This window comes from Vibrio sp. RE88, assembly GCF_013113835.1.
In the GTDB taxonomy this organism is placed as follows: domain Bacteria; phylum Pseudomonadota; class Gammaproteobacteria; order Enterobacterales; family Vibrionaceae; genus Vibrio.
Map to the genome: position 1 here is coordinate 461,372 of NZ_VTYQ01000001.1, position 230,686 is coordinate 692,057.

A 230,686-nucleotide genomic window follows, 5' to 3' on the forward strand; every position below is an offset into this window, starting at 1 on the left:
CTTCCCCTTAGCGGATTTTTTTCAACTAAATTGTATGTATGTGAAATTTTCTTATTGATTTCCCTATCTTGTTAACCATGGCGTAGCAATAAACGCCATGGATAGTTAGCCGGCCTATGCGAGTAGCGCTGAACATTTGAAGAAGTATTGCTGAGGTTAGAGATGGAGTTAGCAAATCAGATACAGGCATGGTTGTACGCTGGGCATACATCAGTCGCAATGCTGTTTGTTGGCATCATCCTGCTTTCTTATTTACTGGAAGACTTAGCCATCGTGACCGCGGCAACGCTCGCAGTACAAGAGCTAATGCCAATGAGTATGGCGCTAGCGGCTATCTTTGTTGGGATTGCCACAGGAGATCTTGGTCTCTATCTGATGGGTAAAAGTGCGCAACGTGTGCGCTTCTTACGATATCGAATTTTCCAATATCAACGTGTTCGTCAAGTGAAGAAGAAACTTCATCAGAGCGCGTTTATTACCCTGTTTATTGTTCGTTTCATTCCGGGTCTGCGCACCGTGGGCTTCACACTAAGCGGTTTTCTTGATGTGCCTATAATGCGCTTTTTTGTCGCGGTGATTGGTGCAACAGGGCTTTGGACTGCTTTGATTTTTGGTTCCTTCTACCAGTTAGGCAGTGTGGCCTGGCTGAAAGAGAGTCACGTTAGCTGGGTGCTGATTCCAGCAGGTCTATGCTTAATGTGGATGCTCAATAAAATTATTACAAAAACATTCTTAAGAGGCTCTTATGACACAGTTCGCTAATGTCGAAATGATTCCACAAGGGAAAGTCAATGCGGGAATGCCAGTTCTCCATGAACCGAAAAGAGTCATCTCGCCATTTGAATTTTTACCAGCTTGGTTTGTTTATGCCCCTGTGGTTGTCCAAAGTGCAGCATTAAGCCTGTATCACAGAGATTGGGCGCTACCGCTGATTGCTAACCCTGCGATCAAACTTAGCGGTATGGTTGGAGAATCCAAACACGACATTTTCAGCGCGGCTGGAGATATTACTCGCCAGTGGATTTTGCCTTTCATTACGTTGGAGAAATCTGACACCAATGAAGAGCAATTGTTTACGCAAGCAAAAGAACAACTTAAACAGCAAGGAATTACTTACCCTCTTGTGGCAAAACCTGATTTGGGTTGCCGAGGAGTTGGGGTCAAGTTGGTAAATGGCGACCAACAACTCAAAGACTATATCGCTCAGTTCCCTTCTCAAGGACGCTTTCTGTTGCAAGTTCGCTCAGACTACAGTGCTGAAGCGGGAATATTCTATGTCAGACAACCGGGAGAGGAGCGAGGCAAGGTTATTTCCATCACTCTTAAATACTCCCCACGTGTGACGGGTGATGGACGCTCTTCACTCAAGCAACTGATTGAGCACTGTCCACGCGCAGGCAAACTCCAGCATTTGTATTTGCCTCGTCATAGTGAACATCTCGATGTGGTTATTCCAGAGGGGGACGAGTTTCAGTTGGCATTTGCGGGCAGCCATTCGCGTGGTTGTATCTTCCGCGATGGCAATCAATTCATCACGGAGGCTCTCGAACAAAAGCTGGACGAAGTTCTCGGTGATTTTGAAGGCTTTAACTACGGTCGTCTGGATGTGAAATTTAAAGATATCAACGCATTAATGCGTGGTGAAGCGTTCGACATTCTCGAAATCAATGGCGCGAGTAGTGAAGCCGCGCATATCTGGGACAGCGACACATCACTGTCGCATATCTTCAGTACGCTGCTTAAGCAGTACCGTTTGCTTTATCAAATTGGCTCTAAACACAAACAGCAAGGCCATCAAACGCCTTCTCTGGGTGCGCTATTACGGGCGTGGCGAGAAGAAAAATTGCTGACTCAGCTTTATCCCATGACCGATTAATAGCTCTGCGCAGGAAAAATGTTTATGAAGAATACTTCGACGCTTTCAGCCATGCTTGCTAAATCTCAGCCTTCTCAGGCCGTTGTCGGCTGTATTGAGACGCTCAATCAGGGTTACGAGTTTTTAGAAACGCTACAACCGGAAGATTATACCTATATCGCCCAACCTCATGTGAGCAGCTCGATTGGAGAGCATTACCGTCACTGGCTCGACCTGTTTCATGCAATTCGTTTGGACCGTGACAAGATTGATTACAACGTTCGTCGCCGTGGTCACAACGTCGAACGAGATATTAATGTCGCTAAGCAGGAGATCGCTGAGCTGATTGAGTGGCTGTTTGGTTTACCAGCCAATGAATTACACCAGCCAGTACAAGTCGAAACAGAAGTGATGCTCTCTCAAACGCACGTTGAAGAAGTGACGTCGACCTTTGTCCGCGAAATTACTTTCGCCGCGTTGCACGCTACTCATCACTTTGCGATGGCGAAAGTCGTGGCATCGTTAAGAGGCGTGGCATCAGACAGCCATTTTGGCGTCGCACCAACGACGGCAACTTACCAAAGGGCGCAGTAATCTATGTGTACATTATCTTGGGTTTACCATGGCAATAACCACTACGAAGTCTATTTCAATCGCGACGAGCAGCGTTCTCGCCTACCAGCGCTTGAACCACAAAGTCTGGTCATTGATGGTGTGCACTGTGTGATGCCGATTGATCCTGTGGGTGGAGGCAGTTGGATATCCGCCAATGAACACGGTGTTACTGTCTGTCTACTTAACTTCTACCAAGGGAAAACACCGAAAGGTCCGCTGACCAGCCGGGGCATGATCATTAAGCGTCTCGCCAGCAGTTGTTCCAGTCAGACTGTCGACGCTCGCTTGTTGGAAATGGAACTCACACATTTTGCACCTTTTACTGTGGTTTCTTTCGATACGCGCAGAACGGCGAATGAAACCGTGCTGTGGACATGGGATGGAGAGCAGCTTACGCGTTCACACGCGTTTGCTCCAATAGTCTCTGCGGCTTTGCACTACGAAGAAGCGAGACAATATCGCCTAAGCCTGTTTAACGAATTGGTGTTGACGACGCCAGATGATGAGATAGGTCAACGTTTTCATCAGACGTTTGATGGCAGCTATCCGCACCTTTCTCCTCTTATGGAAAGAAATGACGCCCGCACTGTAAGTTTTACCTCAGTTGTCGTGTCTTCTACTAAACAAGAGATGAATTACCAATCAATCGACAACCACCGCAATGTTGATTTTCGAACGGCACAAAGTTGTTTGAAGGCTGACGTTGTAGAACAAGGAGTCTTCAAATGAAGAAGTTATTTGCCCTTTTAATCATGTTAGTCAGTTTCCCATCTTGGTCAGCAGATAAAATTTACACCGGAATATTCAGCAGTAAAGCTGTGAGTGGTTATGACACAGTGGCCTATTTTACCGAAGGTAAACCCGTCAAAGGCAATAGCAAGTGGCAGACCGAGTATGAGGGCGCCGACTGGTATTTCTCTTCTCAAGAGAACTTAGACAAATTCAAAGCTGACCCTGAAGCTTACGCTCCTCAATATGGTGGTTACTGCGCGTGGGCGATTTCAGCTAAAAACGATTTTGCGTCAGCGGATCCAAAACAATGGGCGATTGTCGACGGTAAGCTTTACCTGAACTACGACGCAGAAGTGAAAGGCTGGTGGGATGACGACCGCGCAGGTCACATCAAACAAGCCGACATCAATTGGCCAACTTTAGTTAACTAACAAGGACTTCCCTCTATGAAATTTTCTCCGATTAAGCATATTCCTTCAGCGTTTATTGCCTTTGTCTTTATTCAATCGTTGTTCTTTAAGTTCTCTGGCTCTTATGAGACGGACCATATCTTTGGCACGCTAGGGGAATGGTCAGGGATTGAATGGTTTGGTGTTTACGGTGGTTACTTAATTGGTTTTTCCGAGCTGATTGCCTCAATCCTGCTGTTTACTCGCTTACACGGTGTTGGTGCGGCAATGAGTGCAGGCATCATGACAGGTGCGATTTTCTTCCACCTGTTCACCCCTCTAGGCATTGTAATGCCTGAGTTCAACGCTATGGGTGAGATTGTTGGTGACGACGGTGGTCTGCTATTTGGTATGGCATGTATTGTTTGGTCGTGCGGTGTATTCCTCTTCATCCGTGATGTGAAAACGGAAGGAACGTTTACCAACAACCTGCTAGCAAAAGGAGCTTAATATGTTGGATAGTCCTTTCAGATTGCCGCGAAAAACGCCGTTTGGTATTGGTGAGTCAATGGTGGAGTGGGCAACGGGTTTATCAACGCTCGACGCACTCTACAAGCAAGATATCTTGCCGGAAGACAGCTTTGAGTTTATGCAAGAAGCACTCAACCGAATTGGCACTCAGTATGAAGTCGATCATGGCAGTCTGGAAAATATCCCCGCCGAAGGCTCGGTGCTGATTGTTGCTAACCATCCGTTTGGTGGTATCGAAGGGATAATTCTCGCGTCTCTGATTTCTAAGGCGCGAAAGGACGTAAAAGTGCTGGCGAATGAACTGCTAAAACGTATTCCTGAACTGGACGATCTGTTCATTGGAGTGAACGTATTTGGTGGAGAACAAGCCAGACAGACCAACAGAAAAGCGATCAAAGAAGCCAATCAACACCTCAAAGAGGGTGGGGTGTTGATTATCTTCCCTGCGGGCGAAGTCTCTGCTTGGCAGGCGAATGAAAATAAAATCACCGATAAAGCATGGAGTAAGTCCGTCGCCAAGTTTGTGAAGCATGCTGAAGCGACAACGGTGCCAGTTTTTATCAATGGCATGAACAGCAAGCTGTTCTATCAAGCGGGACGAATCCACCCTTTGCTGAGAACGGCGCTTCTTGGACGTGAACTGCTGAACAAATCAGGGCAGACGATATCCGTCTCCATCGGTAATGCCATCCCATTCTCAGAAATCAAAGGTTTTGAGGATGAAGAAGACATTATCCAGTACTTCCGCCTTAACACGTATTTAATGGGCAGCATGGGAAAGCCACAGACGTCTGCACTGCAGGCGGATGATGCCGAGCCCATTATTGCTCCTGTTGGTGTTGCCACATTGGAGAATGAGTTGTCGCAGATTGGACAATACAAGCTCCTCGAACAAGGTGACTTTGATGTTTACTGCGCTCCAACGGATGTGATTCCGCATATGATGGAGGAGATTGGCCGTGTGCGTGAAGAGAGCTTCCGTGAAGTCGGTGAAGGCAGCGGTTTATCGTGCGATATCGACAGATTCGACCCACACTACCATCAGTTGTTTGTCTGGAACCGAGCGAACCAAGACTTAGTGGGTGCTTACCGCTTAGGTCTTGTGGATGAACTGATCGCTAAAGGCGGAATAGAGCAGCTATATTCCACCAGCCTGTTCAACTATGACGAAGCGTTTGTTGATACCTTGGGCCAGTCGATTGAGCTTGGCCGCTCCGTGGTGTCGAAACAATACCAACGTAACATGCATTCCTTACTCCTGTTATGGAAAGGCATCGCCAAGTTTGTTGAACGCCATCCGAAATACACGCACTTATTTGGCCCGGTCAGTATCAGCAATGATTACAGCCCAGTTGCGAGACAGCTGATAGCATCGGTAATGTCTGTCCATTATTACGATGAAGAGAAGGCAAAGCTCGTGTCGCCAACCACACCATTGGAGAAGAGTGGTCAGGAATTCTGGCGTCCGGACATGCTGAGTTCGTTGGCTGATTTACCGCTGCTCTCCAAAGTGTTGAGTCGCCTTGAGCAAGGTATGGGGTTACCGGTTCTGTTGAGACAATACCTAGGAATGAACGGTAAGCTGGTTTGCTTTAATGTCGACCCTGCCTTTAACTTTGCACTGGACGGCTTGATTGTTGTCGACCTGACGTCGGTACCAGTCAGAACGCTAGGCAAATACATGGGGCGGGAAGAAGCGAAAGCGTATCAAGAAATTCATTCTGCACAGGTAAGCAGAGAACAGTCCCATTAAACTCATCCATAGATTCTAAGCCGCGATAATCATCGCGGCTTTTTTGTATTTGCCACCCTTAAGTGTTCTATAAAGGGAGTTATCAGAAAGTTACAACTGCTATATGCCAGACATAACGCGTTAACAATTGATGTGACCGACCAATCAGATGAACCTTGATACAGCGAATGTATCACCATACCTTTTACCTGTTTCATTCGAATTTCTATATTTGGCTGCGCTGACAGCACATTTTATTTATTACTTTTATAGGTCTAAGTATGAAAACCCAAACTTTACTTTGCGCGGCGTTGATAACTACTGCCTCCGTACCTGCTATGGCTGGTGACACCAAACTGGACGTTCGTTTTGGCTACAATACAACTTCTGAAAATCGAGACAGCCGCGTTAAGTTTATGCACACTTTCGACAATGGCTTCTACTTCAGTGCAGAAGCCGCTCAACTGCATAACGATAGCTATTTTGGTGGTAATGACTCCAACGATGATGGCAAAAATGGACTGCAGGCGGCTGCTCAGGAGTTTGAAGCCACATACAAGTTCAACATCAATGAAGATTGGTACTGGTCTCCAGGCTTAGTGATGGTCACGGCGCCAGACTGGACAGAATACCGACCGTATTTAAAGCTAGGCACAACGTTTGATAACGGTATTTCAATGACAGGTCGCTACCGCTACAACTGGTCAAATGATGAAAACGGTAAGCAATACTTAGATGGAAGCGGCACCACCCGAGGTGCGTCTAACCAGTTTGACTTGTGGGTATCAAAGAGCTTTGGTGATTGGGGGCTGATGTATAACCCACGCTACCGTTTCCAAGATGGTGTGGATCAAGGGACAGGACGAGACGATTACTGGGAACACACCGTGATGGTCAATTACAAGGTAGATGAGACTTGGACACCATATATGGAGCTGGTCTCGGTGGATGAAACCTATGTAGATAGCAACGGTAATCGAGAACAGGATTACGCAGTACGCTTCGGTGTTGTCATGAATCTCTAATGACCGATTCTGTCTTGCGCATTTGGTAAATACGTGTCCATGGCCAGTCAGAGTTCTGACTGGCTTTTTATGTTCTGCTGACTCCTGATATAGCCTTTTCACATTAACCAGAAGCAACCGAGCTATCCCGTTGGTGAGTTTTCGCCATACAATCTTATGGTTGAAAGGGAAAATCATGCATAAATCTATTCTTCTTGTCGCGGCGCTTACTGCATTTGCGGCTAACTCATTTTTCTGTCGATTCGCTCTCGCAAATCACGCCATTGATCCAGGCTCATTTACTTGGCTTCGTTTGGTGTCTGGGGCGGTGACGTTATGGCTTATCTTAGCGTTCAGAGGGCAGATGAATTACCACTTTGTCAGAGACAAAGCCAGTTGGTGGGCTGGGGGAGCGCTGCTTGGTTATGCCGTAAGCTTTTCATTCGCCTACACCCAGCTCACTACAGGGACAGGCGCGTTAATTCTATTTGGAATGGTTCAGATGGCTTTGATTGCTTTCCATTTAATGACAGGTAATCGCCTTAAAATCGGTGAAAGTATTGGTATTGTTATCTCTCTGACAGGGTTTATTGTGCTTATGTTGCCGTCTGCCGAGACGCCCGATTTGGGTTCCGCTACTTTAATGTTGGTCTCAGGCGTCTGCTGGGCGGGGTTCACCTTGCTAGGTCGCAATACTGCCAATGCTGCTCAGTCGATAACCAATGGTTTTTTAGTGGCGAGTCTGATGGCGTTAGTGCTCAGCCCTGTTCTATTCTCACTGGAGTCGGTCACTGCGCAGGGAGCCATGTGGGCGCTGTTGTCCGGGGTGTTCGCATCAGGATTCGGTTACATTCTTTGGTATCAGGTTTTAAAGCACCTTTCTGTTTTTCAAGCTTCCGTTTCTCAGTTGGCAGTACCTGTGATTGCATTTATTGCGGGTAGTTTACTACTTGGGGAAGCGCTTACTCTAAATGCAGTCATGTCGTCATTGCTGATTTTGGGAGGCATCGCGCTGATTTTTGCCGTTCGTTTCAGGGGCTAACTCTCGTTTTTATCATCTGTCTCAGTAACGCGCTGAAATCACAGCTAAATTATGGGGAAGAGATATGAACATAATGAGAAATAATCGATGAAAATCTGGATGACGCTGGGGCTTGCATTAATCTCGCTGAATGCTTTTGGACAGCAACAATCTGAAAGTGACAGTGCATTTATTGATGTCAACGTGACACTGGAGCTGGAAGGGATAGAGAAGTCCATCGATCAAACTCGTGTTTCGTTGGATAACATTGCTGGTGCTCTCGATGGTATTGCGCACAGTGATAACCTGACCGAACAACAAAAGCAGACACTGAGTGAGACGATTTCTAACCTCAACCAACTGGTCTCTATCTCTAGAGAATCAGTTGCTAGTTTCCCTGCTGCTATTCAGCACTCTCAACAAGTTGTCAGTGAAAAAAGTCAGCGATTTTTCGATGATTTGCAGTTTAAGATTGTGCTGATTGTCGCTTTGGTTGGTGTCATTTTGATCGCTGTTATCGGCGCCGTGTACTGGCTATTGCTAAGACCACTTCAAAGTACGGTATTCAGTGCAACAACTAATGTGTCTCAGATGGCTAAAGCCCTTAAGGTCACCGCAGAGGCAGTAGAACGCTGTTCTAAGAGGCAAGAAGAAATCACACAGCAACTCGCAGACCTGTCGGAAAAAGATAAAACCTGAAATGAGACAGTGTAAACAAGACCCGGCAACGCCGGGTTTTTTGATTGCGTATTGGGGCTTACACAGCTCTATTTTCTTGTAAATCAGCTGTTTGTTTCGTTGGCATGGTTGCGCCCAAGCAAGCAATGCTGATCGCCACAATGCCCAGCCATTGTTTTGAACTGAGCTTTTCTCCGAGTATTATCCAGCCAGCAATCGCACTTACGGCCGGAGATGCGCTCATTAGTAAGCCAAATATGCTTTTTGGGAGTCGTTTGAGAGCGTATATGTCGAGCAAGAAAGGTAAGGTACTAGACAATATGGCAACGATCAGTCCAAAAGCTAAAACTTCAGGCTTCAAAAGCGCAGCTCCAGCACTGACGGTGCCAATAGGGACAACCAGCATGGCTGCGAGGCACATACCGACGGTGACTGCGCCTGAGCCTAAATTTGATACTTTGCTTGCGGAGTTGATATACAAACCCCAACAAACGGCGGCCAAAATGGCGTAGATCACCCCTGTGGTATTAAGCGATGCGCTTGACTCGCCATAAGGCAAAAGCATGACTCCAATCAGAGCAAATAATATCCATAGGAAATCAATTTTACGTTTAGTGGCAAGCAGTGAAGCTCCGAGAGGCCCAAGCACTTCAATGGAAATAGCAATACCAACGGGAATATGAAGGAAGGCTCGATAAATTAAAATATTCATTAATCCAATCATCGCACCGTAAACAAATACACTGGACCAGTTAGAGCGATTGAAATTTAGTTTCCATGGTCGAAAAACAACTAATAAAATTAAAGCGGTGATGCCGATACGTAATGTCGCCACTCCTTCGGGCCCGACTAAAGGAAATATAGTTTTGGCAAAAGCGGCTCCAATTTGGAGTGAAATCAGAGACGCTAATGCGGCGGCCATGGAAAGGCGAGGTACTGGTGCCATAAGGTTCAATCCTAGTCAGTGTTGTAGCCCAACGTTATCAACTACACGGTAAAAGTAACGGGAACGGCGGGGGCTTTATCGCTTCAATCCCGCAATTACTATTTTTTAAACAGCGATATCGACAGTGCTTTGGAATTATGTATTAAATCCGATTTTATTAATTATCAATATTTTTATTTGATAACATAGTTACTGCGCGTATTTGAATTTTAAAATATAGAAAGGTACAACCAGTTTAAAGTACCCATTTTGTGTATATTTTTCTTAATGTGATTTTATGCGCATTAATAGCTGTGAAATAAATAGTCTGGTTATATTAATAATTATATGGCTCATTGAGGGTGGGAATAAAATAGTAGAGACAAATCAATGGCTATGAGTTTGAGGGCATAATTTGTCTGTGTTTTGTAGGATGACACGCTAGGTAACAGGATGGGGAAAAGCCCAGCAACTAAGTTACCGGGCTTTCGAGAGGGTTATGGGAACTAAAGCAGCTTTTCTTTGATGACCTGAAGGACGCCATTCTCTCGATTACTTGGTGCGCGGAATCGAGCGGTCTGCTTGATGGTGTCGTGAGCATTCTCCATCGCGTAGGAGTGGTAGCTCTCTTTGAGCATTTCTAAGTCATTTAGGTAGTCGCCAAAGCTCATGGTTTGTTCATGACTAAAGCCAAGCGTCTGTTGGAGATGTTTAATGGCTGCGCCTTTGGAAGCCTCTGCATTCATCACATCCAGCCAGATCTTAGCGCTCACCACCACTTGATGACTGTCGCCAAAGTGTTCGTTCATGGTCGGGAACACGAGCTGTTCTGTACCATCGAAGTGGCAAATTGCGATTTTAATGAACTCTTCTTCAACGCTGAGTAGATCTTCAACGTACTCGCAGCGGTGGTAATACTTGGCAAATTCTTCCAACGCGCGAGGATCTTGCGTTTCGATGTAAGCTGAGTTTTTACCGCAAAGTACAATGTGTGTTTCACTAATCGCACGTGCTTGCTGAATGATGGCTTCAATGGCGCTGCCATCAATCGTGCAGCTGTAAAGCTCTTTGCCTTGATGCATGACCAGCGTGCCGTTTTCAGCGACAAACATCATACGATCTTTAATTGGAGAGAAAGTCTCCATCAGGCTGTAATACTGACGCCCCGATGCCGCTGCAAAAATGATCTGTTTCTGTTCAAGCTGCTCGTACAGTTCGAAGAATTCAGGGTTTAGCTGGCTGTTTTCATCCAGCAGAGTGCCGTCCATATCGGCAGCGACGAATTTGATATCTGAAAGCGACATGTTGTGTTTACCTAAAAATGCAGAAAGCGAAGGGCTCGAAAAATGCTCAAGCGAATATCAGGTAAAGTACAGGAAAACGCAGCGATCTCAAGCAGAATTGCTAAGAGTAGGGGAAACCAATCAGGGCCTGAGAACGTCAGGCCCGCTATTAGGAATAGGTTGCTTAATAGTCTTGATAAGCCCCGCTTTCTACCATCGCGGTCTGGAGCATTTTGTGCAAACGCGAGCCTGGTTTGAGTGGGTTGCCATACTGACTGGCTAAGACGCTATTTTTGGTCGACACCGACATATAATAATTTACCGCAGTCACCAGTTTGTCGGATTCTTTGCGCGTTACTAAGCTCTTCAGTGTTCTGACAGCGTGCTTGGATTGGCTGCTTTGTCGAAACTTGGTCGCGCCATCGTATTTGGCTAATGCGCCTGAAATGAGATTGATAAAGTAATTGTTGTCCGAAACGTTATCTTCACCAATTACATAATCAAAGATAATCTCAGGATAAGCTTGGCTGGCACCTGTGATCATAAACTCATTATTGCCACTGGAAATATTCCAGAAGTTGTTGTTGGTACCTCTGGAAATGACCGAATCATAACCCAGATCTTTGGCGTGATCTGAGCTTACTTTTCTAAAGTCGTTCCTTGCTGACGTGAAGGGAATTGCTTTATGGATAAGATGAGGAAACAGCTTAGAGTGCCCAAGGCAGACTCTGGAGATTAATGCGGTTTTACTGAATTTTCGGCCTGTATTATCTCGGCAAAAACAGCGATAGTCACCGCACTGTGGACAGGTCGAGTAGGTCATGATCTTCGAAAAGTTGTCTGAGAAATACGCACCCTGACCAAGCATCCCATAGCAACCTGTTTTCGCATTTTTCTTGCCTAGATCGGGCCTGAACCCTCCGCCTGCAATCAAATCACCGATATAAGGAGAGGTGCCGTGGAAGAGCATCAATTCCCCATTTCTTCGGTTAAGCACCGGGGCACAGAAGTCTGTATATTCTGTGTCATTTTGAAATTTAGACTGGAACTTAGTCGCCCCAATTTTGTTAGCTGAGTTTTCGCCGAGAGAGTAGTTGTTATTGAGAAACAATTTATACGTCGCTAACAACTCTTTGTTATAGATGATTTTCAAAGAACGAATCGAGATATTTGCCGACTCTGGTGGCTTAACATCGCCTTTGCCTTCCTTCATTCTCCGCGTCATCCTCGCAACGATCATTTCGCTGTTTTGAGGGTTATTTTTCATCTCATAGGCATAATGCATGCGGGCGTTTTCAGCCGTGGGTGAAACCACCTTTCTGGCGGAGATGTTTTCGTTAACAAAGTCTTCAACGTGTTTAAGAAAAGGGTGACCACTTGTCAGTTCTAGATAGATATATTTGCCACTTTCTGGTGATTTCCACGAAGTCTTAATCTCGCCCCAGTAATTTGGAAGCTCAGAGCTTAGATATTTTGCGTAATCGGTAATCATATTCTTCAATACCCCGTCTAGAACTTTACATTAATCGGTATCTTTCAGATGCGTCTGCTCGCCTAGAGCACCACAGCTGTTGCTCATCTGTCAATCAGTCATTATGTGTGAATACTCCTACACAATATGAACAATAGCGCATTACCAAACCCAGTAAGGAGTGAGTGATTCGCTATCAAGATCTGGTTAGACCATTAATCCCAAGTAGGAGTGTTTTGGTTTGCTATTCAAGGCTCCAAATCCTCTGCTCACCTGATCAGAAATTGGCTTGACGGATTAAACGCGATATATACAATAAATATACACTTCGTATATAGGTCGTATAATCTTGGGTATTGTCAAAATTTCAGATGAGCTGCATGAAGAGATCAGAAAAGCCAGCTCCGTGATGTCTCGTTCGATTAACTCTCAGGCAGAGTTTTGGATCAAAATGGGTATGTTGGCAGAGCTACATCCTCAGCTGTCGTTTAATCAAATTATTTCTGACCTGATGAAGTCGGCAGAAGTCTCAGCAACCAATGTAGCATCAGCGGAAGGGGAAACGGTTGAGTAACAGCGTCATCATCAAAACTGCGGCGGAAGCGGAGTTAATGCGTGAATCTGGTCGTCTGCTTGCTGAGGTGTTCCATATGCTGGATAGCTACGTACAACCCGGCGTATCGACAATGGACATTAACAATAAGGTGGAAGACTTTATTGTTAATGAGTTGAAAGCCCGCCCTGCCAGTAAGGGGCAGTATGATTATCAATACGTGTTGAACTCTTCGATCAATGAAGTGGTTTGTCATGGAGTCCCGAAAGCTTCCCAGTTTTTGAAACCTAAAGACATTATCAATCTGGATATCACTTTGGAGAAGAATGGCTTCATAGCGGATTCAAGCAAGATGTATGTGATGCCTGAGGCTACTCCGTTAGCAAGAAAGCTTGTTGAAGTGACGTATACGGCCATGTGGCAGGGAATCAAACAAGTGAAGCCCGGTGCCACACTAGGGGATATCGGTCATGCGATTCAAAGTTATGCTGAATCTCATGGCTATAGCATTGTTAGGGAATATTGTGGGCATGGCATTGGTCGTGAAATGCATGAAGAGCCCCAAGTGCTTCACTACGGAGTGCCCAATCACGGGCTGACTTTAAAAGAAGGTATGGTGTTCACCATTGAACCTATGATCAATCAGGGAACAGCGAGAGTAAAAACAAAGAAAGATGGCTGGACTGTGGTGACCCGTGATAAAAAGTTGTCCGCCCAATCTGAACACACAATTCTGGTAACCAGTACGGGTTATGAAGTGCTGACGCTGCGAAATGAAGAGAAGTCCTGCGCTTAGCATTGTGATAGAGTTGACTCGAGTGGGGTTACGTATCATTTTAGTCAATGTATTGGTTGCTTATGTATTTAATAAGTCGTTACACAACTCGACGTTTTAGCGCTTTACATCTTGCGCTAAGCAATGAACACTTCCCCCAAAGTAAATAGCAGCCGACATAATAGAGTTAGTAGGAAATTATGAGCAACACGACGGCGAAAAAGTCGAATCCATTATTTGAGATCCTTTTTAACGTATTCATCCCTTCATTCATATTGATGAAGTTTAGTGGTGAAGAGCACCTAGGCACGGCAATGGCTCTTGTGGTCGCTTTGCTTTTCCCTATTGGTTACGGCGGTATGGATCTTATCCGTAATAAGAAGTTCAACTTCATTTCCGCGCTTGGTTTTGTCAGTGTGTTACTGACTGGCGGTATCGGTCTGTTGGAGCTTGATACGCGTTGGTTGGCTCTAAAAGAAGCACTGATCCCTGGTCTTATCGGCTTAGCGGTGTTGGGCTCTACTTTCACTCGCTACCCACTAATGCAGAAGATGCTCTTGAACGACACGGTTTTAAACCTTTCTTTGATCACCAAACGCCTTGAAGAGAACGGTAAATCTCAAGAATTTGAGCGATGCCTGATGTCATCAAACTATCTATTCGCCAGTACCTTTGCGTTTTCTTCTGCGATGAACTATTTCCTCGCGACTTGGATTGTTACTAGCCCTGCTGGCACACCTGAGTTTAACGAAGAGCTGGGCAAGCTCACTTTGTACAGCTACCCAGCCATTGCGATTCCAAGCATGTTGATGATGTTCGGTATTTTCTATTACCTATGGCGTCAAATCCGAGCAATGACTTCTCTTGAAACCGAGCAGATATTCCATACCAACAAGTAGATATCGCATCGGTAGATTCAAGCCGAAGAACATAGATACACCAAACAAGCCTGAGCGGACAAGCGTTCAGGCTTGTTTGTTATTGGCTGGCATGAACAGCATTAGAGGCTGAAATAGGTGCAGAGAAGGAATAAAGCGGGTTTTCCTCTGATAGCCTAAAATGTAGAGTCTAACCCCGCTTAAGGTGTGGCTGCTTAGAGAATTACATGACTTTTAGCGAGTATTGCATAGATATTGCACTTTTCTTGTGAAAGAGATTCAAAAAAGGTGGACTTCGCAAAGCCGTTGTAACATCCTGCCACTCCAATTCATTCAACCACAAATAATGAGACGAAGTGCCTGCTGAAATGTTAATCAGCCTCCCGTATCTCATTAAAGTAGTAAGGAGTTCAACTTGAACCTATTTGTAAGAGATCTTACCGTTATCGATTCTTCATTCATTTGTGAACACAGAGGCATCGTGGGAGATAGTTGGATTTTAGATGCGACCTTGTCGGGTGAGCTCAATGAAATGAGCATGGTGTTAGACTTTGGCAAGGTAAAGAAACAGATTAAACACCTAGTCGATCTGCACGTCGATCACCGCCTACTGGTTCCGATGAAAAGCGCTGCTGTCGTTCACAACACAAGCAAGCCCGGTTATGCCACACTGGATGTTATGCGTGACAACAAAAGCATCCACCTTCAATGCCCAGACGAAGCGTACTGCTTGATTGATGCAGAAGCGATCACTATCGAAAGTCTGACTGAGCACGTTTATCACATCCTCCGTGATAACCTACCAAGCAACGTGACGGGACTAGAAATCACACTTCGCCACGAAAATATTACTGGCGCGTTTTATCACTACACTCATGGCCTTAAAAAGCACGATGGTAACTGCCAGCGCATTGCGCATGGTCACCGCTCTCCGGTTGAAATATTGGTGGATGGACAACGTGATAATGAGAAAGAAGCGGCGTTCGCAAAACGTTGGGAAGATATTTATTTAGGTTCTGTCGAAGATCAGGTATCTGTAACGAAGCTGAATTTGAGCCCACGCGCTCAAATTATCTCAGACGAGAGCCATTATGGTTTCCGCTATACTGCGCCACAGGGCGAATTTGAGTTGGCTATCACGAAGAGTGAAACCGAAATTCTGCCAACCGACACTACAGTCGAGTTGTTAGCTGGCTACATCGCTGATCAAGTAAAGCCAAGCCTAGAGTCCAATCAATCCTTGCAGATCATCGCGTATGAAGGTGTGGGCAAGGGTGCCATGGCGTTCCGCTAATCGAACTAAGTCGCTTATAGCCCGCGGCGCGTTTCATTTATTACAGCGCTTACTCGCTCAACGTTCTCTGGAGAGAAGGTTGAGCATCTCATCTGGCGGGCTTACCTATCTCTCTTTTTGACGGCGAGTGATTGGCTTTCACGCTAATGCCTTTCAAACTCAATGAGTTGTACTCGGCGCCTGCCACCTTAATTTAAATGTTTATTAAGCTTATACATTCATCTCGGTACATCTTGGGCCGCAAGCTGTTTTTGTTTTTCTATTTGTTATGTTATAACGTTTCGATAATTGACCTTGCTGCTATCAATCGATAACAGGCAAGGTTGTAAAAGGAATACGATACGTTTGCCGCATAGGAGGTCATGCAATGAATGCAGTTGTCGCTGAACCGATGGTCATCAGTACCCAAGATACGTCAATTGAGGTGCCCAGTTTCAGTTTAGGGGAGCAACCGACTGTGTTGGGGGACATCTATCAGGACGAGGTCAACATTGCGATTTGGCGACGTCACTTTGACCCGGCATTTGTTGATGATGTAAGCCAATTTGTTGCTGCAAATCCGAATCTCAGCAAATCTCTGACTCTATCGCCAGAATCAGCTTATGAAGCGCTAGATTACGCGACAGATGGCACCGCGCCTAAAAAGCTGTTAGAGAACATGGCAGAGTTGGTTGATATGTTTTGTTATCTGTTCGACATAGAGCAGGCAGGCTTGCGTTTAGCGACACTGAGTGGCGCAATGTGCCCACGTTTTCATGTTGACCAAGTGCCTTGTCGCTTAGTGAGCACATACCATGGTGTTGCGACTCAATGGTTACCCAACCACGTACTCGATCGCACAAAATTAGGACGTGGCGCCAACGGGCAGCCGGATTCAGTGTCTGGCTTATATCGTCAGGAGTCGGACATTCAGCAGCTTGTTTGCGGCGATGTTGCATTGCTCAAGGGTGGACGATGGGAAGGCAATGAAGCAACAGGCCTAGTACACCGCTCGCCTTCGAATGTGTCTGAACAGCCAAGATTACTGATGACGTTGGACTTCGGTTAAGCCGCTTTACGGCAAGCAAATAAAGAAGCCAGTAACTGTGGTTACTGGCTTCTTTGATCGTATCTAGTCGACGGTATAAGGCCGATTAGATTTTGAATGAACCCACATGGCTGTCGAGCACCTGTGACAGCTCTGCCAGTTGCTGACTGGATTGCTCCAACTGCTCGCTGGCACTGAGGCCATGCTTCACTGAGTTGCTCACTGTGTCCATGTTCATGTTGATCTCATTGGCCACGGTAGATTGTTGCTCTGTAGCGGTTGCCACTTGCGTATTGATATCCAAAATGGTCATGACTTGGGTGGTAATTTCTTCCAGTGATTGTCGTGCCAATTGAGTCTGTGACGTGCCCTGATCAATCAAGGTTTTGCTGTTGTTCATTGAGCTCACTGCACTTTGAGCTTCGGTTTGCAGTCGATTAATCATCGCATCAATTTCATCGGTCGACTGAGCGGTTTTGGTTGCCAGGTTACGTACTTCATCAGCAACAACAGCAAACCCTCGACCAGCTTCACCGGCGCGAGCAGCTTCGATAGCAGCGTTCAAAGCCAATAAGTTGGTTTGCTCAGAAATCCCTCTAATCACATCGAGAATAGAACCAATCGACTGAGTATTATCGGCCAAGCTGACGATGATATTCGACGTGCTGTTCATCTCGGTTTCTAAGTTAGTAATCGCTGTGGTCGTGCTCTCGATGGTTTTGTGGCCCTCTTGGGCCTCATTTGTTGCTGTGCTTGCGGCATTTGCGGCGCCAGCGGCATTGGATGCGATTTCATTGACCGTCGCGATCATCTCGTTCATTGATGTCACAACCAGCATGGTTTGTTCGTTTTGCTCTTGTCCTCTGGCAAGTGCTTGTTGAGATTGTTGCCGAAGAGCGGTCGCTGAGTTGTTAAGTTCTGCACCAGTACTGACCACTTGAGAAATGATCTCATGGACTTTGCTGACAAAGACGTTGAATGCAGAAGAAATCTGAGCGACTTCGTCATTCCCTTTAATAGGTAGGCGAACCGTCAAGTCACCGTTCCCTTGAGAGATATCATGCAGAGCATTTTTCAGTACCGAAAGAGGTTGCATCAACTTGCCCAGCAGAAGGAAGAGCAGCGCCACACAAATCACAAAGATCACCACCATAGATGTCAACTGATACGCCACAATACCATTTGTCGCCTGACTGACTTCGGTAATAGGAATACCGATGTCAAAGGTGCCGTATAGCTTACCGTCGACATAGATTGGCGCCATAATGTCGTACACCCAGACTTGCTGTACATCCGCATACCATTTTGAGTATTGCTGCACGCCTCTCGTTGCTCCATCTACGGTATAGCTGTCTTCATAAGTTTTATTGAGCTTCTGTTTGTCACTGTGAGCAATAGCGGTGACATTGCTGTCGATCACAATCGCATAGCTAACATCAGAGCGTTGTTTCAGTTTGCCGACTAAAGCTTGCAGGTCTTTAAGGGGTTGTTGTGAATTTTCAAGAATGTAGCCTGCATTGCCCGCCAGGAATTCGGCTTGGACTTGTGATTTATGGAGTATGATCTCATCGATTTTTTGGCTCGATATGAGGTAGGTTGAGATCATGCTGGCGGCCACCGCAATGCCAAACATGATACAAACCGCGATTAGGATTATTTTCTTCATTCTGAACGTCTCTATGCAAATCTGCTTAATAATGCTTGTTGATGCCCTGCAACAAGTAAGCAACAACATTAATATCTAGTAGTTTGTCTGCACAATTTTCAATAACTTTAGTAAGTAGAGTTAAAACTCAAGCTAGTCGTCACATTTTTATTACTTTGAAGGCCGTGCAGCCTAATAGCTGAGCGAAGCAACGAATTGGATAGGCATCTTTGGGCGGGTGATAGACGTAGATGAAAGCGTATCTTCAGCAGGTGGGGGACATCTCAGAAATGGCAAAGGGCGATGATCGCCCTTTGTATATGCTCAGGTGTGCTGGGGGATTTAGAACACGCCATTAGCGTTTTCGATATCACCGCCACTTAGCAGAGAATAAAGTCTCATCGAAAAGTCTAGCGCTTGAATTGAATCCCAGTGCTCAACGATTCTGCCGTCTTCGATTCGCCACGTATCGATGATATTCATGCCTTTCTCATCGTTCCCTCGGTCTTCTTTGGCCAACGTGGCATGTGAATGGAAAATCACGTAGTCACCATCCACATAGATGTGTTTTACGTCGTAGGTGTAATCAGGGTAATCCTCTACGAACTCTTTCAGGAAGCCAACCAAGCCCGTCACCTTGTCAGGCAAGTTACGGTTGTGTTGTGTATAGGCGCTGTCGTTGTAGTGTTCCAGAACATAATCAAAGTTATGGTCATTCATTAAGTTTTGCACAAAATCGGTAATTAATTCGGCGTTGGCCAGTTCTTGTTCAGTCCAGTTTGGTTTCTGCAATTCTTGTAGGTTAATCGTTATGTTGTCTGATGATTGTGCATAACTCGTTGTACTTATTAGCAAAAGTATGGCGGATGTGATTAGTTTTAGCATGGCTCTCTCCGAGGTACTCATTGTCGTTTAGGTATACATTGATCATAATAGTAATTATTAGTAACCTACATAACAAGAAGGCACTTACACGTTCGCTAGGCACATTTTGGTAACCTACGCGGCGCTTAGAGTTTTGATAGGGGGCAAAAAATGGCTCAACAAGCTAAGGCTGAAAGACGAGTTTTTCATAACAATGAAGATTGCGCGGTGCGCAATGTGGTTTCGCAAATCGGTGACAAGTGGTCGCTCTTGATTCTGTTTGCATTGGTGGATGGGGAAGATAGGTTCAACTCGTTAAAATCAAGGATTGAAGGTATATCTCAACGGATGCTGACCCAAACATTGAGAGATTTAGAGCGAGAAGGCTATGTAAATAGAACGGTCTACCCTGAAGTGCCGGTAAAAGTCGAATACTGCTTAACAGAGATGGGGCGAGAGCTAGTTAAGCCTCTTTATCAACTGGTCTCTTGGGCTGATGACCATAGGCAGGATATTGAACGTGCACGCAAAGCTTACGACGAGAGAAACGCATAGAAGAGCTGGCACCAAGGCAGGCTGTGGAATTTATGCCTTGATGCCAAATCTATTAAGCTAAAATTTCCACCAGCTTTTGGCCTACGCCATGTGCACTGGTTGGGTTTTGGCCCGTAATGACACGTTCGTCGACAATAACAAACTCTTGCCAAGGTTGAACCTTGCTAAAGCGTGCTGCACTTCGTGCCAGTGACTACTTCCAGTAGGAATGGAATATCGTTAATGGTGCCGAAGTCGATTTCTTCTTCTCGGGTGAAGCCAGTGACTGATTTAGAAGCTAATAGCTTTTCGCCATTGCTTAGTGTAATTGGCAGCAGTACGATCTCTTTTATAATCGATGGCGATTGTCTACTATGTCCCCTACATGAGCTAGCTAGTACTGTGTAAGTTAAACGATGGAGTAGGTTTGAAAGATGATTTCCGTTGAGAATAAGTCAGAGGTTATTGAGCACTATAGAGAGCAACACGAATTTCTGAACTTATGTTTGAAACAGTGTGAGTTTGTAGCGCTTAGAGAAGCTCTTATTCGTATCTTGCCAGATTATTATGTAGATCCTCAATCTATTGCTGGAACCTTAGCTCGTTTAGGCAAAGTCGCAGCGGCTCAAAAGCTGCTGACTAAGATTCCTCAAGTAAAAAAAATCCGCTCTGGCGACTTGGGTGAGGTGCTAGCTACCGATTATATTGAAGAGTCGACAAATTATACCGTTCCGATTCGGAAGCTACGTTGGCGTGACCATAGAAACATGGCTATGCGTGGTGACGATGTAATAGGCATAATTGTTGACCAACAAGCCCAGACTATAAGGTTTCTCAAGGCAGAGGCTAAAGCAAATAAAGCTTTGAGTAGAAAAGTATTACATGAAGCCCGTGCTGAATTAGATCTAGATGAGGGGCTACCTGCCCCTCATGCTTTGGAGTTTGTAGCAGAACGTTTAAGAGAAACTGGCAACCAACCTCTTGCAGATTTAATAGAAAAAGTACAGCTGGTAGATGGTATTAGAACAAATCAAGTCTCACACCTCCTGTTTACTTTTACTGCATCTAACCCAGGAACTTTACAAAGAGAAGCGTTTGCTAACTATAACGGTGACATTCAACAAACTTCAGTTGGTTTTAGAGTTGCTAATCATCAGGAGTTAATTGAAGGTGTATATCAAGGAGTGATCGGTGGCCTCGACAATTGAAGAAGTAGAACGTCTCATTAGTGAAGCGGTGAGCCCGGGCTTCAGAGGCCGACTTCTAGAGCGTGGTTTAGCGCGCTCAATGATATGGAAAGATGGTGAGTTGTCAGATGGATCTCCAAGCTTTTCCGAAAAATTGTCTCATGATCTTTTATCTTATGGTTATTCTTTGCTTTCACTTGCAATTCGTTTAAGAGAGCTAGGTGGAGATGAGCTTCTGTGCCGCATGGCTTTTGAAAAGTCAGGAACAGCTATTAGTGATGTAATTCATAACGGAACACCTAATGATCCTGAAAAAGGTTTTCATCGGGTATTGGCCTCATCTGCTTTTCACTTAGGCAGATATTCGGCAAAAGCATTCTCATTAGTAAATTGTAATTTAGAACAACAGAATCTTAGTAGTATCGAGACGTTGCTCTCTTTGCTTATGTTAAGGCAGTTTGATCAAATTGAAACCATGATACTGCAATGGAAAGCTTCTAGCGAAGGTTCAGATGAGACGCTTGCGGAGCGTTTAGATGTAGAAGTTGATAGATTAAGCCAACTAGTAAATACGGATGATGAACTAGAGGAATATGGTATTTCTTCTATTGAGTTACCTATCATTCAGGCAGCAATTGAAGATAATTATTTCTCGTCCATATTTGAATTTTTATTTGCATTAGAAACGGGGAATCAAGGCTTCGTTGATAGTGCAATTAATCGAATCGACACAAACTTAACTGTGTGTGGAGAGTTAAACTTGTTACCACAGTGGTGGGTGTTAAGACTAACAAAGCACCTCTTAAGAGATCTTTGGGAATCAAGTTTTCATGAAATAATTCCAGGAGCGCAAGATGATGGGCATGATACTGATTGGAATCTATTACGCTGGCTATTTATTGCATCGCTCTATAAACGTAATAAAGCAGAAGTTGATTTATGGCCTTCGCAGGTTGAAGGTGCAAAGCGTGCTGTAAATCATAGCGATGATCTGGTTGTTTCTTTACCAACCAGTTCAGGAAAGACAAGGGTTGCAGAGCTTTCCATTCTGAGATGTTTAGCAATTGGTAAAAGGGTTTTATTTATAACGCCTCTTAGAGCGCTCTCCGCGCAAACTGAATCATCTCTCAGAAAGACATTTTCACCTTTAGGAAAAAAAGTTTCATCATTATATGGAAGTATTGGTACTAGTGATTTCGAACAAGATGTCATGAGAACACAAGACATTATCGTTGGTACTCCTGAAAAATTGGACTTTGCATTAAGGAATGATCCTACTCTTATTGATGATGTTGGCCTTGTTATACTGGATGAAGGGCACATGATTGGTTTAAATGAACGTGAAATCAATTATGAAGTTCAAATACAGCGGTTACTTAAGCGCCAAGATGCTGACGAGCGAAGAATTGTTTGTCTATCTGCGATTTTACCTAGCGGTGATCAATTTGAAGATTTTGTTGGTTGGCTTCGACAAGATAAAGGTGGTGACGCGATACAGTCTAACTGGCGGCCTACAGATTTACGCTTCGGTGAAATAGTATGGGGAGGTGCTTCGGCTCGTATTAACTTTTCAATTGGAGATGAGCAGCCCTTTATTCCAAACTTTATAATGCCTATTGTCCCACCATACCCAAATCCAGGTTATCGTAAAATTAGCTTTCCAAAGAACGCACAAGAGTTAACTTTGGCTTCAGCTTGGAAGTTAACTGAAGATAACCATACAGTATTAATCTATTGTCCTCAAAGGTCATCTGTGGATGCATTTGCAGCAGCTATTGTTGATTTAAATCGGCGAGGAGCCTTACGCTCAGTATTGGACGTACCATATTCGAAAATAGAGCTCGCCCTCATTTTAGGTGGAGAATGGTTAGGTGATAACCATGCGATATTGGAGTGCCTGAAAATTGGTGTTGCTGTACATCATGGAGCGCTCCCTACTCCTTTCAGAAAAGAAATGGAAAAACTTCTTCGCGAAGGTGTTCTCAAGATCACGGTATCCTCTCCAACTCTTGCGCAAGGATTAAACTTAGCTGCAACAGCGGTAATCGTACATTCACTGTATAGAAATGGAAAACTAATTGATGCTTCGGAGTTTAAAAATGTTGTTGGGAGAGCTGGCCGAGCATTTGTTGATACGCATGGACTAGTACTGCATCCCATTTTTGAGCGACATGATTGGCGAAAACGAGAGTGGAGAAATCTAGCAAATGATACTACTGCCCGTAATATGGAAAGTGGATTATTTAGACTTATTGCCTCTTTCATATCAAGAATTGCTAGTAGTTTGCAAACTCAGTCTGTTGCACAAGTGAGTGAGTATATATTGAACAATAGTAATGTTTGGAGTTTTCCTGTTTTAGCAAGTGAATCAGAACAACAACGTGATGAGAGTAATGAGGCTTGGAGTAAACACTTAGTCTTTTTAGATACTGCTCTTTTGAGCATGTTGGGAGAAGAAGAAATACCAACTGAGGAAGTGCCGAACGCTCTCGATGATTTACTTAACTCTTCGTTACTACAAAGACGACTTGAGAGACAACATGATGAGATACAGAGATTATTCAAAGACTTCTTGGCTCAAAGAGGTAAGCATATTTGGGCTGTATCCTCTGCTGAGCAGAGAAAAGGGTACTTTCTTGCTGGGGTAGGATTAACCACGGGACAAAAGCTTGATGAAATTGCCCCTGAGGCAAATAGCTTGCTAATAAATGCAAATACTCAAATACTCTCTGAGGAAGTTGAGGAAGCTATTGAGTCAATAATTTCATTGTGTGAGCTATTGTTTGAAATAGATCCTTTTATTCCTAGTATATTACCAGAAGATTGGCGTCAAATAGTTAATGCATGGTTAAAGGGGGAGTCGTTAAGGGAACAGAATTTTAGTTCCTTGGATGATACGCTTAAGTTTGTAGAAGATGGATTAGTTTATCGCCTACCTTGGGGGCTTGAAGCTATTAGGGTTCGTGCAGAAGCTAATAACGATGTAATTTCAGATGGATTGACTATCGATAGTTTTGAAATCGGGCTTTTAGTGCCCTCTGTGGAAAATGGCAGTTTGAATCGAAGTGCTGCGATGTTGATGCAAGCTGGATTTAGCTCTCGATTAGAGGCAATTAGGGCGGTTAGTGATACTGGAGCGTCCTTTTCAAGTAGTCAAGAGTTTAAAGCGTGGCTGTCCTCAGATGTTCTTAATCAGTATATATCAACGATTGCATTACTAAATGAAAACACAGCTAATCTATGGAAGTCATTTATAGGGGAATTCAAACCAGACGATGATACAGTTTGGCAAGGAACTACCGCTAACCTCCCAGTAAATTGGGTGTCAGATGCCACTGTCTCTATAGGGGAGCTTGTCAGGTTGTACAACGAAGATGATGGTGTAACAAAAATCCTAAGTAGTGAAGCTGATATCATAGGTTCTCTTAGAGAACGCTATGCATTATCAAAGAGTGGCGTCTACCGAGTAAAAGTGGAAGCTAATAACCTCGTATCAGTCGATTATTGGGGGACTGGAACTATGTTCCAAATTTAAGACCACTACCTGATTACTACAGTGTCTTTGGAAGTCGTGATTATCCATGTCGGCACCATTGCTGAGTTGTGGTTGGGTGAATTTGATCACTAGGTTGTAGGTATTTGTAATACATTAGATAATCAGTTAATTGCTAAATTAGCAGATCTTCTAACTAACTTTTTCCAAAAGTGCGTCAGAACGATTAGTACATCTTTATGAACTTAACTTTCTCGCATTTCAACCAAAAGCCGCTTAATGCGGCTTTTTTGTATCCCGATAACTACGTGCTTAGGCAATATGCGTCATGCGGTTGATCGTGAATGTCTCTACCGCGCCGTCAACAGCTGCGACGTAGTCAGCGATATGCGTGCTGGCGAGATGCTTATCCAGCGCGGCTTCTGAAGCCCAGTTTTCATGGAAAACGAAATGCGCTGGGTTGTCGTTGTCTTGATGCAGATCGTAGTTGATGCAGCCATCTTCAGCGCGTGTTTTGTCGATCAACTTGATCAGTTCAGCTTTAACCAACTCAACCTGGCCTTCTTTGGCAATGATATTCGCGATAATCGTTAACTTGTTCATGTGCTTACCTTTTCGTCAATTTCTGATGCTTTACAGTGTCGTGATGACATCTTCTAGAGGCAGACGCGCTTTTGGTAGGCCGTGGTTATAATCCTCACCGTCTTTGTGATAACCCAGTGCTAGCGCAAAGTCACACACAAAGCCTTCCAGTTCTTCTTGGAATTCTTCACCGATCAGCTCTGGGTCTACCCCTTCCATTGGAGTTGAAGCGATGCCCATGCGCGCCAACGTGTGTAGCGTGTTACCTAGTGCGATGTAAGTCTGGGCTTTTGTCCAGTTACCGTTGAAACCTGTCTCATCTGTGTTGAGTTCCGCAAAGCCGAACGCACCATTTAGCATGTCGTTGTATCGCTCTGCTGGCAGGTGGCCTGAGGTCACTTCTGCATCGACCACTTTTTTGTAGTTGTCTTTGGTAAAGCGAGGGTTGTGAGCAAACAAAATCGTATGAGACGCTTCTTTGGCATGCGGCTGGTTGAACTGGTGCATGTTGGCAAACGTGTTGTGGAAACGTTGTTTTGCTTCGTCACTTTCAAGAACGATGAACTTCCAAGGTTGTGAGTTGATAGAAGAAGCAGATAAACGAATCGCTTCTTTGATGACTTCCATATCTTCAGCAGAGATGCGCTTACTTGCGTCGTATTTTTTTGCTGTGTAACGAGTGTTTAGATCTTTGATGATTGGGTGAGTCATGTTGGCTCCTAGTTGAATTTAAATAATTGCATTAGGTCTCACGAACCGCTCGGACGATGTTGAACCCTTATTTCAAGTAAACGAACAAGCTCAAAAACTCGAAGACTTCGATATGAACAATGTCGATGGGCGTAGATTAACGACATTAAAGAAGGGGAAAAATAGCGAAAACTTCCAATCATTATGGAAATAATTGTCCATAATTAAACAGAGTGCTCGACAAGAGGTGGAGCAAGATGTGCGGACGCTTTAATGTAACGGATGATCCACTGGCTAGAGTGGTTTCCCAACTGGTGGGGATCGACTTCTTTCCTCAGATGAACCTTGACTTGAAACCGACTGAAAATGTCTCTGTGGTGGCGTTTGAAGCACAGGCGTATTGTCAGAAAGATATCAAGTGGGGAACTCGGCCTGAATGGGCTAAGCGACTGATTATTAACGCTCAGTCAGAAACGGTGGTCAATAAGCCCGCATTTCGTAACGGATTTATCCGCAGGCGTGTCATTGTGCCTTGTAACGGTTGGTATGAGTGGCGTGAGAATGGAGGAAAAAAGAACAAGTTCTTGTTTACCAATCCAGATGGCATGCCTCTGTATATGGCCGGAATTCTGGCGGATGATGGCAATTTGGTCATCCTGACTACAAGTCCGAACACACAATGCTTACCATACCATCATCGTATGCCATTTCTTGTCCCTGATATTGGTGTTGAGCAGTGGATAACGGCAACGCCGCAACAGGCACACAGTTACCTTGAGTTAGGTTGGAGCGATGAACTTTTAATTACTGCGGCTTAGTGCGTCAATAGCTCGCGGCCAATGGCATCGACCAATTCTAGGATGTGGATTTGCGATTCGCGGCTGTATGGCGAGATACCATCGACTTGCTCAGCAAGATCTAAGTTGGTGCTGGCAATCCCCGCGAGCGTTGACCCTGTATGGCTGATCGCGAATACCTTCAAGCCTTTGCGTTTCGCATTGTGGGCCATATCCACCACAGACTGCGTTTCTCCCGATTTACTGATCAGCATAACCGTACCACTTTCGGCGCGGGCCAGTTGGTGGATATCTGTGATCACTAAGTGAGGAACATTCGCCAAAGAGAGAAATCGTGAAAGGTAAGAGACGCTGACAATCGAGGCACCACGGGAATAGAGGTACACCACAGGTGACTGATTTAATGAGTGAGCGATTTTTTCGATGCGTTGAATCTGGTCATCTTCTTCAATCACAGACTGCGTCTGCTTTTTCAGATCAGCGGCGAGCTTGTACCTGAGCTCAGTGTAACTGGCGTAGCCCATCTTTTTACACACACGATTGACTGAGGTCGTCGTCGTGAGTGCTTTGTTCGCAATGGTTTTCGCAGAGATCTCGGCCAGCTCACTCGCGTGGCTGATCAAGTACTCATAGATGACACGCTCAATGCCCTTAAATGTATTCATCGCATACAATTTTAGTAATGAAATTGTCATTATTAGGCGCTAACTGGCAAATATTTTCCTTGATTGCTATCACAAAAGTATCGTCATACGTGGGTTGTATCAGGAAACTGTACCTTGGTACGTGGACGCTAAATATACTTGGCGGAGTTGATAAGAATACGGTGAACAACCATGAGTAAGAAAAAACTCGTTGCAGTGACCGCTTGCCCTACCGGCATTGCACACACATTTATGGCAGCGAAAAAAATTCAGGCATGGGCTGAGAAGCAGGGCTACGAAGTCAAAGTGGAAACCCAGGGCAGTGATGGTGTTAAGAACAAGCTGACAGCGCATGATATTGCGACAGCAGACGGCGTTGTTCTGGCTGTCGATGTACCTATCATGGACATGGAACGTTTTGACAATGCCAACCCGCTGAAAGTTCGCACTCAGGAATTGATTAAACGCGTAGACGAACTTCTGCCAACCGTCTTCCTGCGCGGCAAAGAAAAATCTGATGCCGATATTGAAGTATCAGAAGAAAAACGCTCCGTGTATCAGGTGGCGATCGGCCACATCATGACGGGCATCAGCTACATGTTGCCCGTGGTGGTACTTGGCGGCCTGTTAATGGCGGTGGCGAAGATAACGGGTGAATTTGTCGATATCTCCGGCACGCCAATCGAAACGCTCGATAAGCTTGGTTTTATGACCATCAAGTTTATGTACCCAATCTTTGCTGCGTATCTGGCGTATTCGATTGCGGGTAAACCGGCTCTGATTCCAGCCTTTATTGGCGGCATCATGAGTGATGAGGTCTACAAGCGCTTCTTTGACCTTGAAGGCTGGGCGCCATCGGGCTTCTTTGGCGCGATTGCGATTGGTTTCCTTGTCGGTTATCTGGTTCGTTATCTGAATGATGTGATCAAGGTGAAGTCAGAGCTGACCACGCTCAAGACTATGCTGTTGGTTCCAGCCGTCACGGGTGTGGTGATGGTGCTGACCATGGAATACGTCATCAACCCATTCTTTGGCGCCTTGAACATCGCGATGATTGAACTGTTCACTCAGGCAGGTGATGCAGGTCGTGGTATCTATTCAATGGTGATTGCTGCGGGTACCGCGTTTGACCTTGGCGGTCCGATTAACAAAGCTGCTGGCTCGGTTGCACTTGGCCTGAACGGCATGGGCGAAGGTTTTGACTTGATTGCTCGCGAACTGGGTATCGTTATTCCGCCGATTGGTGTTGGTCTGGCAGCGATTCTGGATGGCAAGTTCCGCAAGCGTGTCTTTACTCCGGAAGAGCAGACGGTGGGTAAAACCTCACTGATGCTAGGTATGATCGGTATTTCAGAAGGGGCAATCCCATTCATTCTGAAGAATCCAAAGATGATTCCAATCATGATTCTGGGTTCTATCATCGGTACACAGCTCGCGGTTGTACTGGATGTATGGCAAAGCCTGCCACTACCGGCTGTATGGGGTTGGTTCCTATCTTCAGACCCAATCAGCTACACCATTTCCGTCTTCGCTGGCTCTATGTTTATCGCACTTGCACTACTACTGTGTACCAAGCCGCAAAGCGCTAACGCCTAACACGTCACTTGCCAGAGGCTCTGCTCTCCAAAATTGAGCCTCTGGTAACAAGAATCAGAATTTAGATTAGAGAAACTCCCATGACTAAAGTACATGTCATTCCACATACTCACTGGGATCGTGAGTGGTATTTTACTCAGCAAGACAGTGACGTTTTAGCGACTTACAACTTCACCAAAGTGATTGAAACTTTGGAAAGTCAGGCGGATTACAGCTGCTATCACCTGGATGGTCAGTCTGCGATTGTTGAAGATTACCTGAAGGTTCTGCCGCATATGCGTGAGCGTATGGCACAGCTGGTGGCAGACAAAAAGCTATTTATTGGCCCTTGGTACACTCAGACCGATACTTACAACGTCGCGGGTGAGTCCATCATCCGTAACCTGAAATACGGTATGCACATCGCAGAAGAGTTGGGCCACAGCATGAAAGTCGGCTACCTGCCTGACACATTTGGCCATAACGCGCAAATGCCAACGCTATTCCGCGGTATGGGTATCGACAACATCGTCTTCTGGCGCGGGATTGATTACGACCAACATGTCAGCAAATCCCACTTCATGTGGCAATCTCACGGTGGCGATGAGATATACGCTTACAACTTAGTTCATGGTTATGGTGCAGCGAAGAACATCGTGCCGGATGCAGAGCATCTGGATAAGAAAATCTTCCCAATGATTGAGAAGATCAAGTCGTTGTCAGGCCTTGATGAAGTATTGATTCCATCGGGTGGTGACCAAGTCAATATCGACCCGAATTTGCCAGCCACGTTAGCGGCTGCGTCTGAGCGTTCTCCATCTGGCGATGTGTATTCTATCTCTTCGATGGAAAACTTCGTCGATTTCCTACGCCGCAATAGTGAAGGGTTTGAGACTTACTATGGTGAGTTCAAAACACCTCGCTACACACGTATTCACAAGACCATTGGTTCTGTGCGCTACGACATCAAAAAGCTTAACTTTGAGATCGAGCAGTTCCTGCTCAAGAAGCTGGAAGTGGTGATTGCGATTGCCAAAGCACAGGGCATGACGGTGCACACTGAGCTGGTGGACTTGGCATGGAAGAAGATCCTTGAGTGCCATGCGCACGACAGCATGGGTGGTTGTAATAGCGACGCGACCAACGCAGATATCATGCATCGTCTTAAGCAGGCGGAAGAAATCTGTCATGGTTTGTACAACTTGGTGGTCAAAGAAATTGCCACCAATGCCTGTGATGATTCGGAAGTGATGATCTTCAACGGTCAGACGACGCCATTTAGCGGCATTACCCGTATTGTTGCGTTTTCCAAGCATGAATCCATCGCGCTAAGTGACGGCGAGAAAATCCTTCGTAGTGAAGTAGTCACTCGTGAAACACTGGATGGCGGTAAGGTCATCGAAGTGACTAAGGATGGCGAAAAAGAAGTGCCTGTTCCTCCTTACTACCGATTTGAGCTCAATGTTGATGTGGCAGATCTGCCAGCAATGGGTTATCAGGTATTTCAGGTAGTGGAAGCAGATTGCGTTACTCAAGTACAGGCTTCTTCTGTAACTCAGATTGAAAACAGCCAACTGGCGCTTTGGCTGGAAGATGGTCAGCTTAAGCTTAAAGATAAACGTTCAGAGCGCATTATTGAGCAGCTTATCCGCTTTGAAGAGCAGGCCGACGACGGCGATTCTTATGACTTTTCACCGCTGGAAGGCGATACGCCACTGTACACTAGCGAACTAAGCTGGGTTGAATCTCATGTAGGTGAAAGCCAGCAGTCGATGATATTGAGAGCAAGTCTAGAGCTTCCGGAGAATCTAGAAGCGCGCCAGAACGGTGAAAAATCTGTTCAAGCGGAATTTATCGTTCGCCTGACGCTTACTGAAGGCAAGCAATCGCTGGAAGTAGAGATCGATACGCTTAATCAGGTTGATGATCACCGCGTACGTGTCTTGATCAATTCAGATGTTCAGACTGATACGTCCATCAGCACTCAGCCGTTTGCGTTGATGACTCGCCCGGTGGCTCCAAATTTTGATGGTTGGCGTGACAGCTTCCGCGAATGTCCGGTAGACATTGAAACCACCGATGGCACGGTTGCGGTAGCGGCAGAGAATCGAGCCCTGATTGTTAATGGTCGTGGTTTGAAAGAGTTCCAGATCCTGAAAGGTGACACCAGTGACTTGATTGCTCTGACTTTGTTCAAGGCAACGGGCAAGCTTGGTAAAGATGACCTGTTATGGCGACCTGGCCGCGCCTCTGGCATCAACAACACCGTGGTGTACACGCCGGATGCTCAGTTACAGAAATCCATGCAGTTCAGCTTTGCTATTGCTTTGGCCGATAATGCGGATCATCAGACAATCCGAGAGCTGGAAAGTGAATATCTTGATAGTCCATTCAGCTACCAGAAACAGTCGCTCAACAGCTTTGAGAATCGTCTCGAACGTTTTCAGGTTCGATTCGATAGCCGTGAAGCCGAGAAAAAATTCAGCCTGTTTGAACTGAATCAGCCGCTGGTTCTCTCCAGTGTGGGTCACTCGTTCTATCAAGATAATGCGGTCATTGTGCGCCTGTTTAATGCGACGGACAGTGAGCAGCAACTCGATGTCACCGCGTTTGCTCACTTCGCTGATGTTGAGCGTGTCAATCACCGAGAGCAGAGTGTCGAGCAGAATTGGACAGTCAAACCAAACAATGCCATTGACCTGCGCGTTAGTTTCAAGATTTAACAGGTTGGAATCACAATGAAAGACAAGATCTATAACAAAGTTGCCAAGCTGTACGGGGAAGAGTTAGCCCCATCGCTGACACAGGACATTTTGGCATTGGTTGATAAATGGCGTGGTCACGCGCCGTCTTATCAGGACTGGGTCGACGAGTCGACGGCGTACCTGATCACTTACGGTGACAGTATTCGCCGTGAGGGAGAGCCGACGCTCAATACCATGAAGTACTTTGCTGATAAGTATCTGCGTGGCGCGATCAGCAATATTCATATTCTACCTATGTTCCCATACACCTCGGATGATGGCTTCAGCGTGGTGGATTACCGCAAGGTTGACCCGAACTTGGGGGACTGGAAAGAGCTGAACGAACTGGCGGAACATTTTGACCTGATGTACGACTGCGTGATTAACCACATTTCCAAGAGCAGTGACTGGTTCCAGCGCTATCTCGCAGGCGATGAGGCTTATCAGGATTATTTTGTAGAGTCTGACCCGAGCCTTGATTATTCGAGCGTTACGCGCCCCCGCGCACTACCGCTCCTGACGCCGTTTACCAAGGCTTCGGGTGAGACGACACATGTCTGGACAACCTTCTCAGACGACCAGATCGACATTAACTTTAGAAGCCCGAAAGTGCTGCTGGAAAGCATCGACATTTTGCTGATGTACGCAGCGAACGGTGGTCGTTCTATTCGTCTTGATGCCATCGGCTTTATCTGGAAAGTGCTCAACACAACCTGTATTCACCTTGAGGAAGCTCATGAAATCATCAAACTATGGCGTATTGTTCTCGATGATGTCATACCGGGCTCTTTGTTGATTACAGAAACCAATGTGCCGCATAAAGAGAATATCTCTTACTTTGGTCAGGGCGATGAAGCTCATATGGTGTACCAATTCCCATTGCCGCCATTAACGTTGCATGCTTTCCTAAGCCAAGACAGCAGTGTGTTGACCAAATGGGCAAAAGGACTGACGGATGAAGCCATGGCGTCGTTGCAAGCGGGGAGTAAAATGACTTACTTTAACTTCCTTGCCAGCCATGATGGCATTGGTGTACGCCCGACGGAAGGCATTCTTAGCGACGACGATCGCCGCATGATGTGTCAGCAGACAGAGCGCAAGGGCGGCCGAGTTAACTACAAGAACAATGGGGATGGTACTCAGTCTCCGTACGAGCTCAACATTAACTATTTGAGCGCGATTACTGAACCTGAAGATGACACACAGACGAAAGCGGCGAAGTTTTTGGCAGCGCAGTCGATTCTGCTCTCTTTCATCGGTGTGCCTGCGGTCTACTACCACAGCTTCCTTGGCAGTGAGAACGATGTGGCCGGAATGGAAGAGTCTGGCATCAATCGCCGTATCAACCGCAAAAAGTTCTCGGTCGAATCGCTTGAAGCCGAGCTGGCTGAGCAGGGTTCACTGCGCAATAGCGTCTACAGTGAAATGGTGCGCTTACTGAATGTACGCCAGCAGCAATCGGCTTTCTCTCCAAGTTCGCCTCAGCAGGTATTAGAACTGGGTGACGGCCTATTTGGCTTACAGCGTGGCGAAGGTGACAAGGCGATTCGTTTCGTCGTCAACTTGTCTCAGCAGACGCAATCCGTCACGTTGGATGCTGGTGGTAAGGATCTGGTCAGCGATCAGAGCTTTGATAACCAATTTACTCTTAATCCGTATCAATTTGTCTGGCTGACAGAGCAATAGGAGCCACACTATGAAACTTGCTAATCTCACCTCTGAAAATCTGATCATGCTTGATGCGGCGTTTGAAGACCGAATTGCTGCTATCCATGCCCTGACAGACAAAATCGAGCAAGCTGGAAAACTGACGGATAAGCGTCAGTTTCTAGAAGCGGTATTGAAGCGTGAAGACGAAGGGCCGACGGCACTGGGTGAATACCTCGCCGTGCCGCATGGTAAATCTGCTGCGGTCACAGAGCCCGTGTTTGCCTGCGCGTTTGTTAAAGATGAAATGATGTGGAAAGGTCTGGATGGTGATGAGCCTGTCACCATGATCTTTTTGCTCGCCATTCCGCCAGCAGAAGCTGGTTCAACACATATGGAAGTGCTGACTACGCTCACTTCCTCTTTGGTGGATGATGATTTCCGTGACCAGTTGGTGGCAGCGAAATCGAGTAAAGAAGTCATGCAGCTGTTTGGCGCTGAGGAAGAAGCGTCAACAGAAGCAGCCCCTGAACCGGAAGTAGAAGAGCAACCCGAAATGGCAAGGGATATCAGTCGTCATGCGTATCCACTTGTCTTGGGGGCGGGTGTTCTGATCTCTGCTTTCCTGTTCTTATTGCTTTAAGACGATAAGTCTTAGGGATTTTTCTCTCTGTTTTGCCCGGCATGACCGGGCTTTTTTGTGCGTAAAGTAAGCAGAACAGACTTTATAGACAGGGAGGGTAGACTTTGATTTAGCAGTTGGTATTTTCAATTCGAACGGTACAGACACAGCCTTCTGCAGGGCAGGTGCCTGATGACCTTCCACCGAAGGAGTCATAGATTACATAGCATCCCTGCGGCAGAGTGGTTATGTTGGTACTGTTAAGTTCAGTGTCAGAAAAAGAGTGTTCAAAGCCAATTACTGTATGGCGATTGCCGATGGCTGTTGTGAGATCATCAGTTGTACCTAGCGTCATAAAATCGAGCATGGTCAATGCATCTCCCGATTCGCCCTCACTTTCTGGGCATAGAGCTCCCCAGTCGACCTCTACAGTGCCGATACCGAAATCCAAGATATAATCCTGCTGATTCCCCGGGTTCGAGGTACTTGGCGTTAATCCGTTAACATAGGCTTTAGCGCTGACTTGACTTATCACGCCTTCCATTGCGTTTGCAATGCCTTCCAGCGTTGCTTCACGAGCAGATTTTTGAAGGTTGAGAAATTGAGGCGCAGCCACGACGGCCAGAACACCTAGAATCACCACGACGGTAACCAACTCGATTAATGTAAAACCTGATTTTTTCATCAAACTTCAATACGCCTATCATCGATGCACGTGTTGACTTTAATCGCGCGCCAGAACTATCCAACAGGGGTAATTACGGAGACAAAACAAATAACTACAACTACGGATAAATTGCCATTTATATAACTAAGGTTAATAAATGAAGGCAGGAAAAGCTACTCGAACCTTGTCATTTGGTACTTTAGTTAATAATAATCAATTGCATTAACCTCATGTTATCACTATCCTAACAAGCTGATTTTGATTCTATAAATATCACCGCTATGAGCTCAGACGCTTTCTTCGACCACCTCTTCGAGTACGCGCAACAGGTAACGCCTTATCTGGCTGGTGCGATTTCACCGATCCCCGAAGATGCGCCTCAGCAAGACATTATCCATGTCGATCATCCGTGCAGTGAAAATATCCAAGACCTGTATGAGCGCCTTAAGGCGGCTCATCCGGAAGCCGGTTCTGCCTATTGGTTAACCCGAACGTGGGATCTGATTTGTTGGCAACCCGTCTACCTTTCATTCATCTCCATTTATGCGTTGCACGGTTTACCCGATCTCACTCGCATTGGACAAAAAGTGCAGCCGGAGTTTGTCGCGGGCTTTCAATTCGAGTCGACAGAGCATGTTCATGGCACAGAAGCGGAGTTGGTGGCAAAAGCAGGCGTTCAACTGCAGGCGTTGTTTGCTTTTTTCCGTGAGGAGATGAGCCAGTGGACACGGATTCGTCCGGGCTTTACCAACCACTTGTTCGCTGATGGCGTGCTGGGTTGTCTGGTCAAGCTGAGCAAGTTTGCCCCTCATATTCCCAATGACTATCTGCTTAAGCAGGCTTCACTTTGGTTGGATGCGTGTGGGCTGCCCGCTAAATTGGCCAAAACACTGACCGTGGATGAACAAAGTGGAGAGCTGAAACTGGTGCGCACCAGCTGCTGTCTGGTGTACAAATGCCACGGACGTAAACTCTGCGAGGATTGTCCGCGACATCCGGATAATAAAGCCTAGCTCTGTGTTTCTAACGCTCCGGCGCTACGTTGTTTAAGCGCGATGGTGAGAATGATCGCGGAAAAGCCGATACAAATGTAGATCGGGTAAATCGGATTAATGGTCGCACTAACAGCCAGTAGTGAAGCAAGTCCATATCCGAGCGTGTGCGACATTGAAATATACCCCGAAATCGCACCGGGTGAGCTTTTGTCTGTCTCTGTGGCTTTTGCCGTATAAGCAGGGACCAAGAGTGCAGCGCCGCTGGCCGCAATTGCCATTGCAACGCCAAATAGCCAGATGTTGGGTATAAGAAACAAAACAAACCCAGTCAGCATTACCAAGCCGCCTAACTGATACATTGCCGTCGGCGTCAGCTTTTTTTTCTTGATCACCAGTACCTGAGTACTCAGAGTCATGGCAGCACTGATCGTGAGAAGAATGCCGATAGCATTACTGATCTGGTCAGTCGACCATTCTGTGACGCTGAAAATCAGTGGAGAGAAACTGTATTGCAGCAAAGCGATGACCGCACACAGTAGTAAACCGGACAACAGAAATGGCATCAGTGGAGCATTAGGTATCCAGGAAGGACGAGGTTTTTCTTTACCTGCACATGGTTTGTCCAATGGCGGGGAAGGGAGCCAGTAGGCACCCATTAACGCTAAGGCAGGGAACAGCACCATCACCATTAATGGGGCGAAAGGTGAGAACTTCAGTAGCACAATAGAAAGCAAAGGCCCAAGTAGACGCCCCGTGCTGAGACCAATACTCACGGAAGTAATGGCCTGAATCCGGTTTTGCTCACCACAAAGGAGAATCGCCCAATGTTGGCTAGCGGGAACCATGCCGGCAACGGTGCAGCCGTAGATGATTCGCGCAAACACGAGCCCCGCTAGACACCACCCAATCCATTGTTCTCCTTGATCACTGAGTACCGCAAACACCAGCAATAGCAAAAAGCTGACTGCCATTCCCAGCAGTGCTTGGATGACGACTCGTTTCGGACCAAATTGATCGCTGTGGCGTCCCCAGTAAGGGGCGGCGGGGAGAAACAGAAAACTCCCAACGGCAATTAAGATTGACCACGTCGGCAAGGCAAAAGCGGAGTGCTCAACCAGAAAGGGCAATGATACCAAAAGCCCATTTTGACCAATGCCCATCAAGGCGGCGATTAAACCAATCACACTGAGTTGGATACGTGTATTTTTTACAACTGACATGAGAAAGCACCGTTTGTCGGTTTCTTATTGATCTTGGTGATGAAAATGCATCGAAATAACGTGATATTTAATGATTATGAAAATAATTATCATTAACCTTGCGGTGTGATAAAGTTAACCGCTGGTGCCAAATAAAACAACTCTTCATTTTCATGTTTCAATTACTGGATGCTTCGTTTGCAATCGAAGATAAAACCATCTTACATCCGACAAATCTGACCTTTAAAAAAGGCGCGGTGACGACCTTGCTTGGTCACAATGGTTGCGGCAAATCGACGCTAATTAAATTACTCAGCCGACAGAATCAACCCGCCAGTGGTCAAGTCCTTTTCAGTGACAAGGCGGTGTCTTCCTACACCAGCCAAGATTTTGCGCTGAACGTTGCTTATTTGCCTCAGCACCCTCCAATGACGGATGGCGTAACGGTGCGTGAATTGGTGTGCTTCGGACGTTATCCGTGGAAAGGTGCTTTTGGTCGCTACAGTAAAGAAGATTACGCGTTAGTGGACGAAGCGATTGAAAAGGTCGGGTTAACCCAGTTTAGCGATCGTTTTGTTGCCACCTTGTCCGGCGGTGAAAGGCAGCGTGCGTGGGTGGCAATGTTACTTGCCCAGCAAAGTCAGTGCATCTTGCTGGATGAACCGACCTCAGCGTTGGATGTGGCGCATCAATATGAGTTATTGGCGCTGATTCGAGAGCTGAATCAAAGCTTGGGACTGACGGTTATCATGGTGCTGCATGACGTGAACATGGCGGCCAAGTTCAGTGATGAGCTGGTGGCTTTGCACTCGGGTCAAGTTATCGCCAAGGGCACGCCACAAGAGTTGATGACACCTGACACTCTCATGAAGATCTACGGTATGGAGCTGGCTTTGTTCCCGCATCCGGATACCGGCCATCCTATCAGCTACATCCCATAATTTTTGATCGTTGAGGAATCCGTTTGTGAAACGAATCATCATACTTTTGACCTCTTTTCTAGCTTTTGCCGCGAATGCATTTGAAATCAAACACGAGCTCGGGGTTGCCTCTTTTGAACAGGCACCAAAGAAGGTTGTCGCGCTCGACTGGGCATTAACTGAAACCATATTAAGCCTTGGTGTTATGCCGCAAGGCATTGCCGATGTGGCAGGGTACAACACATGGGTAGCACAGCCTGAGTTGGATAAAAATGTCATTGATGTTGGCTCTCGTCGCGAGCCAAATCTTGAACTGATCGCCGACCTTAAGCCTGATGTGATCCTGATTAGTGAACACATTGCCCCTGCCTACAAGCAGCTAGAGCAGATCGCGCCAGTTCTGGTTTATACCGTCTACAGCGATGCAAAAACACCGCTTGCATCGGCGGAGAACATTACACGTTCTCTTGGTAAGCTTTTCAACAAAGAGCAGCAAGCACAAACGGTGATTGAGCAAACCACGGCTCGTCTTAAAACCAATGGTGACAAGATAAAAGCGGCAAATGCGGATCTGAAACCTTTAATGTTCATTCGCTTTATTAACGATAAAACGCTACGAATTCATAGTGATGGCTCGCTTGCACAGTCGACGATTACAAAGATGGGCCTGAAGAACGACTGGCACGAAACAACCAATATGTGGGGCTTCACCACAGCAGGGACTGAAAAGTTAGCTGAGCATCAGAAAACCAACCTAATGATCTTTGGCCCTTTAAAAGACAAAGAGCGCAAGCAACTGACTCAATCACCACTTTGGCAAGCGATGGAATTCACTCGTACCGATTCTGTGTATGAGCTACCGGCTATCTGGACTTTCGGCGGCCTGATTGCTGCACAAAGGTTTAGTGACCACATCACAGAACAACTGACCAGCGATAAATAATGAACGTGACACAAACGCAGACTGAACGTCGTACTGCGGTGAATCTAAAAACGCCTTTAGTGGCGTTTTTGTTATTGGCGGCCCTTGTTTGGTTAGTACAGATCACCGCCCCTTACTCCCAAGGCTGGCCTCTGTTGTGGGATACGGTGTTTCATTATGACGCCGCAAACTATCAACACCTGATAACTCATCTGACTTACCTGCCGCGTTTGGCGATTGCCGTCATTTGCGGTTTTGCGCTGGCAATTGCAGGTTGTGTGATGCAGTTTGTGTTGCGTAACCCGATTGCTTCACCCACTACGTTAGGGGTTGCGGCAGGTGCAGAACTGGGCATGGTGCTGGGAATACTCCTTTTACCTGCGAGTATGAGTGTCGCTGGTTTTATTCCTGCATTTCTTGGTGGCTGTCTGGCGACGTTTCTGGTGTTTGCTCTGAGTGCGAAACGAGGCTTTTCTCCGGTTCATATGGTGTTGGCCGGTATGGTCGTCAGCCTGTTCTTTGGAGCACTCAACACCATGCTATTGCTGTTACACGAGCAGCAGCTAACCAGTGTATTTGTCTGGGGCGCAGGGACCTTGAATCAGAATGATTGGTCGAGTGTTACGACTTTACTGCCTTTGGTAGTGATTCCAACCCTGTTGCTGTTTGTCTTGCAACGACCGTTATCAGCGTTACAGTTCGGCGATGGCGTTGCTTCGTCACTGGGTGTGAAAGTCAAACAAATCAAAGTAGCGTGCCTGACTCTGGCTATCTTTGTGACCGCGGCGGTTGTCAGTGAAGTCGGTTTGATTGGTTTTGTCGGTATCGTTGCTCCAGCACTGGCAAGAATGTTAGGCGCGAGAGCGCTGCACTGGCAGATTCTTATCAGTGGTTTAGTCGGAGCAACCATGTTGCTACTCGCCGACCTGAGTATTCAGCCTTTCTCTGGAGTGGGTGGCGAGCTACTGCCAACCGGGGCTATGACCGCGTTACTGGGGGCGCCTTTCCTGCTTTGGTTACTGCAACGTAAATCCTTGCAATCGGACCTTAAGGCTCGCGATGAGGTGGTTGAGCAGTATCGCCATCGCAGCTTACTCAAAGTGGTCTCAGGTTTGGTGGTTACGCTTGTTATCGCGGTTGTGGTAGGGATATTTGTCGGTAAGAATCAGACGGGTTGGTCGATTGCCGATTCGATGGCGGTGCTTGAGCTCCGTCTGCCGCGCGTATTTGTTGCCTTGCTTGCAGGTATTGGTTTGGCGTTTGCGGGAACCATCATTCAGCGCGTATCAAACAACCCAATGGCGAGCCCTGAGATTCTCGGTATCAGCTCGGGCGCAGCCTTAGCACTCGTTCTCGGAGCAATGCTGGGTTTTGCGGTTGAGCGCCATGAGCAAATGCTGCTTGGTACAAGTGGTGCACTGCTGGTGACTTGGCTGGTGTGGCTGTTTGGTCGCAAACACAATTTTGCGCCTACTCAGACCTTGCTGACCGGGATTGCCCTCAGTGCGGGTCTGGATGCCTTTTTGCGCATCGCAATGACTTCAGGGCAGGACAATGTCCGCGCGCTACTTACCTGGTTGTCCGGTTCTACTTATTTGGTTTCAAGTTACGATATTGGCCTGTTGCTCGTGGGTGTGACTGTACTTGGCGGAGCGGCATTACTGGCTCAGCGCTGGGTTGAGTTGATTGGGCTCGGAGAAACCACCGCCAGCAGCATTGGTATTGATTGCCGCAAAGTCCGTTTACTGCTGCTGATCTTAGTCGCCGCTATTACTACGCTATGTACGATTGTGATTGGTCCATTAAGCTTTATCGGCTTGTTGGCACCGCATATGGCGAGGTCACTCAACCAGTATCAAGCTAAGAATCAACTGATTACCGCTGCGCTTATTGGTGCAGTGGTGATGGTGATGGCGGACTGGATTGGTCGAACGCTGTGGTTCCCATGGCAATTCCCTGCAGGCTTGCTGGCCTCGATTTTAGGCGGTGCCTACTTCCTGTATTTGATGAGAAAGTAATACTTTCATAGATTGACCTAAGAACTGATTTTTAGGTCAATTTAGTTTTAAGGAAATTTTCTGGATGCTAACTATTTGATTTTAAATGACCGATAGTCATTCAACCTGTCTATGTGCGTCTTTTTTGATGTTTTTATATCCCCCAGATGTGATCGTTTTAATTTTATTTAGTTAATATTATTTGTTAACACAAATAAGAATTCTTATCGTTCTCGATGTCAGTTATATGGAAATCGAGAAGTCTAATGAATCGTTTAAACGATCAGAATCCCCCTTTCGAAGCGGTTAATGATGTTCCCGCTGCGTGCTTTCTTAATGCCCTTGCGCGCGAAAGTCATCTTATTCAGTTTGAACACAATCCCTCTGTTAGCTTGTATGAAATTCCCTTGTCCGGTGAGCGAAGTATTTCGATAAAACTCAGTCATTTTTCTTCGCTTGGAGGCCATGAATACCTCTTCCCAGCCATGTTGAATGACCAAACAGCCGATGTGTCTCAACCAATTAGGTTTTCTCAGTTGCTCGCGTTAGTGCTTGATGAACCAGCCTTGGTAGGGTTTATCAGCCAAGAGCAAAAAGCGATGTTCACTCAGCGTGTGACTGAAAGCTACCACAATACCTATCTGGCTGCGCAGCATCATCCGCATGGGGCGAAATTGTTTGAGCAGCGGCTGGACTTTACTCAAGCAGAGCAGAGTCTTTTGGTTGGACACTCATTCCACCCTGCACCAAAGAGTCGTGAACAGTTTAGCTTTGAAGACGCGAAGCAATTCTCTCCTGAGTTTGGTGGTCATTTTGCTTTGGTTTGGTTGGCGGTTAGCGAAGATGTGTTGATTGGCGATAGCTCTGCTGATTTGACATTGTCGCAGCGAATGCAAGCGTTAGCCTCGCAAGATGACGATTTGTACCGCGAGCTTGAAGGTCGATTGAACGATAGTGAGAAACTGCTGCCTGCTCACCCTTGGCAGTGGCAGGTGATGCAAGAGCTACCAAGCATTCAGAATTATTTGCAGCAGGGTAAAATTCGGTCACTAGGTCAGTTGGGTGCACAGTGGTATCCAACATCTTCGACACGCTCACTGTATTCCCCGTCGTTGCCATACATGCTGAAGTTTTCTCTCAGCGTGAAGCTGACTAACTCCATTCGCAATCTATCACTCAAAGAAGTCGTGCGAGGTACGCGATTGAATGATCTGTTCCAGCGCTTATCGCTACAGGAAACACTCGGCGATGGGGCGGGCTTCCAACTGATGCAGGAGCCTGCATTCCTTGGCTTAGTGGACCAAAACGGCGAAGTAATTGATGAAAGCCTTGTTGCATTGCGGGATAACCCATTAGCCACCCAGCCCGATCAAGAAGCCGTTGTACTGGCTACCTTGACCCAACAAAACCCGTATGGTGGTTTAAGTCTTTTGGCGAACCGCGTTAGCGAATATGCCCGCACACAAAACGTTGACCTGAAACATGCGGCAACGGATTGGTTTGACGCTTACTGCCGACACACGGTGGTGCCCCTATTTAACCTGCAAGCTAACTTTGGTGTCGTGTTTCTCGCCCATCAGCAGAACATTGTCATGCAGTTGGAGAATGGCTTTCCAATCGGAATGTACTACCGAGACTGTCAAGGTACAGGCTATACCGATCTTGCTTTTGAACAGTTTGGTGAGCAGCTAAAAGAAGCCAAGCGAGATGTTGAGAATTACTGGGATCAGGACAAGGTAAGGCGCTATTTCGCCTACTATCTGATCATTAATTCCTCGTACAACGTCATCAGCAATTTGGCCGCCCAATGTGGGGTTGAGGAGATGGAACTCGTGGCTATCTTGCATCAACACCTCTGTCGTTTATTAGACGCAGGGGTTCGAGATGATCAGTGTTTGCGCTATGTACTGGAAAGCCCGTCTTTATGTTGTAAGGGCAACTTCTTCTGCTACCTGCAGAACTTCAATGAAAACTCTATTCCCGATCCTGCGGTGATCTATTTCGATTTACCTAACCCGTTAGTTCGCGTTAAGGAGACCAGCCATGCATGAGTTTCGCACCATAGCTTATCAGCCAGATAGGCTGCCTAAAGTCTCTATCGCTATACAAAGTAGTGATCTAAGCCAAGCTGACTTATTGCCTTTGATGGTGGATGAACTGGATGCTTTGTTTGGCCAGCACGCGAAACTTTTGGCGGTTGAGATCGAATGTCAGGACATCAATGTTTGGCACAAGGTTAAGCAGAAGCTGCCTATCTTTACTGGCCGCACGTTAAAGCGCGCTGCATTCTATCAGAGCCAATTTAACTGGCTAAAGCACAAGCCTTCCGATCGCTATCCATTGCTTCAGGTCCAGACGGATAGCCGATATCGCCATCACCCCCAAAGACCACCTATGCCGGAAGGCTTGGTCTACCAGCGTTATGACGCTAAGTCTGAGTTAACAGTGAGTTTTCGGGTTTTTGCCCTGGAGAAAGACCTCGATAACTTTACGATTTGGATGAACGATCCGCGTGTGGCCGAATTTTGGGAACAAGCATGGAGCCGAGAGAAACTGGCGGAGTTTGCTCAGCAGCGCCTCGCTGATCCGCATATTGTGCCCTTGATAGGAGAGTTTAACGGTCAACCTTTTGGTTACATTGAAGCTTACTGGGTCGCTGAAGACCGACTGAGCCCGTATTATCCGGTCGAAAACTTTGACCGCGGTATTCACCTCTTGGTTGGCGAAGAAAGTTTTCGTGGGCCTAAGTATTTCGATTGCTGGATGAAGGCGATCAGCCACTATCTCTTTATTGATGACGCCAGAACTCAGCGTATTGTTCTTGAACCTCGCCACGATAACCAGAGGTTATTCAAACGCATTTTGCCGCTTGGCTATGACAAATGTATGGAGTTCAATTTTCCTCACAAACGCTCCGCGCTGTTAATGCTCAATCGTGATCGATTCTTTGAGGAGCAATGGTGATGACTCAATCCGCACTTCACAAGTATTGGCACATTACGAACCTCAAAATGGTCGCCAAGCTCATCAGTGAATTTGGTTACGAGCAGGCGTTTTCGATCCACCGTGTGGAGCAAGGTTTCGTGCTTGAGCTTGATAACGGCACCACCTATCAATTTGACGGAAAGGAAAACATCTGGGGCCAAATCGTGATTGAGCCGCAATCACTAGTTCGCGCGTCACTCAATGATGAACAAGAACCGCTCAGTGCAGCACTGTTTATGCGCGATATTCAGGTTTTGCTTGAGATGCCAGATGAAGCCATGGCTGAGCACCTTGAAGATCTCAATGCAACCTTGTGGAGTGATTGTCAGGTAATGGCGCGCAAGGCATCGGTAACGGCTAAAGATTTGAGTCTAATGTCGTGTGAAGAGCAGCAAACTTATTTCGATGGTCACCCAAAATTTGCTTTTAACAAAGGTAGAAGAGGCTGGGGGAGTGAGGACTTGCTACGCTATGCACCTGAATCTCAGCAAACCTTTCAGTTAGGCTGGGTCGCTGTACACAACGGTATTCTTCAAGTGGCGACCAATCAAGAAGTCAATTGGAGCCAACTGGTGGAAAGCGCAGTCAACAAGGCTGACATTGACCAAATGCGCACTGCGGTTGCTGGGTTGGAGAGGGATGCTGATGATTACCACTTTGTGCCTGTTCATCCGTGGCAATGGCGCAACAAACTTGCTTTGCTATTTACTCGTGAACAGGCCTGCAAGCAGTTGATTTATTTGGGTGAGTTTGGTGATCAGTTTCTGCCTCAGCTGTCCTTACGTACGTTGAGTAATGTCACCCGTCCGCAGAATTTTGATATTAAATTGCCGCTGACGGTGATGAATACGTCCTGCTATCGCGGCATTCCGGGGCGTTATATTCTTGCTGGCCCTACCGCTTCTGATTGGATCCATTCTGTTTTCCAAAGCGACCCAATACTGCTGGAAAAGCAAGCCGAAGTATTGCAAGAGCCCGCAGCGGCATTTGCCGCTCAACATGATTATGCGCAGTTGCAACAAGCGCCTTATCGCTATCATGAACTGCTTGGTGTGATCTGGCGAGAGTCGGCAATCTCTAAGCTCAAACAAGGCGAAAGCGCGATACTGATGGCAGCCTTGATGGAGACGGACTGCCATAGTGCGTCATTGATTAGCGAGTACATTCACGCATCGGGTGTGTCTATCGAGTCATGGCTCAGCCAGCTGTTCGATGCCGTCGTGATCCCCTATTACCATCTGCTGTGCAAATATGGCGTCTCTCTGATTGCACATGGCCAGAACGTCACCTTGGTAATGGAGGACTCCCTACCCAAGCGAATCCTCCTTAAAGACTTCCAAGGCGATATGCGTTTGGTCGACAAGCATTACCCCGAACAGGATTCATTGTCTGACTCAGTAAAAGAAGTCACGGTGCGATTACCCGAAGAGCTGATCATTCATGATCTTCAAACCGGACATTTCGTGACTGTCTTGCGCTTTATCTCTCCGCTGATCGAGCAAATCGGTGTCAGCGAGAAAACCTTCTACCAGATACTTGGAAACCGCATTCGTAGTTATTCAGAAGCGCTTCCTGAGCTGGAAGAGCGTTTCCGATCCTTTGATCTATTTAAGCCCAGAATACTTCGAATTGGCCTTAACCTCGCCAAGTTCAGGCACAACACGGATTCGAGCTCATCAAGAATGCTGCCGGATATGGACGACCAGCTCGATAACCCGCTTTATTTATCAGCAAATAAAGAAGCAGCCATAGAGCTGCAATAAGGCTTAACGCTTGATTAAGCCTTGATTTAATAACAACTAAGGAACGTTCATTATGGAACGCACTAACGACACAATACTTGATTTGGCTGGCATTGGAGCTGGTCCATTTAATCTCAGTGTTGCAGCACTACTGGTTCAGAAAAACCATATCAACGCCCGATTCTTTGAAAGTCGGGAGCACTTTTCGTGGCACCCAGGGTTATTGCTTGATAACACCAATATGCAGACCATGTTTCTCAAGGATCTGGTCAGCGCGGTATGCCCAGAGAACCCTTACTCGTTTCTGTCCTATTTAGTCAAAAACAAGAAGTTCTACCGTTTTCTATCTGCGGAGTTGAGCTGCATTAGTCGTCACGAATTTTCTGATTATCTCGCATGGGTGGCCCATCAGTTAGATAACGTGCAGTTCTCTTCGCGTATCGAACATGTTGAGTTCACGGGTGACCATTTTGAACTGCACACCAGTCAGGGCAAAGTGGCGGCGAAGAACCTATGCATTGGGACTGGCAAGGTGCCGTTTATTCCAGATTGCGCGACAGCCTATATTGGTGAGCGCGTGTTCCATGCGGCTGAAATTGGCCTGCGCCAACGTGACTTTAACGGTAAGCGCGTTGCGATTGTTGGAGGTGGTCAGAGTGGGGCAGACATTTTCCTTAATGTACTAAGAGGTAAGTGGGGTAAGGTCGCCTCGCTTGACTGGATCTCACGACGATCAAATTTCCAACCTCTGGATGAAGCGGCGTTTACCAATGAGTTTTTTACCCCAGATTACGTTGATGCTTTTGTCGGTTTAGCACCGGAAGTGAAGCAAGCAGAAGTACAGGCGCAAAAGCTTACGTCTGACGGCGTGACACAAAAAGCCTTGTTGGAGATTTATCAGGAGCTCTACCACAGGTTTGATGTTCTGAAAGAAGACAAATGGGTGCGCCTATTACCTCACCGTACGCTTAACAAAATGTCCGAACTGCAAGCGGGTTTTGAACTCGAGACAGCCAACGCGCTCAGCTCGCAATCCGAAGTACACGATGCTGATATTGTGATTCTGGCGACTGGCTTCCAGTCACCTTATCCTGCCTGTCTCGATGCCATTCTGCCATTGTTGGAACTCGACGAGCAGCAGCGCTACAAGATGAGTCCTGACTTTGAACTCAAGTGGAGCGGTTCTGCAAACAACAAGATTTTCGCCGTCAATGCAGGCATGCACACTCACGGCATTGCGGAGCCTCAGCTGAGCCTGATGGCGTGGCGAAGCGCAAGAATCATCAACTGCTTAGCGCAAGAACCCCTCTACGACCTTGATGCCGGAAAGGGCATGATTGAATGGACGACACCTTCAAAAGTTCATCAACTACTCTCGGCTTGAGAGGAGAGGACAACAACGTGAGCAAATTATATATGACTGATTTATATAAATAATTATACCGATAAGAGTTTTATATAAAGATGGAAATGGAAGTGTTAGTGAGTACTATTCTCGTTCTTATAACGCTTTTGATTTAATTATAAACAGAGTGATAAACATGAAACTCAATAAAGGGGCATTCCCGTTTAGCCTAGTTGCAATTGCAGTGGCAGCAGCAACATCAACCGTTACTTCAGTAGCAAATGCTGAAGAATACACCACGACCCAAGAAAAAATGGTAGTGGTATCCAGCCGAACACCAAAAGCGATCAGTGAGATCCCGGGTACTGTCTGGTACATCGATGCCGAGCAAATCGAGCAAGAGTATCGCGGTGGTAAAAGCTTGGATGAAATCCTTGCGGCGACGATTCCTTCGCTTGATGTCAGCAGCGGCGGTCGTACTCACTCAGGCCAAAACTTGCGTGGTCGCAGTATCATGGTGATGATTGATGGCGTGTCTCTACAGTCTGTTCGTTCGATAAGCCGTCAGTTGGATTCAATTGACCCGTTTAATATTGAACGAATCGAAGTGTTATCAGGTGCAAGTTCGATTTACGGTGCTGGCGCTAGCGGTGGCGTAATCAACATCATCACCAAGAAAGCGCAGGGCGAAGAGCCGGAGTTTGAGACTTTTGTTGGTGGCACGTCTGGTCTGAATTCAAGTGAAGATTTCGACTACAAACTAGCGCAATCCGTCGCAGGCGGGAACGAGAAAGTGCAAGGCCGAGCATCGGTTGCCTACACCAAAACTCAAGGCTACTTTGACGCTGATGGCACAATTGTGACGCCAGACATTTCCCAAGGCTCAACTCAGTTCAATGAAACGATTGACCTACTGGGTACTTTGCAGATCAATCTTGCAGAAGACCAAAACCTAAACTTGCTAGCACAGTACTACGATAGTCAGCAAGATTCGCCATACGGCCTGTACTTCGAAAAAGACGGCAACGGAAAATACCAGTTTGTTGAAGTCCGTGATGGTTACTCGGCTGATCGTCAGCAAGGCACAGAGCGTATTATGCTGAGTGCTCAATACAGCCATGCTAACTTCCTTAACCATCAGTTGATTGCAGAAGTTTCTTACCGTAAAGAAGACCACACTTTTACGCCATACACAGCGGGTGGCGGCACTGAACTGGTGTTGAGTTCATCGACCCAAAACACCGATATCCTGTCTATCAAAACCGCACTGAATAAGTCTTTCGGTGAGCTCAATCTGACTTACGGGGTTGATGGATTTATTGATCGTTTTGACAGTGATAATGCAATCTACGATCAAACCACGACTGAAAACAGCGGCGGTATGATTAACGTGATCGATACCATTGAAGGCCGTTATCCGGGTGTAGATACCGATGCGCTTGCGGGCTTTATTCAAGCAGAATACGCATTAACTCCGGATTGGGTGCTTCAAGGTGGTTATCGCTATCAATATCTAAACACTAAGATCTCTGATTTCCAGAAGAATGCTAGCTCTGACTTCGTTCCTGGCGGTGAGACGGACTATGCAGAAAGCTTGTTCAACATCGGTACCATCTATCACCTAACACCGTCTTCTCAAGTATGGGCTAACTTCTCTCAAGGCTTTGATCTGGCAAACCCAGCCAAGTACTACGGTAAAGATGCTTCGGTAAACGTTAATGATACTAAACTGGAAGGCATTAAGACCGACAGTTACGAGGTAGGTTATCGCAGCGATTGGGATAATGTTTCTCTGCAAACAGCAGCGTACTACTCATACTCAGACGGCTCAATTGAATACGCTGACGACCAGAGTATCAGTGGCGTTTCTGATCCAAAGCGTGTTTATGGTCTTGAAGCACAAGTTAGCTACTGGGCGATGGATAACCTTCAGCTAGGTACCTCTGGGCACTATGTTGTTTCGGAAATCAAAGCGGATTCAGGCTGGGAAGATTACGAAGCCATGGAAGCCAGCACGTCAAAAGCAAGCGCATGGGTTGGCTGGTATGAATACGACTACAACGTGAAGCTGCAAAGCTTGACCACGTTTGATTACACCGATGCTGACAATCGCAAACTTGACGGTTACACCGTGGTTGACCTCGTGGGTAATTATCAGCTTCCTGTCGGTAGCCTTGGTTTCGGTATTAAAAACCTATTGAACGAAGATTACCTAACCACTTGGAGCCAGCGTGCTATCCATTGGTACGGCAATTCTCCAATGTACGAATACAAGGGCCGCGGCCGTACGTACACATTGAACTATCAAGTTAAGTTCTAAGTGTTGCATTAAGTAAAAAGGCCGCTCATTGAGCGGCCTTTTCCATTGGTATCACTTACGCGTAACTGAGCTTGTGATGCTGTAGCTCGGTACGCATACCCATCAATAGGCTGACACACATGGTCAGGAGAATCACAGTAAATGGTAAGCCAGTTGAGATGGTTCCAGCTTGCAGTGCTTGAATGGCTTCTGTACCACCAATCCAAAGCAACATTGCCGCGATAGCGCCTTCTACCGATGCCCAGAAAATACGTTGTGGAATCGGTGCATCCACTTTACCGCCTGACGTAATACTATCGACAACAAGTGACGCCGAGTCAGATGAGGTAATAAAGAACACCATGATCAACACAATAGAGATTATAGAAAGCAGTGTCCCCATTGGCATGGCATCAAAGGCGTAGAACAGTGACAGAGTAATGTCAGTCAGGCCGTTCTGGCCCAGTTCACCGACTTGATTGACGACTTGTTCAATCGCGATACCACCGAATGCTGACATCCAAACTAGGGTGATGGCAGTTGGAATCAGGATAACCGCAGAAAGGAATTCGCGTACGGTACGGCCTTTTGAAATACGGGCGATGAACATACCGACACATGGTGACCAAGATACCCACCAAGCCCAGTAGAATACCGTCCAACCTTGCATCCAAGCTTCGTCTTCACGGCCATATGGGCTACTCAGTGGAAGCATGTTTTCCACATAGCCAGTCAGTGTGGTTGGAATGGTACCCAGCGCTGTCGCCAGACCTGCAATAATCACAAACATCAATAGGGCGAAGGCTACGATCAGGTTGGTGTTACTCAACACTTTTACGCCGCCATCAATACCACGGACAACAGACACAACAGCAAGGCAGGTGACAAATGCAATCACACCCAGCTGCAACCCAAGACCACCATCAATACCAAACACATGGCTGATACCGCTCGCGGCTTGCTGAGCGCCCAAGCCCAATGAGGTTGCAAGACCAAATAGCGTCGCGAGCACTGCAAGGATATCGATGATATGACCAAACCAACCCCAAGTGCGATCACCCAGAATCGGATAAAACACAGAACGAATAGACAGTGGCAGACCTTTATTGAAGGCAAAGAAGGCCATCGCTAACGCGACTACGGCGTAAATTGCCCATGGGTGCAGGCCCCAGTGGAACATGGTTGCACCTAGGGCTACTTTTGCTGCTTCTTCAGTGTATGGCTCGACACCCAGTGGTGTTTCAAACCAACCAGTGAAGTAAGCAACAGGCTCTGCAACGCCCCAGAACATCAGGCCGATACCCATGCCAGCGGCAAAGAGCATAGCAATCCATGAAATATTGGAGTGTTCAGGTTTGGCATCGACGCCACCGATACGAATTTTGCCAAACGGCGATAAAACCAGACCAATACAGAAAATCAGGAACACGTTTCCTGACCACATAAACAGCGTGTCAAATGACTCGATGATTTGCAGCTTCACGCCATCAATAGTGGATTTTGCAACGGTAGGATCGGCGATAAGAAGGGCGACAAGAAAGACAATGATCAGGCCTGCGCTGGCACCAAAAACTGGGTTGTGAACGTCAAAACCCCACTTCTGAACGTTGTCCTGACCGACGGTATAATCGGTATTTTCAATACTATACCTATCCTTAGTACTACTCATTAATCCTCGCTAATTATTTAGAGTTCGAAATAAATTTTCCGGTGCAGGGTAACAGAATGCCAGTTCAAACGAAAGTTAGTCAGGTTTATTAACAATAATTGAGTAAATAATGGAAGGGAGATTGAGTAGAGGTCTAATGAAATGTGTAAGGTCAGTAATCCATCGTAACCATTGGCTCACAACCTTTAGGAGAGTGTTTGGCAACCACTCTCCTAACTTCAAACATTCGGATTGACTGACGAATTATACGAATACATCCTGATGTTATCTCTGGGGAACCAGCCCAGTTTCTCATAGAATTTTTGTGCATTGAGGTTGTCGTCGTAGACAAACAGGTGAGTTTTAGGAATACCAATATTGGCTAGTGCGCTAATGGATTGGCTTATCAACTGATAGCCAATTCTCTGACCGCGAAACTGGGGTAAGACCGCTAGGTGTTGCAGATAGCCCCTCCTACCATCGGTTCCAACCAAAACAGTGCCGATAATGTGACCTTCACTGATCGCTACGAAGCTTAAATCGGGGTTTCTGTCGAGGTAGAGCGCAATGTTCTCACGGGAGTCGGCATCCCTAACGGACATACCTTCAGTCTGATGCCATAACTGAATTACGGTCTCGTAATCTTCGATTGTCATTGGTCGGATGGTCACCACTTTAGCCTCCTTGCTATGCAGGTGATTGCGGGACGTAAAAACGATTTAAATCAATACCTATCAATAAGTTACTGCTTTGTCAAAATAGGTATTTAATAGCCAGTTTCTGGAAGAGAATGAAACTGTGCTGAAAGATGGTTTTTACTAATCGTACAAATAAGTACGCCTTGCTGAGCATTGTCGGATGTACCTACTAATTCTCCTTGAGCATTCCAAACACTGTTTTTGCCGCAAGTATCCCATCCACCTGTTTTTGATATGTGATTACAAAGGAGGACTGGGAATGCATGGTTACGAGCAAGGCCAGACAAAATATTAGCATCAGGGATGAAACCACTCGGTGAGATCAGGGCACTAACCAGATAAAGTTCGGCTTCACTGTCGGCTGCGCCCTGCGCGTGCTGAGGTTTAGCAAAATCAGCACACACGGCGAGCGCGATGCGCGTGTTATTAATGTTGAGCAGGTGATTGGTTTCTCCTGCAGCGCAATACGTGCCTTCACCGTCATGCAGGTACTGTTTGGAGTAGAACTCGATCTCTCCGTTTGGAAAGCAAATAACCGCAGCAATATGTGGTTTTGAGTCTGGCACTGCAAGCGGACAACCCGCAATGACCGTAATATTATGTGTGGTAGCAGAGGCTGAAAGTGCTTTAATCGCAGAAGTTGATGGGTCAAAGGCAAGCTCGTCGGCTAGATCCAGTTCGTACCCTGTTAAAGACAGTTCAGGAAACACGACGAGATTTGCTCTAAGCTGAGAAGATTGCTCCACATGCATAAGGTGAGCGCGCAAATTGGCTTCAATGTCTCCTCTCTTGGCTGGAGCCTGAGCCAAACCAATGATTAGTGTTTGTTCCATCCTTAGTTATACCTTTCCTTTAATGGCTTGCTGCTAAGCTATTGGCAGCATTTGCCTGAAATCTGAATGGGTGGACAGGGAACCGTGCCATAAGAGCAAAATATACAGCAGTCGCCCGCTAGTGGCTTAAGGAGTTCGCCACAGCTTTTACATTCGTAGAAATAAACGCAGGCGTTATCTGGCATAGATTCTAGGCTCGAAAAACCGCACTTAGGGCAAGTCAGTTTGGATTCTGTTACTACTTCCATGATTGCACCCCCACCGTTTGCACTATTTAAGCATAGGTGCGAATATCAGACTAGGGCTTCAACCACTTTAATCCACGGTAAGGTTTTGATTTTAAGCTTTTTAAACGGCTTTCCAAACTTCCACAGTGAATCTCTAGTTTGTGCCCATCGGGGTCGAGAATATACACAGATGAGCCTTCACTTTGGTTACTTTTCCATTGCTCAGCTTTGTGTTTTTCTAGGTGTTCACATAAGGTCGCGAAGTCATCCTCAGCAACATTAAATGCAATGTGACTGTAATCGGTTTTAGGGCAAGGGGAGTCTAGAGATAGGCACAACCACAATTCTCCAATCGAGAGGTAAGCACCTTTCTCCCATATGACCTCTCCTTCAAAGCCGAGAACGCGAGTATAGAAGTCCAACGAACGTTCTACGTTACTTACAGCGAGAGTGATGTGGTTGAGTCCGGTTATCATCGTTATCCAACAGGTTTAGTTTGATTAGTCTGCGCTTGGCTTTTCACAACGGAAGAAAATGAAATTAGGGTTGTTCTTCAAACGTTGATAGGTAGTTTCACAAACGGATTTCACTTTTTCATCCACGCTACCTTCGGTAATGCGAGATATCTTTAACCCAGACGCACTAATTGCCTCACTGATTTCCATCAGAGAGCGTCGATAGAAGCTCACTTTGACCGGCGTACCGACCGTGTTCCACTCTTCTTCGATGTATTCTCGTTCAAAGTAATTGCCCGAGATTGAACATTCAAAATCTGCAAAAGGGTGGTGGGTTGAAAATACGATGTAACCACCGGGCTTAAGGACTCGATACACATCTGCGAAGACTGGTGTGAGATCTTCGATATAGTGCAACACGAGAGGGCAGACAATGACATCGGCGCTACTGTCTGACTCCTGAGGAAGGCCTTTCGCAATATCCTGTACGTAAGCGCTCACTTGATTGCCTAGTTTGGTTTGCACAAGATCGATCATGTCGCTAGACGCATCAACACAAGTCAGTTGCTTCACCGATTGGCCGATAAACCACTCAGCGTACACGCCTGAACCGCAGCCCATGTCAATAACATCAGCACCTGAAAGGTCATCGAGAAGCGCTATGGTTGAAGGGCGCTCGAGCAAGGCGTTGTAAATGTTGTCCTTGACGACAGCATCGTACTGTTTGGCGTGTTTGGTATACATTTCAGACATGATAGAGACCTTTTGTGTGAGCAGCGAATCTGCCATAGAAGAGAGGAGTATTGTAAGCGCGAATGTCCGGCGTGAACAAATGTTGATCTTTTATTGATCGCGTAAGAATGTGATTGCGGCGTGAATGGAATCAAATTGAATTTTTACAATACACACCTGAGCTTTGCTAAATTCATGTGCCTGAATGAGATTGGTTACGTCAGCCAAACCATAAGTGCCGTGCGGCTTTTTTAGTTCTGGTTGGCCAGAGCTCTCTGTTGCCAGCTTAAAACACTTCCCTTCAGAATCAATAACTAAATCGTTGGAGTCCAGTATGAGAGCTTCTGCCTCAAGGGTGAATGCATCTTTTGAAGCGAGATATAAGAGTTCGTTATCGCCTTCCAATTTGAGTAAACCGGGCCATTGAATCATCTCATGTTCTTTGTTGAATTCAGTATTTATCAAAATTTACACCTTTGAATGACTGGGTGAGACAAATTGGAAACAAGAAATCAAGCCAGCTGCTATTGGTATCGGCTTTCACAGGACTTGTATCGAGTTATACCTTAAAAGTAAAAAGCGCACCACTGCTTGGGTGGGGCGCTTTTTATCTGTTGATTGAGCGAGAGTGTTAAACGCGCTCAGATGTCACCAACTTTTTGAAGAAATCGGATAGATCAATGGTCGCAAGATCTTACTTCCACTGGAACTACTCAAGCTTATCTAGCGCTTGGTAACGATCAAAGTCCACTTTGTTGTAGGTGCCTTCATCGATCTTAATGGTGTGAAACTCGGCCTCACCTTCAGAGTTGATGAAATTAACGTCAAGCCACACCTGATCGTATTCGTCGATTAACCAAACTCGCCACAGCAAGTTAGAATCGATGACACGTTGATAAATTTCATAGGTGTCGTACAGATGGTGATTCACATCCCCAGAAGGACTCTGTAGATCGCTTGGTAGCTTAGTGACTTGAACCAGGTAATCCAATTCAATCATGTCGGTGACCCCTGTTTAATGTACTTGGAATAGAGCTAGCCAGCTCGGCGGCAATACGACTAATACAACGTACTGCTGATTGACTGACAGCAGAAAGCTGATAAAAACCATGTATGACACCTAAATATCGTTCACAATGCGCTTCTACACCATGTTTTAACAGCTGACGGTAAAGCTGCTCACCTTCGTCTCTTAATGGATCAAATTCTGCTGTGATAATAGAAGTTGGAGGCAAACCTCGAAAGTCACCACATAGCAGCGGGTTGAGTTCAGGGTTTGCATCAATGTGCTCTGGGTTTTTATCACTAAGATACATATCAAAACCAGACAGCAGCATTTTGTCGGTAATGATGTAGTCGGTTGCATTGGCTTTGTAGCTGACCGATGAACCGTGCGGATCAAGCATTGGGTAAATAAGAATCTGGCGCTCAGGTAGCCAGTCTTGTCTTTGCTTAAGGCGCATTGCTGTCACTAACGCGAGATGGCCGCCGGCACTATCGCCTACCAAGGAGATACGTTCAGTATCACCACCATATTTCGAGCCCATTTCTCGGATTGCGACAACGGCATTGTAGGCATCGTCGTGAGCTGCAGGATAAGTGTGCTCTGGCGCCAATCGGTATTGAACGCCGATCACCACATTGTTGGACTCGGCCGCAAGTTGACGCAACTGCTGCTCATGGGTGTCAAAGCCTCCGCTGATAAAGCAACCTCCGTGGAAGTAAATCGTTATCGGCAGGTGAGAAGCGTTGCTGGGTCTGAAAATTTTGATCGCAATCCCGTCAACGATATCGATAAACGCTTGCGCCATCTCAGGGCCTTTGCCTGCCAACTCAACTGTTGACTGATATCCTGCGCGTCTCGCGTCAATAGGTTGCTCTGAAGGACAAGGCTTTCCAGCGTCAATGAATCCTTCAACCAGTTCTCGGATACCTGACTCCAAGTGTTCAATCATTATTATTCCTTACCACTAAACTGCATGATATTGATTCTAATTTTATAAATTTAATATGTATATACATACAGTTCGTTTTTGGGAGATAGCGGTCAAATCGCTGTGAATATGGGCTTAACGTAATCTTAAGCAGTGATTGAGGATAAAAATGTGTTTGATGTTATAGAGCACATTTGGGGAGAGAAGAACCATAGGTGGGTAAGGACTGAGTTATCTCAGCTCTCAAGAAGTTTCAAACAGATCGCCTTGAGCTGCCTCTAAACTTCGTCGATGATGATGAGCGCTACCCTGCGGAGTTTCATGAGAGCCAACGCCATGACCATGTTCCAGAACCGTCTCCACGGAAAAACTGGTGATCACGATTTCACCAATGTGGTCTAGCTTAGAGCGAATATTCATGACGCAGCGGATACAAGAGCCATGTTGGAAGCTGATCTGTTTGCTGAGAACATCTTGTTTGAAGCTCAGATCTTTCATCGTAAAGCTGATGTTTTGCCCTTGCCAGATGCCTTTCCATCGATAGTTGCCTTGTCTTAATACTGGCGAAACTATTTCTATTACTGCATTGTCGATGGTTTGAATTGGCAGCCGGTGAGAAGGCAAGACAAATTTTTTGAAAACGGCCCTGCTGATGTGCGACTCGGGCATAGCATCAGAGCCTGATTCGGTAAGTCCATTGATGCCAATTTTGGTGACTTTAGGGTATGCACTAAGATACTTAAACAGGTTGGAACGTCGGGTGATGACCTTATAATTTTCGTTAACCACCTCAGCAACCTTTGACACCGTTTCTGGGGTGACACGTTCAGACTTTACTTCCGCTTTTAGCTTTTCAATTCTCAGCTTACGTTCCTCAATGCTCAAACGCAGTTCTTCTTTTTGTAAACGTTCAAGCTCGGAGTCTGATTTTGGAAGAAGGGGGATAGCCAGCGAGGCAATGCCAACAATTACGGAAAGGATACCAGCGTTCGCGTTGGCGACTTTCCAGATGTCACGCAGACCGCCTTCCTGATGTGCTTCGCTTTCTATCTGAATGTTCTCATCAATTGTGGTGGCAACTTCAAAAAGTATGGCGATGATCTCAGCTTCGCACTGGTGTCGCACCAGTGCATCCATCGAGTGAGAATCGTCGTTGAAGTAATAGTGGACTTGAAATTTATTGGCTGGCACCTGTTTATCCATACAGTATTTTTGGCTTTCCCATACACAATACGGACTAATTTTTTGATTTCAAATGCAACTGCGTGATTATGTTCAAAGTTTGAAGCAATGGCGAAAAGTTAGCCGAGATGGATTGATAGTTTGCTGTGGTAAGGAGGAGTGTTAGAAAGGGCGGCTATTTATACAAAACCCCATACCACAATAGTACGGGGTTCTTGCTTCGTGCTTGCAGAGCCAGCTTGGCTCTCGTTGAGCCTAGGAGACTTTATCCAACTTTGGGGCTGGGGAATCTTCCTCCACTTGATCTGAGAAAATCTCTGCAACGGCACTTCGTTCCAACTCGCCTTGCAGATTACCTTCATCATCAACAACTGGTAGTGAGTAATCACAAGAGATGCTGTCCATCAGTACTTCTTCGATAGCAGCATCTGGAGAAATGGAAGGGACCTCTTCGTAAATCTCTTCGTTAAACTCTTCACTGGAAGTGTCTTTCGCTGCATCCAGTAGGCCTTCTTTGGTCACGACACCCTGATAGCCCTCTTCGGTCACATGATAGGCGTAATCTTGCTTGATGCCTTTCATTTGCTTGATGGCTTCCTGAATATTGGTCGCTGAAATACGATAGGCTGGTGGCTGCATTACGGTTTCGACGGTCAGAGCGCGAGCTCGATTTACGTCTTTTACAAACGCTTCAACGTAGTCGTCGGCAGGATGCAGCAAGATCTCATCAGGTGTACCTTGCTGTACTAACAAGCCATCTTTCAGAATCGCGATGCGGTCGCCAAGTCGGAGTGCTTCGTCCAAATCGTGGGTGATAAATACGATGGTTTTATGCAGCTTCTCTTGCAACTCGATAAGTTGATCTTGCATCTCACTGCGGATTAAAGGATCGAGCGCAGAGAACGCTTCATCCATCAGGAGAATTTCCGCATCAGTACAAAGTGCTCTTGCCAAGCCAACACGCTGCTGCTGACCACCAGACAGTTGCGCTGGGTACTGATTCTCGTAGCCTTTTAGACCAACAGTATCCAGCCATTGTTCGGCTTTGGCGCGTCTTTGCGATTTTTCAATCCCTTGCACTTCAAGCCCGTAAGAGACGTTTTCCACCACTGTTCGGTGCGGTAGTAAACCGAATCGTTGGAAAACCATCGACATCTTGTGACGACGAAACTCTTCCAGCTCTTTTTGATTGAGCTTCATAACGTCTGTGCCTTCGACCAGAATCTGACCTTCGGTTGGGTCGATCAAGCGGTTAAAGTGGCGGATAAGCGTCGATTTACCGGAGCCAGAAAGGCCCATGATGACGAAGATTTCACCTTTGTTGATTTGCAAGTTGATGTCTTTGAGGCCGACCGTGTGGCCTGTATCAGCGAGGACTTTATCTTTGCTCTCGCCCGCTTTTACCCGTTCCATCACAGATTGTGGTTTTCGGCCAAATACCTTATACAAGCCACTGATTTCAATAAGAGGTTTAGTCATGCTTCATGTCTCCTAGATGGGCTTGAGTACGTTTTGCGTAGGCCTGTGACGCACGGTCAAACAGAATCGCCAATGCCACAATGGCAAAGCCGTTAAGTAGTCCTAAAGTGAAGTATTGGTTGGTAATGGATTTTAGTACAGGTTGGCCAAGGCCTTTGACACCAATCATGGATGCAATAACCACCATCGATAGAGACATCATAATGGTTTGGTTGATACCAGCCATAATCGTTGGCATAGCAAGCGGTAATTGTACGCCCCATAGCCTTTGTTTGGCGCTGGCACCAAAGGCCGTCGCTGCTTCAAGCACTTCTTTATCAACCAGTCGAATACCGAGGTTAGTCAGGCGGATAACCGGAGGAATAGCGTAAATGACAACCGCAATCAGCCCCGGAATTTTACCGATACCCAGTAGCATTACGACAGGGATCAGGTATACGAAGGCGGGCATGGTCTGCATGATATCCAACATGGGCGTGACGGCGGATTGGATGCGATTCGAACGTGCCATTGCAATGCCAATCGGGATCCCTAAGGCTATTGAAAGCATGGTACAGACAGTGATGATGCTTAAGGTGCGCATGGTGTCGTCCCACATACCGAAGTAGCCGATCAGTATCAAAGAGACAAAGCAGCCCAGAGTGAGCTTCCATGAACGACTGGCTAGGAAAACTAGGCCAGTACAGACGGCCAGCACCAAGACCCAAGGGGTGGAGAGGAGGAGCTTTTCAAACCAGATCAAGAAAGAAAGCAGTGGGTCGAAGAGAGATTCAATGAACTCACCATGTTCACGGGAGAATTCGCGGTAGGCGCCATCAAGCGTTTTGCGGATAGCCCTAAGATCAGAGCGTTCCATTTCAGGAAAGCTGTTAAACCAGTTTTCTGCAGACATCATTTAATTCCTTTTAAAACCAAAGCCAGACAGGGCTGGCTTTGGAGTACTTCATACGCGTTCTAACGGTCTGTTAAAGCGCGCTTTTTACTTTGTTTGCTACGTCCTGAGATACCCACTTGGTCCAGATTTGCGGATAATCTTCAAGGAAGTAGTACATGGTTTCTTCACCATCAGCTTGATTGTCTTCCATCCAGGCAAGCAGTTGGTTCATATCGGCGTTGGTGAAACCACGTTTGGTAAAGTATTGGTATGCATCCGGTGCGCGTGTCGCGAAAGCTTCGGTTGTGATGGTGTGCACTGGTGATGGTGGATACATAGTGGCTTTAGGCGCTTCACATTCTGCATTAGTGGTACAGTCGATAAATTCTTTTTCATCCACACCGCTACCGAAATCGACCTTAACCATGTCGTACTTACCCAGAACCGCAGTTGGAGCCCAGTAGTAGCCGAACCATGCCTCTTCACGCTCGTAGGCTTTTGCGATGGCACCTGAAAGCCCAGCACTTGAGCCAGGATCAACAATGACAAAGCCAGAGTTATCTAGCTTAAGTGCTTTAAACAAGTTGCCTGCACTGATTTGACAGTTCCAGCCAGCCGGACAGCTGTAGAATGCGGATTTGTCAGGATCTTCAGGGTGTTCAAAGAGGTTAGCGTGCTTTTTGATGCCATCAATGGTTTTCATTTCAGGGTATTGTTTGACCAGATAAGATGGAACCCAGAAACCTTCCTCGCCCCCATCCACTAAGGAGCGACCTGCATAGCGTAATCGTTTTTCCTCGACACCTTTATCTAGTGCGTCTTTCAGGCTGTTGCTCCACAGTTCAGGGGCAACATCAGGCTGACCTTTTTCTATCATGGATGTGCCTGTTGGCATGGTATCACCCGGTATCAGCTCTGCTTCACAATCGTAGCCATGTTCAAGAATAAAGCGGTCAATATTGGCAATAAGACTGGCTGAATTCCAGTTCATGTCGGCAATGGTGACTTTGCCACATTCATTGGCTGAAGCCTGAGAAATAAAGGCTGCGTTGGCGGCAACTAAAGCTAACGCTGCAGTAGTGTATTTCATTTCGAATTCCTTTCTGATGTATACAAGCACAGAGTAGTAAAAAAATGTTTAGAGTTCAAATGATTACTTTGTTAGTTATAAGAAGTGAGAGATTGGTTTTAGCGGCTGTGTTTCAGGTTTTATATTAAAAAGGGAGAATTCAAGCTGAATTCTCCCTTAGTGTACTAAATATAAGAGTACAAATGATTTCTGGGCTAGTCAGCCGACCATACGTTTCTGATGTCTGGCCAGCCCCAGTTGGTCAGTTCTACATCTTTGAGTACTCCGTGGAAACGCAGTGTCTGACGGTGGTGAAAAAGCGGTGTTAGCCAGTACTGATTGATCAGGGCGGAAGCGATGGGTTCCAGTGCATCCAAGTATTGATGTAGCGGTGTTTGCGATCTTAGTGTATTGAGTGATTGAGTGAGCCAGCGTTTTGAATCTTCACCGATACAGCGTTGTAGAACTGGATTATGGTACAGGCTGTTAAATGCGGAGGCGTGCCGATTATCGTCCAGATTGATGTTGGTGATGATCATAGACTCGTTAAGCTGCTGGCTTTGAGCAAGTTCATTGAGTTCTCGATAAGAATAGGTATTTACCTCAACTTTTACGCCCAATTTTGCCAATATCGCTTTGACAGCAAAGGCACAGTTTCTCAACACCGTATAGTCGTAGACAGCAATATCAAGTTGTTGAGGCAGCGCTACGTTGGCCGCTTCTGGACGAATAATCGGATGCCACATTGGCAGCATGTTCTGCGCGATTTCGCAGCCAAACAGTGTCTGACTCGATTTGAGCTGTTCAAAAACACGAGACGAACTTAAATGTGAAGACAGGTAGCGTCGCTGAGCATCATTAAGAGTGGTGGAGGCAATCTGGTTGAACAGTATGAACATACAGCCATCTTCTATACGAGTCTGCTGAGTGTCATTGCGCACTTTCACGTCCACCGCGTGAGAGAGGTAATAATTGCACTCGCTGCTTTCTTGAGCGCCGGGCTGGTTAGTTTGTATCTGCTTGTTGGCCAATTCACTTTCATCAAGCTTCCAGATAGTGACTTGATCGGTTAACGCGCGGCAGCCATAGTAACGCTCGAAGGCCTCTAGGCAAAGGCGAGTTTGTGAATGTTCACTTACCTGAAAGGGGCCAGAACCAATCACTGCGTAACTGTGGGCATTGTTGACTTGGCTGGTTGGCTGAATCGCATATTTTACGCCAGAGATAAGGCCACCGAAGCCTTGATCGGGTTCTGAAAGCTGGAACACGACCTTATTTGCCATCGGAGAAGTAACGCTGACTAAATGAGAGAGTTCACTCTGGTAATTAGCTAGGGTGGAGAGTTTGGCGAACAGGCTTACAATACTGTCTGCGTCTATCGCTGCGCCGTTGTGAAATGTGAGGGCAGGCCTGAGATAAAACGTCCATTGATAGTGAGTCTCATCGTATTGCCAATGATGTGCGAGCTGAGGCTCTAAGTTGCCTTCGGAGTCACTGCTTACCAAGCAGCAATAAATCTGGCGCAGTAAGTATCGCTCACTGGAACGCTGTAATTGATGAGGCACTAAGCGTTCAAAAGGGCGTTTGTAGGTCAGCTGAATATGAAGCAATCCTTCTCTGAGTGACGCACCCGATGTGCTTTGTAGCAAGCGGCCAAATGCGGTTTCATCATCATCGAGAATGCTGAGGGCTTTCTCATACTTCCCTTCCAGAATACGCTTGGCAGCCAGTTGGGATTTCAGTTCATCCAGCGGATGGTTGAGCAGCAAACCAGAACGTTGGTTTCGTCCGACTTTAGGTGACCATTCCAACCACTCTAGTTGTTGCATTTGATTGAGTAAATTGCGCGCATGGCGAGGGCTGGTAAACAACATCTCAGCGACTTGGGGCAAGGCGGTTTTTATCTCCTCTCCAACGCCTAATGGTTCGAGGCGAGAGTAGTAACGCAATAAATTTAAATCCGACACAAGTACTCCAGATAGCAGAAAAATAAGCACTGCTTAGCCATTTGATTTCCCTATTTTACAAAATCTTGCCCAATAATGCTTTGTCTGAGCGCATGATTGATAAAAACAGGAAGGAAAAACTATAAATCTCTCGGTTTTTCTGTTCCGGTTTAAAGGGAATAATAAACGGGTCAACACAAACAAGCTGAGAGAAGAAAGATGGACTATAGCAAGCAGAGAAATCTGGTCTCGTACTACCATGAGAGGTTGGAAAAAACGGATTCTTGGTTGGAACGTTCAGCGATTCTGGCCTTGATACAACTTTGCCACTGGTAAGTGGCTAAAGACAGCAGCACTGGCAGGCAAACATGCTCCTAAAACCCCCACGAACATGATTGGCAGTGCTGCTCTTTTTACCACGCATTCAGGCCCGTGCCTGAGTCTGCTAAGTGTTACTTTTTGGCTAAGCCTTTGCTGTTTAGATAACCTTTGATGTGCGGACGGGACTCGCCAGCGAGTTTGCCTGTGACTTGCTCAGACCATGTACTTTGTTTTTGGTTGCTGCTACGGCCTGCGTAGTAGGTCTGCATTGTTTCATCGTACTCACGAATATCGTCTAGATTCAGAGGCTGATACTCGTTTTCATGCACAATGACGTGCGCAGGAAGGCGCGGTTTGATTTCAGGGTTTTGATCTGGATGACCTAAACACAGCCCAAACAATACCGCGCTGTTGGCTGGCAGATTCAGTAACTGGTCAACTTCCTCAGCACAGCTTCTCAAACCGCCAATGTAAACACCGCCCAACCCGAGTGATTCGGCTGCCACTAAGCAATTTTGCGCCATGATGCCGCAATCTACTGCCCCGATCAGTGTCAGCTCAGTAAATTCAGGTTTTACCTGCGGGTTAATTTCAAAATGTCTCTGATAATCAATACAAAATACAAGAAACTCTGCCGCGCTTTCTACGTAAGGCTGATCGCCTGCTAGATGCGCTAACGCCTTGCGCTTTTCTTTATCCGTGACGCGGATGATCGACACAACTTGCAACATGCTGGAAGACGAAGCTGCAAGGCCAGACTGAATAATGGTGTCTAGCTGAGATGAATCGATGGCCTGATCGGTAAATTTACGGATCGAACGGTGAGACAGGATAGTGTCTATCGTCGGTGTCATGGCTGAGTCCTTTGCTCTTGGTATAAATTGCTTGTGCAACATATCGAGTATGCGTTGAAATGTCGAGTCAGAGATCACTTAGTTGTCACTTTTCTGTTTCACAGTTATGGTCTCCTTCTATACTGAAATCGAAAATTTATAGAATAAGAAGGACTTATGAAAGAATTAGTCGTGCATGCTGTTACTGTGTTTATGGGTTTTTTCGCCATCATGAACCCGATTGCCAACATTCCTATTTTTCTTGGCTTGACCAGCGATGATGACCGACAGACGGTAAAATCGATTGCTTTTCGTTCGGTTTTCTTTGCTTTTGTGATTGTTTCAGTGTTTGCCATTTCAGGGAAACTGATTTTTGATTTGTTTGGCATCACGTTGTACGCGCTGCGCATCACTGGGGGAATCTTGGTGTTCCTGATTGGTTTTCATATGCTGCAAGGCAATTCCACTCATCATAAAACCAAGGAAAAAGCCTATTCTCCAGAGCAGCAGCAAGCGGCTTTGAGTGTTGCGGTTTCTCCGCTTGCGATGCCTATTCTTGCTGGTCCTGGCACGATAGCCACAGCAATGAACTTTGCCACGACAGGTGGCTTTGACCAGACGATCATTACTATCGTCGCGTTCGGGGTATTGTGCGTTATCACTTACGTTCTTTTCTTGTTTGGTAACAAGCTGGTGAAAGCCGTTGGCCCAAGTGCGCTGAACGTGGTGACTAAAATGATGGGTTTGATTCTAGCGGTGATTGGTACTCAGATGCTGATAGAAGGGTTGGCGGAAGCTTATAAAACTGTCTTTGTTTAAGCACTTTTGAATTGATACATGTAGGCCATCCTGATGGATGGCCTTTTTAATGCGTTCAATTCGTGATCAGATGCCCGAAGGCGTCAATACACGTACTGTGACGGAGTCTTGGTCGATATGCTCAAATACCCGTGGGCGAATTTCGTTGATCCACCACTCGTTGTACGTTTCCGCGTAGATTTTTTCGCGTGATGCTTCATCGTCAAATTCGCGTAACCAGATAAAGTAATTTTCTCCGTCTTCACCCTTGTGAATATAGGTATTGAGTACTTTCATGCCTTTAGAGATCTGATACGGAAGAATTTCCTCGTGCATCCAGTCTAGCCATTGTTGAGTCATGCCGGGTTTGAGCTTGTATTCACGAAGTTCAATGAGTTTCAAAGTGTCATCCACTGGTAGATAAAGTGATGTTTCTTGTTGTAATCCGATTTCACAACAAACGCAATATTTTACGTCAGACGAAACAAGGTTTTGACATCACGCCAGTAATCGAGCATTGGGGAGCGGCTGAGCAAGGACGATTGATGAGCTTCAAGCCATTGTTCTAGAAGGCGCTTAGCGTACATTGCGCCGACAATATTGGCTGTGCTAATCGCTATCCAGATAAACTCGCTGCCAAATTGCGCGCCGAGCAACGCTAGCGGTATGGTGAGCACTAGCGACTTAACCAGAGTCAGTTTGAGCGACATCTTAGCTTGCTGAACGCCATTAAGAAATGCGCTAGTGATGAGCACCAATCCGTAGGCTGGGAATGACACACCCACCAGAATAAAGTACCAACGGCCATGCTCGATAATGTCGCTATTGGTTGAGAAAATAGCCATAATGGAGTCGATTGAGAAGGCAACAATGGCAAACACCATCACTCCCCAATAGACGGTCATTCTTCCTGAGTAAGCGATCACCTTATCCAATCTTTGCTTCTCTTGAGCGCCATAATTCTGGGCGACAAATGGCGTTAGAATCACGCTCAAAGAGAGTATGCCCGTTAACAACAAAGATTCGATGCGAGTCGCAATACCATAGGCAGCAATGGCGCTATCGCCATATTGCGCGACCAGACTGGTGATCACGGCGATGGCGACAGGGTTTAAAATCTGTGCGGCGATCGCTGGGGAAGAGATGGTAAGCACTTCTTTAACTTGTGTGCTGACGTCAAACATTGAGCGCAGGGAGAGCAGGGCGTTTTTGTAGAGCAAACCGAGCATGAGAAGCAGGATCACCAGCCAGGAAATCAAGGTCGCGATCGCGGCGCCCATTAAGCCGAGCTCAGGAAAAGGCCCTTTGCCGAAAATAAGTAGATAGTCGAATATGACATTGGTAATACCGCCAAGCGCCATCACTAAGGTGGTTTGAACCATGATCCCTTTTGCCATCAAAGCCGAGTTGGCAATCAGTCCACCGACCAGAACGAACATACCGAGGTAGAGTGGGCCCATGTATTGGGCAACAAGGCCAATGGTCGATGAGTTTGCACCAAGCAGTGCAAAGGTAGTAGGTAACGCGGAATATCCAACTAAGCCCAGCACAAGGGTGGCACCACTAAACAGCAGTACAGACAAGCTGGTCAGGGATTGTGCTTTACGCTGATTATTTTCCCCTAATGCTTTTCCAACTGTTGCTGAAACGCCAGAGGCAATGCCCATAAACAGACTGACGATCAGAATATAGACGGGATAGGCAAAGCTCATTGCAGCCAGAGGTTGAGTGCCAAGTTGGCCAACAAAGTAGCTGTCGACCAGTTGAAAGAGAAAGGTCATCAGCATGCCGAAGGCAGCTGGTGCTGCCATCGAAAGTAATGCTGTTTTGACGGGCTTAGTGAGAAGTGGATGAGACATGGCGAAGTTTGCTAAGGTTGACTAAAGCGTTTCTACGATATCAAGCAGTTTCTGATTGAACTCTTGATTGCTCACTGTGCCTTTTTCTAAATCGAAATTGTCGTAAAAGCTTGGTAATGACAGAGCGCCTTTCACTTCGGCAGCAAAATAGGGTGCTGAACCTTGAGCTGCGCCTAGTACACTGCTTGCACCACCTGGGCCAGGTGACGTGGCTAGCATGATGACAGGTTTATTTTGGAACACTTTCATGTCAATGCGTGACGTCCAGTCAAACAGGTTTTTATACGCTGCAGTGTATGAGCCGTTATGTTCAGCAAAAGAAATCACCACTACATCCGCTTCACCGATGGCTTTGAAAAATTGCTGTGCCTGTTGTGGGGAGCCGAGCTCTTTTTCTCTGTCTTCACTGAAGAGAGGCATCTCGAAATCGTTTATATCAAGTAGTGAAATGTCTGCGTCTTTTATCTGCTTCGCTGCGTAGAAAGCGAGTTGCTGGTTAATTGAGTTTTTGCTGTTACTTGCGCCAAATGCCAATACTTTCATCATCATTTCCTCATTCATCTTTGCGTTGAGTTAACTATAAGTTGATTCCTGTTGTTGATTAATAGGGTAAATGTGTAATGATTGTTTCCATATGGCTTTTAATTGGGTTGGAAAATGAAAACAAACCTGCTAGACGGAATGGTGATCTTTGTACACGTTGTGGACACTGGCAGCTTTACCAATGCGGCACAGGCCACAGGCCATTCGACCTCTTACATCAGTAAAGAAATCTCTAAGTTAGAAGAACGCCTTGGGGTTCGGCTGATGCATCGCACCACTCGTACTTTGAGCCTGACTCCTGAAGGCGAGTTGTATTATGAAAGTTGTAAGCAACTGGTTGAAAGTGCAGGAGAAGTCGAGAACGCTCTTGGTGGCAAACAAAGTGAACCTCAAGGACACCTCAGAATTAGCTGCCCGGTCAGTTTTGGCATAGTGGAACTCAGCCCTATGTTGGCTAAGTTTATGGTTCAGTACCCGAAAGTAACGTTTGAAGTGGATTTAAGTGATCGCAAAGTTGATCTTGTGGCTGAAGGTGTTGATGTGGCAGTGCGCGCGGTGCATAAAGCCGCAGATTCAAGCTTGATCAGCCGCCGAATAAAAACCGCGAGGTCCGTGACGGTTGCCGCTCCAAGTTATCTGAGAAAATATGGCACGCCCAAGCACCCTTCCGAACTCAGTCAACATAAAGCCATTACTTACAGCTACCAAAAGAACCCGAATGTTTGGGAATACAGCGACTCTGACGGTCAATCCATTAAAGTGGACGTAGTGAGTGTTTTCTCGGCCAACAGCCCTGAAATGGAGATGGGAATGTGCGTGGAAGGGATTGGGATAACGCGTCTTCCTGAAGAGCACACCAGAGAAGCTATCGCTACAGGTCGGCTGGTGGAATTATTTAGCGATCTTCCCAAACACAAAATCGATCTCTGCCTCGTGTACCCGAGCCGAAAACACATGTCCGCTAAGGTTAGAACGTTCATCGACTTTATGGCTGAGAATCTCGCTACAACGTGTACTCACAAAGTAAAGGGAGGCTAGGCCTCCCTTAGGGCTAAAGCGCTTTGTATAGTTGCACTCTGTCACCACGGTTTGTGCCGTTTATGTAGACTCCTGTAATCTGGCTAGCCTGTGTCGCTGTTGAAGGGCTCCAGTTTAACGTGACATCATTAAACGCCTGCGCTGAACTTGCCGATGTTCCTGTTTGAGTCAGCACATAACCTAAGCTGGTTGAGTTCCAGTGAGAGGTCGAGGTTTTTTCCCAGTTCTCAAGCAGCTCCTTGGTCACCAATTGAGAAGCAACTTTTAGCTTAGGCCCTGAGATATTGGCGAACTGGAAGTAATCTACCCCACTTTTGTTAATGGCTATCGCTTTGTCGTTTTGGACAAACAGATTCGTTGTCTGGCTCGCGTCAAAGCTGATTTGCTTAGCGATTTCTCGCTTAACATTGTCGAGCAGGTAGACGCTGGTGGCAGTGATGGCAACGGTGAACGCGCCGTTGGGAGATGAGTCCATCAGCTTGACTTGGCCGTCGAGATTAACAGAGCCAAGTTGCTGAGTATTAGGCGCTTTATCTGTCCAAATGATTTTGTTTTCCGATGCCAGTGCCATCACTATTTGACCGCCAGAAGCGAAGCTGGCATTTAAGACGTCGGTGACATTCAATGCTAATCGTTCGGTTAGAGTCTTGGTTTCAACTAACTTAGGCGCAGATTGACGATTATCCGAGATAATCAGAATTTCATTATCATCTTTGGAGAAGACGATGGTTTTCTCATTAGAATCTAACGTGTAGGTAATGGACTCCATGCTGAGTGTGGTGGCATCTAAGCGGCGTAGCTGATCCCCGTTTGCATTTAATCCGTCATCCAACTTAGCAATCATAGTGCCTTGCTGATAGAGAGGATGCATCCACTCAAAGTTATCGTTGTAGCAGGAAGACGCAGACAGCGGAACGGTTGGTGGAGCAGGTGGTGGAGTCACAGGGAGCTCACTTCCTGAGGCACCTCCGTACGCATCAATTTGCAATTTCCGCGTTGCTGTTCTGACGGCAACGTTGGTATTCGGGTTGCCCGTTTTGTCCTGCAGGCTGGTCAGAAATATGCCGTTACCCCCTGTCGTATTGCAGACGAAGCTCTGGTTTCGTGCGCCATTAGGCTCGTACAGTTTGTACGACTGAACACTGTTGAGCGCGGGAACCACTTCCTTGAGCGTGTTGGAAGTATCCTGTTGATATCCAGGAAGTTTGTTGGCATTTCCGCCATAATGGTCATCATCGTCATGCTCATCTTCATCGTCGTCATCATAAGAAGCGATACTACGAGAACTAAATGATGAACTTGAAGCACCGATTGCAACCGATTGTTTTGTCGCCGTGTCCAGCTCTCGAACATTATCTCGCGCGTCAACGTAGATTATTCTGCTGTTGGCTGGATTAAGGGCGATAGATTTCATAGCGGCCAAGCCAGCATCGCTTTGTGACCCATGAATTAACAGTGAACCATCAAAACTGACGTGGCGTGATGTTTGAGTTGCCAGATTTATTGAGGAAAGATCAAGCGTCTTGTGTTCAATCATAGCATCGAGAGCTTGGGCAATGTTCACCATTGGCGAACTGCTTGAGCCCTGGGTCTGAGCTTGTTTCAGCGATGCCATCAGAAGATTTGTCGCTTGCTGAGGGCCATGGCTGACGTCCACCGATGTGAAGTCGACGCCTACGTGTTGACCTAGCACAGACTGTAGGTAAATCTTTGATTTTTCTACACTACCACTCGTTGATGGGTTGTATAACATCTCACTGTGGAGCAGAGTCGTGAAGGGAGAAATGATACTCAATTCAGCGGGAGAGGTTAGTATTGCCCCATTGGCATCGATCATTCTCGAATAGCCGCTCGTAACCGCCACTTGTTTCTCATAATTACTACAGCTGCCATCAAGGTCAGTATCCGCACAGGATGCCATACTTTGGTAGCTGTATGTGCTGGCTGTTGCCGCCGATGATGAACTTCCAGATTCTCCGCCACCACCGCATGCGGATAGAGCTATAGCACTAGACACAGCAAGGGCTACACTGCATATTGTTGTATTCTTAAGCATGTTAAACCAATAATCTTGTCAATTAATATAAAACCTAGCATTTATCCCTATTATTTAATCACCATGTGAAATAAAAGATCAAATGATATTGATAATAAATATCATTTAAATTAATATCGCCGCCGGAATTTTGATTAGACCTACAAATTTAAGGAGTATCCAGCGGTGAAAATGCTGACCAAAAAGCTCAGTGTCGGGGCTATTTCCGTTGCACTTTTCGGTTGTGGCGGAGGAAATGAATCTGACCCAAAACTGACTTCAAATGAGACGCCTGCAACAAGCAACTCTGGTTCAGTATTATCTGGTGTGGTACTCGATGGTTATCTTCACAAAGCGAATGTTTGTCTGGATAAAAACAACAACGCGGTCTGTGACAGTGGAGATGGCACAACGGTTCAGACGGACCAGTCGGGTCAGTACACATTGCCTTTTGAGGGCAACGTCGAAAATTACAAGTTGCTGGTGGAAGCCATTGCCAATGTGACGATTGACATGGACAACCCAAACCAAGCTGTCACTCAGGACTTCACTCTTGAAACGCCATCATCACAACCGAGCATCATCAGCCCAATGACGTCGATGGTTGCCAGCTTAGCAACCAGCTCTGGTGTAACGTTTGATGAGGCGGCAGAAAGCCTTGCTAGTGAGCTGAGTGTTTCCGCCGATGTGCTTAAGTCCGACTATGCGGCAGATACCTCTCAGGAAAGTCGAGAAATACACATGCTGGCGCGCGGGATTACCCGAGTCTTGCAGTCTGCACAGGAAAGCTCCGTCAATGACGGTGTCAGTCAGGAAGTGGCGAGAAAAGGCTCGATTCAAAGATTGGCGAATTTAGACGCCGCGCAGTTAAAGCTTCGTACCGATCAGCTATCTCATGGTGCGAGCAATACGGAAGAAGCGTTAGCTCAGATCGGTTCTGATTACTATGAGCATCTTAAAATTAAGCCAGAAGACTTAGATGGCGACAACATTCTGACCAGACCGAGAGCGCCACGTGGTGGAGTCGTCAATGACGCGGCTGACACGTTTGATTGGCAATTTGTTCCGGGTTTCACAGAGGTTAGCGCTTACGAATTCTCGTTAGATAGAGGCCAAAGTTGGCAACCGGCAACGTCAAAGCCCATTAATGTCGGTGCTCCGGCAAGAAGTGTTGGTGATGTTCAGGTGCGTATCATGGCAAAGCCAGCGAGATCTTTGGCATCAGGCATGGCTCTTCTATCGACTAAAGCGTTCACGGCGACGCTTGTACCTGCAGCTCCGACATCTTTGACACTCAATGACGCTGACAATAACTTTGACTGGCAACACTCGGCAGACTTTCAGCTCGTCGCTCACTATGAATACACTCTGGATGGTGGCAAAAACTGGCACGATGTTGTGAGCAAACCACAAAACATCGCTGATATTGCGATTCCAGTCGGAGACTTAAAACTCAGAGTTAAAGCCGACCAAAATTCAGGCCGTCCTGCTGGATTGGTGGTGAAATCAGAGACCGCGATGACGGTCACTCCAGATGCGCCCGTTGCTCCGGTTTTAATCTCTGCGAATGATGATTCAGATATCCTGGCTTGGGAAAACGTGTCTGGTTTCGGTAACGCCGCTGATTATGAAATCAATCTCGGCAGCGGATGGCAAGATACGTCAGCGAACCCTTACCAAATTGGCAATGTAAACATTCCAGCCAACACCATTCAACTGAGAGTGAAAGCGAACCCGATTGATGGCCGCCCGGCTGGTAAAAGTCTGGTGGTGAGCAGCGCGTTCAACAAAGTGTTGAACAAGCCTGTTGCACCGACGCTTCCAGTCATCAACGATGCTGACAACCTTCTGAACTGGACGAACGTTGACGGTTACCCGAACGCGGAGCAATACGAATACTCACTTAATAGTGGAATCAGCTATCGCCCTGTAACATCAAAACCTCAGGCTATTCCTGATGAAGCATTCAAAGTGGGACAGGTCTGTGTTCGTATCAAAGCATCAGACGATGATGCTGTCGGTGAAAACTTGTGTTCAGACAAGGCATTCACTGTCACTCCGAGCACGCCAAGTGCGCCGATGAATGGACTGGTTAATGATGCGTTAAATACGTTCAATTGGGATTGGGTCGATGGTTTTAATTCGGATAGTGATTATGAATATCGCGTCGACGGTGCAGCTTGGGCAACCGTTCAGAGCAAACCTCTTCAACTTGAAGACAAAGTTTATGCCGTTGGTAGTTTAGAGATCCGTGTTAAGTATGATCCCGTCACAGGACGCCTTGCTAGTCCTGCTTTGTCAAACACCAAGGCTCTGACAAAGCAACCGGATGCGCCAGCAGCGCCAACAGGTGTGGTAGTGGATGACGCCGCTGATACCTTGGATTGGGCTTTTGTCACTGGCTTTACCTCATTGTCCGACTATGAGTGGTCAATGAATCAGGGAACTGATTGGGCTCCGGTGTTAGAAAAGCCTGTAGTAGTAGGCGATGTCGCCAAAAGTATCGATCAGGTTCAAGTACGTGTTCGTGCTAATGGTGAAAACGGCATGCCAGCAGGCGCACAAGCCAGCAATGACACTGCCTTTACAGAGCTGCCAAAATTACCAGCGCCTACAAATGGGGTTGTTTTGGAGTATAAAGGGCAACACTCCAACTCAATTGATTGGGCGTATATTTCGACGTCTGTGGGTGGAAACAAAGTGGATTTTGATAAGCCAGAATACTATGAGTTTACTACCGATCAGGGCTTAATTTGGCAGACCGTGACAAGCAAGCCTCAGTTTGTAGGGCCTCAAACGTACGTCAAAGAAAACGTAGGGTTGCGGCTAAAGCCCAACGCGATATCTGGGTTAAATACCGTTGCAAGTGAAATTTTATGGTCCACAGAGATGTCAGGGGATTTTGCAGCGCTTCAATTTGTACCAATGATCAACTATTCGCAAGCAACGAGTTTTGCTTCAAATAGCGGTTGGAAAACATCCCAAAAGAACTGTATCGCTGAGTATGATAGTGAAGGGAAAGGTTCTCCGATATTTTGGGCGCCCAAGTTCGATGTATCAAATGCAGTCGACGTTTTACCGAAGGTCAAAGAACAAAATGATTGTGAAATTGTAGCGTGGAAGCTTCCCGATTTAGGGGAAGCGCTTACCCTGTCATCTAGAAGTGAAGATACTCTCCCAGAGTATGCTAGAAATAATTTGATATCAGATAGGTATGAAAATATTTGGGCGAATAAGCAAGGTTCAGCTGTTACCGTTTCCAACGGAATTGAAGTTGATGCCTCGGCATTTTGGAGATACGCAATTTCTAAGTGGGAGCCAAAACCAAACGATCAATTACTAGCGACAATTGAGGCTGAAGTTACGGTGATAGAAGGCCTTATTAGTAACCAAATGGATGAGATTAACAAAACGAATTTGTTTTTCATTGATTGGCTAAAAAGTAGTGAACAAGAGATAAAAAGTCACGCTGTACTTGGTGACGAAGCTTTAGCTGAACAAGTACGACTGACAAATGTGTTGTCAGTTTATCAAGCTGATCAGGCTAAGATCGAAGAGAGCTTAGCGTTACTAACTCAACATGTTTACTTTTCGAACTACAAAGCGGATTCAACAAACCGCAAGATTGTTGAAAGGTTCGCAGCCTATCACACGAAGCACAAAGTGTTATCAGAGAACAATAAGGTGTTACTTGCTACAATTAACATTGCAAAAAGTGCTGTCAGTTTAAATACATTAAAGGCCAATTCTTCTTTGCTGACAACGAGTAAGGATAATCTGGATTCGGTTACCCTAGGTAGTGAGATTCATCAAGCAACTTTAGATTTCTATGAAAAACTCTCTGCTTTTGAAGTCGTAATTCAAGCGAATAATTCAACCCTTAATGTACTAGAGCAAAGTATTTTAGGCTTAACCGGAGAGTATGACTCAGTAAATAAGATTCTGAGTGCGCTTAAAGCTGAGATTAGTTCCATTGAATCTAAACATGATGTCGATTCGCTATATCAAGATGCTAAGGCTGGCCTTAACCGTGCTCATGATTCTGGCTACCGAGTGAATGTAGCTGATGCAATGATTGATGGACGCTTTGCAAAGATTGATATCTTAGGCCGTTATTTGCCTGCAGAAGCAAACTCACTCAAAGTTTGGAGGTGCGTTGAAGATGTTTCTTCTGGACATAAAAAAAGGGTGTGGATGCTTCTGACTGATGGTTTACCTAATGGACCTGATGACACCTATTATTTCCCTGATGGTACTGGTGTTGCTAGCGTGATGGGAGTTAATGGTGCGTTAGCGCGAGCCAATAGCGAAAACGTTTGTGGTCATAGTGATTGGTCTGTGCCTCACATTACTCAATTGAAGAGCTTAGCCACGCACAAGCGCGATGGAATAAAAGGTGATGGATATACAATTAACACCGAAGTGTTCCCTAATCACAAGGCCATGCTACCGGAATATGACCGCACCAATTATTATGGTGGTATCCAATTTTCTTATTGGACAAATTGGGCATATAGTTCAGCTTACCAGTACGGATTCTCATATTCTAATCACCACTATAGTTCCGCATCCAAGATGCTCTCTGCAAACGCTGAAAACGGTGAACGTAGCGTAACGTTAGTTCGGTTAGTTCGTGAAAACGCCGTCTCATGGCAATTCTTATCTGCAGAAGGTTTGTCTATCTCTGAAAGAAATAACGCGAGATGTGCTAAAAACGTGGCAACTGGCGAAGTTTGGCAACTATTCCAAGATACTGATGCAAGTAATCGCTATAAGCTCTTGGCTTCCGCTGAAGAAGAACTAAGAACACTTAATTCCCAATCTTTTTGCGGAGAATCGAATTGGCGACTACCAAATGCGTATGAGCTATTGAGTTTGAATCCAATCGACCAAACTGTGTTTGCCAACGTTTTCCCTAATGATACCAGTGGCTACAAAAAGGAAGAATACGTCACTAACGGCATGCAAGGTAACGTTCTTGAATCTGTAGATTTGTTGCAAAGCCAAATTATCAATACTCAGATATATGGTTCGGGTGGGCATCATTACCTATACCGATTTATCTCAAAATAATAATAACTTTCAGCCCTTTTATTGGGGCTGAACCTTCTCTTTTTCAGGAGTCTATTCATGTTAAATAAAAATAAGCAACGTGGCGCAGCTGCGATTGAATACGCGATTTTGGCAGCGGCAATGTCTGTTGTTCTTCTTTCATTTGTTGGGGGCAGTGATGGCAAGTTGACCAAAGCCATTGTAGGTGCCTATGAGACAGTGATCGAATCACTGGAGCAAACTCAGGATTCTGGTAACTAAACCGACAAGGCTGAAGGAATAATCATGACGGCTAAGCGATTGATGATGTTGTCTATCTTACTGTCTAGCGTAGGCATAGGATTGTTGCTGCTTGGGCAAGATAACTCAGAACATCAGACGAAAGAGCAACCTGAGCAAGTGTTCCAGCGAGTGCTGGTTTCGGGTCAGGATATCGGTGTCGGCGATGTCTACACACCCAATATGTTTCGTTGGCAATCTTTGAGTGAAGAGCAGCTTTCTGATTACGTCGACTACGTGACGGAAGATGAGATCACTTCCATTAACCTAGCGAGTGGTATTGCACATATTGCAATTAAGCAAGGGCAAGTTATCGCTGCGGCTGACTTGATACCACCACAGGGCGGGGCTTCACTGGCCTTGAAAGTCAGAGCTGGGTATAGAGCGGTATCGGTGCCTGTTGATCAGGTAACTGCAAATTCTGGCTTTGTTCAACCGGGTGATAAGGTCGATATTTTACTGCTGGGTTCTAAGGTCAGCGAGTTGAAGAAGTACGATAATGTGGTTGAAGGCCTTTACGTCAGCACTATTGCAACCAACGTTCGTATTCTTGCTTTCAATAATCTCTCATCATCTGAAGGGTTCCAGGAAAAGCGTCATGACTACGGGGCGAAAATACCGGATAACAGCTCTGTATCACTTGAAGTGACGCCAGAGCAGGCAACACAAATTGTGCTTGCTAACCAGTTAGGCCGCTTGACTCTTTCATTACGTGGTTCGGGTGAAACAGACTTTTCATTACCGCAAAGCCATACCATCACAACGACTCAGCTGAATCCGGAAAGCAAATTGATTGCTCCGGACGTAGACCTGATTCAGTTACGACCAAACAGCGACAAAAACTAACAACTTCAGGACGAAACAATGAACACATTACTGCGCTGGTGGAGCTTGTTGCTGCTTCCCGGTTGGCTTTTTGCGCTTCCAACATGGGCAAATGCCCTCGAAGTGAACATAAATGAAGCGAAAATGATTCGCCTGTCAGAAAAGGCAAAGTCGATTTTTATTTCCAATACACACATCGCGGACTACCAACCTATGACCAATACCAAAATCATGGTGTTTGGTATGCAGGCTGGCACTGCCACGATCACCGTTCTTAATGAGCAGGAACGAGTGATTTACAGCAACAAAATTCGCGTGGTCCATGATACTCAGGAATTGGATGAACTAATCAAAGCCCAGTTCCCTGATGCTTCTGTGAATTCTGAGTCACTCGGTGGCAAGCTGTGGCTTAAAGGGTCTGTACCGACTCCGGCAATGGCGCACAGTATCGTTAATGTGGCGAAAGGGTATTTGTCTCCGATCGTCGCTCCGCAAGAGAGCAATAACAATGACTCTTCAAAAAGCAGTAATTCATCGGAGAGTAACTCTGAAAACCAGCAAAACTCGAATGGTGACGAGCTGATTAACCAGTTGGTCGTGACGATGCCAACGCAAGTCAACATCCGTATTCGAATTGCAGAAGTTTCACGCAATGTATCGAATAAACTCGGCATTAAGTGGGGCTCTCTGGTCACCAATGGCAGCACCGTTGAGAATACGGTCGGTAGCTTTCTTTACAATAAACCTTGGGATGTAAGTAGTTGGGGCAAACCTAACCTAAGTGCCTTGGTTGATGCGCTGGCTTCTACTGGTGATATGTCGATTCTGGCAGAGCCAAACCTGACCGCAATGTCTGGTGAAGAAGCCAACTTCCTAGTTGGTGGCGAAGTGCCAATTCCTCTGATTCAAGGGGACACTGCGACGGTTGAGTACAAACCATTTGGTGTCAATCTGAACTTCAAACCTGTTGTGCTTGGCCCAGATAGAATCAGCTTAAAGGTTGAGCCTGAGGTCAGCAGTGTGTCTGTTGATAATCAAGCGGTTTTAAATGGCAATGTGCTGCCTTCCTTCACGTCACGTAGAGCGTCAACAACGATTGAACTGGCTAGCGGGCAGAGCTTTGCACTTGGCGGTTTACTGCAAAGCAGCGAAATTGAGCAGCTGCAAAAACTGCCGGGTATGGGGGATATTCCAATTCTAGGTGGCCTTTTCCGTTCTAACGAGTATCAACGCCGTGAAACAGAACTGATCATTATCGCGACCGCTTACCTTGTCGAGCCAACACGAAGCGATAACTTGCCGATTCCTACCGATGCTCTGATTCCACAAAGCGATCTGGAGAGACTGCTGGCGCTGCCTGACGAGGATTTCGTCGGAACCAGTGGCAAAGCAACTTACACCGACAACCGCAAGCCTCGTTTACTGGGCGACAACGGATTTTACTACTGAGGTGCGCATGAAATTACAATCGTTACTTTTGCCTGTTTTGCTCGTCCTGAGTGGCTGTGCTTCTGATCAAATAGCGCGTCAGCCTGCCATTGATGTGGTCTCCGTAACTAATAAGCTTACTCTTGCGGTCGAAAAGCAGTCGCTCACTCCGCAGCAGCAACAGGATATCCGTTCGTTCATCGTTCAGCGCGGAAACCCTTATAGCCTAAGAGTGAAATTGGTGAGCTATTCACCTAAAGGGCAGTCTCAGATTAAGCCTATTTCAAACCTATTGCTCGGACAGGGACTCGCCAAGCACCAGATCATGATGGCACGCGCGACCGGAACTCAATCTGGTGATGTGCAGGTCATCGTTGAGTCGTTTCGTGCCAAAGTGCCTGGATGTGGCACTGATAAATCACAGCCGGTCATCTTCAACCAATATAAAACGCATCAGGCATACGGGTGCAGTAATGCTGCGGCTTTAGCGCAAATGGTCGCTAACCCGAAGGATTTGGTTGTGGGTGAAAAGCTCGGTCCAACGAATGGGGCAAAAGCCGTCGCGGCCATTGATGCTTATGTTGCTCCAGCAAGCACCAATGAAAATAGTCAGGATAACGGCTCGGTGATTTCGATTAATACGGGGGGCAACTAATAGTGAAAAATCAGAACCTTTCAGTATTGGTGGCAAGTTCTCCGGTGCTGGACAGCTACCATCTAAGCCTTGCATTTGCAGAGCAAGGGATCACTCAGCTTACCCAGGTTTCTTTAGAGCGTGAGCAGATCATTAAGCAGGCATTGATCCATAACCACAGCGTTATTGCGCTAGATGTGATTGGTTTGTCAATTGAAGATGCTCAAAGCCTCGTGAGTAATCTAGTTCATCGTACAGGCTGCAAGGTCATCGCAATTGGTGATGATGAGAAGATCGCTTACTACCGCAGTTTGCTATCGGCTGGAGCTCTCGAATATTTGGTGAATCCTATTACACCGGATGCGTTAGCGTCTCTCGATTTTGGCCACCATCACAATGGAAACCAAAGTGGGAAACGTATCTCTGTGGTGGGTACTAAAGGTGGCGTTGGCACTTCCACTGTCGTTGCGAATCTCGCGCGAATGATGAACAGCCGTGGCCAGTCGACAGCAGTGGCTGACCTTGATTTTGCCTCAGGGGATCTGGACTTACACTTCGATGTTCAAGGGAATACTGCTTTGGTTGAAATGTTGCAGTACCCAGAGCGCCTTGAGCCAGTAGTCTTTGAACGAAGTGGCATTACGGTTCAGCCAGACTTAACCTTGTTCACTGGCTATTTACCTTTGGATACTGACCCGTTTTGGCCGGACAAAAACGCGTTAGAACATTTCAGCAAATACTGTCTGGAGCACGCCGATAATCTCATCTTTGATATTCCCTCGTTCTCTCTAAGAGATCAGGTCGGTATGAGCGTGCTAAAAAGTGCAGATGTGCGCGTTATTGTCGTTGAGCCAACCTTGTCGTCAATTCGTAATGCTGGGCAAATCTTTAGCTTCCTTTCTGCTGGGGCAGAGGCTGGCCTCGCTAAGGAAAACCTTCTAGTCGTCAATCACACCAAATCGAACAAAGCTTCCTTGATTGCATTGAATGACGTTCACCGTGCACTGGGGGTTGATATTGATGTTTCAGTGCCTTTTGCACCGAATCACTTCTTAGCTAAAGAGTCGTTGGGGCAGTCTGCGATCAAAGGGAATCGAAAGGTCAGCCAAGCGTTTTCTGACTTAGCGGATAAAGTTGAAGGCACACAGCAATCACGCTCATTCAGATTCTGGAAGCGAGGGGCGTAATGTTTAAGTCGACAAGAGCGAAAGAGCCATTAGCGATAAATCACGCACACAGTGCCGTAGCCGCGCAATCGGATCCTATTCGTGAACATTATCATCTGATCCACTCGCAGGTGGTGAATGCGATTGAAGCCAGCGTTGTCATCAAGCTGAGTCCTCAGGAATTAGAATCGAGGATTTTACTGCTGGTGACGGACGTGGTTGCGACTCATCAGCTGCCGCTTGGCAATCGTGAAGTCGCGCTAGTAGTCAAACAGCTGGTGGATGAGCTATTGGGTTTGGGACCACTGCAACCATTGATCGATGATCCTATGGTTAGTGACATCATGGTGAATGGACCCAATGAGGTTTACATCGAGAAGTTGGGTAAATTGCAAAAGACGTCGGTCGAGTTTCGCAGCGAAGAGCAACTGCTCAACTTAGCCCGTCGAATCGTCAGCAAAGTTGGTCGTCGAATTGATGAAAGTTCACCCCTGGTTGATGCGCGTTTAGAAGATGGCAGCAGGGTCAATGTCATGATCCCTCCGCTTGCATTGGATGGCACGTGTATTTCAATTCGTAAATTCAATCAGGAAAAGCTGTCTCTCAATCAGATGGCTCAAAATGGCGCCATGTCAGACAGTATGGTGCGCTTACTGGATATCATTGTTCGTTGTCGGTTGAATGTTTTGATTGCGGGTGGAACAGGTGCAGGTAAAACAACGCTGCTCAATGCGATGTCATTCAGTATTTCGCCTCATGAGCGGATTATCACCATTGAAGATGCCGCAGAACTTCAGCTTCAACAGCCGCACGTGGTTCGAGCTGAAACCCGACCTGCAAACGCAGAAGGGCTCGCTGCTGTCAGTCAGCGAGAGCTGGTTAAGAATGCGTTAAGGATGCGTCCTGATCGCATCATCCTCGGAGAGGTGCGTGGTGACGAAGCCTTTGAAATGATGCAGGCCATGAACACTGGCCACGAAGGTTCTTTGTCGACCTTACACGCGAACTCTTCGTTAGATGCATTGGTTCGAATTGAAAACATGCTGATGATGGCGCAATCCACTTTGCCATTGTTTGCGTTGCGTCGACAAGTGGCTGATACGATTGATGTGGTGGTTCAGGTTGAGAGAATGCGTGATGGCAAGCGTCGTGTCGTTGCTATCACAGAGGTTATCGGCTTGGAAGGTGAGCAGTATGTCACCAATGATCTCTACCGCTTTGAGGTTCAGGGAGAAGATCATCAGGGTCAACTGCTAGGCAAGTACATGAGTGCCAGAAGCTTGCCTGCTTTTGCATCCAAAGCGCAATATTACCAACTTGATAGCCAATTACGTTCGGCCATGGAGCTCGACTTATGATCCTTGCTCTGGTCGTGATTTGGTGCCTGACCGTAGCGGTTTCTCTTCATTACTACAGCCAGCGTCGTAATGTGAAGCGACGTTTGTCGAAGTACGTCCCTGATGCGGGCACGAGTCATTTAAGCTCGATTGTCAAATCGCACCAGTCTGGCGGGAGAGTGCGCGAGTTCTTGTATCGTACTGATGCCTTGTTGCCAAGTCAGGACAAGCTACTGCTTGCTTTGTCAGCATTCGCTTTACCGCTTGGCACGATATTCTGGTTGCAAGCACTGGCATGGTATTGGCAAACCGCTGTTGTTTTAGTGTGTTTTGGTGTCTTGTTCTGCACGCTGTTTGTTGTGCGTCGTAAAAAGCAAATTGAAGAGTTTGATACCAATATCGTTCAGGTGTTGGGTCTTGTTAGTCGCGCGGTGTCCGCCGGACTTTCTGTTCCTCAAGCCATCGAACAAGTGGCGAACTCTCAAACAGGGTTATTAGGGCGGGAATTTGCGCTTATTACAGACAATTTGGCGTTAGGTATTTCGCTGCGTCAAACACTTGATGAAGCCTGTACTCGCCTCCCTTACCGTACTTTTCGTTATTTTTCCGTCGCTCTGATTCTTAATCAGAGTAACGGTGGCCAGTTGAGGGAGATCCTCCACAATCTGAGCCGCACCATGCATGACAATCGAGCCATGCTCAAGAAAGTAAAAAGTATGACCGCGGAACCGAGAATGACGGCAAAATTTCTCTCATTGCTGCCTTTGTTGCTGGTGGCCGTTGTTGCGTGGATTGATGTGTCATTGTTCGAGTTACTGGTCTACACCGAAAGCGGTCAGTCGATTTTGATTTATTGTGCAGCCAGTATTGCTTTTGGCGGCTTCACGCTCCATTCGCTGACAAAAAATAGGAAGTTCTCATGATATCTATGATTGCGACCTTACTGATTGTGGTGGGCGTCATTAGCTCCGTGATTTGCTTTCAGCTTGCGCGTCAGCAAGACGTCATCCATCGCCGCTTAAAACAGGTCAGTATTTCGACACTGCATACTCGCTCACTAGGCGAAAAATGGCGATGGAAGTCGAACCCTGCTCGTCAAAAGCAATTAGCATTACTTGGCTTTAGCCAAAATCATGCAGAAACCCAGTTTGTATTGATTCGCTTTGTCTTGATGCTTTGCGGCGCTGGCTTGTGGCATTTTGGCCGCTCTTTAGATTGGTCGGCAGCGGATATTGCTCAGGATATAGCGGTGGCAATCGCTTGTGGTATTGCAGTTGATCGACTGCTCGAATGGCGTGTTAACCAGATTCGTCAGGAAATCTCCAAAGTGTCACCCGATGCACTTGATCTTATGGTGGTCTGCGTCGCTTCTGGACTGACACTGGAAAACACTTTCCGTGTTGTTGGTGAAGAAATGACGTCAGTTTCTCCGGCCTTAGCCCGAGAATGGGCACTGACTGCAACGGAAATGTCAGTGCTGGATTCTCCGCAGCAAGCTTTGCTCAATCTGGATCAGAGATTGGAATTGCCAGATATCAACAACATGGTTGTGACTATGTCTCAAGCGCTTCAGTTTGGTACGCCTCTCTCGCAGGCATTGAGCCTGATTGCGTCTGATAGTCGTCAATACCAGTTGCTCGATCTCGAAGAATGGGTAGGAAAAATTCCAGCCAAAATGTCTTTCCCGCTTGTGGTGTTCATCATGCTTCCAGTGGTGGTCATGATTGTCGCCCCTGTGGTTCTCAGCTTGTTTAATACCTTGGACACATTATGATTAAACCATTTCTCTCAGCCTGCTTTTGTCTATTGGTTTTTGGTTGTCAGTCTACAGACAGTCAGGTTGAGCAATCCGATTTTCAACTAGCTGAAACCGCACTGACAAACGGCCATGCGGATAATGCGCTTAGCATCTATAAGCAGAAACTGGAGATGACTCCAGATGATCCCCAGCTATTGTTTCTGGCGGGTAGTGCCAGTAATCAAGCCGCTCGTTACGATGAGGCGCTGCATTATCTCAAAAAGGGCAGTGCACTTAAGCCCTCCCCACAGTTTGATCGTGAATTAGGTCGCGCGCACTTAGCATTAGGAAATGTTCGTTTAGCGACGGAATCACTGCGCAGAGCGGTGGAAGGAAACGATAAAGACGAAGTGGCGCTAAACAGTCTTGGTGTGAGTTACTCACTGCAAAAAAACTATACGGCTGCTCGTGATACATTTCAGCAGGCGATTAACATTAGGCCGGACAGTTTAGAGTACCGAAACAACCTCGCGTTGAGCTGGATGCTAGATGGTCAGCCAGATCAAAGTATTCGGATTCTTTACCCAATTTACCAACGTGGTGAAGCGACAACTAAGCTGCGGCTTAATCTAGCATTATCTTATGCGTTGCAAGGTGAGGTCGATGCTGCACGAACGATCGCGATGGGCGATCTGACCAAAGCGGAGCTAGAGAACAACTTAGCGTATTACCAGCATCTTGCTGAGCTGGGAGCTAGCACATGGTGATGAAGCGTCATTCTGGGAGCCAGACGATAGAGTTTGCAATGGTAATTGTTCCCCTGATGATTGTGCTACTGGCGGCATTTGAATTTGCTCGCCTGATGTGGGTCACCATGATCTTTGAATCTGCCGTCAATGCTGCGGTTAGGGATGTAAGAACGCTGCCACCTTCCACGACTTTAGACAGTCAAATTCGAGATCGCATCGCCTCGTTTCCATTGCTCGATCTAGAGAAGATCGACATTGACCCTCCACGTTATAGCGATAGCGTTCAATCTTTAGCTTTGGGGAGAACGACCACTTCTCTAACTGCGGTGATGGCCGAGTACCACATTCGATACCGTTTTACCTTTTTATTGGTACCAGCCCTGTCTGAAACGTTTCCTTCAGTGGCGTCTTTAAGTCGAACCGTATTGGTGAGTCATGATGCGTAGTGTTTCAAAACAAAATGGCGCAACCGTGATTGAGTTTCCGTTTGTTGTGCTCGGAATTCTGACCATCGTTTTGGGGCTGTTCGCAGTGTACAAGCTGCTCTACCTTCAAAGTCGTGTCGATAGTACGGCATATTCGATGGCGAGCGCTGCTGCAAGAGCGTTAGTGCCGCAAGGTAGCGCCAAAGCCTATGACGATGCGAGCGCTAGTCAACTGTTGAGTGTCGCGCAGCGTTCTTTACCCACAGGTTTTGAAGCAGAACATATCGGGCTTGTGCTTGAAATTCGAACCGTGACTGCTGGGCGCACAGAGCTTGTCACCCAAAAAGCAGGCAGTGACTGCGAGGTAGAACAAACGATAGATGCTCTGTCTTTACTCGCCCCAATCAGCCGAAGTTCGATTGCCTCGTTACGTGGTAAGACTGCGAGCCTGTATCAGGTAACTCTTTGTGTCTCCGAGCCGTTGGAGTCGGATAGTGCCATTTTCAATTGGCTGCCGTTACCGCTTCCAACATCCATGCGCAGCCAAGCTACCATGATAGGGAGGCGCTACAGTGCTTAAGCAACACACAGGCTCCGTCTCCTTATCCTTCTTAGCTCTGCTGATTCCTTTGGTGGTGCTGTCTGCTGCGACCATCATGATTGGTTTTCAGGTACAACTGAGCAGCCGTGCGATGCAAGCCGTAGACGCGGCTTCCTTGGCGTGTGCATTTGCCGACTACTCCGATCCTAGCGTTAATCAGGCGTATTTGGAGTATTACCAGCCCAACGTAAAACTGGTGAAAAGCGAGATATACAGTGCTTCAGGCTGCGAGCTGAACATGGGGTATCAGCTGACGGGGCTATTCTCATCATTGAAATTTGCACAGGCCTCGTATTCAGCACAATCCGGTTCAGTAGAGCAAGCGCACGTCAATCAGTCGGCCAGTGTGACCCCAACGGAAATGACTTTAGTGTTGGACATTTCCAGCTCCATGACAGGGTCAATCGACACATTAAAGAGCATCCTTACCCGAGCAATAGAACGCATTGAGCAAGACAATGTACAAATCGATGGAAGGCGAGCGATTAGCATCTCTATCGTGCCTTTTTCTGATGGAGTATCTGCTCGCAATGCCGATTGGTTAGATGACAAAGGCGTCTTTTGTATCGATGGGCTAACCAAAGAATCTGGCGGCTCTGTATTGGTGGATGAAACTGTTCAAAACCTAGACCGAATTCATTCCGAGAAGGCGGTTAGTCATCGTGCACCGGACGAGTTTCTCGCAGATTGCAGTGCCTCTGCCACCCTTGTCCCGCTTACCGACAATATGAGCGAAGTGAAAACAGCAATTAATGCCCTGACGACGACAGGTGGCACCCGCTCGTATCAAGGGGTTATCTGGGGGGCTCGTCAACTGATTCCCAGATGGCGCCATGAATGGGGATACAACCCTTATTCTCTCGCACCTAAGCAAAAGCTGGTTCTGATGACTGACGGGGCTGACAGCGGTTACGTGTTGGATGATCTGATTGACGCTGGCCTTTGTGACCGTTTAGCCAATGAATTTGCTATTGAGCTCAATTTCATTGGTTTCAATGTCCAAGACAGCCGCCTAGCTCAGTTTCAGAGCTGCATCAACGCCGCAAATACAGACGGAATCAAGGGGCAGGTTTTCTCTGCAACCAACACCGAGAAACTCGATGAGTACTTTTCAAAGATATTGGAAGTTCAGTATGACACCACGCTTAACTTCGGACAGAAATAAAACAACAAAATTATGGAGAAAATAATGATTAAACAATTGGTTGTGCTATTCGCCTTATGCGCTTCTTTCTCGGCATCTGCGTTTAAAGAAGGAGACACCATCACAGATTCAGCGTCAACGGGACTCAAGCTGGATCAAAGTCAGTTAACGATAGTGGATTTCTTTGCGGAGTGGTGTGTGTCATGTCGCCATGAGCTGCCATTGGTTAATCAGCTCTATAGTGAGTTAGAAGGTACTGGCGTGACGGTTGTCGGTGTGGATGTCGATGAAGAGGTCGAAGTTGGCCTTGAGTTTCAAAAATCGCTGGGTTTGACCTTTCCTGTCGTCAACGATCCAAAGCAACAGTTGATCGCCGAGTTCAAGCCGATTGGTATGCCAGCGCTCTACTACATCTATCAGGGCCAAGTACTCAAAGTTCGGTTTGGTGCCATCAATGATATCCGTAACGTTATTCTCACTGATCTGGCTGATATGGGAGTGCAGCTATGAAGCCAGTCGTTCTTGTATTTGCCCTCTGCTTTCCGGTGCTGAGCGTTGCTGCACCCAAAGTGGATTTAAGTCAGTTAGGGAAAAAGCCTTCCCAAGCTACGGAAACATCTGTCAGTGGTTCCAGCATTGAAGAAGAGGTGATTTCTGGTCAGGTCTACACCAGTGGCAGTTCTGAAATTGGTGCTCGTCGCAACGTTGAATTAGTCAAACCTCAGGCTAAAGATTTAACGCTGAATAAGCCAAAAGCCGTCGCAAATGAAAAGTCGGCACTGGCTTTTGTCGACGAAGCATTGGGTATTGAACCTGTTAAGCCGTGGGAAAAAGGAACACTGGCTAAGAAAGAGATGAAACCCGGAGGGCCGGTGCCTGAGTTCGACTTATTTTCGGAGAAAGTCTTCTCATACAAGCAAGGTTCAGTGGGTGGCAGTGGCGTCGGTGGCGGCGGCTGTGGTTGTAACTAAATACTAAAAATAAATCAGAATGAAAAAACTACCTTTAACGCTGCTGAGCGCAGCGGCAGTGGCGAATAGTGCGCTGGCAGAAGACCATATCTCTGTTCACTATCTAAATTACGAAGAGTACGACGATAAAGTGGAAGCAGGCGACAGCGTTGTTTCTATCGAAAAGAGTTTTGGTCTCGATTGGACCATCAATCTTGAATTGGGCTACGATACCGTTTCTGGTGCGTCACCGTCTTGGGGGCCAACTACGCCAATTGGCAGTGCAGCGGATGCGGTTAACCGTGCGACGAAAACTCAACAGGCTCAAAATATGACGGATCAGGTGATCCGTGCTGGCTACGATCCCCACAGCAGTGGCTACAAAATTCAGAAATATGAGCTGGAAGATACCCGTAAATCGATCAATGGCAGTGCGACTTACCGGGACGAGCTGCGTAACGAGTGGACTTTCGGCGCTAACTTTTCCAAAGAAGAGGATTACCGCAGTATTGGTTTAAATGGTAAAGGACTAATTTACGCCGATGCACAGAAAAACCGCTCGTACAGTTTAGGGTTTTCTACCCTGTTTGATGAAACGATGACGTTTGGCAAATATCAAACCTCGACCAATCCACAATCTTGGGAAGACATCTTTACGGGGAATGTTGAGGCAGGACTTTCACAAACATTCTCGCCAAATTACTACATGGTCTTTACCGGCTATGCGGGTTATCGTTCTGGCTATCTTAGCAATCACTATCTGACGGTGTTGCGTGAGGTGGATATTGATGGCGATGGTTCGATCGGTACTGACGAAGTCTTTCTTGGTCAGGATTCACGCCCGGACACTCGTTTGTCAGGTGGCGTGAATATTCAGGCGTTCTGGTCAATGTCCGAGAATCTAGTGGTTCGTCCTCGTTACAAATGGTTCCAAGACGACTGGGGCGTAGCTTCTCATCAGCTTGGTGGCAAACTCTCTTGGACAGTCAACAGTTGGCTAACGTTAGCTCCGGGTTACTTCTGGTATACCCAAAGTGCTGCTGATTTCTACCGTGACCCTAATGGCAGTGATCCTACTTTTGCTTCATCGGGCTATGCGACCTCTGATTTACGTCTTGGTGATTTTACGGCCAATGCGTATGAATTAGGTGCAAGCTTTAAAGTACACAAGAAACTGCGCTTCAATCTGCTTGGCGCTTATTACGAGCAGTCCAATGGTTTTGAAGCTCAGTGGTGGGCAGTAGGGGCAACCTATGAGTTTTAATCCGCCGTTTGTTCACCGATTTCAGGCGATGACGGTTCCTTGTGAAGTTCAGTTGTATCACTCAGAGAAAGCCGCAGATATCGTGGCTTTAATTGAGTCTAATACTCTGAGATTAGAGCAGAAATTTAACTTTTATGATTCTCAATCTTGGCTCAATCAGCAAGTGAATCAACGTCAATCATCATCTGTGGCCTTGGATGATGAAAGCTACGCTGTGTTTGAAGTTTTGAGGCGCTTGGTTGACGGCACGAAAGGAGTGTTTGACCCTACGGTCGGTACTGTGAAGTCAATGATGGCCAGCACGCCTCAATTGGACAGAAGTGCGGCTTATGAAGGTGCTAAAGCGTTTATGGGTGTTGATGCTTGGTCTCTATCAGATAAAACGCTCTCTGTCCCTCACGCAGAGACTCAATTTGACTTGGGTGGTGTGATTAAAGAGTTTGCGGTCGATCAGGCGGTGATGATCGCAGAGAAATTTGGTGTTTCCTCTGCGCTGGTGAATTTTGGTGGAGACATTCGAGCGCTTGGCACTAAGCCAGATGGTTCATCTTTCAATGTGGCGGTGCTTAATCCGAAGAATAAGCATGAGCCATTTTTCTCATTGCCACTGGCTGATGCCGCTTTGACGACATCCGCTCATTACGAGCGAAGCTTCCAATTTGGCGATGAGGAAAGCTCACACATATTGTCGCAACGCGGGACACATCCCCAAGTGCTCTCTGTCAGCGTTTTAGCTCCAACGACACTGGAAGCGGGCGCCCTCAGTACGGCATTGACATTAGAGCCGACTTTACCAGTCCCTGAACAAGTCGGCGTTGTATTTATCGACGATCAATTAGCTATTCATCAAGACACGGAGTTTGTAGCGTGATCAGAATTTTCATCCTGCCATTATTACTGTTTATCTCTGCCTTTACGTCCGCGCAGGATCCTGACTTTTTGCCTGTCGAAGAGGCATTTCCTTATCAGTGGTCGGTCGGTGAACAAGGTGTGCAGATCCATTTCGCGACTCAGCCTGAATATTATCTCTATAAAGGCCGATTTAAGTTTTCAGCAGATAGCAGCGTCGAGTTGAATGACCCTCAATTTTCTTCACCGGGAAAACAGAAACAAGACAAATACTTTGGCGAAGTCGTCGTTTTCGATAAGCCAGTAACCGTGCTGGTACCTTATGGTGGCGAAGGTCAACTAAAGGTCCGTTATCAAGGTTGCTCAGAAAAAGGTCTGTGCTATTTACCTCAGACGATCAAACTCGACTTGCCCGCCAATACACTGAATGACAGCAGCCCCTCAATTTGGGATAAAGTTGGCGGTTTGGCGGAAGACACGGCGGGCCTGTCTGAGCTCTTAGGCAGTGCGTCCAAAACTCAGGCTCTCCTCATCTTTTTCCTACTTGGGTTAGGGCTGTCACTGACACCTTGTGTGTTGCCCATGGTGCCTATTTTGTCGAGCATCATTGGTGGTGACGCAAAAATGACAGGCCGAAAAGGTCTAGTTTTGTCGACGTCCTATGTATTGGGTATGGCTTCCAGTTATGCACTAACGGGGATCTTAGTCACGACGTTGGCTAAAGGCGTTAACCTGCAAGCGGCGATGCAGCAGCCTTGGCTGCTATCGATATTTGCTATGGTGTTTGTCCTGCTTGCTTTAGCGATGTTTGGCTTTTACGAGCTGCAATTACCAGCATCCATTCAACAGAAGCTAAATGCAAGCTCAGACAAACTAGGCGGCGGTAAAGTGGCGAGTGTGTTTGTGATGGGCGCGGTGTCGGCTCTGGTGGTGTCACCTTGCGTGAGTGCGCCATTGGCTGGGGCGTTACTCTATGTTTCCACCACGCAAGATTGGGTCTTGGGTGGCGTCACCCTGTTTGTGATGGCTCTGGGTATGGGTGTGCCACTGATTCTGATTGGCATGAGTGGCGGTAAATTGCTCCCCAAAAGCGGCCCTTGGATGATTGCCGTAAAGCAACTGTTCGGTGTGTTGCTGCTGGCGGTCGCGATTGTGTTGTTGAGCCGTTTTATTCCAAGTTGGCTGACGATGCTCTTGTGGGCGGTACTTGCCATTGGAAGCGGTATTCATTTTGGTGCGCTGGACTCAGCGCAACCAGGTTGGGCGAGGACCCGTAAACTGGCCGCATTTATGTCTCTGTTCTATGGATTGATTCTATTTGTCGGCATGTTGACAGGATCAAACGATCCTCTTAAACCACTTAATGTTGCGCAGGTTTCATCAGACAAACCGTCCACAGTTTTACCATTTGAGAAAGTCAGCTCTGTTGAAGTCTTGGATCAACAATTAGCATTGGCGAAGCAGCAAGGTAAACCGGTACTGATTGACCTTTATGCCGACTGGTGTGTCTCGTGTAAGGTCATTGAGAAAGAAGTGTTTGGCCATGAATCTGTACAAAAGCAGTTTGCTGACTGGAATACGATCAAGTTTGATGTCACAGAGAGTACCCCTGAGCAGATGGCGTGGCTGGCAGAGCGCAATGTGTTTGGTCCACCGGCGGTATTTTTCTTTGATACTAAAGGAGCGGAAATTGCTCAGCAGAGAATTGTCGGGGCCACAGGGCTTGAGCATTTTCAATCTGTGATGACCCAATTGCAGTAATTAACAGAAGGCGGCATTTATGTCGCCTTTATCTTATGCACGTTAGGAACGTGCTAGCCAAGACATTGCTGTCGAATCTGGCTACTATACTTATGGGCAAAGAATAACCAATCAGGCAATGATGGCACATGGAAGGCGTCGTAGATCTTAATCGTTGGCAAAAAGAACACATCAGAACGCAGCAAGAGTTACTTCATCTCTATGCTGAAGTCCGAGCTTTTTATTTGAGTGAGCCATTTTCTGGCTACAACGTGCGGATGAAAAGGCTAAAGATCCTCAAGCAAGCTTTACTTGAAAACAAGGAAGAGTTGGTTGAGGCTCTGCAAAAGGACTATGGTGCACGCAGCCGTTTCGACAGCATGATTTGCGATATCCTACCCGCGGTCTCTCACATCAATTACACCATCAAGCATCTAAAAAAGTGGATGAAACCAAGTCGACGTAAAGCGGGCTTGTTGCTGTCTCCTTCTTCAATCACAGTCGAGTATCAACCACTAGGTGTGGTCGGAGTTATTGTCCCTTGGAACTTTCCAATCGTGTTGAGCATTGCGCCTATCGTGACGGCGATTGCGGCGGGAAACCGAGTCATGGTTAAGCTGAGTGAGCATACTCATCATACCAATCAGGTACTCAGCCAGATCTTGTCTTGCTTAGACCGACACATTTACCCCATTGAGGGCGAAGCGGATATCGCCAGCTATTTTTCTCAGCTCCCCTTTGATCATCTTATCTTTACGGGGTCGACGCCAGTAGGGAGGTTAGTCGCTCAGGCTGCGGCGAAAAACCTTACCCCTGTGACGTTGGAGCTCGGTGGTAAGTCGCCAGTCGTGATTGATAATGACATTGATCTTCGCGCAGCGGTTGATGCCGTGTTACTTGGCAAATCAGTCAATGCCGGGCAAATTTGTGTTGCACCAGACTATGTTCTGCTGCCCCAAGGAAAAGAGCTGTTATTCATCAACCTCTATCTGAAACGTTATAAGGCACTGTATATAGAAGGCGATAAAGCGCCAACGGTAACCCACATCATCAACGAACGGCAGTTTGATCGTCTTCACACGATGTTAGCGGATGCAAAAGACCACGGTGCCGGTATTTATACCATAGAGGACGTGACGTTGGATGGGCGCCAGATGTTGCCGCATTTGATTACGGGGGTTACAGAAAATATGCAGGTGATGCAGGAAGAGATATTCGGCCCACTGCTACCCGTGATTGGCTATCGTCATCTGAATGAAGCGCTCAATTACATTAACGTTAAACCACGACCGCTGGCTTTGTATCTGATGTCGACAGATCGCATCCTTCAGAGACAAATCATCGAGCAGACCCACAGTGGCGGTGTTGCGATTAACGATACTCTGTTACATGTGGCGGCTGAAGATGCACCGTTTGGCGGGATAGGAGAATCTGGCATTGGTCACTATCATGGCTTCGAAGGTTTTCAGACTTTCTCTAAAGCAAAAACCGTTTTGAGTTCCCCAGCTTGGCTGCCAAGAAGCCGGATTCTTTTGCGCTTCAGAAATTTGGCTGAAAAAGTCTTAGGACGACTATTTATCCGCTAAGCGAGTATCGAAGTAGTGCTTCACAAAGCTGATGAATTCTCGTAGCCGTTTAGGCTGAAAACGATCTCTATGATAGATGGCCGAAAAATCAACGCTCGGAATTCCCCAGTGGTCAAATACTTCGACCAGTTCTCCTTGTGCTAATTCTTCTTCACAGTAAATTATCGGTACACGTATGATGCCGTTGCCATTGAGCGCGCCTTTTACCAACACACGGCCATTTTTGCACTGCATGCGGCCATTGACTAACACATCGTAGTGTTGCGCATCCGCTTTACTTTCAAAGCTCCACCTTTTGACTGAACCCGTTAAACAATGATGCTGAGTGAGCTCTTTAGGGTGATTAGGCTGACCATATCTTTTTAGGTAGTCAGGGCTGGCCAGAGTCCCCATTTTGATATCAAGTAGCTTTCGGGCGACGAATCCTGAGTCTTCAAGTTTGCCCATGCGAAAGGCAATATCGAAGTCATCTTCAATCAAATCCACTCGATGACTGCTGAAGTCTAGATTGATGCTGACATCGGGGTGCACATGCATAAACTCCGTCGCAGTTTGAGCAATTAGCTCCTCCCCGAGATAGCCGCCCACGCAATTAATCTTTATTTCGCCTTGTACCTTTTCTACGTCATCCACGGCAGCCAATAACGCCTGATCAATATTATGCAGTGCTTTCTCGCATTGCTGATAAAAGGCTTTCCCTGCTTCAGTGAGCTTGAGTGTTCGGGTGGTTCGGATCAGTAGTGTTACGCCCATTTGATTTTCAAGGCTGCTTATCTGGCGTGATACATGAGAGCGCGACACATCCAGCGCTTCTGCAGCTTTAGTAAAGTTCCCCAATTGTGCGATGAGGACAAAAGAGCGGATGTCAGCGAGATTAATCTGGTTGAGCACAGTAGATATCCAATCAAATCTAATTTTGTTTATTGTTGCACTACAGCAACAGTGTTTCAACTGGAGTGATATATATCAACAAAAACGATTTACGTAATATACCTCCATCGCGGCGAAACAGAGCTGCTACTAAACAACTACAGAGGAAATAAAGATGAAAAAACTAATCGTAATCACAGGTGCAAGTTCTGGTATTGGTGAAGCAATTGCTCGTCGTCTAAGCAACGAAGGTCATCCTCTGCTTCTGCTTGCTCGTCGTGTTGAGCGTCTTGAAGCACTAGACCTGCCAAACACTTTATGTGAAAAAGTAGACGTGACAGACAAAGCGTCATTTGAAGCAGCGATTGCAAAAGCAGAGGCGCAATTTGGCCCGGTTGATGGCTTAGTGAACAACGCTGGCGTTATGTTGTTAGGTCAGATTGATACTCAGGACGCGAGTGAATGGAAACGCATGTTTGATGTCAACGTACTTGGCTTACTGAATGGTATGCAATCTGTACTGGCACCTATGATGGAGCGCAACAGCGGCACGATTATCAATGTCAGCTCTATTGCGGGTAAGAAAACGTTCCCGAATCATGCAGCATACTGCGGTACTAAATTTGCCGTTCACGCCATTTCTGAAAATGTACGTGAAGAAGTAGCCGCGTCAAATGTACGTGTGACGACGATTGCTCCGGGTGCAGTAGAGACTGAACTGCTGTCTCACACGACTTCTCAGGAAATCAAAGATGGCTATGACGACTGGAAAGTGGACATGGGTGGTGTCTTGGCAGCAGATGATGTCGCTCGTGCGGTCGAGTTTGCTTACAACCAACCTCAAAACGTGTGTATTCGTGAGATTGCGCTAGCGCCAACTAAGCAACAGCCATAATCACTTTATGATTCAAATTAGGTCAGCAAATGCTGGCCTTTTTTGTATCTGATGAATTAATTGTGTACTCGTGGCTAAGGTGTGATGAGCTAGTCAAAAACCTTCATCTGTCCATGGTTATTCTGCGGTTAATGATAATATTCGATTTTATAAATTATCTGTTTTTGGAATGGTTGATGTACGGAATTCTGCTTGCTCTGCATTTACTTGCCGCGACAATTTGGACTGGCGGGCACATTGTGCTGTCAGTAGTTATTCTTCCTAGTGTGCTTAAAAACCGTTCGCCGCAAGAGTTGATTAAGTTTGAATCCGTGTACGAAAAAATCGGTATGCCTGCTTTGATCATTCAGGTCATTACTGGTCTGATGCTGGCGTATCGAATGCTACCGGATGTGAGTTTATGGTTTGATATGTCAATCCCGCAAGCCCATGGTATTGCTGCCAAGTTGACTTTACTGGCTTTGACGATGATGTTGGCCTTGGATGCTAGATTCAGAGTGATCCCTCGACTATCCCAGTCTAATCTCAACGATATGGCTTGGCATATCGTCGGGGTCACTTTGTTTTCGATTCTGTTTGTATTGGTGGGCGTATCTTTTCGTGTTGGCTGGCTTTATTAACGTGAATCGTCGAAAAAACGCCGACCAAGAGGTCGGCGCTTGTTATTCTAAACTTTGAAGAAGCCTAGCTGCTGTTTTTGTCTTTCAGCCAAAGTAGACAACTCATGACTGGCTGCGGCGGCTTGGGTAATCCCAGTTACGTTTTGGCTCACCAGCTCATAGATGTTACTTAGGTTGTTGTTGACGTCGGATGTGACTTGGCCTTGTTCCTCAGATGCGACGGCGACCTGAGCGTTGATGCTAGTCAGTTCTGAAATAGATGCACTGATGTGACCGAGTGCTTCGCTCACTTTCGTTGCTTGGGTCTGATTTTGTTCGATCATTTCAAGGCTTGAGTTCATGCTGTCATTTGCCACACCAGACTGGCGCTGCAAATCTTCAATGATCACCTGAATCTCTTTGGTCGACTCCTGAGTTCGAGCTGCAAGCATTCGTACTTCATCTGCAACAACGGCAAACCCACGCCCGCTTTCCCCTGCGCGAGCCGCTTCAATCGCTGCATTCAGTGCGAGTAAGTTGGTTTGCTCTGAGATGCTTTCGATCACTTCAATGACCTTGCCAATTTGCTCCGACTGCTCTTTTAGGGAGTTAACCACCCCAGCGGCTTGAGAAAGGTGTTGGGCCATTTTTTCACTCGCGCGGGTATTCTGTTCAAACGTTTCTAAGCTTTCACGCGCCAGTTTATCTGCATTAATGGAAGCGGAATCCGCGTTGTTGGCATTTTGAGTGACTTCCGTGGCGGTGCTTTCCATTTGATTAATCGCGGAGGCGACTTGCTCGACTTCATTTTTCTCTTGATCAGAGTTGGTGCTCGACTGAGTCATGACTGCTGCTAATTCAGTGGAAGCGGAGGCAACATCAACACTGATTCGAACCAGTGAGTCGACCGTATTCTGTAGCTGTCCCACTGTGCTATTGAAATCGCGAGATAGGGCTGAGATTTCATTGTTGCCTTCTTCTTTTACCGAAACCAACAAGTTGCCCTGTGCGAGCTCTTTCATTGCTTGCTGCAACTTCTTAATCGGTGTCACTATGATACCTGCCAGCATCCAGCTGATGGCGAGCGCTGCGGCGAGAACCAATAAAAGACCGACAATGCCGCTGTTCATGACTTTGGAGTGGATGACCTCGTTCGTATGCACTTCATCAAGAGCCAATGTGTTGAGCTTTTTAGATAGCCTATCGATTGCCTGAACCATTTGGTTGCCTGCGGTACGATAGTTGCCTGCGGCGCGCTCATATTTGGTCTCAAATCCCGGTGGTGGGTTGCTGTCGCCGTGGCGAACGTTGAGTAAAGGGATCATCACATTGATGGAGTAGTTCACGTAATGATCGATAGCGGTGTTCATATCAGCAATTTCTTGCTCCAAGCCTTCTACTGTACTGAGAGACCGGAGTAACTGACGGTTTGCCTGTTGCTTGCTTTGCAAATGGGTCGCCAGCTGTTTTACATCTTCAGCGCGAAAAAGGCTGTAGATGGCTTTGATTCGCATACCATAAGTGTTATCGATGATCTGAGTCAGTTCATCTTTATGATTGACGAGATTTTCTGTTGAGACGGTAACTTGATTGAAAGCATTCTTAAGGCTGGTTGTGCTGTAACTTATCCCGACCACGAGTAGTAGCAATGTGAATATGACAGGAACCACTACCTGGAGCTTAATGGAAAGCCCACCGAGTAATTGGCGCATGAATCGTCCTCTTCTATATTGTTAGTGAGTTGTATGTTGTTATTTTTATAATTAGGAGGAATGATTCTAATTTGTCTCAGATATAATTCAATCTGGAAATTAATGATTTTATAAAATTATCCTTAATAAAGTTGGAAATCATTTTCTTTTTAAGTCATAGGTTTATTGCTCTAATGTCGTATTCCGATAGTCGAGTCTTACAGCTTGTTACACCATTGTTTGACCTGTCAGTAATTCCCCATCAAAAATTCCTAGCAAATCTCATCTGTCATACAGGCTTCAACGAAGTGAAACACAACTGTCATATTTGAGTCCTAAAGTGAGCACCGTTCAAGTGAAATACAACGGCAATCATGCCAACTAAGGAAATTGTGATGAAAAAGACAGTTATCGGTGCAATCGCACTTCTAGGCGCAATGGCAGTGACTTCAGTTTCTGCTAAAGAAACTATCTCTGCAGTGGGCTCTAGCAGCGTAACTCCACTGATGGAAGTTTTCTCTGAAACATACATGAAGACAAACTCGAACGTATTTATCGAAGTTCAGGGCCCAGGTTCATCTGCTGGTGTTAAAGCAGCGAAAAACGGTTCTGCTGACCTAGGTATGTCTTCTCGTAACCTGAAAGACTCTGAAAAAGAGCCAGCTCTTAAAGAGCTAACTGTTGCACTAGATGGTATTGCAGTAGTTGTTAACCCTAAGAACGACCTACAAGCACTGACAGCTGAGCAAGTAACGGCTATCTACAAAGGCGACATCACTAACTGGAAAGAAGTGGGTGGTGCTGACAAGCCAATCGTAGCAATCACTCGTGATACTGCGTCTGGTACTCGTGGTGCATTCGAAGACATCATGAAGCTGAAGAAAAAAATCTCTGGTAAGAAAGTATCAGCTATCTCTCAACGCGCTCAGGTTGCAAACGGTAACGGTGCTCTAAAAACTATGGTTGCATCTAACCCATACGCGATTGGTTACATCTCTCTAGGTACTGTTGATAACTCAGTAAACGCACTGCCTATCGATGGTGTTGAAGCAAACGTAGACAACGTGAAGAACGGTTCTTACAAAGTTGCTCGTCCATTCCTTGTTCTTTACAAAGACGGCCAACCTTCTGCTGAAACTCAGAAATTCCTAGACTGGATGGTTTCTACTGAAGCTCAAGCGCTTGTAGACAACAAAGGCTACATCTCAGTTAACTAATTATTGTTAGTAAACACTTTTTAATTGCTCAGCCCACTTTGGGCTGAGCCTTTTCTTGACTTCAAGCGAACTGAGTTCGTGAGAACGGTAAGAATTCTATGACCATCGCAACAAATAGTGACGAGCTTATGAATACTGAAGCGACTCAAGTTTCTAAGCCTGGTTTACGCGTTCAAAAACGTGTGGACTGGAAAGAGCGTATTTTCCATGGCTTATTCCTTACCAGTGCTGTAATTGGCATTGTGTCTCTGGCGGTTATCGCCTATTTCATCGTTAAAGAATCTATTCCAGCCTTCCAAGAAGCCGGTGTGACTGGCATCGTGCTTGGTCAGGACTGGTTGCCGCCAGCGCTATACGGCGTTGCAACAATGATTGTTGCTTCTATCGTGTCGACGTTCGGTGCGGTTATTGTTGGCGTTCCTGTTGGTGTTCTGACGGCGATTTTTATTGCTGAAATCGCACCGAAGCGCTTAGCGGATGTGATTCGTCCAGCCGTTGAGTTGCTGGCGGGTATTCCATCAGTGGTTTATGGTTTCTTTGGACTGGTAATCATTGTTCCTTTGATTCAGAACGTCTTTGATGTTCCGGCAGGTAACACGATTCTAGCGGGTATCATTGTACTGGGTGTGATGATTCTTCCGACCGTTATTACCGTTTCAGAAACCTCAATTCGCGCGGTACCTCGTACTTACAAAGAGGGCTCTTTGGCTCTTGGCGCATCCAAAATCTTTACCATCTTTAAGTTGCTCGTTCCAGCAGCACGTTCCGGCATTATGACGGGTGTTATTCTCGGTATTGGCCGAGCTTTGGGTGAGACGATGGCCATCATCATGGTAATGGGTAATGCCCCTGCGATGCCACAAGGCATCTTAGATTCGGCTCGTACTCTAACGGCAAACATCGCCATTGAAATGTCTTACGCAAGCGGTGTTCACGCTAACGCACTCTACGCAACAGGTGTTGTTCTACTGGTGTTTATCATGATGCTTAACGCAGCATTGCTTTATTTGAATCGCGAGAAAGCGAAGTAAAGCAGGTTAAAGGTGACTATTATGGATCGCGCAAAACTTAAAAAAGCACGCCAGTTTAAAGACAACATCTTTAACGGCTTTATCTGGGCTGCCGCTGCGCTGACGGTTGGCTTTTTGTTCTGGATTATCTGGTACATTTTGTCGAACGGTTTACAGCACGTAGACTGGAACTTCATCACGGACAACTACACTCGTACTGGCGAAGAACACGGTATCTTCCCAATGATTGTAGCGACGGTTTACATGGTAATCGCGTCAATCGCGGTTGCAGCGCCACTGGGTATCATGACGGCAATTTATTTGACCGAATACGCCAAAGTGGGCAGTAAACTCGTAAAAGTTATCCGATTCTGTACTGAATCATTGGCGGGTATCCCGTCGATTATTTTCGGTCTGTTCGGTATGACTTTCTTCGTGGCAATTCTTGGTCTTGGCTTCTCGATTTTATCGGGTGCACTAACACTGAGTATTCTGATTCTGCCAGTTATCATCCGTACTACGGAAGAAGCACTGATGGCAGTACCACAAACGTTTCGTGAAGGCTCATATGGTTTGGGTGCTTCAAAAATCTACACTATCTGGCGTTTGATATTGCCTAGTGCAATGCCAGGTATCTTAACCTCGGTCATTCTAAGTATTGGTCGTGTAATTGGTGAATCGGCTCCTGTATTCCTGACAGCGGGCATGGTGGCACGTATTCCTGACTCGCTTCTCGATTCAGGTCGTACGTTGACCGTTCACCTTTATAAGCTGACTACAGAGCTGTTCACTATTGAAGAGTGGAATCAAGCTTATGGTACAGCAACCGTGCTGATTGTCGTTGTTCTCTTGATCAACATGATCACTAAGTTAATTGCAAGTCGCATCAACACAGCAAGCTACTAACAAGCGACATTACTGATTAAGCACTAACACGAATTTTAGATTTAAGAGATTGAGAACATGAACAAATTTGATATTGAAAACCTAGATCTGTTTTACGGCGAAAACCAAGCCCTGAAATCCATTAACTTACCGATTCCTGTCCGCCAAGTTACTGCGCTAATTGGCCCGTCAGGTTGTGGTAAGTCCACACTACTTCGTTGTCTTAACCGCATGAATGACCTGATTGAAGGCGTGAAGATCACGGGTAAGCTGGATATGGACGGCACAAACATTTACGGCAACATTGATGTTGCTGACCTGCGTATCAAAGTCGGTATGGTTTTCCAAAAGCCAAACCCATTCCCAATGAGCATTTACGAAAACGTGGCGTACGGCCTACGTGCTCAAGGCATCAAGGATAAAAAACACATTGATGACGTAGTTGAGCGCTCTTTGCGTGGTGCTGCGCTTTGGGATGAAGTCAAAGACCGTTTGAAGTCACACGCATTTGGTCTTTCTGGTGGTCAGCAGCAGCGTTTGTGTATCGCTCGTACGATCGCGATGGAACCAGACGTCATCTTGATGGATGAACCAACGTCTGCCCTTGACCCAATTGCGACGCACAAAATTGAAGAGTTGATGGAAGAGCTCAAGAAAAACTACACCATTGTTATCGTGACTCACTCCATGCAGCAAGCTCGTCGTATCTCAGACCGTACGGCTTTCTTCCTGATGGGAGAGCTAGTGGAGCACGATGACACTCAGGTTATCTTTAGCGAACCAAAAGATGACCGCACCAAGGGATACGTAAATGGTGATTTTGGTTAATCACCCAACCGTTTTACTGGCATTATCACTATAACAATAAGCGATGGTACTTTGCCCCTCTTCTAGAGGGGCTTTTTTATGTCTCCATGTTGGGGCTATCGCTAGTGCCTTTTGAGGCTGTAGACGTTGTCGTCACCGCTTTTGGTAGAGAACTTCTTTTGATACATACTCTGATCGGCAATGGAAATCAGTTGGTTAAGGCTGGTGGCGTCGTGTGGATAGGTCGCGATCCCTAAGCTCGTGGAAAGGTACACCTTCTGATTCTGAATGGTAATGCTGTCGTCAAAGCAGCGATTAATGGACTCCGACAGTTGCTTAATGGTGGCTTCATCTGCTGAATTGGTGAGCACGGCGAATTCATCACCACCAATCCGGAATACAGACAGGTTGTGACGGCTCATTAATTCGACCAAACGTGCAGAAACGATCCTCAAAGCGAGGTCACCTGCTTGGTGGCCATGAGAATCATTAATTTTTTTGAAGCCGTTGAGGTCGAGTAAAATCAACGAGAATTCGATCGCCTGCTCAATGTTATCAGTAAGTTGACGCATAAAGGCTAAGCGATTGGGAATGCCTGTCAGAGAGTCGGTCAGTGACGCTTGCTTATGAAATAGCGCTTCTTTATGAATGATATAACTGACGACACCAACACAAGCAAACAATAGCATCATCAAGACAAACTGAGCTTGTGTCAGGGCCTGCGCCAATTTCATTTGAGACTCATAAAGTGGGCTTTTAATGCGGAAATTAGTGTTAACATATTGAATCATGGCCATATATTGTTGCTCAAAGTCGTGACTTAGTTTTAACTCTGGATCGCCACTTTCTTCGAATTGCTCTAATTTGGGCTCTAAAGCTTGGAATTGATGAAAGAGTGAATTAAAAAATGATTGCGCTCCGGGCAAGGAGATAAATGATTCTGTTTCACGGTTATTGATCAGAAGATCAAATCGGCTCCATGTAAGCTCATACTTCAAAATTACGTTATCTATATAGCTATCATCTTTTTCAGCAAGCAGGGTAAGGGATTTTAGCTCGGAAAACTCTTTGGTTAGTTGGAACAAGAACCAAGTAGCTTGATTCTGTTGTTCACTGTAGGAATGGGCGAGATCACGTGTAGCAGAGAGAAAGTACAAGTTTGCCACAATGAGTATCGCGGAGAGAAAGATCAGTAATACTTTCGCTCTAGATAAAACCTGATTAAATCCGCGAACTCTAGTTGGTATTCTCATTGTTCTTTTGATAAATCACTATTTCGTCAATTTGCCACACCATCTGAGAATGAAAAACGGTGTTATCAATCTCAGGATATTTATCTAAATTAAAGACCAGCCAATATGGCCCTTTATTTCGCACTTTCATTTTCTTGCCATTCATCTTGTAAGCGACAATAGGATCATATTTGAGGATGTTTTCTATTGTTGTACTGGCGGCGTAATCATTCAGAGCAATGAATGAAACCGCGAGCGTGTCTTCAATACCAAGCTGCTTCAACAGGTCAGAGACTCTAAAGCCCGTAAATTGATTGGCTTCTGGATACCACGGAAGTTGGGTTGTGAAGGAGGTTGGGGGGTATTGGGAAACCAATTGGTCATAAACCAAAGTCTTAGGCTGTTGGTTTTCCATACGAACGACCAACTCTGCACTGAACAAGGGCGTGCTAAACAGAAGCACAAAGGCGATAACGACACCTCTCATAGAACTTCCTTAAATACGGTAGTTAATTAGTAAGTATTATGTCATTAAGTATATGTTCAGATATTAGTCATGGAAATTAATTTACCAACTAAGTCGGTACACCAGGATTAACCCTTTGAACTAACTGCGTTTAGTCTAAAGATTGAGATGAAGAAGGTGAGTTGGGAGGGACTGCCGAATGGCAACTATCGCGACCGTTTCTTTGGAGTATGTAATGGATCGCGAATAAAAAGCCCGGCATGATGCCGGGCTCCAATATGTGAGTGTGTAAACGAAGAGGGTTAAGCGTTCTGCTTTTGCTTCGCTTTACATACTGCTGCGGTGAAAACAACGTCTGTCGAGCTGTTCAGCGCAGTTTCTGCTGAGTCTTGTACCACACCGATGATAAAGCCTACAGCAACAACCTGCATTGCGATTTCATTCGGGATACCAAACAAACCACAAGCCAATGGGATTAGCAGTAGTGAGCCACCTGCAACACCAGAAGCACCACATGCAGAAACAGCAGCAACGATACTTAGAAGTAGCGCTGTCAGAATATCGACTTCAATGCCCATTGTGTGGACAGCTGCCAGTGTCAGTGTGGTGATCGTGATTGCAGCGCCTGCCATGTTGATGGTCGCGCCTAGCGGGATGGACACAGAGTACGTATCTTCGTCAAGCTTTAGCTTCTCACACAGTGCCATGTTGACTGGGATGTTTGCCGCGCTTGAACGTGTGAAGAAAGCCGTTACGCCACTTTCACGTAGACATTGGAATACTAGTGGGTAAGGGTTTTCACCAGTTTTGACCAAAACAATGATAGGGTTAACGACTAGTGCAATGAACAGCATTGAGCTTAGCAGAACACCTAGGAGCTGCGCGTAACCCGCTAGAGCATCGAAACCCGTTATTGCTAGCGTTGAAGACACGAGGCCGAAAATGCCAAACGGTGCCAGACGGATAATAAAGCGAACAATTTGAGAGACACCGTGGCTCAGATCTTCAAATACGGCTTTAGTTGTGCCTGATGCATGGTGAAGCGCAAGGCCCAAACCAATTGCCCATGCCAGAATACCAATATAGTTAGCGTTCATTAGTGCACTCACTGGGTTATCAACGATCTTGAACAGCAGGGTGTTCATGACTTCGCCGATACCTTGAGGTGGGGTCGCACCTTCAGCACCAGAAACCAGTGTCAATGTGGTCGGGAACATGAAGCTAAGTACGACTGCGGTTAATGCCGCGGTCAGAGTACCGAAAAGATACAGAACCACGATTGGACGCATGTAGGTGTGCTGGTTTTTCTTCTGATTAGCAATCGATGCTGCAACCAGAATAAAAACAAGAATAGGGGCGACGGCCTTCAATGCGCCGACAAATAAACTTCCGAGTAAACCAACACTTTGTGCGTATTCTGGAGATACAGTTGCCAAGCCTACACCGAGAACGATACCGGCTAGGATTTGTAATACCAGATTTCCGCGAGCAAAGCGGGCAAAGATAGAGTTGTGTTGCATAGTTATCCCTGCAATGAATTGTTTTATAAACTTCTAGTAATTTCAGTTATTGATAACTGAGTGGGACAATACTAGCGTGTTGATATAATGTGTCTAGAATTAATTGATTTTTAGCATGATAATTTATTGAAAATGTTAAAATGTGAATATTGTGTTATTTATGTTGTCAGTATTGTACAAAAAAAGGGGCGTTTAGCCCCTTTTAAATTTACAAACTTTGTTTGCGACTTCGACTGGCAGTTTGGATGTTCCTGTACATCTTCGTCTGCTGCTTATAGGAAGCACGGCGTTCAGCTAAAGTAGCACTGTTTCTTTGCTGTTCGCGCATTAACTTCAGATAATTATTCAGCCTTCGCTGTTCCAATTGCCCTGTTTCTATTGCGTTTACTACCGCGCAGCCAGGCTCACTGTCGTGTTGGCAGTCGGAAAACCGACATTTTTCTGCTAGCGCTTCGATATCTGAAAAGGTTTCTGCCACACCATCCGCGCAGTCAAACAATTGCAATTCTCTCATTCCAGGCGTGTCAATTAAGACACCACCAGTTGGGAGGAAGTGCATGGAACGGCCAGTGGTTGTGTGTCGTCCCTTACTGTCACTTTCTCGAATGCCACCAGTTAACTGAACAGATTCGCCCAGTAAGCCATTGACTAGCGTCGACTTTCCGACACCAGATGAGCCCATGAAAGCGACAGTGGATCCTGACTTGCACCAACTGCTTAGCGATGTGTACTGCTCTCCATCTAAGGCATTGAGCATTTCCACCATAAGCAAAGGGTCGAGTTGTTGCACTTGTTGACGTTTCTCGTCTGCATCAGTGACTAGGTCTGCTTTCGTTAACACGATGACAGGCTCGACTTCGGCTTCGTTTGCAGTGGCCAGATAGCGTTCAATACGGCTTAAATTGAAGTCATCATTAAGCGCACAAACAATAAACAAAGTGGAGACGTTTGCGGCAATCAGTTGTTCCGCGACTTTACTGCCAGCTGCTTTACGAGCAAACAGAGATTGGCGATCCAACAAACGCTCAAAGCCACCTTGCTGGTTTAACAAAAGCCAGTCACCGACAGTCATCATAGGCAGTGATTTATGGATAGCTAAGGTCATTTCACCAGCTTCGCTGAGCAGTTTGTATCCACTTCTATGATGCTCTACTACGCGTGCAATGCGGCTGTGTTCAAGCTCTTCAAGTGTCAGTTGTTGTTGAAATAAGTTGTTCCAGCCAAGTTGAGGTAAATTCAACGGCTGCTTGGGAATGATATTCATTGTGTACCCCAGACGTGCAGAAGGGTTTCTGCATTAATTTGTCAGCTAGGGTCATGAGACCCCGGTATGATTACACCGGGCAAAGAGAAGGGAAGTCTGTAACCTATTGTTACTTAGCTGTTCTTCACTAATTCTGCCGGGTGGGTTCTTGCTACAATCATCGTATCCTCCTAAATTTATCTGTTCGATTTTGTGGTGAGTTTAACCAAACTCAGCCGAATTATAATCGCGATTGTTCTCCTAATCGACTCTTTTTTAAGCGTAATATAAATTGATGTAAATCTAATGTTAACTTTTCTTGCCGATACCGAGTGATTGCTTATAAACTGTATATGTGAGTTGGTTTATATGGACACAGTAGAATAATGACTGAAGCGACACAAAGCGAGACAGCGGAAGTGATCGAGCTATCTTCCGCTGAAGCTGCCCAGACTAAAGAAGCTCCCAAACCGCCCTCAGATAACATCAAATATGGCGAGGATGCTTTCAGTGATGTTAAGCCGTTGAGTGAAGTTGCTTTCTTGATCACCACTCCGACAGGAAAAAACCTAAAGGGCAAAACCAAGTATATTGGTCTCCACTCAAACAACCTTATGCTGTTAGAGATGCCCAAGGTATCTCCTAAAGAAGTTGCCGTATTTTTTCAGCGTGGTTATGCGATTAAAGCGTGTGTCATTTCTGAGGCTGGTGAAGGCGCGAGAATTTACTTTAAGAGTAAGCTGGAATACGTGATTGAGGCGGGGGGGAACAGTTTGTTCCTTATTACTCTACCTGCTGCGACTCAGGTTGCCGCAGGGTTGAGAGAAAGTGCTCGATTAGAGTTAGCGTTAGAAGGGATACTGGCACCACAATCTCATCACTTTAAGTGTCAGATTCGAGACATCTCAAGCAATGGTTGTTTGATTGTTGTTGATCGCAACCTGATCAATCATAAAGTGGGTGATCTTATCTCGTTAAGTATTCAAGATACGGAAAGCGATAAAGTCGCAGAGCCTCAAGTACTTGAAGCTGTGGTCAGAAACGTGAAAATGACCAGCCGCTACTGCAAATTTGGCGTGCAGTTTGAAACAAGTAGCCTCGAACCTGTAGCAAGCTTGATTGAAGGGCTCAATTTCTGCCAGATGAGCCAAAAATTTACGCTTTAGTAAAATCCTTTGAAGAAGGGGGCGTCTTTTCACTAGACGCCCTTTTTTGTTGTGCTAGCGTCTTGGCGGAATTTCATCAGCGGTGAGGTAACCGTCGTTGTTCTGGTCTAAGCGGCTGAAATCTTTTTTCAGCGGACCTTTTACCTCATTGCGTGATAGTTTCCCGTCGCCATTTCTATCCATTCTTGGCGGTAACCCTCCTGAGCCTGAGACATCTTTTTTCGGACGGCTGTGACTCATTGAGCTTGTGTTTACTTCATTGTTGACAAAGAGCTTAGCCATCCGCTGATGTTGAGATGGGTTTTGCACAAACTGCACATCACCGCCTGCAACGCAGCGAACCATATTTTCGACACGTACCGCATCACCTTGAGGGCCATGACCTGTTGGGTACATGCTGGTGCTGCCAGACTTAGGATCACTTCGTTGAGAACCCGCGCCATGAACATCTATCCACTGATTGTTCATGTACCCCATGGAACGACCAAAGGCGATATAAGCCGCGTTGGCACCATTGCGTAAATTCTGGTGAGTGGTACTGCTCCAATAGTTGGCGTAGTCGACTTGTCCTGCTTCATTGCTAATCGTGGTGGCTTCGAACATCGGATCTATTGCTGCAGAATTTGATGTGTTGGGAGAGCGAGAATAGTCCACAATTGATTGCAGTTCTTTGGCATTTGGTAAGCGCCAATCACTGCGGCCTGCGATCGATAAGTTCTGACAGTAACTCAAAGCTTCAGGGAATTTAACGTTCTTTCTATTATCACTTTGTTGCCATAACAGCCCAGTAGCCGTGTCTTCTATCGTGCCATTTTTATTGTCTGAGAGTTGATTCTGCCCGTACAAAGTATTGCCACGTACCGCCAGAACATAGAAGGTTTTTTTACCACCACGTGGATTTTCAATCCCATAGCCTTTGATTCGACCATCTATGAAGTTGACGCCAAATACCGTCTCATCGCCACGCATCGTTGTAGAGACATATTTAGTGCGCGATACAAATTGACTGTCGATGAGACGTTCCCCCGATAGTGTGTCTCCAGAGTTCATTGCAAAGTATTGGTCGTTGATGAATGGTATTAACCTAACATCGCCAGTTTGTTTGAGTCCGCTGGGGTCTTGACCATCAAATAAGATCAACGAGTAAAGTTCCTTAATGCTAGGTAACCGCCAGTCGTCGTAACCAGCAAGACGTAACTTGTCTACATACTCAATCGCTTCCTGGTAACTGAGCTTATCGTCGGCGTTGATCTTACCGTCGTTGTTGATATCAGTGGTTGATGACCAGATTAGCCCGGTCACCTTATCCGTGACGGTACCATCGATGTTCGTTTGGTATGCAGGATGGTTCCCAACGTACTGTGCATCTTGACCGAAAGTGTTGGCAGAAGAGGTGGGGCAGGTCGAAGATGTTTGTTTGATACCAAAACATTCTGTTTGGCCTGTATCAACAATAGGGTAGGTCAGACTGGCTAAGGTGTTCCCAGAGAGGGTACTGGCCAGCAGGGTGATAACCATGTGATTTATCTTCATGACGTATCCTTGTTAAATGATTTACATGGTGAATTTTATTATTAGATGTGTAAAGGAGAGTAGTGAGCGAGTAAAAGAACGTAAAGGAGCTAGATGTTAAAAACCGGGCTGAGCGCCCGGTTTATAGTGGAATTTAGTATGGGTACCAGAACAGCTGGGGTTCTAGCACTCTTTTGACTATGGCTAGAATCACAATGACTAGGATGCCAGTGATACAATATTTGTCTGCACGGGAGAGAGGTTTCTGACTATACCAATTGCGGCGTTTGTGGCGGCCAAATCCACGTAATGTCATTGCGTTAGAGATTTCATCCGCTCGCTCCAAGCTGGAAAAGATCAGAGGCCCAAGGATATTCGCGACATTTTTCATTCGACTAAATAACGGCGCAGTTTTGGATATGTCCAGCCCCCGAGCTTGTTGAGCATGCATAATATTGATGAAATCTTTTTTGACTTCAGGTAGATAGCGCAGCGTTAGACTGACGGCGTACGCAATTTTATAGGGCACGCCAATACGGTTGAGGCTCGCGGCAAACTCAGTTGGGTGGGTAGTGAAGACAAACGCTAGCGCAACCGGGAACATACTAAAGTACTTTAGCGTCACCGTTACCAAATAAAACAGCGTTTCCTGAGTTAATGCATAGTTACCTGGAAGGTTAAGGATAATGGTTGTACTGCCCAGCAATTCGCTCCCTTGTTGTGGCGCCAGTAGGAACATAAAGAGTGCATTTAGCATCAATACCCCACCAGTGCCTAGCAATAACGGCTTATAGACCCTAAATGGCACTTTGGTGCTTGCAAGTAACCATAACCCGCCGACTATCAGAGCTGAAATAAGGCGCAAATCGAATGTGGTGAGTACCACTGTGACCCAAGCGATAAACAACAAAAACTTAGTGATGCCGTTCAACTGATGCAGAGGAGATTGAGTATCCACATAGCTGATACCAAACTTCATTTTCGAGGTATTCATGCGATTCGCTGCTCCAGTTTGATGAAATGCTGCATAAACTGATTTTTGTCTGCAACATTGAGCCTCTCTGCCATATCGTACAAGCTGGTTGTTGTCAGGTTCGCTTGGCTGAGCAAGTCAGGTTGAGAAAAGACATGGGTCATTGGGGCATCTGCAATCAAACGGCTATCCGCTATTACAATAGAGCGCTGAGTGTGCTCTAGGACTAAGTGCATGTCGTGAGAAATGATCACAACGGTGATACCTAGCTCCTTGTTAAGTGTCTGAATAAAGTCCAGCATTGATGTGTAGTTGCGATAATCTTGTCCAGCTGTTGGCTCGTCAAGAATGAGCAATTCAGGTTCAAGAACCAGAATAGAAGCGATAGTGACTCGCTTTTTCTGCCCATAGCTCAGAGCCGAAATCGGCCAATGGCGATATTTGCTTAGCCCGCATAGTTCGAGCACATGAAGGACTTTCTGCTCAATCTCTTTTTCATTCAGCCCTTGGTTGAGCAGTCCGAACGCGATCTCGTCAAAAATCATATGGTGTGAAATCATGTGATTTGGGTTCTGCATGACCACACCTATCTTCTGGCTTCGTTCAAAAATCGACAGCGTTGATAAGTCTTGGCCGTGCATATTTATACTGCCAGCATCAGGCTCAATGACACCCATGATCAGCTTGGTGATGGTCGACTTACCAGAGCCGTTCTTACCAAGAATCGACACAAACTCGCCCTGATGAATATTGAAACTGATGCCATCAAGAGCGTTCTTTTCACCATCATAGGAATAGGTCAGACTATCAATGGAAAGTAAGGGTGTGTTTGAGAGGGCCGATGTTGATGCTGTGCCGCATTGCCATTGAGAGAATCGCTCTGCGTGTTGTTCAAGGTTGATGCCGCCGAGTGTGGACGGCTTATCCTCATCACTGAGTACAACGTTAGCCGCTTTAAGTGCAGACAAATATAAAGGCTCGCGGATTCCGTGTTTTTCCAGTAGTGATGACGCGAGTAGAGCATCTGGCGTCATATCGGCGACGATTTCCCCTTGCTCCATTAAAATGATGCGGTCGACAGGGCGATGGAGAACATCTTCTAGCCTATGTTCGATAATGATGGTGGTTTTGCCGCTCTCTTTATGGAGCTGATCAATGATCTCAATGGTCTTGCGACCTGTCTTAGGATCCAGAGCCGCAAGCGGTTCATCAAACAGTAGTGTGTCGACGTCATCGACGAGAATTCCTGCCAGAGAGACACGCTGCTTCTGCCCGCCGGATAAATCATGGGGAGAGCGGGTAAGCACATCTTCAAGTTCGACCATTCGAGCCGTTGATTTAACGACCGGATACATGTCGATGTTCGATACCAACTGGTTCTCAAGCGCGAAAGCAATGTCTTCACCGACACTGAGACCAACAAACTGGCTGTCGGTATCTTGAAGGACGGTGCCTATCTGCTCAGTAAACTGATGAAGATCCCATTGCGAAGCGTCTTGACCATTTAAGGTCAAAGAGCCGGATATCTCGCCGGAAATGGAATGGGGGATAAGCCCGTTAAGACATTGGCCCAGTGTTGATTTCCCACTACCACTCGGGCCAATAATGACGATTTTCTCTCCTTTCTCTATCCTTAGATTGATATGTTTTAGCGTCGGTCTATCCAGTGACTCGTATCTAAAAGAGAAATCAGAAAATTCGATGGTCATTGCCGATTAAGCCTCTGTCAGGTTACGGCTTTGTTTGTTTCGTTTAGCAACAGACTTTAGAATGAAATAGCCTACCACTGCAATCAGGACAGTGTTACCCGCAGCAATAATCGTCAACTGAGTAAAGACTTTCGTGAAAGGTTCAGCGTAGAGGACTGTATCGAGAAACGCGGAGCATCCGTAGCCAACAATGTTACCAATGAGCGCGAGAATGACGAACAAAGAGAAATCTTTATGGCTGAACTCGCCCTTTGAGATTCGGTTTCCGGTCAGGTGAGGGAAGAAACCAATCACCATACCGACAATGCCAGAACCCAATACCCAAGTGAACCATACACCCCAGCCAGCAAAAAGGTCTGTAACCCAGTGGCCAATGAATCCAACTAAGAAGCCAACCAGAGGCCCGAACAGAACTGAAAATAGTGCCAGTACTGCCATCGCTGGCTTAAGTGTGGTGTTAGCGAATACGGGAATGCCAAACATTGGTAATCCACCGATACCGTACAATGCAGCACCGATTGCTATCACAACCACAGTTTTAGCTGATAGATTCATAGATAATCCTATTTTTGTCTCAATTATTCAAAGAACTGACACGAGCTCTTATTCTGATTGACTTTTAATTGATTGTAGATGTTAGGGCGCAGATTATACCTGTTGATAATAAAGTTGGAAAGCTAACTGTCTAGATGGCTAATCGGTATGCTTAAGAAACCACCTCTTAATTTTCGATAGGTTTCAAACAAAAATCCGATGCATTATGCATCGGATTTATTATCTATTATTGAGTCACTCAAGTTTCTTTGTTGAATCAAAAGCCTTTAATATTCTCTGCCTCAAGCTCTGAGAAATATTTAACGGTCTTCACTTTCAATTCTTGTGTTGAAGGCTCATCACACACAATGACAGATTTTGGATGCAGTTGAAGCGCAGATACCGTCCATAGATGATTGACGCTGCCTTCTACCGCGGCTTCCAGCGCGAGCGCTTTATTATGGCCTGTCACCAAAATCATAATTTCTTCCGCGTCCAACAGAGTGCCCACGCCAATAGTCAGAGCGTATTTAGGGACCTGGTTGATATCACCATCGAAGAAGCGAGAGTTTGCAATACGGGTGTCTTCTGTCAGTGTCTTAATGCGGGTGCGAGAAGATAGTGAAGACGCAGGTTCGTTGAAGGCAATATGACCATCATTACCGACGCCACCCATAAACAGGTTGATGCGACCGTAAGACTTGATTTTGTCTTCATAGCGCTGACATTCGGCTTCGTGATCAGTTGCATTACCGTCAAGCAGGTTAATGTTCTCTTCCTGAATATCGACATGGTTGAAGAAGTTACTGTACATGAAAGAGCGGTATGACTCAGGGTGATCAGCTGGAATACCAATGTATTCATCCATGTTAAACGTCACAACGTGTTTAAAGCTCACTTCACCTGCTTGGTACAGTTCAATAAGCGCTTTATACGTAGCAAGTGGGGTACCACCGGTTGGTAAGCCGAGTACAAACGGACGATCAGCGCTTGGCTGAAAGTTGTTAATGCGTTTAGCGATGTGTGCCGCAGCCCATTTGCCGACCTGTGCTGCTTTGTTTAACGGGATTAGTCTCATTGGTTGCCCCTAGTATTGGAATTACGATGCTCTGAAACATTAATTTGCATTATAAAATAAGTTTATTGGGACGGCTATTGTTTTTGGTCAATTTTTCACTTTTCTTTTCATTTTGGTGAGTCTTTAGTGGGATTTTCCCAAGAAGTATCCGTTAGCCGTTAGATAAATTTATTTCGAAAATTAAGCGGGTAAATGTATGCTCCTGTGACATGTTTTGTATTTTATTCATCAACCAATCAATGGAGTGAGGTACAATAAAAGAAAGATGGTATAAATCCTCAACTTTTGTTGTGGCTGGCCGACAAGAATTTCATACGACAAAACGCCAGTCGAAGGTGAAGAAAAGATATAGATGAATGTTATAGGGATCGCCATTGGGGCGACCGGTTTGTTACTGCTTTGCATGTTCATGTGGATGCTTGCACTTCAGCTGCGTAAGAAACGACTGGAGCAAGAGCGGAAAGAGCGTGAGATCGCTTACCGGAAGGCAATGGAAAAAAACCGTAAGCAAGAACATGAAGATCGGATTCATAAGGCTGAGAGTGGCCATATTCCGACCATACTGTTTTTGGCGAAGGAAGCTGAGCGTTCAAGACTGAAAGAAGCACTGTACTGGTACAATAAAGCGGCGCGGTTGGACAACGTCACAGGTATGTACGGTGTCGTGCGCATTAGCAACAAGATGAATCAGGACTTAGTGCTGAGAGAAGAAGCTAAATTCTGGCAGACATGCATTCCGGCTATGGAAGGTAGCATTCCTCACAAATTTGAAATGGCGACGGCTTTATTCCATGGTCGAGGGACGGATCAGAATATCGGTAAAGCGATTCAAATTTTGAAACAAGCTGCGGAGCAGAATTATGTCGACGCCCTAATATTTCTGGGCGACTGGTACGCCTCACCGCATAACCCTGAACCTAAGCCAAGTCTATCCACTGAGTATTATCAGAAAGCCGCCGCGCTTCGGAATAATGAAGGGCGCATGAAGCTCGGGCTGAACTACATTCACGGCATTGGCGTTGCTTCTAACCATGCCAGAGGGTGCTACTGGCTAGAACGCGCAGCGGAAAAAGGTTACACCGATGCGATGTATAATGCCGGTGAAGCCTGGATGAATCATCGGCCGAATGGCAATGCGATTGCGTATATCTGGCTGTTTTTGGCTGGGCAGTTAGGTCATGAGCCTGCAAGAGTATTGCGTGATCAGGTAGCATTAAGCCTCGGTGTTGATACGGTTGTGGGTTTGCAATCTTTATCTAAGCCTATCCTCAAGAAAATTAAAGATAAGAAAGTCAGCAAGCACGCTGTGATTAAAGCGCTTAACAAGTTATATAAGCGCAATATCCCTCTTGAAGAGAAAGAGGCATTAGGTAGTCAGGCTACTGAGGAGCTCGAATTGGATCTCTCTCAAGAGCCGCCGACTTCACTGAATGACGGCAGCGACAACCAAACTGAAATCGCCGCCCAACCCGAAACTAAAGAGAAACTCGACTTTTCTCAATCTAATATCGACAAAGCGTAATACGAGCCCCTTACTTGCTAAGGGGCTTTGTTTTTATAAAGGCTGCGCAATTGCTGTTTCTCGTGCACCCGACATGTGGTGTGTGTGGGTAGTCGCATTGCGATTTAGAATGAGATGAATCTATTTAACCTTCCTAAGCCAACTTCAAAAATAGGCTTTTAATTCATGGTGATAATCCCGAAAGAAGCGTATGAAATGCGTTAATTGAGAAAGTGGCCATTTTCGGAAATGTAATGCACTTTATGATTGATTCTGCTTAACAATTGATTCACATTAGGCGCAAACAATAAGAGGGATCAATCATGTCTACCGCTAGTTTCCTGCGTCTAATCTGCCTCGCTGCAATCTGGGGAGGTTCTTTTCTGTTTATGAAGATTGCCGCCAATACGTTCGGTCCAGCTTATTTGATTGAGTTCAGAGTTGGTTTTGCAGCGATCAGTTTGTTTCTCGTCTCTCTTTATCTGCGTAAGAAATTAGCTTTCAGAAATCACTTTAAACATTTCATGATCATCGGTTTGTTTAATACGGCGTTACCCTTCTTGTTGTTTGCCTATGCAGCGCAAACACTCAATGCGTCGACCCTGTCCGTTTTGAACTCAACGGCAGCGATTTGGGGAGCGCTGATTGGTGTGTTCTGGCATAAATCTCTTCTGACTGGCAAAGCGATAGTGGGCATGCTGCTTGGTGTGAGTGGTGTTGTAGTACTAGTTGGCTGGGATGCGGTGAACATAGGTATTAGTGCCGCGCTACCGATTGCTGCTGGTGTTATGGCGGCTTGCTGCTATGGAATTGCGACCAACTATACCAAAACCGCTCCTAAAGTAGCTTCATTTGAAAATGCGCACGGAAACATGTGGGCAGCCGTTCTTTGGATATTACCTTTGCTTCCATTCGTTCCGATGCAAGGTGAGCCAAGCACCCACGAAATGCTCTCTGTGGTTGCGCTGGGTGTGGTCTGTACAGGTGTGGCTTATCTGCTCTATTTCCGATTAGTGGCCGATGAAGGGGCAGCATCTGCACTGTCGGTAACATTTTTGATCCCGGTGTTTGGCATTATGTGGGGGGCGTTGATCCTCGACGAGCCTATAGGCCTCAATACTTTTGCCGGAACCTTACTTGTGCTGTCTGGTACTATGCTTGTAACGGGCTTCTCTCCTGCCCAGCTGTTGAAGAAATCACGTGTCGCTGAGCAGGTCTCGAGTTAACGCTCGTTTAGATCGAGAGTCATAAAGTTACTATTTGGGTCAGGTTGGTAGTCCGCGAAAGGTGCGCAGTATTCAAAGCCAAATTTCTGATACAGCTCTCTGGCAGGCTTAAAGAAGGACATCGAGCCTGTCTCCAGACTAATTCGCTGATAACCTCTCAGTTTCGCCTGTTCAATCGCATACTGAAGCAGAGCTGAGGCTACACCCTGATTTCGAGCGCTAGAAGTGGTCCGCATTGATTTCAACTCTGCATGTGATTCAGACAGTTCTTTAATCGCAGCACAACCCAAAAGTTGCTCTTCTTTCCAACCGGTCCAAAACGTGACCTCAGGGGCTTTCAATGCGGATGTATCCAGTGCATGAACACTCTCCGGTGGAGAAGTTGCGTTCATATCTTCCAAGTGTTCTTGGAGCAAATGGATGACATCAGGGTGGTCTAATTCGTCGACTTTTATCTTCATCACTTTTCCTTGTTGATGGTGTACAAATAATCTAAATCGTCTGAAGAAATTTCTCAATCATAGCTAATCAATCAGTTGCTTAAATGTTGCGAATGTAACGAGTTGTTGCAGAACGATAGGTCGTATAAGTAAGGATTAGATCCCATAAATGACATTTCAATAGTATTACATTTCATTGTTACTTGATTCACGTCTCATAAATTACTCTTATAGGCCGATAGTTTTATATAACCAACATTCCGTATAGGGAGTGCTTGGTTAGAAGAGGCAGGATTAACATGAAAGAAGTAGAATTCAGAACGATAGATAAGCTTTTTATTAAGATGTCTATCAATGACAAAATGTGGGTGATTTTTGCCATTTTTCTTGTTGCGGTTGGCAGCATCGCTGGTGGAAATTATTACTCTAAGATTGAACAAATTGAGAAAACGGCGATTTCGACCGCGAGCCATCAACTCGATGGGATGTTGAGTACGGGCACAGAAGCGTCAATAGTCGGCCAAGCCAATGTTGGCAAGGTTTCGAGCGTCAGTAAGCCTGCTTACAACAACGGCATTGTGACCGTGTCTCAAACCGGTAAGGATGGCAATGTCTACCAACTGACTTTAAACAATCAGGTACAAGAGCAGCAAGCTCGCTCCCAAGCCCTATCCAGTTTCTTCTTTAGCTTTGTTTGGGTGATTCCTTTTGCGGTATTTTGTTACTGGGTTGCGACATTTATTGGTGGAGCGTTATGGGTGCTTTACACCACGACTCAAAAGATTGGCGAAGGCGATCTAACGTCGCGTTTGGGTTTCCATCCAGGGCGAGATGAGTTCGGTACCATTGGTTGTGCACTTGATAAAGCAATGGATACGCTGACGGACTTAGTGAACAACGTGAAAGAGAATGCCAACACATTAAGTGAAACCTCTGCTTCGTTTGAAGAAGAGATGAAGTTGAGTGAATCTCAGATCAGCAACCAGTATGCGTCTTTAGATTCTGTTGCGACAGCGATGGAAGAGATGACTGCTTCTGCGAAAGAAGTGTCCAACATTTCACAGCAAGCCATGGGGCAAACGGAACAAGATTCGCAACACATTGATGGCAGCCACAAGCGTGTTCAGTCTGCGATCAACGAGATAGATAAACTGTCGAGCTATATCGAGCAAGCTTCCAGCTCTGTTGCAACGCTGAATGACAATACGACTCAAATTAATGAAGTGATCACAACGATCAATGCGATTTCAGAGCAAACGAATCTACTGGCACTCAATGCGGCGATTGAAGCAGCGCGTGCGGGTGAGCAAGGCCGAGGTTTTGCAGTCGTAGCGGATGAGGTTCGAACTCTAGCTAGCCGCACTCAATCTGCAACTGTTGAGATTCAGTCAATGATTGAAAAACTGCAGGCTGAAAGTCAGAACATCGCTTCTATTACTGAACAGACTGTAGAGCAGGCTCGCACCAGTAGCGACTTAATTGAAGACATTGGCAGTGATGTTCAATCTATTTCCGAATCGGCGCGCGGTATCATGGATATGAGCATTCAGATTTCTACCTCCGCGGAAGAGCAGAGTGCGGTGGCAAATGACATTGCTTCTGAGCTGAGTGATATTCGTACTCAGTCTAATACCATCCGTAGCGTGGCTGAGCAGTCTTCACAAGGTGTCGCCAACCTGACTCAGGCATCCATTTCACTGGCTGATATCCTTAAGCAATATCGTACCTAACGTTTATCAGACATTAAAAAGGCTTGGTTAATCACCAAGCCTTTTTTATTGCTGTGTTTTGAGTTAGATCTAACGCAGTGTCAGTTTAGAACCATCAAATTTCAAGTTTGCCAATAAGTGCTTGGCATTGATGGTTCCGTTTTCATCGAATTGGACACCGTAACGTGCGTAATGTAGTGAGCTTTGCAAGTTACATATCTTGCCAAACAAAGGTTCAAACTTATTCGATTTCCCCATACCGGAATGCACTTCCAAGGCAATATCATCACCAATCTGAAACGGCCGACTTAATGGTGCTGTGACAAAGCGGCAACCACTTTTTGACAGGTCTCGAATCTGACAGTCCAACTTATGTGTCGATGCGACCACGCGTGCCGCAAGATTCACGTCATACCTCGGCTCTTTACGTAGCTGGGTGACTTGCATCGCATTGGGAATAGTCAGAGCAACCATAGGCACTGGTTCAGTCATTACGTGCTCAAGCTGACTTCTAAAGTGTACGATCGCACCCTCTCCTCGGTGAGAAATTGCGCGCACTGCGGTCCAAAAGCCGGGTTGGAAGAAAAAGTCTAAATCGTCGTCGGATATTTTTGGCAGTTCCGCCAAAACGAAATTTTTTGAATGAGTACCGATAAAAGTGGATTTGCAGCGGAAAGTCGTTCCGACTGGTGTTGTAATGCCCATTGTGAGCTCTCCACCATGCTCAAGCATTGCTAAGGCATCAGTACTATTTAGCGTTGAAACGCTTTTATCTCTAGAAGACGCAGGTGAAGATTTGTCTGTGTTGGCAACCGCCTGGGTATTCATCTAGCCTCCGTTGCACCTACCATGTTATTGTTTTAGCAGTAGGTTTGTTTCGCTTTCTAGGAAGATCATACGTTTTCCCAGAGGGTTAAAATTCTATGTGCGCTTTATTGTTCGTTCAAATATCAAAATAGCAAATATTTTCGATCTATGTATCAATTTTAGAGGTCAATATGTCACATAAGTTAACATTTGATAGAGCTAACTCACTTATTCGGGTTCATTTAGAGGCAGAATATGACGCCGTTATGAAATTTGAGGTACATGACGATGTCTATGTCATCACGTCAACGAAAGTACCTGAAGCTTTGCAAGGTAAAGGCTATGGGAAAGTGATGATGGAAACGATATTGCCAGAATTTGAGCGTCTCGGAGTCACAATCAAACCTGTCTGTAGCTATGTCGTACATTATCTGTCCCGTCATCCAGAATGGTCCCACTTGCTTGCGGAATAACCATGAGTTCATCTTACGACTACCAAGCTTTGATCCAACGTTTAGGTTACGCAGAACTTAAAAGTGCTGAAGTTTTACAGTCGCTGTGGGGTGGCTATGGTGAATTGGTCAGGCTTCACGTCGATACAACCAGTATTGTCATCAAGCATGTGCAGTTGCCTAAACCTTCCCACCACCCGAGAGGTTGGAATAGCGATCTCTCCCATCAACGTAAACTGAAATCCTATCAGGTCGAGCTGCATTGGTATCAGAGCTTTGCTCAGGCGGCCCATTGTAAATGTCCACAACCTAAGCCTATAGTCGTTGAACAGCAAGAGACAGAACTCCTTCTGGTGATGGAAGACTTACATCAACTGGGTTACACCGAAACGCATCAGCACGCAGAGCCGGTACAGATGGAAGCCTCGCTAAAGTGGCTTGCTTGGTTTCATGCGTCACATATGAGAGAACAGGGAGGTGGCTTGTGGGACGTCGGTACCTATTGGCACCTAGATACAAGGCCTGATGAACTGGAAGCGCTAGATGATATTCCTTTGAAACAAGCTGCGGTTCGAATTGATCAAGTGCTTCGTCAAGCGCCATACCAGACACTTGTTCATGGTGATGCCAAACTGGCTAATTTCTGTTTTACTTCTGACGGCAGTGAAGCCGCGGCGGTCGATTTCCAGTATGTTGGGAGAGGGTGTGCGATGAAAGATGTCGCTCTATTTATGAGTAGTGCGGTTAAGCCGGAACAGTGTGATGAAATGGAAAGCTGGATTCTGGATACCTATTTTCTCCACCTTAAACTGGCACTCAACACATTAGGGCCTGACATTGATGCCAACGATGTCGAGCAAAGCTGGCGGCCGCTATTTGCGATTGCTTGGGCAGATTTTCATCGATTTGTTAAAGGTTGGAGCCCCGGCCATTGGAAAATCAATGATTACACCGAAACGTTGGCTGGCAAGGCGCTTGAGTTGTTAAAGGCTTACCCATGAAGTAAGCCTTTTCGATAGCTCGGTATTACCCTTGTGACTCTGGCTTCATCCTTGCCATATAATAGGTACTTTGGTATTTGCCCTCTCTGAATACTGCGTTCTTCGCTTCACCTTCGATTTCAAAGCCAAATTTCTTATAGCACGCGATGGCCGCTTCGTTATCCGTATTGACCTCGAGATGAACGCGCTTTATTTGCAGCCAGTTATCCGCTAAATCAAGGACGGTTTCGATCAGCTGACTGGCGATGCCCATGCCATGATAGTCATCGTGAACAGCCAGCCCGAAGGTGCCGCAGTGAGCGGTACGAGGTCGCTGAGAATGTTCAAAACCGATGTTCCCTACCACTTTTCCATCCAGTTCAGCGACAAAGCTATAGACCCCAGTAGGCATGTTTTCCAGTCGTCGCGTCCACATTGCCACAGATGGCTTAGGGAGTTGGAGTGTTTCACGTTGCGCTTTAGGTTGTGAAAAAAGCTCACACATTGCGGCGGCATCGCTCACTAGAGTAGGGCGAATTATTATTTCCATATTATTACCTTCTCGACTGGTTAAACATGACTCAACCATAACGAGCAAACTATCAAAGATAAAGCATTGTTTTTGTTTATTTTAATAGGCCTAAATTTCTTTCTGACGCGTTTGAAGCCTGAGCTGTGGTGAAGACGTATAAATTGTAAATAAGTTTGTTTATTTGTTGACGAAGACTTAAGGTGTTTCAGAGCTCATAAAAGGAATAAAAAATGAACACGTCGGCTGGCTGGAAAACTCCCCAGAATTTTTTGATCATCATTTCTATCGTGGTGCCCATTGCTTTCTCTAGCTGGATGGCGCTGCTCAACAACTTCGTGATTGAAAAGGCGAATTTTGATGGAGCTGATATTGGCCTTCTTCAAAGTGTCCGAGAGATCCCGGGTTTCTTAGCGTTCACCGCTGTGTTTGTTTTGATGTTCATTCGGGAGCAGAAGTTCATGCTACTCGCGCTTGGGGCACTCACTTTGGGTACCGCCATTACGGGCTTTTTCCCTTCACTGTTTGGATTGCTATTGACGACTTTGTTGATGTCTACTGGTTTTCACTATTTTGAAACCCTAAAACAGTCGCTGTCTTTGCAATGGCTTTCAAAAGACGAAGCGCCAGAGATGCTGGGTAAGTTTATTTCTGTGGGCGCTTTGGCATCGCTAATCACTTATGGTGCGCTATGGGTCTGTCTGGAAGTGTTTCAAATGGACTTCAAGTGGGTGTATCTGACTTTTGGTGGCATTGGTTTTCTACTGGTGGTTTGGATGGCGTTTGCCTTCCCTCAGTTTCAAACCCAAGTCCAACAGAATAAGAAACTGGTGCTGCGTAAGCGTTATTGGTTGTACTACGCGTTGACGTTTATGAGTGGTGCACGTCGACAAATCTTTACTGTTTTCGCAGGCTTCCTGATGGTGGAGAAATTTGGCTACTCGGCGGCAGATATCACCATGCTATTTCTGATCAACTACCTGTTTAACTTCCTGTTCGCGAAAAGAATTGGCAAGTTCATCGGTAAAGTGGGTGAACGTAAAGCACTGTTGTTTGAATACACAGGTTTGATATTTGTCTTTATCGGCTACGGCTTGGTGCAAAGTGCGGAATGGGCGGCAGCCTTGTACGTTATTGATCATCTATTTTTCGCTTTAGCTCTGGCTATCAAAACTTATCTGCAAAAAATTGCCGATCCTGCTGACATGGCTTCGACAGCGGGTGTGTCATTCACCATCAATCATATTGCAGCGGTATTTATCCCGGTATCCTTTGGTCTTATCTGGTTAGTGTCACCGTCAGCCGTATTCTACATTGGCGCGACAATGGCGGCCGTATCGTTCATTTTGTCGCTTAACATCCCGGCTAAGCCTGAAGAAGGCAATGAAGTGCGAATTCTGCGCTGGAGTTAGAGAGAAAAGCGAAGGTTTAGCCTTCGCTTTTTTATGGTGCCGGATTAGGGGGATGAGACCCTTTAGCTCTGGGGTGCTTTACTCTATAATTGCCGCGCTTTTATCTGGGACATCCCGTTTTCACCTTGGATACATTATGATTTCGAAAAACCAACTCAAATTACTACGTGCTTTAGGCCAAAAGAAACAGCGCAAAGCGCACGGTCTGTTTTTGGTCCAAGGTGAGAAGAACGTACTTGAATTGGTGAACAGTGAGCTTCAAGTAAAACAGATTTTTGCTACACGTGATTTTTTGACCGCAAACCAAGGCCAATTAGGTGACCTCGAATGTATCGAAGCGTCGTTAGATGATCTTACTAAAGCAAGTACGCTGGTCAGCAATAACGCGGCAATTGCGGTGGTAGAAATTCCTGCGGTTACGGTACCTCAAGCTCAAGGTTTGATGATTGCTTTAGATGGTGTGTCAGATCCCGGTAATCTCGGTACCATCATTCGCGTTGCTGACTGGTATGGCATCAAACATATTGTCGCGAGTAAAGATTGCGCCGACCCGTACAACCCGAAAACCATCAGTGCCACTATGGGAAGTTTTGGCCGTGTCACAGTCAGTCAACTGGATCTACCAAGTTACTTGGAGCAGGCAAGCATTCCAGTATATGGCGCCTTTTTGGAAGGTGAAAGCATCCACAAAACCGTGTTTAACGCACAGGGTATTCTTCTGATGGGCAGTGAATCTCATGGTATTCGTGAGCAAGCCGCTCAGTTTGTCACCGACAAGATAACCATTCCCGCTTTTGGTGGTGCAGAGTCACTCAACGTGGCGATGGCGACGGGGATCATTTTGGATAACTTGCGTCGCCAGCATGGTGAATAAAAAGTCCTGAATGCAAAAAAGCGCAGTGATTTACTGCGCTTTTTTATATCTGAAGGTAGAGAGCTTTATTTCTCTAACATACCTAACTTGTCTGGCACACCATTCCACTTCTCTGCTTCATCCATTGCTGGCTTAACTTCGGTTTGCACGGGCCATAGTTCGGCGAGTTCGGCATTTAACTCAACGTAAAGCGTTTGGTCCTCAGGCACTTCGTCTTCCTGAAAAATAGCATTCGCGTCACACTCATCAACACATAAGCCGCAGTCGATGCACTCAATAGGATTGATCACCATGAAGTTTGGCCCTTCGTGGAAGGCATCTGCGGGGCATACTGCGACACAGTCAGTATATTTACATTGAATGCAGTTATCGGTTACGACGAACGCCATGATGATCCGCTCTTAAGTTAGTCAAAAATTGAGGAATGGGGATAATACTCATCCCAAGGCAAAATTCAACATCCTCTACTGTGAATGTTTTGTTCTCGCTTGATTTAGTATGACAGACAATTCAAATTCTCGTAAAATGCGCGCCATTGTGAGCTGGTCGCTGAGCGACTCTGGCTAAGACACCTGATATTACGAGACATCAACATGATACGTTTAACTGAAATTAAACTCCCCCTCGACCACGAGGAAGAGGCACTGATTGCTGCCATTACCAAAAAGCTCGGTATTTCTGAAGACCAAGTGATCTCTTTCAATGTATTCCGACGTGGTTACGATGCTCGTAAAAAGACAAATATTCTGTTGATTTACACACTTGACGTTGTGGTTGAAAACGATGAGCAACTGTTAGCGAAATTTGCGGATGACCCGCATGTTAAACAGACTCCGGATATGGAGTACAAGTTTGTCGCTAAGGCACCAGAGAATATCACTGAACGTCCGGTGGTTATCGGCTTCGGCCCTTGTGGCTTGTTTGCCGCGTTGATTCTCGCGCAAAGTGGCTTTAAGCCGATTGTGGTTGAGCGAGGTAAAGAAGTTCGTGAGCGTACCAAAGACACGTTTGGTTTTTGGCGTAAACGTACTCTGAACACAGAATCCAATGTACAGTTTGGTGAAGGTGGCGCGGGTACATTCTCCGACGGCAAACTCTACAGTCAGGTAAAAGATCCAAACTTCTACGGGCGAAAGGTGATCACTGAGTTCGTGGAAGCGGGCGCTCCAGAAGAAATCCTATACGTTAGTAAGCCGCATATTGGTACCTTTAAACTGGTGACCATGATTGAGAAAATGCGTGCGAAAATCATCGAGCTGGGTGGTGAGATTCGCTTTAGCACTCGCGTCGATGATATCCACATGGACGGAGAGCAAATTACAGGTCTAACACTATCAAATGGTGAAGAGATTCAATCTCGCTATGTTGTACTAGCGGTCGGACACAGTGCGCGTGACACCTTTGAAATGCTGCACGATCGCGGTGTTTACATGGAAGCTAAGCCGTTTTCTGTCGGCTTCCGTGTTGAGCACAAGCAATCGATGATTGATGAAGCGCGTTTTGGCCCTAATGCAGGTAACCCAATTTTGGGTGCTGCGGACTATAAGTTGGTTCACCATTGTAAGAATGGTCGCACCGTTTACAGCTTCTGTATGTGTCCGGGCGGCACAGTGGTTGCGGCAACGTCAGAAGAAGGTCGCGTAGTGACTAATGGTATGAGCCAGTATTCGCGCTCAGAGCGTAACGCGAACAGTGCCATCGTTGTAGGTATTGATCCTGAGCGAGATTACCCTGGCGACCCTCTTGCTGGTATCCGTTTCCAGCGTGAGCTTGAGTCAGGTGCTTATGTTCTAGGTGGTGAGAACTATGATGCACCAGCGCAAAAAATTGGTGACTTCCTGAAAGGTCGCGATCCAAGTGAAATCGGTGACGTTCAACCATCATTTACGCCAGGTATCCATCTGACGGATATTTCTAAAGCGTTACCGGATTTTGCAATTGAAGCGATTCGTGAGGCTATTCCTGCTTTTGATAAGAAGATCAAAGGTTTTGCATCAGAAGATGGTTTACTGACAGGTGTTGAGACGCGTACCTCTTCGCCAGTATGCATTAAGCGTGGCAAAGACTTCCAGAGCATCAACTTGAAAGGCTTCTTCCCTGCGGGTGAAGGCGCGGGTTACGCAGGTGGCATCCTATCTGCGGGCATTGATGGTATTAAAGCAGCAGAGGCGTTAGCCAAAGCCATGGTGGCAGATATCGACAACGCGTAGTGTTTTGATGATGAGTATGAGGGTAGCTAAGGAGTTTAGCTGCCCTTTTTTATTTGCTGTTGTTCATTGAAGCGACTTTGTAAGTACTCGATAAACGTCTTAATCTGGCTGGGTATGTATTTAGATTGAGCATATTGAGCAATGATTTTACCTTGATAGTTTCCCCCGATTTGCCAGTCTTGCAGCACTTCAACCACTTCTCCTGAATCGATGTAAGGCTGAATCACGAACTCAGGAAAAACAGAAATTCCTACCCCGCGTAGTACCGCTTCTCGGCGAATCTCACTGTGGTTTACCGCGAACGAACCACTCACATTGATCGATAACTTTTGATTGTTATTGATGAAGTCCCATATTCGATCTTTTGGATTCTCTCCCAAACACAGGCAGTTATGCTCAGAGATATCTTCTGGGTGCGTGGGCACGTTATGCTCTTCAAAGTAGGAAGGGCTGGCGCACATTACTAAACGGCACTGGCCCAATTGCTTGGCGATCAAGCCTTCGGTGGGGGTGTCGGTAATGTGGATGATTACGTCGACTTCATCGCCTATTGGATCGATATAGTGGTCAGCGGCTTTAAGCTGTAATGAGATATTGGGGTAACGGCCGATGAAATCCAAAATCATCGGCATCAAAACTTGTCGTGAGAGGGCTTTTGGTGCTGCGACTCGTAACGAGCCGGATACGTTCGTTTTGTCAACCTGAGCGGCGGATATCGCCATTTTGGCTGAGTTCATCATGTCATTACACAGGCTATAAACTTCTTGCCCTGTGGTGCTCAGGCGCATTTTTCGGGTAGTTCTTTCCAGTAGCCTTTCCTGCAATGCACTTTCCAGCCTAGTAATAGAACGACTAACGGAAGACGGTGAGACACCTAACTTCTGGGCGGTTTTTGAAAAGCTTCCAGACTCGACAACACTGACGAAAATTGCCATCTCAGATAAGAGAGGGATTAACTTATTTGTGTCCACTGCGCAATTATCCTTTGCATTTTGGTGGTATTGTTTCGTTCAAGTTACTTATGGATACTAAGCAAGTCAATTGACGGCATCCCAAACGCCTCCAAGACGTGACGCTCGAACAAGTAGGAAGCGTTGGTGATGTATCTCCTCAGTATTTAACAGGACTCATTTAAAGAAACCCCGCGATTTAGTGTTTTATGACCAACGACAACGGGTCCATTTGTCTAGGTAAGTGTGCGTACACGGACGTAACCGCAATAGCATTCACAAGGATGGAGGAATGAAATGACAACAGCTGCAAATTCGCTAAAAAAAGGGAACGTAAGGTTCCCCGTAACAGAATCATTGTTGTTACTGGTTGCGATTTTTTGGGGAACGAGTTACGGCCTGACGAAAAGTGCCTTGGCATACACAAGTGTTCTGGTGTTTATCTCGATACGATTCTCGTTCACCTTTCTATGTATGCTACCTGTGGTGATTCGAGATTTTCGCCGAGGATTGAATAAAGACTGGAAGATAGCGATTCCTACTGGTTTTATTCTATCGGCGATTTTTTTCTGTGAAGTGTTTGGAGTTTCCCAAACCTCAGCGTCCAACGCGGCGTTCTTGATCAGTTTGTCTGTCATTCTGACCGCTTTCGCTGAGCTGTTGATCAATAAAAAGAAGGTCAGTAATACCTTATGGGGGCTAACGGCTTGCAGCGTGGCTGGTGTTTTATTGCTGACGAGCAAAGAGCGTGTTGAGTTTTCCCTAAACAGTGGTGATTACTTTATTTTAACGGCGGCTCTGCTCCGTGCATTGATGGTCACTATGACCAAGCGGTTTACGGAAGGTAAGACGATCACCACATCAACCTTAACATCACTCCAATCCTTAGTTGTGGCATTGGTGGCAATTGTATGCGCCGTCACTTACTTACCTGCATCTGAGTTTGTTGTTCCTGCTTCATGGGAGTTTTGGCTGACGGTCATCTATCTCGTCTTGTTCTGTACCTTGTTTGCCTTTTATGTTCAGAATTATGCCGTGCGCCGTACATCTCCAACGCGCGTATCCTTGTTGATGGGGAGTGAGCCGTTATTCGGCGCCCTATTTGCTATGGCTTGGTTGCAGGAATCGTTCACTACAATGCAGGTTGTTGGTGGGGCGTTAATTCTGTTCAGTGTTGTGGTGACGTCGACCAAAGAGTCTTAAACAAAAGCGGACTATACAGTCCGCCTTTTTATTATCGACTTAAGCTAATTTTGTGGCCTAAGTGCTGAATTTCGATAGTGGCATAACCTAAAGTTACCGCTTCAAACTGGTTACTGAGTTCACGCGCATGTTGTGCGTCTTTTGCAAGGAAAGAGACCGAGTAAATGGGGCGTACGACACCATTAGATAGTTTCTGCGTATCAAGATAAGAGGAGGTAATAAACCCAGCTTGATTGAGGCTGATGACACGCTGCAGGTCGATGCCTAATACTCTGTCCATCTCAAGCGCTTCGATACCTTCTTTCCAAGTGATGACAACACCGTAGTTGTTGTAGACAGGCGTGTTATCTAGCCACTTAGAACCCAACATACGGATGTTACTGATCTTGACCAGCTCCTTTTTGTACATAGGCAAGTCTTTTAGCTTACGTTGGACATCGGCTTCGCTGTCTGCCTCAAGTACGAACCTCAATAACTGAATCGGTTTGCCATCCACTTTACTTCGGATAACAAACATATCTTTGACAGCTCCTTGCTCTATTAACTCGCCAAATGCGGCTTTTTGTTCTGGTAGCGTTTTTAATACTTGCTCAGCATCGTCTGTGTTCCATGAGAGCTCGACGCCATAGTCTGCTGCGAATACGGTATTTGAAATGAAAAGAGAAATGAGTAGAGCTGATGAGCGAATAAAGTTCATGTTGTTTCCTCAATAGTTTGAAAATGGCTGTATTTGTATTGTTGTCTGTTGTTATTAAATGGAGTTACCAGCGAGAACGGTAGCTACGATGGCAGCCGCGGCAGGTATCTTGAGCGCTTTCCAGACCTGATTCGGCCATCTTAATGTCTTTGTTCTGGCTCGCTTGATAGAGGTCTTGAAAGCCTTGATCCATTTGTGTAAGCAATTGATTGAATTTATCTGGTTTACTCCAGATTTCAGGCTTTGCTTTGCTGTTCATATCGCTTCCTTGCGGAAAAAGAGTCAGCAGTGCGTGACTGTGGTTTGCTAGCTTTTGGCTTTGACTTTCCAGTTTGCTCCAATCGGTATCACGGCCATCCAAGGTTTTACTGGTCAGCTTGCTGATCGATTCAATGTCTTCAAAGGTATTCTGGCGTTCTTTTATCTGCTGACTAAAGTCTTGCGCAATTGCAGCTAAAGGCAGCACCACTGCTAAGCCGATGAGTATCTTTTTCATGTGACTGTCTCCTTATTAATCGATCCGAAAAGGATCTTTTTCGTTGATGAAATAAAATTTACACAGCAATAGTTGCAATTGCAACTATTGCTGTGTAAATTTATGCAAAGATTAGTTCATCAACAATACCGTCGAGGTGGGAAATGAAAGTTTGGGATCTGGCGACACGCCTTTATCATTGGTTACAAGCCGCTTTGTTCATTGCGTTAATGGCGACTGGGTTTTCCGTTAACGGGCCGCATGTACAACTCGGATTGGCCTTGTTTACACTGATTCTCTGGCGATTAATTTGGGGTTATGTAGGCAGCGAAACCAGTCGTTTCAGACAGTTTCTGCGCTCACCTAAAGCTGTTGTCCGCTATATGATGGGCAAGGCAAGCGCACAGCCTGGCCATAATCCAGCAGGTGGGTGGATGGTTGTGGCTATGATCACGGCATTGCTTTTCCAGTGCGTTTCTGGTTTGGCGTTAGCTGGGATGTTGGACAATTTACCTCTGGCGGAGGTTTGGCTAACGGATGGCTTATTCAATTTACTGGAAGTTGTGCATTTAACCTTGGCAAATGTTCTTCCGGTCTTGATCGCGCTGCATGTTGGGGCAATTATTGTTTATAAACTGCGTGCTAAGCCGTTAACTTGGGCGATGGTCACTGGTGTTCAAAAAGGCGCATCTCAGTATCCGACGCTTTTGTTTGTTTCTCAACTTCGAGCTTTACTAGTGCTAGTTATAGCTACATCAGTTACCATGACAATTATTGCCTTTTCTTTGTAAATTTACTGGTTGAGAGAACTCGTCGATGAGTGAGACGTTTGATAGACAAAGCAGCTTTGGCTGGTTGATCAATGTGGTGGCGAATGATGCTGCAAAAACCTTTGATACGGAACTAAAGAAGCATGGGTTAACAATTGCCCTCTGGCCAACGCTTATGTGCTTGTGGGAAGAAGAAGGCGTGACCCAACGCGATATCGCTCAGAAATCTAAAGTGGAAAATTCAACCACGACACGCACGCTTGATAAGCTGGAAAATTTAGGTCTGGTTGAACGACAGCCTGATCCCAACAGCCGCCGTGCTTTTCGTATTTATCTGACCGATGAAGGAAGGGCGTTAAAGGAAACCTTGGTTCCTATCCCTATGGCGATCAATCAAAAGCTGCTTAGCTCGCTTGAGTCTGAAGAGCGTGATGAAATCATCCGCCTGCTGCAAAAAATGGTCGCTGCTGTTTAAGGGAAGAAACTGATGACGAAGCCACTAAATGAGTGCATTGTGCCTATGTATCCAACGATACAAGCCTTGGACGTTAATGCATTGGAGCCGGGAGAGCATAAGTTCTGGTTTGCGGTTGCCACAGATGCCATTGGTCATCCACAGACATTGCCTGTACGTGTGTTTAAAGGTGATAAACCGGGTAAACGTATCATGATTACCGCGGGTGTTCATGGTGATGAGCAAAACGGAATTCTAACGGCACAAAAACTGGCGCGCGAGCTGGAAGGCCAGTCTATCTCAGGCTGCATTACCATAGTGCCTACTGTTAACCTTTCTGGAATCGCAAGGCATAGCCGAGACTTTCATTCTGCTGCCCCCGATAGCTCATCGGCTAACCTTAACCGCGTCTTCCCAGGTAATCCAAATGGCGATGATGCTAGCCGCTATGCCAATAGTCTTTGGGAGAACTTGCTGAAACCCAATGCGGATCTGGCCATCGATCTCCATTCTCAGACCAGTGGCTCAGCTTATCCTTTATACGCTTTTGCTGACTATCGATTGGATGATTCGATTCGAATGGCAAGGCTCATCAATCCCGATGTGATTCTCAATGATCCCGGAGACCCGGGTATTTTAGAAACGGTTTATAACCGCGCTGATATTCCATCCATCACCATTGAAGTGGGGATAGGTCGATACACTGACTTGGAGATGATTCAGCGTGCGACCACAGGAGTACAGAATGTTCTCAAGGATTATCAGCTTATAGAAGGCGATGTTGTCGAACTAGACCACCCTTGTGTGGAAGGCGAGCGAATCACCAGTGTTCGGGCTGAGCAAGGCGGTTTCGTTATTTGCCATGTTGAACTGATGGATTTGGTTGAAGCAGGGCAGAAGCTGGCCACTCAGTACAACAGCTTTGGTGATGAGATCCAGACGTATTACTCACCAATCAAAGCGACTGTGATCAGCCACAATGTTGAGTCGGTTCGAGCTCCGGGGTCATTGGTTGTTCGGTTGATTGATTAGTTATCAATGAGGGTCTTACCATTTGTGTGGTTTTTGCCTGATCGACAATATTTAACAGTGAAGAAATTATATTATTAAGAATTGCTGTTTTTTCGTATTAAATTGTTTCAAAGGGCGATTATGAGCTCTTTAATAGTTGAACATACTAACTAATTGTGTGATGTTTTATGCGTTTTTAAACTATAAATATTCATAAGATATCACACGCTCAAACACAACAATCTGGGGTAGAAAAAGCCCAAACCTGGCAGATGCCGGACACTTTAGTTCTCATCTTTATTATCGGTATCTTCGCTGCCATTCTCACCTACTTTGTACCCGCTGGCTCATTTGAGAGCCAAGAAGTGGCCTACATCGCGGACGGAGTAGAAAAAACACGTTCAGTCATCGACCCTGAATCTTTCTCTTATGAAAGGGATGAGCAAGGGGAGCTGGTGTACAACAGCGTTGGTTTCTTCGCATCGGGTGGCGGTATTGGCCTGATGAACTTCCCCTTTGAAGGGCTGGTTTCAGGTTCTAAATGGGGCAGCGCTATTGGCGTTATCATGTTCATGCTGCTCATCGGTGGCTCGTTTGGTGTGGTCATCCGCACTGGTACGATTGACAACGGTATCCTCTACCTGATCGACAAAACAAAAGGCAGCGAGATCTTATTCATTCCAGTGCTGTTTCTGCTGTTTTCTTTGGGCGGAGCCGTTTTTGGTATGGGCGAAGAAGCGGTCGCTTTTGCCATTATCATCGCGCCATTAATGGTGAGATTGGGTTATGACAGCATCACTACCGTAATGGTGACTTATGTCGCGACCCAAATTGGTTTCGCGACGTCTTGGATGAATCCATTTTCCGTTGCAATTGCACAAGGTATTGCCGGAGTTCCGGTGCTGTCTGGAATGACGATGCGAATGGTCATGTGGGCAGGCTTCACCCTGCTAGCTATTGGTTTTACCATGGCTTATGCATCGCGAATTAAAGCGAACCCAAGCAAATCAATCACCTACAACACAGATGCTTACTTCAGAAAGCAGGATGCGTCGGATCAACCAGCGGTAAAATGGACGTTTGGTGATACCTTAGTACTGCTAACCGTGGCTGGCACAACAGCCTGGGTGGTTTGGGGTGTTGTTGCTCACGCATGGTATATCCCTGAAATTGCCTCTCAGTTTTTCACTATGGGTTTCATTGTGGCGATTCTCGGCACGATTTTCCGCCTTAATGGGATGACGTTAAACGATGCGTCAGCGGCGTTTAAAGATGGTGCAAGTATCATGCTGGCACCTGCGTTACTGGTTGGCTGTGCCAAAGGTGTATTGCTGATCCTTGGCGGAGGTTCAACTGATGAAGCCAGTGTCCTAAACTCGATTTTAAATAGCGCAGGAAGCTTGATCAGCGGTTTGCCAGATGTGATGGCGGCTTGGCTGATGTATGTGTTCCAATCCATCTTTAACTTTTTTGTGACCTCTGGTTCTGGCCAAGCGGCACTCACTATGCCGTTATTGGCTCCTCTGGCTGACATCGCAGGTGTGACACGTCAAGTTGCGGTATTGGCTTTCCAGCTGGGTGACGGCTTTACCAACATCATCGTTCCGACTTCTGCGTCTCTCATGGCTACGCTGGGTGTGTGTCGCATTGATTGGGGCGTTTGGGTCAAGTTCTGTGGTCGCTTTATGTTGATTCTGTTCGGGCTTTCCAGTGTGGTCGTGGTTGTTGCGCACATGGCGGGATTTGCCTAACAAAATTCTAATCTGGTGCTATTCACAACTAGCAACAGGGATTAAAGTAAGCTGTTTTTTCAAGGCGAGTGTATGCTCGCCTTTGTTCTATAAGGAAGTTTGGGTATGTCTGACGTTGCCCCTGTGGTGGAACATTTTCCAATTATTCATTCGCTTGATGTTGATTCACTGCAAGCGGGTGAGCATGCGTTTTTATTTGCCGTCGCAACGGATGCACTTGGCTTGTGGCAGCAAATGCCTGTCCGAGTATTTAAAGGTGCGAAGCCTGGTCCAAAAGTCATGATCACCGCAGGTGTTCATGGGGATGAGCAAAACGGTATTGTTACCGCTCTGAAAGTAGCAAAAGCCTTGGCAGGGCAATCGCTGGCAGGGTGCGTTACTATCGTCCCAACCATCAACCTAAGCGGCATTCTTCACCATAGTCGTGACTTTCACACCGTTGATCCGGATGTCTCTTCCGCCAACCTCAATCGCTTTTTCCCTGGGGATAAGGCGGGCAATGAAGCGGCGCGCTATTTAGGTAACCTTTGGCAGCATGTGCTTAAGCCCAATGCCGAAATTGCGATTGACTTGCATACTCAAACCACCGGCACCAGCTACCCGCTATACGTGTTTGCTGACTACCGCATTGAACAGGCAATGACGCTGGCCAAGCTAATGAATCCAGATGTCATTTTGAACGATCCGGGTGAGTCAGGCGTTTTGGAATCCACTTGGAACCAACATGGTGTACCAAGCATCACTGTGGAGGTCGGTTCTGGCCGATACCATGATGCTGAAATGGTTGAGCGCGCCGCAGAAGGTGTTCTGAATGTGCTGCGCTATCATAAGGTGTTACCAGGTGAGGTTGTTGAAAATGACTCGTGTCTAGAAGGGAAGCAAGTCATCAGCGTTCGAGCAAAGCAAGGTGGCTTTGTAGAGCCACAGGTGTGTTTGTTGCAGAAGGTTGAGAAGGGTGAGTTGCTCGCGATTCAATACAACAGCCTAGGGTTTGATGTCGCAAATTACTATGCCCCGGAATCTGGCACTGTTCTCAGTTGCAATCTGGAAGCACTGCGTTCTCCGGGGTCTCTCATTGTTCGGATGATTAAGTAAACATCGTTTGGTTCGATGTCTTACACATCCCGTTAACTGCGCCAGCTATTACCGAGTAGCAATGAGACACCAACAGAGACCCCCAATGCAATCAGGATATTGGGTAGGGTGAATCCCCAGATAGCGACACAAACCGCAACGGTCACGATTGCCCAAAGTAATGTTTCTAAAATCCAGGTTCCCATGTTTGACTCCTGCTGTTTAACTTGGGAACAAGGATAGTCGATGACAGGTTAATTTTTGGTTACCGTCTACGATTCATACTCTTTCTGTAAATCGACTTCGGCTAAATAGGTGTCATCTTTCTGCTGATGAATGAAGTGCCAGCCCTGATTTCGACACACTTTTTCAATCAGAACCAAGCCAATTCCAAAGGACGTTTCGGTGGACTGTTGACTATCCGACAGCTCTACGGGGTTGGTGATGGTAATGCGCTCCTCAGACAATTCAATACGGACAATGCCGTCGGTGCTGTGTTGAAAAGCGTTGCGTACTAAATTGGTCAGGACAATTTGGATTAGCGCGAGTGGAACCTGCGTTTGTAAAGAGTCTGAGCTGGCGTCCAACTCTACACTGATGTCTTTGCTTTCAATCAGATAGCGATGACTTTCGATGATCTCACTGGCAAGGTGATTGAAGTTGACGCTACTGGCTTCGAGTTCCGTCTGGGTATTTCGACTCATCCACAGTAACGTGGTGATGAGGGTTTGCATCGTCGCCACCGAACGTTGGATACGAGCAACCGCTCTTTGCCCGCCTCGCGGCATCGAATCAGATAAGCGCCCAAGCATTTCGCCGCTGGCAGACATAATCGAGACGGGTGTTCTTAATTCGTGACTGGCGGCTCTGAGAAAGAATTCCTCACGCTCGATCGCATCTCTTTCATTACGGACACTTTCGACCAACTGATTGGCAAGAAGATCCACCTCGCGATAGCGAAAGCGTTTTAGCTTCTCTGTCTGATTTAGATCCAGCGTTTCCGACCACTGGGAAAGCACGAGAATGGGTTTGGTCAGGCGATAGATCAATAAGCGAATGATCAGAAACACCAGCAACAGTAAGCCGCCAATCATGATAAAGGCAGAGTTAAATTGGCTGACCGACTCGGGAGGGTTGAGCTCAAACAGTTCTAGATAAATCGACTCGTCATATTGAGACACCACATACAAGGTGGCATCGATACTGGGGATATGGTGGTAGGCGGCATATAGATATTCGCCCGACGTCGCCTCAGTTGCTGGAATGTAACGTTCGTAGATGGCGTCATTCTCAAAGCTGCTCCAGTCGAAGGCGGTCATAAACTTTTGCGGGACCTGACTGAAGTCGAGGTAGACCTGAAGCGTACTGCTTTGAGATTGAGGAAGTTGCCCAGATTTGAGGTACTCGCTTTCCGCTGCTTTAAGTTCATAAAGAAAGCCATACTTGGCGGCTTCATACAGCCCCGTTTGATAACTCTGATTGATCATCAGTCCATAAATGGCAGTGAGGCTGATGACGATACCAAAAAGGTAGAGGTAGATATCGCGCTTTATACTGACCCGGGTCATGCCTCCTCCTCTCTGATTGTTACTCCCACGCCGTGCACGGTATGAATCAGCTTACTCTCAAAAGGGGCATCGATAGCCTGACGAAGTTTAAACAGGTGGACTTTGAAGCTGTCGGCACTGGGAAGCTCATCTCCCCAGACTTCCTCTTCTAGCTTGGTTTTACTGACGACATTGGGGCTATTACGCATCAGACAAACCAACATTTTCCAACACACAGGTGGAAGCTTTAAGGTTTGACCTGCACGAGTGGCTTGATGCTTATCCAAGTCGATACTCAGATCACCAACTTTAAGAGAGGTGACGGTACCTTGTGAGCGACGAATCAGCGCTTGCAGACGAATTTTGAGCTCTTCCATGGCAAAAGGTTTAACCAAATAGTCATCAGACCCAGCAGCAAACCCCGTGACTTTGTCATCGAGTGTATCTCTTGCGGTGAGCATCAGAACAGGTGTACTGACGCCTTGCTCTCTGAGTGACTGACAGACGTCAATACCATCCATTTTGGGCATGTTGATATCGGTGAGTATGATGTCGTATTGATTGGTTAACGCTAGATTAAGCCCCGCTGCGCCATTGTAGGCAAAATCAAACTCAAAGCTGTCGAGTTCCATATAGTCACTGATGGCTTCAGCCAGATCTCTGTCGTCTTCGATTAGCAGGGCGTTAATACTCATGATGCTCTATTTCCTTTGTTGTTCTTGTTTCCATGCCCAGATGGGCGGCTTGACCAGAAGTTGTAGGCGATAACTCCAGCTCGGTGCATGCCACAATTGCTGAATCAGTTTGGCATAGCCGTGGAAGTATACTTTAAATGGATTGACGGAATTAATCCGTGGGTAAACTCCGTATTTCACCTCTTCGTCTTCGCGAGCAAAGGTACCAAACATACGATCCCAGATGATCAGAATACCCGCGTAATTCTTATCCAGATATTGCTTGTTCGTCGCATGGTGAACTCTATGGTGTGACGGGGTATTGAAGATAGCTTCTATCGGTCTCGGAAACTTCTTCACGGTTTCGGTATGCAGCAGCGTCTGGAATAGCTGAACAAAGGTTTCGCACATCAGGACCACAAAAGGATTAAAACCAAGCAGTATTAACGGCAAATGGAAAAAGAATGGGAAAAACCAGTCTAGCGGCCCGAAGCGGTAAGCCACGGAAATATTAAAATACGGAGAACTATGGTGCACGGAATGTGTCCCCCATGCTAAGCCGTTGCTGTGCAAAAATCGGTGTTCCCAGTAGTAGGCTAAATCTGCCAGTATCAAGCAACCCAGAATGGTCCAGCCGGTGATAGGAAGATGGGTCAGGCTAAGATTCTCATAAGCAAAGACAAACGCTGCAACATAGGCTAAGCCGACAAAGAATATCGTCACTAAGAGGAAAAACAGTGTCACAAAGTTGGTCGCACTGTCACCCAACATATTCCAGCTCAGTTTCTTTTTGAACGCGTATCGAATCAGCTCAATCAAAAAGATCGCAACGGCAATGAGAACAAAGTTATCGTCCACCCAAGTTTCGGTGAAGATAATGGTCGCCTCCGAGAAAATTTGAGACATAAACTCCATAATGTATCTCCTGTGCCTCTTTATTTATAGTAGACAGACAACTGGCTGGATTCCGGTTGTCCTTGTGAATTGAGGTAGTGGATCTCCACTAAAGCATCGACCGACTTTTGAAAATTAATTCGTCCCCAAGCATCAATGAGTTCCGATTCTGAATGCTTACCTCTATTCATCAGCAGCTCCGCCTGTTCAATGGCAGGGAGTGCGACTAAGTCGCTCGCCAATGGGCTCTTTTCAGTTGGGTAGCCTATGGTGACTTGAGCTTCAGTAAAGTCGCTGTTGAGCTCTTGATACAAGACTATGATTCTGTCCAAATTGTCTGGGAGTTTATCGGACTCAACCAGCTTGCGATCGAACTCTCGCCACAGCGAAGGTAAGGACTCAAGAGAGATTGTTTTGGTCACTCCACGTAAGTATTGCTGCGACGTACCGCCTCGTTTAACGTCACGAGAAACATTGCTGGATTCATTGTTAATCTTCGCTTGCGGCGTGCTGTCAGCCATCGCAGGCTGAAGCACAACCAGCCCCCAAACAGAGCCAGTAATCACGGCAGTAGTCAGTATTGAAGCGAACAGTTTCATTTCATCTCCGTCCCATATTTACTGTTGTGTTAAATATGGCGAGAAGAATAAGTGCGAAGGGGTTAACAAAAGGTTACTGACTAAAACAGCAATCTGAAAGGGATTGAAATCAATTGAAAAGTAAACGCTTGGTCTTTACTTGCTTTCACGTAAACTCTTCAATTGCTTTTAGTGCTGATACCAAACTCTCATGAGTTGGCGAAGCGTATGTGCCATATTAGATTAAGTTACGGCTTCGAACCTGTCTGCCAAAGCATGCCTCAGAGCGGGTAGTGTAGTAGGCTTATCTAAACGTCCATCCATTAGATTGTGAATCTTCTCCAGTTCTATGTCTCCAGTTTCACCGGACAAGGCGATGATAGGGGTTTTAGGAGAAAGCTGTTTGATTTTCTGACTGGCATCAAATCCGTTCATCACTGGCATTTGAATGTCCATTAAAACAAGGTCTACTTGGGTTGTTTTGAATACTTCGATTGCATTTTTGCCGTTGCTGGCTTGTATACTGTTGATTCCAAGCTGATTTAGGTACATTTGTGCAAGGGAACGCTGAACTTTTTGATCGTCGACGATAAGTACGGTTGGTGCATCGTTGTTAATATCGATGTTCGTCTCATGTGATTGTTCGGGGCTGAGTTGGCCCTTGGGATTGTTTGCTAGGTCAGGTGTATCGAATGCGTCTAAGGTTGGAGCATTTGGTACGATAGGGAAGTATAGATGGAATTCCGTAAACTCGCCTAGCTTGGAACGGCACTCAATTTTGCCTCCAAATGAACGCATTACACGCTGACAATAGCCCAGACCTAGGCCACTTCCACCGCTTTTTTGGTACGAGAAAAAATCATCGAAGATCTTACTTGAAACAGACTCGTCGATCCCTGGTCCTGTATCTCGGAAAACAAGGACATTTCCATACAATTCTGTATGGGTACTGATCTCAATACGGCTATTTGGATATTCTTCAAAATAGTAGACGGCATTGCGGATCAGATTAAAGATGACGAAATTGAAAAGCGTTTCATTTACTTTGATTACAAAATCAGTGTTCTCTGGAAGTCGAACTCTCTCCATGAGCACACTATTTTCAAATCCATACTGATCTACGGCATGTTTAACCGCTGTGTGGATGGACGTAAATGTCGTTGAATCATGCTCTGTGACAGAGCTATTGACTTCCCGAAGAATAAGGTCAATCAGCTGGCGACCCCGCAGTATCGCTTGTAGGCTATCCTCTATATCAAGCTGGGTCTGTTCTATAGGCCCATTTTTATAGATACGTTGCTTTAGTGCTTCTAGTTTCAACTGCACTTGTGCGAGAGGGTTACGCATCTCGTGAGCGATAGAGTGGGCTAATACCCGATTTTGATTAATTTTCTGATCGGCTTCAATAGAGCTTTGTATACGACTTAAAAGTATTTTCAGTGCAGAAATCTCTTCACTGGAGAAAAGCTGCTTATTGATTTTATGCGATGAAATTAAGAGGTGTGTTATTGACTGGCATTGATCAGATAGAGGCATGACCAAAGCGATATTATTGGAACTCATTTCATCGTATAAAGCTTTTACCGAGCTCTTTAAGTTGCGTGGATTATCAGTGACCTCAGACAGTTCATCAAACAACAATATAGAGTCGTTGGATGATAAGAAACCTTTATAACTAGAATCAGCATCATCTCTAGTAACCAGTCGTAGCTCGTCATTAGGGATATTGAGTAAGTTACTTAAACGCTCCATCGCGTCATCGATTGATAACTTAAAATCCTCTTCTAATGCGAGAATTTGTTGTACTAGTGTGTTTTTGTTGCCATAGATGATAAGAGAGACATAGCGGCTGATTTGTTTGTAAAGCACATGCCAAGTCATACCGATAAATGCAATGGCAGGGATGAGTAACAAAGCGTTTTTATTAGTGAATGGAGAGAATACATAACTGAGGAAAATGGCTAAAATACCGCTAACCAGAAGAGCACTGGTTATTGTATATATAAGATATTTAAAGCTGTAAAAGCGAGTTGTTAATAGGGCATAACCGAAGAGTAGAGTTTCACTAATGGATAATACGGGAGGCAACCATGTTAGAGAAAAATCGCCAAAGAAATAGGTAATTCCAAGGTGTATGATTACGGTAGATATCATAAAGATTAGAATACCAGCAATCATATAGTTATTTTTGGCCTGAGCTATTTTACCAATATTGGTTCGCATTACCATGAGGTTTAATAATGTCAGAAGAACAAAAAGAACTAAGATTATAAAGAAGTAGAAGGTATGCGGACCAAAAACTAATACAAACTGGCTTGGTCCATCAATCTCTATATTTTCAACAGTTAGCCCCGGTTGTGCATTAATATATATGGCATATATAGAAGAAACAATGAACGTGGTTTTTTGCCATAGTGGTACTTTGGATTTTTTCTTATCTGCAGCTAATTGGCAAGATAAATAATAGGCGAAGGCAAAAGCAAAAAAAGAAGCTAGGTTTGCCAATTTAGCCATAAAAATACCAGAATCATGGCCTAGATAAGGAAGAAGGTCAGTATGAAAATAAAAATTACAACCTATCCAAGAAATGATACATAGAGAATATGCAATATAAGAGGCATGATATGAGCCAATAATTTTTTCTTTTGCTTTAATTCTAAAGCAATAATAGATAATCCATAACAGTACTGCTGCTATTACAATAATTAGGGTTATAGCCTTAGGGTAAAGTATAACTATTGAATCTAAATCAGACATATCATTCATTTAAGGAACACAGTTGTTTTTGTGAAAAAACGGCTCGTTTATATTCTCGGAATTTGGTGTTGTTTAGTGCTTCTGCCATCTTCTCAAAATTCCAGAAACCACGGTAAGTGATTTTATGGTCATCATTTATATCACAATAACCCGCATGGAAGTACGCATTTTCACCAATTGATTGATAATAATTTAGCATAAAAACTTGCTCTATTACTGTAAACCCAAACTTATATCCGTTTTGGTGCATTAAGCTCATTAGCTTTTTCTGTGCTAAGTAAAGGAAGTAGAGCTTCTGCTGGGTACTTCCATTGACTGCTAACCGTAAAACTTCACATACTTGCTCTGGTTTTGAGAGCGCCAGCTTAAAATGATGATCAAACTCTGAAAGAGAGTAACAACGAGGGAATACAGGGGCATCAAACAACTGGTGATGAGAAAACTCATAGTATGCTTGATCTGGTAAGCAGAATTTCCATTTGTTATTGGTAAACTGCGGGGTATAACTTAGCCAACTAGTTTGGTGTGTCCAATCTTGTACGAGCGCAGAAGCGACTAATGTAGGGTACGGCTCAGTAGGGCTATTTTTATACAGAATAAAGTGCTTTCCTTGTTGTGAAAGGGAAAGTAGAGGGAGCATTTCATACCATTTTTCATCTTGTATAAACTGCTCTAGATTACTGAGAGTAATAGCATCTTTTAATGACATAATGTTGTCATGGCCTGGCATTTTTACGATGAGTCCTGAATCCTCAATCTTGTCAACTAGCATGCAAACATAATCGTCATCCTCGAAGGATAGTTTGTCTTCTGAATCTATTTTATTGAAAGTAGGAGAGTTTCTCTTTATTGCTTCAATTTCACATTGGCACCAAAAGTCTAACCAGTGAGAGTAATAGCATGAAGCCTGATATTCTAAATTACGTATATTCTCAGGAAGTGTACTTGGATACTGTTTTATGAAATCATGATAGTCAATTAATTCAAATAGTGTTGAAAGGCTCCCTAATCTATATTTAGGATACAGTGCGACTAACTGTTTTTTACGAAAGTTAGTAACACTCAGAAAAAGTTCCTCTCTTTGTTTTTTGTTGAAATGACAAAGAACAAGGTCAATCAGAGCTTGCTTCTTTTCTTTAATGGTCAAATTTTTACTCAACAGAAGATCCAGATGAAAATCAAGGCTCATGATATACCTTATTAGGAGTGTGAATAATTTTTCTTATTTTATAAATTTCAAATATATCATGTAGCTTTGCTTGTTGCCATGCTCAGAAAAGCGACTTGAACAGCATTTTTGTCGATAGTTTTAACTTTATTGTACGCCATATTTTTTGAGTAAGTTAACGTATGCGCGAAAGTATAATGTAAAAGAAGTTAATTCTATGCTTGCTCTCCGCATTTTACAGTTTCTTTTTTACGTGTAAAGGAGTCAAATATGCGGCCTCAGGTGATTAATATAATGATACTGATATCATTAAAATAATGAATATTAGTGATGTCAGATACATAACGCTAAAAAGGTTACTGACTAAAACAGCAATCTGGGACACTTTTTCTGGTTAAGAATTGGTAATACTGGCGCCACATTCATTTGTGGGGTCAATAATGCTGTTCAATCAACCCATCACACTTCGGTCCGTTATCCGGCTGAGTCCCATTAAAGTCATGTTTACTTGGCTGATGGTTCTGGCTGAGAACGTATTTATGATTTTGCTGCCGCTGTTTATCGGCTTTGCTATTGATGGCGTACTTAAGCAAAATCTGCAGCCGTTGTTTATGTTTGCCGCGATCTTATTTGTACTGGTGGTGATCAGCGTTGCACGCCGCTTTTACGATACTCGCGTTTATGGCGGAATCCGAGTGCGGTTGTCCAATTTGGTTGAGCGTAATTTGCGCGGTCAATCGGTATCAGTCAAAGATGCCCGACTGTCCATGTCCCGCGAGCTGGTAGATTTTCTAGAAGAAGATTTACCATCGCTGATTACTGCCGTTGTGCAGTTGGTCGCTACCGTTGTCATTCTTGCCACTTTTCATATCAAACTTGCATTATGCGTATTGATCGCAGGGCTGAGTATGATGCTGATTTATGCTCTGTTCCATCAAACCTTTACGCGACTTAACGGCGCGTTAAACGATCAGTTAGAGCAACAGGTTCGTGTGCTCAGCGGTCAGCCTTTTTCGGCGATTAGAACGCACTTCGAACGCTTGAAACGCTGTGAAATCAAACTGTCCGATACCGAAGCGCTGGTGTATGGGCTGATCTTTATTGTCTTATTTGCCGCTGTCCTAACCAACCTTTGGATGGTCAGCATTCTTACTGATCCTACTGTGGGTCAGGTTTTTTCCATCGTAACTTACTCACTGGAATTCGTGGAAACAGCAGTGATGCTGCCTATCACACTGCAAACCTTGTCGCGTCTGATGGAGATCAGCCAACGACTAAATCAAACCCCCGCTCAATTGGCTGTAGAGGAGAAGCCTTATGAAATTTAAAAAGACTCTTGCAATATTAGCTGGCTGCGGGGCAATTTTCGCGGCATTGGTGGTTGTGGATGTTTTAGAGCCTCAGCCAGTTGTGATTGAGCAAAAAGCACTGAGCAAAACCCCCGTTTCGGTACTGCAAGTGACGCCGGAAGATCACGATTCCAATTTGACTTTGCTGGCAACCACCACCGCGCGTTGGCCGATCCAGCTTAAGGCTTCAAGCAGCGCTCAATTAGCGTGGTTGAACCCCGATATCGAACCGGGTGTATTGGTGAAAAAAGGTACCTTGTTGGCGAAGCTCAACACCAGCGCTTTAGAGTCTAACTTGGCTCAGGCGAATAGCAGCGTTAGGCAGGCAGAATTAAACCTAAAACAGGCACAGCACGAACAAACGGTCGCGTTAAAAATGTTATCACCGACCAAAAGCTCACCGTTTGCTCGCCGTGAGCCACAGGTGTTGGCAGCCAAGGCAGAGTTGGCGCAGGCAAAACAGGCTTACACCAGTGCAGCAAAGTTGCTTGAGGAAGCGAGTATTGCAGCGCCGTTTGATGCTGTGATCATGCGTCGTAACATCAGCCCTGGTGAATGGTTGGAAGCCGGGCAGGTGACTTTTGAACTCGCCGCTAGTGACTCACTGGATATCGAGCTGCCTGTTTCGGAACTTCACTGGCAGCAGGTGCAATCCGCGTTGAGTCAACCGGAGATTACAATTGTGAATCGAGATGGCAGCGAGTGGCAGGCACAGGTTCGATATGTCTCGCCGCAGGCTGATCCAACCACACGTCAGCGACAAGTGGTTTTGTCTGTTCGCGAACCTTATCAAGGAATGACTCGTTTACTGCCCAATCAACAGGTGAAAGTCATCGTTAGTCTTGGCTTACGGCCTGAAATTGTGACCTTGCCACTCAGTGCGATCACACGAGATGGATACGTCTGGACACTTGATGAGCAGAACCGATTGCAGAAAGAGTGGATTACGCAAATAGGACAAGCGCGTAATCAGGTTTATGCCCGCTTTGATCAGGACAGCGCTAAGGCACGTCAGGTGGTGGTGTACCCACTGCTGTCGATGCTATCGGGGAAGCAAGTCGCTCCTCAAGCTGCGCAGATATTGGTCGCGAAGCAGGAGGGTAATCAATGAGCTGGCTGACTAAGTGGTTTATCAACAACCCAGTAGGGGCGAATCTGTTGATGCTCGCGATCATCGCCAGTGGTGTTATGGCGTTTGGTCAACTCCGTGTGGAGTCCTTTCCGCAGATTGCGCCGTCATCGGTTGTGATCAATGTTGCCTACCCGGGAGGTACAGCTAAACAGATTGATGAGAGTGTTACGCAGCGAATTGAAGAGTCCATCAGTGCTATCTCTGGTATTAAACAGGTGACTAGCCAGTCTAGCGCAGGAATGTCGAGCGTTGTTGTACGCAAAACCAGCAGCGCCGACCTCAACAAGCTGCTGGATGATGTACGTAACCGAGTGAATGCGATCAATGGTTTTCCTGCTCAAGCTGAAAAGCCTCAGGTGGTTAGAAATGAATTTACTAACTTGGCCGCCTTTGTTGTCGTTTCGGGGCCACGCAGCGATGAGCAGCTTCAACTCATCGCAAGACAGGTCGAGCAAGCGCTAAAAAGTAATCCCAAGATTTCTAAAGTATCCAACTGGGGAAGTCGCGAACCACAACTTATCATTGAGCCAGATCCAGCGCAGCTCAAGAAACTGGGTTTGAGTCTGGAAGATTTAGCCAGCACCATCGGACAGATGTCGTTAGAGTCTCGCACGGGTGAGTTGATCAGTGATAAAGGGCGCATGGTTATCCGTGGTGATGGCTATGCGGATGATGTGCAGAAACTACGTCGTTTGGCGATCGTCTCTCGTCCATCCGGTACCGTCTATTTAGGTGACATCGCTAGGTTGAGTCGTGGCTATGAGCGCAGTGGCTCCATTGTGCGTAATAATAGCATCAATGCTATCGCTCTGCTGATCAGCACCAGCCAGACCGACAACCTGCTCAAAGTTAGTGATGCAATTAAGGATACCTTGGCGGAGCAACGCAAAATCCTGCCTTCAGACATTGAGCTGAATACCATGGCAGATATGGCGCCCTATATTGAAGAGCAACTGTTCAGGCTCGGTGATAATGCGTGGCAAGGCCTTTTGATTGTTGTGGTGCTACTGGGCATTTTTCTTGAGCTGAAACTGGCATTTTGGGTGGCCGTGGGTATACCAGTCGCTATCGCAGGTACCTTAGGAGCGATGCAACTGGCTAACTACAGCATCAATGACATCACGTTGTTTGGCTTTATTCTGGTATTGGGGATTCTAGTCGATGATGCCGTTGTCGTAGGCGAGGCCATTCACGAGCAACGAGGTAAACATGCGAGTGGGCGCAAAGCGGCGTGGCACGGCGTACACTCGGTTTCTGTTGCAACGGTATTTGGTGTTTTGACTACTATTGCGGCATTTTCGCCAATGCTTTGGATTAACAACGATTTTGCCAAGATTCTGGCAGGGTTCTCCGCTGTGGTGATATTTGCGCTGATCTTCTCTCTGATTGAAAGTAAGTTCATTCTGCCATCGCACCTAGCACAGTTGTCCGTGAGTAAAAAATCTAATGGCATTTTCTCTCGCATTCAATCTGTGGCTCAAGGTGGTTTGGAGTGGTTCAATTTCAGAGTGTACAAGCCTACCTTGGAAAAGGTGTTGGATTACAAACTGGCATCACTGCTGGGCTTTGTCGCCGCGATCGCACTGGCGTATGGCATGTGGTCGACTGGGACGATTCGAAGTGCCATTTTCCCTGAAATTCCCGGTCGATACGTTACCGCGAAAGTTGAGCTAGAAGACGGTGCCCCTTTGCCGTTACAAAAGAAAGCCTTAGATCAAATCGAACAGGCGATGATCAACGTCGAAGACGAGCTGATGCAAGACTACCCGTTGAGCCTGCCACCCGTGGTAAACCTGCTTGCGTGGTCGGATGGTTATGGAGAGGTGGAAGTGACCGCCGAGCTAACCAGTGAAGCCCTGAGCCTCTTGCCGGGTAATTTACTGACCGATAGTTGGCGTACTCATACTGGGAGCATTGAAGGAGCGTATTCAGTTCAGTTTAGTGCGGCTGAAGCGCCTGCTGGTGGAACATTCATCTCGATATCATCCAGTGACCGTGAACTTGCTAAGCGCGTCAGTAGTCAATTGGAGGACAAACTGGCTGCTTTGCCTGGAGTGGCGGATATTTATGATGATGGTAAAAGCGGCCAGCCTCAGGTGCGGCTAGTGTTGAATGAATACGGTCAACAGCTCGGACTGACGCAGGACAAGTTGGCGCGATTGGCGGGTGAGGCATTTGGTGAGCGAGAAATTCACCGCTTGTTGGAACAAGGCCAAGAAACCAAGGTGTTGTTGCAGTATCCTCGTTCAGAGCGTAAAACCCTCGCTCAGCTTGAGCAGACGATGGTGTTGCTGTCTGAAGGAAAGAGTGTCTTACTCGGTGATATTGCTGAATTTCGTCATGAACAGGAGCCTCAGATACTCTACCGACGTAATCGTGAGCAAGTAGTAAACCTCTATTGGAAGCAAAACCGAGACGTTCAGGCGCCTGAGCAGACAATGGCTCAGCTTAGCTCTGAGATCAAAACGCTGCATCAGCAGTATCCAGGAGTTCGGATCAAAGCAGGCGGCGAATTTGAAGAGATTGGTGAAGTCTCTGACGGCTTCCGCTCAGCGATGATTTTGACCATTCTGCTGATTTACATCTTGTTGGCGGTTCCGCTGAAGTCTTACTGGCAGCCGTTCATCATCATGGCAGTGATTCCATTTGGTTTTGCTGGTGCTATCTTCGGTCACTACTTGATGGATCTGCCAATCAGTTTGCTGTCTATGTTTGGCATGATGGCAATGACGGGCATAGTGATCAATGACTCATTGGTACTGATCACGCGCTTTAACGCTGAGTATCGCAGCGGTGTGCCGCTTAAACAGGCTTTAGTGACGGCTGGTACCAGTCGATTGAGGGCGATCTTCCTTACGACTATTACGACGGTATGTGGTTTGCTGCCGCTACTCAGTGAGACCGCAGAGCAAGCGCAGTACTTAAAACCTGCAGCGGTTTCATTGGTGTTTGGTGAGCTTTTTGCCACGGCGGTAACCCTGCTCCTGATCCCAATACTGCTGGGGATGACCAGTCGTAAAGCGCCAAAGCCTGTCGAAGATGAATTGGCATTAGAGGGAGCCTAATGCTGAGCGTGATTGATTTTATCCGGTTGACGGGCGATAGTGATCCTGTCGCCCCAGTGAGGCCCGTATCTATGTCACAACAAGAGAAACCTGCATTTAAACTGGTGCCCGAAATTGCGTTATTAGAGCCACTACCAGAGCATCTTAGAAAGCGATTTGCTCACGCATTGAAGTTGATGCATGACGAACTGGCAGAACACAGATCGTGGGAGCAAATAGCTACTGAGAGCGCAATATCGCCTTATCATTTCCATCGTCAGTTTAGCGAATTGTTTCATGAGACGCCGGGGCAGTATCTTAGCCGATTACGGCTGCAAGTCGCGGTGAATCTGCTGCTCAATGATGAACCTTGGAGTGTGATGGAGATTGCTCACTACTGTGGTTTCTCTTCTTCACAAGCCTTAGGCAAGGCTTTAAAGAGGGAGCTTGGAGTGACGGCGAAACAAATTCGCAAAATGGGTTATGAGTCCACACCGCGAGAGACTGCTGATTTTATCGCTAAGCTTGCTCATCCCGGTGCTCAGCAGTCGATTGAGACAGAGCTGGCCAAGTCTATGCCGACTGAGTTGATTTGGTACCCTCAGCGAGGTATGAAAAAGATCGCTCTGGAAGATCCTGACTGGGATTCAGTGATCGAAATCTATGGCAAAAAAACTGTCAATCTACTCGGCGCAACGCCGATTGACCAACTTGAAAAAGTATGGGACCAAATTGAGACATTTATTGGTGATTGGCAAGTCGACGAAGCTCTCTACGATTTTGTGATTCCTGAAGGGTACTACCTGTGCGCTGAGGTGTATCTGATTTCTGATGTTGCTTACAGTGCGGCTTTAGAAGCGCTGTTTGAGATTGTACACGAGCAGAAGTTGGAAATTGATGGCAGTGCTTTTTTGATTGAAATGGTTCGTGATATTGAGTTGACCTTAACAGGAGGGGCAACGTTTTCATTTCAGATACCTATTATCCGCTAACTCTATTCATCGGGCCTACTCGAATCACTTTGCTTATGGGTGGTGCATAAATAGTCATATTTATGCACGATATAAAAGGAAGTGGTTAAAGAGTCTGTGGTTATTGTTAAAGTACGTGCGTACAAAATGCCACCAGTTTGCTTAGCTCTATAACGTATTGATTTATATTATTATGCGTTTTTAGTGAATTATTTTTCATTATTTGCTTGAGTGTGAAATCTTTGTCGTTATAATTGCGGCAAAGAGAACTTATTCACTAATTGTGAAAATATAATCATCTAGGGAGCAGTCAGATGAGTGATACACTTTTAGCCGAAGAGAACCACAAAAACAGTCGCAACATATTGATGTTCGCAATTCCGTCTTTGTTGGGTCTTTTCTTTTTCCTTGCACCGTTAACCATAGATGGCAACTTCACCTTTCCGCTAGCGCTGATGGCGAAAGGCGTCAAAGCTATCCTTGGGGATGCTATTTTACCAACCGTCACCGCTGTGATTTGCTTCTCTGCGGTCGCTTCTATTCTTGCCAGTCTCATCAAGCCAACTTTTGTGACTCAATCTGCATTGATGACAAGGCTGTTTGTTCTGACGCCAGTTTGGCTAGTCGTTCGAGTTTTAGGTGCGGTGTTCACTCTTATGGCATTGCATCAGATCGGGCCTGAAGTTATTTGGAACGGTAACACGGGTGGGCTGGTTCTTAATGACCTTCTGCCTTCTTTACTGGTGACTTTCTTCCTGGCTGGTTTGCTGCTACCACTGTTACTCAACTTTGGTTTGCTTGAGTTGCTGGGTACTGTTCTGAGCCGTTTTATGCGCCCAGTTTTCCGTTTGCCAGGTCGTGCTGCGATTGACTGTATGTCTTCTTGGCTAGGTGATGGCACCGTTGGGGTGATTCTGACCAGTAAACAATATGAAGACAAAAAATACACTGCGCGTGAAGCAGCGGTTGTCGCGACTATGTTTTCTCCGGTTGGGATTTCTTTCTCTCTGGTGGTATTAACTCAGGTTGGCTTAGAGAATTTCTTTGTCCCGTTCTACTTCTCTATCTGTTTGTCTGGTGTGATTGCCGCGATGGTGATTCAGTACCTGCCACCGTTATCGTATAAGAAAGACCTGTACATTGATGGTACTAAGCCTAATCGTAATGATGAATTGGTGCCTGCGGGTCAGTCGGTTATGGGCTTTGGCTTGAAGTTGGCACTGCACAGAGCAAGCAAAGTGAAAAGCCTTGGGGCGGTTGCTAAAGAAGGTGTGCACAACGCACTGGACATGGTAATCAGCGTGCTGCCTGTGGTTATGGCAATCGGTACTTTAGGTCTGGTTGTCGCTGAAACGACGCCATTATTCTCATTACTGGGTGCACCGTTCATTCCACTGCTAGACGCGTTGAATGTTCCGGAAGCGGCTGCGGCGGCAGAAACTATGCTTGTTGGTTTTGCTGATATGTACGTACCTTCGATCATCGCAGCATCGACGATTAATGCTGATCTGACCAAGTTTGTTGTGGCAGCGTTGTCTGTAACTCAGCTGATTTTCATGTCAGAGACTGGTTCTGTAATTCTAAGCAGTAAAGTCCCTGTGAACTTTTTGGAGTTGGTAGCCATCTTCCTGCTAAGAACGCTAGTTACGCTGCCAATCATTGTATTGGTCGCACATTGGATCTTCTGATACGTTGATTGACATTGCTTGATGAATTAGCCCGCTAAGTCTGACTTAGCGGGCTAACTTGTATATGGGCTATTTATCATCAAAGCGGGCATGGTACGGATCCAGCTCATGCCCAAGAGGTTGGGTCAGATCGGTGTATAAGTCCGGTCGTCGTCCACGAATCCAGCGTCGACCAGTACACATTTCCAGCTCTGTTGGGTCGAGTTCCGCTATCACCATATCGTCTTCGACACTGTCCGTTTCAGTGATGATCTCGCCATAAGGGTTAAGAATCATCGCATTGCCAGTACGCACTTCATCAACATCGACGCCAACGCCATTGCTGAATATTAGGAAAAGGCCATTATCGTGAGCACGGGCAGGTAGCCAGCGCATCAACCACTCTCGGCCTTTTCTGCCTTGCATCTCCGATTTGATCGCCTGCGGGTTGGAATCTCTGTTGTGCCATAGTTGAGGATCAATGAGCCCCATAGCGTTCGGGCTTCTCGAATGGCAGCCGCCTGTCTGGTGGGGGGCTAACAACAAGTCAGCGCCTTTAAGAGCCGTGATGCGAACATTCTCAACCAGATTGTTATCCCAGCAAATCAAAATACCCACTCGCCAGCCGTGAGGCGTGTCGACTACGGTGTATTCGTTGCCACTGCTCATGTATTGGCTAACAAAAGTATGCAATTTACGATGTTTAGTGATTTGACCATCTGACATGGCGAGAACAAAGGTGTTGTACAAATTGCCGTCGGCATCAATTTCAATCAAGCCAGCGCCAATGGTGATTCCCGTTTCTCGTGATAGCGCCAGCAAAGCCTGACTGGATGGACCGTTAGGTACAGCTTCTGCCTGCGCTTCAATCTCATGAGGTTCCTGTGTGTTGAGGTGCCAGTAGCCGCTGATGCACATTTCTGGAAAGGTAATAAGTTCTACGCCCTGAGTTTGAGCCTCATAAACAAACTTTTTGATTGTCGACAAATTGTACGCTTTGTCTCCGGCGTGATGGTTAAATTGAACCGATGCCACTTTCAGCTTCTTCATTGTGATCTCTCCAGTTAAGTAACTGACATCGAGTTTAGATATCTTTATCAATTCCATATAATGAAAGATATTCGACATTCAATGAGTAACTGGAATGGATTTGGAGCACCTGAAAGCTTTCTGTGTATTGGCAGAGAGCAAGAACTACCGCTTGGCATCGGAGCGTCTGTTCATCACCCAGTCAGCGCTAACGAAAAAGATTCAGCGCTTGGAAGAGAAGACGGCTGCTCGTCTGTTTGAACGAGGCAGGCATGGTGCAGTACTGAGTGCCGCGGGGCAGACCCTGTTGCCTGAAGCTAAACAACTGGTCGAACGGTTCGAGCAGTTTCACCGATTGTCTGAGCGCGTTTCTCAGGGCGTAGCTGGGCACCTCAACATTGGCTTTGGTATTTCGACGTATCATCAGGCACCGCACTGGGTGGCACAATTTAAACAACGTTATCCCGATGTCAGCATGGCACTCAATGACATTCCTTCTCAAACTCAGTTGGAGAAATTGAATAGCGGTGAATTGGATTTGAGCTTCAATCGAATACCTGATGAAAACAGATACGATGCAGTAGCGCTCTATTCTGATCAGTTGGTGGTGGCTGTCCACGAGAGTGAGCACTTGGATGAAGGCAATCTCTGGTATTCGTTGCGAAACATGCATTACCTCAAATTGGCCTCCAATCGTGGCCCTGGGCTCAATCTTCAGATTGACTGTTATCTGATGAGTCAGCACCAAAATTTAGTCGCGGAGCAAGAAGCAGACGATATTTTAACTTTGTTGGCGTTAGTGTCTGCGCGGCTTGGATTCACCATTATGCCGAAAAGTGCTCAGCAAATTCATAGCCCTAGCGTACGTTACATCCCCTTGGATGGTGAGTATGCCAGTTGGCAGGTTGGGTTGATTTGGCAGCGAGACAATAGCAATCCACTGGTGTCTCGCTTTATTGATCTGGTTAAATCGCGCTGATTAACACAACTCAACTTCGACGTCGGACTGAATTTGGCTCGAACACGCTAAGGTATAACCATTGGCGAGATCTTCTTCAGTCAGCGTTTCTGTGCTGGTGCGGCTGACTTCGCCCTTAGTCACTTTACATTTGCAGGAGCCACACATGCCGCTGCGACAGGCGATAATAATTGGCACCCCGTTTTCTTCCAGCACGTCAGCTAAGGTAGCGCCTTGGCTGATTTCTTTTGATACGCCAAACGCTGGCACTTCGAACTGAACAACATCATCTGACGAGCTTTCATTATGAGCTTCGATAGGGGTAAAACTTTCCTGATGGAATTGCGCCGCCTCAACGCCCAGTGCCAATGCGTTGCTCTCCATATCCTGCATAAACAGAGTTGGTCCGCAGAGATAAACTGTGCGTTGGTTAAGGTCTGGGCAGAGTTTGGCTAACCACTCTCTGTCGAGCCTTCCTTGCGGGTGGCGTGTGCCTGTATTGTCTTTAAGCAGTAACTTTAGGTGGAAATTTGGGTATTGCGCATCCATGGACTCCATCTCATCAAAGTAGATAGTCTGAGCAGCGCTTTTCGCCATGTTAATAAAGGTTATCTCGACGTCTGCTTTGGTTTTCAGCCAATGTTTTGCCATCGACATGACAGGTGTGATGCCACAACCTGCACTGAGCAAAGCCACTTTATGCTTCGGTGGACAATCGATACTGTTGAATGGTCCAGTCGGCGCCAGTGCCAAGACGCTGTCTCCGGAATTGAAGTGGTCGATGATGTAGTTGGATACCAAGCCATTCTCGACTCGTTTGACGGTCAATTTAAGATGCGACTCCCCCGGTAACGAAGAAATAGAATACGCGCGGTATTCCACCTTGCCGTCGAACTCAAAACCTAACGAAATAAACTGACCCGGTTTGAAATCAAATCCATTTGGTAGGGGAGTATCAGAGGTCAGAGTCAAGCTGACGGTATCTGAAGTTTCCTGCCATTTATCAACACAACGAAGTCGGGCGGGTTGGTTGTTTTGCCATTCGCGAATCATAATTCCTCACAAGTAAAAGAGCCCAGCCAAACAAACCGACTGGGCTATCAAAAGGCAGGGATTAAGCTGCTAGGATAGTTTTCAGATCGTCTTCAACATTGCCGATACTGCGCATGTCGAATTTATCCTGAATGATTTGGATGAGGTTATCGGTCAGGAATGCAGGTGCGGTTGGGCCTGTGTAAATGCCTTTTACACCTAGTGCGAACAGAGTGAGCAAAATTACGATGGCTTTCTGCTCAAACCAAGACAGCACGAGTGTTAGCGGCAGTTCGTTGATGTCGCAGTCAAACTCTTTCGACAATGCTAGGGCAAGCTGAATGGCTGAATAGGCGTCATTACACTGACCAACGTCCAGTAAGCGTGGGATACCGTTGATGTCGCCAAACTGGTTTTTGTTGAAGCGGAACTTACCACAGGCCAGTGTCAGGATAAGAGTATCTTCAGGCGCGCTGGCGGTGAAATCGGTGTAGTAGCTACGTTCTGCTTTGTCACCGTCACAACCACCAACTAAGAAGAAGTGCTTAATGTTACCTTCTTTGACCTGCTCAACCACTGCTGGGGCTGCACTCATCAACGCATTGCGACCAAAGCCTACGGTGATCATGTGTTCAATTTCATCGTGTTGGAAACCGTCTTGCGCCAGTGCACACTCAATCACCTGACTAAAATCATCACCTTCAATGTGTGCAACACCCGGCCAGCCAACGATGCTACGCGTGAATAAACGATCTGAGTACTGGCCCATGTTCGGGTTCAACAGACAGTTAGACGTCATGACAATCGCGCCAGGGAAGTTAGCAAATTCTTTCTGCTGGTTTTGCCATGCGCTGCCGTAGTTGCCGACCAGGTGCGGGTATTTTTTCAGTTCAGGGTATCCGTGCGCAGGGAGCATTTCACCGTTGGTGTAAACGTTGATTCCGGTTCCTTCGGTTTGCTGGAGAATTTTCTCTAGGTCATGCAGGTCATGCCCCGAAACCAAAATACATTTGCCTTTAACTGGTTTAACGTTGACCTGAGTTGGCTCTGGGTGGCCGAAAGTAGTGGTTTCACCAAGGTCTAGCATTTCCATAACTTTGTAGTTCATCAGACCAATACGCATTGAACATTCAAGCAAAGCGTTAAGATCTTCTGGATCAGTGCCTAACCACGCCATGATTTCATGATACTCAGCGTAAATATCGTTATTGGTTTGCTCCAAGACGCGTGCGTGTTCCATGTAAGCGGCAGCACCTTTCAGGCCGTAAAGGCACAGCAGACGTAGACCAATCACATCTTCACTGATCTCCTGATAGCCACGGTTGACCGCAACCTGAGGAGCAAATTCGAGGATCGCTTCAGCACTCGCTGGTAACTCGAAATTAGCGACTTTAGGTGCGGGCTCAAGTTCAACGTCAGCCAGTTTTGCCGCAGCGAGTGTCTGCTCTTTAAGTCGGGATTTAAACTGCGCAGCCTGTGCAGCGAGTTCAAGAATACGTTCAGGGTCGAAATTCACATTGGTTAAGGTCGAGAAGAAGGCTTTTGGCGCCCATTGGTTAACTTCGTCATCAATAATGTCAAAGCGACGAGCTTGTTCTGCCCAGTACGAAACACCTTCAAGGGTATAGACCAGTACATCTTGTAGATCCGAAACTTCAGATGTTTTGCCACACATGCCTTGGGCGAAAGAACAACCTTTAACAGTTGGGGTTTGAATAGTCTGTTCACATTGAATACAGAACATTGCGCTTCTCCAGTAATAGTCTTTATGCGGTCACGCCGCTTGGATTTGTTTAGCGCTATAATTGCAGAGAGCGTGCCACTATTTAACTTGTTGATATTTGGTAATTTTTTGTATTTCTGGATATGAGGTTGATGTCTAAATGACAGCGCTATTGATGTGAAAATCACATCTGCAATGAGGTCGAATTGAGAAGAAAATTTTAATACGGTCAGCAAAAAGTATGAATTTTGAGCTGAGGATAAGCGAGTAAAACAGAAAGTTAGATGATGATTATCGTGAAGGGATGAGCTGGAATGCACGATGTGCTTTTAACATCAACTCCATTGATTGGGAGATGAGCCAGACCTGAATCTGGCTCATAGAGAAGATTAACAGCCGTACGTTTTTGCTATGTAGTCTTCAAACTGCTTACACATCAGCTCATCGGAGGTAGCGTTGTCAGCTAAGCGATCAGCACCATCAACAATATTGATCTTTGCATTCAACGGTGCGGCATCGGTTCGTTCACGGGAGTTTAAATCAGTAATCTTTTGTTTCTGAATTTCCCACGCTTGATCGGCGGTGAGGCTACATGCCTCGGCAAGGTATTTGGCATTGAAGCCTTCACCCGTCAGACTCTTGATAGTGTCATTGTGAGATAAGTGATTGCCTGCACGCCAATAATGCTCTGCCAGCAAAGGGCCAATTTCAGGGTTGTCAGTCAGGTACCCAAACCTGTTGAGGAAGTAAGCACGTGTCTGATAGACGGCCATGTTGGCAAGCAAGTAACCATGGTAAGCACAAGATGCTTCATCAGAAAGCAAATGAGGAATCGCCATCAATGGGCGAGGGCTGCATTCTAGTCCCAGAATCTGCTTTTCACACTGACGAGCCAAAGCTGTAATGTGTTCTGCCGTCAGTTCCTCGTCGCTTAGCTGATACAAGGCTCGCTCAAAGTAAGGCACCACCAATATGCTGCGTTCCTGATACGCTTTAAACGGCTGGCTGCTATTGATCATCGATTGAATGAGCTCGTCTGGAACTGGATTTCCATTCGCATCCAAAGCGTATTGTTTCAGCCAGTCAGCATCATTCAGGAGGCTGTCACAGAACATGGATTGAGTTTCGGCATAAGCCATGGACGTCGGTGCAAACTCCTGAGAAAAACAAGGTGAGTTCATCTTGACGTTGGCAAAGTGGGCGGCATGCCCCCCTTCATGGAAAAGGGTGTTGATGCCATCATAACCGCTGCCAATCTGATCGGGTTTTGCGTTACTGGTGAAATTGACCTTGGCTGCTATCCATCGCCCGTCGTCATAAAACGAAGGTATCGGGCCGTGGCAAAAACCGTTTTGGTATTTACCTTGACGATCCAGCAAGTCCAGAGTGAGTTCTGCACCAGAGTAATCAATGTTCAGCCGACCGAAAGATTCTACCCAGCGCCTAAGTGATTTGGAAAACGGAACGTATGGATCCAACTCACGCATCGAATCGCCAGAAAAAGAGTAATTGAAGTTGTAACCTGTGAGCGCATTTTGGCCTTTCTCACTGGCGAGTTTATCTAAGCTGGTGAGATTAACTTGCCTGGTCCGCTGCTCGAAATCATCCAGAATGGCAAACAACTCAGTGGTGGTCATTTTTTCGTTTTTCAGTACTGAGTAATCGAAGAAATTGTCGTACCCCAACGAGCGAGCAAACTGGTTACGCAGTTTGACTAAATCGATAAAGCCATTGCCAAGTAGCCATTGCTCAAGATCTAACAATGTTTGATGTGCTGACTGGCGCACGGCTTCATTCTCGTTTGCCATTATGGTTGAGCGTAGTGCTGGTAAAGAGGCGTCAACTTGTTCTCCTTCTTCGTTGACGTAAACCAGTGCATGATTTTGTTTTTTCTCAAATAGTTCCGTTTCAAATGCTATCAGTTCTGTCTTGAGTGCCTGAGCTTTATCTCCTTCGATAGCGTGTGAGCGGAAAGTGGCTAGCCAGCCTTCAAGCCCTATCTGAGTTTGTTTACGCTCTTCTAAGTCGGCTATTTCATTGAGCGTGCTGAGCTGTTGTTCGATGTCAGAAATCTGATCGGCATTACTCAGGAAGTGAGTCCATGCGGTTTGCGCAGTGGCAAAACGATCATGTTCGTTGCTGATCCCCATGTAGGTGTCCCAGAACAAATCTTCTTTGGTACGATGAACGTCTAGGTAACGCTGGTTAAGATCTTTGAGGTATTGAGTTGCAGTCATTTCAGTCCATAAAATGGTGGTGTGAAGCACTATTATGGCATGATTTATATAATGAAATTAGTTACATACGTGGCGTTTTTGAGATTCCTTCAACTTAGGCACTGTTTTGTTCTTTACCAGAGACACACTTAAGCCGTTTGTCGCTAGTACTTTGTACGTTTTTCGCTTTGTTGATGTACATATCTTTGTCCGCTCTAGCCAGTGTATCCTGGCAAGAGAGGTAATTTTTCGGGCCAGATTGCGCAACGCCAATACTCAGTGAAAGATCGGTTCGAATTGAAGCAAGGTTTTCTAGAAGTCGTGGAATGTAATTTTTGTTGGCGTCACTTTTAGCGCAGCTAGGCATCACGACGACAAATTCATCACCGCCAACTCTAAAGCACAGGTCTACGCTTCTTGAAACGCTCCTTATGCAGTCCGACACTATCACTAGAACGGCATCGCCTTCTTCGTGTCCATGTTGATCGTTGAAGGATTTAAATTTATCGACATCGATGTAGACGATGGATATTGGAAGGTTATTTTTTTGCGCTTCGGTGAATAGCTTATTGGTAAATTCGTCAAATGCTCGTTTATTGTACAAACTAGTTAAAGGATCCAAACGGGTCATTTTTTCCAACTTCTTGGTTCGTTCCTGAACCATAGACTCTAGATCATTAACGTATTGGTATGACTTGTTTCTCTCAATTTCAATTTCATTCATCATGCTCTTAATGTAAGTATCGAACACATAAGAGACGTCAAAGTCTATAAGTCTGTCGATGATATCAGATAGAAATCTGGCGTAATCAGGATCCTGAATATTGTTGTTAATAGTGGAGATTAGCCGACTTTTTAGATAGTTAACTGCAGATATGTAAAGTTTAGGGTCGACTCCGATTCGTTTATGAACCAAACCAATCCTTAATCTATGTTCGACGTAATCCAGATCTATCTCTTTGGTAAACAGGTCAATGATGTATTGCCTCAGGGCTGACATCAGTCGTTTCAAGGTACCAGCATCACCAATTAAGTTTTCAACGTCAGGTGTGCGGGTCTGATGTTGATAAAACTCATCGACGATGACATCTAATTGGCGGCTGATGATACTCTTAATCGTGCGAACTTCATCCAGATCACTGGGTGTTAATCGAAATAGATGAAGCCTATGCTTAAGCTCTGACTCCGATATTTTTTGCTGCTCAACAAGCGATTTGTCTGTTATTCTCATTTTTTTAACCCTAGCCAGATTCGCCAAATCCTAATTAGTATAAAGCAACATTTAGATGTTTGTGGCTAATACAGATTGCGCATGAACTTATAGTTTATCCGCCAACGTACTGTGCGGTGATTTCCTCCATAAAGTTGAGCATGGCTTTTAAACGAGGGGAGTGGGTGGTTTTGCTAGCGTAAACGGCTGAAATATTCACATGCGGTAAAACGTTAAGATCATTGGCGATTTGCACTAGCTTGCCGTCACGACATAATTGACGACAGTAAATGTCAGGCAGCAGGGAAACGCCACTACCAGATGCGACCATATCTCGTACCAGAAGAACATCATCCAGTTGGTTGGCATGTTTAAATTCTATGGTTTGTTTACTGCCATCAGTCATTGTTGAGTACAGCATCGACTGGTTATTCTCCTGATCGTGATAAAAACTGACGTGCTGTTGCAAAGTCTCCAACGTAGCCGATTGGAGCTCGGGATTCGCCAGCAAGTATTCAGGTGTGCAGAACCAGAGTAACTTCACAACAGTGAGCCTTTTGGCATAAAAACCAGAAGGGGCTAAATCACCGAGCTGAATCGCGAGATCAAGTTTGTCTTCCAGTAAGTGAGCACGGTGCGACATGCTGCGAATAGATAGCTGTATATCGGGGTAACGTTCGGTGAAGGCCTTAAGGTTAGGTGACAATATTTCCCGAGAAAAGGCGAACGTAGTGGCGATGCGGAGCGTGCCACACAGAGTTTGCGATGGGACTTGTTCTTTGATTGCGGAGAGGTTTTGCATCAGCGGCTTAAGTTGATTGTATAGCTGTTCGCCGTCTGAGGTTAGGTTAAGATGCCGGCTGTTTCTCTCAAGCAGTTTAATACTCAACGACTCTTCCAATCTGGCTACGGCGCGGCTGACACTGGATTTTTGAATGCCAAGCCTTTTCGCTGCTTTTGAGACGCTGCCAGTTTCTGTGACGGCAATAAATATCGGAAGATCGTTTAGGTTCCAGTCCATGCTATCTGTCTTTTCTCTCAGTTTGATTCTTTAATAACACATTGAAACCTATATCCAAAGCAACGCTGTGTTGCTTATTTTGCTCTATTTAGCTTGAGTGAAAACTCCTAACCTTTGGCCTGTGTCAGTTCTACCTAAGGCCAATAATGAAAACCTCATCAGTTCCTAACTTAACCCGAGCCTGTTTACTACTTGGTAGCAGTTTACTCGTTATGGCCAATGCCGCTATTGCGCCATCTTTGACTGAACTAAACCATGTGTTTGATGACCCGTTCTGCGTTTCACTGTTAATGACGCTTCCCGCCGTCGCGGTCATTGGTTTTGCGCCATTTGTGAGTCGTATGATTAACCACTTGGGCGAGAAGAAAAGCTTATTGTTAGGGCTTGGGTTTTATGGAGTAGCGGGTAGCAGCGGCCTGTGGCTGGATTCATTAGCAGCGCTGCTTGTCGGAAGAGTCCTTTTTGGGGCAAGTATCGTCATCTGTATGACGGTGATTAACCAGCTGATTAGCGACTACTTTTCAGGTCACGAAAGAGTGCATTTCATCTCTCAACAGGCCATTGCGGTCAACCTCGGAGGGATTGCGTTTGTCGTTGCTAGCGGTTGGTTAGCTTCCTTGCATTGGCGACTGCCTTTTACTATTTACCTGATTGCTTTGCTGACACTTGCACTGTCGTTAAAAGGCATTCCCCCAAGTGAAAAAGTGCGTACACAATTTCGGCCTAAACTAGGCTGGTTGGGCTTTAGGTCGGTCTTGCCGTTTTATCTACTCGGGTGTGTGGGTATGTTGTCATACTACCTAGTATTGCTTGGCTTACCTTATCTATTGAAAACGTCTCAAGGTTTCAACAGCTCTGAAACGGGGTTGGCGATGGGGGCGATGAGTTTGTTATCAGCCTTCGTAGCGTATTTTTTTAGACATGGCGTCATCAACTATGGTGAGAAACTTGTCATGGCACTGTGCTTTATGTGTTTCACCACTGCATTTCTAGCACTGTCGCAAACACAATATGATTGGCGCGCGTACATAGTATTAGTCAGCACAGGTATTGGGTTTGGATTATTGTTGCCAGTGCTCACTCACCTGGTTATTCATACGAGCACACCAGCGCTGAGAATATCCGTGCTGAGCGGTTTTGTGATGTTCTATTTTCTGGGCCAGGCGTTGAGCGCCTTCGTGCTCGATTTGCAAAACATGTTTGGTACAGAGCGTTTTTTCCTATTGCTGGCCAGTTTAATTGGTGTGGTAAGCCTATTGTGCTTCAAGTTCGTCCCTGACCTCAGAGACACGGTTGTGGAGGAAGTGGCATGAATTTCCGCGTGATTGACTCAACAGTAGTGCCTCAAGCAATGAAAGGCTTGGGCTCACTGACACAGGTTTTGCGTTCTGCGAGTGAAGATTTCCAGATTCAACCGTTACGTGTGGTCCGTCAAAGCCCGATTTACACACGGGAAGTGATACTTTGTGATGGCGTTTTGCCTTTGGTTTGGGCTAAATCAACTTTGTTTTCTAATCATGAAAAGACAGTCGCTGCGTATTGCGGCTTAGAAGGTCAATCACTGGGAGAGCAATTGCTTTTCTCCTATCATTCAGTCTCGCGTAGCCCTTATCAGTTTATTGAGTGTTCACCTTTTACAATCGACAAATCTGAGCAGAGTGGCTTCATGCAGAACCAAGGTCGAATCTCCAAGTTTACATGGCAAGAGCATGACTCGACTCTGGTTTTGGTCGAAGTGTTCCATCATCAGGCACTCAAAATGATCAATACAACTCAGTCGTTGGAAGATTGAAATTTCAACAACGTGGTTGAAATATGTGCTTGCAGTGAGTTTTGAAAATTGTTACTACTTAAATATGAAATTGATTTGTTCAAACGCTAATCAAACCACTACCACCACGAGATTGCTCGGGGGGTAGTTTTTCACGTCTTTAAAAAAACCTCTGAGCGAATTCGTCGCCAGAGGTTTTTTTATACCTTGGTTTTGCTTTTCGCTCAGAACACACACAAGGAAAATGATATGAAAACTCATCGCGAAATTGCAGAACAACTAGATTTATTTCACTCTGAGCCTCAGGCGCCGGGGATGATTTTTTGGCACCCGAATGGCTGGCGATTATTTCAGACTATTCAAGATCATATGAGACGTGTATATCGTCAAAATGGCTTTCAGGAGGTCAATACACCTATCTTTATGAAGCAAGAGTTGTGGCAGACTTCAGGCCACATTGACATGTTCGCTGACAATATGTTTTTTGGTGGTAGTTCGGATGAGAAAAGTGGGTATGTGCTGAAGCCAATGTCATGCCCTGCCCATATTCTGATGTACAAACGAGGGGTTCACAGTCACAGAGACTTGCCGCTGAAGCTGTTTGAGTTCGGACTGGTGCATCGAAATGAAGCATCGGGTTCACTGAATGGCTGTTTACGAGCTCGTCAGTTTACTCAGGATGATGCACACGTCTTCTGTCGATGGTCGCAAGCTGAAGAGGAAATTTGTCGATTTCTGCAACGCGCAAAGCAAGTGTATGGTGATTATGGCTACCGAGAGCTGGGAGTAAAAGTGTCGACTAAGCCAGAAAAAGCACTAGGGTCAGATGAGCATTGGTCGAGAGCCCAAGTGCTGTTAGCCTCCGCTTGTGAGCATGAAGGGTTACAAGCAGAATTTCAGCCGGGAGAAGGGGCTTTCTATGGGCCTAAGATCGAGCTGTCACTGATGGATTCTATGGGACGCAGCTGGCAATGCGGCACAATTCAATTCGACTTCAATTTAGCCGAGCGGTTTGACGTTCAGTACACTAATGAGCAAGGAGAATTTGAAGCCCCTGTTATTATGCACCAAGCAATGTACGGCTCTATTGAACGTTGGATTGGTGTGTTGCTGGAATCGTCTCAAGGACACCTTCCTGATTGGCTGCATCCTATGCCAGTTGCCATTGCGTCGGTGAGTGAATCTGATCATAACTTCACTCGCCAGCTTGAAGCAGTTTGCATCGCGCAGGATATCCCTGTGTCGGTTGATCTCAGCTCGAGCTCAGTAGGGCGCAAACTCAAGCGATTCCATAAGCTCAGGATACCCTATGTACTGGTAGTGGGAGACAAAGAGCGAGCTAACAACAGCCTGGCGATAAAATGTCGTGAGGACGGGACAATTATTCAGGTAGCTGTTGATGAACTCATTGTTTATCTCAAGGAAAAACTAAGACAATCACACCAGAAAGGAGGCTGTTCGGAGGCGACACTTTCTTTGGCTTAGTCTTGTTAGACGGTTGTGAGAGATCAGGTAGGCCTGCGGGCCTACCTATGTGTTATTGAACTTAGGCTTCAACACCCAGCTTTTTCCCCATTCGGTACAAATTGCCGCGATCCATTTGTAGAAATTCCGCCGCTTTCGACCATGTCCGGTTCGATTTTTCCAGAGCGTGAACAATCAGGTCTTTCTGGTAAGACTCAACGAGATCTCTCATTCCTTGGCTACTTTGCGGCAGGTAGTGTGATGTGCTTTTTACATCCGCATTCTCAAAGCCTCCGTCAAAGTGATTGAGGTGAATGATCTGCTGTTGACCCTGAATGGCTCTTAACGCCGCCCGGGTTAGCGTGTGCTCCAGCTCTCTGACATTACCGGGCCAGTTCTGTTTTTCCAAAAGCACCAAGGCTTTGGGGTGTAAATGCAGGTTCGGAATGTTGAACTGGCTGCGAACTTTTTCCAGAAGGTAGCCCGCAAGAACAGGTATATCACCTTCGCGTTTACGCAGCGCTGGAACGGAAATTGGGAACACATTTAGACGGTGGAACAGGTCAGCGCGAAACTGTCCTTGTTCGACTTCATTTTCCAGTGAACGGTTCGTTGCCGCAATGATTCTGACATTGACCAGTAAATGCTTGTCACTACCCACACGTTGCAGCTCACCTTGCTGAATCACACGCAGCAGCTTCGCTTGCAGAACTAAAGGTAGCTCTCCCAATTCATCAAGAAAAATGGTGCCGCCATCAGCCAGCTCGAATTTACCTGCTCGTGAGCTGTTGGCTCCGGTAAAGGCGCCTTTGACATGGCCAAACAACTCACTTTCTGCCAAGCCTTCAGGTAAAGCCGCGCAGTTGACGTAAATCATTGGTTTGTCTCGGCGGCTTGATTGTGCGTGGACGCTGTGAGCCACCAACTCTTTCCCTACACCCGTTTCACCTGTGATTAGTACGGCATAATCTGATTGAGCGACGGTGGCGATATTAGTTCTAAGCTGCTGAATTTGAGGGCTAAGGCCGACCATCTCCCCCTGCTTTGAGCGGGCTTGCTGAATCAGGGTTTGGGTGACAGAGCGCTGTTTGCGATTTTGTGCTTTGAGCGCTTTAATTTGACCAATATTGCGTAACGTGGCAGCCGCCAGTGCTGCGAACGTTTCAATGGTCATTGGTTCTATGGCGTCAAACGCACCGATGTTGAGCGAATCCAGAGTCAGTATGCCGACCAGTTGCCCATCCACGTATAAGCTGCAACCAAGACAGTCATGCACATCTAGCTCAGCCTCTTCGCTGAGTAGTACACCACTAAAGGGATCCGGTAGCTCACAATCGGCGCTAAACCGAACCGGTTGCTTGCTCGCCATGATCGCTTCCAGCCTCGGGTGTGCTTGAGGGAAAAATCGCCGACCAAGGACGCTGGTGGACAAGCCTTTCACCGCAACGGGGGTGAGAAATCCATCCTGATCCAAAATGAATAGCGCGCTGGCGTCGCAAGGAAATACCCGATCAATACCATCAATCAAATGCTGATACTGGGCTTCGCTGTTGAGGTTGGAACTCAGGTTGAGGGCTATTTCCAATAGCACCTGATTCATTTTTGCATCCATAGCTGACTTCGGTAGTGAACGACGTCAGCCATGCTATCAGCGCGTTGTCGTTTTCACATCGTCACAAAGGATAGAAACGCCATACGTTTGATTAAGGTCAATTTCTCTCTCAGTTTTGACCAAACTGTGCTCTGTACTTCTGCGGCGAAACGCCCACCAAGCGGCGAAAATGATGGCGCATGGTGACGGCGTTATCAAACCCTGCTTGGTTAGCCAATTGTTCGATTGGTAGGGACTCGGTTTCCAGCAACCCTTTTGCCCTTTCGATGCGCTGTTGGATTAGCCATTCTTTAGGGGAAAGGCTGAAACTGGCGCGAAATTTACGATCAAAAGTACGTCGAGACATGCTGGCTTGTTGAGCCCAGTCTTCGACAGTGATGGCTTTATCCAGATTCGCAGACGCCCAGGCGATAGCTTGTGAAAATGTCCCCGGAACTTTGAGCATGGGTGTTTCAACAAACTGCGCTTGTCCGCCTGTTCGGTGGGAAGATATGACCAGCCTTTTCGCGACCTGATTGGCAATCTGATAGCCGTAGTCGTGACGGATAATCGCCAGACCAAGGTCGAGGGCAGATGCACTTCCAGCTGAACAACCAATCTGTCCATCTAATACGTAAAGTACATCTTTCTGGTATTCGACATCGGGGAACTGCTCACGAAATGCGTTTTCATACATCCAGTGTGTGGTGGCTTTACGTCCTTTAAGCAGTCCGAGTTTCCCAAGTAAAAAAGAGCCTGAACAGAGCGACAAAACGCGTTTACCATCAGCGACAAACTGACGAATCTCGCGCTGAATCAGGGGAGGAATCGCGTAGTCTCCAGTCGGCCAGCCGGGAATGATCAATGTGTGGTAACTCTTTAAACTATCTACGAATTTCGTCCTGAGAGTAACACCGCCTGTGCTGTCAAAATCTTTGTTCTCCATATTAATTATCTCGCAGTCATACCAAGGATCGAACTCTGGTCGAGGCAAGGCAAACAGTTCTGCAGCGCAGGACATTTCAAACAAGGTGATGTGAGAGTGGGCAAGAATGGCAACTTTGATCATCTGGAAACTCGTTAGTGAGCGATAGTCTTTGGCTGATTATTATCGAATATTGACTTTTAGGCCAGTGTTGAGTCGCTCATTTCAACGCAATAATGATTCAAAAGACAAACAAGGAGACGTTATGACAACTGCAGTAACTAGAGTTCCAGCCGCCAGTAGTGAGCGTGCGTTGGCGCATTTCAGTCGGCTATTGGAGTTTGAAACAGACTGCTGGGATGTTCATCATGCCATCAGCAATGATCGTATGGATTTTGTGTTGCTTGATGTCAGAGGAGAAGAGCTGTTTGCGCAAGGACACGTGAAGGGAGCGATTAACATTCCTCACCCGAGGTTGAATGAAAAGAGCCTGAGCGCCTTTCCACCAGACACACAGTTTGTGGTGTATTGTGCGGGGCCACACTGTAATGGCACCGAGAAGGCGGCCATTCGTTTGGCAAAACTTGGTAGACCTGTGAAAAAAATGATTGGTGGAGTCACTGGTTGGCTTGATGAAGGGTTTGATCTGGTTAAAAAGGAGGTTGAAACATGCGTTTAATTGTTGGAACAGATTCTACGTGGTCTTTGCGCGCTTGGATATGTGCTTACATTGCAGGAATAGAGATGGAAACTCAGGTGATCGATCTAACGAAACCTGAGGCGAAAGAACAGCTTAAACTGATGTCTCCGACAGGGCTCGTACCAGCACTCACTACGGATAACAACTGTGTAATCCATGATTCGCTTGCTATTAGTGAGTATTTAAACGAGCTATCGGGAGGGAAATTGTTACCTCAAAGCGAGTCTCAACGAGCAGAAGCACGGAGTTTATGCTGTGAAATGCACTCAGGTTTTGTTGTATTGAGAACGTATTGCTCGTTTACTCTGGCTAAACCGGATGTTGACTCACTTCCTATGCAAGAGCTGTCGTCTGAACTAACGCGTATCAACACCATTTTTGCCAAGGCTCGGCTGCCGTTTATGTACGATGAGCCGACCATGGTTGACGCCTTCTATGCGATATTAGCTTACCGGCTTGAGAGTTACGGCCTTTCTCTTCAAGGCAAAGCGGCGGACTACCAAAGAAGCTTGCTTGAGTGGCACGGATTGACCAGTGCGATTGAAGCCGCCACAGAGTGGCGTAACGGGTGATTGAGGAATCTACAATGGCTCTATGATTAACATGCATAGAGTCATTGTAAAAATGTCATTTGAGTCATAAAGAGAGGCTCAATACACTTCGCGCTCTTTATTTTCTTGCTGAGACTATGAATTATGTTTTCTCAATCACTTTTTGCTCAGCTTGTGAGAATGACGGTATTGCTTTGCCTAACTCTGTTGGCCGTCCATCAGTCCCCGCGTCTGATGGAACTGTTAGCCGAGCAGGCCATCAATAGCGGTTGCCACCAGCAAAGTCACGATATGTCCGGTGACCATTCTCATCATCACCATCATTAGGGTAAGTTCATGAGCATTTTCCGTTTTCCAGCAATGGTCTGGTTAGGTATCGCCATTTTGGTTATCTGCCTGGGTATCAGACAATCATTTGGCATCTTCATGATGCCAGTTTCCGATTACTTTCAAACAGGACGCGAATTTTTCAGCTTTGCTATTGCGCTGCAAAATTTGCTGTTTGGTGTCTTTCAGCCGTTTGTCGGTATGGCTGCCGACCGATTTGGTGCTAAACGCATCATCATTGCAGGAGCTATCGCGTATGGCGTCGGCCTGTATTTGACCTCTATCGCTGTCGAACCTTCAACACTTTATTGGACACTTGGTGTTCTCGTTGGTTTGGGCCTGAGCGCAACCAGCTATGTCATCGTTCTTGGCGCGGTTGCTAAAGTTGTCCCAGCTGAGCACGCAGCAAAAGCGTTTGGCTTGACCACTGCCGCAGGTTCTTTTGGTATGTTTGCTATGATTCCCGGAGCGCAGATGCTGCTGAGTGATCTGGGGTGGCAAGGGGCTCTTCAGGGCTTTGCTATGCTTTGCTCAACAATGATCGCGTTTGCATTGTTTATGCGAGCACCGAAAACTGCGGCCAGCCAAGGAAACTCTGCCAGTGAAACAAAGGAAGATAATTTAACGCTTAAGCAGGCGTTAAGAGAGGCGTTTTCTCATAGAGGCTATTGGCTGATCCATCTTGGTTTCTTCGTTTGCGGCTTCCATGTGATGTTCATTGCGACGCACCTACCTAGCTATTTGGCAGACAAACAGTTACCAGCCTCAACGGCTGCGATGGCACTTGCCTACGTCGGGGTTTTCAATATCTTCGGCTCTTACTTTTGGGGATTGATGGGCGATAAATTCAGCAAACGCCATGTGATGTCGGCGCTGTATCTGATGCGTACCATGGTGATTGGCGCATTTGTGACGTTGCCAGTTACTGAGCATACTGCAGTGATATTTGGTGCGGCCATTGGTTTTTGTTGGCTAGGTACCGTGCCATTGACGTCTGGCTTAGTGAGGCAGATCTTTGGTGCTAAGTATCTGTCGACGCTTTATGGGCTGGTCTTTTTCACTCATCAGGTCGGTAGCTTCTTAGGCGCTTGGGCTGGTGGCCGTATTTACGATTACTACGGTTCTTATGAGCCCATTTGGTGGTCAACAGTTGTTCTCGCGTTTGCTGCGGCGATTATTCACCTGCCAATCAACGACAAGCCTGTTCGACGCCTAGCGACTGCCTGACGCCTTCATCTAGGGAACATGACCAATAATGACTGAGCTTGCAGGCTCGGTCATTGGCGGACGCCTTATTTCGATAAGCTATTATTGTCAAAGATATGTGAAGAAAATGGCATATCAAATGTAATAAATAGTCTGCTTAATAAGTATATGATAGAGCGTATTATTTCTTATATTCTCTTTTGATATGTTTTCTGAATGGATAACAACAGAGGCATTGATTGCTGCCTTTCTGATCTTTCTTGGCTCCTTCGTTCAGACAGCGATCGGTTTTGGTTTAGCTATTGTTGCCGCACCGCTACTGTTCCTTGTCTCGCCAGATTATGTCCCCGCGCCCATCTGTTTGGTTGCTCTCTATATCTCAATTCTTAATGCGTTAAAGCATAGAGACAGTGTAGAAATTGGTGGGCTTAAAATGGCGTTAATTGGCCGTGTCCCTGGCTCCGTTGCGGGTGGCGTGCTGCTGGTGATGGTATCGACCGACTTGTTGGCACTCTGGCTTGGTCTGTTGGTGCTGTTTGCTGTCGCAGTAAGCCTACTTCCTTTTCGTATTGAACCAACACCAACTCGCATGGGCGTTGCCGGTTTCTTTTCTGGCTTCTTCGGCACCAGTTCAGGTATTGGTGGACCGCCGATGGCTTTGTTGTTACAACATCAGGAAGCGAATCAGTTGAGAGGCAATTTGTCGGCCTTTTTTGTATTCAGCTCAATCATTTCGTTGATTATCCAAATGCCGGCGGGCTTTTTGACGACGCACCATCTGTGGATCAGTATTCCGCTTCTTCCTGCTGCGTGGCTGGGTTATAAACTCGCTTTAGCAACGACTCAATCTCTACCCAAAGAGAAGATTCGTCTTGGAGCATTGATGCTGTGTACCGTCAGTGGTGCGACGGCAGTCTGGCAGGGTTTGGCATAAGTCATTTTTATTGATGTTCATCTTAGGTTAAGGAAAAACCATGATACTAGAAGTCGCAATTCTGGATGTGAAACCAGATATGGAGAAAGATTTTGAGCAAAACTTTGCAAAAGCTCAGGCCATTATTTCAAGCATGAAAGGCTATGTTTCACACCAGTTGCAACGTTGTATTGAAAATCCAGGGCGCTATATTTTGCTAGTGAACTGGCAAACATTGGAAGACCATGAAATCGGATTCAGACAATCTGCTGAGTACCAGGAATGGAAAGCACTTTTACATCAGTTTTATGATCCATTCCCGACCGTAGAACACTATGAGAGTGTGTTCGGTTAAGGTTTTCTAAAAGGAGAAACAACAGGTTATGAGAACGATAGGTAATATAATTTGGTTTTTGCTGGGCGGCGTAGTCATGGGCCTGATGTGGTGGTTCTTCGGCCTGCTGGCTTTCATCAGTATCGTTGGTATTCCATGGGGACGCGCCTGTTTTGTAATGGGTAATTTTTCCTTCTTCCCATTTGGTCAGGAAGCGATTGCCAGAGATGAGCTGACCAATGAAATGGATATTGGAACCAGCCCGCTTGGTCTGGTCGGCAACGTCATTTGGTTTGTGTTTGCAGGTATCTGGTTAGCGATAGGCCACATCTTGTCAGCGGTGGCGTGTTTTGTGACCATCATAGGTATTCCATTTGCTATTCAGCACCTCAAACTGGCGTACATCTCGCTGGCTCCGATTGGTAAAACCGTGGTGCCTAAAGAGCAAGCAGCAATGGCAAGATATTCTAAATAATGAAAGCCCCAATAGGGGCTTTTCTTTTGTCCGTCAATTATTAAGCAGCTTCAGCCTAGTTCGGAAAGGCTAGTCAGAAATTCTTCTATCTCCTCCAATAAAAGAGACAGCGTCACCCGACAAATTGGACCTGTATGACATTGACCCGACATAATTGTCATTTATAGTAGTGCGCTAAATTTGCTGCTAAAAAAATAGAATAAACATTCAATGCTGCGCTGGATAACAAAGATAAAAACCGTCCTCTGCGCGTCAAGTTTGATCGTATCCACTGCCAGCTACGCGCATCCCCACGCCGTGGAACTGGAACTCTACACTCAGGAATTTCCGCCGCTTCAGGTGGAAGTGGATGGTGTGGCAGAAGGTTATGTGGTCAAATTTGTCGAAGCTGTGGTACAAGACGCTGCTCAATCCCTGCCGATGGAAATTCATCAGGTGCACTTCACGCCGTGGAAACGGGCAATGCGGATTACACAAAATCGCGAGAACGCCTTGTTCTTCTCGGTGTCGCGTACGCCAGTCAGAGAGGACAAATTTCATTGGATTGGCGAAGTCTCACCCTACGAAGTCGGGATCTACCGACATATTAATGGACCTAAATTCGAAACGGATGAGCTGCAGGCGCTCAAAGGCTATCGTTTTGGCGCACAAACCGAGGGTTCGTTTGAAGAGTTGATCCAGTCTCTGGGTTTTGAGCGGATTATCCCAGTTAACTACGGTAAGGATGCGATTCGTTTGCTGCGTGCGAATCGGGTCGACTACGCGCCTTTGGTGAGGGTTAGCTACCCATATCGGATGGAGCAATACGGCTTTGACCCCGATAATTTTGTCGAAGTCATGAAAGTAAAGCAATTGTGCAAAGCGCTGTGGTTAGTTACGGGTAAACAAACGTCACCGGAGGTGGTGAGTGCATTGACTCAAAGTTTTGAGGCGTTGAAAAAACAAGGGAAACTGGCGGCTTTGATTGACGCCTACCAACCGGATAGCGCCGTGATGCTTCGTTATCGAAAACAGGCGGCTAAGCGATAAAAAAAGGGCCTGAATACAGGCCCGAATGGATTTACAGCTCTTCGCCGTAGATGTCAAAAGAGAAGTACTTTTTCGCAATCTTGTCATACGTACCGTTGGCGCGAATGGCGACAATGGCTTTATTGAATTTCTCAGCCAATGCTTTGTCGTTCTGGCGTAATGCCAGCGCTGTTCCTTCGCCTATGTAGGCTTTGTCGGTAACAGGCTTGCCGACAAACTTGAACCCTTGACCAATGTCTTTGGCCAGAAACGCTAACGCTAGCTGATCGGAATTACCAAAAGTCAGATCCAAGCGACCATTTACCATATCAATGTAGACTTCATCCTGACCGGTATAACGTTTGATCTCTGCGACGTCACCGAACTTGTCCGTCACGTAGCGATCGTGAATTGTGCCACCTTGAACACCGATGACTTTGTCTTTCATCCCTTGCGCTGAAATGTCGACCTTAGCGTCCGTCGCTGTGACAAAACGAGCCGGAGTCTGGTAATACTTGTTGGTAAACAACACACGCTTTTTGCGCTCTTCTGTTATTCGCATCGAAGCCATGATGACATCCGATTTTCGTGCCAGTAGGCTCGGAATGAGTGAGTCCCAGTTTTGAGCGACCCAAGTACATTCCAGTTCGGCTTCAGCACACAGTGCGTCGGCAATTTCGATGTCGAACCCTGTCGGGTTGCCGCTTTGATCTTTGTAGTTAAACGGCGGGTAAGTGAAGTCGGATGCCAGACGTACTTGCTTTGCAAAAGTGGGTGCAGACAGAAGGGCAGCAGTACAAGCAATGACACTAAGCACTTTTTTCATGTTCGAAATCCTTATCTTCGTTTTTCGTTGATACTGGGTCAGCGAAGTGGCTAATGATGGTAGCGACTTCCTGCATAGATTCTTGTGAGCCAATCGTGATTCTCACGCAGTGTTTCAGGCTCGGTTCATGTGATTGATTGCGGGTGACAATTCCAGCTTTAAGCAAGTAGTTGAACAGATCGACATCAGGTCGAGTGCGAATCAGCACGAAGTTGGTGGAAGAAGGGTAGACCTTCTCAATCCAGCTTAATGACTGGATCTGGTCAACAAACCAATTTTTAGTTGCGATCAACTGTTGGGTACTTTGTGTCACTTTGGCCAACCCTTCTGGACTCAGTGCGTTTAACACGATCTCGGCTGAACTGTCTGGCATTGGGTAAGGGGGAACCATTTTATATAGGTAGTTCATCACGGATGTATCAGCGATGATGAAGCCACAGCGCACTGCCGCAAGGCCAAAGGCTTTAGAGAGAGTACGAATAACAACCAGATTAGGGTATTGCTCGATTAAGCTGACAACGCTTTCTTCAAGTTCAAACTCAATGTATGCCTCGTCCACGACAATCAACGCCTGGTCTTGCGTTTGGTCGAGAACAGACAGTACATCTTGTCGACTCAGCATCTGGCCTGTCGGGTTATTGGGTGAACAAAGAAACACCAAGTTTGCCGACTCTGCCGCTTTCACAACACCGTCCACATCCAGAGCAAAATCCGGCGCAAGCAAAGGGACGTCAATGGTTTCAACGGCAAGTGAATCAGCACAAAATTCATACATCGCATACGTAGGGCTACAGATAGCGATACGGCTTTTACCCGGCTGGCAGAAAGTGCGCACGAGAAGGTCAATGGCTTCATCAGCGCCTCTCACTGCGAGAACGGGCTTTTGGGTGTGGCAGTAATCCTGATAAGCGCAAGCGATGTCCTGAGGCAAAAAGTCAGGGTAACGATGGTAAGCATTTTGTTGGTCACTGAAATGCAGTGGTTGCTCTAACTCGTTGGCGTTGAGCCACAGTCGACCAGAACCTCCAATTCGCCGTGCGGATTGATAAGGTATTAATTTTTTTATGTTATCTGGTGCAATCTTGTCTGCCAGTGATGCCATTTCAATATTCCTTTACTGCATAATTAATCGAATAGAAATCAAATTAATAACTAGAATTTCTTATTTGATAAAAATGTAGTCAAAAACCTATTTGAGTAGAATCGAAATAAAGGCATACTAGCTATGCAAAAAATGCATAGTTAGTATGGTGGTAATGATGCGCTTACCTTCGACGAAAAACTTACAGGCATTCTTGGCAACCGCCGAATACCTTAACCTGACCCACGCCGCAGAGTCGCTCAACATGACGCAAGGCGCGGTCAGCCGGCAGATTCAGTCTCTCGAATCTTTGATGGGGGTGAGCCTGTTTTATCGCCGTGCCCGAGGGCTCGCCTTGACGCCTGAAGGGAGTATGTTCATTCCACTCGCGCAGGACATCATCAAGCGCTTACAACGCTCAGTCAGAGAAGTGTCTGAAAGTGCCAACCGTGTGAAACTTCTGGCACCAAGCTGTATTACCACCTGGTTACTGGCGCGCTTAGCTAATTTTCAGCAAGCCAATCCTGAAGTGAATGTCGAACTGACTTCAACCACTAAGCACCAGTTTCATCCGGACTTTGATAGTTTTGATATGGTGATCGTTTATGGTAAGCCAGTGCGAAGTAAGCAGGTTTCCCAAACCTTGTTGTTTGATGAAATTCTCGCGCCCGTTTGTTCTCCTCAGTTGTGGTCACAGTTCGTTGAGCCAGATGAATCTCTACACGACAATTTGGTTAATCGCTTTACTTGGTTACATGCAAACCCAGAGCAGTCTGACTGGATGCTTTGGTGCAACAGTTGTGACGAATCTACACTTAAAGGAAAAGGGAATCAGACGTTTGCTACGTTAGATCAGGCGATGAACGCGGCTCAGCAGGGGTTTGGGATGACCGTGGGGGACGTGACCTTAGCGGAGCAGGATATAAAGTCAAATCGCTTGCTCTGCCCGTTTGATAAACGTATCCGATCTGGCAATAGTTACTTTTTGCTTTCGGCTAATCAAGAGCCGAATGAATCGGTCAAAGCGTTATCTGACTGGCTGGAGCAACAATAAGGTAAGTTATGGAAATCTGTGTATTAGGGACGTCATCAGGCACACCGACCAAAGCCAGAAATGTCTCTGCAACGGCCGTGATGGAAAGCAAGGGCAAAGGCTGGTTTCTGGTTGATTGTGGTGAAGCTACCCAACACCAATTGCTGCATACGCCTTTGTCTCTCAATTACCTTAAGGCGATTTTCATTACTCACTTACATGGTGATCATTGCTATGGTTTACCGGGATTACTTGCCAGCGCTGGTATGAATCGTCGTTCAGACCCATTAATCATTATTGCACCGAAAGGAATTCGAGAGTGGCTTGAAGCGACAATGCAATTTACTAAACTTCACCTGCCTTACGAGCTTCAGTTTATCTCTGCTGAATCTTTACCCTCAATGACGATCGGCCAATTCACCATTTCATTGTGTGAATTAGAGCATCGCGTGCCTTCCTTCGCCTATTGTTTTACCGAAAGTACGATTAAAGCCTATCTAGATTTTGACAAGCTGGCACAGCAAGGTGTTCCTAGAGGTCCGCTATGGGGGCAATTAGTCAAAGGGCAAAATGTCGAACATGAAGGCAAAACGCTGATCAGCGAAAAGTTCACCTACTTAGAACACGGGCCAAGAAAGCTTGTTATCGCCGGTGACAATGCCGATCCTGAGTTGCTCAAGCACTTATGTGAAGAGTGCCATTTGCTGGTACATGAGTCGACTTATGCCGAAGCTTTCGCCAAACAGGCGAAAGAGTTTGGCCATAGCTACGGAAAGTTGGTTGCGGAGTTTGCCGAAGTCGCTGGTATCCCTAACTTGATTCTCACCCATTTCAGCCCACGTTATCAGCTACACCCTGAAGCAGAGCTGTCAGTCGAGATTATTCGCTCAGAGGCTGAGCAGGTATACTCTGGCAACTTATTCCTTGCACAAGACTTACTGCGCTATCGAATCGACAAACAGGGTAAAGTGACGTTAGTCGATCCACCTATTTCATCACCACCTGATTGAAATCTATCCAGCCGTTAGCAAGCAGTGCAGGCGCTGTCACGGTGTCTGAGATATTGAGATCCTGCTTTACATGAAAGAGTGGTTGATAAATGCCTTTTCTGATTAAGCTTTTCTCAATCGTTTCAAACTGTTTGAGTCTCGTGGCTAGCTTGGGTTGGGCCATTGTTTCAGTACATTTCTGTTTGATCCAATGTTGCTCTTTATCGGTCAGGCAGGCGGTAAGAGCGCTGGTGTTAAATAGCCATCCCAACCAGGACATTTCAGTATCTTCACCGAACACTTCTCCACAAATGATGACATCCGCTTGGGATAAGGTGCTGAGTTGGTCAAACACGGGGTATTCATGAACGGTCAGTTTGGCATCTATGCCTAACTTTTCTAGCGTTTCGACCACTAGCCGAGCGGTTTCTATATGGATTGCAAGTTGGTAGGTGACGACAGAGAGAGGCGCTTCCGGCTTAGGGAGCGAACGTATATGTTCTGCAATTAAATCTAACGTTGATGATCTGAGTGACTCGGGAGAAGACACCATGCCGCTCGCTCCAGCGAGCACTTCGCACTGTTGTGATTGCGGCGCGCCCATATGAGATAAAACCTCTTGCAGCGCAGCCCGGTGAGCTCGTTTGGCCATCCATCCATTACGATTCACGTTGAATGTTGCGTAGACACAACCTTCCTCCCATTGATTTTGCGCACGGAAGCCAGATGCGTGTCCTTCACGTATGTGGCTGCCATGTACGACATGACTGTTTAGGTCAAAGTTTTTAGCTTTATCACCAATGTTCCAGATCTCAATGCCGTCTATCCAAGGTCTGAACCCGTGATAGTGTGGATTAACGGTCATCAGTGTTCGCCACTCAGTTTGCTCTTCTAAGCAGAATGGGCCAGTTCCGACGATTTTACCTTTGATTGCTTTGGTGATGCCCATAGCAGAGTGTGCCAGCAGTTTAGGCAGTAGACTCGGCATTGAATGGCTGACAAAGTGAATAGATAGGTCATCGATTACGACGACGTCATCGATAAATTCGAACAGAACTTTGCAACCAGCGTCTGAGCTCATCAATCGCTCAAAGTGAGCTTTGATATCCTGAGCCAGCAAAGGACTGCCGTCCTGAAATTTAAGCCCTTTGCGTAATGTTATTTCAAGTGTGTGGTCGCTCAGTTTCCATGAGTGTGCCAGATCGGCTTGTATATCGAGATTATCGGTATTGATGATAAGCAGATTGGCATACAGATAGCGTGCAAGGTGGATTTCTGTTCGCCGCGTGATCAGAACGGGATCTAGGCAATGGGTGCCGCGGTAGAAAGGGATCTTTAGTATATGTTTTGACCCATCTTTCGGCTGAAACTGAGCGAGATAGTTTTCCAAAAAATTATCACGATGTGAATCCTTGACCAGCAATAGAGCCTGCGCGACTTTTCCTTCTTCTAATAGACGAAAAGCTTGTTGCTCCAATCGTTCGTTTGGGCACTTCAATAGCTTTGCATTGGGTAATTTACCTCGGCCTACCCCCGGCTGCCACTCAAGGAAGCGTTCTTTAATCAATCGTTTAATGAGTAATTGGGCATTGCGTCTTGTGCAGTCCAGTGATTGGCTGAAATTGTCCAAGGACATTGGCCGCCACTGCTCAAACTGCAGATTATCACGGCAGAACGCGAGGGATTTCCAGTAACGCATAAAGGTGAAATTCCTTTTTCTTATTTCTATTTTTCTTCATCTTTTGATTCGGATAATAGTGGATTCTTATCAGGAAGAAAGGATTATTCGATGGAGACGTTATCTCACCCTCAAAATTCAGTGTGGAAAAATAGATCGTTTGTGGTGCTCTTTTCTAGCGCTTTGTTCGTGGCGTTTAGTGCACAGATTTATAATTTAGCATTGCCTTTGTTGGTGTATGAATTAACTCAGTCGTCTCAGATGATGGGCTGGATGCGAGCAGTTGAATTCCTACCTAACTTATTGCTGGCGCTGTTTATTGGTGTATGGATCGATAGAGTCGACAAAAAACGCTGGTCTCAAATGATGTTGTTAGGCCAGTTGCTGATGGTATTGAGTTGTTATTTTGCGGTGGAATGGTTGGATAATCCGCTCTGGGTTCTTTTTCCGTCGGCGTTTTTCATGATGGCGTGTAATTACGGCTATCACAATGCACGTATGGCGATGATGAAAAACGGTATTCCTCATGAACTGCAAAATACCGCTATTGCGCGTATGAGTTCGCTGAGTAGTTTTATGGAAACGGTCGGCCCGGTACTTTCTGGCGCGTTGATGCTCTTGTCAGCGATTCATAATGTATTTCTTGGAGTGGCAGCGATGCTGGTGTTGGCTTATTGGCAACTGGAAAAGTTGGCTTTAGTGAAGCCAGAGCCGAAACCTCACCCACCCGTACTAAAAGCATTGGCGGAAGGGTGGGCGATACTGCGTGCTGAAACCAATATGTGGTACATCACCTTGGCCGTGATGGTGATTAACACCACAGGTGCAATATTCTGGATTCAGTCGATCTTTTATGCGAAATCCACTCTCAGTCTGAATTCTGTTGAAGTGAGCTACTTGATTGCTGCTTCGGGTGTGGGTGGCTTATTGGGTTCATTTACCGCAGATAAAATACGTACCAAGTTTGGTTTAGGCCAGTTGTTGATTGCCTCAATTGCGTTGGAGGCGTTTGGTTTCCTTATTCCTCTGGTGCTTCCCGGAGTGTGGAGTCTGGTCTTTGCCTTTTTGTGGATCTCTGCAATTGGCTTATACAGCTCGATCTGTATCTGGAGTTACCGCCAGGAAGCGTTCGATGAGCAATGCCTCGGCAGGCTGACGGGCATTACAGGGTCGCTGTTTAAACTACTCATGCCGTTTGGTTTAGCGGCGTCAGGGTATATGGTTGTTAGTTTTGGTGAGCAAGCGGTGTTCGTTTCATGCTTTATACTTCAGCTCTTGGTCGCGCTAATATTATTATTCAGCCGAGTTCGATTTATTCAATAATCATCATTATTGTGTGGTTTGTATTTTGAATGCAGTCTTCTAATTACGTACTTATAAATATTATTTTACTCATTTACTTTTTAATGAATTTAATATTTAAATAAATATCCTTTTATGATGGCTTGTCATTTTAATTTCCTACTGCATTCAATAATTAACTGATTTTATTGATTGAATTGGAATTAGATAATTCTATCCATAATGGTTATTTGTATTATACAAATAACCATTATTCTTACCATGACGTTGTAATCTATATATTTAACACTATTTGATTTTCGGTTGAATTTAATTAGTTTATTTTATAATTGATAAAATAAATGCTATTCATACTGTGCACTTGTTTGGTTTATTAAATAATTATTAAGAATAATGAGTATTAATTCTAATTGTTAATGCTATGTTTCTCTGCGGCATTTATAAAATGCCACGATAAGGAGAATCATAATGAAAATAGCCAAGCGTTTTTTGGCAGTAGCCGTGGCGAGTGCGATGTCACTATCTGCACACGCCGGTGAGTCAGTTTATTTAAGCAAACCAATCAACTTTACATCATTTTCTGGGCTGAATTCTCAGCTTGGTGTCGACAATGCTTCCAGCTTCAAAATGGTAAAAGAAGTGAATCTGAAGAAGCGCGGCATCTACAAAGTTAAAGTCCAGCAAAACATCTGGGGAGTGCCTGTTTGGGGCCACTACCTAAACGCAACGCAAAGTGCCAAAGGCGGCGCCCTAAAAGCTGTTCAGGGCAAATACGTTAAGATGGCCGGCGTTGATCGTAAGTTCGTAAAACCTTCTTTAAACCGCGCACAAGCACTAGAGTTAGCGAGCAAAGATCTTAAAGCTGGTGTTGTCGCGAGCCCATCTTTAGCGAACGCCAAAGACGACCTTTATGTATATCAAGACGGTGATAAAACTCGTCTGATTTACGTAATCTCTTATCTGATTGAAGGTAAAGCACACCCATCGCGTCCGTTTACTATGCTGGATGCGCACAGCGGTGAAATCATCGACCGTTGGGAAGGTATTGCCCATGCCCAAATCGGTACTGGCCCTGGTGGTAACGAGAAAACGGGCCAATACGAATACGGTACCGATTACCACTATCTTGATGTGACGGAAAACGGCACTGAGTGTGTAATGGAATCCGATAACGTTGTGACTGTGGATCTAAACGGTGCAACATCAGGTACTACGCCTTATTCCTACGAATGTCCGCGCAACGAGCATAAAGAAATCAACGGTGCTTATTCACCACTGAACGATGCGCATTACTTCGGTAACGTTGTATTCGACATGTACAAAGATTGGTTTGATACTGCGCCGCTGACGTTCAAGCTGATGATGCGTGTTCACTACGGTAACGGCTACGAAAACGCCTTCTGGGATGGTCAGGCGATGACCTTCGGTGACGGTGAAAGTTACTTCTACCCATTGGTGAGTCTGGATGTTTCTGCGCACGAAGTCAGCCATGGTTTCACTGAGCAAAACTCAGGTCTTATCTACGCGAATCAATCTGGTGGTATGAATGAAGCCTTCTCAGATATCGCTGGTGAAGCCGCTGAATACTATATGAAAGGGACCAACGACTGGATGGTCGGTCGTGACATCTTCAAAGCAGACGGAGCACTACGCTACATGGACGATCCTTCACGTGACGGATCTTCTATCAACCACGCTTCTGATTACTACGACGGGTTGAATGTCCACTACAGCTCTGGTGTATTCAATAAAGCCTTCTACCACATCGCTACCACTCAGGGTTGGGATACTAAGAAAGCGTTTGAACTGTTTGTTCTGGCTAACCAGATCTACTGGGCAGAAGACAGTGACTTCTGGCAAGGTGCTTGTGGTGTGAAAAACGCAGCAGATGACCTAGGTTACAACTCAGAAGATGTCGTAGCAGCGTTTGGCGTTGTGGGTGTTGAGCCATGTGCAGAGCCACCGCTACCGCCAGAACCAGAGTATCAGCGTCTAGAAAACGGCCAAGCCGTTACTGTTGCTGGCGGTACAGGTTCGAAGACCTATTTCGACATCGAAGTGCCTGAAGGTAAAGATAAGCTAACAGTAGAACTTGGTGTTTCAACTGGTGACCCAGACATCTATGTTGGCCTTGACTATGCGCCAAGCTCGCAGGAAAACATCTGTAAGAGTGAGTCGGTGACTGATGAAGTTTGTGTCATCGAAAACCCAACGGCTGGTCGTTACACCGTCAACGTATTCGGTTACTCAGAATATGCTGATGCAAACCTGAAAGCATCGTTTTATTCAGGTAGCACCAACGTTCCACCAGTAGCGTCATTCGACCACGTTGTCACAGGCAAGAAAGTAGACCTGACTAGCACAAGTAGTGATAGTGATGGTGACATTGTTTCTTACCAATGGGACCTTGGTGACGGTAACTCTCAGTCAGGTGCAGTGGTTAGCCACACTTACGCGACAGCTGGTGATTACGTTGTGACTCTAACGGTTACGGACAATGCAGGTGCTGCGACGTCTACCAACAAGACCATCACAATTGAAGATGCGGCAACAGACGCGTTCCCACTTAAGCTGAAATTTGGTAACAAACAGCCTAACGGTAAAGCACGCGTTAAGCTGGCTTGGGAATACCTAACAGACGACTACTTTGTTGTGAAACGTAACGGCAAAGTGGTGGGTGCAACTGAATTTACTTCTTACGTCGATAAGTTCCGTCACAACGGCACGATTGATGTTGAGTACCAAGTATGTACCTCAGGTGACGTTTGTTCTGAGACGAAGCGCTACCGCTTCATCAAAGCCAACTAATCCATTCTAAAAACGACAGGGCTCCGAATGGAGCCCTGCTTTGTATCACGTCTACAGAATTTACAAGGAACTCAGTTCTGCTATGAAAAAGACATTATTAGCTTTAGCTCTATTTGGGAGCGCTTCTGCCTTTGCAGCATCAGATGCCAACGTACTGAAAGATGGGGAAGTATGGATTACCACGGATGCGGACGCTCAGCATTTGATAACGCAGCATGGTGCAGCGGTATTCAGTGGCTTTGCAGCAAATCCAAATGCCGTGGTTGCCAAAATCAATGAGAAGCAGTTGGCAGCGCTCTCCAGTCATATGCACGAAGCGAAACACCGTTGTGGTGGTTACATGGTGCATGCAGATAAGGCAAGCGCAATGAAAGCGGCGGGTATGCCACTGTCGATGAGTACGTTTGAGAAGCCAGTGATCAGCTACCACGACACGGTCGAGTCGTTGATTGCGCAGGTTGAGCCAAACAACATGGTTACCACCATTGAAAACCTAACCAGCTTTACTAACCGTTTTTATACCACTTCTACGGGTATTGCTGCTTCGGACTGGTTGTTAGAGCGCTGGCAAGAAGAGATTAAGGATGTACCTTATGCCTCAGCTCAGCAAATTTCACACAGTGATTACCCACAGAAATCGGTTGAAGTAACTTTAGTTGGTGCCAAGCATCCGGACGAGATCGTTGTGGTCGGTGGTCACCTAGATTCAACAGTTGGGTCATGGACAACTGAAGGTACAATATCACCGGGAGCCGATGATGACGCTTCGGGTATTGCGACGGTGACAGAAGCGCTGCGCTTGATGATTGCCAGCGGTATCCAGCCAGATCGTACTATCAAGTTCTACGGCTATGCGGCAGAAGAAGTGGGCTTACGAGGTTCTCAGGACATTGCTCAAACGCTGAAAGGCGAGCAGGCGGATGTGGTCTCTGCCTTGCAGCTGGATATGACCAACTACAACGGTTCGGCTCATGACATTACCTTCATCAACGATTACACAGACGCGAATTTAACGGAATTTCTCAGCGAGCTAATTGATACCTACGCGAGTGAAATTACTTATGATTTTGACCGCTGTGGCTACGCCTGTTCTGACCATGCTTCATGGCACAACGCGGGTTACCCGTCGGCAATGCCGTTTGAAACCATGTTCAATGATTACAACCCGCATATCCACACTGAGCACGACACGCTGGAGAACTCTGACCCAACTGCAAGCCACGCGACTAAGTTTGCTAAGTTGGCCATCGCGTACTTGGTGGAAACCAGTTTGGATGATGCTGAGTCGCCAGTGAAGGAGCTGGAAAACGGTACACCAGTGGAGAACCTGACCTCTGGTTATTTCGACGAACAGTTCTTTGTTTTCCGCACTACAGAGCCGGGCGAAGTCACGATATCCATCACAGGCCCACGCAGTGGCGATGCGGATCTCTACGTGACCTACGAAGGTCCGGTTTCGAAAACAGAATATGATTGTCGTCCGTTCCAGAATGGCAGCAACGAACAATGTGTGTTTAACAAACCAGCGGGTGAGTTCAACATTATGGTTCGTGGTTACCGCAACTTTGACGAAGTAGATATTGTGGCTAGCTTTAGCCCTGAGAACGCTCAGGATCAAAAGCAATAGCAGAATAAAAAAGTCCACCAGTTGGTGGACTTTTTTGATGATGAATCGTCACCGGATTTCGGTTTAAAGCAAACTAATGGAAGATCTGGCTACTGAATCTCATCATTTTACTTTGGCCCATTAACTGGCGAAAAGATTCCTGATCAAGCTTGATCAAGGTTTCATGATCGCCAGCTTCAAAGTAGACGTAGTTCTGGCGAGTCAACACTTCATCATAAGTGGTCGACATGTGGTAGGCGCTACCAACTGGTGGTATGGCGCCATTCTCACAATCGTCGAACATCTCATAAATCTGTTGCTCTTTAACAAGGTGGAAATTGGCATTTAACTCGTCATTGAGCCGGGATAGGCTGATCTTATTGTTGGCGGGTAAAACAGCCATCATGTGATGACCATCGTGATCTTCCAGAACGATGCCTTTTGCCAGACAAACCAAAGGTATACCAGCAGCAACGCCGCTCTGGAGTGAGCTTTGGCTGTGGCTATGCCTGACTGTCTGGAACGGGATATCGTGTTCGCTTAGATATTGGTCCAATCGTGTTGCAATACTCATACAAACCTCCATGTGCCTGGGGCCCATGTTGAGTATAGGTAACGAACACTTAAGTCACCATGCGCGCTTTTCAACTCGTGCGAAGGCGAGCGGGCCATAAACCAATATGTTGAATTTGGATCTATATTAATACTTATATGCAATTGCATGGATGTAAATTCAGTTGCTTAATGCAAGTACTGAAAACATATAAATATTATGAATTCATTGTTCGTATTTTTGTGTACGTTGTTGGTCCTGCTGATGCAGGTCGGCTTCTTGCTCTTGGAAGCAGGGACCGTACGACGAAAAAATACGGTCAATGTGGCGGCGAAAAACCTGATTGATCTCGCGGTGGTCTTTGCCCTCTATTGGATAGTGGGTTATGGCGTGATGTTTGGTGACTCCTTACAGGGCTTTATTGGCACCAGTCACTTTATGATCCCCCAGTTCAACGAGATAGAGGACGGTGCGTTTTTCTTTTATCAAATGGTGTTTTGCGCCACGTCCGTAACCATCATTTCAGGTGCGATTGCCGAGCGCGGCAGTTTAAAAGGTTACATTGCGATTTCTATGCTGGTGGCGACCCTGATATACCCCGTCGTGGGTCACTGGGTATGGAGCAGTGAAGGATGGTTAGCGCAATTTGGTTTTGTCGACTTTGCAGGGTCAACCGCTGTGCATGCGGTGGGTGGTTGGGCGGCATTAGCAGCGGTGCTGGTTATCGGCCCCAGACTGAACCGCTTTGAAAAGGATCACGTTTTTAATCACAGCAGTTTGGTACAGACGGTCGCTGGTGTCGTATTTCTCTGGATCGGATGGTTGGGGTTCAACGCCGGTAGCTCGTTCGTATTCAGTTCGAATACATTCAATATCATCCTCAATACCATACTGGCTGGGGCGATGGGGGGGTTAACGTCAGCGTTGGTCTCACTTTACTTGATTAAGCGTGTGCATGTGCCGCATTTCTGCAATGGTATTTTGTCTGGATTGGTCGCCATCACTGCCAACTGCAATTTGGTCAATGCGCCCAGTGCAATTGCTATTGGCATGGTGGCTGCGCTGATTTATACCTTTACCAACCATCTGCTGATTCGCAATAAGATTGACGACGCCGTTGGTGCGATACCGGTTCATCTGGCGAATGGCATTTGGGGGACCCTCGCGGTGGCGTTGTTTGCCAACTCGGAGGCTTTCTCAGGGGTATTACTGGCGGAAGATCGAATCAGCCAGTTATGGATTCAGGTGTTTGGTGTCAGTGTGATAAGTGCGTTTGTTTTCCCGCTCAGCTATCTGGCGTTTTTCCTGATTAACAAAGTCATTCCTTTGCGAGTGCAGCAGGAAGAAGAAGTCATTGGACTGAATATCTCCTCACATGAAGCTGGTAGTGACCTCTATGATTTGGTCGCAGTGATGCAGCTTCAGGAAGAGAGTGGAGATTTCACTCAGCGCGTCAATTATGACCCAACGTCTGAGATTGGCATGATTGCCCGCCAATACAATCGGGTGTTGTCTCGCTTTGAAGAAGCGTTGGTGAAAGTGACTAAGAAACATCACTCTCTTGTCGAATCAAATCAGCGTATTAAAAACATGGAATCCAGACTACAGAGAGATGCAAAACTGTCGAACCTGGGTCAAGTGAGTTCAGGGCTGATGAGAGAGATCAATGAACCGATCAGCTATGTATTAAGCAACATTAATACGCTCAAAGATTACAATCGCTTTTTCAAACGTTTGGTCACCGAATACAAAACCTTTGCCGCTGTTGCTTCCGCGCATCCAGTTGTGGCGAAAGAAGTGCTGAGTCGAATCGACCGAATCTGCGAAGAAGAAGATCTCGACTTTGTCTTTGAAGATAGCGATGAGCTTATCAAGGCAACGTCGGAAGGGGCTTTGAAAATTGATAGCATACTGTCCAATATCAAAACCTTTTCGGAGTACAGCGACGAACAATTTGATCTAAAAGACATCAACGTCATTCTCTCTTCGTCGATTGAGACTCTATCCGATCAAATCGAATCCAATTGCAGGATCATCGAGTCATACGATGCGGAAGAGTCTTTAGTGTCATGCAGTGCTCAGCAGATCGAGCAGCTTTTTGTCAACTTGCTTCAGAACTCGCTACAAGCGATTGGTCGCGATCTTGGTGTCATCAAAGTGATGACAAGCAACGCTGAACAAGAGGTGGTTATTCATATTGTTGACAGCGGTATTGGTATTTCGGAGCAGAACTTACCTCAGATTTTTGACCCGTTTTTTAGTACACGAATGGACTCAAGTAATGCGGGATTAGGTTTATCCATCTGTCATGGGGTGGTGAACAACCACGGAGGGAAGATTGACGTGGTGAGTAAAGTCGGTAAAGGCACCAAATTTACCATCCACCTACCAATAGCAAACAATCACTAACATAGGGAGGGCGCACTTATGGATGCAAACACTCAAGTAAAACTTGCTATCGTTGACGATGAAGTGCAAATCACTCGCGCGTTGTCTCGGTTACTACGCAAAGACTTCAGTGTAGTGACATTTAATGATCCCGTTTCTGCCCTGACATATCTTAACGATCACGAGGTTGCCATTGTTCTGGCAGATTTGAGTATGCCTTCTATGAGTGGGGCAAAATTTTTCTATGAAGCAAAATACGTACAGCCAAGCGCGATTCGTGTGGCGCTTTCAGGTATTGCTGAGCAAAACGATCTGATTGAAGTGATCAATGAAGGAGACATCAGTTACGTACTTCCTAAACCTTGGGGAAATGAAGAGCTAACCAAAACGTTATTTCGATTCAAATCCCAGTTTGAGAAGACGGGAGGGACGGAAAAGTACGCCAAACGTCAGGAAGCCATCAACGCTAGGTTGTCTCAGGAAAAGGAAAGCCTAGCCAGCCAATTGGATGAGAAAATTAAGTACATTGACTTACTTGACCTAAAGTGCAAAGCGGCAAATCAAAGATACAACGGATTCATGCAAGATACACTCAGCATGATGATCAACATAATTTCTGATAACAGTCACATTCAAAAACCAGATCTGCTCCGAATGGCCAATCATGCGAAGGAGCTGGCTGGCTATATTTCATCGACAGATGAATCAAATGATGAGGTGTATACAGCCGCATTGCTCCACCCAATGGGTTTAATCTCTGATGAGAAGAGTAAGCCGCCATCATCTGCATACCAAGCTTACCATCTTGGTTGCTGCCATTTTGGGAATAAGGCCGCTGAGTTACTTGCGCAAAACTCTTCATTTGAATTTCTTCTACCAGGCATTCAGTATCAGGATGAAAACTTTGATGGCACAGGTTTTCCTGAGGGGTTAATTGGAGAACAAATCCCTGTGATATCCAGAATTCTGAGAGTTGTTAAAGATTATGATTACCTGACAGTGACACATGTTGATAGAAAGAAATTGCGTTTACCTGCGATGGCTGAGAGCTTAATGAAAGAGAAATCCAAGAGTCATTATGATCCACTCATTCTGAATGCTTACTTTCATATGCTAGAAGATAAGCGCAGGAATAATACAAGTGCACTGGAATACTGCGTCAGTATAGGCGATCTAAAGCCTGGAATTGAAATTAAACGTGATGTCTCCCTGCCAAATGGCAAAGTGTTAATCAAGAGAGGGAGCAGGCTTAATCAGGAGATGCTAGATAGGTTGTTCGAGCTTGAAGAATTCGAAAGTCAGAACTTTGTTTATGTCATCTAAATTAATTTTTCTAATCCAATAAAATCCCTTCGTTTAATAAAAAATTATTATATTTCCGTTCGCCTTTGAGCCGATTTACGCTTTCACCTTCCATATTTTTACAGTGGTCTGATGAGATACTGAGTAGTAGCACAAGTATTTCCCTTAATAATTGTGATGGTTCTTTTTAAATTGAAAATGCGTCTTTTTTGATCATTTCCCTTACTTTTTTTATGGGTATGATGCGTATGCGCTTTGTTGCATTGGAGAGGTGTATGAATTCTATTACAAAAAGAAACCAAGATATTACTAAGGTGCTCGATAAGCCCTTCACCATCAACGTTGACGGAAAACCCATTCCGGCGGTTGAAGGTGAAAGTGTGCTAAGCGCTTTGTTGGCTTCAAATATTCGTCAGTTGATGACAAACGATTACGGGGCGGAATCCGGCCCATATTGTGGAATGGGGGTATGCCATTGCTGTTTGTTGCACATTGATGGCCGTCACAAGCAGAGAGCCTGTCAGACTATCGTCAAGCCTGATATGGAAGTGGAGACCAGCCGAAACTTGGTGCTTGAGCAAGGGGGTGAGGTATGACTAAGAAAGTTGTGATTGTAGGTGGTGGACCGGCTGGTATGTCGGCGGCAACCGAACTGGCACGCTTTGGTATTCATTCCACCGTGATTGATGAAGCACCCAAAGCGGGTGGTGTTATTTATCGGGGGCCGTGGCGAAAGACGGCGGACATGCCCCATCTGGACGAAAAGCTGACCACTGCAATGGACAAGCTTCAGGAGGATTATCAAAACAATGCGTCATTCATTGACTTGAGAACTCAGACACGAGTCCTAGGGCCTTTGGGTGATAACAACTTATTGGTTACCCATGATCACGAGCTGTCTAACATCGAGTATGACCATCTGCTATTGGCGACGGGGTGTCAGGAACGAAGCATCCCTTTTCCGGGCTGGCAGCTTCCAGGTGTGATGCTTTTAGGTGCGATACAGCTACAGCTCAAAAGTGGATTAGTCAGACCGGGTAACAAAGTCGTGATCACAGGGAGTGGCCCGCTGCTAGTTCTGGTCGCTTGCCAACTGCATAAAGCGGGCTGTCAGGTTGAAGCGATTTATGAAGCGGCGAAATTTTCGTCGGTAGCCAAAGAAACGCTGGCGATGCTCAACCGCCCTCAACAAGCGTTGGATGGTCTATCGATGATGTGGTACCTCAAGCAACACAATATCCCGCTCCACTATGGATGGGGATTAGTGAAAGCAGAAGGGGTCCGCCAACTCAATGAAGTGACCGTTGCACCATACGATGACAACTGGTTCCCAGATCACTCTCAGGCTGTGACCCATGTTGTGGATACCTTAGGGGTAGGCTATGGCTTTGCGGCTCGCTCGCAGCTGGCTCAGCTTATTGGTCTCGATATTGAGTATGACCACATGAGTGGGGCAATTCCCGCCGTTGATAAATGGCAACGAAGCAGTCAGGAAAACATTTTCTGTGCTGGTGACAGTGCCAAAATTGCGGGTGCAGATGCCGCCATACTGGAGGGCAAGATCGCCGCAAAAGCCATTGCTTGTGAAATTGGCAAACTGGGTAGTGCGGACGCAGAGCAATACATAGCTGCAATGCGACGTAAACTGTCTCGTCTCTATCGTTTCCGTCAGGCCTTTGATAATGCGGGTTTCCGAGAGCTCGGCCTGCTTTCTCTACCAGAGGAAGATACCGTGATTTGTCGATGTGAGCAGGTGAAGAAAAAAGCCATTGATGAAGCGATAGCTCAAGGCTGTCGAGACATTGTGACCCTAAAAATGCGCACCCGCGCGACCATGGGGGACTGTCAGGGCAAAACCTGCGCCCACTATTGTTACGACCGATTGAAGAAAGAAGGATTCAGTCAGGAACAAGGCCTAGTTCGCCCTAGATTCCCACTCGATCCAATCCCATTTGCAGCGCTGGAGGAAGAATAATGAAAGCGTATGATGTAGTCATTTGTGGTGGTGGTGTTATTGGTGCGTCCATTGCGTACTTCCTGAGCCGTCAGAAAGATCTCAAGATTGCTGTCGTTGATTTCAAATACCCGGGAAATGCGTCTCGTGCATCTGCGGGTGGACTGTGGGCAATGGGCGAGTCGACGGGGCTTGGCTGTGGTGTCATCTTGTTCAAGACATTATCCAAACAAATGCAGGAATCAGGGACAAATGAAGCGCCGGAGATGAACCCGCATATTATGCCGGAGCCATTTTTTGATATGGCGATGATGTCGAATGCGATGTACCCAGCACTATACGAGGAGCTGGTTGAAAACCACGGTGTCGACTTCAAGTTTGAACGCACAGGTCTGAAGTTTGTGATGTTCGATAAATATGACCGTATGTACGCTGAACAAATCGCTGCCGCGGTGCCTAATCGTCACGACCATGTTCGTTGGGTTTCTCAGGATGAGCTGCATGCTGAAGAACCGAACGTATCCAAAGATGCCATTGGTGCGATGGAGTTTGATTGTGACCACCAAATTAATCCGTATCGCCTCAATGAAGCGTATTTGGAAGCCGCGCGCCAGAACGGAGTTGAGCTGTACCTCAATACTAAAGTGACAGGTATAGAGAGGCAGGGTAACCGCGTTACCGCAGTGAAAACGGAACAAGGTGTTTTACCGTGTAAAATGATGGTCAATGCTGCAGGTGCTTGGGCTGAGACCATTAGCCAATGGGCGACAGGTTATAAGCTGCCAGTGTTCCCGGTTAAAGGGCAGGTGATCATCACAGAGAAACTACCTAAGTTACTTAACGGCTGTTTGACAACCAGTGATTGCTACATCGCGCAGAAAGACAATGGTGAGATCCTGATAGGCTCGACCACCGAAGAGCGCGGATTTGATACCAGCAATGATATTAAGTACATCAAGCAGTTAGGTCAGGGCGCGATGAAATCCATCCCTGCGCTCAAGGACATGAACATCAAACGTTGTTGGGCGGGGTTGCGTCCGGGCTCTCCAGATGAGTTACCGATTATTGGTCCGGTTCCGGGTGTGGAAGGTTACCTCAATGCATGCGGACATTTCCGTACCGGTATGCTGACATCAGCGATAACGGGTCGAATTCTCGATGAACTGGTGAGAAGTTTACCGACTTGCGTTGATATTTCACCTTTCTCCTATCAACGCTTCCTAAATAGCGAAGGGGAAATGATCGGTAAATACCAATTGGATCACGCTCTATAGATAGGTTTATTTTTGAATAAGACACGAGCCAGCGACTACGCTGGCTCACTTTTTAGCTAAGTACATCACTCACTGAGTCCATTTCAGGAACCAATTCCACACCGAGTACTTTACGTGGTGTCGGCAGCGGGCATTCAATGTCGAGAGTATAGACGGCCTCTTCTTGGTGGAAAGGGGCAATTAACTCCCCAGTAGGTGTGCAAATTCGGCTGTCGCCACGATATTCTCCAACCAACTCTTCAGTCACATCTTCGCCAACACGATTACAAGTCACTATGTAGTAACCATTTTCGAGCGCTTTTGCTCTCGCGACATGCAAGCTGTACTCGCCGCCAAAGTTCGCTGGGTGCAGTAGCACATCGATACCTTGCTTGGCATACTCGCGAGTGATTTCTGGAAACCATAGATCAAAGCAAATGGCGATACCAAACTTCACTCCCTTGTGCTCGAAACAGGTTAGCTGGTCACCTCGTGAGAAGTAACGCTTATCGATATTGGTTTGGCTGATCTTGCGAAAGCGGGCCTTTAGGCCATGTTCATCTACCACAGCCACACTGTTGTAAAACTGATCGCCGTGCTTTTCCGCCAGCCCCGCAACAACTAAGGTATTGTGCTGCTTTGCCAGATTCTGCAGTGTGGCTATCGTTTCGCTGTCAGAGAAGTTCTCACATAGCGCATGAATTTCTTCTGTGGTGTTAAAAATGTAACCTGTCGTTGAAAGCTCAGGAAGAAGCAGAATGTCACCAACCTCTTTTTGGTTAGCGACTAATGAGGAAATATGGTCAAGATTGCGTGCTTTGTCTTTATAAAACACCTTGTTCTGAACCAGAGTGATCTGCATAGAGTGGTCTCTTTGTTTGAAGGACGAAATGGTTTGAGGTTAAGCGCTATATGTTACGGACAGATGTCACTCACTTCATTTTCACCGCATGGAAAACAGCTTTTTCTTTCTGGTCCGATATAGGCGTGGCACACTTCACCGGTTTCAATGTTGACTAGGAAAGAATGGTTCAGGGTTTTGTAAAAGTAGTGAGTAAACTCCATGCCCTGATCGTTGAATGTTTCAACAGTATCTGGCTCTTCATCCAACTGAAACATCAAGTCGAGATCGGTAACCCATTCATACGCTTTTTCCGTTTCGGTGGAGTGTGCTGTGGAAAGAAACATTAATCCTGAAAGCAAAACCACAAACTTCATATCATTGTCCGTCACTGTGAGGGCTGAATATAGAGTACAGCCCATATTAAGAGAAGGTTTGTGAATCAATATCTCATTCTGTTAATGGTGATGTTCCATCTGGCAGTCAAATTTGACCCAGCCGTGTTGCCTTTCTTCGTAAACAGAGAAGCTTGGGGTCTGAAAATCTTGCTCTTGGAAAATACCGACAGGTATGACAATGAAATCTCGGGCGGCACTGAGTTTGAGTGACATTGTTGTGCTGCACCTAGGGCAAAAAGAGTAGGTGACTTCATTGCCTGAATCACTGATACGAGTGTATTCGACAAGATCACCGCTGAAAGAAACTTGCTCTTGATTAAATCTCGCCTGAACCCCGAAAACGCTCCCCGTTCGCTTTTGGCATTCAAAGCAGTGACAGACTGATGTTCTGATTGGCTCACCACGGCAAACCATATTGACTTGCCCACAACTGCAATCGGCCATACGTATTTTCTGCTCGTGTTCCATTTTATCTCCTTGTCCTTGCTGCTAACATGACGTCACTATGTTCATGTATCTGATAAGACATACTACAAGATGAAAAAGCGCCTTTTACCAATTCCTCTGATTCTTTTGATTCCGATCCTCTTATTAATAGTAGTCACGATCGCGGGCCTGTACCGATTCAGTCTTTCTGATGAAGAAATCATGGCAAAGTTTCCTAATCAAGCTGCAAGCAGTGATGCTGTCATGCAGTCTGTTTTTGGCCTTTCGACTACGAACCCTTGGACGGTGAAAGTGCCCGAAAGTCAGGCGTATACGTTTATGGAAGAGCTGAACCCAACGACAGGGCTGGCGAGCGGCACGTATGAAGATGGTGAAGAACGTGGTGTTGTTACTGTGGATACAAGCAAGTTGCTTCAGATTACCCCCACGATGTTTGCCTCGATTATGACCGTCTCAAATCAAGGCTCCGGTGTATTCTATTATCTGGCGACGTTTCACTATGACGAGTTTCGAAAACGCATGATTTCGAAAGAAGCGCAATTTCTGGGGGACCGGATCGTCGTCGACGGACTAGAAAAACAGCAGCACAATATTAGCGTAACTGTTAAACAACGTGATGCTGATCAACCCATATCACAAGAGCCTACCGTTTCAACGACTATACTTTTCGAGTTGACTGGGCAGGATAGCCTGGAACGTGTCGAATAATCAGTGTTCAATACGGTATTGTGCATAGGGTACGGATTGCTTATTATTTGGCCTGACAAGTTATGAGATGGATTTGTTATTGTCGTTAATGGAGTTAAACATGATCAATAAGCGATTCTTTAAAACGAAAGATGAAGTAGAAGTGACGTTCGAACTTGCTGCAGAACAAGTTGGACAGTCAGTGGCTATCGTAGCGGATTTTCTGGATTGGCAGCCAACCGAAATGAAGAAGGTGGCTAAGAGTAAATCCTACAAGTTTAAAACGCGTCTGCCGAAAGACAGCGAATTTGAGTTTCGTTATCTGGTTGATAACGAGAAGTGGATAAATGACCCGAATGCGGACCAATATCAGCCAAACGGTTTTGGCTCAGATAATGGCTTGGTTTCCACCTATCAGTAATCTGAATGCATGTGAAAGTGGGTGATTACTATCAACCATGAGTCATATTTACAAAGGCGCGTTTGCGCCTTTTTTGATCCAAACCTGACATTCCATAGGTGACAAGCTAGGCATAAATTCGTACCCTTAGGCCTTTCTAAAAATCAAGCTATAAGGTCAAACTGTGCAATCCAAAAGATTGACGTCTCGCTTTCGAGAACTCTCCAAGTCGAGAAAAATGATGCTTTTGAGCCTTCCTGTTGTTGCCGCATTGGTTTTATCTGCAACAAACAAAAGCAACCAGTATCAGCGCACTATTGATCTTTCGCTTCCTGAATCCAGCATTGTGAATGACTTGCTTACTGACGTTGAAGTTGTTCATGATATGCCAAACTACGAGTACGTGATTCAGAAAGGCGACAATCTGAGTTCCATTTTCAGCCAGCTGGGCTTTGGTTACAGTGAACTGATGAAGATTATGGAAACGGATCTTAACTATCTTGCGCTGGATACATTAAAACCGGGAAATACCCTAAGATTTTGGCGAGATGCTGAAACTAAGAACTTAGCCAAAATGGAGCTTGAGTTCAGCATTGTGGAACGCGCCGTTTATAAGCGCCACGATGATGGTAGCTATACGTTTGAGGATGTGAAGATCCCCGGCACCTGGAAAGAGCAGGCGTTAGTGGGAGAAATCGCAGGCAGCTTCTCTCAATCTCTGCACCGATTGGGGCTGGGAAGTAGTGAGAACGAACAGATCGTATCGCTGCTCAAAGACAAGCTCAACTTTGCCCGCGATCTCCGTGCTGGTGATGTGTTTGAAGTGGTGTTATCGAAGCAATATGTTGGCGAGCAACTAACGGGTAACAAAGAGCTTCAAGCGGTGAAAATCTATAACCGCGGTAAAGAAGTGACGGCTTACCTCCACTCTGATGGCCAGTACTACGATAAGAATGGTAATAGCCTGCAACGCGCATTCCAACGTAAACCGATTAATGCGAATTACCGACTAAGTTCCAACTTTAACCCAACGCGGAAACACCCAGTCACTGGACGAATTGCACCGCACAATGGCACGGACTGGGCTGCGCCAACAGGCACGCCGATTGTGTCAACTGGTGATGGTGTGGTTGTCATGACACGCAAACACCCATATGCGGGTAACTATGTTGTGATTCAGCACGGTAGCCGATACAAAACGCGTTATCTTCATTTGAGTAAAATCCTTGTTCGAAAAGGGCAGAAAGTATCACGTGGTGAAAGAATTGGTTTATCTGGTGCAACTGGTCGTGTGACCGGTCCTCATATTCACTATGAGTTGATCGACCGTGGCAGGCCTGTTAATGCAATGACGGCTAATATACCAATGGCGAGTTCTGTTCCAAAAAGTGAAATGACCGCATTTAAGGTGCGTCGAGATGAACTTGATGCGATGTTGCGACAGCAAGAAATTCAACTTGCTAAGCAAGGCGAGCCCGAAACCACAGGCTAACCGTGAACATATCTAAACAAAAAGCTCCTTCGGGAGCTTTTTTTGTCTGTGACACACGCAAAGGCTGCATTACATAAATGTCATCATGTTGCATTGAAAAGGTGATCAAGTCGAAACAAATGTAAATCGCTAATCAATAAAATTCACAAATTGATTTCCATCAAAAGAGTAGGGTCTTTGTGTGATAACTTGCACGCCACAATAAATAAGATTCCCTCAATCATTAATTAAAAGAAAGCCCTACGTAAGGAAATCAACAATGAAAAAAACAGTATGTGGTTTGGCAGTCGTTGCTGCCCTTGTTTCCGGTAATGTTCTAGCTCACCAAGAAGGTGATTTTATTGTCCGCGCGGGTATCGCAACCGTAGCGCCAAATGACAGCAGTGGTGACGTACTAAATAACGCAGGCTCTGAGTTCGGTGTGGACTCCAACACTCAGCTTGGCCTGACTTTTGGTTATATGTTGACTGACAACATCAGCTTAGAAGTACTTGCTGCGACCCCTTTCTCGCACAAAATTTCAACTAACTTTGGTAACTTAGGTGATATTGCTGAGACAAAGCATCTGCCACCAACTTTTATGGTTCAGTACTACTTCGGTGACGCGAGCAGCGAGATTCGTCCTTATGTTGGTGCAGGTATCAACTACACAGTTTTCTTTGATGAAGAGCTAAATGGTACAGGTACTGGTGCGGGCTTGAGCGATCTTTCGTTAGATGATTCTTGGGGCCTTGCTGCAAACCTTGGTGTGGACTACATGCTTAACGAAGACTGGTTCCTGAACGCTTCTGTCTGGTATGCCGATATTGATACAACAGCGACGTATAAAGCTGGTTCTACTGAGTACTCAACAGACGTACAAATCGACCCATGGGTATTTATGATCGGTGGCGGTTACAAGTTCTAATGACTGGTTCGACATAATAAGTTGAATGGTTTATGCAAAGCCAGTGATGCAAATCACTGGCTTTTTTAGTCGTGATTATCGACCTTCAAACCACTCATTAGGGACTTTGACGGCTACAACCCGGCTTTGACAGCAAAGTGTGTTACCAGAAAACAGTTCGCATTGGAGCTCTATTTTGTTGTCTTTCGCATCAATGATAGAAGCGATAAGTTGAACGTCATCGTCTATGGGAACCGGTCTGAGGAATTTGACATCCAAACTTCCGGTTGCAAACCAAATCATTTCTCCTGTTCCTATTTCTCTGCCTTGCATCTCATAGCCTTTCGCTATGGCGGTGCAGACACAGTGGCAATCAATGATGGTTGAGATGATCCCACCATTGAGGAAATGCAAAGGGCCGGCACTGTGATGAGCAGAAGGAGTGAAAGTACAGACAGACTCATTGTCTCCATTCCAGTAGCTTTTGATTTGTAGCCCCATCGCATTTTCGGCTCCACAGCCAAAACAATGGTTATTGGGAATCTGTTCCTGAAAGGCGTTGTTCTGCTCCATACCGGCTCCTGAGACGTTAGTATTTTTAGATTTCAAAGAGTTATACACAGTCTAGTTAAGCAGGAGATGACCAGACTTCAAGCTTATCTAGCAATTCTGTGAAGGCTTGCTCAATGCTTTTTCCTGCGGTATCAATTCTGATGACGTCATCAGGCCATGCTTCATAGTGGCGGTTTTCAACCTGTTCCCAATTTGGCAAGACAAGGTTTTTAACCGTGTTAGGTCGTGTTTGAACACGATGTTTATGCTCTTCTTTATCCGAGCACCAAATTTCAATGTCGACAAAGCGGGCGTCTACACTGGTGGCGACATCACGCCATTCACGTCGTGTGAGTTGTATAGGGTTACAAGAGTCTGCAATCGCGCTAATACCTAGTCGAAGGTTGTCTTCAATGATTCTGTAGCTGAGCCGATAGCCTTCGCCTTCTACTTTAAAGCTACATAGGTCTCGCAAGCCTTGTTCGACAGTATCAATACGCACATACATTGATGATGTATGTTGTGCGAGGCGCTGAGCGAGTGTTGATTTACCAGAAGCTGGTAATCCAGAAAAGATGTATAAAATTGGACGGTTCAAAGAGTCTCCATACCAGTGTGGGACTGGACGTGCTTAAAGCTTGTTAGCCAGCTTCTTAATGTAATCTTTTGCTAAGGTAGTGTCATCACGGCTGAGCCATTTGATGCAGTCGAATAACTCCCAAATAAGCCCTTGATCACCGCTAGTATACGCAGGGAAGTCTTTATGCTTGGGTGCTGGCGCATCAGTAAGGCGGGAGGTGACGATATCTGATTTATCAAATAGTACCTTATAAGGTTTTGAGAGCATGAAAGGTTCTTCAAGATCAAGACAGTGAATCTCAGCGCTGGTCATATCGTTGAAGATATACTTCTTGAAAAAAGCATGGTCATTGTGGAAGCCATCGAGACAGTAAAAGATCTCTTTGTTGCTTTCAAATGCTCGGTAAGCCAGCTCCGATGTTCGATGGAAACCGTTGGTCGTGAAGACAATAACATCGGCATCAGAAACCCTGTCACCAGTCTCCGCAGCCAAGGAGCCTAGCAATACCGCAGCAAGAACATCTTCGTGGTCGATAAAAGCGTGATAGATCGAATCGACTAGGGCTTGTTGCAGCGGCAAGTGAGACAAGTTGAGTTGTGGCAGTGGCTGGGACATGTTTCTTACCTATTAGTAATGATGAAAATCTAAAATAAATTAATAATCGAATGAATACCACAATGCCATACGTAGGTATTTTCCTAAGGCGCTAAATTTTCATGACTATAATTCCATTGTTTGTGGTTTTTAATGATATTAATGATATTTTCAGTATCTCATAATAAATATTATCGTTAGCTTTTAATGAGTTATTTAATATTAATTTATTGAGTATTTGTGCATTGATATTCATTGCTTTAGAGATGTTTAAGTTTTTCAATAAAAATAATGACTTAATATACATCGTGCGTTATATAAATGTTGATATTATTAATAGAATTTATCTCAAGTTTTGAGCGATAAATATCTCTCTTAGTGAGATCTTAAACTCATTTAATTGATTTTGTGAATGATCTTAATTGAGTTGCATTTTATCTTTTGTGCGCTTTGTAAGCGTATAATTAAATAGGATGTAACAGAATGATAAACGGATATAAGCTTTCCGCGCTTGCTGTCGCTATGATGGCTTCAGCGTCGGTTTCAGTCAGCGTCAGTGCTGAACCAGTTCCAACAAACTCACCTTTCATCAAAGATGTGAAAGGAAACATTGTTGAAGATTACTCGCCTAAGCCAGTTAAACCTTTCGCATTGTTCTCAATGCGTATGATGAGCAACCCGTCTGATGATCGTGGAGACTGGTTTAATGCTTCAGCAAATTACTCAAGCCTGCAGGGTGTGGGTGCCGATTATGTTTATGAATCACTACTGCCACCTTTAAAGCCACAGCCTGTGATTGTTGCGGTTCTTGACTCAGGTGTTGATGTTGACCATGAAGATCTGAAAAACAAACTTTGGACTAACGAAGACGAAATTCCAGGTAACGGCATCGATGATGACGGCAACGGATATATCGATGACGTTCACGGTTGGAACTTCCTTGGTAACTCTCTGGGTGTCAATGTGGATCAAGACACGCTAGAAGTGACTCGTGAGTACAAAAAATACCTGAAGCTGAAAGAAGGTAATCACTGGATTCCGCGTAAGAAGCGTGAATACTACAAAGGCGTAGAAGCAGACTATCTAGAATCAGTCGAATACAACCAGACTTCTCTTGACCAAGTGACGGCAGCGACTGAGCAAGCGAATCAGTACAAAGATCAAATCACTCAGCTAACGGATCACAAAGACTTTACTGTCGACGGCCTACAAGTTTTACTTGAGCACTCAAACCCTGAAGTGGTCGAAGCCGCTAAAGGTCTGCTTGGCGTATTTGAATCTTGGTACTCATTCGATTACCTAGAATCGCGCAGAAGCCGTTACCAAGAGTCTCTAGACTACCACTACAACCTAGAGCTAGACACGCGTCGTGACATCGTGATGGATAACATTCACAACCCTTGGGAGAAGGGCTACGGTAACAATGATGTGAAAGGTCCTGTTGGTGCGCATGGTACTCACGTAGCAGGTATTATTGCCGCGGAACGTCGCAATGGTATTGGTATTGATGGCCTTGCTGATTACGCTCAAATCATGGCGGTACGTATGGTACCAAATGGTGACGAAAGGGATAAAGATATCGCTAACGCGGTTCGCTACGCTGTTGATAACGGTGCGAAGATCATCAACATGAGCTTTGGTAAGAGCTACTCGCCACGTAAGTACATCGTGGACCACGCATTCCGTTACGCAGCACGTAAAGGCGTACTGATTGTGCATTCTGCCGGTAACAGCCGCAACGATAACGATATCAAGCCAAGCTTCCCGAACCGTTTTGCTAAGCACTCTTGGTCTAAGCCAATCTCAACATGGATGGACATCGGTGCATCAGCGAAATATGCGGATGACTCACTGGTTGCAAGCTTCAGTAACTTTGGTCAGGAGACGGTTGATGTCTTTGCTCCGGGTTACCGTGTTCTGTCTTCAACTCCAGACAACAACTACGCAGCTTACAGCGGCACAAGTATGGCAGCGCCAGTCGTTTCTGGTGTAGCTGCAATGGTATGGTCGCACTATCCAGACCTGTCTGCCGTTGAACTTAAAGAGCTGCTGAAGAGTAAAGCGCGTACTTACCCAGAACTATTGGTTAAGAAGCCTTCTACTCCAGAAGAGCTTGTACCGTTCAGCACACTGTCAATCTCTGGTGGTGTTGTTGATGCGGAAGCGATTTTCGAAGAGCTAGAAAGTCGCTAATAACTTAAACTGAAAATGCTAAGGGCTACCATTGGTAGCCCTTTTTTATTGCCTCATCGCGGATCAACTATTCTCTAAGTCAATGACTTTACAACGAATAGACAAGATTGACATTGCTGAACCTGCTGACAGGCTGCGGGCAAAATCTATCGCTTTTGCTAAGTCTTCAGGTTCGATTTTAAGTTCGTTTTTGATTCGTCCATCATTGGTCATATCTGTATCTACCACGCTTGGACATAAGCAACATACTTGAACATTGTGCGGCAGTAGTTCCTGATAGAGAGACTGGCTATAGCTTACCATTGCTGCTTTAGTGGCTGAGTAAGCCGCAATTTTTGGTACAGGAGATAGCCCTGCGGTCGACCCTAGATTATAGATTTCCCCGAACCCCTGTTGTTTCATTTTTTCTGCCACGCCATTACACACTGTAATGGTAGAAAGCAGGTTAACGTTCATTAACTCAGACAATTGCTCAAATGTCAGATCAATATGGCCCGCTTTTAGGACGCCAGCACTGTTTACCAAGACATCAATGGATTCAAGCTGATCTAGAATCGTCTTAAAAGAATTCGCAGTAACTTCAGGTTGCGCGAAATCTAGACGGTGGGTTTCGATGCTGAGATGAGGAAACTCTTCACTTAACTCATCAAACACACGTTGGAGAGTTGCTTCTTGCTTTGCAATCAACACTAAGTTGTAGCCTTGCTTAGCAAAGTAGTGCGATAGTGCTTTACCAATCCCTCGACTGGCACCTGTGATTAAAGCCGTTTTTGTCATTGAACGATGTCCTGTTTTTGTTTGTGCATACTGTACAGCGATTCTCAGTGCGGCGTAAGCGATGTATCAGAGGTCGTAGCAGATTGTTAATTGATTCGATTTTATAAAGTAATTCGTCCATTTGTTAATTACTTGTAAAATCGTGATGGCCTTCTACGAATGACATTTCTATATGACACTTTTTATGCAGCTAATTGTCTACTCATGCAACATCTAAAGACAATTAGGCGTGCTTGCCAAAACATAACAGGATGTGTGAGGAGGACAATTTGCGACACTCAGCGATAACTCAGGAGCAAGCTCCAGCACTGGCTGCGTTACTTGATAGCGACTACCGACTTAATTTTCAGGAGCTTATGGAGCAAATTAAGCTGTCTAACAAACCACTATCGCTTGCAACGATAAGATTCATACTTGAAAACGTGGCTTTGAATGACACCGAAATAAAGGCATTAGCCAGCTTTGATGAAGACAGTTACTGTCGAAAGCGACTATTTAAAAATGACCACTGTGAAGTGCTCATCTTGAGTTGGCTAAATGGTCAGAGAAGCAAAATTCATGATCACTTAAATACCGCTTGTGGTGTGCGTGTGCTGCATGGTGAAGCGACAGAGACCTTATTTGAAATGGCAGCGAACGGTCATATTTACGCGTCTCAATCCTCCCATTACCAGCAAGGTAGCGTGACTGTCAGCAAAGACAACGATATTCACCAGATATCCAATTTGCAGGCTGATGATGAGCCTCTGGTCACGCTGCATGTCTACTCTCCGCCGTTGCAACAGTTCCATTTGTACCAACTTGAAGGTGGTGAGCCAAAGCTTCTGGATTTGCAGCAAGATTCTTGGTTCTATGAAATTTGATATCAATCTGACGGCTAATGCAAAAGGCGAGCAATGTTGCTCGCCTTTTCATTTCTACCGGTATTCTGAAATCAACATTGCTCGTGTATCTTCTTCCAGCGCTTCAAACATATGCGGTAAATCTCCAGGGTACGAAATGTAATCTCCTTCCTCTAGTTCATGAGGGTCCGATTGCAACCCGAGTTTCGCTCGGCCTTTGACAATAACCACATGCTCTACAACACCCGGGTGATGGGGTTCTGAGATAAATGGCTGACCGGGTTTGACTTCAATCCAATAGATGTCGCGGCACGCATTCGCTGGGCTGGCTGCGAGTAACACGGCTTGGTAATCCTTTCGTTCTGAAAACACGCTCACTCCTTTACCGTAGCGAATAACTTTGGTCGTTGGAGCTGGTGTTTCGATTAGACGAGAAAAAGGAATATCAAGGACAACGCAGATGGACCAGAGCGTCTCAATACTTGGGTTTCCAACACCATTTTCGAGTTGTGAGAGCGTCGATTTCGCGATGTTAGCGCGTCTTGCGACCTCAGCGATACTTAAGCCAGCATTCAACCTTTCGGCATTAAGAGTGGCAGCGATTTGTTCGATTGGCGGTTTACTTTGGTCCACAACGCTCTCTCTGGTTAGTGTGTTTCCGTTCATTATAAAAAACGATAGCATGATTTGACAAACGTTTTTCTGTCGTTCATTATAAAATTCATTCGTTCATTATAATGTTTGTTTTCGGTTGCAATCGGTGGTAGTAACCAATAAACGTCGAGGTTTTTATTATGGAATATCTACTCTCCGTCGCTCTGTTTGCCGTTTCATCTTCAGTGACCCCGGGGCCAAATAACATCATGGTGATGACATCTGGACTGAATTTTGGAGTAAAACGCAGCCTGCCGCTGTTAACCGGTATTTGTGTCGGATTTACTTTGATGTTGCTATTGGTAGGGCTGGGCTTTGGCGAACTTTTTTCTTTGTTCCCTCAGCTTTCTTTGGCGGTCAAAGTCATGGGAACGCTTTATCTTTTATATCTCACATTGCAGATCGCCATGGCTGACAATGTGAGTGCTGAGAAAGGTCGAAATCGACCGCTCGGTTTTCTAAATGGAGCTTTGTTTCAGTGGGTCAATGCCAAAGCTTGGGTGGTGGCAATTGGTGCGATATCCGCATTTACGACAATAGGTGAAGGGTATATAGCTCAAAACCTGACCATCGCCTCGATGTTTTTTATTGCCTCGTTTCCTTGTGTTGGCGTGTGGTTGGTGTTTGGCTCTTCGTTACGCCGATACTTAGACAAACCAGCCTATTTGAAAGCCTTCAATAAGCTGATGGCGTTGCTACTCGTCGTCTCTGTCTTGCCTGTGGTTGGAGAGATTATTGGGCAATTCTGAATGAAAAGCGCCAAGCGAAAAGCTCGGCGCTATGATGATTATTGATGAGAGGCGTGAAGCAAATGCGAGAATCCATTGTCTTTCAGGCTTCGCTCCATGAGAGCAATCACCTGGCGACTGGTTTCATGAGGAACGAAGTCCGAGCTCGATTTACCATCAATGATGATCTGGGATAAGTGAGAAGCTTCAAACTCAAATCCACCGCCTGCAGGTAAGTGTGAGATCTGGGTATGCTCACCTTTGTAAGTGACATCAATGACGGTTGGATTCCACCACTTATCTTGGACAATAATTTCGACCTCTGGCCCACGTATTGTCGCGACACGTTTTAGGTCTTGGCTGATTGAAGCGCCTATCTTCCCCTTGATACCGTGAGTAAATGTAAACTCTACAGTTTCGTCTACCTTGGATTCATTGTTGTGCTTCTGATAGGTCACCGATGGTGGTTGGATCTTACTCTGTTTGAGCTGGCAAAGATCCGCGTACAGCCATAGCGCATAAACGCCGACATCTAAAGTCGCACCGCCACATAAGTTAGGGTTGAAAATTTGTTGTTGAACATCAAATTCATGCCAGTTGCCGAACGCCGCTTCGATTGATTCAATCTCAATACTATTCTTTTGAATGAAATCTCGTAAGGCTCGGTAAGCAGGGAAAGTCACTGACTTCATTGCTTCCATGAGCACTAGGCCTTGTTTATCTGCCAGTGCCTTCATGTCGTCCCAGTCTTGGGTGTTAGTGAACGCCGGCTTTTCAACCAGAACATGCTTGCCATGGTCTAAGAACAGCTCAACCATGCTTTTGTGAAACGGATGGATAGTCGCAACGTATACGACATCAACATTTGGGTCTTCTGCCATGGCTTGATAAGAAGAATAAGCGTGTTCAGCCTGATATTGCTGGGCAAAAGCATCAGCGCGTTGTTCATCTCTGGCTGCGACGGCATATAGATAAGCGTTGTCGACATGCTGAGTGAGATCGGCGGCAAATCGATGTGCAATTTTACCCAGCCCGGCAATGCCCCAACGTACTTTTTGTTCTGTCATATTAATCTTTATAATTCTAGTATTTGTGAGGCTGATACTAGCGATGAGCACGGGTTTACGTCAAATAGAAGTGTTTGAACTGAATGAGAAAGCCGCCGGAGTCGGCGGCCTTGCATTAGGTTGTAACTCACCAAACGGTGTATCATTCAATACCGAGTTTTTGGTTAATGATAGCTATTTCGTCGCGCCACAAAGCCTGAAGCTTTGGCTTTTGATGTTTGGTTTTTCTCGATACATCTTCCTCCAGTTTCGCTTCGAGGTCATAGAGTTTTTCAATCAATTGCTCTTCATCAGCAAGCCCGTCCGTTAGAGGTAAATGAGGCGCTACTCTCGCTTCCTCGGCTACTGTTTTATTTGAGGTAAGAGATGACTCTGAGCTCATTGCTTGATACAGCTGTTGCGGGTCTAACCACTCCTCCAAAGAATTACCTTTGATATACCAAAAGCGATTGCAGCTTGCTTCAATCAACTCTCTGTCATGCGTGACGAGTAATAGTCCGCCTGCAAAACTAGTTAGCGTTTCTGCCAGTTCTTCTTTGCCTTTGAGATCCAAGTGATTGGTTGGCTCATCGAGCAGGAGAAGGTGGTAGTTCGCCAGAGTTAACCCGATAAGCAACAAGCGTGAGCGTTCACCACCACTCAGTTGATGAACTTTCTGATTGTGTCTAAGGTACGGGAATCCAGCGCTGATCAACGCCATCTTACGCTTTTCTTCTGGTGCAGAAGTGAAGCTCGCCAGAGCGTCCAATAGGGTTTTGTCATCGTCCAGTTGCTTAAGGCTCTGATCGTAAAAACCAACGTTAGCCCTAGGATGAAAAACAATACCTTGTTTCACCGCGTCTTCCTGCTGGTAGCTTTGCCATAGCGTTTTCAGCAAGGTTGATTTACCCCCTCCATTTTTGCCAACAATGGCCACCCGATCGCCACTTTTCAATTGGTTAGCCACGATATTGAATAAGCATGGAGCTTCGGACGATGGGGATACATCCAGATCGGATATTTGCAGTAAGCGGTCCGCTTTTAAGCGTTCGCCTTTTAACTCCAACTTCCATGGTGCCCCAGACGTGAGTGTCGTCTGATCGTCTTTGAGCTTCTCGACACGCTTTTCCATGTTCTTGGCTTTTCTCGACAAGTCTTCATTGTCGTAAACATGCCCCCAAACAGCGAGGCGTTTCGCGCTCTTCTCAATACGGTCAATTTCTTTTTGCTCTGCTTGATGACGCTGCATGTCAGCTTCATCACGTGCTTCAAGCATTTCCAAAGCTTCGGAGCAGGGCAGTTGAAAGAATTGCAGGCTATTGTCACGCATTATCCAGGTGCAATTGGTGGTGTTGTCTAGCAATCTTCGGTCGTGTGATACAAGCACAAAGCTGCCATTCCAACCTAGCAAGAATTGCTCTAACCACAGTAATGTCGTCAGATCGAGGTGGTTACTGGGTTCATCCAGCAAGAGTAGGTCAGGTTCCACGATCAATGCTCTGGCTAACAGCAAACGGGTATGTTGGCCTCCACTTAAGCTAGAAGTGATTAATGCCCAATGTGATGAATCGAATCCCATATCGGAAAGGATGAGCTCAGCACGCCAGCGCTGGCTGATTCGCTCATTGTCAGGTAAACGATCGAGTACAGCATCAATCATCGACCGGTGCATCAGAGATTGTGGAAGATGCTGCTCCACGCATTCTAACTGGCAATGACTGGCTGTTGTAATGGCTCCGGAATTTGCCTGAATCCCGCCATGAAGTAGATTCAGAAGGGTACTTTTACCGCAACCGTTGTGACCGACTAAGCCGATTCGGTCGCCTTTTTTTAGGGTGAATGAAATGTCTTCAAGCAAAGGAGCTGAAGTCGTTTGATAAGAAATAGATTGTGCAGATAGTAAAGTGCTCATAACTTACTCAAGAATTACAGGCATAAAGATGCCTTTCGTCAAACATTGCTGACGATAACCCGGTAAGCCAGAGAGAAGAGACTCTAGTCTGTATGTATTAATCTTCGCTCAAGCAAAGGTTATCGCAGCACGATACCAGTAAAACTTGAGCTTGCGTGATTGCTGAAGAAGCGCGCGAAATGTAATTCACACTTAGTCATAGGGTTCCTCCTTATATTAGTTTGATGGGCCCAATGTCGAGATTGTAGGAGAGCTTCTCCTTTATGGTCTAGTGTAATCTCTCGAAAACATCGCCTGTCTGGCAATATTTTATGGCCCATCAGAGGAAAACTTATTGATTGGGTGATTTTTGGAAGTACTGCTTAGCCGTTATACCATAATACACTTTATCGTCGAATCCAGATTCAACCTTGTAGTAGTCAATTTGGCGACCTTCAAAGGTAAAACCGCATTTCTCCATCGTTTTGTACGAACCTGTGTTAGCGCCATAGCAGTCGGCACTGACTTTGTGACTACCTAACTCGTTAAATGCAATATCGGTGAGCAAGCGACAGGCACGAGTAGCGATCCCTTTGCCCCATGCGTGGACGGGAAGTTGATACCCAACTTCGTAGTTGCCTTCGAGAAACATCACCTTAGATAATCCGCACATACCCATGTAGTGGCCTTGTTTGTCCCGAATGACAAATGTTGGGCTGTCTGGCCAATCACCTTTGTTTATTGCGTGTTCAGTGTTTTCAATGATTGGGGTAAAAAACGCGTGAAACATGCTTTCCTCTGCGGGAGCAAAGAACAAGTAGGCGTTGACCTCTTGGTCGTTAAGCATTGGGATGATGTCGTCTAAATCTTCGCGTTGAATCAGTTTGATGTTTAGTGAGTCGCCAAAGGAGATTGATTCACCACGTTTTAGTTTTTTGTATGTCATTGTGTACCTCTCAATTTGCTCAGCATGGTAGATCAACATCTGCGCCGAAAATTGGATATTTGCGACAAGTGTTATTCGAAGTCCCCGTAGATGTCGATGGTGAGGTCTCGGTTTTTGAGGTACTTGGCTGGTGTTCGATTGAGCTGATGTTTGAGCTGGCGGATTAAATGGGACTGATCACTAAAACCAAATGCTTGTGCAAATTCAGCCCAGTCGGGCTCGGCATCTTGATCATAGATAGACAGCACAATTTCTTCCAGTTTCATCATCATGAGATATTGCTTTACGCTTAGCCCTGTAACTTGTTTGAAGTGCCTTTCTAAGGTTCTTCTAGAACATGCACATTGGTCGGCAATCTGATCGATACTCCAGTCGGATCGGCTATTTTCTACTATTTTGGTCGCTTGCTGCGCAATAGAGAAAGCGCGGTCTTTCCTGTTATTGAGGTTTAACTGATGAAAGTGATGATGAAACACATCAAGCAGGTGTGATTTGTCATTTGATTGCCATAGTTGGCTGTGGAGTGCGGGCCCGAAAAACGTATCCAACCAAGTAGGCCAGCTACATTGGTTAAGGTGCTGACCGATAGAAGAATTGAGTAGGTACAGCCCCTCTGGCCTGAAAGTGACACCGATACGTTTTAGTGGTGCAGAGTCGTCTAATGACAGTAACTGATCGCTCACCGAAAGCAGGTGACTCCCTTTCCCTTCAAATTTAGCTACGCCGTTGTCGTAACTGTATTCTTGTTCGTCCGGCGTAAAGAGCAAATGAGCCCTTGGATTGGGGATGAGCCTTGGCTGTTGCTCGATAGTATCGTCGGCTCTCAGCTCTAGGTACCAGACTTGATGTATTAACCATTCGAAATCTTGCAGTGGTTGTTTCCAAGTAATCATGGCACGTTCAATTCAGGGATTTACTAAACAGTTTACGTGATAACAAGGCAATCTAGCAAAGTGCTCCTACTTATTGGTTTGGTATAAAAAGTCAACTATTTCGGGTGGTTATGCATTTTTCGGGTTGATCCTCATATCAGTAAAACATGTCGTTTTAGTGATACTTAATCGATAAGCAATAAAATTCATATCAATAGTTCGTGTAAATCTGTCTTAGATCTCAAATTGTTAACCTTTATGTGTTGTTTTTTTAACCTAGTGCAAAGGCTCTCATCGGATGAGTTGAATAAAAGTGAGCCGAAGACTAATCCTATTTAACGAGCAAAAGTGGTTTCGATGTTTGGAATTTTGCTCGCTGATGACAAAGCAAATAACGCTAATTTCAGGACGAAAAGGTTAATAACATCATGAAAATAATGACAAAGATTGCCTCCATTGCAGTGGCAATTGCGTTTTCTAGTTTCACACATGCTGCCATAGGAAACTACAAGGTTGTGCTTATTCACGGCTTTCAATCGGATCAATTGCAGTCCAAACCTGATGCTGCTCAGGTTGAGCTGGAAGGTGAAGATTACTGGAAAGAGTACTGGCTCCAGTACGCTGACGCCCGGATTGACTGGCCCGCTTATGAACGTGTTGAAGGCAAAATCTCCAGTGAATACGCTTGGCCTAAACTCCAAGAGCTTTCTCGCAATGGAACCTGCCAGTCAGGGTGTATTTTTGTGACGCACTCCGCTGGTGACCTTGTTGCACGATATCTGTTAGATAATCAGGAAAACTGGCTGACTAACGCTGGGTTAGAGCCTCTCAATGTTGTCGCTACCTACGATTTTGCTGGTGCTGGTGGCGGCTCTGAACTTGGGGATATTGTGGTCAACATCATCGAAGGGGGAGGCTGGGCAAACAGTGCGATGCGCTACGCTATTTCACTGTGGCTGGGGGAAATGCCTAATCAGGAAAACTCAGGTGTACTCAATGATCTAAAAGTCTCCAATGCACGCCAGATAGCGCGCCTGTCAGAGCACCGCATTCCACGAATTCGATTTATTGGGAACGGGACCGACTATTTCAAAACGACTTCCGCTTTTCTTCCCGGCAACGATGACGGTGTTGTGGCGGCGCATTCCGCTTGTGGCGCAGCAGAGTCAGGAAGTTACGACAGCTGTTCAACAAGTTTAGCGATGAACGGCAAGATAGCTTCTCAAAGCAAAGGCGTCTCTAACTTTATGCCTGAGCACTATCCGTTGATCATGGGAGACGACTATAGCCACAGTGATGTTGTGGGCCCTAAACACAAAGGGGAAGTCACCTCCAGTGTGACGGATGTGACGCTAGCCAATGGCCAATCTGTCGGGGTTACAACTTACAAGGAAAATGGTTGGTGGGGAACCAAATACCTGTACGTACAAGGGTCTAATAAAGACACCATGTCTGAAATTGCGGTTGGCCTAAACTGATCGTATGCAGGGCTGGGTAAGACGTCTCAGCCCTGATTCTTTGGAGAACATTATGAAGACTAAGTTATGGGTATTCAGCTTCATCACCGCGTTGACAGCAGCAGGCTTCATTTTTTGGCCAAACCCCGTTGAGACATCCGAATACTCCAAGCCCAGGGGAAAAGTGAGTCTTGATGCAGTTCCCCTTCCTGAAGCGGACAATCGCTTGGTTGTTTCAAAGCAGGCCTCGACAGGGATGGCAACGTCCATCGAGACGAAAGCGGTTGCACTGAAGTTAAAGCAGGTGGCCATCAAACATCAACAAATTCTTCAATACCCCTCATACTCTCAACCGATAGTTAATGAGAGCAGTCCCTACTTGAACTGGAATGCATTTGAAGTGGTTGAAACTCCGATATTGGACGGCAAATCAACGGCTTCGTTGAGCATTAAACAGTTCCGGCACTTCTACCCTGAACCGATACTGGTTGAGCTCAAAACGCAGCAAGCCGTACTTGGCGCTTCATTGGATGTCGTTTCTGTTGCCACGCAGCAAACCCTAACGACATTGCCTGCGGATGAAATGCAGTGGCAAATCACGCCGGGTAAAGATTGGCCAGAAGAACTGAGACTAATCGCACGTGTCGACTTTGATCGAGGAGAGGATATTGTGAGTGCCGATGTGCGTTTATATCATTCAGTGGCAAGTGTGGTGTCGGTGTCAGAGGGATATGCGCAGGGGCCTGACATGAAGATTCCGGTCACGTTACAAATCGATAAAGAAGGCATATTCAGACTCCGTGCAAACCTCTATCAGCAAGGCGGTAAAGCCATTGCGTCTTTAGTTGAGAAGCAACGATTGTCAGAAGGTGAACAAACAGTGGAGTTAAAAGCGTTTAAACGAGTCTTGCCAGAGGGAGCTATTGATCTAGAGTTACGTGATGTGGTGATTGAACGTATGTCTGGCCACCCTGGTGAAAAAGCAGGTTATGGACAGAGCGATGCTGAGAGTTACCCTGTTGGTCGTTTTGATTCCGGTACGCTGACGGATGAAGAGTACCAAATGACAGAGCAGGAAAAGCAGCAACTGGCTTTTCTGCAACAACTGCTTTGAGATGTTTGGCTATTATCACTGGATAGAAAGCAATTGTTGCAATACAATTGAACGATGTTTTATTGCTGTTGAGCCGCTATGTTTCGTACTAAGTTCTTCCTTATGTTTAGTTTCTGTTGTACCGCGACAGCCTGTACAAGTACTGAGGATATCTCTTCAGATAAAGTGACAGAAGAACATATCGTTGAAGAAACAACGGATATCAAAGAAGTAACGACCGCAGACAAACCTGAGTCAAAAGGTAAGGGTATTGACGGACAAGCTCTCCTTGATAACGAACCGACTCGGCAAATTCTAAGCTCACTGGAAAGCGTGACCGATACGCTTAATGTTCTGACTTTTGGCATCTTCGCTGGTGAGCATCGCTAGGTATGTTTTGCGAAGACGCTAAGTTTCAGAGAGTCTGGTTTTAAATTGATTGAATCGGCTTGACAGTGGTAACCTCAGTAACAGTTCTCTCGCATAGTACGGCGAAAGCAAGCATTCGCTTTTGACCTGAACTGCCCACCATTCAAGGCGTATTTATGCAAAGTGCTGATCAACATCAGACGGGTTCCACTCCTAATCAACAAACCAGCTCATCTTCTAAAGGAAAAAGTAAGAATCTCGGTATTCTTCTAGAACTGATTAAATTCATCAGACCGTATCAATGGAAGGTCATCGCCGCGTTGGTGGCATTGGTCTTCACAGCGTCATTAACACTGTCTGTTGGCCAAGGTGTGCGCCTGTTGATCGATGAAGGGTTTGCTCAGCAGTCGACACAAGAGCTCAGTAGCGCCATTCAACTTATTCTTGCACTGACAGTGATGATTTCTATCGGCACTTTCTTTCGCTTCTACCTAGTGTCTTCGGTCGGAGAAAGGGTGAGTGCTGACATCAGGCTAGCGGTGTTTAACCATGTGATTACCCTGCACCCTAGTTACTTTGAAACCAATGGTAGCGGCGACATTATGTCGCGAATTACCACTGATACCACCTTGCTGCAAAGCATCATTGGGTCGTCGTTTTCAATGGCGATGCGTAGCGCGTTGATGTGCGTTGGTGCAGTGATCATGCTGTTTGCCACTAACATCAAACTGACGCTCATCGTTCTAGCGTCGGTACCCTTTATCCTTGTACCTATTTTGTTTTATGGCCGACGGGTAAGAGCCTTATCTCGTCAAAGTCAGGACTCGATGGCTGATGTAGGTAGCTATGCAGGTGAAGCGATTGAACATATCAAAACCGTTCAGAGCTACAGCCATGAAGCCCAGGAAAGAGCGTCATTTGCTACGGAAGTCGAGCGAGCTTTCGAGATCGGCCGACAAAGAGTAAAGCAGCGGGCGATATTGATTTCGGGTGTGATTGTCATCGTTTTCAGTGCGATCGCAGGTATGCTCTGGGTTGGGGGTAGCGATGTCATCAATGGCACTATGTCTGGTGGTGATCTTGGTGCGTTTGTCTTCTACGCCATTATGGTAGCCTCTTCATTGGCGACTATCTCTGAGGTGTTGGGAGAACTGCAACGAGCGGCAGGGGCAACCGAAAGGCTTATTGAGATTCTGCAGGTCGAGAGCCACATTGTTGCGCCAAGTGATAAGGTGGTATCTACCCAACAGCTCGCCAGCGAAGTGATATTTGATGATGTCACTTTCCATTATCCTTCAAGACCTGAACATGCCGCGATTGAGCACTTAGCACTCAAGGCTGAAGAAGGAAAAGTACTGGCATTGGTTGGGCCTTCTGGGGCAGGGAAAACCACGTTGTTTGAGCTTCTGCAGCGCTTCTATGATCCGCAATCAGGGCAAGTGACTTTGGGGGGCGTTGATGTTCGCCAAATGGATCCGAATGAACTGCGCCAGCAAATGGCCCTCGTGCCTCAACAACCCGCTTTGTTCAGCAATAATGTGCTTCACAATATCCGCTATGGCAACCCAGATGCGACCGATGAACAGGTGATTGAAGCGGCGAAAAAAGCACACGCTCATGATTTCATTATGAAATTACCAGAAGGTTACGATAGCTTCCTTGGTGAGCGTGGAGTTCGCCTGTCAGGCGGCCAGCGCCAGCGTATTGCAATCGCACGGGCCATTCTCAAAGACCCGAATATTTTGCTGTTGGATGAAGCGACCAGTGCACTGGATAGCGAAAGTGAACACCATGTTCAACAGGCGTTAGAAGAGCTGATGCGCAACCGAACCACCATCATCATTGCTCATCGCTTGTCGACAATTCAGCATGCCGATCAAATTGCCGTGTTAGACCACGGCAAGCTTGTGGATGTGGGTAACCATAATGAGCTACTGCAAAGTTGTGAGCTCTACCAGCGTTTGGTTGAATTGCAGTTTAAGCATATGGACCGATAACACTTAGCCATAGGTGACGGCAGAAGACATATACCTCTATAAACTCAAGGAAAGAATAATAATGAGCAGTCAGTTGAAACAGCTTTGTCATACGATTTTACCTGGTAACAAAGAAGATACGCCGGCAGAGCACTTTGCCAAAATGGCCGCATGGTGTGAGGAACACAATGTGGCTCACGATGTTTATGGCGAAGGAGAAACCATTCAGGCGTTTGAACAAAAAATCGCGGACTTGCTTGGTTACGAGGCTGCTTTATTCGTGATTACGGGGACGATGACGCAACCCACCGTATTGGAATTGGTCACTAAAGAGAAGCGCAACCCAGTGGTGGCAATGCATCCTTCCAGCCATATCTATATCCATGAAAGGCAAGGTTATCAGTTGCAAAATCGTTTCAGTATTCTTCCGATTGGTAACCAATATCAGACATGGTCACTGAAAGATCTGAAGGCGTGGCCGGATGAAATTGCAGCGGTATTGTATGAATTACCTATGCGTGAAATTGGTGGGCAGTTGCCTGATTGGGAAAGTCTGGAAGAGATTAAGTCCTACTGCGTGACGAATGGTATTCATCTACACATGGATGGTGCAAGGCTATGGGAAACCGCAGCCTACTATCAAAAAGAGTACCATCAAATCGCTAAAGGTTTTGATACGGCTTATGTTTCTCTTTACAAAGGTATCAATGGTTTAGGTGGTTCTATGCTGTTGGGCTCAAAGGAGTTTGTTGAGCGAGCATCGATTTGGATGAAGCGTCAGGGCGGCAATGTTTATCATCGTACCCCTTATGTGGTCTCAGCGGCCATGCAGTTTGATCAGAGGCTTAAGCAGCTCCCTGCTCTGTTTGAGCGCACCAAACAAATCTACCGAATCCTTGAAGAGTATCCGATGCTTGTCGCCAATCCGCTGCTACCACAATCGAATATGCTGCATTTGATACTGCCGTTTAGTCATGAAAAAGCGTTAGAAGTGCAAAAGCAGTTGGCGGAAGAAAAGGGGATCTGGATTGGGTATCCGCAGGTTACAGGTCACCCACACCAGTCGGTTGTTGAGTGGTATGTGGGCGATAACCTGCTCAACCTAAGTGATGAAGAGCTCAGAACTATCTTTGATGAGTTACTGAGTAGCTTTAGATAGTGCACCCGTACATCTAATTCTCTATTGTTCAATCTGAGAGTGCGCTAACACGCCTAGTTCGAAGCTTGATGTATTCTAGGCAGAGTCAGGAAAGAGGAATTCTATTAATGTCAAAAAGTTCAAAACTTCACAATGAAGACAAACTGGTAAAGAAGGCACTGGAAATCGGTGAGAAAATGGCGAAGATGCAGGGCTTTGATTTGCCTAAGTCACCTCAGCCAGTCAGAGTGAAAGCGGTTTATCTGTTTTTGGTCGATGCCAAACAAATTGCTCCATTACCTGACAGTAAACTTGATGGTGCTAATATCAAGCACAGACTCGCGCTTTGGATTCATAGTGCATTACCTGATAACGACCCGTTAAAGTAAATGCACTCATGTGGCCTACATACCTATGCGTTTTGTGGGTTCACAGATATTTTGATGACACTGGAAATCTTATTTCGAAGGGCAACAGGTATGTTGCCCTTACTTATCTTTGGATTCTTGAGCCAAGCTTTGTCGTAACTCTTGATGTAACGACTCGGGGTCTCTGCGCAGCTTTCGAATGAAATCAGAAGGGACTTCGGTTTTTACATCGTATTTTTCGGACCAATCGATCATTGCCAGCATCATAGGCAGCAAATCGATGCCTTTATCGGTCAATGTGTAGACAAACTTAGAGCGCTTAACTGCATCGCGTTGTTTGCTGATCAACCCATTTGATTCTAAGTCGGCAAGTCGGCTGGCCAAGATGTTAGTAGAGATACCTTCACCAGCCTCTAAAAACTCTTGATAGTAATGCTTACCTTTAAACATCAAGTCACGAAGAATCAGAAAGCTCCATTTGTCTCCAAATTGGCTCATGCCAAAACGAACTGGGCAACCTGACCATTCTTTAGTTTTCTTATCCACCATTCATTCATCGTACTCCTTTTAAAATTAACTTGCAAAATGAAAGTTAATTTCCTAGGTTTATTTTACTTGCAAAAAACAAGTTAAATTCAAGGAGGAAAAATGAAGCTGTACGCAATTGTAGGATCACCGAACTCTCGCAAGGTATTGGCAGTGATCAATCATCTAGGGCTAAATATAGAAATCGAGTATCTGGATTTGTTTTCTGGCGAACACAAACAACCGGAATACGTAAGCTTAAACCCCAATGCGATGGTTCCAACGCTTGTTGATGGTGATGTTTCACTGTGGGAGTCTAATGCCATAATTCAGTATCTCGCTGAAAATTCAGGTATCAATGATCTATATCCAAATGAGCTCAAAGTAAGGGCAGATATAAATCGCTGGCTATGTTGGGAGCTAGCCCATTTCAACCAAGCTTTTGGGACTTTAGCTTTAGAAGCCGTTGCCAAACCCAGATTCTTGGGTGTGAAAGGAGATGACGCAGTCATTAATTGGGCCAAGCAGAATTTGGTTCGATTTTCTGAGGTATTGGAACGCCATCTAGAAGGGCGCAAGTTCATGGTTGGTGATGCAATAACATTGGCTGACTACGCAATAGTGCATGTAGAGTTCTTTAAAGAAAGCATACCTTTTGATTGGGATTCCTACCCAAACATAAACGATTACTTTGCCCGAATGCGCAATGAACAGCATTGGGCCGCTACAGCGCCAAGCAAAATTGAAGATATTGGTAGAGCAACTCAAGGGTAAACCTGAAAGCGACAATAGTTAAATCGTTGAATAAAAAGGCGAACCACTTGGTTCGCCTTTACACGACTAGTTAATATGGTTTCTAGTGAACAAAGACTGGAAGTTGTTCTTCGGTAAGAGCACTAGCTTTGGCAAAGTTGCTGTGCTCACTGACGTTAGTTACGTCCCAAATGCTAATATCTTGATGCATGTTTTTGGCGAAATAGAACATATGCCCCATATCAGTAACATTGGAAGTATCCCATCGACCAATATCCTGATTAAATTCGGTGGCGTAAGTGAACATAGAAGACATATTTGTGACGTTTGAGGTATTCCAGTGGCTGATATCTTGGTTAAAGCTACTTGCGCTGCTGAACATACGGAACATATTGGTTGTATTTTCGGTATTCCACAGCCCAATGTCTTGATTAAATTTATGTGCAGTGCTAAACATCTGGCTCATATCCGTGACATTTGACGTATCCCATTGGCCAATGTTGTGGTTGAAGTTTTTAGCGAAGTTAAACATGGAAGACATAGATGTCACATTAGCGGTGTCCCATTGGCCAATATCTTGATTGAATCTGTATGCATTTCTGAACATCTGGATCATGCTTGTGACGTTTGATGTATCCCATTGGTCAATGCTCTGGTTGAAGCTCTCAGCACTGTCAAACATGTTCGACATGGTGGTCACATTAGACGTATTCCACTGCCCAATATCCTGGTCAAACGATTTTGCGTACCGGAACATACTGCTCATATCAGTGACGTTTGATGTATCCCATTGAGCTATGCTCTGGTTGAAGCTTTCAGCGTGGTAAAACATGTTAGACATGGTAGTAACATTAGATGTGTTCCATTGCCCAATAGGTTGGTCAAAAGTATCAGCATAGTAAAAGATGTTTCGCATATCAGTAACTTTTGATGTGTCCCAATTTCCTATATCTTGGTTGAAGCTCCTTGCATAGTTGAACATGCTCATCATATTAGTTACTTTTGAAGTGTCCCATCTGTCAAGGTTTTGATTAAAAGCTCTAGCTGAGCTAAACATAAACGACATGTTAGTCACACTTGAAGTGTTCCAGTGACCGATATCTTGATTAAAAGCTGTTGCAGTATTAAACATACCTTCCATATTTTTTACTTTAGCGGTATTCCAGCGGCCAATGTCTTGGTTAAATGCCGCTGTTCGAGCGAACATGTTATACATATCTGTGACATTAGAGGTATCCCAACTTCCAATATCTTGATTAAACGCTTTAGCCTCATAAAACATATGCATCATATTGGTTACTTTTGATGTGTCCCAGTAGCCAATGTCTTGATCGAACGTCTTAGCACCACCGAACATCCACAACATATTAGTGACGTTTGAGGTATCCCAATGGCCGATATCTTGGTTAAAGCTGACAGCGTTTTGGAACATATAAGTCATGTTTCTTACGTTAGATGTATTCCAGTGGCCTATGTCTTGATCGAATGATGAAGCACCCTCAAACATCGTTCTAAAATCGTATGCGTTGCTCGTGTCCCAATGGCCGATATCCTGGTTGAAGTTTGAAGCGAAACTAAACGTGCCCATCATATTTGTTACACTGGAGGTATCCCAATGCCCGATATCTTGATTGAATTTGGATGCAAGCGAGAACGTATACGCCATACTTCGGACATTGGACGTATCCCAGTGTCCGATGTTTTGATTAAAACTCTTGGCATTCTTGAATAACAGGTTTATGTCAGTTACGCCAGACGTATCCCAATCACTAATATCGCTATTGAAAGATTCGCGGTCACGGAAGAGCCCTGACAGAGAGGTGACTTGACTGGTACAAAAACGGATATGACCTTTTTCTAGGTTATCCAATAACGTTTTATCTTTGATTAGTTGATTATCAACCACTACGTACACGTACCCTTTATCAAGAATCACTGAGTTTACGGGGGCGTCGGGGCACTTTACCGCGATATCGATAGCATAGGCTGTGCTACTTATTCCAAGTAAGGTGCTACTAAGCACAGCCTTACTGGCTAACGTTGATGTTTTCATTGTTATTTTTCCTGATAGATAGTTTTGAGTTGAAACAACACTAGTGAATAGACAAGGGTGTTTTTTCGAAGGAGAGTGTTCAGGTGAGAATCGAAAGTAATAAATAGACTTTAGATTTCATCATTCAATATTTCTCTCAATATAAATTGGGTGGGATTATATTGATGAAATTCACTTTATAAAATAATGAGTTATGTGTTTTTATATGCAATTTGGTGAGTTTTAGCTCTAAAGCACAGAACTTATATATTTAAGTGATGAATGTGTTTTTAGTGGGGTATTAACAGGGAAGAAGAATGTAATCTAATAATTAATCTTATTGCGTTGTGAATAGTGTTTGCGTATTATGCGCCCGCTTATCTATCAACTAACTGTAAAGGAGTAAAAAATCATGACAAATACATCATTATCCTTTGCAGGTCTTGTCCTATAAGTAGCAGAAAGCTCTCTCATAAATCCCTTTTTTAAGGTATTCGCTTTCTTATAAAGCTACGCCCTAGTCAACTGACCTGCCAATACGTTTTTCGTTTTAAATCCTATTTAAAGGTATTGGTACTATGGGCAAATCCGTCCAAAAGATCACTGAAAACGTTAGCCTTATTGCGTCTACTGATACGTGGATTGAAGGGCTAGCAATACAACAACTAATTAAAACATCAAAATTAACGGGTATGCAGCGAGTAGCGGGCATGCCTGACTTGCACCCTGGAAGAGGTTATCCAATTGGTGCAGCATTCTTTACAACCAGCAAAATTTACCCTGCATTAGTAGGCAATGATATTGGCTGTGGTATGTCGCTTTGGCAAACGTCAGCAAAAGTATCCAAGGTTAACTTAGATAAGTTAGCAAAGAAGTTCGGGCATGTAGAACAGCCTCTAGACGACAGCTGGACAGAGCATGTTGCCGCGAGAAAATCAGAAAAAAGCATTGCCACGAATGCGTATGACTATGCACTAGGCACAATCGGTGGCGGTAACCATTTTGCTGAGTTTCAAGCAATTGAAGAAGTTTACCAACAACAAGATTTAGATGAACTTGGGCTAAACAAAAAACATCTACAGCTACTTGTGCACTCTGACTCTAGAGGTCTAGGGCAATCGATTTTAGTTAATCATGTGACAACCCATAATCATGACGGTATCGAAGTCAGAGATGCGGTTGGTAATTTCGAAGATTACATGCAAAAGCATGATGAAGCGGTGCGTTGGGCTGAGCTAAATCGAGAACTCATTGCCAAGCGATTTCTTGACGCTATTCGTGCTAAAGGTAAGTGCGCTCTGGATGTGAATCACAATCTAGTTTCACCGAAAGAAATCGAGGGTCAGCGAGGTTGGTTACACAGAAAAGGAGCGACCCCAAGCGACAAAGGCTATGTCGTAATTCCAGGTTCACGTGGAGATTACAGCTATTTAGTCAAGCCAATTGAAGGTGCAGATGAAAATATGGCGATCAGCCTTTATTCACTAGCACATGGCGCTGGCAGAAAATGGAAACGCGGTGAATGTCATGGCCGGTTGGGTCATAAATACAAGCGCGAGGACTTATATCGTACCGCTCTTGGCAGCCGTGTGGTGTGTGGTAATAAGGAACTTCTCTATGATGAAGCACCGCAAGCTTATAAAAATTGCGAAACCGTAATCAACGATATGGTCGATGCTGGGTTAATCGAGGTCGTTGCAAAATTGCGACCAGTGTTAACGTTTAAAACCAATGGAGATTGTTCATCATGATATTACAGCAATTATCGTCAGGACAAGGTCCTATCGAATGCTGTAAGGCCATTGGTTTATCACTAAAAGCAATTGAAAAGGAATGTCAGGCTGAAAACATAGAGTTTAATGTCGTTGATACAGTTGCTGCCGATTATAAGGATTGTTTCAAATCCGCATTGATAAAGCTGGATTCACCATTTGAGGAGAGAGCCAAGCAACTGGCTTTCTCTTGGCAGGGTGCCATGTTGTGGGTTTGTCAAAGTCGCTTTCGACCTAAACATAAGCGTAAGAATTGGTTTTTCAGTGGGCAAATGTTCGAAGTCGATGAGTCAAGGCTAGATAGTGGCGTAACGTATCAAACGTGTAGGGCATCGGGGGCTGGTGGTCAGCATGTCAATACAACCAACTCGGCGGTGCGTGCCACTCACACGGAAACAGGTGTTTCAGTGCGGGTTGAAAGTGAACGTAGCCAACATGCCAACAAACGCTTGGCGAGAGCCTTATTGTTTCAAAAACTAGAAATGATGAAGCAAGCGCAAATGACTTCTCAAGAGAAAGTACGTTGGCAACAACATTGGGAGCTCGAACGGGGCAACCCTGTAAAGACATTTAAGGGCGAAAGGTTTGTCCCTGTGACTAGAAAAGACTGCTGAGCCAAAATCAACAAGGACTGAATATGGCAAACTTGCTTTTTATATGTGTGATTCATAGAGAAGGCTTATTAGCTGATTAACCGTTTCAGAGAGCTCATGGAGTTTGACTTGGAGTAAGATTTTCTCATTATATTCTTAGTTAAAAAGGGCTGTATAACTTAAATTATCCCAAATCAGAAAAGGCGAACCCTGAGGTTCGCCTTTGATATATCTGTATAGGAAAAATGAACTTAGTCTTCGTAGTTCTCGATGCTAGGGCAAGAACAGATTAGGTTACGGTCACCGTATACGTTATCTACACGGTTAACGGTAGGCCAGTACTTCCAAGACTTAGTGGCAGGTGAAGGGAAACAGCCAAGCTCACGCGAGTATGGGCGATCCCATTCTGCAGCAGAAAGATCAACTTGAGTATGCGGTGCATTAACCAGAGGGTTATTCTCTAGTGGCCATTCACCATTCTTCACTTTAGCCATCTCTTCACGAATCGCGATCATTGCTTCACAGAAGCGGTCGATCTCTTCTAGATCTTCGGATTCTGTTGGCTCAACCATTAGCGTACCTGCAACAGGGAACGACATAGTTGGTGCGTGGAAGCCGTAGTCCATCAGACGCTTCGCGATATCTTCTTCGCTGATGCCTGTTTCTTCTTTAAGCGGACGAATATCAATAATACATTCGTGAGCTACGCGGCCGTTCGTACCACGGTAAAGAACAGGGTAGTGAGGGCGTAGGCGCTCCATCATGTAGTTCGCGTTCAGAATCGCAACTTTAGTTGCATCTGTAAGACCAGCTTCACCCATCATGGCGATGTAAGCCCAAGAGATAGGCAGAATAGAAGCGCTACCTAGGTCAGCTGCCGAGATAGCAAAGTCATCGCCTTCAACACCGTTCTCGATGTGGCCAGGAAGGAATGGCGCTAGGTGCGATTTCACACCGATAGGGCCCATACCCGGACCGCCACCACCGTGTGGGATACAGAAGGTTTTGTGCAGGTTCAGGTGAGAAACGTCAGAGCCGATGAAGCCTGGAGACGTCAAGCCAACCTGTGCGTTCATGTTTGCGCCGTCTAGGTAAACCTGACCGCCAGCAGCATGAACCATTTCACACACTTCTTTCACTTGCTCTTCGTACACACCGTGCGTAGAAGGGTAAGTGATCATAATGCTAGAAAGGTTGTCTTTGTGCTTCTCGATTTTTTCCGCTAGATCGTCGATATCAATGTTACCGTCGTCATCACATTTCACCACGACTACTTTCATTGACACCATAGATGCTGTCGCAGGGTTAGTACCGTGCGCAGAGCTTGGGATCAAACAAACGTTACGGTGACCTTCACCACGGCTGTCATGGTAGCGCTGAATCGCGATAAGACCAGCGTACTCACCAGACGCACCAGAGTTTGGTTGTAGTGAGAATGCATCGTAACCTGTGATTTCACACAGTTTCTCTTTCAAGTCTTTCGCTAGAGCTGAGTAGCCCGCTGCTTGTTCGATTGGTGCGAATGGGTGAATTGAGCCAAATTCAGGCCAAGTCACAGGGATCATCTCAGCCGCAGCATTCAGCTTCATGGTACAGCTGCCCAGAGGAATCATACCGTGCGTCAGCGAGAAGTCTTTGTTCTCAAGCTGTTTCAGGTAACGCATCATCTGTGTTTCGCTGTGGTGCGTGTTGAATACTGGGTGAGTTAGGTATTCTGAAGTACGACGAAGCGCTTCAGGAATTGCTGCAAACTCGTTGCCTGCGATTTCAGAAGAAAGCGCGTTGATTTCTTCTTTTACGCCGAATACGGTAAATAGTGCTTCGATGTCACCTGTTGTTGTTGTCTCATCGAAGCTCACACCTAGCTTGCCGTCTAGCTTGCGTAGGTTGATGTCTGCTGCTTGTGCTTTCGCGTACAGCTCTTCTGTCTTACCAGCAGTGTTGATAGTAATGGTATCGAAGAAGCTGTTGTGCGCGAGCTCATAGCCTGACTTAGTCAGACCAGCTGCAAGAATAGCTGTCATGTGGTGAGTACGACGAGCAATAGTACGTAGACCTTCCGCGCCGTGGTAAACCGCGTAGAATGAAGCCATGTTTGCTAGTAGCGCCTGAGCCGTACAGATGTTGGATGTCGCTTTCTCGCGGCGAATGTGCTGCTCACGAGTTTGCATAGCCATACGTAGAGCTTGATTGCCCTTAGTATCGATAGATACACCGATAACACGGCCTGGGATTGTACGCTTGTGCTTTTCACGTGTTGCCATAAAGGCTGCGTGTGGACCACCGTAACCCATAGGTACGCCGAAACGCTGAGCAGAACCGATGACAACGTCTGCACCCATTTCGCCTGCTGGCTTCAATAGTGCTGAAGCAAGTAGGTCAGTGGCTACGGCAACTAGTGTTTTGTTGGCTTGTGCTTTGGCGATGATGTCCGTTAGGTCGCGAACTTCACCTGTAGTACCTGGGTACTGTACCAGTGCACCGAAGACATCTTGCTCAGGAAGAGATTCAAGAGAACCGACTTGTACGTCAAAGCCGATGTATTTAGCGCGAGTCTTAACCACTTCTAGCGTTTGTGGGTGAACATCGTCTGCGACGAAGAAGACGTTGCTCTTGCTCTTGCCGGCACGCTTACAAAGCGTCATCGCTTCACCAGCCGCCGTCGCTTCATCAAGAAGAGACGCGTTAGCGATATCCATTCCCGTCAAGTCCATCACCATTTGCTGATAGTTCAGCAATGCTTCTAAACGGCCTTGAGAAATTTCTGGTTGGTAAGGGGTATAAGCTGTGTACCAGCCTGGGTTTTCCAATACGTTACGTAGAATCACGTTTGGCGTAAAGGTGTTGTAGTAACCCTGACCGATGAATGTACGTTTAATTTGGTTTTGATCTGCGAATTCACGCATCGCAGCCAGCATGTCTGCTTCGCTCAATGCTTCAGCCATTGTCATTGGCTGTTCTAGGCGAATTTGAGCTGGTACGGTTTCGTCGATCAGTGCGTCAAGACTGGCAACATTGATCGCATCCAACATTTTTTGTTGGTCAGATTTATTTGGGCCGTTGTGGCGAGCAACGAACTCATTTTGTGTGCTGAGGCTTTGAAGTAATTCAGTCATTGTCCTTTACCTACTCCATCATTCGGGTATCGGATATCATTACTGATATAAATAATTATACGTCCGAACTTTGAAAAAAAGCTGCCTCCCGTTTGGGGGCAGCTTTAAACTCGTCCTAATTACTCGTCTTCGATCGAGTTTAGGTACTCTTCTGCGCTTTTCAGATTGTCTAGCTCTGATGCATCTGACATCTTCACTTTAACAATCCAACCGCCTTCGAAAGGTTCTTCGTTGATTAGCTCTGGGCTATCTTCTAACTCTTCGTTGATTTCTAGAATCTCACCAGTGATTGGCGCGTAGATATCTGAAGCTGCTTTTACAGATTCAACCAAAGAGAAGCTATCACCCGCTTCGATTTCTGCTTCAACTTCAGGTAGGTCTACGAATACAACGTCACCTAGCATTTCTTGTGCATGCTCTGAAATACCGATAGTTACTGTGCCGTCACCGTTGTCACGTACCCACTCGTGGCTATCTGCAAACTTCAGTGTGTTGTCCATTGCTTAATCTCCAAAAATATAACTTTGATTAAATTGTTTATTGGTAAAGTGGGTAGCGATTACACAGCGCTTTCACTTCTTTGCGAACGCGTTGTTCTACTTCTGCGTCACCTTCAGGGTTGTTCACCAATCCGTCCAGTACATCGCCAATCCAGTTACCGATGAGTTTGAATTCTTCAGCGCCAAAGCCGCGGCTTGTACCCGCAGGCGTCCCTAAACGGATGCCCGATGTAATCATAGGCTTCTCTGAATCGAATGGGATGCCATTTTTGTTACATGTGATCCCTGCACGCTCCAACGCTTCTTCTGCTTTGTTACCTTTCAAGCCCTTAGGACGAAGGTCAACCAGCATCAGGTGCGTGTCAGTGCCGCCAGTCACAATGTCACAACCGCGAGTTTGCAATACTTCCGCCAGAACTTTTGCGTTATTGATCACTGAATCAATATAAGTATTGAATTCAGGGCCTAAAGCTTCACCGAAAGCGACGGCTTTAGCTGCGATCACGTGCATCAGTGGGCCACCTTGAAGGCCAGGGAATACCGCTGAGTTGATTTTCTTAATGATGTCTTCGTGGTTGGTCAGAATCATACCGCCACGTGGGCCACGCAATGTTTTATGCGTTGTCGTTGTAACAACGTGTGCGTGTGGCAGTGGGCTAGGGTGAGCACCAGTCGCAATCAGACCGGCGATGTGCGCCATATCAACCATTAGAATCGCATCAACTTCATCAGCGATTTCACGGAATTTTGCGAAGTCGATAGTACGAGGAATAGCACTACCACCGGCGATGATCATTTTTGGTTTGTGCTCAAGTGCCAGAGCACGAACATCTTCGTAGTTGATTTCTAGTGATTCACGATCCACACCGTACTGAACAGCGTTGAACCATTTACCAGAAAGAGCAGGGCGCGCACCGTGAGTTAGGTGGCCGCCAGCATCCAGAGACATGCCTAGGATAGTATCGCCAGGTTGAAGCAGAGCAAGTTTAACTGCGCCGTTTGCCTGTGCGCCAGAGTGAGGCTGAACGTTAGCGAAATCGCATTTGAACAGCTGTTTAGCGCGCTCAATCGCGATTGCTTCTACGGTATCAACATGTTCACAACCGCCGTAGTAACGACGACCAGGGTAGCCTTCTGCGTATTTGTTGGTTAGGCAAGTGCCTTGAGCTTGCATCACTGCTTTTGAAACAATGTTTTCTGAAGCAATGAGCTCGATTTGTTCGTTCTGACGAGTGTTTTCCGCTTGGATACCTGCGAAAACCGCGTCGTCTGTAGCAGCAAGATTAGTCGAGAAAAAGTTCTCTAGGCTGTGATTTTGGTAAGTGTTGTTCATGGTAGATGACCTTCCATTCGTGCTAACGAGATTATTAATAGGGTTATCGCTCTCGTTAGTCCTCTTTCTATTTACTGCCCTCAAAAACGAAGACAGGGTGAATTCTATACCCCTAAGCGATGTGTCAAATCTTGGGGAAAAGCCGAATCTCACTGTTAAATCACTTTATCAGTCAGTTCGGAAATAGCATCTCTACAACTAACAAGTTGGTAACATAGCGTTTGTCGAAGGAACAATCAACCAAAAATTTCCTATTGGAAACATGGTTTCTAAAACTGTTACCGAGAGCACGCTTTATTTCCTATTGTTATCTTTCCTCTCTGAATGGGTTCGTGCACAATGAAAATGGAACAGGAAGTGGACGTTTAATAAGAGGGAAGCATGCCCGAAGATATCTATGATGAGTACCCATCTTTGACTCTGGCAAAAGAGGCCGTCGATCAAAACATCGAACCCCTAAAATTGGGTGAGAGAATCAAGGACATTCGCGGTAAGTTAGGGATTACTCTGGAAGAGGCAAGTCAACGCACTGGTCTCGCTCGTTCGACCCTAAGCAAGATAGAGAATGAGCAGATTTCTCCTACGTTTCAGGCGATGCAGAAACTGGCGCTTGGATTACAGATAGATATGCCTCAACTCTTTGAACCACCTAGAAAAAAGGTGGCAACAGGGCGTAGGGATATCACTAAGAATAAGCAAGGTAAACCGCACCCGACACCGACCTACGAACATGAGCTCTTGGCGACTCAGCTTTCCAATAAGAAAATGATGCCTTTTAAAAGCCAAGTTCATGCGCGAAACTTTGAAGAGTACGGTGATTGGGTACGTCATGACGGTGAAGAGTTTTTGCTGATTTTGTCTGGCTCTGTCATGTTCTATTCGGAGTTTTACGAACCGGTAGAATTGAGTGAAGGTGACAGTGTTTACTATGACGCAAACATGGGCCATATGCTGATCTCAACCAGTGAGCAGGATGCCAATATTTTGTGGGTGACCGCTAAATAACACGATTTATAAAGAATTTCGTATAGTGAAAGCAAACGTTTGCCTTTGCGATTTAGATGAGTACAATAGCGCCATCTCGGACAGAATCAGTCTGAGATGGCGCTTTCTTTTTGCCCCTTTGAATGTGAATATGATGTTAAATGTCACACTTTAGACTGTTCCCCTGCTGTTAATGGTGCAAAAATTCTCCACTCGTGTTTATTATTGGAAACAAGGTTTCCTTGAACGGAAAACGAACCTGATTAAATGGAGACAACAATGACTCAAGATCTACTCAAAACACCACTTCATACGCTTCACGTAGAAGCTGGTGCGAAAATGGTTCCTTTCGCAGGCTACGACATGCCAGTCCAATACAAACTGGGTGTAAAGAAAGAGCACTTACATACTCGCGACGCTGCGGGTCTTTTTGATGTGTCTCACATGGGACAACTTCGTTTGCACGGTGAAGGTGCCGCAGCATTTCTTGAGTCGTTAGTTCCAGTTGACATCATTGACCTACCACAGGGCAACCAGCGCTATGCTTTCTTTACTAATGAAGAAGGCGGCATCATGGATGACCTAATGGTGGCAAACCTAGGCGACCACCTATTTGTTGTGGTTAACGCGGCGTGTAAAGAGCAAGACATCAATCACCTTGAAGCTCACCTACCAACGGGTGTTGAGCTAGAGATCATTGATGATCGCGCATTGCTGGCTCTTCAAGGTCCTAAAGCAGTCGATGTGCTTAAGCGCTTCAACCCAGAAGTTGCTGAGATGCTATTTATGGATGTGAAGAAGTTAGACATCCTAGGTGTTGAGTGCATCGTTAGCCGCAGTGGCTACACAGGTGAAGATGGCTACGAAATCTCTGTGCCGAACACGCATGCTGAAGAACTTGCGCAGAAGCTAACAGCGGAAGAAGAAGTGGAGTGGATTGGTCTTGGTGCACGTGATTCACTTCGTCTAGAGTGTGGTCTGTGCCTATACGGACACGATCTTGATACAACGACGACACCTGTAGAAGCAAGCCTTCTGTGGGGTATTCAGAAAATTCGTCGTGCAGACGGCGAGCGCGCTGGTGGCTTCCCAGGTGCGGATATCATCCTTAAGCAGATTGAAACTAAAGACGTATCACGTAAGCGTGTTGGTCTAGTAGGCCAGACGAAAGCGCCAGTACGTGAAGGTGCGGAGCTGTTTGATGCCGATGACAACAAAGTCGGTGTCGTGACCAGTGGTACCGCGGGTCCAAACGCAGGTAAGCCTGTCTCTATGGCTTATGTACGTGCAGATCTTGCAGCAATCGGCACTGAATTGTTTGCAGATGTTCGTGGTAAGAAACTGCCTATGACCATTGAAAAAATGCCATTTGTTCCTCAACGTTACTACCGTGGCTAATCTTTCAAAATAAACAGTATTTGATTGAATTTTAAAATCCGATATTGGGCGACCAATATCGGATTTTTACGTTATGAGGAGGGAGGATTAAGTTGGCTGCCTGAGGTAGGTTTTTGCTCAGTACGCCGAAATGCCAAACTCTCTTAATTTGGCTGGGAGAACATCGTCAAGTTTGTCGATGTCATCAGGCTCGACTTCAATCAAATCAAATTGATGTTGCTCGTATATTCGTTTGATGTCGGCTTTTTCGTTCTCGGGGAATGCTCCGGTATCACGCCCCCAATATTGCAAGTAGACTTTGCCCGTGGGCAGATAGAAATCGCTGAGGACATCTTCTTCAATAGGTAACTGACGGTCATAGGCGTGAACAATGCCATTCATATAGAGCCAGTTATCAATCTTCAACTCTGCTTTTGAGCGTACGTAGTGCCCGTCTAACGTGCGGTGCTTAGCTTCAAATTTTTGCCGAAAGCTCGATATGGACTTATCTGTTGCATGAGCTTCAGCATCTTGACCGGAAAATTCTATGACTGACTGCTTCAGGCGTTTGTTGCGGATGATGGAATCATGCCAGACAGCAAAGTGATTGCCACTTTCTTTGTCTTCTCTCTGGTAGCCACCGACTTTGAGACCATTAGCTGTGACTTCCCATCCAGCGTCCACCTTTTGCAACCAACCCAGCTCCTGAAGGAGTTGGTTGATCTTCTTAGCATTGAGCGAGAAACGCTCGCCAATTTGGGTCGCACTTAAAGACTTACCGCTTGTTGCGGCGGTATCTATCAGGAGGTTTTCTGGCCAGACGATAAACTGACCGAACTTCTGGTGCTGGACATACTCTCCGCCAAACTTTTCCCCGAGCTCCGTCAATACCCACGCATCCTCTGAGCGATTGATATAACCCGCCAGCTTAAGTTCCTGAAACAACTGCTTAGTATCAGTTTGACGCAATTTTGCCAGTGCAGTCGTAGAGATTTTTTCAGCCATGTGTCCTCCTTTGCCAGTGTTACCAGCTTAGGGATATTGTTGGAGAAAAAGGTTATCTAATCAAGTAGATAGTCGCTGTTCTGAAGGTGGCTTATCAGAACAGCGCAAGATTAGGCTTTTGCGTGGAAGATAGCCATTGAACTAGGAGCGATGAGGACTTGCTTGTGATCTATGGTCTGATGCAACTCGTGATTGTCAGTATTGCATACCATGGTCCACTGTTGATGATTCTCGCTTGGCAAACTGAAGCGCGCTGGCGCGTTGGTTTGGTTGATACAGTAGAACAACTCGTCACCTTGTTTGCCGATACCCAACTGAAGGGCAACCGAACTAAGCTGATTCCAATCGTCGTGTTCCATGAATGTGCCGTCAATGCGTCGCCAATGGATGCGGTTGTCGTTTCGATTCTCCCCACTGAATGCCCGAATAAATGGCACCATGTAAGTTTGTCGTGCCTGAACCATATTCGCTAGCCAGGTTTTGAACTCGTCTTTTTCATGAGAAGGCTGCCAATTCAGCCAGCTTAGCTCATTGTCCTGACAATAGGCATTGTTGTTGCCTTTTTGGCTATGAGAGAGTACATCAGCAGTCAGTATATGAGGAATACCAAAAGCAAATAGCAGGCTGGCCATAAAGTTACGCTTCTGCTTTTCACGTTTTTCGATGATGCTTGGGTTTTCAGTGTCACCTTCAACACCATAGTTATCGGAACGATTGTCCCCGTGGCCATCTCTGTTTTGTTCACCATTGGCTTCATTGTGCTTGTGACGGTAAGAAACCAGATCCTGCATCGAGAAGCCATCGTGATAAGTAATGTAGTTAACGGTCAGCTTGTATGGCCAGTTTGCAGCACTGTAAAGGTCACGTGAGCCCATTAGACGCGTCGCAAACTCTTTCAGGTAACCTTGATCGCCTCGCCAGAAGCTTCGAGTAATATCCCGTAGTCGGTCGTTACATTCATTCCAACCAAATGGGAAGTTGCCAACCTGATAACCGTTAGGGCCGATGTCCCATGGCTCAGCGATAAGCTTTACCTCTTTAAGGACAGGGTCCTGAGCGACAGCTTTGAAGAAGCCAGAATTTGGGTTGAAGTCTTCACCTTCTCTCCCCAAAGTTGCCGCAAGATCAAAGCGGAAACCATCGATTTGATACTCCTCAACCCAATACCTTAGAGTATCCATCACTAGGTTGAGAGCTGGCTGGTAGGATAAGTCGAGAGTGTTCCCGCAACCTGTAAAATTCGCAAAATGCTCGCCGTGCTTAAAGTAGTAACGATCATCCAGTGCTTTTAGGTTAAACACTGGGCCTTTTTCATCGCCTTCTGCCGTGTGGTTATACACAACATCGAGGATTACCTCGATCCCGTGTCGGTGAAGTTCACGAATCGCTGTTTTGAGTTCAGTTACTGCATCTTTATCAGCGTAGCGAGGGTCAGGAGCCATAAACACATAAGGGTTGTAGCCCCAGTAGTTGACCTTATCCATCTTGAGTAAGTGAGGCTCGTGCATACAAGCGGCAATGGGCAACAGTTGTAAAGTATTAATCTGCTGCTCTTTGTAGAACTCAAGCATTGCATCGCTAACTAAACCAAGATAGCTCCCCTGATATTGCGTTGGTACGTTGGGGTTTAGCTTTGAGACTCCTTTAACATGAGTTTCAAACAGCACCATTTCTTCGCGTGGTCGATATGGCTTCTCAATGCCTTGCCAATCAAATTCATTTTGAATGACCACACATTTGGATAAATCAAAGCTCTTGGCTGAATTAAAAGGGGTTTCGTAAAAAAGTGGTTTATCCAGCGCTTTTGCGTACGGGTCTGAAATTAGCTGAAGGTTATCTTCGTCACTAATTATAAAACCGTATCTTTGCCCAGCCTTAACCCCGGGAATAAACGTGTGTTTTATCCCTGCATATTCATTGGCGAGTGAAAAGGTTTGATAATTATTGTTTTCATCAAAAAGCGCAAGTTGGAGATCTTTATTCTTAGGTGCGTAAATCGCGAAGTTACAGCCTTCGTGATTCAACGTAGCACCAAGAGGGTAGGGGCGAGAGCAAGGCATCGTTAATATTTGGTATTAGTTTGTAATTTAGTAACTACAAGTAAGTAAATAGCTTTGTCGAAGAGACGTCAAGAACCTTATGTATAAAATAAAAATGTAATTTTATTTCATGTCGGAGATGTTTTTTTGTTTAAAAGGTGAGCTATGTGACATTTTGTGAGGTAGCTATAAAAGAATCTTATACCTCCTCCCCCTTATATTTGTGACATAAGCCTAATGTACGTCGTGCGGTTATTTTTCTCATCCCTTCTCATCCCCCCAAAATAAGTTTTAGGTGGAGGAAGTCATCCTTGAGCCTTATCGGTAATCTTGTCAGCAGTTGAAGCAAATGGGGTTTAGGCAATATAGCTTGGCCCATCTTACCTCTCTTTTTGATGGGTTCTGTTCCTGCCTTTTCAGAGCGAATCAACGAGCGAGTTAAAAGAATAATAAACCCTAAATGGAGTTAAAAATGAAAAAAGTAAGTGTAATTGCTGCCGCAGTGGCTGCGACCTTAGCTGCTGGTTCTGCTTTCGCAGTAGATTTCAATGGTTACTTCCGTGCTGGCACTGGTATCAGTGACAACACTGGTGGTGATGTCTCTGTAAGCAAAAACGGTATTGGTCGTCTAGGTAACGAAAACGACAACTACTACGAGTTTGGCTTTGCGGAAGAGCTAAAAACGGGTGAACAAACTTGGCGCGTTGAATCAATGATTGCACAGGGCAACAATGGTGCGAACGGCTGGGAAGATGGTGACTTTAACGTTGCTCAGTTTGCTGTAAAAGCAAAAGGTCTGATTGCATCAGATAAAGAAGCAACCATGTGGGCGGGTAAAACATACTACCAACGTAAAGATATCCACATCACTGACTTCTACTTCCTAAACACTTCTGGTACTGGTGGTGGTATTGAAAACCTTTCTGTCGGTAATCAGAAGCTATCTGTTGCGATTATTCAAGACGGCGAAGTCACGGCAAACGACGTAAAACAGTCTGCTGGTTACATTCTAGATACGCGTCTTGCAAACATTGGCCTTTGGGAAGATGCATCTCTTGAGCTAGCACTTGCTTACAACTTCTCTACAGAAACAGCTGCTGGTTCTGAGCCTGCAGATGACGGTCTACTAGCGTCTGCAATTATCCACCAAGGTATGTCTAACGGTTTCAACCAGACTGTGCTTCAATTTGGTACAAATGGTTACGGTACTCAAGTTGCTAACTTCGGCTCTGGCGCATACTACAAGCGTGGTAATGATTCGCAAAATGATGCATCTGGTTACCGCTTGATCAACTGGGGTGTAATGAACCTAGGTGAAAACTGGGAAATGGGCCATCAGCTAGCATATTTAGCTGGTAGCGACATCGGTAACGATACCACCTCTTCTAAGTTTGATGTTGACCAATACTCTGTAGTTGTTCGCCCTATGTACAAGTGGAACGACACAATGCGTACTATCTTTGAAGCGGGTGTAAACTCAGGTGAGAAGATCAACTCTGCAGGTACTGCGACTGAAGATTTCGGCAACACTAAACTGACTGTGGCTCAAGGTTGGGCGATGGGTGACAGCTTCTGGGCTCGTCCAGAACTACGTGTATACGGTTCTTACATCACTGATACAGAAAACGACAACGCGTTTGGTACAGGCGAAGATGCTGAATACGTTGTGGGTGTTCAGGTAGAAGCTTGGTGGTAATAGACAAATTACTGTCCTAATTGTCTAAGTCCGATTATGATAGCCGACAATTGTCGGCTATTTTTTTAAGCACTTTTCCCCTGAGTATTTAAAAAAATAAAATAAGGAAAACACTATGTATTTTCGTGCCCTCGTCCTTAGTGGCTGCGTTGCACTAGCAGGCTGCCAATCTCCGGAAGTAATCCAACAAGTTCAAACTGCACAAGCTGAGCAAGTAGACTCAATCTCTGCGTTGCAAGCTGTGACGATGAAGTTGCCAAGTAGCACCATCGTAGAAATTACTCCTCAATCTCAGACGCTAAAATACCAGGACATCAACAGCCCTGTTGCAATGTTTGAGCTACCTGCAGACCGTGGTGAGTACTCAATCACCATCACTAGTATGATTGAGGACACGGCGTTTGTTCCTAGAGCGATAATTGTTGATAAAAATGGTCGTGAGTTAGAAAACTATGGGAGCGAAAAATTTGAATACACTAAGCCTCGCTTAAATCTTGGTAACCGCTTAGTCGCAGAAGTTGATTTCTTCCCTCCAACTCATACTGAATCCGTTTACTTGGTTGTTTACACTGATAAGAGTGAATTAGGCAAAGCGACCATGGTTGCCCACCCTGCGAGATTAGATGCGGAAGGGCGTGGAAACTATCTACCAGAAGTAAAAGACATTGCCATTCCAAATTCTGAGTATGGCAAAGTGGAAGTTTCAATTGATCGCTTAGGCTTCTTCAAGCAGTTGGGCTCTTCAAGCTCAGCAGAGACCAACACCAAACCAGCAATGGCAAAGAGTGTTGAAGTTGTACAGCCTGAAACTCAAAAATACTACCATCAGGTAATTACCGCTGCGGTTGAGTCGAATGACTTAAACAAGGCAATCAGTCTGTTGGAAGAAGCGAAGGCGCTTAATGTTGAAGGTGCGCAGGAAATCTTCGTAAAAGCAGTAAACGCTAAAAAGTAAATACAGCGACACTAAAAAGCCGCTGCCAGACTCATCTGGCAGCGGCTTTTTGATCACGATGGGTTAAACCTTAAAATATTTTAGTTGGTCTGTGAGTTGCTCTGCTGTGTTGGCCATCAGTTGGCTGTCTTCAGCTAATGAATGAGAAGCCTGAAGTACCTCATTGGCGGCTAAATGAATGCCTGACACATTTTCGTTCATTTCTGTTGCCACTGTACTTTGCTGCTCTGATGCAGCAGCAATCTGCGCCACCATATCGTTGGCATTCTGCATCTCTGCCACTATTACATCGAGCTGCTCGCGAGTTTTGTTTGATGCCGAGACACTTTCGTCAACTTTTTCATTGCTGCTCTGCATCGCTGAGAAGGTTCTACCGGCCTGTTCAATGAGCTTTTCAATCGTCAGTTGCACTTCGTTAGTGGAATTTTGTGTTCGACTCGCCAAATTACGCACTTCATCCGCGACCACCGCAAACCCACGGCCTTGTTCACCCGCACGTGCTGCTTCGATAGCGGCATTTAAGGCGAGCAAGTTTGTTTGCTCAGAAACGTCTCTAATCACACCCACCACATTGCTGATTTCGTTGACGCCAGTTTGGAGGTCCGTGACCAAATCATGAGCCGTAGAAATATTGCGAGATACCTCCGCAATCGTGTTTGATGTGGTTTGCATAGTTTGATCATTGCGATGAGCGTGTTCGACCACTTTGTTAGTGCTTACTGCGGTGTTCTCTGCGTTGGTTGCCACATCTGAAATTGTCGCGCTCATTTCAGTCATAGCTGTCGACAAAAGTTCTAATTGGGCATGTTGAGAGTTGACACTGGTTGCAGCTTCTTCACTGGCTTGAGCAATATTGCAGGCCATTGCACTGGATTGCTCCGCAGACTGATGGGCAGTTCGCAACGTTCCCTGTAGTTTGGTCAGCATCTTATCGATTTGCTGGCTCATTTCGCCCAGCTCATCCTTCCTCGACATATTCATACGTACACGAAGATCACCATCCGCGATCTTATGAGTGTTATCGATCAATCGGTGCAATGGAGTGATGATGTTGTTTGAAATCGTATAACCCATAGCGAGTAAGATGGCTGACAGGATAGAGGCGACAAACGCTTCTTTTAGAGCGAGCGCATAAAACGCCTCTTGAATGTCAGCGACTAACAAACCTGAACCGATGATCCAGCCCCATTCAGGGAAAAGTTGAACGTAGGAAATCTTATCTTTCAGCTCGCCTTGCGGGCTTTTCCACTGATAGTCAAGGAACCCTTTCTGCGCACTGGTTTGAGAAATAGCCGCCATTTCTCGCCAGTGAAAATTGCCAGCTCCGTCTTTAAAATTCTCGGCATTTTGCCCATTGAGTGCAGGTTTGATTGGATGCATGACGACCTGCATCTTCTGATTGAGAATCCAAAAGTAGTTGGACTCGTCATAACGCAGAGCTTTAATAGCGTCCAACGCTTGCTGCTTCGCTACTTCTTCCCCAAGTACTTGCCTCTGATCGTAATAGTGCTGGACCAGACTCACGGTCGCTTCCACTTGAGCACTGAGTTTGTCTTCTCGTTCGCTCATGGAGCTTTTCCGTTGCTGGATCAAATTATAGGTACAAGCCATAGCAATAAAAATTATTGCCAGAGCAACTATGGTCGCCAGTTTATATTTGACGTTGAGATCGCTGAGTTTCATCGTTAAGCCATTCTTATAGTTTGTGTTTTGATTTTGAAGGTGAGTAGAAAGGCTATTCAAAGTTCTAATGTTGAAAATTGATTTCTATCATGAATGTTTTGTATTCATGTTGTTACATATTCATATGTTGCGCTGGCTCAAAAGTGAGACTCTTGATATTTGTCTGGTTTGATGCATGGGTTCACAGATTTAGATATATAGCTATCGTGAATGCATTTAAGCTGTTTCAATTAGTTATCAAATTTGGTGTTTGGTCATATTCCTACCACACTCTATTAATAAACTTATCTATTAGGGCGTGCATATCTCCTAATGGAACGGTGTATGGAAAATTTATGATGAATGAAATTAATATGCTTAGGGACGAAAAGAGATGAGAAATCTGGGTTTTAAAAAGTTATTGCTCATGTCCATTATTGCACTGGTGGTTGTATCAGTGTCTGTTTCAAGTTACGTAGCTTATGTGAAGCAGGAAGAGACACTTGTGGAGTTAATTACTGCTTCAAACCAGAGCTATGTGAAAGGGCAAGCACAGAAGATTGCTGACCAGCTTGGAGAGAAGGTTGGTGGTTTAGAGAAATTGGGTAAGCAATTTGAGAACAAAGAGATCACAGGTACGTCTGATGATTTCATCGAGCTCACTCATATCATCGCTAATGCAAGCAATCTAAATAGCTCCGTGGTTGCATTTACCAATGGGGATGCGTACTGGAACCAAGAAGCCGCTACTTGGCCCAACCACAAATTTGAAGGTGATGTCACTACCCGAGGTTGGTATCAGGCTGGGCGACAAAGCCCAACGGCATCGATTACTGAACCTTATCAAGGTAGCGGAGGCGGTGAGTACTGGGTATCTATTGTACGTAAAACCTTAAGTGGCATGATATCCGTCGACATGCAGCTTGGATTTCTAAACGAGATTGCCAAGAGTGCAAACAATATTCCAGGCGCTGTCGCTGTTATCTTGAATAGCGATACTACGATTTTGGCTTCTTCAATGGATAATGTTGAGGCGGGCAATAAAACC

General features: G+C 45.9%; 208 protein-coding genes and 1 pseudogene (1 of these 209 only partly in view). 122 read left to right on the forward strand and 87 right to left on the reverse strand.

Annotated features, from left to right (window positions below; genetic code table 11):
- Positions 1–162: 162 nt before the first annotated feature.
- The 10 genes from F0265_RS02195 (at position 163) to F0265_RS02240 (ending at position 8,578) form a co-directional block, all read left to right on the forward strand.
- On the forward strand, positions 163–762 hold the full coding sequence (locus tag F0265_RS02195; RefSeq protein WP_171747578.1) for a VTT domain-containing protein: 600 nt from the start codon (positions 163–165) through the stop codon (positions 760–762).
- The gene (locus tag F0265_RS02200) at positions 746–1,876 is read left to right on the forward strand and encodes a D-alanine--D-alanine ligase (protein ID WP_171747579.1); all 1,131 of its coding nucleotides are present in this window, start codon (positions 746–748) and stop codon (positions 1,874–1,876) included. Before F0265_RS02195 ends, F0265_RS02200 begins: the two co-directional genes overlap by 17 nt.
- A gap of 24 nt (positions 1,877–1,900) precedes the next feature.
- Positions 1,901–2,449 carry a hypothetical protein gene (locus F0265_RS02205; RefSeq protein ID WP_171747580.1) on the forward strand — a complete coding sequence of 183 codons (549 nt, stop codon included), beginning with the start codon at positions 1,901–1,903 and terminating at the stop codon, positions 2,447–2,449.
- 3 nt (positions 2,450–2,452) lie between these two features.
- Complete coding sequence (locus F0265_RS02210; RefSeq protein ID WP_065742508.1) at positions 2,453–3,199, forward strand: NRDE family protein; 747 nt, start codon at positions 2,453–2,455, stop codon at positions 3,197–3,199.
- On the forward strand, positions 3,196–3,633 hold the full coding sequence (locus tag F0265_RS02215; protein ID WP_171747581.1) for a YHS domain-containing (seleno)protein: 438 nt from the start codon (positions 3,196–3,198) through the stop codon (positions 3,631–3,633). Before F0265_RS02210 ends, F0265_RS02215 begins: the two co-directional genes overlap by 4 nt.
- Before the next feature lie 15 nt (positions 3,634–3,648).
- Positions 3,649–4,101, forward strand: coding sequence for a hypothetical protein (locus F0265_RS02220; RefSeq protein ID WP_038160379.1), 453 nt, complete (start codon positions 3,649–3,651; stop codon positions 4,099–4,101).
- Position 4,102: 1 nt separating this feature from the next.
- Positions 4,103–5,875, forward strand: coding sequence for a GNAT family N-acyltransferase (locus tag F0265_RS02225; RefSeq protein WP_171747582.1), 1,773 nt, complete (start codon positions 4,103–4,105; stop codon positions 5,873–5,875).
- Positions 5,876–6,135: 260 nt separating this feature from the next.
- Positions 6,136–6,879, forward strand: a complete 744-nt coding sequence (locus tag F0265_RS02230; RefSeq protein WP_021457682.1) for an oligogalacturonate-specific porin KdgM family protein — start codon at positions 6,136–6,138, stop codon at positions 6,877–6,879.
- Positions 6,880–7,054: 175 nt separating this feature from the next.
- The gene (locus tag F0265_RS02235) at positions 7,055–7,900 is read left to right on the forward strand and encodes a DMT family transporter (protein ID WP_171747583.1); all 846 of its coding nucleotides are present in this window, start codon (positions 7,055–7,057) and stop codon (positions 7,898–7,900) included.
- An 87-nt stretch (positions 7,901–7,987) separates the two neighbouring features.
- Positions 7,988–8,578 carry a hypothetical protein gene (locus F0265_RS02240; RefSeq protein WP_171747584.1) on the forward strand — a complete coding sequence of 197 codons (591 nt, stop codon included), beginning with the start codon at positions 7,988–7,990 and terminating at the stop codon, positions 8,576–8,578.
- A gap of 58 nt (positions 8,579–8,636) precedes the next feature.
- On the opposite strand, the gene F0265_RS02245 is transcribed toward F0265_RS02240, so the two are convergent.
- The 3 genes from F0265_RS02245 to F0265_RS02255 form a co-directional block, all read right to left on the reverse strand.
- Positions 8,637–9,503: an EamA family transporter gene (locus tag F0265_RS02245; RefSeq protein WP_171747585.1), complete on the reverse strand. Its 867-nt coding sequence runs from the start codon at positions 9,501–9,503 to the stop codon at positions 8,637–8,639.
- 485 nt (positions 9,504–9,988) lie between these two features.
- The gene (locus F0265_RS02250; protein WP_171747586.1) at positions 9,989–10,786 is read right to left on the reverse strand and encodes a Cof-type HAD-IIB family hydrolase; all 798 of its coding nucleotides are present in this window, start codon (positions 10,784–10,786) and stop codon (positions 9,989–9,991) included.
- Positions 10,787–10,949: 163 nt separating this feature from the next.
- Positions 10,950–12,257 (reverse strand): hypothetical protein, encoded by a 1,308-nt coding sequence (locus F0265_RS02255; RefSeq protein ID WP_171747796.1) that lies wholly within the window; start codon positions 12,255–12,257, stop codon positions 10,950–10,952.
- Positions 12,258–12,585: 328 nt separating this feature from the next.
- Between F0265_RS02255 and F0265_RS02260 the strand changes: the two genes are divergently transcribed.
- The 5 genes from F0265_RS02260 to F0265_RS02280 all read left to right on the forward strand — a co-directional run bounded on the left by F0265_RS02260 (position 12,586) and on the right by F0265_RS02280 (position 16,784).
- On the forward strand, positions 12,586–12,810 hold the full coding sequence (locus tag F0265_RS02260) for a ParD-like family protein (RefSeq protein ID WP_171747587.1): 225 nt from the start codon (positions 12,586–12,588) through the stop codon (positions 12,808–12,810).
- The gene (map, locus tag F0265_RS02265) at positions 12,803–13,585 is read left to right on the forward strand and encodes a type I methionyl aminopeptidase (RefSeq protein WP_171747588.1); all 783 of its coding nucleotides are present in this window, start codon (positions 12,803–12,805) and stop codon (positions 13,583–13,585) included. The genes F0265_RS02260 and map overlap by 8 nt, the downstream gene beginning before the upstream one ends.
- Before the next feature lie 179 nt (positions 13,586–13,764).
- Entirely contained in the window at positions 13,765–14,463 is a 699-nt protein-coding gene (locus tag F0265_RS02270; protein WP_019276295.1) for a VC0807 family protein, read from the forward strand.
- 394 nt (positions 14,464–14,857) lie between these two features.
- Complete coding sequence (locus F0265_RS02275; RefSeq protein WP_171747589.1) at positions 14,858–15,736, forward strand: 6-carboxytetrahydropterin synthase; 879 nt, start codon at positions 14,858–14,860, stop codon at positions 15,734–15,736.
- Between the two features lie 367 nt (positions 15,737–16,103).
- Positions 16,104–16,784 carry a DUF1826 domain-containing protein gene (locus F0265_RS02280; protein ID WP_171747590.1) on the forward strand — a complete coding sequence of 227 codons (681 nt, stop codon included), beginning with the start codon at positions 16,104–16,106 and terminating at the stop codon, positions 16,782–16,784.
- Between the two features lie 85 nt (positions 16,785–16,869).
- Here the strand turns inward: F0265_RS02280 and F0265_RS02285 are convergent, their stop codons facing one another.
- Complete coding sequence (locus F0265_RS02285; protein ID WP_253809280.1) at positions 16,870–18,429, reverse strand: methyl-accepting chemotaxis protein; 1,560 nt, start codon at positions 18,427–18,429, stop codon at positions 16,870–16,872.
- A gap of 321 nt (positions 18,430–18,750) precedes the next feature.
- Positions 18,751–19,293: a nuclear transport factor 2 family protein gene (locus F0265_RS02290; protein ID WP_171747591.1), complete on the reverse strand. Its 543-nt coding sequence runs from the start codon at positions 19,291–19,293 to the stop codon at positions 18,751–18,753.
- A 150-nt stretch (positions 19,294–19,443) separates the two neighbouring features.
- Between F0265_RS02290 and F0265_RS02295 the strand changes: the two genes are divergently transcribed.
- Entirely contained in the window at positions 19,444–19,827 is a 384-nt protein-coding gene (locus F0265_RS02295; RefSeq protein ID WP_045986453.1) for a helix-turn-helix domain-containing protein, read from the forward strand.
- A gap of 52 nt (positions 19,828–19,879) precedes the next feature.
- On the opposite strand, the pseudogene F0265_RS02300 reads toward F0265_RS02295, so the two are convergent.
- Positions 19,880–20,144: pseudogene (locus F0265_RS02300) on the reverse strand (type 1 glutamine amidotransferase domain-containing protein); the annotation flags it as partial.
- A 96-nt stretch (positions 20,145–20,240) separates the two neighbouring features.
- On the opposite strand from F0265_RS02300, the gene F0265_RS02305 reads away from it, so the two are divergent.
- The gene (locus tag F0265_RS02305) at positions 20,241–21,014 is read left to right on the forward strand and encodes a Hachiman antiphage defense system protein HamA (protein WP_171747592.1); all 774 of its coding nucleotides are present in this window, start codon (positions 20,241–20,243) and stop codon (positions 21,012–21,014) included.
- Entirely contained in the window at positions 20,998–24,528 is a 3,531-nt protein-coding gene (locus F0265_RS02310) for a DEAD/DEAH box helicase (RefSeq protein ID WP_171747593.1), read from the forward strand. The genes F0265_RS02305 and F0265_RS02310 overlap by 17 nt, the downstream gene beginning before the upstream one ends.
- Before the next feature lie 270 nt (positions 24,529–24,798).
- Here the strand turns inward: F0265_RS02310 and F0265_RS02315 are convergent, their stop codons facing one another.
- Together F0265_RS02315 and F0265_RS02320 are read right to left on the reverse strand one after the other, a co-directional pair.
- Entirely contained in the window at positions 24,799–25,089 is a 291-nt protein-coding gene (locus F0265_RS02315; protein WP_171747594.1) for a putative quinol monooxygenase, read from the reverse strand.
- Between the two features lie 30 nt (positions 25,090–25,119).
- On the reverse strand, positions 25,120–25,779 hold the full coding sequence (locus tag F0265_RS02320; protein WP_171747595.1) for a nitroreductase family protein: 660 nt from the start codon (positions 25,777–25,779) through the stop codon (positions 25,120–25,122).
- A gap of 236 nt (positions 25,780–26,015) precedes the next feature.
- Between F0265_RS02320 and F0265_RS02325 the strand changes: the two genes are divergently transcribed.
- Complete coding sequence (locus F0265_RS02325) at positions 26,016–26,576, forward strand: SOS response-associated peptidase family protein (RefSeq protein ID WP_171747596.1); 561 nt, start codon at positions 26,016–26,018, stop codon at positions 26,574–26,576.
- On the opposite strand, the gene F0265_RS02330 is transcribed toward F0265_RS02325, so the two are convergent.
- Positions 26,573–27,220, reverse strand: coding sequence for a MurR/RpiR family transcriptional regulator (locus F0265_RS02330; RefSeq protein ID WP_171747798.1), 648 nt, complete (start codon positions 27,218–27,220; stop codon positions 26,573–26,575). The two genes, F0265_RS02325 and F0265_RS02330, sit on opposite strands and share 4 nt — an antisense overlap.
- Positions 27,221–27,391: 171 nt before the next feature.
- Here F0265_RS02330 and F0265_RS02335 point away from each other — a divergent pair, with 171 nt between their 5' ends.
- From F0265_RS02335 to F0265_RS02350, 4 genes are all read left to right on the forward strand, one after another.
- Positions 27,392–28,795, forward strand: coding sequence for a fructose-specific PTS transporter subunit EIIC (locus F0265_RS02335; protein WP_171747597.1), 1,404 nt, complete (start codon positions 27,392–27,394; stop codon positions 28,793–28,795).
- Between the two features lie 80 nt (positions 28,796–28,875).
- Positions 28,876–31,497 (forward strand): glycoside hydrolase family 38 C-terminal domain-containing protein, encoded by a 2,622-nt coding sequence (locus tag F0265_RS02340; protein ID WP_171747598.1) that lies wholly within the window; start codon positions 28,876–28,878, stop codon positions 31,495–31,497.
- A 15-nt stretch (positions 31,498–31,512) separates the two neighbouring features.
- Positions 31,513–33,204: an alpha-amylase family glycosyl hydrolase gene (locus F0265_RS02345; protein WP_171747599.1), complete on the forward strand. Its 1,692-nt coding sequence runs from the start codon at positions 31,513–31,515 to the stop codon at positions 33,202–33,204.
- Between the two features lie 10 nt (positions 33,205–33,214).
- Positions 33,215–33,808 (forward strand): fructose PTS transporter subunit IIA, encoded by a 594-nt coding sequence (locus tag F0265_RS02350; RefSeq protein ID WP_171747600.1) that lies wholly within the window; start codon positions 33,215–33,217, stop codon positions 33,806–33,808.
- A gap of 109 nt (positions 33,809–33,917) precedes the next feature.
- Here F0265_RS02350 and F0265_RS02355 read toward each other — a convergent pair whose 3' ends face one another.
- Entirely contained in the window at positions 33,918–34,472 is a 555-nt protein-coding gene (locus F0265_RS02355; protein WP_171747601.1) for a prepilin-type N-terminal cleavage/methylation domain-containing protein, read from the reverse strand.
- A gap of 263 nt (positions 34,473–34,735) precedes the next feature.
- On the opposite strand from F0265_RS02355, the gene F0265_RS02360 reads away from it, so the two are divergent.
- Complete coding sequence (locus F0265_RS02360) at positions 34,736–35,467, forward strand: siderophore ferric iron reductase (RefSeq protein ID WP_171747602.1); 732 nt, start codon at positions 34,736–34,738, stop codon at positions 35,465–35,467.
- On the opposite strand, the gene F0265_RS02365 is transcribed toward F0265_RS02360, so the two are convergent.
- Positions 35,464–36,669 (reverse strand): MFS transporter, encoded by a 1,206-nt coding sequence (locus F0265_RS02365; RefSeq protein WP_171747603.1) that lies wholly within the window; start codon positions 36,667–36,669, stop codon positions 35,464–35,466. The genes F0265_RS02360 and F0265_RS02365 overlap by 4 nt on opposite strands.
- 152 nt (positions 36,670–36,821) lie before the next feature.
- On the opposite strand from F0265_RS02365, the gene F0265_RS02370 reads away from it, so the two are divergent.
- The 8 genes from F0265_RS02370 (at position 36,822) to F0265_RS02405 (ending at position 48,879) form a co-directional block, all read left to right on the forward strand.
- The gene (locus tag F0265_RS02370; protein ID WP_064486703.1) at positions 36,822–37,589 is read left to right on the forward strand and encodes an ATP-binding cassette domain-containing protein; all 768 of its coding nucleotides are present in this window, start codon (positions 36,822–36,824) and stop codon (positions 37,587–37,589) included.
- A 25-nt stretch (positions 37,590–37,614) separates the two neighbouring features.
- Positions 37,615–38,511 carry an ABC transporter substrate-binding protein gene (locus tag F0265_RS02375; RefSeq protein WP_171747604.1) on the forward strand — a complete coding sequence of 299 codons (897 nt, stop codon included), beginning with the start codon at positions 37,615–37,617 and terminating at the stop codon, positions 38,509–38,511.
- Positions 38,511–40,508 (forward strand): Fe(3+)-hydroxamate ABC transporter permease FhuB, encoded by a 1,998-nt coding sequence (gene fhuB / locus F0265_RS02380; RefSeq protein ID WP_171747605.1) that lies wholly within the window; start codon positions 38,511–38,513, stop codon positions 40,506–40,508. The genes F0265_RS02375 and fhuB overlap by 1 nt, the downstream gene beginning before the upstream one ends.
- A gap of 245 nt (positions 40,509–40,753) precedes the next feature.
- Positions 40,754–42,538 (forward strand): IucA/IucC family protein, encoded by a 1,785-nt coding sequence (locus tag F0265_RS02385; protein WP_171747606.1) that lies wholly within the window; start codon positions 40,754–40,756, stop codon positions 42,536–42,538.
- Positions 42,531–43,451: a GNAT family N-acetyltransferase gene (locus F0265_RS02390; RefSeq protein ID WP_171747607.1), complete on the forward strand. Its 921-nt coding sequence runs from the start codon at positions 42,531–42,533 to the stop codon at positions 43,449–43,451. The genes F0265_RS02385 and F0265_RS02390 overlap by 8 nt, the downstream gene beginning before the upstream one ends.
- Positions 43,451–45,235 (forward strand): IucA/IucC family protein, encoded by a 1,785-nt coding sequence (locus F0265_RS02395; RefSeq protein ID WP_171747608.1) that lies wholly within the window; start codon positions 43,451–43,453, stop codon positions 45,233–45,235. Before F0265_RS02390 ends, F0265_RS02395 begins: the two co-directional genes overlap by 1 nt.
- 52 nt (positions 45,236–45,287) lie before the next feature.
- A complete protein-coding gene (locus F0265_RS02400) occupies positions 45,288–46,598 on the forward strand; it encodes a SidA/IucD/PvdA family monooxygenase (protein WP_171747609.1) in 1,311 nt (436 codons plus the stop codon).
- Between the two features lie 157 nt (positions 46,599–46,755).
- Positions 46,756–48,879, forward strand: coding sequence for a TonB-dependent receptor (locus F0265_RS02405; RefSeq protein ID WP_171747610.1), 2,124 nt, complete (start codon positions 46,756–46,758; stop codon positions 48,877–48,879).
- 55 nt (positions 48,880–48,934) lie between these two features.
- Here the strand turns inward: F0265_RS02405 and F0265_RS02410 are convergent, their stop codons facing one another.
- The 15 genes from F0265_RS02410 to nfsA form a co-directional block, all read right to left on the reverse strand.
- Positions 48,935–50,527: a BCCT family transporter gene (locus F0265_RS02410; RefSeq protein WP_171747611.1), complete on the reverse strand. Its 1,593-nt coding sequence runs from the start codon at positions 50,525–50,527 to the stop codon at positions 48,935–48,937.
- A gap of 218 nt (positions 50,528–50,745) precedes the next feature.
- Positions 50,746–51,180, reverse strand: coding sequence for a GNAT family N-acetyltransferase (locus F0265_RS02415; RefSeq protein WP_171747612.1), 435 nt, complete (start codon positions 51,178–51,180; stop codon positions 50,746–50,748).
- Between the two features lie 92 nt (positions 51,181–51,272).
- The gene (locus F0265_RS02420; RefSeq protein WP_171747613.1) at positions 51,273–52,037 is read right to left on the reverse strand and encodes a carbon-nitrogen hydrolase family protein; all 765 of its coding nucleotides are present in this window, start codon (positions 52,035–52,037) and stop codon (positions 51,273–51,275) included.
- Between the two features lie 38 nt (positions 52,038–52,075).
- Positions 52,076–52,285 (reverse strand): GDCCVxC domain-containing (seleno)protein, encoded by a 210-nt coding sequence (locus F0265_RS24650; RefSeq protein ID WP_301338215.1) that lies wholly within the window; start codon positions 52,283–52,285, stop codon positions 52,076–52,078.
- Positions 52,286–52,335: 50 nt separating this feature from the next.
- A complete protein-coding gene (fos, locus tag F0265_RS02425; RefSeq protein ID WP_171747614.1) occupies positions 52,336–52,740 on the reverse strand; it encodes a fosfomycin resistance glutathione transferase in 405 nt (134 codons plus the stop codon).
- A gap of 24 nt (positions 52,741–52,764) precedes the next feature.
- Complete coding sequence (locus F0265_RS02430; protein ID WP_171747615.1) at positions 52,765–53,472, reverse strand: class I SAM-dependent methyltransferase; 708 nt, start codon at positions 53,470–53,472, stop codon at positions 52,765–52,767.
- 90 nt (positions 53,473–53,562) lie between these two features.
- A complete protein-coding gene (locus tag F0265_RS02435) occupies positions 53,563–53,916 on the reverse strand; it encodes a DUF4144 family protein (protein ID WP_171747616.1) in 354 nt (117 codons plus the stop codon).
- A 244-nt stretch (positions 53,917–54,160) separates the two neighbouring features.
- Positions 54,161–54,451, reverse strand: a complete 291-nt coding sequence (locus F0265_RS02440) for a hypothetical protein (protein ID WP_171747617.1) — start codon at positions 54,449–54,451, stop codon at positions 54,161–54,163.
- Positions 54,444–55,406 (reverse strand): alpha/beta hydrolase, encoded by a 963-nt coding sequence (locus F0265_RS02445; protein ID WP_171747618.1) that lies wholly within the window; start codon positions 55,404–55,406, stop codon positions 54,444–54,446. Before F0265_RS02445 ends, F0265_RS02440 begins: the two co-directional genes overlap by 8 nt.
- A gap of 222 nt (positions 55,407–55,628) precedes the next feature.
- On the reverse strand, positions 55,629–56,588 hold the full coding sequence (locus F0265_RS02450; RefSeq protein WP_171747619.1) for a hypothetical protein: 960 nt from the start codon (positions 56,586–56,588) through the stop codon (positions 55,629–55,631).
- A gap of 234 nt (positions 56,589–56,822) precedes the next feature.
- Positions 56,823–58,046, reverse strand: coding sequence for a glycine betaine/L-proline ABC transporter ATP-binding protein (locus F0265_RS02455; protein WP_038160237.1), 1,224 nt, complete (start codon positions 58,044–58,046; stop codon positions 56,823–56,825).
- Positions 58,039–58,938 (reverse strand): proline/glycine betaine ABC transporter permease, encoded by a 900-nt coding sequence (locus F0265_RS02460; protein ID WP_065742557.1) that lies wholly within the window; start codon positions 58,936–58,938, stop codon positions 58,039–58,041. The genes F0265_RS02455 and F0265_RS02460 overlap by 8 nt, the downstream gene beginning before the upstream one ends.
- A gap of 73 nt (positions 58,939–59,011) precedes the next feature.
- Entirely contained in the window at positions 59,012–60,010 is a 999-nt protein-coding gene (locus F0265_RS02465; RefSeq protein WP_019276358.1) for an ABC transporter substrate-binding protein, read from the reverse strand.
- Positions 60,011–60,204: 194 nt separating this feature from the next.
- Positions 60,205–61,956 carry an SgrR family transcriptional regulator gene (locus F0265_RS02470; RefSeq protein ID WP_040121995.1) on the reverse strand — a complete coding sequence of 584 codons (1,752 nt, stop codon included), beginning with the start codon at positions 61,954–61,956 and terminating at the stop codon, positions 60,205–60,207.
- Positions 61,957–62,387: 431 nt separating this feature from the next.
- A complete protein-coding gene (gene nfsA, locus F0265_RS02475; RefSeq protein WP_019274906.1) occupies positions 62,388–63,110 on the reverse strand; it encodes an oxygen-insensitive NADPH nitroreductase in 723 nt (240 codons plus the stop codon).
- A gap of 156 nt (positions 63,111–63,266) precedes the next feature.
- Between nfsA and F0265_RS02480 the strand changes: the two genes are divergently transcribed.
- A complete protein-coding gene (locus tag F0265_RS02480) occupies positions 63,267–63,908 on the forward strand; it encodes a MarC family protein (protein WP_006961614.1) in 642 nt (213 codons plus the stop codon).
- A gap of 66 nt (positions 63,909–63,974) precedes the next feature.
- On the opposite strand, the gene F0265_RS02485 is transcribed toward F0265_RS02480, so the two are convergent.
- The 3 genes from F0265_RS02485 to F0265_RS02495 form a co-directional block, all read right to left on the reverse strand.
- Entirely contained in the window at positions 63,975–64,289 is a 315-nt protein-coding gene (locus F0265_RS02485; RefSeq protein WP_171747620.1) for an NIPSNAP family protein, read from the reverse strand.
- Positions 64,290–64,357: 68 nt separating this feature from the next.
- Positions 64,358–65,746 carry an MATE family efflux transporter gene (locus tag F0265_RS02490; protein WP_171747621.1) on the reverse strand — a complete coding sequence of 463 codons (1,389 nt, stop codon included), beginning with the start codon at positions 65,744–65,746 and terminating at the stop codon, positions 64,358–64,360.
- 21 nt (positions 65,747–65,767) lie between these two features.
- Entirely contained in the window at positions 65,768–66,289 is a 522-nt protein-coding gene (locus F0265_RS02495) for an NAD(P)H-dependent oxidoreductase (protein ID WP_040122380.1), read from the reverse strand.
- Positions 66,290–66,403: 114 nt separating this feature from the next.
- On the opposite strand from F0265_RS02495, the gene F0265_RS02500 reads away from it, so the two are divergent.
- Complete coding sequence (locus F0265_RS02500) at positions 66,404–67,327, forward strand: LysR family transcriptional regulator (RefSeq protein ID WP_171747622.1); 924 nt, start codon at positions 66,404–66,406, stop codon at positions 67,325–67,327.
- A 13-nt stretch (positions 67,328–67,340) separates the two neighbouring features.
- Here the strand turns inward: F0265_RS02500 and F0265_RS02505 are convergent, their stop codons facing one another.
- Complete coding sequence (locus F0265_RS02505; RefSeq protein ID WP_345775856.1) at positions 67,341–69,344, reverse strand: hypothetical protein; 2,004 nt, start codon at positions 69,342–69,344, stop codon at positions 67,341–67,343.
- Positions 69,345–69,554: 210 nt separating this feature from the next.
- Here F0265_RS02505 and F0265_RS02510 point away from each other — a divergent pair, with 210 nt between their 5' ends.
- From F0265_RS02510 to F0265_RS02600, 19 genes are all read left to right on the forward strand, one after another.
- On the forward strand, positions 69,555–74,435 hold the full coding sequence (locus tag F0265_RS02510; RefSeq protein WP_253809301.1) for a DUF1566 domain-containing protein: 4,881 nt from the start codon (positions 69,555–69,557) through the stop codon (positions 74,433–74,435).
- 57 nt (positions 74,436–74,492) lie between these two features.
- Positions 74,493–74,675, forward strand: a complete 183-nt coding sequence (locus F0265_RS02515; RefSeq protein ID WP_006961609.1) for a Flp family type IVb pilin — start codon at positions 74,493–74,495, stop codon at positions 74,673–74,675.
- 24 nt (positions 74,676–74,699) lie between these two features.
- The gene (gene cpaB / locus F0265_RS02520; RefSeq protein ID WP_006961608.1) at positions 74,700–75,539 is read left to right on the forward strand and encodes a Flp pilus assembly protein CpaB; all 840 of its coding nucleotides are present in this window, start codon (positions 74,700–74,702) and stop codon (positions 75,537–75,539) included.
- 18 nt (positions 75,540–75,557) lie between these two features.
- A complete protein-coding gene (locus F0265_RS02525) occupies positions 75,558–76,967 on the forward strand; it encodes a type II and III secretion system protein family protein (RefSeq protein ID WP_019274254.1) in 1,410 nt (469 codons plus the stop codon).
- 7 nt (positions 76,968–76,974) lie between these two features.
- Entirely contained in the window at positions 76,975–77,601 is a 627-nt protein-coding gene (locus tag F0265_RS02530; RefSeq protein WP_171747624.1) for a CpaD family pilus assembly lipoprotein, read from the forward strand.
- A 2-nt stretch (positions 77,602–77,603) separates the two neighbouring features.
- Positions 77,604–78,767, forward strand: coding sequence for a P-loop NTPase (locus tag F0265_RS02535; RefSeq protein ID WP_171747625.1), 1,164 nt, complete (start codon positions 77,604–77,606; stop codon positions 78,765–78,767).
- Complete coding sequence (locus F0265_RS02540; protein ID WP_171747626.1) at positions 78,767–80,104, forward strand: CpaF family protein; 1,338 nt, start codon at positions 78,767–78,769, stop codon at positions 80,102–80,104. The genes F0265_RS02535 and F0265_RS02540 overlap by 1 nt, the downstream gene beginning before the upstream one ends.
- Positions 80,101–81,006: a type II secretion system F family protein gene (locus F0265_RS02545; RefSeq protein ID WP_171747627.1), complete on the forward strand. Its 906-nt coding sequence runs from the start codon at positions 80,101–80,103 to the stop codon at positions 81,004–81,006. The genes F0265_RS02540 and F0265_RS02545 overlap by 4 nt, the downstream gene beginning before the upstream one ends.
- On the forward strand, positions 81,003–81,857 hold the full coding sequence (locus F0265_RS02550) for a type II secretion system F family protein (RefSeq protein ID WP_171747628.1): 855 nt from the start codon (positions 81,003–81,005) through the stop codon (positions 81,855–81,857). Before F0265_RS02545 ends, F0265_RS02550 begins: the two co-directional genes overlap by 4 nt.
- Complete coding sequence (locus F0265_RS02555) at positions 81,854–82,588, forward strand: tetratricopeptide repeat protein (protein WP_171747629.1); 735 nt, start codon at positions 81,854–81,856, stop codon at positions 82,586–82,588. Before F0265_RS02550 ends, F0265_RS02555 begins: the two co-directional genes overlap by 4 nt.
- Positions 82,588–83,016, forward strand: coding sequence for a TadE/TadG family type IV pilus assembly protein (locus F0265_RS02560; protein WP_286037096.1), 429 nt, complete (start codon positions 82,588–82,590; stop codon positions 83,014–83,016). The genes F0265_RS02555 and F0265_RS02560 overlap by 1 nt, the downstream gene beginning before the upstream one ends.
- Positions 83,006–83,575, forward strand: coding sequence for a tight adherence pilus pseudopilin TadF (tadF, locus tag F0265_RS02565; protein WP_253809284.1), 570 nt, complete (start codon positions 83,006–83,008; stop codon positions 83,573–83,575). Before F0265_RS02560 ends, tadF begins: the two co-directional genes overlap by 11 nt.
- Positions 83,568–84,761, forward strand: a complete 1,194-nt coding sequence (locus F0265_RS02570; protein WP_171747630.1) for a Tad domain-containing protein — start codon at positions 83,568–83,570, stop codon at positions 84,759–84,761. The genes tadF and F0265_RS02570 overlap by 8 nt, the downstream gene beginning before the upstream one ends.
- Before the next feature lie 24 nt (positions 84,762–84,785).
- On the forward strand, positions 84,786–85,250 hold the full coding sequence (locus F0265_RS02575) for a TlpA disulfide reductase family protein (RefSeq protein WP_064486673.1): 465 nt from the start codon (positions 84,786–84,788) through the stop codon (positions 85,248–85,250).
- Complete coding sequence (locus F0265_RS02580) at positions 85,247–85,711, forward strand: DUF4266 domain-containing protein (protein WP_171747631.1); 465 nt, start codon at positions 85,247–85,249, stop codon at positions 85,709–85,711. The genes F0265_RS02575 and F0265_RS02580 overlap by 4 nt, the downstream gene beginning before the upstream one ends.
- A gap of 19 nt (positions 85,712–85,730) precedes the next feature.
- Complete coding sequence (locus F0265_RS02585; RefSeq protein WP_043009860.1) at positions 85,731–86,954, forward strand: DUF3570 domain-containing protein; 1,224 nt, start codon at positions 85,731–85,733, stop codon at positions 86,952–86,954.
- Complete coding sequence (locus tag F0265_RS02590) at positions 86,944–87,825, forward strand: FAD:protein FMN transferase (protein WP_171747632.1); 882 nt, start codon at positions 86,944–86,946, stop codon at positions 87,823–87,825. Before F0265_RS02585 ends, F0265_RS02590 begins: the two co-directional genes overlap by 11 nt.
- Positions 87,825–89,564: a protein-disulfide reductase DsbD gene (gene dsbD / locus F0265_RS02595; RefSeq protein WP_345775857.1), complete on the forward strand. Its 1,740-nt coding sequence runs from the start codon at positions 87,825–87,827 to the stop codon at positions 89,562–89,564. The genes F0265_RS02590 and dsbD overlap by 1 nt, the downstream gene beginning before the upstream one ends.
- A gap of 128 nt (positions 89,565–89,692) precedes the next feature.
- Positions 89,693–91,129: a coniferyl aldehyde dehydrogenase gene (locus F0265_RS02600; protein ID WP_171747634.1), complete on the forward strand. Its 1,437-nt coding sequence runs from the start codon at positions 89,693–89,695 to the stop codon at positions 91,127–91,129.
- Here the strand turns inward: F0265_RS02600 and F0265_RS02605 are convergent.
- Positions 91,115–92,020, reverse strand: a complete 906-nt coding sequence (locus tag F0265_RS02605; protein WP_171747635.1) for a LysR substrate-binding domain-containing protein — start codon at positions 92,018–92,020, stop codon at positions 91,115–91,117. The genes F0265_RS02600 and F0265_RS02605 overlap by 15 nt on opposite strands.
- A 154-nt stretch (positions 92,021–92,174) precedes the next feature.
- Here F0265_RS02605 and F0265_RS02610 point away from each other — a divergent pair, with 154 nt between their 5' ends.
- Together F0265_RS02610 and F0265_RS02615 are read left to right on the forward strand one after the other, a co-directional pair.
- On the forward strand, positions 92,175–92,894 hold the full coding sequence (locus tag F0265_RS02610) for an SDR family oxidoreductase (RefSeq protein WP_171747636.1): 720 nt from the start codon (positions 92,175–92,177) through the stop codon (positions 92,892–92,894).
- Positions 92,895–93,070: 176 nt separating this feature from the next.
- On the forward strand, positions 93,071–93,514 hold the full coding sequence (locus tag F0265_RS02615; protein WP_171747637.1) for a CopD family protein: 444 nt from the start codon (positions 93,071–93,073) through the stop codon (positions 93,512–93,514).
- A 47-nt stretch (positions 93,515–93,561) separates the two neighbouring features.
- Here the strand turns inward: F0265_RS02615 and F0265_RS02620 are convergent, their stop codons facing one another.
- Positions 93,562–95,205 (reverse strand): methyl-accepting chemotaxis protein, encoded by a 1,644-nt coding sequence (locus F0265_RS02620; protein WP_171747638.1) that lies wholly within the window; start codon positions 95,203–95,205, stop codon positions 93,562–93,564.
- Between the two features lie 374 nt (positions 95,206–95,579).
- Here F0265_RS02620 and F0265_RS02625 point away from each other — a divergent pair, with 374 nt between their 5' ends.
- The 4 genes from F0265_RS02625 to pstB all read left to right on the forward strand — a co-directional run bounded on the left by F0265_RS02625 (position 95,580) and on the right by pstB (position 99,124).
- Positions 95,580–96,401 (forward strand): phosphate ABC transporter substrate-binding protein, encoded by an 822-nt coding sequence (locus F0265_RS02625; RefSeq protein WP_019274273.1) that lies wholly within the window; start codon positions 95,580–95,582, stop codon positions 96,399–96,401.
- A 98-nt stretch (positions 96,402–96,499) separates the two neighbouring features.
- Positions 96,500–97,432: a phosphate ABC transporter permease subunit PstC gene (gene pstC / locus F0265_RS02630; protein WP_019274274.1), complete on the forward strand. Its 933-nt coding sequence runs from the start codon at positions 96,500–96,502 to the stop codon at positions 97,430–97,432.
- Between the two features lie 21 nt (positions 97,433–97,453).
- Positions 97,454–98,317, forward strand: a complete 864-nt coding sequence (gene pstA / locus F0265_RS02635) for a phosphate ABC transporter permease PstA (protein ID WP_065742581.1) — start codon at positions 97,454–97,456, stop codon at positions 98,315–98,317.
- 57 nt (positions 98,318–98,374) lie between these two features.
- A complete protein-coding gene (gene pstB / locus F0265_RS02640; protein ID WP_006961585.1) occupies positions 98,375–99,124 on the forward strand; it encodes a phosphate ABC transporter ATP-binding protein PstB in 750 nt (249 codons plus the stop codon).
- A 101-nt stretch (positions 99,125–99,225) separates the two neighbouring features.
- Here the strand turns inward: pstB and F0265_RS02645 are convergent, their stop codons facing one another.
- The 4 genes from F0265_RS02645 to rsgA form a co-directional block, all read right to left on the reverse strand.
- Positions 99,226–100,356 carry a GGDEF domain-containing protein gene (locus F0265_RS02645; protein WP_171747639.1) on the reverse strand — a complete coding sequence of 377 codons (1,131 nt, stop codon included), beginning with the start codon at positions 100,354–100,356 and terminating at the stop codon, positions 99,226–99,228.
- On the reverse strand, positions 100,340–100,822 hold the full coding sequence (locus tag F0265_RS02650) for a molybdopterin-dependent oxidoreductase (protein WP_065742583.1): 483 nt from the start codon (positions 100,820–100,822) through the stop codon (positions 100,340–100,342). Before F0265_RS02650 ends, F0265_RS02645 begins: the two co-directional genes overlap by 17 nt.
- A gap of 281 nt (positions 100,823–101,103) precedes the next feature.
- Positions 101,104–102,321: a serine/threonine transporter SstT gene (gene sstT / locus F0265_RS02655; RefSeq protein ID WP_171747640.1), complete on the reverse strand. Its 1,218-nt coding sequence runs from the start codon at positions 102,319–102,321 to the stop codon at positions 101,104–101,106.
- Between the two features lie 208 nt (positions 102,322–102,529).
- Positions 102,530–103,585 (reverse strand): ribosome small subunit-dependent GTPase A, encoded by a 1,056-nt coding sequence (gene rsgA / locus F0265_RS02660; RefSeq protein WP_171747641.1) that lies wholly within the window; start codon positions 103,583–103,585, stop codon positions 102,530–102,532.
- Between the two features lie 365 nt (positions 103,586–103,950).
- Between rsgA and F0265_RS02665 the strand changes: the two genes are divergently transcribed.
- Positions 103,951–104,730: a PilZ domain-containing protein gene (locus F0265_RS02665; protein WP_171747642.1), complete on the forward strand. Its 780-nt coding sequence runs from the start codon at positions 103,951–103,953 to the stop codon at positions 104,728–104,730.
- Positions 104,731–104,784: 54 nt separating this feature from the next.
- Here F0265_RS02665 and F0265_RS02670 read toward each other — a convergent pair whose 3' ends face one another.
- The 5 genes from F0265_RS02670 to nagB all read right to left on the reverse strand — a co-directional run bounded on the left by F0265_RS02670 (position 104,785) and on the right by nagB (position 110,536).
- Positions 104,785–106,263: a DUF1566 domain-containing protein gene (locus tag F0265_RS02670; protein ID WP_171747643.1), complete on the reverse strand. Its 1,479-nt coding sequence runs from the start codon at positions 106,261–106,263 to the stop codon at positions 104,785–104,787.
- 133 nt (positions 106,264–106,396) lie between these two features.
- A complete protein-coding gene (locus F0265_RS02675; RefSeq protein ID WP_171747644.1) occupies positions 106,397–107,236 on the reverse strand; it encodes an energy-coupling factor transporter transmembrane component T in 840 nt (279 codons plus the stop codon).
- Positions 107,233–108,924, reverse strand: a complete 1,692-nt coding sequence (locus F0265_RS02680) for an ABC transporter ATP-binding protein (protein WP_171747645.1) — start codon at positions 108,922–108,924, stop codon at positions 107,233–107,235. Before F0265_RS02680 ends, F0265_RS02675 begins: the two co-directional genes overlap by 4 nt.
- A 6-nt stretch (positions 108,925–108,930) precedes the next feature.
- Positions 108,931–109,479 carry an ECF-type riboflavin transporter substrate-binding protein gene (locus F0265_RS02685; RefSeq protein WP_171747646.1) on the reverse strand — a complete coding sequence of 183 codons (549 nt, stop codon included), beginning with the start codon at positions 109,477–109,479 and terminating at the stop codon, positions 108,931–108,933.
- 256 nt (positions 109,480–109,735) lie between these two features.
- Entirely contained in the window at positions 109,736–110,536 is an 801-nt protein-coding gene (gene nagB, locus F0265_RS02690; protein WP_171747647.1) for a glucosamine-6-phosphate deaminase, read from the reverse strand.
- A 352-nt stretch (positions 110,537–110,888) separates the two neighbouring features.
- Between nagB and F0265_RS02695 the strand changes: the two genes are divergently transcribed.
- The gene (locus F0265_RS02695) at positions 110,889–112,058 is read left to right on the forward strand and encodes a tetratricopeptide repeat protein (protein ID WP_171747648.1); all 1,170 of its coding nucleotides are present in this window, start codon (positions 110,889–110,891) and stop codon (positions 112,056–112,058) included.
- A 302-nt stretch (positions 112,059–112,360) separates the two neighbouring features.
- Positions 112,361–113,263, forward strand: a complete 903-nt coding sequence (locus tag F0265_RS02700) for a DMT family transporter (protein WP_171747649.1) — start codon at positions 112,361–112,363, stop codon at positions 113,261–113,263.
- Here the strand turns inward: F0265_RS02700 and F0265_RS02705 are convergent.
- Positions 113,260–113,724, reverse strand: coding sequence for a GNAT family N-acetyltransferase (locus tag F0265_RS02705; protein ID WP_171747650.1), 465 nt, complete (start codon positions 113,722–113,724; stop codon positions 113,260–113,262). The genes F0265_RS02700 and F0265_RS02705 overlap by 4 nt on opposite strands.
- Before the next feature lie 278 nt (positions 113,725–114,002).
- Between F0265_RS02705 and F0265_RS02710 the strand changes: the two genes are divergently transcribed.
- Entirely contained in the window at positions 114,003–115,433 is a 1,431-nt protein-coding gene (locus F0265_RS02710) for a methyl-accepting chemotaxis protein (RefSeq protein ID WP_171747651.1), read from the forward strand.
- A 69-nt stretch (positions 115,434–115,502) separates the two neighbouring features.
- On the opposite strand, the gene F0265_RS02715 is transcribed toward F0265_RS02710, so the two are convergent.
- Positions 115,503–116,240 carry a flagellar brake protein gene (locus F0265_RS02715; protein ID WP_171747652.1) on the reverse strand — a complete coding sequence of 246 codons (738 nt, stop codon included), beginning with the start codon at positions 116,238–116,240 and terminating at the stop codon, positions 115,503–115,505.
- 170 nt (positions 116,241–116,410) lie between these two features.
- Here F0265_RS02715 and F0265_RS02720 point away from each other — a divergent pair, with 170 nt between their 5' ends.
- Positions 116,411–116,692 carry a GNAT family N-acetyltransferase gene (locus tag F0265_RS02720; protein ID WP_095571053.1) on the forward strand — a complete coding sequence of 94 codons (282 nt, stop codon included), beginning with the start codon at positions 116,411–116,413 and terminating at the stop codon, positions 116,690–116,692.
- Positions 116,693–116,694: 2 nt separating this feature from the next.
- The gene (locus F0265_RS02725) at positions 116,695–117,672 is read left to right on the forward strand and encodes a phosphotransferase (RefSeq protein ID WP_171747653.1); all 978 of its coding nucleotides are present in this window, start codon (positions 116,695–116,697) and stop codon (positions 117,670–117,672) included.
- 25 nt (positions 117,673–117,697) lie between these two features.
- Here the strand turns inward: F0265_RS02725 and F0265_RS02730 are convergent, their stop codons facing one another.
- On the reverse strand, positions 117,698–118,201 hold the full coding sequence (locus F0265_RS02730) for a GNAT family N-acetyltransferase (RefSeq protein ID WP_171747654.1): 504 nt from the start codon (positions 118,199–118,201) through the stop codon (positions 117,698–117,700).
- Positions 118,202–118,413: 212 nt separating this feature from the next.
- Between F0265_RS02730 and F0265_RS02735 the strand changes: the two genes are divergently transcribed.
- Both F0265_RS02735 and F0265_RS02740 read left to right on the forward strand, forming a co-directional pair.
- Entirely contained in the window at positions 118,414–119,592 is a 1,179-nt protein-coding gene (locus tag F0265_RS02735) for an MFS transporter (protein ID WP_171747655.1), read from the forward strand.
- A 136-nt stretch (positions 119,593–119,728) separates the two neighbouring features.
- Positions 119,729–120,466, forward strand: a complete 738-nt coding sequence (locus F0265_RS02740; RefSeq protein WP_171747656.1) for an RNA methyltransferase — start codon at positions 119,729–119,731, stop codon at positions 120,464–120,466.
- A 65-nt stretch (positions 120,467–120,531) separates the two neighbouring features.
- Here the strand turns inward: F0265_RS02740 and fdxA are convergent, their stop codons facing one another.
- On the reverse strand, positions 120,532–120,855 hold the full coding sequence (fdxA, locus tag F0265_RS02745; RefSeq protein WP_045974905.1) for a ferredoxin FdxA: 324 nt from the start codon (positions 120,853–120,855) through the stop codon (positions 120,532–120,534).
- Between the two features lie 204 nt (positions 120,856–121,059).
- Here fdxA and F0265_RS02750 point away from each other — a divergent pair, with 204 nt between their 5' ends.
- Positions 121,060–122,676 (forward strand): NAD(P)/FAD-dependent oxidoreductase, encoded by a 1,617-nt coding sequence (locus F0265_RS02750; protein ID WP_171747657.1) that lies wholly within the window; start codon positions 121,060–121,062, stop codon positions 122,674–122,676.
- Positions 122,677–122,711: 35 nt separating this feature from the next.
- On the opposite strand, the gene F0265_RS02755 is transcribed toward F0265_RS02750, so the two are convergent.
- Positions 122,712–123,647, reverse strand: coding sequence for a LysR substrate-binding domain-containing protein (locus F0265_RS02755; RefSeq protein ID WP_171747658.1), 936 nt, complete (start codon positions 123,645–123,647; stop codon positions 122,712–122,714).
- Positions 123,648–123,923: 276 nt separating this feature from the next.
- Between F0265_RS02755 and F0265_RS02760 the strand changes: the two genes are divergently transcribed.
- Positions 123,924–124,829: a DMT family transporter gene (locus tag F0265_RS02760; protein WP_171747659.1), complete on the forward strand. Its 906-nt coding sequence runs from the start codon at positions 123,924–123,926 to the stop codon at positions 124,827–124,829.
- Positions 124,830–124,860: 31 nt separating this feature from the next.
- Here the strand turns inward: F0265_RS02760 and F0265_RS02765 are convergent, their stop codons facing one another.
- Together F0265_RS02765 and F0265_RS02770 are read right to left on the reverse strand one after the other, a co-directional pair.
- On the reverse strand, positions 124,861–125,526 hold the full coding sequence (locus tag F0265_RS02765; protein WP_171747660.1) for a hypothetical protein: 666 nt from the start codon (positions 125,524–125,526) through the stop codon (positions 124,861–124,863).
- A 64-nt stretch (positions 125,527–125,590) separates the two neighbouring features.
- Positions 125,591–126,022 (reverse strand): cytochrome c, encoded by a 432-nt coding sequence (locus F0265_RS02770; protein WP_171747661.1) that lies wholly within the window; start codon positions 126,020–126,022, stop codon positions 125,591–125,593.
- 143 nt (positions 126,023–126,165) lie between these two features.
- Between F0265_RS02770 and F0265_RS02775 the strand changes: the two genes are divergently transcribed.
- From F0265_RS02775 to F0265_RS02795, 5 genes are all read left to right on the forward strand, one after another.
- Positions 126,166–126,792, forward strand: a complete 627-nt coding sequence (locus tag F0265_RS02775) for a cytochrome b/b6 domain-containing protein (protein WP_171747662.1) — start codon at positions 126,166–126,168, stop codon at positions 126,790–126,792.
- Positions 126,793–126,817: 25 nt separating this feature from the next.
- Entirely contained in the window at positions 126,818–127,246 is a 429-nt protein-coding gene (locus F0265_RS02780) for a MarR family transcriptional regulator (protein ID WP_171747663.1), read from the forward strand.
- A gap of 12 nt (positions 127,247–127,258) precedes the next feature.
- On the forward strand, positions 127,259–128,257 hold the full coding sequence (locus F0265_RS02785; RefSeq protein WP_065742601.1) for a succinylglutamate desuccinylase/aspartoacylase family protein: 999 nt from the start codon (positions 127,259–127,261) through the stop codon (positions 128,255–128,257).
- Between the two features lie 251 nt (positions 128,258–128,508).
- Positions 128,509–129,987, forward strand: a complete 1,479-nt coding sequence (gene yfcC, locus F0265_RS02790; protein ID WP_216607760.1) for a putative basic amino acid antiporter YfcC — start codon at positions 128,509–128,511, stop codon at positions 129,985–129,987.
- A 105-nt stretch (positions 129,988–130,092) separates the two neighbouring features.
- The gene (locus tag F0265_RS02795; RefSeq protein ID WP_171747664.1) at positions 130,093–131,082 is read left to right on the forward strand and encodes a succinylglutamate desuccinylase/aspartoacylase family protein; all 990 of its coding nucleotides are present in this window, start codon (positions 130,093–130,095) and stop codon (positions 131,080–131,082) included.
- Positions 131,083–131,114: 32 nt separating this feature from the next.
- Here F0265_RS02795 and F0265_RS02800 read toward each other — a convergent pair whose 3' ends face one another.
- The 7 genes from F0265_RS02800 to F0265_RS02830 form a co-directional block, all read right to left on the reverse strand.
- Positions 131,115–131,267, reverse strand: coding sequence for a hypothetical protein (locus tag F0265_RS02800; RefSeq protein WP_006961538.1), 153 nt, complete (start codon positions 131,265–131,267; stop codon positions 131,115–131,117).
- A gap of 66 nt (positions 131,268–131,333) precedes the next feature.
- Positions 131,334–132,629 (reverse strand): HAMP domain-containing sensor histidine kinase, encoded by a 1,296-nt coding sequence (locus F0265_RS02805; protein ID WP_171747665.1) that lies wholly within the window; start codon positions 132,627–132,629, stop codon positions 131,334–131,336.
- Entirely contained in the window at positions 132,626–133,303 is a 678-nt protein-coding gene (locus tag F0265_RS02810) for a response regulator transcription factor (protein ID WP_171747666.1), read from the reverse strand. The genes F0265_RS02805 and F0265_RS02810 overlap by 4 nt, the downstream gene beginning before the upstream one ends.
- Before the next feature lie 6 nt (positions 133,304–133,309).
- Positions 133,310–134,197, reverse strand: coding sequence for a sterol desaturase family protein (locus F0265_RS02815; RefSeq protein WP_095559808.1), 888 nt, complete (start codon positions 134,195–134,197; stop codon positions 133,310–133,312).
- Positions 134,198–134,217: 20 nt separating this feature from the next.
- On the reverse strand, positions 134,218–134,775 hold the full coding sequence (locus F0265_RS02820; protein WP_171747667.1) for a hypothetical protein: 558 nt from the start codon (positions 134,773–134,775) through the stop codon (positions 134,218–134,220).
- Positions 134,776–134,997: 222 nt separating this feature from the next.
- Entirely contained in the window at positions 134,998–137,511 is a 2,514-nt protein-coding gene (locus F0265_RS02825) for a hybrid sensor histidine kinase/response regulator (protein WP_171747668.1), read from the reverse strand.
- Position 137,512: 1 nt separating this feature from the next.
- On the reverse strand, positions 137,513–138,700 hold the full coding sequence (locus tag F0265_RS02830) for an acyl-homoserine-lactone synthase (protein ID WP_171747669.1): 1,188 nt from the start codon (positions 138,698–138,700) through the stop codon (positions 137,513–137,515).
- Between the two features lie 419 nt (positions 138,701–139,119).
- On the opposite strand from F0265_RS02830, the gene F0265_RS02835 reads away from it, so the two are divergent.
- From F0265_RS02835 to F0265_RS02855, 5 genes are all read left to right on the forward strand, one after another.
- Positions 139,120–140,007, forward strand: a complete 888-nt coding sequence (locus F0265_RS02835) for an ABC transporter six-transmembrane domain-containing protein (RefSeq protein ID WP_171747670.1) — start codon at positions 139,120–139,122, stop codon at positions 140,005–140,007.
- A complete protein-coding gene (locus F0265_RS02840) occupies positions 139,997–141,139 on the forward strand; it encodes an efflux RND transporter periplasmic adaptor subunit (RefSeq protein ID WP_171747671.1) in 1,143 nt (380 codons plus the stop codon). Before F0265_RS02835 ends, F0265_RS02840 begins: the two co-directional genes overlap by 11 nt.
- Positions 141,136–144,225 carry an efflux RND transporter permease subunit gene (locus tag F0265_RS02845; RefSeq protein WP_171747672.1) on the forward strand — a complete coding sequence of 1,030 codons (3,090 nt, stop codon included), beginning with the start codon at positions 141,136–141,138 and terminating at the stop codon, positions 144,223–144,225. The genes F0265_RS02840 and F0265_RS02845 overlap by 4 nt, the downstream gene beginning before the upstream one ends.
- A gap of 71 nt (positions 144,226–144,296) precedes the next feature.
- On the forward strand, positions 144,297–145,196 hold the full coding sequence (locus F0265_RS02850; protein WP_171747802.1) for an AraC family transcriptional regulator: 900 nt from the start codon (positions 144,297–144,299) through the stop codon (positions 145,194–145,196).
- A 293-nt stretch (positions 145,197–145,489) separates the two neighbouring features.
- A complete protein-coding gene (locus F0265_RS02855) occupies positions 145,490–146,863 on the forward strand; it encodes a YjiH family protein (RefSeq protein ID WP_171747673.1) in 1,374 nt (457 codons plus the stop codon).
- Between the two features lie 69 nt (positions 146,864–146,932).
- Here the strand turns inward: F0265_RS02855 and F0265_RS02860 are convergent, their stop codons facing one another.
- Positions 146,933–147,892: a nitrilase family protein gene (locus F0265_RS02860; protein ID WP_171747674.1), complete on the reverse strand. Its 960-nt coding sequence runs from the start codon at positions 147,890–147,892 to the stop codon at positions 146,933–146,935.
- A gap of 94 nt (positions 147,893–147,986) precedes the next feature.
- Here F0265_RS02860 and F0265_RS02865 point away from each other — a divergent pair, with 94 nt between their 5' ends.
- Positions 147,987–148,850: a LysR family transcriptional regulator gene (locus F0265_RS02865; protein ID WP_171747675.1), complete on the forward strand. Its 864-nt coding sequence runs from the start codon at positions 147,987–147,989 to the stop codon at positions 148,848–148,850.
- Here the strand turns inward: F0265_RS02865 and F0265_RS02870 are convergent, their stop codons facing one another.
- From F0265_RS02870 to F0265_RS02890, 5 genes are all read right to left on the reverse strand, one after another.
- On the reverse strand, positions 148,851–149,882 hold the full coding sequence (locus F0265_RS02870; protein ID WP_171747676.1) for a hybrid-cluster NAD(P)-dependent oxidoreductase: 1,032 nt from the start codon (positions 149,880–149,882) through the stop codon (positions 148,851–148,853).
- 61 nt (positions 149,883–149,943) lie between these two features.
- Entirely contained in the window at positions 149,944–151,605 is a 1,662-nt protein-coding gene (hcp, locus tag F0265_RS02875; RefSeq protein ID WP_152472566.1) for a hydroxylamine reductase, read from the reverse strand.
- 368 nt (positions 151,606–151,973) lie between these two features.
- Positions 151,974–153,821: a M3 family metallopeptidase gene (locus tag F0265_RS02880; RefSeq protein WP_171747677.1), complete on the reverse strand. Its 1,848-nt coding sequence runs from the start codon at positions 153,819–153,821 to the stop codon at positions 151,974–151,976.
- Between the two features lie 94 nt (positions 153,822–153,915).
- Positions 153,916–155,031, reverse strand: a complete 1,116-nt coding sequence (locus F0265_RS02885; RefSeq protein WP_095571019.1) for a GGDEF domain-containing protein — start codon at positions 155,029–155,031, stop codon at positions 153,916–153,918.
- 94 nt (positions 155,032–155,125) lie between these two features.
- Complete coding sequence (locus F0265_RS02890) at positions 155,126–156,031, reverse strand: LysR family transcriptional regulator (protein WP_171747678.1); 906 nt, start codon at positions 156,029–156,031, stop codon at positions 155,126–155,128.
- Positions 156,032–156,177: 146 nt separating this feature from the next.
- Here F0265_RS02890 and F0265_RS02895 point away from each other — a divergent pair, with 146 nt between their 5' ends.
- The 3 genes from F0265_RS02895 to thrS all read left to right on the forward strand — a co-directional run bounded on the left by F0265_RS02895 (position 156,178) and on the right by thrS (position 159,287).
- Positions 156,178–157,344, forward strand: coding sequence for an MFS transporter (locus F0265_RS02895; RefSeq protein ID WP_171747679.1), 1,167 nt, complete (start codon positions 156,178–156,180; stop codon positions 157,342–157,344).
- Positions 157,341–157,823 carry a hypothetical protein gene (locus F0265_RS02900; RefSeq protein WP_171747680.1) on the forward strand — a complete coding sequence of 161 codons (483 nt, stop codon included), beginning with the start codon at positions 157,341–157,343 and terminating at the stop codon, positions 157,821–157,823. The genes F0265_RS02895 and F0265_RS02900 overlap by 4 nt, the downstream gene beginning before the upstream one ends.
- 192 nt (positions 157,824–158,015) lie before the next feature.
- A complete protein-coding gene (gene thrS, locus F0265_RS02905) occupies positions 158,016–159,287 on the forward strand; it encodes a threonine--tRNA ligase (RefSeq protein WP_301338218.1) in 1,272 nt (423 codons plus the stop codon).
- Between the two features lie 61 nt (positions 159,288–159,348).
- Here thrS and norR read toward each other — a convergent pair whose 3' ends face one another.
- The gene (norR, locus tag F0265_RS02910) at positions 159,349–160,878 is read right to left on the reverse strand and encodes a nitric oxide reductase transcriptional regulator NorR (protein WP_171747682.1); all 1,530 of its coding nucleotides are present in this window, start codon (positions 160,876–160,878) and stop codon (positions 159,349–159,351) included.
- Positions 160,879–160,987: 109 nt separating this feature from the next.
- Positions 160,988–161,926 (reverse strand): helix-turn-helix domain-containing protein, encoded by a 939-nt coding sequence (locus tag F0265_RS02915; protein ID WP_095559792.1) that lies wholly within the window; start codon positions 161,924–161,926, stop codon positions 160,988–160,990.
- Positions 161,927–162,047: 121 nt separating this feature from the next.
- On the opposite strand from F0265_RS02915, the gene F0265_RS02920 reads away from it, so the two are divergent.
- From F0265_RS02920 to F0265_RS02955, 8 genes are all read left to right on the forward strand, one after another.
- Positions 162,048–162,461 (forward strand): rhodanese-like domain-containing protein, encoded by a 414-nt coding sequence (locus tag F0265_RS02920; RefSeq protein WP_171747683.1) that lies wholly within the window; start codon positions 162,048–162,050, stop codon positions 162,459–162,461.
- Entirely contained in the window at positions 162,452–163,054 is a 603-nt protein-coding gene (locus F0265_RS02925) for a glutathione S-transferase N-terminal domain-containing protein (RefSeq protein WP_171747684.1), read from the forward strand. The genes F0265_RS02920 and F0265_RS02925 overlap by 10 nt, the downstream gene beginning before the upstream one ends.
- A 123-nt stretch (positions 163,055–163,177) precedes the next feature.
- Positions 163,178–163,360 carry a hypothetical protein gene (locus F0265_RS02930; RefSeq protein WP_006961513.1) on the forward strand — a complete coding sequence of 61 codons (183 nt, stop codon included), beginning with the start codon at positions 163,178–163,180 and terminating at the stop codon, positions 163,358–163,360.
- A 9-nt stretch (positions 163,361–163,369) separates the two neighbouring features.
- Complete coding sequence (locus F0265_RS02935; protein ID WP_171747685.1) at positions 163,370–164,587, forward strand: MFS transporter; 1,218 nt, start codon at positions 163,370–163,372, stop codon at positions 164,585–164,587.
- Positions 164,588–164,771: 184 nt separating this feature from the next.
- Entirely contained in the window at positions 164,772–165,500 is a 729-nt protein-coding gene (locus F0265_RS02940; protein ID WP_171747686.1) for a sulfite exporter TauE/SafE family protein, read from the forward strand.
- Between the two features lie 40 nt (positions 165,501–165,540).
- Positions 165,541–165,834: an antibiotic biosynthesis monooxygenase gene (locus F0265_RS02945; protein WP_171747687.1), complete on the forward strand. Its 294-nt coding sequence runs from the start codon at positions 165,541–165,543 to the stop codon at positions 165,832–165,834.
- 28 nt (positions 165,835–165,862) lie between these two features.
- The gene (locus F0265_RS02950) at positions 165,863–166,288 is read left to right on the forward strand and encodes a YccF domain-containing protein (RefSeq protein ID WP_006961507.1); all 426 of its coding nucleotides are present in this window, start codon (positions 165,863–165,865) and stop codon (positions 166,286–166,288) included.
- A gap of 258 nt (positions 166,289–166,546) precedes the next feature.
- Positions 166,547–167,317 (forward strand): transporter substrate-binding domain-containing protein, encoded by a 771-nt coding sequence (locus F0265_RS02955; RefSeq protein WP_253809285.1) that lies wholly within the window; start codon positions 166,547–166,549, stop codon positions 167,315–167,317.
- Between the two features lie 31 nt (positions 167,318–167,348).
- Here F0265_RS02955 and F0265_RS02960 read toward each other — a convergent pair whose 3' ends face one another.
- Together F0265_RS02960 and hisC are read right to left on the reverse strand one after the other, a co-directional pair.
- Positions 167,349–168,122, reverse strand: coding sequence for an ABC transporter substrate-binding protein (locus tag F0265_RS02960; RefSeq protein ID WP_171747689.1), 774 nt, complete (start codon positions 168,120–168,122; stop codon positions 167,349–167,351).
- On the reverse strand, positions 168,106–169,224 hold the full coding sequence (gene hisC / locus F0265_RS02965; protein ID WP_171747690.1) for a histidinol-phosphate transaminase: 1,119 nt from the start codon (positions 169,222–169,224) through the stop codon (positions 168,106–168,108). The genes F0265_RS02960 and hisC overlap by 17 nt, the downstream gene beginning before the upstream one ends.
- A 157-nt stretch (positions 169,225–169,381) precedes the next feature.
- Here hisC and F0265_RS02970 point away from each other — a divergent pair, with 157 nt between their 5' ends.
- Both F0265_RS02970 and F0265_RS02975 read left to right on the forward strand, forming a co-directional pair.
- Entirely contained in the window at positions 169,382–170,257 is an 876-nt protein-coding gene (locus tag F0265_RS02970) for a LysR family transcriptional regulator (RefSeq protein WP_043009919.1), read from the forward strand.
- An 8-nt stretch (positions 170,258–170,265) separates the two neighbouring features.
- Positions 170,266–171,246 (forward strand): ribonuclease Z, encoded by a 981-nt coding sequence (locus tag F0265_RS02975; protein ID WP_171747691.1) that lies wholly within the window; start codon positions 170,266–170,268, stop codon positions 171,244–171,246.
- Here the strand turns inward: F0265_RS02975 and F0265_RS02980 are convergent.
- Positions 171,224–172,924: an ABC transporter substrate-binding protein gene (locus F0265_RS02980; protein ID WP_171747692.1), complete on the reverse strand. Its 1,701-nt coding sequence runs from the start codon at positions 172,922–172,924 to the stop codon at positions 171,224–171,226. The genes F0265_RS02975 and F0265_RS02980 overlap by 23 nt on opposite strands.
- A gap of 90 nt (positions 172,925–173,014) precedes the next feature.
- On the opposite strand from F0265_RS02980, the gene F0265_RS02985 reads away from it, so the two are divergent.
- From F0265_RS02985 to F0265_RS02995, 3 genes are all read left to right on the forward strand, one after another.
- Positions 173,015–174,226 (forward strand): MFS transporter, encoded by a 1,212-nt coding sequence (locus tag F0265_RS02985; RefSeq protein ID WP_171747693.1) that lies wholly within the window; start codon positions 173,015–173,017, stop codon positions 174,224–174,226.
- A gap of 447 nt (positions 174,227–174,673) precedes the next feature.
- Positions 174,674–177,013, forward strand: coding sequence for a M4 family metallopeptidase (locus tag F0265_RS02990; protein ID WP_171747694.1), 2,340 nt, complete (start codon positions 174,674–174,676; stop codon positions 177,011–177,013).
- An 82-nt stretch (positions 177,014–177,095) separates the two neighbouring features.
- A complete protein-coding gene (locus tag F0265_RS02995; RefSeq protein WP_171747695.1) occupies positions 177,096–178,640 on the forward strand; it encodes a M28 family metallopeptidase in 1,545 nt (514 codons plus the stop codon).
- Between the two features lie 73 nt (positions 178,641–178,713).
- Here the strand turns inward: F0265_RS02995 and F0265_RS03000 are convergent, their stop codons facing one another.
- A complete protein-coding gene (locus F0265_RS03000) occupies positions 178,714–179,193 on the reverse strand; it encodes a YbaK/EbsC family protein (protein ID WP_171747696.1) in 480 nt (159 codons plus the stop codon).
- Positions 179,194–179,391: 198 nt separating this feature from the next.
- Here F0265_RS03000 and amt point away from each other — a divergent pair, with 198 nt between their 5' ends.
- The 5 genes from amt to F0265_RS03025 all read left to right on the forward strand — a co-directional run bounded on the left by amt (position 179,392) and on the right by F0265_RS03025 (position 186,090).
- Positions 179,392–181,581 (forward strand): ammonium transporter, encoded by a 2,190-nt coding sequence (amt, locus tag F0265_RS03005; protein ID WP_171747697.1) that lies wholly within the window; start codon positions 179,392–179,394, stop codon positions 181,579–181,581.
- An 18-nt stretch (positions 181,582–181,599) separates the two neighbouring features.
- Positions 181,600–182,883 carry an HD domain-containing phosphohydrolase gene (locus F0265_RS03010; RefSeq protein WP_171747698.1) on the forward strand — a complete coding sequence of 428 codons (1,284 nt, stop codon included), beginning with the start codon at positions 181,600–181,602 and terminating at the stop codon, positions 182,881–182,883.
- 254 nt (positions 182,884–183,137) lie between these two features.
- On the forward strand, positions 183,138–183,458 hold the full coding sequence (locus tag F0265_RS03015) for a (2Fe-2S)-binding protein (RefSeq protein ID WP_019274338.1): 321 nt from the start codon (positions 183,138–183,140) through the stop codon (positions 183,456–183,458).
- On the forward strand, positions 183,455–184,837 hold the full coding sequence (locus F0265_RS03020) for an FAD/NAD(P)-binding oxidoreductase (protein WP_171747699.1): 1,383 nt from the start codon (positions 183,455–183,457) through the stop codon (positions 184,835–184,837). The genes F0265_RS03015 and F0265_RS03020 overlap by 4 nt, the downstream gene beginning before the upstream one ends.
- On the forward strand, positions 184,837–186,090 hold the full coding sequence (locus F0265_RS03025; RefSeq protein WP_216607761.1) for an FAD-dependent oxidoreductase: 1,254 nt from the start codon (positions 184,837–184,839) through the stop codon (positions 186,088–186,090). Before F0265_RS03020 ends, F0265_RS03025 begins: the two co-directional genes overlap by 1 nt.
- 52 nt (positions 186,091–186,142) lie before the next feature.
- Here F0265_RS03025 and F0265_RS03030 read toward each other — a convergent pair whose 3' ends face one another.
- The 3 genes from F0265_RS03030 to F0265_RS03040 form a co-directional block, all read right to left on the reverse strand.
- Positions 186,143–186,931, reverse strand: a complete 789-nt coding sequence (locus F0265_RS03030; protein ID WP_171747700.1) for a carbon-nitrogen hydrolase family protein — start codon at positions 186,929–186,931, stop codon at positions 186,143–186,145.
- Between the two features lie 53 nt (positions 186,932–186,984).
- Positions 186,985–187,287, reverse strand: coding sequence for a hypothetical protein (locus F0265_RS03035; RefSeq protein WP_171747701.1), 303 nt, complete (start codon positions 187,285–187,287; stop codon positions 186,985–186,987).
- Between the two features lie 81 nt (positions 187,288–187,368).
- On the reverse strand, positions 187,369–187,776 hold the full coding sequence (locus F0265_RS03040; RefSeq protein WP_171747702.1) for a GFA family protein: 408 nt from the start codon (positions 187,774–187,776) through the stop codon (positions 187,369–187,371).
- 69 nt (positions 187,777–187,845) lie between these two features.
- Here F0265_RS03040 and F0265_RS03045 point away from each other — a divergent pair, with 69 nt between their 5' ends.
- The 4 genes from F0265_RS03045 to ompW all read left to right on the forward strand — a co-directional run bounded on the left by F0265_RS03045 (position 187,846) and on the right by ompW (position 191,241).
- Positions 187,846–188,463 carry a hypothetical protein gene (locus F0265_RS03045; protein ID WP_171747703.1) on the forward strand — a complete coding sequence of 206 codons (618 nt, stop codon included), beginning with the start codon at positions 187,846–187,848 and terminating at the stop codon, positions 188,461–188,463.
- 100 nt (positions 188,464–188,563) lie between these two features.
- Entirely contained in the window at positions 188,564–188,863 is a 300-nt protein-coding gene (locus tag F0265_RS03050; RefSeq protein WP_006961487.1) for an isoamylase early set domain-containing protein, read from the forward strand.
- 217 nt (positions 188,864–189,080) lie between these two features.
- Positions 189,081–190,334, forward strand: coding sequence for a peptidoglycan DD-metalloendopeptidase family protein (locus F0265_RS03055; protein WP_040121910.1), 1,254 nt, complete (start codon positions 189,081–189,083; stop codon positions 190,332–190,334).
- Between the two features lie 259 nt (positions 190,335–190,593).
- Entirely contained in the window at positions 190,594–191,241 is a 648-nt protein-coding gene (gene ompW / locus F0265_RS03060; RefSeq protein ID WP_045986565.1) for an outer membrane protein OmpW, read from the forward strand.
- Positions 191,242–191,316: 75 nt separating this feature from the next.
- On the opposite strand, the gene F0265_RS03065 is transcribed toward ompW, so the two are convergent.
- Genes F0265_RS03065 through F0265_RS03075 form a run of 3 tightly spaced genes read right to left on the reverse strand, consistent with a single transcriptional unit; the run spans position 191,317 to position 192,967 of the window.
- Positions 191,317–191,793 (reverse strand): PaaI family thioesterase, encoded by a 477-nt coding sequence (locus F0265_RS03065; RefSeq protein WP_064486608.1) that lies wholly within the window; start codon positions 191,791–191,793, stop codon positions 191,317–191,319.
- 55 nt (positions 191,794–191,848) lie between these two features.
- Positions 191,849–192,370: an AAA family ATPase gene (locus F0265_RS03070; RefSeq protein ID WP_171747704.1), complete on the reverse strand. Its 522-nt coding sequence runs from the start codon at positions 192,368–192,370 to the stop codon at positions 191,849–191,851.
- Positions 192,371–192,403: 33 nt separating this feature from the next.
- A complete protein-coding gene (locus F0265_RS03075; protein WP_171747705.1) occupies positions 192,404–192,967 on the reverse strand; it encodes a hypothetical protein in 564 nt (187 codons plus the stop codon).
- Positions 192,968–193,429: 462 nt separating this feature from the next.
- Here F0265_RS03075 and F0265_RS03080 point away from each other — a divergent pair, with 462 nt between their 5' ends.
- Positions 193,430–195,139: a S8 family peptidase gene (locus tag F0265_RS03080; protein WP_171747706.1), complete on the forward strand. Its 1,710-nt coding sequence runs from the start codon at positions 193,430–193,432 to the stop codon at positions 195,137–195,139.
- A 63-nt stretch (positions 195,140–195,202) separates the two neighbouring features.
- Here the strand turns inward: F0265_RS03080 and F0265_RS03085 are convergent, their stop codons facing one another.
- A complete protein-coding gene (locus tag F0265_RS03085) occupies positions 195,203–195,916 on the reverse strand; it encodes an SDR family NAD(P)-dependent oxidoreductase (RefSeq protein WP_171747707.1) in 714 nt (237 codons plus the stop codon).
- Between the two features lie 269 nt (positions 195,917–196,185).
- On the opposite strand from F0265_RS03085, the gene F0265_RS03090 reads away from it, so the two are divergent.
- A complete protein-coding gene (locus F0265_RS03090) occupies positions 196,186–196,779 on the forward strand; it encodes a cysteine dioxygenase family protein (protein WP_171747708.1) in 594 nt (197 codons plus the stop codon).
- Positions 196,780–196,833: 54 nt separating this feature from the next.
- Here the strand turns inward: F0265_RS03090 and F0265_RS03095 are convergent, their stop codons facing one another.
- On the reverse strand, positions 196,834–197,391 hold the full coding sequence (locus F0265_RS03095; RefSeq protein ID WP_040122371.1) for an XRE family transcriptional regulator: 558 nt from the start codon (positions 197,389–197,391) through the stop codon (positions 196,834–196,836).
- 161 nt (positions 197,392–197,552) lie between these two features.
- On the opposite strand from F0265_RS03095, the gene F0265_RS03100 reads away from it, so the two are divergent.
- Complete coding sequence (locus tag F0265_RS03100) at positions 197,553–198,161, forward strand: LysE family translocator (RefSeq protein WP_171747709.1); 609 nt, start codon at positions 197,553–197,555, stop codon at positions 198,159–198,161.
- Between the two features lie 38 nt (positions 198,162–198,199).
- Here F0265_RS03100 and F0265_RS03105 read toward each other — a convergent pair whose 3' ends face one another.
- The 4 genes from F0265_RS03105 to F0265_RS03120 all read right to left on the reverse strand — a co-directional run bounded on the left by F0265_RS03105 (position 198,200) and on the right by F0265_RS03120 (position 202,916).
- Complete coding sequence (locus F0265_RS03105; RefSeq protein ID WP_171747710.1) at positions 198,200–199,207, reverse strand: Gfo/Idh/MocA family oxidoreductase; 1,008 nt, start codon at positions 199,205–199,207, stop codon at positions 198,200–198,202.
- Between the two features lie 142 nt (positions 199,208–199,349).
- Positions 199,350–201,098 carry an ABC-F family ATP-binding cassette domain-containing protein gene (locus tag F0265_RS03110; RefSeq protein WP_171747711.1) on the reverse strand — a complete coding sequence of 583 codons (1,749 nt, stop codon included), beginning with the start codon at positions 201,096–201,098 and terminating at the stop codon, positions 199,350–199,352.
- Positions 201,099–201,429: 331 nt separating this feature from the next.
- Positions 201,430–202,023, reverse strand: coding sequence for a GNAT family protein (locus F0265_RS03115; protein WP_171747712.1), 594 nt, complete (start codon positions 202,021–202,023; stop codon positions 201,430–201,432).
- A gap of 71 nt (positions 202,024–202,094) precedes the next feature.
- Positions 202,095–202,916, reverse strand: coding sequence for an AraC family transcriptional regulator (locus F0265_RS03120; protein ID WP_171747713.1), 822 nt, complete (start codon positions 202,914–202,916; stop codon positions 202,095–202,097).
- A 407-nt stretch (positions 202,917–203,323) separates the two neighbouring features.
- Here F0265_RS03120 and F0265_RS03125 point away from each other — a divergent pair, with 407 nt between their 5' ends.
- The 6 genes from F0265_RS03125 (at position 203,324) to F0265_RS03150 (ending at position 209,317) form a co-directional block, all read left to right on the forward strand.
- On the forward strand, positions 203,324–204,373 hold the full coding sequence (locus tag F0265_RS03125; protein ID WP_171747714.1) for a hypothetical protein: 1,050 nt from the start codon (positions 203,324–203,326) through the stop codon (positions 204,371–204,373).
- 52 nt (positions 204,374–204,425) lie between these two features.
- A complete protein-coding gene (locus F0265_RS03130; RefSeq protein WP_171747715.1) occupies positions 204,426–205,466 on the forward strand; it encodes a hypothetical protein in 1,041 nt (346 codons plus the stop codon).
- Between the two features lie 78 nt (positions 205,467–205,544).
- Positions 205,545–205,835 (forward strand): hypothetical protein, encoded by a 291-nt coding sequence (locus F0265_RS03135; RefSeq protein WP_171747716.1) that lies wholly within the window; start codon positions 205,545–205,547, stop codon positions 205,833–205,835.
- Positions 205,836–205,990: 155 nt separating this feature from the next.
- Positions 205,991–207,811, forward strand: a complete 1,821-nt coding sequence (locus F0265_RS03140) for an ABC transporter ATP-binding protein/permease (protein ID WP_171747717.1) — start codon at positions 205,991–205,993, stop codon at positions 207,809–207,811.
- 61 nt (positions 207,812–207,872) lie between these two features.
- Positions 207,873–208,949 carry an aminotransferase class I/II-fold pyridoxal phosphate-dependent enzyme gene (locus tag F0265_RS03145; RefSeq protein ID WP_171747718.1) on the forward strand — a complete coding sequence of 359 codons (1,077 nt, stop codon included), beginning with the start codon at positions 207,873–207,875 and terminating at the stop codon, positions 208,947–208,949.
- Between the two features lie 107 nt (positions 208,950–209,056).
- A complete protein-coding gene (locus F0265_RS03150) occupies positions 209,057–209,317 on the forward strand; it encodes a DUF5062 family protein (RefSeq protein ID WP_021455562.1) in 261 nt (86 codons plus the stop codon).
- A gap of 99 nt (positions 209,318–209,416) precedes the next feature.
- Here the strand turns inward: F0265_RS03150 and F0265_RS03155 are convergent, their stop codons facing one another.
- A complete protein-coding gene (locus F0265_RS03155) occupies positions 209,417–209,845 on the reverse strand; it encodes a helix-turn-helix domain-containing protein (RefSeq protein ID WP_171747719.1) in 429 nt (142 codons plus the stop codon).
- Between the two features lie 99 nt (positions 209,846–209,944).
- Here F0265_RS03155 and F0265_RS03160 point away from each other — a divergent pair, with 99 nt between their 5' ends.
- A complete protein-coding gene (locus F0265_RS03160) occupies positions 209,945–210,595 on the forward strand; it encodes a glutathione S-transferase family protein (protein ID WP_171747720.1) in 651 nt (216 codons plus the stop codon).
- A gap of 82 nt (positions 210,596–210,677) precedes the next feature.
- On the opposite strand, the gene F0265_RS03165 is transcribed toward F0265_RS03160, so the two are convergent.
- A complete protein-coding gene (locus F0265_RS03165; protein ID WP_171747721.1) occupies positions 210,678–212,627 on the reverse strand; it encodes a BspA family leucine-rich repeat surface protein in 1,950 nt (649 codons plus the stop codon).
- Positions 212,628–213,184: 557 nt separating this feature from the next.
- Between F0265_RS03165 and F0265_RS03170 the strand changes: the two genes are divergently transcribed.
- Positions 213,185–214,357, forward strand: coding sequence for an RNA ligase RtcB family protein (locus F0265_RS03170; RefSeq protein ID WP_171747722.1), 1,173 nt, complete (start codon positions 213,185–213,187; stop codon positions 214,355–214,357).
- Positions 214,354–214,992, forward strand: coding sequence for a peptide chain release factor H (gene prfH / locus F0265_RS03175; protein WP_171747723.1), 639 nt, complete (start codon positions 214,354–214,356; stop codon positions 214,990–214,992). Before F0265_RS03170 ends, prfH begins: the two co-directional genes overlap by 4 nt.
- Positions 214,993–215,222: 230 nt before the next feature.
- Here the strand turns inward: prfH and gcvP are convergent, their stop codons facing one another.
- The 3 genes from gcvP to F0265_RS03190 all read right to left on the reverse strand — a co-directional run bounded on the left by gcvP (position 215,223) and on the right by F0265_RS03190 (position 219,920).
- Complete coding sequence (gene gcvP, locus F0265_RS03180; protein WP_171747724.1) at positions 215,223–218,087, reverse strand: aminomethyl-transferring glycine dehydrogenase; 2,865 nt, start codon at positions 218,085–218,087, stop codon at positions 215,223–215,225.
- Between the two features lie 119 nt (positions 218,088–218,206).
- Entirely contained in the window at positions 218,207–218,587 is a 381-nt protein-coding gene (gcvH, locus tag F0265_RS03185) for a glycine cleavage system protein GcvH (protein WP_006961445.1), read from the reverse strand.
- Between the two features lie 37 nt (positions 218,588–218,624).
- The gene (locus F0265_RS03190; protein ID WP_006961444.1) at positions 218,625–219,920 is read right to left on the reverse strand and encodes a serine hydroxymethyltransferase; all 1,296 of its coding nucleotides are present in this window, start codon (positions 219,918–219,920) and stop codon (positions 218,625–218,627) included.
- Between the two features lie 381 nt (positions 219,921–220,301).
- On the opposite strand from F0265_RS03190, the gene F0265_RS03195 reads away from it, so the two are divergent.
- Together F0265_RS03195 and gcvT are read left to right on the forward strand one after the other, a co-directional pair.
- Positions 220,302–220,925: an XRE family transcriptional regulator gene (locus F0265_RS03195; protein ID WP_006961443.1), complete on the forward strand. Its 624-nt coding sequence runs from the start codon at positions 220,302–220,304 to the stop codon at positions 220,923–220,925.
- Between the two features lie 258 nt (positions 220,926–221,183).
- Positions 221,184–222,302 carry a glycine cleavage system aminomethyltransferase GcvT gene (gcvT, locus tag F0265_RS03200; RefSeq protein ID WP_019275953.1) on the forward strand — a complete coding sequence of 373 codons (1,119 nt, stop codon included), beginning with the start codon at positions 221,184–221,186 and terminating at the stop codon, positions 222,300–222,302.
- Positions 222,303–222,419: 117 nt separating this feature from the next.
- Here gcvT and F0265_RS03205 read toward each other — a convergent pair whose 3' ends face one another.
- Both F0265_RS03205 and glgX read right to left on the reverse strand, forming a co-directional pair.
- A complete protein-coding gene (locus F0265_RS03205) occupies positions 222,420–223,286 on the reverse strand; it encodes a glycerol kinase (protein WP_171747725.1) in 867 nt (288 codons plus the stop codon).
- Between the two features lie 110 nt (positions 223,287–223,396).
- Positions 223,397–225,346: a glycogen debranching protein GlgX gene (gene glgX, locus F0265_RS03210; protein ID WP_171747726.1), complete on the reverse strand. Its 1,950-nt coding sequence runs from the start codon at positions 225,344–225,346 to the stop codon at positions 223,397–223,399.
- A gap of 451 nt (positions 225,347–225,797) precedes the next feature.
- Between glgX and lamB the strand changes: the two genes are divergently transcribed.
- Complete coding sequence (gene lamB, locus F0265_RS03215; RefSeq protein WP_171747727.1) at positions 225,798–227,021, forward strand: maltoporin LamB; 1,224 nt, start codon at positions 225,798–225,800, stop codon at positions 227,019–227,021.
- A gap of 115 nt (positions 227,022–227,136) precedes the next feature.
- A complete protein-coding gene (locus tag F0265_RS03220; RefSeq protein WP_171747728.1) occupies positions 227,137–227,976 on the forward strand; it encodes a MalM family protein in 840 nt (279 codons plus the stop codon).
- Positions 227,977–228,039: 63 nt separating this feature from the next.
- Here the strand turns inward: F0265_RS03220 and F0265_RS03225 are convergent, their stop codons facing one another.
- A complete protein-coding gene (locus tag F0265_RS03225; RefSeq protein WP_171747729.1) occupies positions 228,040–229,659 on the reverse strand; it encodes a methyl-accepting chemotaxis protein in 1,620 nt (539 codons plus the stop codon).
- A 373-nt stretch (positions 229,660–230,032) separates the two neighbouring features.
- On the opposite strand from F0265_RS03225, the gene F0265_RS03230 reads away from it, so the two are divergent.
- Positions 230,033–230,686 carry the beginning of a methyl-accepting chemotaxis protein gene (locus F0265_RS03230; RefSeq protein ID WP_065742681.1) on the forward strand. The gene runs 1,257 nt beyond the window's last position, so 654 of the gene's 1,911 nt are visible here — the first part of the coding sequence; the start codon lies at positions 230,033–230,035; its stop codon lies off the right edge, out of view.

What these genes read in the sequence shown, in the direction of transcription:
- F0265_RS02430 (WP_171747615.1), bottom strand. Translation starts at nt 53,472, where the DNA reads ATGTCTGAAATGTATACCAAACACGCCAAACAGTACGATGCTGTCGTC.
- F0265_RS03160 (WP_171747720.1), top strand. Translation starts at nt 209,945, where the DNA reads ATGAAGCTGTACGCAATTGTAGGATCACCGAACTCTCGCAAGGTATTG.
- F0265_RS02285 (WP_253809280.1), bottom strand. Translation starts at nt 18,429, where the DNA reads ATGAAGAAAATAATCCTAATCGCGGTTTGTATCATGTTTGGCATTGCG.
- F0265_RS02705 (WP_171747650.1), bottom strand. Translation starts at nt 113,724, where the DNA reads ATGAAGATAAAAGTCGACGAATTAGACCACCCTGATGTCATCCATTTG.
- F0265_RS02860 (WP_171747674.1), bottom strand. Translation starts at nt 147,892, where the DNA reads ATGAAGAAGCTGAAAGTGGCATCGGTTCAATTTAACCATCACGCCGGA.
- F0265_RS02585 (WP_043009860.1), top strand. Translation starts at nt 85,731, where the DNA reads ATGAAAAAACTACCTTTAACGCTGCTGAGCGCAGCGGCAGTGGCGAAT.
- F0265_RS02740 (WP_171747656.1), top strand. Translation starts at nt 119,729, where the DNA reads ATGATTTCGAAAAACCAACTCAAATTACTACGTGCTTTAGGCCAAAAG.
- F0265_RS02270 (WP_019276295.1), top strand. Translation starts at nt 13,765, where the DNA reads ATGAGCAACACGACGGCGAAAAAGTCGAATCCATTATTTGAGATCCTT.
- F0265_RS02200 (WP_171747579.1), top strand. Translation starts at nt 746, where the DNA reads ATGACACAGTTCGCTAATGTCGAAATGATTCCACAAGGGAAAGTCAAT.
- tadF (WP_253809284.1), top strand. Translation starts at nt 83,006, where the DNA reads ATGATGCGTAGTGTTTCAAAACAAAATGGCGCAACCGTGATTGAGTTT.
- F0265_RS03170 (WP_171747722.1), top strand. Translation starts at nt 213,185, where the DNA reads ATGGGCAAATCCGTCCAAAAGATCACTGAAAACGTTAGCCTTATTGCG.
- F0265_RS02455 (WP_038160237.1), bottom strand. Translation starts at nt 58,046, where the DNA reads ATGACTAAACCTCTTATTGAAATCAGTGGCTTGTATAAGGTATTTGGC.
- F0265_RS02370 (WP_064486703.1), top strand. Translation starts at nt 36,822, where the DNA reads ATGTTTCAATTACTGGATGCTTCGTTTGCAATCGAAGATAAAACCATC.
- F0265_RS02510 (WP_253809301.1), top strand. Translation starts at nt 69,555, where the DNA reads ATGCTGACCAAAAAGCTCAGTGTCGGGGCTATTTCCGTTGCACTTTTC.
- F0265_RS03015 (WP_019274338.1), top strand. Translation starts at nt 183,138, where the DNA reads ATGAATTCTATTACAAAAAGAAACCAAGATATTACTAAGGTGCTCGAT.
- F0265_RS02820 (WP_171747667.1), bottom strand. Translation starts at nt 134,775, where the DNA reads ATGAAACTGTTCGCTTCAATACTGACTACTGCCGTGATTACTGGCTCT.
- F0265_RS02995 (WP_171747695.1), top strand. Translation starts at nt 177,096, where the DNA reads ATGAAAAAGACATTATTAGCTTTAGCTCTATTTGGGAGCGCTTCTGCC.
- F0265_RS02885 (WP_095571019.1), bottom strand. Translation starts at nt 155,031, where the DNA reads ATGAGAATAACAGACAAATCGCTTGTTGAGCAGCAAAAAATATCGGAG.
- F0265_RS24650 (WP_301338215.1), bottom strand. Translation starts at nt 52,285, where the DNA reads ATGGAAGTAGTAACAGAATCCAAACTGACTTGCCCTAAGTGCGGTTTT.
- F0265_RS02350 (WP_171747600.1), top strand. Translation starts at nt 33,215, where the DNA reads ATGAAACTTGCTAATCTCACCTCTGAAAATCTGATCATGCTTGATGCG.
- F0265_RS02590 (WP_171747632.1), top strand. Translation starts at nt 86,944, where the DNA reads ATGAGTTTTAATCCGCCGTTTGTTCACCGATTTCAGGCGATGACGGTT.
- F0265_RS02865 (WP_171747675.1), top strand. Translation starts at nt 147,987, where the DNA reads ATGGATTTGGAGCACCTGAAAGCTTTCTGTGTATTGGCAGAGAGCAAG.
- F0265_RS02280 (WP_171747590.1), top strand. Translation starts at nt 16,104, where the DNA reads ATGAATGCAGTTGTCGCTGAACCGATGGTCATCAGTACCCAAGATACG.
- F0265_RS03135 (WP_171747716.1), top strand. Translation starts at nt 205,545, where the DNA reads ATGTTTCGTACTAAGTTCTTCCTTATGTTTAGTTTCTGTTGTACCGCG.
- F0265_RS02405 (WP_171747610.1), top strand. Translation starts at nt 46,756, where the DNA reads ATGAAACTCAATAAAGGGGCATTCCCGTTTAGCCTAGTTGCAATTGCA.
- F0265_RS03055 (WP_040121910.1), top strand. Translation starts at nt 189,081, where the DNA reads ATGATGCTTTTGAGCCTTCCTGTTGTTGCCGCATTGGTTTTATCTGCA.
- F0265_RS02220 (WP_038160379.1), top strand. Translation starts at nt 3,649, where the DNA reads ATGAAATTTTCTCCGATTAAGCATATTCCTTCAGCGTTTATTGCCTTT.
- F0265_RS02760 (WP_171747659.1), top strand. Translation starts at nt 123,924, where the DNA reads ATGACAACAGCTGCAAATTCGCTAAAAAAAGGGAACGTAAGGTTCCCC.
- F0265_RS03110 (WP_171747711.1), bottom strand. Translation starts at nt 201,098, where the DNA reads ATGAGCACTTTACTATCTGCACAATCTATTTCTTATCAAACGACTTCA.
- F0265_RS02645 (WP_171747639.1), bottom strand. Translation starts at nt 100,356, where the DNA reads ATGAGAATACCAACTAGAGTTCGCGGATTTAATCAGGTTTTATCTAGA.
- F0265_RS02490 (WP_171747621.1), bottom strand. Translation starts at nt 65,746, where the DNA reads ATGTCTCATCCACTTCTCACTAAGCCCGTCAAAACAGCATTACTTTCG.
- F0265_RS02665 (WP_171747642.1), top strand. Translation starts at nt 103,951, where the DNA reads ATGACTGAAGCGACACAAAGCGAGACAGCGGAAGTGATCGAGCTATCT.
- F0265_RS02600 (WP_171747634.1), top strand. Translation starts at nt 89,693, where the DNA reads ATGGAAGGCGTCGTAGATCTTAATCGTTGGCAAAAAGAACACATCAGA.
- F0265_RS02410 (WP_171747611.1), bottom strand. Translation starts at nt 50,527, where the DNA reads ATGAGTAGTACTAAGGATAGGTATAGTATTGAAAATACCGATTATACC.
- gcvH (WP_006961445.1), bottom strand. Translation starts at nt 218,587, where the DNA reads ATGGACAACACACTGAAGTTTGCAGATAGCCACGAGTGGGTACGTGAC.
- pstB (WP_006961585.1), top strand. Translation starts at nt 98,375, where the DNA reads ATGAACAAATTTGATATTGAAAACCTAGATCTGTTTTACGGCGAAAAC.
- F0265_RS03020 (WP_171747699.1), top strand. Translation starts at nt 183,455, where the DNA reads ATGACTAAGAAAGTTGTGATTGTAGGTGGTGGACCGGCTGGTATGTCG.
- F0265_RS02205 (WP_171747580.1), top strand. Translation starts at nt 1,901, where the DNA reads ATGAAGAATACTTCGACGCTTTCAGCCATGCTTGCTAAATCTCAGCCT.
- F0265_RS02785 (WP_065742601.1), top strand. Translation starts at nt 127,259, where the DNA reads ATGACGAAGCCACTAAATGAGTGCATTGTGCCTATGTATCCAACGATA.
- pstC (WP_019274274.1), top strand. Translation starts at nt 96,500, where the DNA reads ATGACCATCGCAACAAATAGTGACGAGCTTATGAATACTGAAGCGACT.
- F0265_RS02365 (WP_171747603.1), bottom strand. Translation starts at nt 36,669, where the DNA reads ATGTCAGTTGTAAAAAATACACGTATCCAACTCAGTGTGATTGGTTTA.
- F0265_RS02695 (WP_171747648.1), top strand. Translation starts at nt 110,889, where the DNA reads ATGAATGTTATAGGGATCGCCATTGGGGCGACCGGTTTGTTACTGCTT.
- F0265_RS03045 (WP_171747703.1), top strand. Translation starts at nt 187,846, where the DNA reads ATGAAAAAGCGCCTTTTACCAATTCCTCTGATTCTTTTGATTCCGATC.
- F0265_RS02990 (WP_171747694.1), top strand. Translation starts at nt 174,674, where the DNA reads ATGAAAATAGCCAAGCGTTTTTTGGCAGTAGCCGTGGCGAGTGCGATG.
- F0265_RS02835 (WP_171747670.1), top strand. Translation starts at nt 139,120, where the DNA reads ATGCTGTTCAATCAACCCATCACACTTCGGTCCGTTATCCGGCTGAGT.
- F0265_RS02360 (WP_171747602.1), top strand. Translation starts at nt 34,736, where the DNA reads ATGAGCTCAGACGCTTTCTTCGACCACCTCTTCGAGTACGCGCAACAG.
- F0265_RS02560 (WP_286037096.1), top strand. Translation starts at nt 82,588, where the DNA reads ATGAAGCGTCATTCTGGGAGCCAGACGATAGAGTTTGCAATGGTAATT.
- F0265_RS02795 (WP_171747664.1), top strand. Translation starts at nt 130,093, where the DNA reads ATGTCTGACGTTGCCCCTGTGGTGGAACATTTTCCAATTATTCATTCG.
- amt (WP_171747697.1), top strand. Translation starts at nt 179,392, where the DNA reads ATGAATTCATTGTTCGTATTTTTGTGTACGTTGTTGGTCCTGCTGATG.
- F0265_RS02980 (WP_171747692.1), bottom strand. Translation starts at nt 172,924, where the DNA reads ATGCGTTACTGGAAATCCCTCGCGTTCTGCCGTGATAATCTGCAGTTT.
- F0265_RS02580 (WP_171747631.1), top strand. Translation starts at nt 85,247, where the DNA reads ATGAAGCCAGTCGTTCTTGTATTTGCCCTCTGCTTTCCGGTGCTGAGC.
- fos (WP_171747614.1), bottom strand. Translation starts at nt 52,740, where the DNA reads ATGATAACCGGACTCAACCACATCACTCTCGCTGTAAGTAACGTAGAA.
- F0265_RS02680 (WP_171747645.1), bottom strand. Translation starts at nt 108,924, where the DNA reads ATGACCATCGAATTTTCTGATTTCTCTTTTAGATACGAGTCACTGGAT.
- F0265_RS02770 (WP_171747661.1), bottom strand. Translation starts at nt 126,022, where the DNA reads ATGAAAAAGATACTCATCGGCTTAGCAGTGGTGCTGCCTTTAGCTGCA.
- F0265_RS02480 (WP_006961614.1), top strand. Translation starts at nt 63,267, where the DNA reads ATGAAAGAATTAGTCGTGCATGCTGTTACTGTGTTTATGGGTTTTTTC.
- F0265_RS02445 (WP_171747618.1), bottom strand. Translation starts at nt 55,406, where the DNA reads ATGATTGAACACTTGGAGTCAGGTATCCGAGAACTGGTTGAAGGATTC.
- F0265_RS02625 (WP_019274273.1), top strand. Translation starts at nt 95,580, where the DNA reads ATGAAAAAGACAGTTATCGGTGCAATCGCACTTCTAGGCGCAATGGCA.
- F0265_RS02460 (WP_065742557.1), bottom strand. Translation starts at nt 58,938, where the DNA reads ATGTCTGCAGAAAACTGGTTTAACAGCTTTCCTGAAATGGAACGCTCT.
- F0265_RS02710 (WP_171747651.1), top strand. Translation starts at nt 114,003, where the DNA reads ATGAAAGAAGTAGAATTCAGAACGATAGATAAGCTTTTTATTAAGATG.
- F0265_RS02515 (WP_006961609.1), top strand. Translation starts at nt 74,493, where the DNA reads ATGTTAAATAAAAATAAGCAACGTGGCGCAGCTGCGATTGAATACGCG.
- F0265_RS02725 (WP_171747653.1), top strand. Translation starts at nt 116,695, where the DNA reads ATGAGTTCATCTTACGACTACCAAGCTTTGATCCAACGTTTAGGTTAC.
- F0265_RS02240 (WP_171747584.1), top strand. Translation starts at nt 7,988, where the DNA reads ATGAAAATCTGGATGACGCTGGGGCTTGCATTAATCTCGCTGAATGCT.
- F0265_RS02400 (WP_171747609.1), top strand. Translation starts at nt 45,288, where the DNA reads ATGGAACGCACTAACGACACAATACTTGATTTGGCTGGCATTGGAGCT.
- F0265_RS02215 (WP_171747581.1), top strand. Translation starts at nt 3,196, where the DNA reads ATGAAGAAGTTATTTGCCCTTTTAATCATGTTAGTCAGTTTCCCATCT.
- F0265_RS03100 (WP_171747709.1), top strand. Translation starts at nt 197,553, where the DNA reads ATGGAATATCTACTCTCCGTCGCTCTGTTTGCCGTTTCATCTTCAGTG.
- F0265_RS03035 (WP_171747701.1), bottom strand. Translation starts at nt 187,287, where the DNA reads ATGAAGTTTGTGGTTTTGCTTTCAGGATTAATGTTTCTTTCCACAGCA.
- prfH (WP_171747723.1), top strand. Translation starts at nt 214,354, where the DNA reads ATGATATTACAGCAATTATCGTCAGGACAAGGTCCTATCGAATGCTGT.
- F0265_RS02385 (WP_171747606.1), top strand. Translation starts at nt 40,754, where the DNA reads ATGAATCGTTTAAACGATCAGAATCCCCCTTTCGAAGCGGTTAATGAT.
- F0265_RS02255 (WP_171747796.1), bottom strand. Translation starts at nt 12,257, where the DNA reads ATGATTACCGATTACGCAAAATATCTAAGCTCTGAGCTTCCAAATTAC.
- F0265_RS02295 (WP_045986453.1), top strand. Translation starts at nt 19,444, where the DNA reads ATGGCTCAACAAGCTAAGGCTGAAAGACGAGTTTTTCATAACAATGAA.
- F0265_RS02870 (WP_171747676.1), bottom strand. Translation starts at nt 149,882, where the DNA reads ATGATTCGCGAATGGCAAAACAACCAACCCGCCCGACTTCGTTGTGTT.
- F0265_RS02960 (WP_171747689.1), bottom strand. Translation starts at nt 168,122, where the DNA reads ATGAAAAAAGTGCTTAGTGTCATTGCTTGTACTGCTGCCCTTCTGTCT.
- rsgA (WP_171747641.1), bottom strand. Translation starts at nt 103,585, where the DNA reads ATGAATATCATTCCCAAGCAGCCGTTGAATTTACCTCAACTTGGCTGG.
- F0265_RS02575 (WP_064486673.1), top strand. Translation starts at nt 84,786, where the DNA reads ATGATTAAACAATTGGTTGTGCTATTCGCCTTATGCGCTTCTTTCTCG.
- F0265_RS02675 (WP_171747644.1), bottom strand. Translation starts at nt 107,236, where the DNA reads ATGAATACCTCGAAAATGAAGTTTGGTATCAGCTATGTGGATACTCAA.
- F0265_RS03195 (WP_006961443.1), top strand. Translation starts at nt 220,302, where the DNA reads ATGCCCGAAGATATCTATGATGAGTACCCATCTTTGACTCTGGCAAAA.
- F0265_RS02500 (WP_171747622.1), top strand. Translation starts at nt 66,404, where the DNA reads ATGAAAACAAACCTGCTAGACGGAATGGTGATCTTTGTACACGTTGTG.
- hisC (WP_171747690.1), bottom strand. Translation starts at nt 169,224, where the DNA reads ATGGCATCACTGGCAGACAAGATTGCACCAGATAACATAAAAAAATTA.
- F0265_RS02880 (WP_171747677.1), bottom strand. Translation starts at nt 153,821, where the DNA reads ATGACTGCAACTCAATACCTCAAAGATCTTAACCAGCGTTACCTAGAC.
- F0265_RS02340 (WP_171747598.1), top strand. Translation starts at nt 28,876, where the DNA reads ATGACTAAAGTACATGTCATTCCACATACTCACTGGGATCGTGAGTGG.
- F0265_RS03080 (WP_171747706.1), top strand. Translation starts at nt 193,430, where the DNA reads ATGATAAACGGATATAAGCTTTCCGCGCTTGCTGTCGCTATGATGGCT.
- F0265_RS02825 (WP_171747668.1), bottom strand. Translation starts at nt 137,511, where the DNA reads ATGTCTGATTTAGATTCAATAGTTATACTTTACCCTAAGGCTATAACC.
- F0265_RS02765 (WP_171747660.1), bottom strand. Translation starts at nt 125,526, where the DNA reads ATGAACTTTATTCGCTCATCAGCTCTACTCATTTCTCTTTTCATTTCA.
- sstT (WP_171747640.1), bottom strand. Translation starts at nt 102,321, where the DNA reads ATGCAACACAACTCTATCTTTGCCCGCTTTGCTCGCGGAAATCTGGTA.
- pstA (WP_065742581.1), top strand. Translation starts at nt 97,454, where the DNA reads ATGGATCGCGCAAAACTTAAAAAAGCACGCCAGTTTAAAGACAACATC.
- F0265_RS02720 (WP_095571053.1), top strand. Translation starts at nt 116,411, where the DNA reads ATGTCACATAAGTTAACATTTGATAGAGCTAACTCACTTATTCGGGTT.
- F0265_RS02545 (WP_171747627.1), top strand. Translation starts at nt 80,101, where the DNA reads ATGATCCTTGCTCTGGTCGTGATTTGGTGCCTGACCGTAGCGGTTTCT.
- F0265_RS02230 (WP_021457682.1), top strand. Translation starts at nt 6,136, where the DNA reads ATGAAAACCCAAACTTTACTTTGCGCGGCGTTGATAACTACTGCCTCC.
- gcvP (WP_171747724.1), bottom strand. Translation starts at nt 218,087, where the DNA reads ATGACTGAATTACTTCAAAGCCTCAGCACACAAAATGAGTTCGTTGCT.
- F0265_RS03190 (WP_006961444.1), bottom strand. Translation starts at nt 219,920, where the DNA reads ATGAACAACACTTACCAAAATCACAGCCTAGAGAACTTTTTCTCGACT.
- F0265_RS02390 (WP_171747607.1), top strand. Translation starts at nt 42,531, where the DNA reads ATGCATGAGTTTCGCACCATAGCTTATCAGCCAGATAGGCTGCCTAAA.
- F0265_RS03150 (WP_021455562.1), top strand. Translation starts at nt 209,057, where the DNA reads ATGTCAAAAAGTTCAAAACTTCACAATGAAGACAAACTGGTAAAGAAG.
- F0265_RS02290 (WP_171747591.1), bottom strand. Translation starts at nt 19,293, where the DNA reads ATGCTAAAACTAATCACATCCGCCATACTTTTGCTAATAAGTACAACG.
- nfsA (WP_019274906.1), bottom strand. Translation starts at nt 63,110, where the DNA reads ATGACACCGACGATAGACACTATCCTGTCTCACCGTTCGATCCGTAAA.
- F0265_RS02975 (WP_171747691.1), top strand. Translation starts at nt 170,266, where the DNA reads ATGGAAATCTGTGTATTAGGGACGTCATCAGGCACACCGACCAAAGCC.
- F0265_RS02450 (WP_171747619.1), bottom strand. Translation starts at nt 56,588, where the DNA reads ATGGATAAACAGGTGCCAGCCAATAAATTTCAAGTCCACTATTACTTC.
- F0265_RS02195 (WP_171747578.1), top strand. Translation starts at nt 163, where the DNA reads ATGGAGTTAGCAAATCAGATACAGGCATGGTTGTACGCTGGGCATACA.
- F0265_RS03220 (WP_171747728.1), top strand. Translation starts at nt 227,137, where the DNA reads ATGTATTTTCGTGCCCTCGTCCTTAGTGGCTGCGTTGCACTAGCAGGC.
- F0265_RS02245 (WP_171747585.1), bottom strand. Translation starts at nt 9,503, where the DNA reads ATGGCACCAGTACCTCGCCTTTCCATGGCCGCCGCATTAGCGTCTCTG.
- F0265_RS02540 (WP_171747626.1), top strand. Translation starts at nt 78,767, where the DNA reads ATGTTTAAGTCGACAAGAGCGAAAGAGCCATTAGCGATAAATCACGCA.
- F0265_RS03145 (WP_171747718.1), top strand. Translation starts at nt 207,873, where the DNA reads ATGAGCAGTCAGTTGAAACAGCTTTGTCATACGATTTTACCTGGTAAC.
- F0265_RS02420 (WP_171747613.1), bottom strand. Translation starts at nt 52,037, where the DNA reads ATGGAACAAACACTAATCATTGGTTTGGCTCAGGCTCCAGCCAAGAGA.
- F0265_RS02805 (WP_171747665.1), bottom strand. Translation starts at nt 132,629, where the DNA reads ATGACCCGGGTCAGTATAAAGCGCGATATCTACCTCTACCTTTTTGGT.
- F0265_RS02440 (WP_171747617.1), bottom strand. Translation starts at nt 54,451, where the DNA reads ATGATTGAATTGGATTACCTGGTTCAAGTCACTAAGCTACCAAGCGAT.
- F0265_RS02815 (WP_095559808.1), bottom strand. Translation starts at nt 134,197, where the DNA reads ATGGAGTTTATGTCTCAAATTTTCTCGGAGGCGACCATTATCTTCACC.
- F0265_RS02915 (WP_095559792.1), bottom strand. Translation starts at nt 161,926, where the DNA reads ATGATCAAAGTTGCCATTCTTGCCCACTCTCACATCACCTTGTTTGAA.
- F0265_RS02700 (WP_171747649.1), top strand. Translation starts at nt 112,361, where the DNA reads ATGTCTACCGCTAGTTTCCTGCGTCTAATCTGCCTCGCTGCAATCTGG.
- F0265_RS03225 (WP_171747729.1), bottom strand. Translation starts at nt 229,659, where the DNA reads ATGAAACTCAGCGATCTCAACGTCAAATATAAACTGGCGACCATAGTT.
- gcvT (WP_019275953.1), top strand. Translation starts at nt 221,184, where the DNA reads ATGACTCAAGATCTACTCAAAACACCACTTCATACGCTTCACGTAGAA.
- yfcC (WP_216607760.1), top strand. Translation starts at nt 128,509, where the DNA reads ATGCCGGACACTTTAGTTCTCATCTTTATTATCGGTATCTTCGCTGCC.
- F0265_RS02550 (WP_171747628.1), top strand. Translation starts at nt 81,003, where the DNA reads ATGATATCTATGATTGCGACCTTACTGATTGTGGTGGGCGTCATTAGC.
- F0265_RS02345 (WP_171747599.1), top strand. Translation starts at nt 31,513, where the DNA reads ATGAAAGACAAGATCTATAACAAAGTTGCCAAGCTGTACGGGGAAGAG.
- nagB (WP_171747647.1), bottom strand. Translation starts at nt 110,536, where the DNA reads ATGAGACTAATCCCGTTAAACAAAGCAGCACAGGTCGGCAAATGGGCT.
- fdxA (WP_045974905.1), bottom strand. Translation starts at nt 120,855, where the DNA reads ATGGCGTTCGTCGTAACCGATAACTGCATTCAATGTAAATATACTGAC.
- F0265_RS03115 (WP_171747712.1), bottom strand. Translation starts at nt 202,023, where the DNA reads ATGACATACAAAAAACTAAAACGTGGTGAATCAATCTCCTTTGGCGAC.
- F0265_RS02210 (WP_065742508.1), top strand. Translation starts at nt 2,453, where the DNA reads ATGTGTACATTATCTTGGGTTTACCATGGCAATAACCACTACGAAGTC.
- F0265_RS02225 (WP_171747582.1), top strand. Translation starts at nt 4,103, where the DNA reads ATGTTGGATAGTCCTTTCAGATTGCCGCGAAAAACGCCGTTTGGTATT.
- F0265_RS02950 (WP_006961507.1), top strand. Translation starts at nt 165,863, where the DNA reads ATGAGAACGATAGGTAATATAATTTGGTTTTTGCTGGGCGGCGTAGTC.
- cpaB (WP_006961608.1), top strand. Translation starts at nt 74,700, where the DNA reads ATGACGGCTAAGCGATTGATGATGTTGTCTATCTTACTGTCTAGCGTA.
- F0265_RS02610 (WP_171747636.1), top strand. Translation starts at nt 92,175, where the DNA reads ATGAAAAAACTAATCGTAATCACAGGTGCAAGTTCTGGTATTGGTGAA.
- F0265_RS02735 (WP_171747655.1), top strand. Translation starts at nt 118,414, where the DNA reads ATGAACACGTCGGCTGGCTGGAAAACTCCCCAGAATTTTTTGATCATC.
- F0265_RS02250 (WP_171747586.1), bottom strand. Translation starts at nt 10,786, where the DNA reads ATGTCGCTTTCAGATATCAAATTCGTCGCTGCCGATATGGACGGCACT.
- F0265_RS02395 (WP_171747608.1), top strand. Translation starts at nt 43,451, where the DNA reads ATGACTCAATCCGCACTTCACAAGTATTGGCACATTACGAACCTCAAA.
- F0265_RS02855 (WP_171747673.1), top strand. Translation starts at nt 145,490, where the DNA reads ATGAGTGATACACTTTTAGCCGAAGAGAACCACAAAAACAGTCGCAAC.
- F0265_RS03120 (WP_171747713.1), bottom strand. Translation starts at nt 202,916, where the DNA reads ATGATTACTTGGAAACAACCACTGCAAGATTTCGAATGGTTAATACAT.
- F0265_RS03075 (WP_171747705.1), bottom strand. Translation starts at nt 192,967, where the DNA reads ATGTCCCAGCCACTGCCACAACTCAACTTGTCTCACTTGCCGCTGCAA.
- F0265_RS02840 (WP_171747671.1), top strand. Translation starts at nt 139,997, where the DNA reads ATGAAATTTAAAAAGACTCTTGCAATATTAGCTGGCTGCGGGGCAATT.
- F0265_RS02780 (WP_171747663.1), top strand. Translation starts at nt 126,818, where the DNA reads ATGAGTGAGACGTTTGATAGACAAAGCAGCTTTGGCTGGTTGATCAAT.
- F0265_RS02315 (WP_171747594.1), bottom strand. Translation starts at nt 25,089, where the DNA reads ATGAACAAGTTAACGATTATCGCGAATATCATTGCCAAAGAAGGCCAG.
- F0265_RS03140 (WP_171747717.1), top strand. Translation starts at nt 205,991, where the DNA reads ATGCAAAGTGCTGATCAACATCAGACGGGTTCCACTCCTAATCAACAA.
- F0265_RS02620 (WP_171747638.1), bottom strand. Translation starts at nt 95,205, where the DNA reads ATGCGCCAATTACTCGGTGGGCTTTCCATTAAGCTCCAGGTAGTGGTT.
- F0265_RS02355 (WP_171747601.1), bottom strand. Translation starts at nt 34,472, where the DNA reads ATGAAAAAATCAGGTTTTACATTAATCGAGTTGGTTACCGTCGTGGTG.
- F0265_RS02555 (WP_171747629.1), top strand. Translation starts at nt 81,854, where the DNA reads ATGATTAAACCATTTCTCTCAGCCTGCTTTTGTCTATTGGTTTTTGGT.
- F0265_RS03165 (WP_171747721.1), bottom strand. Translation starts at nt 212,627, where the DNA reads ATGAAAACATCAACGTTAGCCAGTAAGGCTGTGCTTAGTAGCACCTTA.
- F0265_RS03125 (WP_171747714.1), top strand. Translation starts at nt 203,324, where the DNA reads ATGAAAATAATGACAAAGATTGCCTCCATTGCAGTGGCAATTGCGTTT.
- F0265_RS02335 (WP_171747597.1), top strand. Translation starts at nt 27,392, where the DNA reads ATGAGTAAGAAAAAACTCGTTGCAGTGACCGCTTGCCCTACCGGCATT.
- F0265_RS03205 (WP_171747725.1), bottom strand. Translation starts at nt 223,286, where the DNA reads ATGGCTGAAAAAATCTCTACGACTGCACTGGCAAAATTGCGTCAAACT.
- F0265_RS03000 (WP_171747696.1), bottom strand. Translation starts at nt 179,193, where the DNA reads ATGAGTATTGCAACACGATTGGACCAATATCTAAGCGAACACGATATC.
- F0265_RS02945 (WP_171747687.1), top strand. Translation starts at nt 165,541, where the DNA reads ATGATACTAGAAGTCGCAATTCTGGATGTGAAACCAGATATGGAGAAA.
- F0265_RS02925 (WP_171747684.1), top strand. Translation starts at nt 162,452, where the DNA reads ATGCGTTTAATTGTTGGAACAGATTCTACGTGGTCTTTGCGCGCTTGG.
- F0265_RS02775 (WP_171747662.1), top strand. Translation starts at nt 126,166, where the DNA reads ATGAAAGTTTGGGATCTGGCGACACGCCTTTATCATTGGTTACAAGCC.
- F0265_RS02235 (WP_171747583.1), top strand. Translation starts at nt 7,055, where the DNA reads ATGCATAAATCTATTCTTCTTGTCGCGGCGCTTACTGCATTTGCGGCT.
- F0265_RS03025 (WP_216607761.1), top strand. Translation starts at nt 184,837, where the DNA reads ATGAAAGCGTATGATGTAGTCATTTGTGGTGGTGGTGTTATTGGTGCG.
- F0265_RS02670 (WP_171747643.1), bottom strand. Translation starts at nt 106,263, where the DNA reads ATGAAGATAAATCACATGGTTATCACCCTGCTGGCCAGTACCCTCTCT.
- ompW (WP_045986565.1), top strand. Translation starts at nt 190,594, where the DNA reads ATGAAAAAAACAGTATGTGGTTTGGCAGTCGTTGCTGCCCTTGTTTCC.
- F0265_RS02305 (WP_171747592.1), top strand. Translation starts at nt 20,241, where the DNA reads ATGATTTCCGTTGAGAATAAGTCAGAGGTTATTGAGCACTATAGAGAG.
- F0265_RS02900 (WP_171747680.1), top strand. Translation starts at nt 157,341, where the DNA reads ATGAATTTCCGCGTGATTGACTCAACAGTAGTGCCTCAAGCAATGAAA.
- F0265_RS03155 (WP_171747719.1), bottom strand. Translation starts at nt 209,845, where the DNA reads ATGGTGGATAAGAAAACTAAAGAATGGTCAGGTTGCCCAGTTCGTTTT.
- F0265_RS02525 (WP_019274254.1), top strand. Translation starts at nt 75,558, where the DNA reads ATGAACACATTACTGCGCTGGTGGAGCTTGTTGCTGCTTCCCGGTTGG.
- F0265_RS02830 (WP_171747669.1), bottom strand. Translation starts at nt 138,700, where the DNA reads ATGAGCCTTGATTTTCATCTGGATCTTCTGTTGAGTAAAAATTTGACC.
- lamB (WP_171747727.1), top strand. Translation starts at nt 225,798, where the DNA reads ATGAAAAAAGTAAGTGTAATTGCTGCCGCAGTGGCTGCGACCTTAGCT.
- F0265_RS02465 (WP_019276358.1), bottom strand. Translation starts at nt 60,010, where the DNA reads ATGAAATACACTACTGCAGCGTTAGCTTTAGTTGCCGCCAACGCAGCC.
- F0265_RS02920 (WP_171747683.1), top strand. Translation starts at nt 162,048, where the DNA reads ATGACAACTGCAGTAACTAGAGTTCCAGCCGCCAGTAGTGAGCGTGCG.
- F0265_RS02685 (WP_171747646.1), bottom strand. Translation starts at nt 109,479, where the DNA reads ATGAATCTATCAGCTAAAACTGTGGTTGTGATAGCAATCGGTGCTGCA.
- F0265_RS02970 (WP_043009919.1), top strand. Translation starts at nt 169,382, where the DNA reads ATGCGCTTACCTTCGACGAAAAACTTACAGGCATTCTTGGCAACCGCC.
- F0265_RS02730 (WP_171747654.1), bottom strand. Translation starts at nt 118,201, where the DNA reads ATGGAAATAATAATTCGCCCTACTCTAGTGAGCGATGCCGCCGCAATG.
- F0265_RS03010 (WP_171747698.1), top strand. Translation starts at nt 181,600, where the DNA reads ATGGATGCAAACACTCAAGTAAAACTTGCTATCGTTGACGATGAAGTG.
- hcp (WP_152472566.1), bottom strand. Translation starts at nt 151,605, where the DNA reads ATGTTCTGTATTCAATGTGAACAGACTATTCAAACCCCAACTGTTAAA.
- F0265_RS02935 (WP_171747685.1), top strand. Translation starts at nt 163,370, where the DNA reads ATGAGCATTTTCCGTTTTCCAGCAATGGTCTGGTTAGGTATCGCCATT.
- F0265_RS02810 (WP_171747666.1), bottom strand. Translation starts at nt 133,303, where the DNA reads ATGAGTATTAACGCCCTGCTAATCGAAGACGACAGAGATCTGGCTGAA.
- fhuB (WP_171747605.1), top strand. Translation starts at nt 38,511, where the DNA reads ATGAACGTGACACAAACGCAGACTGAACGTCGTACTGCGGTGAATCTA.
- F0265_RS02845 (WP_171747672.1), top strand. Translation starts at nt 141,136, where the DNA reads ATGAGCTGGCTGACTAAGTGGTTTATCAACAACCCAGTAGGGGCGAAT.
- F0265_RS02495 (WP_040122380.1), bottom strand. Translation starts at nt 66,289, where the DNA reads ATGAAAGTATTGGCATTTGGCGCAAGTAACAGCAAAAACTCAATTAAC.
- F0265_RS02650 (WP_065742583.1), bottom strand. Translation starts at nt 100,822, where the DNA reads ATGAGAGGTGTCGTTATCGCCTTTGTGCTTCTGTTTAGCACGCCCTTG.
- F0265_RS02750 (WP_171747657.1), top strand. Translation starts at nt 121,060, where the DNA reads ATGATACGTTTAACTGAAATTAAACTCCCCCTCGACCACGAGGAAGAG.
- F0265_RS03130 (WP_171747715.1), top strand. Translation starts at nt 204,426, where the DNA reads ATGAAGACTAAGTTATGGGTATTCAGCTTCATCACCGCGTTGACAGCA.
- F0265_RS02320 (WP_171747595.1), bottom strand. Translation starts at nt 25,779, where the DNA reads ATGACTCACCCAATCATCAAAGATCTAAACACTCGTTACACAGCAAAA.
- F0265_RS03050 (WP_006961487.1), top strand. Translation starts at nt 188,564, where the DNA reads ATGATCAATAAGCGATTCTTTAAAACGAAAGATGAAGTAGAAGTGACG.
- F0265_RS02330 (WP_171747798.1), bottom strand. Translation starts at nt 27,220, where the DNA reads ATGAATACATTTAAGGGCATTGAGCGTGTCATCTATGAGTACTTGATC.
- F0265_RS02530 (WP_171747624.1), top strand. Translation starts at nt 76,975, where the DNA reads ATGAAATTACAATCGTTACTTTTGCCTGTTTTGCTCGTCCTGAGTGGC.
- norR (WP_171747682.1), bottom strand. Translation starts at nt 160,878, where the DNA reads ATGGATGCAAAAATGAATCAGGTGCTATTGGAAATAGCCCTCAACCTG.
- glgX (WP_171747726.1), bottom strand. Translation starts at nt 225,346, where the DNA reads ATGCCTTGCTCTCGCCCCTACCCTCTTGGTGCTACGTTGAATCACGAA.
- F0265_RS02715 (WP_171747652.1), bottom strand. Translation starts at nt 116,240, where the DNA reads ATGAATACCCAGGCGGTTGCCAACACAGACAAATCTTCACCTGCGTCT.
- F0265_RS03105 (WP_171747710.1), bottom strand. Translation starts at nt 199,207, where the DNA reads ATGACAGAACAAAAAGTACGTTGGGGCATTGCCGGGCTGGGTAAAATT.
- F0265_RS02895 (WP_171747679.1), top strand. Translation starts at nt 156,178, where the DNA reads ATGAAAACCTCATCAGTTCCTAACTTAACCCGAGCCTGTTTACTACTT.
- F0265_RS03030 (WP_171747700.1), bottom strand. Translation starts at nt 186,931, where the DNA reads ATGCAGATCACTCTGGTTCAGAACAAGGTGTTTTATAAAGACAAAGCA.
- F0265_RS02985 (WP_171747693.1), top strand. Translation starts at nt 173,015, where the DNA reads ATGGAGACGTTATCTCACCCTCAAAATTCAGTGTGGAAAAATAGATCG.
- F0265_RS02325 (WP_171747596.1), top strand. Translation starts at nt 26,016, where the DNA reads ATGTGCGGACGCTTTAATGTAACGGATGATCCACTGGCTAGAGTGGTT.
- F0265_RS02930 (WP_006961513.1), top strand. Translation starts at nt 163,178, where the DNA reads ATGTTTTCTCAATCACTTTTTGCTCAGCTTGTGAGAATGACGGTATTG.
- F0265_RS02890 (WP_171747678.1), bottom strand. Translation starts at nt 156,031, where the DNA reads ATGGACTGGAACCTAAACGATCTTCCGATATTTATTGCCGTCACAGAA.
- F0265_RS03040 (WP_171747702.1), bottom strand. Translation starts at nt 187,776, where the DNA reads ATGGAACACGAGCAGAAAATACGTATGGCCGATTGCAGTTGTGGGCAA.
- F0265_RS03085 (WP_171747707.1), bottom strand. Translation starts at nt 195,916, where the DNA reads ATGACAAAAACGGCTTTAATCACAGGTGCCAGTCGAGGGATTGGTAAA.
- F0265_RS02800 (WP_006961538.1), bottom strand. Translation starts at nt 131,267, where the DNA reads ATGGGAACCTGGATTTTAGAAACATTACTTTGGGCAATCGTGACCGTT.
- F0265_RS02615 (WP_171747637.1), top strand. Translation starts at nt 93,071, where the DNA reads ATGTACGGAATTCTGCTTGCTCTGCATTTACTTGCCGCGACAATTTGG.
- F0265_RS03065 (WP_064486608.1), bottom strand. Translation starts at nt 191,793, where the DNA reads ATGGAGCAGAACAACGCCTTTCAGGAACAGATTCCCAATAACCATTGT.
- F0265_RS02940 (WP_171747686.1), top strand. Translation starts at nt 164,772, where the DNA reads ATGTTTTCTGAATGGATAACAACAGAGGCATTGATTGCTGCCTTTCTG.
- F0265_RS02850 (WP_171747802.1), top strand. Translation starts at nt 144,297, where the DNA reads ATGTCACAACAAGAGAAACCTGCATTTAAACTGGTGCCCGAAATTGCG.